The organism is Actinospineispora eucalypti, from assembly GCF_039543365.1.
Taxonomy (GTDB): Bacteria; Actinomycetota; Actinomycetes; order Mycobacteriales; family Pseudonocardiaceae; genus Pseudonocardia; species Pseudonocardia eucalypti.
On sequence record NZ_BAABJP010000008.1, the window covers coordinates 221,353 to 450,056 of the forward strand.

At 68.6% G+C, this 228,704-nt stretch carries 220 protein-coding genes, 1 tRNA gene and 4 pseudogenes (2 of these 225 only partly in view); 103 read left to right on the top strand and 122 right to left on the bottom strand.

The window, feature by feature from the left end; all coding sequences use genetic code 11:
• The 10 genes from ABEB12_RS12000 to ABEB12_RS12045 form a co-directional block, all read right to left on the bottom strand.
• Positions 1-782, bottom strand: the 5' portion of a protein-coding gene (locus tag ABEB12_RS12000; protein ID WP_185061761.1) for a nitrilase-related carbon-nitrogen hydrolase. It extends 196 nt beyond the left edge of the window; 782 of the gene's 978 nt are visible here — the first part of the coding sequence; its start codon is at positions 780-782; the stop codon falls past the left edge of the window.
• Between the two features lie 51 nt (positions 783-833).
• Positions 834-1,781: an AraC-like ligand-binding domain-containing protein gene (locus ABEB12_RS12005; RefSeq protein ID WP_185061760.1), complete on the bottom strand. Its 948-nt coding sequence runs from the start codon at positions 1,779-1,781 to the stop codon at positions 834-836.
• Positions 1,782-1,801: 20 nt separating this feature from the next.
• Positions 1,802-2,269, bottom strand: a complete 468-nt coding sequence (locus tag ABEB12_RS12010; protein WP_185061759.1) for a MerR family transcriptional regulator — start codon at positions 2,267-2,269, stop codon at positions 1,802-1,804.
• A gap of 10 nt (positions 2,270-2,279) precedes the next feature.
• Complete coding sequence (locus tag ABEB12_RS12015) at positions 2,280-3,143, bottom strand: SDR family NAD(P)-dependent oxidoreductase (RefSeq protein WP_185061758.1); 864 nt, start codon at positions 3,141-3,143, stop codon at positions 2,280-2,282.
• Between the two features lie 429 nt (positions 3,144-3,572).
• Positions 3,573-4,304, bottom strand: a complete 732-nt coding sequence (locus tag ABEB12_RS12020) for a GntR family transcriptional regulator (protein WP_185061757.1) — start codon at positions 4,302-4,304, stop codon at positions 3,573-3,575.
• Positions 4,301-5,464, bottom strand: coding sequence for an acyl-CoA dehydrogenase family protein (locus ABEB12_RS12025; protein WP_185061756.1), 1,164 nt, complete (start codon positions 5,462-5,464; stop codon positions 4,301-4,303). The genes ABEB12_RS12020 and ABEB12_RS12025 overlap by 4 nt, the downstream gene beginning before the upstream one ends.
• Positions 5,458-6,663, bottom strand: coding sequence for a CoA transferase (locus ABEB12_RS12030; protein WP_221498155.1), 1,206 nt, complete (start codon positions 6,661-6,663; stop codon positions 5,458-5,460). The genes ABEB12_RS12025 and ABEB12_RS12030 overlap by 7 nt, the downstream gene beginning before the upstream one ends.
• Before the next feature lie 5 nt (positions 6,664-6,668).
• Positions 6,669-7,475: an enoyl-CoA hydratase-related protein gene (locus ABEB12_RS12035; RefSeq protein WP_185061754.1), complete on the bottom strand. Its 807-nt coding sequence runs from the start codon at positions 7,473-7,475 to the stop codon at positions 6,669-6,671.
• Positions 7,476-7,985: 510 nt separating this feature from the next.
• Positions 7,986-8,519 (bottom strand): hypothetical protein, encoded by a 534-nt coding sequence (locus ABEB12_RS12040; protein WP_221498154.1) that lies wholly within the window; start codon positions 8,517-8,519, stop codon positions 7,986-7,988.
• A 39-nt stretch (positions 8,520-8,558) separates the two neighbouring features.
• Positions 8,559-9,365 (bottom strand): MerR family transcriptional regulator, encoded by an 807-nt coding sequence (locus tag ABEB12_RS12045; protein ID WP_185061753.1) that lies wholly within the window; start codon positions 9,363-9,365, stop codon positions 8,559-8,561.
• A gap of 112 nt (positions 9,366-9,477) precedes the next feature.
• On the opposite strand from ABEB12_RS12045, the gene ABEB12_RS12050 reads away from it, so the two are divergent.
• Positions 9,478-9,822 (top strand): VOC family protein, encoded by a 345-nt coding sequence (locus ABEB12_RS12050; protein WP_185061752.1) that lies wholly within the window; start codon positions 9,478-9,480, stop codon positions 9,820-9,822.
• On the opposite strand, the gene ABEB12_RS12055 is transcribed toward ABEB12_RS12050, so the two are convergent.
• Positions 9,819-10,649, bottom strand: coding sequence for an MmyB family transcriptional regulator (locus ABEB12_RS12055; protein WP_185061751.1), 831 nt, complete (start codon positions 10,647-10,649; stop codon positions 9,819-9,821). The two genes, ABEB12_RS12050 and ABEB12_RS12055, sit on opposite strands and share 4 nt — an antisense overlap.
• A gap of 135 nt (positions 10,650-10,784) precedes the next feature.
• On the opposite strand from ABEB12_RS12055, the gene ABEB12_RS12060 reads away from it, so the two are divergent.
• From ABEB12_RS12060 to mreB, 8 genes are all read left to right on the top strand, one after another.
• Positions 10,785-11,516, top strand: coding sequence for an SDR family NAD(P)-dependent oxidoreductase (locus ABEB12_RS12060; RefSeq protein WP_185061750.1), 732 nt, complete (start codon positions 10,785-10,787; stop codon positions 11,514-11,516).
• 12 nt (positions 11,517-11,528) lie between these two features.
• The gene (locus ABEB12_RS12065) at positions 11,529-12,287 is read left to right on the top strand and encodes a glucose 1-dehydrogenase (RefSeq protein WP_185061749.1); all 759 of its coding nucleotides are present in this window, start codon (positions 11,529-11,531) and stop codon (positions 12,285-12,287) included.
• Positions 12,288-12,335: 48 nt separating this feature from the next.
• On the top strand, positions 12,336-12,716 hold the full coding sequence (locus ABEB12_RS12070) for a hypothetical protein (protein ID WP_185061748.1): 381 nt from the start codon (positions 12,336-12,338) through the stop codon (positions 12,714-12,716).
• Between the two features lie 49 nt (positions 12,717-12,765).
• The gene (locus tag ABEB12_RS12075) at positions 12,766-13,698 is read left to right on the top strand and encodes an erythromycin esterase family protein (protein ID WP_185061747.1); all 933 of its coding nucleotides are present in this window, start codon (positions 12,766-12,768) and stop codon (positions 13,696-13,698) included.
• A 5-nt stretch (positions 13,699-13,703) separates the two neighbouring features.
• Entirely contained in the window at positions 13,704-13,853 is a 150-nt protein-coding gene (locus ABEB12_RS12080; protein ID WP_185061746.1) for a hypothetical protein, read from the top strand.
• Positions 13,854-14,029: 176 nt separating this feature from the next.
• Complete coding sequence (locus ABEB12_RS12085) at positions 14,030-14,629, top strand: hypothetical protein (protein WP_185061745.1); 600 nt, start codon at positions 14,030-14,032, stop codon at positions 14,627-14,629.
• Positions 14,630-14,648: 19 nt separating this feature from the next.
• A complete protein-coding gene (locus ABEB12_RS12090; RefSeq protein WP_185061744.1) occupies positions 14,649-17,531 on the top strand; it encodes an FtsW/RodA/SpoVE family cell cycle protein in 2,883 nt (960 codons plus the stop codon).
• Positions 17,532-17,535: 4 nt separating this feature from the next.
• Positions 17,536-18,528 carry a rod shape-determining protein MreB gene (gene mreB, locus ABEB12_RS12095; protein WP_185061743.1) on the top strand — a complete coding sequence of 331 codons (993 nt, stop codon included), beginning with the start codon at positions 17,536-17,538 and terminating at the stop codon, positions 18,526-18,528.
• Here the strand turns inward: mreB and thpR are convergent.
• The 4 genes from thpR to ABEB12_RS12115 all read right to left on the bottom strand — a co-directional run bounded on the left by thpR (position 18,513) and on the right by ABEB12_RS12115 (position 21,447).
• Positions 18,513-19,088, bottom strand: coding sequence for an RNA 2',3'-cyclic phosphodiesterase (gene thpR, locus ABEB12_RS12100; RefSeq protein ID WP_185061742.1), 576 nt, complete (start codon positions 19,086-19,088; stop codon positions 18,513-18,515). The genes mreB and thpR overlap by 16 nt on opposite strands.
• 28 nt (positions 19,089-19,116) lie before the next feature.
• Complete coding sequence (locus tag ABEB12_RS12105; RefSeq protein WP_185063001.1) at positions 19,117-19,977, bottom strand: polysaccharide lyase; 861 nt, start codon at positions 19,975-19,977, stop codon at positions 19,117-19,119.
• A 99-nt stretch (positions 19,978-20,076) separates the two neighbouring features.
• The gene (locus tag ABEB12_RS12110) at positions 20,077-20,352 is read right to left on the bottom strand and encodes a hypothetical protein (protein WP_185061741.1); all 276 of its coding nucleotides are present in this window, start codon (positions 20,350-20,352) and stop codon (positions 20,077-20,079) included.
• A gap of 354 nt (positions 20,353-20,706) precedes the next feature.
• Complete coding sequence (locus ABEB12_RS12115) at positions 20,707-21,447, bottom strand: TetR family transcriptional regulator (protein WP_185061740.1); 741 nt, start codon at positions 21,445-21,447, stop codon at positions 20,707-20,709.
• 136 nt (positions 21,448-21,583) lie between these two features.
• Between ABEB12_RS12115 and ABEB12_RS12120 the strand changes: the two genes are divergently transcribed.
• Together ABEB12_RS12120 and ABEB12_RS12125 are read left to right on the top strand one after the other, a co-directional pair.
• Entirely contained in the window at positions 21,584-22,126 is a 543-nt protein-coding gene (locus tag ABEB12_RS12120) for an OmpA family protein (protein ID WP_185061739.1), read from the top strand.
• 39 nt (positions 22,127-22,165) lie between these two features.
• Positions 22,166-23,329 carry a polysaccharide pyruvyl transferase family protein gene (locus ABEB12_RS12125; protein ID WP_185061738.1) on the top strand — a complete coding sequence of 388 codons (1,164 nt, stop codon included), beginning with the start codon at positions 22,166-22,168 and terminating at the stop codon, positions 23,327-23,329.
• Here ABEB12_RS12125 and hutI read toward each other — a convergent pair.
• The 11 genes from hutI to ABEB12_RS12180 all read right to left on the bottom strand — a co-directional run bounded on the left by hutI (position 23,309) and on the right by ABEB12_RS12180 (position 37,227).
• On the bottom strand, positions 23,309-24,484 hold the full coding sequence (hutI, locus tag ABEB12_RS12130) for an imidazolonepropionase (RefSeq protein ID WP_185061737.1): 1,176 nt from the start codon (positions 24,482-24,484) through the stop codon (positions 23,309-23,311). The two genes, ABEB12_RS12125 and hutI, sit on opposite strands and share 21 nt — an antisense overlap.
• Complete coding sequence (locus tag ABEB12_RS12135) at positions 24,481-25,833, bottom strand: formimidoylglutamate deiminase (protein WP_185061736.1); 1,353 nt, start codon at positions 25,831-25,833, stop codon at positions 24,481-24,483. Before ABEB12_RS12135 ends, hutI begins: the two co-directional genes overlap by 4 nt.
• Positions 25,830-27,032: an allantoate amidohydrolase gene (locus ABEB12_RS12140; RefSeq protein WP_221498152.1), complete on the bottom strand. Its 1,203-nt coding sequence runs from the start codon at positions 27,030-27,032 to the stop codon at positions 25,830-25,832. The genes ABEB12_RS12135 and ABEB12_RS12140 overlap by 4 nt, the downstream gene beginning before the upstream one ends.
• Positions 27,029-28,462 carry a purine-cytosine permease family protein gene (locus ABEB12_RS12145; RefSeq protein WP_185061735.1) on the bottom strand — a complete coding sequence of 478 codons (1,434 nt, stop codon included), beginning with the start codon at positions 28,460-28,462 and terminating at the stop codon, positions 27,029-27,031. Before ABEB12_RS12145 ends, ABEB12_RS12140 begins: the two co-directional genes overlap by 4 nt.
• On the bottom strand, positions 28,459-30,114 hold the full coding sequence (locus tag ABEB12_RS12150) for a urocanate hydratase (RefSeq protein ID WP_185061734.1): 1,656 nt from the start codon (positions 30,112-30,114) through the stop codon (positions 28,459-28,461). Before ABEB12_RS12150 ends, ABEB12_RS12145 begins: the two co-directional genes overlap by 4 nt.
• 202 nt (positions 30,115-30,316) lie before the next feature.
• A complete protein-coding gene (locus ABEB12_RS12155; RefSeq protein WP_185061733.1) occupies positions 30,317-31,096 on the bottom strand; it encodes an IclR family transcriptional regulator domain-containing protein in 780 nt (259 codons plus the stop codon).
• Between the two features lie 110 nt (positions 31,097-31,206).
• A complete protein-coding gene (gene hutH, locus ABEB12_RS12160; RefSeq protein WP_185061732.1) occupies positions 31,207-32,736 on the bottom strand; it encodes a histidine ammonia-lyase in 1,530 nt (509 codons plus the stop codon).
• Between the two features lie 90 nt (positions 32,737-32,826).
• Positions 32,827-33,984, bottom strand: coding sequence for an FAD-dependent oxidoreductase (locus ABEB12_RS12165; protein ID WP_185061731.1), 1,158 nt, complete (start codon positions 33,982-33,984; stop codon positions 32,827-32,829).
• Positions 33,981-34,826, bottom strand: a complete 846-nt coding sequence (locus ABEB12_RS12170) for a fumarylacetoacetate hydrolase family protein (protein ID WP_185061730.1) — start codon at positions 34,824-34,826, stop codon at positions 33,981-33,983. Before ABEB12_RS12170 ends, ABEB12_RS12165 begins: the two co-directional genes overlap by 4 nt.
• Positions 34,823-35,947: a cupin domain-containing protein gene (locus tag ABEB12_RS12175; protein ID WP_185061729.1), complete on the bottom strand. Its 1,125-nt coding sequence runs from the start codon at positions 35,945-35,947 to the stop codon at positions 34,823-34,825. Before ABEB12_RS12175 ends, ABEB12_RS12170 begins: the two co-directional genes overlap by 4 nt.
• Positions 35,944-37,227, bottom strand: a complete 1,284-nt coding sequence (locus ABEB12_RS12180; RefSeq protein WP_185061728.1) for an MFS transporter — start codon at positions 37,225-37,227, stop codon at positions 35,944-35,946. Before ABEB12_RS12180 ends, ABEB12_RS12175 begins: the two co-directional genes overlap by 4 nt.
• Positions 37,228-37,275: 48 nt before the next feature.
• On the opposite strand from ABEB12_RS12180, the gene ABEB12_RS12185 reads away from it, so the two are divergent.
• Positions 37,276-38,013, top strand: a complete 738-nt coding sequence (locus ABEB12_RS12185; protein WP_185061727.1) for an IclR family transcriptional regulator domain-containing protein — start codon at positions 37,276-37,278, stop codon at positions 38,011-38,013.
• Here the strand turns inward: ABEB12_RS12185 and ABEB12_RS12190 are convergent.
• On the bottom strand, positions 37,968-39,134 hold the full coding sequence (locus ABEB12_RS12190) for an MFS transporter (RefSeq protein WP_185061726.1): 1,167 nt from the start codon (positions 39,132-39,134) through the stop codon (positions 37,968-37,970). The two genes, ABEB12_RS12185 and ABEB12_RS12190, sit on opposite strands and share 46 nt — an antisense overlap.
• A 106-nt stretch (positions 39,135-39,240) precedes the next feature.
• Between ABEB12_RS12190 and ABEB12_RS12195 the strand changes: the two genes are divergently transcribed.
• Entirely contained in the window at positions 39,241-40,116 is an 876-nt protein-coding gene (locus ABEB12_RS12195; protein ID WP_185061725.1) for a LysR substrate-binding domain-containing protein, read from the top strand.
• On the opposite strand, the gene ABEB12_RS12200 is transcribed toward ABEB12_RS12195, so the two are convergent.
• From ABEB12_RS12200 to ABEB12_RS12210, 3 genes and pseudogenes are all read right to left on the bottom strand, one after another.
• Entirely contained in the window at positions 40,100-40,453 is a 354-nt protein-coding gene (locus ABEB12_RS12200; RefSeq protein WP_185061724.1) for a VOC family protein, read from the bottom strand. The two genes, ABEB12_RS12195 and ABEB12_RS12200, sit on opposite strands and share 17 nt — an antisense overlap.
• A gap of 57 nt (positions 40,454-40,510) precedes the next feature.
• Positions 40,511-41,113 (bottom strand): amidohydrolase family protein, encoded by a 603-nt coding sequence (locus tag ABEB12_RS12205; RefSeq protein WP_345702762.1) that lies wholly within the window; start codon positions 41,111-41,113, stop codon positions 40,511-40,513.
• A gap of 59 nt (positions 41,114-41,172) precedes the next feature.
• Positions 41,173-42,057, bottom strand: a pseudogene (locus ABEB12_RS12210) (amidohydrolase family protein); the annotation flags it as partial.
• Between the two features lie 30 nt (positions 42,058-42,087).
• Between ABEB12_RS12210 and ABEB12_RS12215 the strand changes: the two are divergent.
• The 3 genes from ABEB12_RS12215 to ABEB12_RS12225 all read left to right on the top strand — a co-directional run bounded on the left by ABEB12_RS12215 (position 42,088) and on the right by ABEB12_RS12225 (position 45,505).
• Positions 42,088-43,455: an aldehyde dehydrogenase family protein gene (locus ABEB12_RS12215; protein WP_185061723.1), complete on the top strand. Its 1,368-nt coding sequence runs from the start codon at positions 42,088-42,090 to the stop codon at positions 43,453-43,455.
• A 9-nt stretch (positions 43,456-43,464) separates the two neighbouring features.
• A complete protein-coding gene (locus tag ABEB12_RS12220; protein ID WP_185061722.1) occupies positions 43,465-43,974 on the top strand; it encodes a mycothiol transferase in 510 nt (169 codons plus the stop codon).
• A gap of 67 nt (positions 43,975-44,041) precedes the next feature.
• Positions 44,042-45,505 (top strand): amidase, encoded by a 1,464-nt coding sequence (locus ABEB12_RS12225; RefSeq protein WP_185061721.1) that lies wholly within the window; start codon positions 44,042-44,044, stop codon positions 45,503-45,505.
• A gap of 177 nt (positions 45,506-45,682) precedes the next feature.
• On the opposite strand, the gene ABEB12_RS12230 is transcribed toward ABEB12_RS12225, so the two are convergent.
• The 5 genes from ABEB12_RS12230 to ABEB12_RS12250 all read right to left on the bottom strand — a co-directional run bounded on the left by ABEB12_RS12230 (position 45,683) and on the right by ABEB12_RS12250 (position 50,812).
• The gene (locus tag ABEB12_RS12230; protein ID WP_185061720.1) at positions 45,683-46,969 is read right to left on the bottom strand and encodes a helix-turn-helix domain-containing protein; all 1,287 of its coding nucleotides are present in this window, start codon (positions 46,967-46,969) and stop codon (positions 45,683-45,685) included.
• A 71-nt stretch (positions 46,970-47,040) separates the two neighbouring features.
• Positions 47,041-47,889 (bottom strand): ABC transporter permease, encoded by an 849-nt coding sequence (locus tag ABEB12_RS12235; protein ID WP_185061719.1) that lies wholly within the window; start codon positions 47,887-47,889, stop codon positions 47,041-47,043.
• A gap of 18 nt (positions 47,890-47,907) precedes the next feature.
• Positions 47,908-48,777, bottom strand: coding sequence for an MlaE family ABC transporter permease (locus ABEB12_RS12240; RefSeq protein ID WP_345702763.1), 870 nt, complete (start codon positions 48,775-48,777; stop codon positions 47,908-47,910).
• Between the two features lie 175 nt (positions 48,778-48,952).
• Positions 48,953-49,213, bottom strand: a complete 261-nt coding sequence (locus ABEB12_RS12245; RefSeq protein WP_185061718.1) for a hypothetical protein — start codon at positions 49,211-49,213, stop codon at positions 48,953-48,955.
• Positions 49,214-49,453: 240 nt separating this feature from the next.
• The gene (locus ABEB12_RS12250) at positions 49,454-50,812 is read right to left on the bottom strand and encodes an amino acid permease (protein ID WP_185062998.1); all 1,359 of its coding nucleotides are present in this window, start codon (positions 50,810-50,812) and stop codon (positions 49,454-49,456) included.
• A 234-nt stretch (positions 50,813-51,046) separates the two neighbouring features.
• Between ABEB12_RS12250 and ABEB12_RS12255 the strand changes: the two genes are divergently transcribed.
• The 3 genes from ABEB12_RS12255 (at position 51,047) to ABEB12_RS12265 (ending at position 54,469) form a co-directional block, all read left to right on the top strand.
• Positions 51,047-51,955, top strand: a complete 909-nt coding sequence (locus ABEB12_RS12255; protein ID WP_185061717.1) for a LysR substrate-binding domain-containing protein — start codon at positions 51,047-51,049, stop codon at positions 51,953-51,955.
• A gap of 91 nt (positions 51,956-52,046) precedes the next feature.
• Entirely contained in the window at positions 52,047-53,387 is a 1,341-nt protein-coding gene (locus ABEB12_RS12260) for a cytochrome P450 (RefSeq protein ID WP_185061716.1), read from the top strand.
• Positions 53,381-54,469 (top strand): terpene synthase family protein, encoded by a 1,089-nt coding sequence (locus ABEB12_RS12265; protein ID WP_185061715.1) that lies wholly within the window; start codon positions 53,381-53,383, stop codon positions 54,467-54,469. Before ABEB12_RS12260 ends, ABEB12_RS12265 begins: the two co-directional genes overlap by 7 nt.
• 9 nt (positions 54,470-54,478) lie before the next feature.
• Here ABEB12_RS12265 and ABEB12_RS12270 read toward each other — a convergent pair whose 3' ends face one another.
• The 3 genes from ABEB12_RS12270 to ABEB12_RS12280 all read right to left on the bottom strand — a co-directional run bounded on the left by ABEB12_RS12270 (position 54,479) and on the right by ABEB12_RS12280 (position 56,583).
• Positions 54,479-54,868 carry an RNA polymerase sigma factor gene (locus ABEB12_RS12270; RefSeq protein WP_185061714.1) on the bottom strand — a complete coding sequence of 130 codons (390 nt, stop codon included), beginning with the start codon at positions 54,866-54,868 and terminating at the stop codon, positions 54,479-54,481.
• Positions 54,869-55,082: 214 nt separating this feature from the next.
• Positions 55,083-55,460: a PH domain-containing protein gene (locus ABEB12_RS12275; protein ID WP_185061713.1), complete on the bottom strand. Its 378-nt coding sequence runs from the start codon at positions 55,458-55,460 to the stop codon at positions 55,083-55,085.
• A 70-nt stretch (positions 55,461-55,530) separates the two neighbouring features.
• Positions 55,531-56,583, bottom strand: coding sequence for an isopenicillin N synthase family oxygenase (locus tag ABEB12_RS12280; RefSeq protein ID WP_185061712.1), 1,053 nt, complete (start codon positions 56,581-56,583; stop codon positions 55,531-55,533).
• Between the two features lie 35 nt (positions 56,584-56,618).
• On the opposite strand from ABEB12_RS12280, the gene ABEB12_RS12285 reads away from it, so the two are divergent.
• A complete protein-coding gene (locus ABEB12_RS12285) occupies positions 56,619-57,617 on the top strand; it encodes a GTP-binding protein (protein ID WP_185061711.1) in 999 nt (332 codons plus the stop codon).
• Positions 57,618-57,626: 9 nt separating this feature from the next.
• Positions 57,627-58,268: a LysE family translocator gene (locus tag ABEB12_RS12290; protein ID WP_345702764.1), complete on the top strand. Its 642-nt coding sequence runs from the start codon at positions 57,627-57,629 to the stop codon at positions 58,266-58,268.
• Here ABEB12_RS12290 and ABEB12_RS12295 read toward each other — a convergent pair.
• A complete protein-coding gene (locus ABEB12_RS12295; protein WP_185061710.1) occupies positions 58,265-58,804 on the bottom strand; it encodes a DUF1697 domain-containing protein in 540 nt (179 codons plus the stop codon). The genes ABEB12_RS12290 and ABEB12_RS12295 overlap by 4 nt on opposite strands.
• A 56-nt stretch (positions 58,805-58,860) precedes the next feature.
• On the opposite strand from ABEB12_RS12295, the gene ABEB12_RS12300 reads away from it, so the two are divergent.
• Complete coding sequence (locus tag ABEB12_RS12300; protein WP_185061709.1) at positions 58,861-60,681, top strand: HNH endonuclease signature motif containing protein; 1,821 nt, start codon at positions 58,861-58,863, stop codon at positions 60,679-60,681.
• 404 nt (positions 60,682-61,085) lie between these two features.
• Here the strand turns inward: ABEB12_RS12300 and ABEB12_RS12305 are convergent, their stop codons facing one another.
• The 10 genes from ABEB12_RS12305 to ABEB12_RS12350 all read right to left on the bottom strand — a co-directional run bounded on the left by ABEB12_RS12305 (position 61,086) and on the right by ABEB12_RS12350 (position 72,412).
• Positions 61,086-62,417, bottom strand: coding sequence for an MFS transporter (locus ABEB12_RS12305; RefSeq protein ID WP_185061708.1), 1,332 nt, complete (start codon positions 62,415-62,417; stop codon positions 61,086-61,088).
• Positions 62,410-62,982, bottom strand: a complete 573-nt coding sequence (locus ABEB12_RS12310) for a TetR/AcrR family transcriptional regulator (protein WP_185061707.1) — start codon at positions 62,980-62,982, stop codon at positions 62,410-62,412. Before ABEB12_RS12310 ends, ABEB12_RS12305 begins: the two co-directional genes overlap by 8 nt.
• A gap of 24 nt (positions 62,983-63,006) precedes the next feature.
• The gene (locus ABEB12_RS12315) at positions 63,007-63,747 is read right to left on the bottom strand and encodes an amidohydrolase family protein (protein WP_185061706.1); all 741 of its coding nucleotides are present in this window, start codon (positions 63,745-63,747) and stop codon (positions 63,007-63,009) included.
• Positions 63,747-64,508, bottom strand: a complete 762-nt coding sequence (locus ABEB12_RS12320; RefSeq protein WP_185061705.1) for an amidohydrolase family protein — start codon at positions 64,506-64,508, stop codon at positions 63,747-63,749. Before ABEB12_RS12320 ends, ABEB12_RS12315 begins: the two co-directional genes overlap by 1 nt.
• A complete protein-coding gene (locus tag ABEB12_RS12325) occupies positions 64,505-65,617 on the bottom strand; it encodes a glycoside hydrolase family 88 protein (protein WP_185061704.1) in 1,113 nt (370 codons plus the stop codon). Before ABEB12_RS12325 ends, ABEB12_RS12320 begins: the two co-directional genes overlap by 4 nt.
• Positions 65,607-68,378, bottom strand: coding sequence for a hypothetical protein (locus tag ABEB12_RS12330; protein ID WP_185061703.1), 2,772 nt, complete (start codon positions 68,376-68,378; stop codon positions 65,607-65,609). The genes ABEB12_RS12325 and ABEB12_RS12330 overlap by 11 nt, the downstream gene beginning before the upstream one ends.
• Positions 68,379-68,388: 10 nt before the next feature.
• Positions 68,389-69,237, bottom strand: a complete 849-nt coding sequence (locus ABEB12_RS12335) for a carbohydrate ABC transporter permease (RefSeq protein ID WP_345702765.1) — start codon at positions 69,235-69,237, stop codon at positions 68,389-68,391.
• Complete coding sequence (locus ABEB12_RS12340) at positions 69,234-70,100, bottom strand: ABC transporter permease subunit (RefSeq protein ID WP_221498150.1); 867 nt, start codon at positions 70,098-70,100, stop codon at positions 69,234-69,236. Before ABEB12_RS12340 ends, ABEB12_RS12335 begins: the two co-directional genes overlap by 4 nt.
• Positions 70,097-71,395 carry an extracellular solute-binding protein gene (locus ABEB12_RS12345; RefSeq protein ID WP_185061702.1) on the bottom strand — a complete coding sequence of 433 codons (1,299 nt, stop codon included), beginning with the start codon at positions 71,393-71,395 and terminating at the stop codon, positions 70,097-70,099. The genes ABEB12_RS12340 and ABEB12_RS12345 overlap by 4 nt, the downstream gene beginning before the upstream one ends.
• Before the next feature lie 120 nt (positions 71,396-71,515).
• Positions 71,516-72,412 (bottom strand): LysR family transcriptional regulator, encoded by an 897-nt coding sequence (locus tag ABEB12_RS12350; RefSeq protein ID WP_185061701.1) that lies wholly within the window; start codon positions 72,410-72,412, stop codon positions 71,516-71,518.
• 74 nt (positions 72,413-72,486) lie between these two features.
• On the opposite strand from ABEB12_RS12350, the gene ABEB12_RS12355 reads away from it, so the two are divergent.
• Positions 72,487-73,452, top strand: coding sequence for an MBL fold metallo-hydrolase (locus tag ABEB12_RS12355; protein ID WP_185061700.1), 966 nt, complete (start codon positions 72,487-72,489; stop codon positions 73,450-73,452).
• Positions 73,453-73,457: 5 nt separating this feature from the next.
• On the opposite strand, the gene ABEB12_RS12360 is transcribed toward ABEB12_RS12355, so the two are convergent.
• Positions 73,458-74,297, bottom strand: coding sequence for an MmyB family transcriptional regulator (locus ABEB12_RS12360; RefSeq protein WP_185061699.1), 840 nt, complete (start codon positions 74,295-74,297; stop codon positions 73,458-73,460).
• 103 nt (positions 74,298-74,400) lie between these two features.
• Between ABEB12_RS12360 and ABEB12_RS12365 the strand changes: the two genes are divergently transcribed.
• The 7 genes from ABEB12_RS12365 to ABEB12_RS12395 all read left to right on the top strand — a co-directional run bounded on the left by ABEB12_RS12365 (position 74,401) and on the right by ABEB12_RS12395 (position 80,408).
• Complete coding sequence (locus ABEB12_RS12365; RefSeq protein WP_185061698.1) at positions 74,401-75,345, top strand: SDR family oxidoreductase; 945 nt, start codon at positions 74,401-74,403, stop codon at positions 75,343-75,345.
• Between the two features lie 136 nt (positions 75,346-75,481).
• The gene (locus ABEB12_RS12370) at positions 75,482-76,366 is read left to right on the top strand and encodes an aminoglycoside phosphotransferase family protein (RefSeq protein WP_185061697.1); all 885 of its coding nucleotides are present in this window, start codon (positions 75,482-75,484) and stop codon (positions 76,364-76,366) included.
• On the top strand, positions 76,363-77,313 hold the full coding sequence (gene pip / locus ABEB12_RS12375; protein ID WP_185061696.1) for a prolyl aminopeptidase: 951 nt from the start codon (positions 76,363-76,365) through the stop codon (positions 77,311-77,313). Before ABEB12_RS12370 ends, pip begins: the two co-directional genes overlap by 4 nt.
• The gene (locus ABEB12_RS12380; RefSeq protein ID WP_185061695.1) at positions 77,310-78,131 is read left to right on the top strand and encodes a DUF2804 family protein; all 822 of its coding nucleotides are present in this window, start codon (positions 77,310-77,312) and stop codon (positions 78,129-78,131) included. The genes pip and ABEB12_RS12380 overlap by 4 nt, the downstream gene beginning before the upstream one ends.
• 79 nt (positions 78,132-78,210) lie before the next feature.
• Positions 78,211-78,465 carry a hypothetical protein gene (locus ABEB12_RS12385; protein ID WP_221498149.1) on the top strand — a complete coding sequence of 85 codons (255 nt, stop codon included), beginning with the start codon at positions 78,211-78,213 and terminating at the stop codon, positions 78,463-78,465.
• Positions 78,466-78,531: 66 nt separating this feature from the next.
• Positions 78,532-79,542, top strand: coding sequence for a beta-ketoacyl-ACP synthase 3 (locus ABEB12_RS12390; protein ID WP_185061693.1), 1,011 nt, complete (start codon positions 78,532-78,534; stop codon positions 79,540-79,542).
• A 68-nt stretch (positions 79,543-79,610) separates the two neighbouring features.
• Positions 79,611-80,408, top strand: a complete 798-nt coding sequence (locus ABEB12_RS12395; RefSeq protein ID WP_185061692.1) for a DUF427 domain-containing protein — start codon at positions 79,611-79,613, stop codon at positions 80,406-80,408.
• 9 nt (positions 80,409-80,417) lie between these two features.
• On the opposite strand, the gene pheT is transcribed toward ABEB12_RS12395, so the two are convergent.
• From pheT to infC, 6 genes are all read right to left on the bottom strand, one after another.
• Entirely contained in the window at positions 80,418-82,895 is a 2,478-nt protein-coding gene (gene pheT, locus ABEB12_RS12400; RefSeq protein WP_185061691.1) for a phenylalanine--tRNA ligase subunit beta, read from the bottom strand.
• A 41-nt stretch (positions 82,896-82,936) separates the two neighbouring features.
• Positions 82,937-84,031, bottom strand: coding sequence for a phenylalanine--tRNA ligase subunit alpha (gene pheS, locus ABEB12_RS12405; protein ID WP_185061690.1), 1,095 nt, complete (start codon positions 84,029-84,031; stop codon positions 82,937-82,939).
• Positions 84,032-84,084: 53 nt separating this feature from the next.
• A complete protein-coding gene (locus ABEB12_RS12410) occupies positions 84,085-84,930 on the bottom strand; it encodes a TrmH family RNA methyltransferase (RefSeq protein WP_185061689.1) in 846 nt (281 codons plus the stop codon).
• A gap of 46 nt (positions 84,931-84,976) precedes the next feature.
• On the bottom strand, positions 84,977-85,363 hold the full coding sequence (rplT, locus tag ABEB12_RS12415; RefSeq protein WP_185061688.1) for a 50S ribosomal protein L20: 387 nt from the start codon (positions 85,361-85,363) through the stop codon (positions 84,977-84,979).
• 70 nt (positions 85,364-85,433) lie between these two features.
• Entirely contained in the window at positions 85,434-85,628 is a 195-nt protein-coding gene (rpmI, locus tag ABEB12_RS12420) for a 50S ribosomal protein L35 (RefSeq protein ID WP_185061687.1), read from the bottom strand.
• Between the two features lie 71 nt (positions 85,629-85,699).
• On the bottom strand, positions 85,700-86,254 hold the full coding sequence (gene infC / locus ABEB12_RS12425) for a translation initiation factor IF-3 (RefSeq protein WP_345702781.1): 555 nt from the start codon (positions 86,252-86,254) through the stop codon (positions 85,700-85,702).
• A gap of 391 nt (positions 86,255-86,645) precedes the next feature.
• Between infC and ABEB12_RS12430 the strand changes: the two genes are divergently transcribed.
• Genes ABEB12_RS12430 through ABEB12_RS12440 form a run of 3 tightly spaced genes read left to right on the top strand, consistent with a single transcriptional unit; the run spans position 86,646 to position 88,797 of the window.
• Entirely contained in the window at positions 86,646-87,242 is a 597-nt protein-coding gene (locus ABEB12_RS12430) for a TetR family transcriptional regulator C-terminal domain-containing protein (protein WP_185061686.1), read from the top strand.
• Between the two features lie 11 nt (positions 87,243-87,253).
• On the top strand, positions 87,254-87,976 hold the full coding sequence (locus ABEB12_RS12435; RefSeq protein ID WP_185061685.1) for a mycothiol-dependent nitroreductase Rv2466c family protein: 723 nt from the start codon (positions 87,254-87,256) through the stop codon (positions 87,974-87,976).
• The gene (locus ABEB12_RS12440; protein WP_185061684.1) at positions 87,973-88,797 is read left to right on the top strand and encodes a maleylpyruvate isomerase family mycothiol-dependent enzyme; all 825 of its coding nucleotides are present in this window, start codon (positions 87,973-87,975) and stop codon (positions 88,795-88,797) included. Before ABEB12_RS12435 ends, ABEB12_RS12440 begins: the two co-directional genes overlap by 4 nt.
• 16 nt (positions 88,798-88,813) lie before the next feature.
• Here ABEB12_RS12440 and uvrA read toward each other — a convergent pair whose 3' ends face one another.
• The gene (gene uvrA, locus ABEB12_RS12445) at positions 88,814-91,717 is read right to left on the bottom strand and encodes an excinuclease ABC subunit UvrA (RefSeq protein WP_185061683.1); all 2,904 of its coding nucleotides are present in this window, start codon (positions 91,715-91,717) and stop codon (positions 88,814-88,816) included.
• A 653-nt stretch (positions 91,718-92,370) separates the two neighbouring features.
• Between uvrA and ABEB12_RS12450 the strand changes: the two genes are divergently transcribed.
• Both ABEB12_RS12450 and ABEB12_RS12455 read left to right on the top strand, forming a co-directional pair.
• Positions 92,371-93,078 (top strand): GntR family transcriptional regulator, encoded by a 708-nt coding sequence (locus ABEB12_RS12450; protein ID WP_345702766.1) that lies wholly within the window; start codon positions 92,371-92,373, stop codon positions 93,076-93,078.
• A 138-nt stretch (positions 93,079-93,216) separates the two neighbouring features.
• Entirely contained in the window at positions 93,217-93,420 is a 204-nt protein-coding gene (locus ABEB12_RS12455; RefSeq protein WP_185061681.1) for a hypothetical protein, read from the top strand.
• A 78-nt stretch (positions 93,421-93,498) separates the two neighbouring features.
• Here ABEB12_RS12455 and ABEB12_RS12460 read toward each other — a convergent pair whose 3' ends face one another.
• From ABEB12_RS12460 to ABEB12_RS12485, 6 genes and pseudogenes are all read right to left on the bottom strand, one after another.
• Positions 93,499-94,623, bottom strand: coding sequence for a calcium:cation antiporter (locus ABEB12_RS12460; RefSeq protein ID WP_185061680.1), 1,125 nt, complete (start codon positions 94,621-94,623; stop codon positions 93,499-93,501).
• 26 nt (positions 94,624-94,649) lie between these two features.
• Positions 94,650-95,126, bottom strand: coding sequence for a hypothetical protein (locus tag ABEB12_RS12465; protein WP_345702782.1), 477 nt, complete (start codon positions 95,124-95,126; stop codon positions 94,650-94,652).
• Positions 95,127-95,217: 91 nt separating this feature from the next.
• Positions 95,218-96,726, bottom strand: a complete 1,509-nt coding sequence (locus ABEB12_RS12470; protein WP_185061679.1) for an Nramp family divalent metal transporter — start codon at positions 96,724-96,726, stop codon at positions 95,218-95,220.
• 74 nt (positions 96,727-96,800) lie between these two features.
• A complete protein-coding gene (locus ABEB12_RS12475) occupies positions 96,801-98,933 on the bottom strand; it encodes an acetate--CoA ligase family protein (protein WP_185061678.1) in 2,133 nt (710 codons plus the stop codon).
• A 3-nt stretch (positions 98,934-98,936) separates the two neighbouring features.
• Positions 98,937-100,163 (bottom strand): formyl-CoA transferase, encoded by a 1,227-nt coding sequence (gene frc / locus ABEB12_RS12480; RefSeq protein ID WP_185061677.1) that lies wholly within the window; start codon positions 100,161-100,163, stop codon positions 98,937-98,939.
• 13 nt (positions 100,164-100,176) lie between these two features.
• Positions 100,177-101,879 (bottom strand): annotated as a pseudogene (locus ABEB12_RS12485) (thiamine pyrophosphate-binding protein).
• Between the two features lie 186 nt (positions 101,880-102,065).
• On the opposite strand from ABEB12_RS12485, the gene ABEB12_RS12490 reads away from it, so the two are divergent.
• Positions 102,066-103,040, top strand: coding sequence for a 2-dehydropantoate 2-reductase (locus ABEB12_RS12490; RefSeq protein ID WP_185061676.1), 975 nt, complete (start codon positions 102,066-102,068; stop codon positions 103,038-103,040).
• A 110-nt stretch (positions 103,041-103,150) separates the two neighbouring features.
• The gene (locus ABEB12_RS12495) at positions 103,151-104,512 is read left to right on the top strand and encodes an MFS transporter (RefSeq protein ID WP_185061675.1); all 1,362 of its coding nucleotides are present in this window, start codon (positions 103,151-103,153) and stop codon (positions 104,510-104,512) included.
• Between the two features lie 9 nt (positions 104,513-104,521).
• Here the strand turns inward: ABEB12_RS12495 and ABEB12_RS12500 are convergent, their stop codons facing one another.
• Positions 104,522-105,226: an FCD domain-containing protein gene (locus ABEB12_RS12500; protein WP_185061674.1), complete on the bottom strand. Its 705-nt coding sequence runs from the start codon at positions 105,224-105,226 to the stop codon at positions 104,522-104,524.
• A 192-nt stretch (positions 105,227-105,418) separates the two neighbouring features.
• Here ABEB12_RS12500 and ABEB12_RS12505 point away from each other — a divergent pair, with 192 nt between their 5' ends.
• From ABEB12_RS12505 to ABEB12_RS12515, 3 genes are read left to right on the top strand one after another with little or no spacing between them, the layout of a single operon-like run.
• Entirely contained in the window at positions 105,419-107,356 is a 1,938-nt protein-coding gene (locus ABEB12_RS12505; RefSeq protein ID WP_185061673.1) for a molybdopterin-dependent oxidoreductase, read from the top strand.
• A 9-nt stretch (positions 107,357-107,365) separates the two neighbouring features.
• Complete coding sequence (locus ABEB12_RS12510; RefSeq protein WP_185061672.1) at positions 107,366-109,210, top strand: NAD(P)H-dependent oxidoreductase subunit E; 1,845 nt, start codon at positions 107,366-107,368, stop codon at positions 109,208-109,210.
• Positions 109,207-110,142 carry a 2Fe-2S iron-sulfur cluster-binding protein gene (locus tag ABEB12_RS12515; RefSeq protein WP_185061671.1) on the top strand — a complete coding sequence of 312 codons (936 nt, stop codon included), beginning with the start codon at positions 109,207-109,209 and terminating at the stop codon, positions 110,140-110,142. Before ABEB12_RS12510 ends, ABEB12_RS12515 begins: the two co-directional genes overlap by 4 nt.
• A gap of 330 nt (positions 110,143-110,472) precedes the next feature.
• Here ABEB12_RS12515 and ABEB12_RS12520 read toward each other — a convergent pair whose 3' ends face one another.
• Positions 110,473-110,949 (bottom strand): SRPBCC family protein, encoded by a 477-nt coding sequence (locus ABEB12_RS12520; RefSeq protein WP_345702767.1) that lies wholly within the window; start codon positions 110,947-110,949, stop codon positions 110,473-110,475.
• Positions 110,950-110,952: 3 nt separating this feature from the next.
• Here ABEB12_RS12520 and ABEB12_RS12525 point away from each other — a divergent pair, with 3 nt between their 5' ends.
• From ABEB12_RS12525 to rnhA, 4 genes are read left to right on the top strand one after another with little or no spacing between them, the layout of a single operon-like run.
• Entirely contained in the window at positions 110,953-111,606 is a 654-nt protein-coding gene (locus tag ABEB12_RS12525; protein WP_185061670.1) for a TetR family transcriptional regulator, read from the top strand.
• Complete coding sequence (locus tag ABEB12_RS12530; protein WP_185061669.1) at positions 111,578-111,964, top strand: hypothetical protein; 387 nt, start codon at positions 111,578-111,580, stop codon at positions 111,962-111,964. The genes ABEB12_RS12525 and ABEB12_RS12530 overlap by 29 nt, the downstream gene beginning before the upstream one ends.
• 32 nt (positions 111,965-111,996) lie before the next feature.
• The gene (locus ABEB12_RS12535) at positions 111,997-112,671 is read left to right on the top strand and encodes an MBL fold metallo-hydrolase (protein WP_185061668.1); all 675 of its coding nucleotides are present in this window, start codon (positions 111,997-111,999) and stop codon (positions 112,669-112,671) included.
• The gene (gene rnhA / locus ABEB12_RS12540) at positions 112,668-113,132 is read left to right on the top strand and encodes a ribonuclease HI (protein ID WP_425572240.1); all 465 of its coding nucleotides are present in this window, start codon (positions 112,668-112,670) and stop codon (positions 113,130-113,132) included. The genes ABEB12_RS12535 and rnhA overlap by 4 nt, the downstream gene beginning before the upstream one ends.
• Here rnhA and ABEB12_RS12545 read toward each other — a convergent pair.
• The 3 genes from ABEB12_RS12545 to ABEB12_RS12555 are packed head-to-tail and all read right to left on the bottom strand — an operon-like array spanning position 113,129 to position 114,344.
• Complete coding sequence (locus tag ABEB12_RS12545) at positions 113,129-113,371, bottom strand: zinc-ribbon domain-containing protein (RefSeq protein ID WP_185061667.1); 243 nt, start codon at positions 113,369-113,371, stop codon at positions 113,129-113,131. The two genes, rnhA and ABEB12_RS12545, sit on opposite strands and share 4 nt — an antisense overlap.
• Positions 113,372-113,410: 39 nt before the next feature.
• Positions 113,411-113,569, bottom strand: coding sequence for a hypothetical protein (locus ABEB12_RS12550; RefSeq protein ID WP_345702768.1), 159 nt, complete (start codon positions 113,567-113,569; stop codon positions 113,411-113,413).
• A 25-nt stretch (positions 113,570-113,594) separates the two neighbouring features.
• The gene (locus ABEB12_RS12555) at positions 113,595-114,344 is read right to left on the bottom strand and encodes an aldolase/citrate lyase family protein (RefSeq protein ID WP_185061666.1); all 750 of its coding nucleotides are present in this window, start codon (positions 114,342-114,344) and stop codon (positions 113,595-113,597) included.
• Between the two features lie 500 nt (positions 114,345-114,844).
• On the opposite strand from ABEB12_RS12555, the gene ABEB12_RS12560 reads away from it, so the two are divergent.
• Both ABEB12_RS12560 and ABEB12_RS12565 read left to right on the top strand, forming a co-directional pair.
• Positions 114,845-115,459 carry a TetR family transcriptional regulator gene (locus tag ABEB12_RS12560; RefSeq protein ID WP_185061665.1) on the top strand — a complete coding sequence of 205 codons (615 nt, stop codon included), beginning with the start codon at positions 114,845-114,847 and terminating at the stop codon, positions 115,457-115,459.
• An 8-nt stretch (positions 115,460-115,467) separates the two neighbouring features.
• Entirely contained in the window at positions 115,468-115,965 is a 498-nt protein-coding gene (locus ABEB12_RS12565) for a YfcE family phosphodiesterase (RefSeq protein WP_185062989.1), read from the top strand.
• A gap of 5 nt (positions 115,966-115,970) precedes the next feature.
• Here ABEB12_RS12565 and ABEB12_RS12570 read toward each other — a convergent pair whose 3' ends face one another.
• Both ABEB12_RS12570 and ABEB12_RS12575 read right to left on the bottom strand, forming a co-directional pair.
• A complete protein-coding gene (locus ABEB12_RS12570; RefSeq protein ID WP_345702769.1) occupies positions 115,971-117,431 on the bottom strand; it encodes an MFS transporter in 1,461 nt (486 codons plus the stop codon).
• Positions 117,400-118,497: a TerC/Alx family metal homeostasis membrane protein gene (locus ABEB12_RS12575; RefSeq protein ID WP_185061664.1), complete on the bottom strand. Its 1,098-nt coding sequence runs from the start codon at positions 118,495-118,497 to the stop codon at positions 117,400-117,402. Before ABEB12_RS12575 ends, ABEB12_RS12570 begins: the two co-directional genes overlap by 32 nt.
• Positions 118,498-118,757: 260 nt before the next feature.
• Here ABEB12_RS12575 and ABEB12_RS12580 point away from each other — a divergent pair, with 260 nt between their 5' ends.
• The 5 genes from ABEB12_RS12580 to ABEB12_RS12600 are packed head-to-tail and all read left to right on the top strand — an operon-like array spanning position 118,758 to position 124,672.
• Positions 118,758-119,045 carry an antibiotic biosynthesis monooxygenase gene (locus ABEB12_RS12580; RefSeq protein WP_185061663.1) on the top strand — a complete coding sequence of 96 codons (288 nt, stop codon included), beginning with the start codon at positions 118,758-118,760 and terminating at the stop codon, positions 119,043-119,045.
• 4 nt (positions 119,046-119,049) lie between these two features.
• Positions 119,050-120,012, top strand: coding sequence for a pyridoxal-phosphate dependent enzyme (locus ABEB12_RS12585; RefSeq protein ID WP_185061662.1), 963 nt, complete (start codon positions 119,050-119,052; stop codon positions 120,010-120,012).
• Positions 120,013-120,064: 52 nt separating this feature from the next.
• Positions 120,065-122,950 (top strand): alpha/beta fold hydrolase, encoded by a 2,886-nt coding sequence (locus tag ABEB12_RS12590; RefSeq protein WP_185061661.1) that lies wholly within the window; start codon positions 120,065-120,067, stop codon positions 122,948-122,950.
• Entirely contained in the window at positions 122,947-123,801 is an 855-nt protein-coding gene (locus ABEB12_RS12595) for an ABC transporter permease (RefSeq protein ID WP_185061660.1), read from the top strand. Before ABEB12_RS12590 ends, ABEB12_RS12595 begins: the two co-directional genes overlap by 4 nt.
• Positions 123,802-123,805: 4 nt before the next feature.
• Positions 123,806-124,672, top strand: a complete 867-nt coding sequence (locus ABEB12_RS12600; RefSeq protein ID WP_345702770.1) for a class I SAM-dependent methyltransferase — start codon at positions 123,806-123,808, stop codon at positions 124,670-124,672.
• Positions 124,673-124,918: 246 nt separating this feature from the next.
• Here ABEB12_RS12600 and ABEB12_RS12605 read toward each other — a convergent pair whose 3' ends face one another.
• The 7 genes from ABEB12_RS12605 to ABEB12_RS12635 all read right to left on the bottom strand — a co-directional run bounded on the left by ABEB12_RS12605 (position 124,919) and on the right by ABEB12_RS12635 (position 131,568).
• Positions 124,919-126,016, bottom strand: a complete 1,098-nt coding sequence (locus ABEB12_RS12605) for an acetoin dehydrogenase dihydrolipoyllysine-residue acetyltransferase subunit (RefSeq protein ID WP_185061659.1) — start codon at positions 126,014-126,016, stop codon at positions 124,919-124,921.
• A complete protein-coding gene (locus ABEB12_RS12610; RefSeq protein WP_185061658.1) occupies positions 126,009-127,019 on the bottom strand; it encodes a pyruvate dehydrogenase complex E1 component subunit beta in 1,011 nt (336 codons plus the stop codon). Before ABEB12_RS12610 ends, ABEB12_RS12605 begins: the two co-directional genes overlap by 8 nt.
• A 20-nt stretch (positions 127,020-127,039) precedes the next feature.
• Positions 127,040-128,035: a thiamine pyrophosphate-dependent enzyme gene (locus tag ABEB12_RS12615; RefSeq protein ID WP_185061657.1), complete on the bottom strand. Its 996-nt coding sequence runs from the start codon at positions 128,033-128,035 to the stop codon at positions 127,040-127,042.
• Positions 128,036-128,058: 23 nt separating this feature from the next.
• Positions 128,059-128,832 carry an acetoin reductase gene (locus ABEB12_RS12620; RefSeq protein ID WP_185061656.1) on the bottom strand — a complete coding sequence of 258 codons (774 nt, stop codon included), beginning with the start codon at positions 128,830-128,832 and terminating at the stop codon, positions 128,059-128,061.
• The gene (locus tag ABEB12_RS12625; RefSeq protein WP_185061655.1) at positions 128,829-129,899 is read right to left on the bottom strand and encodes an alcohol dehydrogenase catalytic domain-containing protein; all 1,071 of its coding nucleotides are present in this window, start codon (positions 129,897-129,899) and stop codon (positions 128,829-128,831) included. The genes ABEB12_RS12620 and ABEB12_RS12625 overlap by 4 nt, the downstream gene beginning before the upstream one ends.
• Complete coding sequence (locus ABEB12_RS12630) at positions 129,896-131,005, bottom strand: NAD(+)/NADH kinase (RefSeq protein WP_345702771.1); 1,110 nt, start codon at positions 131,003-131,005, stop codon at positions 129,896-129,898. The genes ABEB12_RS12625 and ABEB12_RS12630 overlap by 4 nt, the downstream gene beginning before the upstream one ends.
• Before the next feature lie 179 nt (positions 131,006-131,184).
• Complete coding sequence (locus ABEB12_RS12635; protein WP_185061654.1) at positions 131,185-131,568, bottom strand: TIGR03618 family F420-dependent PPOX class oxidoreductase; 384 nt, start codon at positions 131,566-131,568, stop codon at positions 131,185-131,187.
• A gap of 91 nt (positions 131,569-131,659) precedes the next feature.
• On the opposite strand from ABEB12_RS12635, the gene ABEB12_RS12640 reads away from it, so the two are divergent.
• Positions 131,660-132,112 carry a winged helix-turn-helix transcriptional regulator gene (locus tag ABEB12_RS12640; protein ID WP_185061653.1) on the top strand — a complete coding sequence of 151 codons (453 nt, stop codon included), beginning with the start codon at positions 131,660-131,662 and terminating at the stop codon, positions 132,110-132,112.
• A 9-nt stretch (positions 132,113-132,121) separates the two neighbouring features.
• Here ABEB12_RS12640 and ABEB12_RS12645 read toward each other — a convergent pair whose 3' ends face one another.
• A complete protein-coding gene (locus ABEB12_RS12645) occupies positions 132,122-133,375 on the bottom strand; it encodes a GAF domain-containing protein (protein ID WP_185061652.1) in 1,254 nt (417 codons plus the stop codon).
• A gap of 103 nt (positions 133,376-133,478) precedes the next feature.
• Complete coding sequence (locus ABEB12_RS12650; RefSeq protein ID WP_185061651.1) at positions 133,479-134,399, bottom strand: EamA family transporter; 921 nt, start codon at positions 134,397-134,399, stop codon at positions 133,479-133,481.
• 71 nt (positions 134,400-134,470) lie between these two features.
• On the opposite strand from ABEB12_RS12650, the gene ABEB12_RS12655 reads away from it, so the two are divergent.
• From ABEB12_RS12655 to mug, 3 genes are read left to right on the top strand one after another with little or no spacing between them, the layout of a single operon-like run.
• The gene (locus ABEB12_RS12655) at positions 134,471-135,379 is read left to right on the top strand and encodes a LysR substrate-binding domain-containing protein (RefSeq protein ID WP_185061650.1); all 909 of its coding nucleotides are present in this window, start codon (positions 134,471-134,473) and stop codon (positions 135,377-135,379) included.
• 34 nt (positions 135,380-135,413) lie between these two features.
• Positions 135,414-135,824 carry a hypothetical protein gene (locus tag ABEB12_RS12660; protein WP_185061649.1) on the top strand — a complete coding sequence of 137 codons (411 nt, stop codon included), beginning with the start codon at positions 135,414-135,416 and terminating at the stop codon, positions 135,822-135,824.
• Positions 135,825-135,877: 53 nt separating this feature from the next.
• Entirely contained in the window at positions 135,878-136,390 is a 513-nt protein-coding gene (gene mug / locus ABEB12_RS12665; protein WP_221498259.1) for a G/U mismatch-specific DNA glycosylase, read from the top strand.
• Here the strand turns inward: mug and ABEB12_RS12670 are convergent.
• Both ABEB12_RS12670 and uvrB read right to left on the bottom strand, forming a co-directional pair.
• Complete coding sequence (locus tag ABEB12_RS12670) at positions 136,387-137,610, bottom strand: glycosyltransferase 87 family protein (RefSeq protein ID WP_185061648.1); 1,224 nt, start codon at positions 137,608-137,610, stop codon at positions 136,387-136,389. The two genes, mug and ABEB12_RS12670, sit on opposite strands and share 4 nt — an antisense overlap.
• Before the next feature lie 82 nt (positions 137,611-137,692).
• Complete coding sequence (gene uvrB, locus ABEB12_RS12675; RefSeq protein ID WP_185061647.1) at positions 137,693-139,846, bottom strand: excinuclease ABC subunit UvrB; 2,154 nt, start codon at positions 139,844-139,846, stop codon at positions 137,693-137,695.
• A gap of 41 nt (positions 139,847-139,887) precedes the next feature.
• Here uvrB and ABEB12_RS12680 point away from each other — a divergent pair, with 41 nt between their 5' ends.
• Positions 139,888-140,409 (top strand): DUF402 domain-containing protein, encoded by a 522-nt coding sequence (locus tag ABEB12_RS12680; RefSeq protein WP_185061646.1) that lies wholly within the window; start codon positions 139,888-139,890, stop codon positions 140,407-140,409.
• Positions 140,410-140,412: 3 nt separating this feature from the next.
• Here the strand turns inward: ABEB12_RS12680 and ABEB12_RS12685 are convergent, their stop codons facing one another.
• The 4 genes from ABEB12_RS12685 to rpsA form a co-directional block, all read right to left on the bottom strand.
• The gene (locus ABEB12_RS12685) at positions 140,413-141,945 is read right to left on the bottom strand and encodes a hypothetical protein (protein WP_185061645.1); all 1,533 of its coding nucleotides are present in this window, start codon (positions 141,943-141,945) and stop codon (positions 140,413-140,415) included.
• Entirely contained in the window at positions 141,942-142,547 is a 606-nt protein-coding gene (locus tag ABEB12_RS12690; protein ID WP_185061644.1) for a sigma factor, read from the bottom strand. The genes ABEB12_RS12685 and ABEB12_RS12690 overlap by 4 nt, the downstream gene beginning before the upstream one ends.
• Positions 142,548-142,661: 114 nt before the next feature.
• On the bottom strand, positions 142,662-143,876 hold the full coding sequence (gene coaE / locus ABEB12_RS12695) for a dephospho-CoA kinase (RefSeq protein WP_185061643.1): 1,215 nt from the start codon (positions 143,874-143,876) through the stop codon (positions 142,662-142,664).
• Positions 143,877-143,976: 100 nt separating this feature from the next.
• On the bottom strand, positions 143,977-145,455 hold the full coding sequence (gene rpsA / locus ABEB12_RS12700; protein WP_185061642.1) for a 30S ribosomal protein S1: 1,479 nt from the start codon (positions 145,453-145,455) through the stop codon (positions 143,977-143,979).
• Between the two features lie 177 nt (positions 145,456-145,632).
• Between rpsA and ABEB12_RS12705 the strand changes: the two genes are divergently transcribed.
• Positions 145,633-146,478 (top strand): class I SAM-dependent methyltransferase, encoded by an 846-nt coding sequence (locus ABEB12_RS12705; protein ID WP_185061641.1) that lies wholly within the window; start codon positions 145,633-145,635, stop codon positions 146,476-146,478.
• On the opposite strand, the gene ABEB12_RS12710 is transcribed toward ABEB12_RS12705, so the two are convergent.
• The 5 genes from ABEB12_RS12710 to ABEB12_RS12730 form a co-directional block, all read right to left on the bottom strand.
• A complete protein-coding gene (locus ABEB12_RS12710; RefSeq protein ID WP_185061640.1) occupies positions 146,441-146,860 on the bottom strand; it encodes a VOC family protein in 420 nt (139 codons plus the stop codon). The two genes, ABEB12_RS12705 and ABEB12_RS12710, sit on opposite strands and share 38 nt — an antisense overlap.
• Positions 146,861-146,870: 10 nt before the next feature.
• On the bottom strand, positions 146,871-147,251 hold the full coding sequence (locus tag ABEB12_RS12715; RefSeq protein WP_185062985.1) for a helix-turn-helix domain-containing protein: 381 nt from the start codon (positions 147,249-147,251) through the stop codon (positions 146,871-146,873).
• Between the two features lie 129 nt (positions 147,252-147,380).
• The gene (locus ABEB12_RS12720; RefSeq protein ID WP_185061639.1) at positions 147,381-147,641 is read right to left on the bottom strand and encodes a hypothetical protein; all 261 of its coding nucleotides are present in this window, start codon (positions 147,639-147,641) and stop codon (positions 147,381-147,383) included.
• Positions 147,642-147,668: 27 nt separating this feature from the next.
• Complete coding sequence (gene polA / locus ABEB12_RS12725; protein WP_345702784.1) at positions 147,669-150,341, bottom strand: DNA polymerase I; 2,673 nt, start codon at positions 150,339-150,341, stop codon at positions 147,669-147,671.
• 129 nt (positions 150,342-150,470) lie between these two features.
• Positions 150,471-150,842, bottom strand: a complete 372-nt coding sequence (locus tag ABEB12_RS12730; protein WP_185061637.1) for a hypothetical protein — start codon at positions 150,840-150,842, stop codon at positions 150,471-150,473.
• An 83-nt stretch (positions 150,843-150,925) separates the two neighbouring features.
• Here ABEB12_RS12730 and yczR point away from each other — a divergent pair, with 83 nt between their 5' ends.
• Genes yczR through ABEB12_RS12765 form a run of 7 tightly spaced genes read left to right on the top strand, consistent with a single transcriptional unit; the run spans position 150,926 to position 156,916 of the window.
• Positions 150,926-152,404, top strand: coding sequence for a MocR-like transcription factor YczR (gene yczR / locus ABEB12_RS12735; RefSeq protein WP_185061636.1), 1,479 nt, complete (start codon positions 150,926-150,928; stop codon positions 152,402-152,404).
• Between the two features lie 47 nt (positions 152,405-152,451).
• Positions 152,452-152,895, top strand: coding sequence for a hotdog fold thioesterase (locus ABEB12_RS12740; RefSeq protein ID WP_185061635.1), 444 nt, complete (start codon positions 152,452-152,454; stop codon positions 152,893-152,895).
• Positions 152,896-152,954: 59 nt separating this feature from the next.
• Positions 152,955-154,088, top strand: a complete 1,134-nt coding sequence (locus ABEB12_RS12745) for a histidine kinase (protein WP_221498144.1) — start codon at positions 152,955-152,957, stop codon at positions 154,086-154,088.
• Positions 154,085-154,747, top strand: coding sequence for a response regulator (locus ABEB12_RS12750; protein ID WP_185061634.1), 663 nt, complete (start codon positions 154,085-154,087; stop codon positions 154,745-154,747). Before ABEB12_RS12745 ends, ABEB12_RS12750 begins: the two co-directional genes overlap by 4 nt.
• Before the next feature lies 1 nt (position 154,748).
• A complete protein-coding gene (locus ABEB12_RS12755) occupies positions 154,749-155,264 on the top strand; it encodes a hypothetical protein (protein WP_185061633.1) in 516 nt (171 codons plus the stop codon).
• A 41-nt stretch (positions 155,265-155,305) separates the two neighbouring features.
• Positions 155,306-155,941: a TetR family transcriptional regulator gene (locus tag ABEB12_RS12760; RefSeq protein ID WP_185061632.1), complete on the top strand. Its 636-nt coding sequence runs from the start codon at positions 155,306-155,308 to the stop codon at positions 155,939-155,941.
• A gap of 42 nt (positions 155,942-155,983) precedes the next feature.
• Complete coding sequence (locus ABEB12_RS12765; RefSeq protein ID WP_185061631.1) at positions 155,984-156,916, top strand: nitrilase-related carbon-nitrogen hydrolase; 933 nt, start codon at positions 155,984-155,986, stop codon at positions 156,914-156,916.
• Between the two features lie 405 nt (positions 156,917-157,321).
• Here ABEB12_RS12765 and ABEB12_RS12770 read toward each other — a convergent pair whose 3' ends face one another.
• A complete protein-coding gene (locus tag ABEB12_RS12770; protein WP_185061630.1) occupies positions 157,322-158,092 on the bottom strand; it encodes a TetR/AcrR family transcriptional regulator C-terminal domain-containing protein in 771 nt (256 codons plus the stop codon).
• 71 nt (positions 158,093-158,163) lie between these two features.
• Between ABEB12_RS12770 and ABEB12_RS12775 the strand changes: the two genes are divergently transcribed.
• On the top strand, positions 158,164-158,550 hold the full coding sequence (locus ABEB12_RS12775) for a VOC family protein (protein WP_185061629.1): 387 nt from the start codon (positions 158,164-158,166) through the stop codon (positions 158,548-158,550).
• On the opposite strand, the gene ABEB12_RS12780 is transcribed toward ABEB12_RS12775, so the two are convergent.
• The 6 genes from ABEB12_RS12780 to ABEB12_RS12805 form a co-directional block, all read right to left on the bottom strand.
• The gene (locus ABEB12_RS12780; protein ID WP_185061628.1) at positions 158,540-159,283 is read right to left on the bottom strand and encodes an ATP-binding cassette domain-containing protein; all 744 of its coding nucleotides are present in this window, start codon (positions 159,281-159,283) and stop codon (positions 158,540-158,542) included. The genes ABEB12_RS12775 and ABEB12_RS12780 overlap by 11 nt on opposite strands.
• Positions 159,273-160,085, bottom strand: coding sequence for an ATP-binding cassette domain-containing protein (locus ABEB12_RS12785; protein ID WP_185062983.1), 813 nt, complete (start codon positions 160,083-160,085; stop codon positions 159,273-159,275). Before ABEB12_RS12785 ends, ABEB12_RS12780 begins: the two co-directional genes overlap by 11 nt.
• An 8-nt stretch (positions 160,086-160,093) precedes the next feature.
• Positions 160,094-161,221: an ABC transporter permease subunit gene (locus ABEB12_RS12790; RefSeq protein ID WP_185061627.1), complete on the bottom strand. Its 1,128-nt coding sequence runs from the start codon at positions 161,219-161,221 to the stop codon at positions 160,094-160,096.
• Positions 161,218-162,180: an ABC transporter permease subunit gene (locus ABEB12_RS12795; protein ID WP_185061626.1), complete on the bottom strand. Its 963-nt coding sequence runs from the start codon at positions 162,178-162,180 to the stop codon at positions 161,218-161,220. The genes ABEB12_RS12790 and ABEB12_RS12795 overlap by 4 nt, the downstream gene beginning before the upstream one ends.
• Positions 162,181-162,274: 94 nt before the next feature.
• Positions 162,275-163,450 (bottom strand): ABC transporter substrate-binding protein, encoded by a 1,176-nt coding sequence (locus tag ABEB12_RS12800; protein ID WP_185061625.1) that lies wholly within the window; start codon positions 163,448-163,450, stop codon positions 162,275-162,277.
• A 241-nt stretch (positions 163,451-163,691) separates the two neighbouring features.
• Complete coding sequence (locus ABEB12_RS12805; RefSeq protein WP_185061624.1) at positions 163,692-164,321, bottom strand: response regulator; 630 nt, start codon at positions 164,319-164,321, stop codon at positions 163,692-163,694.
• A 108-nt stretch (positions 164,322-164,429) separates the two neighbouring features.
• Here ABEB12_RS12805 and ABEB12_RS12810 point away from each other — a divergent pair.
• Together ABEB12_RS12810 and ABEB12_RS12815 are read left to right on the top strand one after the other, a co-directional pair.
• Positions 164,430-164,506 (top strand) — tRNA-Leu (locus tag ABEB12_RS12810).
• A gap of 82 nt (positions 164,507-164,588) precedes the next feature.
• Positions 164,589-165,854 carry a tyrosine-type recombinase/integrase gene (locus ABEB12_RS12815; protein ID WP_185061623.1) on the top strand — a complete coding sequence of 422 codons (1,266 nt, stop codon included), beginning with the start codon at positions 164,589-164,591 and terminating at the stop codon, positions 165,852-165,854.
• A gap of 596 nt (positions 165,855-166,450) precedes the next feature.
• Here the strand turns inward: ABEB12_RS12815 and ABEB12_RS12820 are convergent.
• A pseudogene (locus ABEB12_RS12820) lies at positions 166,451-166,693 on the bottom strand (transposase); the annotation flags it as partial.
• Positions 166,694-167,057: 364 nt separating this feature from the next.
• Between ABEB12_RS12820 and ABEB12_RS12825 the strand changes: the two are divergent.
• The gene (locus tag ABEB12_RS12825) at positions 167,058-167,444 is read left to right on the top strand and encodes a helix-turn-helix domain-containing protein (RefSeq protein ID WP_345702772.1); all 387 of its coding nucleotides are present in this window, start codon (positions 167,058-167,060) and stop codon (positions 167,442-167,444) included.
• Between the two features lie 676 nt (positions 167,445-168,120).
• On the opposite strand, the gene ABEB12_RS12830 is transcribed toward ABEB12_RS12825, so the two are convergent.
• On the bottom strand, positions 168,121-169,752 hold the full coding sequence (locus ABEB12_RS12830) for an SIR2 family protein (RefSeq protein WP_185061621.1): 1,632 nt from the start codon (positions 169,750-169,752) through the stop codon (positions 168,121-168,123).
• Positions 169,753-170,158: 406 nt separating this feature from the next.
• On the opposite strand from ABEB12_RS12830, the gene ABEB12_RS12835 reads away from it, so the two are divergent.
• A complete protein-coding gene (locus tag ABEB12_RS12835; protein WP_185061620.1) occupies positions 170,159-171,013 on the top strand; it encodes a hypothetical protein in 855 nt (284 codons plus the stop codon).
• A complete protein-coding gene (locus ABEB12_RS12840) occupies positions 171,006-171,764 on the top strand; it encodes a hypothetical protein (protein WP_185061619.1) in 759 nt (252 codons plus the stop codon). The genes ABEB12_RS12835 and ABEB12_RS12840 overlap by 8 nt, the downstream gene beginning before the upstream one ends.
• 13 nt (positions 171,765-171,777) lie before the next feature.
• Here the strand turns inward: ABEB12_RS12840 and ABEB12_RS12845 are convergent, their stop codons facing one another.
• A complete protein-coding gene (locus ABEB12_RS12845; protein ID WP_185061618.1) occupies positions 171,778-172,308 on the bottom strand; it encodes a DUF6879 family protein in 531 nt (176 codons plus the stop codon).
• Between the two features lie 174 nt (positions 172,309-172,482).
• Here ABEB12_RS12845 and ABEB12_RS12850 point away from each other — a divergent pair, with 174 nt between their 5' ends.
• Positions 172,483-173,298: an alpha/beta fold hydrolase gene (locus ABEB12_RS12850; protein ID WP_185061617.1), complete on the top strand. Its 816-nt coding sequence runs from the start codon at positions 172,483-172,485 to the stop codon at positions 173,296-173,298.
• On the opposite strand, the gene ABEB12_RS12855 is transcribed toward ABEB12_RS12850, so the two are convergent.
• Positions 173,292-174,482, bottom strand: coding sequence for a helix-turn-helix domain-containing protein (locus ABEB12_RS12855; protein WP_185061616.1), 1,191 nt, complete (start codon positions 174,480-174,482; stop codon positions 173,292-173,294). The two genes, ABEB12_RS12850 and ABEB12_RS12855, sit on opposite strands and share 7 nt — an antisense overlap.
• A gap of 486 nt (positions 174,483-174,968) precedes the next feature.
• On the opposite strand from ABEB12_RS12855, the gene ABEB12_RS12860 reads away from it, so the two are divergent.
• The 8 genes from ABEB12_RS12860 (at position 174,969) to ABEB12_RS42100 (ending at position 181,216) form a co-directional block, all read left to right on the top strand.
• On the top strand, positions 174,969-175,265 hold the full coding sequence (locus ABEB12_RS12860) for a hypothetical protein (protein WP_185061615.1): 297 nt from the start codon (positions 174,969-174,971) through the stop codon (positions 175,263-175,265).
• A 220-nt stretch (positions 175,266-175,485) separates the two neighbouring features.
• Positions 175,486-176,019: a hypothetical protein gene (locus tag ABEB12_RS12865; protein WP_185061614.1), complete on the top strand. Its 534-nt coding sequence runs from the start codon at positions 175,486-175,488 to the stop codon at positions 176,017-176,019.
• A gap of 207 nt (positions 176,020-176,226) precedes the next feature.
• Entirely contained in the window at positions 176,227-176,865 is a 639-nt protein-coding gene (locus ABEB12_RS12870; protein WP_185061613.1) for a hypothetical protein, read from the top strand.
• Between the two features lie 228 nt (positions 176,866-177,093).
• Positions 177,094-177,441: a hypothetical protein gene (locus ABEB12_RS12875; RefSeq protein WP_185061612.1), complete on the top strand. Its 348-nt coding sequence runs from the start codon at positions 177,094-177,096 to the stop codon at positions 177,439-177,441.
• 981 nt (positions 177,442-178,422) lie between these two features.
• On the top strand, positions 178,423-179,013 hold the full coding sequence (locus tag ABEB12_RS12880) for a hypothetical protein (protein WP_185061611.1): 591 nt from the start codon (positions 178,423-178,425) through the stop codon (positions 179,011-179,013).
• A gap of 511 nt (positions 179,014-179,524) precedes the next feature.
• Positions 179,525-179,785 carry a hypothetical protein gene (locus ABEB12_RS12885; protein WP_185061610.1) on the top strand — a complete coding sequence of 87 codons (261 nt, stop codon included), beginning with the start codon at positions 179,525-179,527 and terminating at the stop codon, positions 179,783-179,785.
• Between the two features lie 7 nt (positions 179,786-179,792).
• Positions 179,793-180,392 (top strand): recombinase family protein, encoded by a 600-nt coding sequence (locus tag ABEB12_RS12890; RefSeq protein WP_185061609.1) that lies wholly within the window; start codon positions 179,793-179,795, stop codon positions 180,390-180,392.
• Between the two features lie 614 nt (positions 180,393-181,006).
• On the top strand, positions 181,007-181,216 hold the full coding sequence (locus ABEB12_RS42100; protein WP_425572241.1) for an FDXHR family putative zinc-binding protein: 210 nt from the start codon (positions 181,007-181,009) through the stop codon (positions 181,214-181,216).
• Positions 181,217-181,274: 58 nt separating this feature from the next.
• Here ABEB12_RS42100 and ABEB12_RS12895 read toward each other — a convergent pair whose 3' ends face one another.
• The 4 genes from ABEB12_RS12895 to ABEB12_RS12910 form a co-directional block, all read right to left on the bottom strand.
• A complete protein-coding gene (locus ABEB12_RS12895) occupies positions 181,275-181,631 on the bottom strand; it encodes a hypothetical protein (protein WP_221498143.1) in 357 nt (118 codons plus the stop codon).
• A gap of 771 nt (positions 181,632-182,402) precedes the next feature.
• The gene (locus ABEB12_RS12900; RefSeq protein WP_185061608.1) at positions 182,403-182,849 is read right to left on the bottom strand and encodes a hypothetical protein; all 447 of its coding nucleotides are present in this window, start codon (positions 182,847-182,849) and stop codon (positions 182,403-182,405) included.
• A gap of 100 nt (positions 182,850-182,949) precedes the next feature.
• Positions 182,950-183,405, bottom strand: coding sequence for a hypothetical protein (locus ABEB12_RS12905; protein WP_185061607.1), 456 nt, complete (start codon positions 183,403-183,405; stop codon positions 182,950-182,952).
• A gap of 240 nt (positions 183,406-183,645) precedes the next feature.
• On the bottom strand, positions 183,646-184,497 hold the full coding sequence (locus ABEB12_RS12910; protein ID WP_185061606.1) for a tyrosine-type recombinase/integrase: 852 nt from the start codon (positions 184,495-184,497) through the stop codon (positions 183,646-183,648).
• 322 nt (positions 184,498-184,819) lie between these two features.
• Here ABEB12_RS12910 and ABEB12_RS12915 point away from each other — a divergent pair, with 322 nt between their 5' ends.
• The 3 genes from ABEB12_RS12915 to ABEB12_RS12925 all read left to right on the top strand — a co-directional run bounded on the left by ABEB12_RS12915 (position 184,820) and on the right by ABEB12_RS12925 (position 186,752).
• Entirely contained in the window at positions 184,820-185,131 is a 312-nt protein-coding gene (locus ABEB12_RS12915) for a type II toxin-antitoxin system RelB/DinJ family antitoxin (protein ID WP_185061605.1), read from the top strand.
• The gene (locus ABEB12_RS12920; RefSeq protein ID WP_185061604.1) at positions 185,103-185,396 is read left to right on the top strand and encodes a type II toxin-antitoxin system mRNA interferase toxin, RelE/StbE family; all 294 of its coding nucleotides are present in this window, start codon (positions 185,103-185,105) and stop codon (positions 185,394-185,396) included. Before ABEB12_RS12915 ends, ABEB12_RS12920 begins: the two co-directional genes overlap by 29 nt.
• 1,005 nt (positions 185,397-186,401) lie before the next feature.
• Complete coding sequence (locus tag ABEB12_RS12925) at positions 186,402-186,752, top strand: hypothetical protein (RefSeq protein WP_185061603.1); 351 nt, start codon at positions 186,402-186,404, stop codon at positions 186,750-186,752.
• A 49-nt stretch (positions 186,753-186,801) separates the two neighbouring features.
• Here ABEB12_RS12925 and ABEB12_RS12930 read toward each other — a convergent pair whose 3' ends face one another.
• Together ABEB12_RS12930 and ABEB12_RS12935 are read right to left on the bottom strand one after the other, a co-directional pair.
• On the bottom strand, positions 186,802-187,335 hold the full coding sequence (locus tag ABEB12_RS12930) for a hypothetical protein (RefSeq protein ID WP_185061602.1): 534 nt from the start codon (positions 187,333-187,335) through the stop codon (positions 186,802-186,804).
• Positions 187,336-187,803: 468 nt separating this feature from the next.
• A complete protein-coding gene (locus ABEB12_RS12935) occupies positions 187,804-188,220 on the bottom strand; it encodes a hypothetical protein (RefSeq protein WP_185061601.1) in 417 nt (138 codons plus the stop codon).
• A 333-nt stretch (positions 188,221-188,553) separates the two neighbouring features.
• On the opposite strand from ABEB12_RS12935, the gene ABEB12_RS12940 reads away from it, so the two are divergent.
• Entirely contained in the window at positions 188,554-189,384 is an 831-nt protein-coding gene (locus ABEB12_RS12940) for an alpha/beta fold hydrolase (RefSeq protein ID WP_185061600.1), read from the top strand.
• Positions 189,385-189,400: 16 nt separating this feature from the next.
• On the opposite strand, the gene ABEB12_RS12945 is transcribed toward ABEB12_RS12940, so the two are convergent.
• The 3 genes from ABEB12_RS12945 to ABEB12_RS12955 all read right to left on the bottom strand — a co-directional run bounded on the left by ABEB12_RS12945 (position 189,401) and on the right by ABEB12_RS12955 (position 192,398).
• Positions 189,401-190,237, bottom strand: coding sequence for a hypothetical protein (locus ABEB12_RS12945; RefSeq protein ID WP_185061599.1), 837 nt, complete (start codon positions 190,235-190,237; stop codon positions 189,401-189,403).
• A gap of 304 nt (positions 190,238-190,541) precedes the next feature.
• A complete protein-coding gene (locus ABEB12_RS12950) occupies positions 190,542-191,168 on the bottom strand; it encodes a hypothetical protein (protein ID WP_185061598.1) in 627 nt (208 codons plus the stop codon).
• Between the two features lie 507 nt (positions 191,169-191,675).
• Positions 191,676-192,398 carry a hypothetical protein gene (locus ABEB12_RS12955; protein ID WP_185061597.1) on the bottom strand — a complete coding sequence of 241 codons (723 nt, stop codon included), beginning with the start codon at positions 192,396-192,398 and terminating at the stop codon, positions 191,676-191,678.
• Positions 192,399-192,975: 577 nt separating this feature from the next.
• Between ABEB12_RS12955 and ABEB12_RS12960 the strand changes: the two genes are divergently transcribed.
• The 3 genes from ABEB12_RS12960 to ABEB12_RS12970 all read left to right on the top strand — a co-directional run bounded on the left by ABEB12_RS12960 (position 192,976) and on the right by ABEB12_RS12970 (position 197,121).
• Positions 192,976-193,710, top strand: coding sequence for a hypothetical protein (locus tag ABEB12_RS12960; RefSeq protein ID WP_185061596.1), 735 nt, complete (start codon positions 192,976-192,978; stop codon positions 193,708-193,710).
• 628 nt (positions 193,711-194,338) lie between these two features.
• Positions 194,339-194,785, top strand: a complete 447-nt coding sequence (locus ABEB12_RS12965; protein WP_185061595.1) for a hypothetical protein — start codon at positions 194,339-194,341, stop codon at positions 194,783-194,785.
• Positions 194,786-195,279: 494 nt separating this feature from the next.
• Positions 195,280-197,121, top strand: a complete 1,842-nt coding sequence (locus ABEB12_RS12970) for a lipase/acyltransferase domain-containing protein (RefSeq protein WP_185061594.1) — start codon at positions 195,280-195,282, stop codon at positions 197,119-197,121.
• 14 nt (positions 197,122-197,135) lie between these two features.
• On the opposite strand, the gene ABEB12_RS12975 is transcribed toward ABEB12_RS12970, so the two are convergent.
• The 3 genes from ABEB12_RS12975 to ABEB12_RS12985 all read right to left on the bottom strand — a co-directional run bounded on the left by ABEB12_RS12975 (position 197,136) and on the right by ABEB12_RS12985 (position 199,562).
• Positions 197,136-197,954, bottom strand: a complete 819-nt coding sequence (locus ABEB12_RS12975; protein ID WP_185061593.1) for a hypothetical protein — start codon at positions 197,952-197,954, stop codon at positions 197,136-197,138.
• A gap of 212 nt (positions 197,955-198,166) precedes the next feature.
• Positions 198,167-198,628, bottom strand: a complete 462-nt coding sequence (locus ABEB12_RS12980; protein WP_185061592.1) for a hypothetical protein — start codon at positions 198,626-198,628, stop codon at positions 198,167-198,169.
• A gap of 7 nt (positions 198,629-198,635) precedes the next feature.
• A complete protein-coding gene (locus tag ABEB12_RS12985) occupies positions 198,636-199,562 on the bottom strand; it encodes an ArdC-like ssDNA-binding domain-containing protein (RefSeq protein ID WP_345702785.1) in 927 nt (308 codons plus the stop codon).
• Between the two features lie 467 nt (positions 199,563-200,029).
• Here ABEB12_RS12985 and ABEB12_RS12990 point away from each other — a divergent pair, with 467 nt between their 5' ends.
• Together ABEB12_RS12990 and ABEB12_RS12995 are read left to right on the top strand one after the other, a co-directional pair.
• Positions 200,030-200,770 (top strand): hypothetical protein, encoded by a 741-nt coding sequence (locus ABEB12_RS12990; RefSeq protein WP_185061590.1) that lies wholly within the window; start codon positions 200,030-200,032, stop codon positions 200,768-200,770.
• A gap of 77 nt (positions 200,771-200,847) precedes the next feature.
• Positions 200,848-201,222, top strand: coding sequence for a hypothetical protein (locus ABEB12_RS12995; RefSeq protein WP_185061589.1), 375 nt, complete (start codon positions 200,848-200,850; stop codon positions 201,220-201,222).
• Positions 201,223-201,247: 25 nt separating this feature from the next.
• On the opposite strand, the gene ABEB12_RS13000 is transcribed toward ABEB12_RS12995, so the two are convergent.
• The 3 genes from ABEB12_RS13000 to ABEB12_RS13010 form a co-directional block, all read right to left on the bottom strand.
• A complete protein-coding gene (locus ABEB12_RS13000) occupies positions 201,248-202,708 on the bottom strand; it encodes a type IV secretion system DNA-binding domain-containing protein (RefSeq protein ID WP_185061588.1) in 1,461 nt (486 codons plus the stop codon).
• Entirely contained in the window at positions 202,705-203,622 is a 918-nt protein-coding gene (locus ABEB12_RS13005; RefSeq protein ID WP_185061587.1) for a replication-relaxation family protein, read from the bottom strand. The genes ABEB12_RS13000 and ABEB12_RS13005 overlap by 4 nt, the downstream gene beginning before the upstream one ends.
• Before the next feature lie 70 nt (positions 203,623-203,692).
• Positions 203,693-206,119, bottom strand: coding sequence for a helicase HerA domain-containing protein (locus ABEB12_RS13010; protein WP_185061586.1), 2,427 nt, complete (start codon positions 206,117-206,119; stop codon positions 203,693-203,695).
• Positions 206,120-206,298: 179 nt separating this feature from the next.
• Here ABEB12_RS13010 and ABEB12_RS13015 point away from each other — a divergent pair, with 179 nt between their 5' ends.
• The gene (locus ABEB12_RS13015) at positions 206,299-207,147 is read left to right on the top strand and encodes a hypothetical protein (protein WP_185061585.1); all 849 of its coding nucleotides are present in this window, start codon (positions 206,299-206,301) and stop codon (positions 207,145-207,147) included.
• Between the two features lie 375 nt (positions 207,148-207,522).
• Here the strand turns inward: ABEB12_RS13015 and ABEB12_RS13020 are convergent, their stop codons facing one another.
• A complete protein-coding gene (locus tag ABEB12_RS13020) occupies positions 207,523-207,747 on the bottom strand; it encodes a hypothetical protein (protein ID WP_185061584.1) in 225 nt (74 codons plus the stop codon).
• A 1,216-nt stretch (positions 207,748-208,963) separates the two neighbouring features.
• Here ABEB12_RS13020 and ABEB12_RS13025 point away from each other — a divergent pair.
• The gene (locus ABEB12_RS13025) at positions 208,964-209,776 is read left to right on the top strand and encodes an AAA family ATPase (protein WP_185061583.1); all 813 of its coding nucleotides are present in this window, start codon (positions 208,964-208,966) and stop codon (positions 209,774-209,776) included.
• A gap of 647 nt (positions 209,777-210,423) precedes the next feature.
• Positions 210,424-211,260 carry a hypothetical protein gene (locus ABEB12_RS13030; protein WP_185061582.1) on the top strand — a complete coding sequence of 279 codons (837 nt, stop codon included), beginning with the start codon at positions 210,424-210,426 and terminating at the stop codon, positions 211,258-211,260.
• Positions 211,261-212,555: 1,295 nt separating this feature from the next.
• Here the strand turns inward: ABEB12_RS13030 and ABEB12_RS13035 are convergent.
• The gene (locus ABEB12_RS13035) at positions 212,556-212,969 is read right to left on the bottom strand and encodes a hypothetical protein (RefSeq protein ID WP_185061581.1); all 414 of its coding nucleotides are present in this window, start codon (positions 212,967-212,969) and stop codon (positions 212,556-212,558) included.
• A 130-nt stretch (positions 212,970-213,099) separates the two neighbouring features.
• On the opposite strand from ABEB12_RS13035, the gene ABEB12_RS13040 reads away from it, so the two are divergent.
• From ABEB12_RS13040 to ABEB12_RS13065, 6 genes are all read left to right on the top strand, one after another.
• Positions 213,100-214,329, top strand: coding sequence for a helix-turn-helix domain-containing protein (locus ABEB12_RS13040; RefSeq protein WP_185061580.1), 1,230 nt, complete (start codon positions 213,100-213,102; stop codon positions 214,327-214,329).
• A gap of 62 nt (positions 214,330-214,391) precedes the next feature.
• Entirely contained in the window at positions 214,392-214,622 is a 231-nt protein-coding gene (locus ABEB12_RS13045) for a hypothetical protein (RefSeq protein WP_185061579.1), read from the top strand.
• Positions 214,623-214,937: 315 nt separating this feature from the next.
• Positions 214,938-215,297, top strand: a complete 360-nt coding sequence (gene tgmA / locus ABEB12_RS13050) for a putative ATP-grasp-modified RiPP (RefSeq protein ID WP_185061578.1) — start codon at positions 214,938-214,940, stop codon at positions 215,295-215,297.
• Positions 215,294-216,241 carry an MvdC/MvdD family ATP grasp protein gene (locus ABEB12_RS13055; RefSeq protein ID WP_185061577.1) on the top strand — a complete coding sequence of 316 codons (948 nt, stop codon included), beginning with the start codon at positions 215,294-215,296 and terminating at the stop codon, positions 216,239-216,241. The genes tgmA and ABEB12_RS13055 overlap by 4 nt, the downstream gene beginning before the upstream one ends.
• Positions 216,238-217,350, top strand: coding sequence for a methyltransferase domain-containing protein (locus ABEB12_RS13060; RefSeq protein WP_185061576.1), 1,113 nt, complete (start codon positions 216,238-216,240; stop codon positions 217,348-217,350). Before ABEB12_RS13055 ends, ABEB12_RS13060 begins: the two co-directional genes overlap by 4 nt.
• Entirely contained in the window at positions 217,350-217,622 is a 273-nt protein-coding gene (locus ABEB12_RS13065) for a hypothetical protein (RefSeq protein WP_185061575.1), read from the top strand. The genes ABEB12_RS13060 and ABEB12_RS13065 overlap by 1 nt, the downstream gene beginning before the upstream one ends.
• Before the next feature lie 293 nt (positions 217,623-217,915).
• On the opposite strand, the gene ABEB12_RS13070 is transcribed toward ABEB12_RS13065, so the two are convergent.
• Positions 217,916-219,937: a UvrD-helicase domain-containing protein gene (locus ABEB12_RS13070; protein ID WP_185061574.1), complete on the bottom strand. Its 2,022-nt coding sequence runs from the start codon at positions 219,935-219,937 to the stop codon at positions 217,916-217,918.
• 638 nt (positions 219,938-220,575) lie between these two features.
• On the opposite strand from ABEB12_RS13070, the gene ABEB12_RS13075 reads away from it, so the two are divergent.
• Both ABEB12_RS13075 and ABEB12_RS13080 read left to right on the top strand, forming a co-directional pair.
• Positions 220,576-221,709: a hypothetical protein gene (locus ABEB12_RS13075; protein WP_185061573.1), complete on the top strand. Its 1,134-nt coding sequence runs from the start codon at positions 220,576-220,578 to the stop codon at positions 221,707-221,709.
• Between the two features lie 134 nt (positions 221,710-221,843).
• A complete protein-coding gene (locus tag ABEB12_RS13080) occupies positions 221,844-223,961 on the top strand; it encodes an SNF2-related protein (RefSeq protein WP_185061572.1) in 2,118 nt (705 codons plus the stop codon).
• Between the two features lie 511 nt (positions 223,962-224,472).
• Here ABEB12_RS13080 and ABEB12_RS13085 read toward each other — a convergent pair.
• Complete coding sequence (locus ABEB12_RS13085; protein ID WP_185061571.1) at positions 224,473-225,192, bottom strand: DUF2637 domain-containing protein; 720 nt, start codon at positions 225,190-225,192, stop codon at positions 224,473-224,475.
• Between the two features lie 262 nt (positions 225,193-225,454).
• Positions 225,455-225,985, bottom strand: coding sequence for a winged helix-turn-helix transcriptional regulator (locus ABEB12_RS13090; protein WP_185061570.1), 531 nt, complete (start codon positions 225,983-225,985; stop codon positions 225,455-225,457).
• A gap of 134 nt (positions 225,986-226,119) precedes the next feature.
• Here ABEB12_RS13090 and ABEB12_RS13095 point away from each other — a divergent pair, with 134 nt between their 5' ends.
• The 4 genes and pseudogenes from ABEB12_RS13095 to ABEB12_RS13110 all read left to right on the top strand — a co-directional run bounded on the left by ABEB12_RS13095 (position 226,120) and on the right by ABEB12_RS13110 (position 228,635).
• Positions 226,120-227,043, top strand: a complete 924-nt coding sequence (locus ABEB12_RS13095; RefSeq protein ID WP_221498142.1) for an alpha/beta hydrolase fold domain-containing protein — start codon at positions 226,120-226,122, stop codon at positions 227,041-227,043.
• A 135-nt stretch (positions 227,044-227,178) separates the two neighbouring features.
• Positions 227,179-228,108: a TIGR03564 family F420-dependent LLM class oxidoreductase gene (locus tag ABEB12_RS13100; protein WP_185061569.1), complete on the top strand. Its 930-nt coding sequence runs from the start codon at positions 227,179-227,181 to the stop codon at positions 228,106-228,108.
• Positions 228,109-228,163: 55 nt separating this feature from the next.
• Positions 228,164-228,403, top strand: a pseudogene (locus ABEB12_RS13105) (nitroreductase/quinone reductase family protein); the annotation flags it as partial.
• Positions 228,404-228,452: 49 nt separating this feature from the next.
• A complete protein-coding gene (locus ABEB12_RS13110) occupies positions 228,453-228,635 on the top strand; it encodes a DUF4236 domain-containing protein (RefSeq protein ID WP_185061568.1) in 183 nt (60 codons plus the stop codon).
• Here ABEB12_RS13110 and ABEB12_RS13115 read toward each other — a convergent pair.
• Positions 228,620-228,704, bottom strand: partial view of a hypothetical protein gene (locus tag ABEB12_RS13115; RefSeq protein ID WP_185061567.1) — the 3' portion only. 350 nt of this gene lie beyond the right edge of the window; 85 of the gene's 435 nt are visible here — the last part of the coding sequence; the start codon falls outside the window, past its right edge — the gene reads right to left on this strand; the stop codon is at positions 228,620-228,622. The two genes, ABEB12_RS13110 and ABEB12_RS13115, sit on opposite strands and share 16 nt — an antisense overlap.

Consider the following 228,704-nt stretch of genomic DNA (forward strand, 5'->3'; position numbering starts at 1 on the left):
CCGAGCGGGGTGCCCTCCGGCCCGAAGATGCGCGCGAATCCCCCGCCCTGGGCCAGGAGCTGCCGCTTCGCCTCGGTGTCGCAGAACAGCTCCTGCCCGGCCGGTCCGACCGTCGCGCAGGACGCCACCACGAAGCACTGCCCCTCCACCGCGTACACCAGGCTCGCGGCGGTGTTGACCTCCGGTCCCAGTGCCCTGGCCCCGCCCCGGTAGAGGGAGAAGCTCGGCCACGCGGCCGCGTGGATCTGCTCGCCGAAGCTGAACAGCGCGTACTTGACCAGTGGCTGGAGGTGCTCCCAGCAGTTCAGCCCACCCACCCGGCCGAGCTCCGTCTCGAACACCCGCAGGTCGCTGCCGTCGCCCTCGCCGAACACCGACCGCTCGACGTGCGTCGGCTTCAGCTTGCGGCGCACTCCCAGCACCTCGCCGGTGTCGGAGAGGAAGGCCTGCGCCATGTACAGGCTGCCGCCGGCCCGTTCGGAGAAGCCGAGCACCACGTGCACGCCGTGCTCGGCGGCCGAGGCGGCGATCCGGCGCAGCTCGGCGCCGTCCCTGGTCATCGAGTTCTCCGCGTACCCGGGCACGAACCGCATGCCGGCCGCCGGCGCGTCCAGCCAGATCCACCACGGGTAGCCGGGCAGGAAGGTCTCGGGGAACACCACCAGCCGGGCGCCCCGCGCGGCGGCCTGCCCGATCAGCTCGATCACCTGACGCACGCCGGCGTCCAGGTCCAGCCACTTCGGCTCGGCCTGCACCGCCGCCACCCGCACCACCTTCGCCATGCGGAGATTCTGGGGCCGTCCCGGGCCGGGGACTGACGTTTCGCGCCAGGGCTACTGACGGTTCGTGCCTCGGTACGCCCCCGGCGTCGTGCCGGTGACCGCGCGGAAGGCCCGGTGCAGCTGCGCCTCACCGCCGAACCCGGACTCGTGGGCGACCGTCGACAGCAGCCGCCCGGGGTGGGCGCGCAGCAGTTCCTTGGCCCGGCGCACGCGGTGCCGCCGGACCAGCTCGGTGAACCCCTCGCCGCCCTCGGCCAGCACCCGGAACAGCGTGCGGCGGGAGATCCCGCAGGCGGTGGCCACCCGGTTCACGTCCAGGTCCGCCTCCCGCGCGTGCGCGGCGACGAACCGGTGGACGCGTTCCCTCAGGTGGGCCGAGCCGGCGGCGGCCGACCAGCTGCCCGAGCCCTCGGCCAGCCGCAGCGCGCCGTCCACCAGCCCGACCGCGTGCGGCACCAGCACGGCGGCCGCCGCCGGGTGAGTCCGCCGCAACCGGTGCAGGCCGAGCAGGAAGTCGGCCACCACCCCGCCCGGACCGTGGGGGGCCAGGCCGACCGCCGTCGCCCCGCCCAGCACGCCCACCGGCAGCATCGCCCTCGGCACCTGCACGATGAGCTGGCGGAACGGCGCGTCGAACTCCAGCGTGTAGGGCACGGTGCTGTCGTAGAAGGTCATCGTGCCCACCGACTGGCGGGCCAGCCGCCCGGCCTGCCGCACCGACCCGGTGCCGGCCAGCTGGATGCTGACCAGCACCACCTCCTCGCGGCTGGCCGCGATCAGCCGGCGGGTCCGGTCCACCCGCTGCCCCCGCGAGCTGACCACGGAGAAGCACAGGTCGTCCAGCGAGTCGTGCTCGATGCTGCCGGCGAACCGGCGGGTGTCCAGCGCCCGGGCCTCCAGCTGCACGAACTCCGCGCAGATCAGGTCGCTCCAGTAGCCGAACGCATCCTCGGGCGGTACCCCGTCCGTGGTCATGACGGTCGTCGGCTCGAGCGCCATGACCGGCAGCATAGGCCGGTTCAGTCGCCGGCGCGGCCGCCGTAGGTGGCGATCTTGTACTCGGTGGCGGCCAGGGAGAGGGTCAGCTCCTTGATCTGGCGGCGGATGGTGTCGCGGTGTTCCAGCAGCATGTCCAGCCGCTCGGGCACCGTCGCCTCGCCGTCGTCCACCAGCGCGATGTAGTGCTGCAGGTCGCGCATCGCCATCCCGGACAGCCGCATCCGGGTCAGGAAGACCAGCCGGCGCACGGTCTCCGGCCGGTAGAGCCGGTGACCGCTGCTGTCCCGGTCGACCTCGACCAGGCCGACCCGCTCGTAGTAGCGCAGAGTGTGCGGCGAGATGTCCAGCAGGTCGGCCACCTCGGCGATGTTCATCGGGCCGGTGTCGTCGCCGGTGTCCACCAGCCGGTGGATCACCTCGACCGACATCGGCCCGTCGACCTCGCCCAGTGCCGCGAGCGCCTTGGCCATCAGGTCTTCGGTAGCCACGGAACCCAGCCTAGACGGGCCGGACCGAGGCGGGGACCCCGGCGAAGTCCGTTCCGCGCGCGGCTTCCTCCCACTGGTCCAGTTCCTCGAGGCCGCGGCGGTAGGCGTTCCCGATCCGCTGGACCGCCTCGGCGCCCAGTGGCAGCCGCAGCGGCACCCGCTCGGCGTGGGCCAGCGACACGATCAGCTCGGCCGCCTTCACCGGGTCGCCCTCCTGGATGCCGTCGGCGCCGGCCAGGTCGGCCCGGACCGCCGCCAGGATGTCGGCGTAGTCGGACCGCGAGGCCGCGAACCGGAGCGTCCCGGGCGCGTTGAACGAGGTCCGGAACCGGCTGGGTTCCACGATCATCACCCGCACCCCGAACGGCGCCACCTCCCCGGCCAGCGCCTCCGACCACCCCTCCAGGGCGAACTTGCCGGCCGAGTAGGTTCCCACGCCGGGGAAGGACAGCCGCCCGCCCTGGCTGCTCATCTGCACGATGGTGCCGGCGCGCTGCGCGCGCATGACCGGCAGCGCGGCCCGGACCAGCGCCGCCGGCCCGAACAGGTGCAGGTCCATGGACTCGCGCAGGTCGGCCTCGCTGACCTCCTCGGCCGCCCCGATGTAGCCCCGGCCGGCGTTGTTGACCAGTACGTCGACCCGGCCGAACCGGTCGACCGAGGCGCGGACCAGCTCTTGCGCCCGCGCGGTGTCCGCCGCGTCGAACTCGACGGCCGCGAACCGCTCCGGGTGCGCGCCGGCCAGGTCGGCCACCGACTCCGGGTTGCGGACGGCCGCCACCACGTTGTCGCCGCCGGCCAGGGCGAATTCGGCGATGGCCCGGCCGAAGCCGCGGGAAGCGCCGGTGATGATCCAGGTGAGAGAAGTTGTCATGGCCGCAACGCTAGAAATTTGAGCGCGCTCAAACGCAAGCCCGACCGCGAAGAAAAAGGGGCCGGGTGGGTGCCGATCTAAGGATCGGCTTGGACGGCGCGGGACGTTCCGCGCCCTGGTTACGGACCGTGGTCGGCTGATGGCGGCCCGACCGGCCCGCTTTCGTCGAGCACTCGTTCAGGAGCCAAGCCGGCCATCACGGTCCGTAACAGAAGTGCCCGCCCGCGCCCGAACCAAACGCAACCGGCCGCACCCGAGCCACGGGAGGCTACCCAGCCGCGCCGTCCAAGCTGATTTCAAACCGTCGCGCACCCACCTGAAGATCCACATCAACCTCAGCGCCCTTTCCGGCTTCTTGGAGGGCCGTGAGGTTGATGTCGACCAAGCAAGGGGAGTTGGTTAAGCCGCGTGTGGAGGCGTCTCTTTGCGTCAGCGCGGGGTGCGGGAGCCCTCGTAGGCGCCGGTCAGCCACATCTCGTGCAGGCGTCGCAGGTGGTGTTCCATCTCGGCCACCGCCTGGTCCGCGTCCCGCCGGCGCAGGTGGCCGAGCAGCCGGGCTCGGGAGCGCAGGGTGACGTCGTCGGTGGCCGGCCCGGCCGCGATCCCGATCTCCCGCACCACCTCGGTGAGCGACCTCATCAGGATGGACAGGATGGGGTTGCCGGTGGCCTGGGCGAGCAGGTTGTGGAACTCGATGTGTACCACCGCCTTGCGCTCCCAGTCGCCCTGGGCGGAGAGCTTGCCGGCCTGCTCGACGTTGTCGTGCAGCGCCTGGAGGTGCTCCTCGGTCATCCGCTCGCAGGCCACCCGGACGATCATCGACTCCACCCACAGCCGCGCCTCGGTGAGGTCGGACAGGGAGATCGCGGTGAGCTGGATCGCGTCGGACAGCCCGTTGGCCAGCACCCCGGGGTCGGGTTTGGCGATGAACGCGCCGCCGGTGGCACCCTTGCGCAGCGTGATCAGGCCGGAGATCTCCAGCATGCGCAGCGCCTCGCGCACCGTGTTCCGGCTGACCTGGAACTGCTCGGACAGCGCCCGCTCGGACGGCAACCGGTCGCCGGGGCGCAGCTCGCCGCTGCGCAGCATCGCCCGGATCTGGCCGATGATCACGTCGAAGGCGCGCTGCGACCGCACCGGTTCGAACACCGGGTCGGTCATGCCGGTCTCTCCTTCACGAAGTCGCGCAGCTCGTGGCGCGCGATGATGTTCTTCTGGATCTCGTTGGTGCCCTCGTAGATGGTCAGGATGCGCGCATCCCTGGCATAGCGTTCCACCGGGTGGTCACGCATGTACCCGTGACCGCCGAGCATCTGCAGCGCATCGTAGGTGACCTGCTGGGCCACGTCGGTGGCGAACAGCTTGGCCATCGAGGACAGCCGGGTGAGTTCCCGGTGGTCCGCCCCTCCGGCGTGCTCGAGCGCGCACCGGTAGACCAGGCTGCGGGCCGCCTCGATGCGGGTGGCGGCCCGCGCGATCATCCACTGGATGCCCTGGTAGTCGGTGACCAGGTGGCCACCGGTGCGCCGGCCGGCGCCGTAGCGGACGGCGTAGTCCAGCGCGCACTGGGCGCCGCCGACGGCCAGCGCGGCCACCGTGGGGCGGTTGAGGTGCAGGCCGCGCAGCGCGGCGCTGAAACCCCGGCCCTCGTCGCCCACCCGCATGTGGTCGGGCACCCGCAGCCCGTCGAGGAAGATCTCGTTGTTGGGCACCCCGCGCTGGCCCATCTTGTCGTTCTCCCGGGCCACCACCCACCCCGGCTGGTCGGTGTCGGCCAGGAAGGCGGTGACCCCGGCGGCCCTCGGCCGGTCGTTGGTGCGGGCGAACACCAGCGCGTACCGGGCCACCCGGCCCCAGGTGATGAACTGCTTCGACCCGTTGATCACCCAGTCGGAGCCGTCCCGGACCGCCCGGGTGGTGAGCAGCGCCGGATCGGACCCGACGTCGCTCTCGGTGAGCGCGATGCAGGTCAGCGTGCGGCCCTCGGCCAACTCGGGCAGGACCTGCCGTTTCAGCTCCTCGCCGGCGCTGTCCAGCAGGCCCTGCACCACGATCCCGGTCTGCCCGGCCAGCTGGGCCAGCGCCATCGACCCGGCCCGGGCGACCTCCTCGCGGGCGATGCAGGTGGCGATCAGGTCGGCACCCGGGCCGCCGTACTCCTCGGGCACCGCCAGCTGCAGCAGCCCCATGTCGCCGAACACCTCGACCAGGTGCTCCGGGAACCGGTCGGTGCGGTCCAGCTCGTCGGCGATCGGCGCGACCCGTTCCGCGGCCATCCGGCGGACCGAGTCGCGGAAGTCCTCGTGTTCGGCGCTCAGCATGCGTCGCTCCTGTTCCGGTGTCCGAAGGCGCCGGCCGCGTGCCACCGGCGCACCCGGTCCGGCGAGGCGTCGAGCAGTTCGGTGAGCACGTCCGGGCCGTGCTCCCCCAGGCCGGGCACCCAGTCCGAGCCCGCCACGGGTGCGGCGGAGAGCCGGAACGGCGGGTTGGGCATGAGGAACGGCCCGGCCCCGTCCCGGGCGGTGGCCAGCGCCTCCCGGTGGGCCAGCTGCGGGTCGGCCAGCACTTCCGGCACCTCGCGGTACCGGGCGCAGGCCACGCCGGCGGCCAGCAGCGTGCGTTCACAGTCGGCCGCGGTGCGCGCCGAGGTCCAGGCCTCCACCAGCGACATCAGCTCGTCCCAGTGGTGTTCGCGCTCGGCCGGCGTGGTGAACCGGGGGTCGTCGCCCCACTCCGGGTGGCCGAGCGCCTCCACCAGCCGCTGGTAGTTGCGCTGGTTGACCGGGGCGGCCATGACGAAGCCGTCGGTGGTGCGCAGCGGCCGGTACAGCGGCCGGCGCCGCCGGCCGGGGAACTGGGCGTGCTGCACCTCGAACACCTGCAGCGCGAGCATGGTCTCCAGCAGCGACAGGTCGATCGCCTGGCCCCGGCCGGTGCGGTGCCGGTGCAGCAACGCCGCCTGGATCGCGCCGAAGGCGTACACCGCGCCGAACACGTCGGCGATGAACAGCCCGGTGGCGGCCGGCCGGTCCGCGCCGTCCTGATAACCGAGGTGGGTCAGGTCGAACCCGCTGTCGGCGTGGATGGCCGGCGCGTAGGCCGGCCGCTGCGCGGACGGGCCGGTCTGCCCGTAGCCGGATATCGCGCAGTAGACCAGGCCGGCGTTGGCCTCGGACAGCGCCGGGTAGTCCAGCCCGAGCCGGCGCATCACCCCGGGGCGGAAGTTCTCCACCACCACGTCGGCCAGCCCGGCGAGGCGCACCGCGAGGTCCCGGCCCACCGGGTTCTTCAGGTCCAGCACGATCGACCGCTTACCCCGGTTGAGCTGGCCGAAGTACGTGCTGTGCGGGCCGTTCGGACCCTCCCGCAGGGGCGGCCGCACCCGCAGGTGGTCGCCGTCCGGGGACTCGACCTTGATGACCTCCGCGCCCAGGTCGGCCAGCAGCCGGGTGCACATCGGCCCGGCCATCGTCGTGGTGAAGTCCAGCACCCGGACGCCGTCCAGGACCCCGCTCGCCACCCCCATCACCGGCCGGTGAACTCGGGGCGCCGCTTCTCCAGGAACGCGGTGACCGCCTCCCGGTGGTCAGCGGTGTGGAAGGTCGCCATCTCCAGCGCCATCGAGGTGTCGAAGACCAGGTTGACCTGCTGCTTCAGCCACTTGTTCACCGACAGCTTGGTCCACCGGATCGCCCAGGTGGGGCCGTCCGCCAGCTCGCGGGCGATCCGGGTGGCGGTGGGCACCACCTCGTCGGGCTCGACGACGTGGTTGACCAGGCCCAGCCGCTCGGCCTGCTCGCCGGTCAGCAGGGTGCCGAGCATCAGCATCTCCTTGGCCCGCGCCGGGCCGACCAGCAGCGGCCACAGCGCGGCGCCGCCGTCCCCGGCGACCAGGCCCACCTTGACGTGGGTGTCGGCGATCTTCGCGGCGCTCGACATGACCGTGATGTCGGTGCACAGCGCGATCGTGGCGCCGAGGCCCACGGCATGCCCGTTGAGCGCGCAGACCACGGGTTTGTCCAGGTCCAGCAGGTTGTAGATGATCCTTCTGGCGCCGCCCGGCTCGAACGGCTGCCCATCCGGGGCCACGTCCCCGCCGGGCCGCTCCAGCATCCCCCGGACGTTGCCGCCGACGCTGAACACGTCGCCGGCGCCGGTCAGCAGGACGGCGAAGACCTCCGGGTCCTCGGCCAGGTCCACCCACACCCGGGCCAGCTCCACGTGCATCGCGTGGTCGATCGCGTTCCGCTGGTCCGGCCGGTTCAGCACCACGGTGGCGAGCCGGTCGCTGACCCGCACCGACAACCTCGAGTACGCCGAGTAGTCAACCATCGAACACTCCTCATCGAGTATCAATGGTTCAACCATAGAAACGAATCCACCGATCCGCGAGGACCATGACAGATACGCATAACGTAATTGCCGAACACTTGCCATCCGCATAGCCGACCCGACCCCCGTCGGCGACCAGTGCAACGTCAACTCATCGTGAGAGACCCTTTACTGATGAGCTGCGTCTCTCAGGGTGAGCTCGGCGCAGGCGCCGGCAAGGCGCCGAGGCTCAGCAACCGCCCCCGATCGGGCCGGAGGTGTGGTGGAAGGCCGTAAAGAGCGGCTTGGACCGCGCGGCTGGGTGGTCTTCCGCAGCTGGTTACGGACCGTGGTTGATTTGGGGCGGTAGGCGCGGCCCGTCTCCACCGAACGCTGGCGCAGCCCGGTCTTCCCCATGATCGAACCGGACTGGGCGCGCACTCGGCGAGCAACGGTGGCAAGGACTAGTTCAAGGCCAAGCGGGCCATCACGGTGCGTAGCGAACGCACGCGGCGCCACCGGCCAGCCTCATCAGACCCGCTTGGCCCGCATCAGCACCTCGTGGGTCCAAGCCGGTTCCTCCTCGGTGGAGCGGTCGCTGGTCCAGGTGAAGGCGTCGGGGGTGATGTCGCGGAACCGCCAGCGCCAGGTGGGCTCGATCCCCTCGTCGCTGATGAGTTCGATCCCCCCGTCCACCGGCCGACCGATGAACCGGCGCACCCGGTTGTTCGGCGGGTCGATCCAGGTGGACCGCCACGCGCCCAGGTCGGGGTCGTAGAAGCGGATGGTCGTGCCGTGGAAGCCCGGGGCCTTGCCCTCGCCGGGCTGGCCGCGGCCGGGGACGATCCACACGTCCTGCACCGCGCGGCCACCGAGCACCCAGCCGAACCGCAGCTCCCCGTACATCACGGAGAGTTGCGATCCGTCCGGTGCGTAGCGCACGCATTCCAGCTCCCACGAGCCGACGAACTGGCCGAACAGGGCGAGCTCGCCGGCCAGCTCCGGGTCCGGCCCTTCGTTGTGCAGGGCTCGCGGCAACGCGTTGTCGTCAAAGATGGCATCCATGCCGGCGAGCTTCGGGCCTCCCGTACGGTGAGGGTCCAGTCAGCTCGTGCGGAACACCGGCCAACACACCTCCGTGCGGTGCAGCCGCTCGTCGGCGGTGTCGGCCGTGGTGACCAGGTAGTGCTCCCGGATCGGGCCGTCCACGCCGAAGGCCCGCTCGGCGACGAAGGTGCCCAGCGCGCCGTAGGTCCGGTCGACCTGGGCCGACGGCCCCCGGTGCACGCTCACCGCCAGCTCCACGGCCGGCAGCTCGATCTCCTCGACCCGCCCGGTCGCCCGCACCGGGCCGGTGACCGGCACGAACGCGGTCATGCCGCCCGCGTCGGCGTGGAAGAAGTCGCTGAAGTACAGCGCCCCGTCCGGGCCCGCCCGGTGCGCGTGTACCGCGGCCGCGACCTCCCCCAGGGCGTCGGAGAGCCACTGCTCGGAGTCGTCCATCCGTACCCGGCCGGTGATGGCCAGCGCGCGCACCGCCGGGGTCGACCGGTACTCGACCTCGAGGGCCGGCGAGGGCTGCTCCAGCAGCACCCGCAGCGAGGTGACCGTGCTGTTGAGCTGCTCCAGGCGCCGCTCCATGCCTCGCAGGTGCTCGACGATCACCGCGTTCCGGCTGTCCAGGTCCGGGGCGCCCAGCACGGTGCGGACCGCGTCCAGCGGCATGTCCAAGTCGCGCAGCCGGCGGATCACCTGCGCGGTCGTCACCTGGGCCGGCCGGTAGAGCCGGTAACCGCTGGCCGGGTCGATCTCGGCCGGTTCGAGCAGGCCGATCTCGTGGTAGTGCCGGAGCGCCTTCACGCTGAGGTAGGTCATGCGGGAGAAGTCGCCGATGGTCAGCAGCACGTCCATGACGGGGATTCTGCGCCCTCCCCCTGGGGGAGTCTCAACGAGTTGACCCTCCGGTAGGGGCAGGGTCGAGCGTGGCGCCCGGAGGGGTTTTCCACGACCGAAGGAGTCAACGATGAGCGTCGAACTGTCCGCGATCACGGTGGACTGCGCGAACGCCGCCAAGCTGGCCGGGTTCTGGGCCGGCGTGCTCGGCCGGGGCGTCGACGACGGGGCCAGCGAGGAGTTCGCCTCGATCGGGGCCGACGGCGGCCCGGGCTGGGCGTTCACCCGGGTCCCCGAGCCGAAGGGGCCGAAGAACCGGGTGCACGCCGACTTCGCCGTTGCCGACCTGTCGGCCGAGGTGGAACGGGTGGTGGGGCTGGGTGCGGAGGTGCTGGCGGAGCGGGAGGAGGACGGCGCCCGCTGGACCACGCTGGCCGATCCCGAGGGCAACGAGTTCTGCCTGGTGGCCGCCTAGGACTCGAGGTCGGCGGTGGCGGCGAGGCTGCCGAGCAGGCGGACGGCCTGCGCGCTCGGGGATTCCGGCTCCGTGTGGTAGACGATCAGCTGCTGGCCCGGGGCGGACCGGACGTCGAACGCCTGCATGTGCAGGGTCAGCTCGCCGACCTGGTGGTGAACGAAGGTCTTGGTCTCGGCGTTCTTCCCCCGGGCGTCGTTGCGTGCCCAGATCCGGCGGAACTCGGGGCTGTGCTCCTCCAGCTCCAGCAGGATCTGGGCGACGCGCGGGTCGGCCAGGCGTTGGGCGGTGAGCAGGCGGAAACCCGCGACCGTGTTCACCGCCGCCGACTGCCAGTCGCGGTAGAAGCGGTGGGCAGCCGGGTCGAGGAAGACGTTGAGCAGCAGGTTGTCCGAGTGGCTGAACTCCTCGAACAGCGCCCGGCCGATGCGGTTGCGGGCCAGCACGTCGTAGGTGCCGCCGAGCACCAAGGCCGGTTGTTCGGGCCACGACTCGAGCAGGCGTAGCAGCTCGGGCGCGACCGCCTCCGGCGCCGGGATCGGCCGGGGGCGCGGCCCGAGCCCGGCCAGGCGGAACAAGTGCGCCCGGGCGTCCTCGTCCAGGCGCAGGGTCGAGCTGAGCGCCTCCAGCACCTGCACCGAGGGGCTCCGCTCCCGGCCCTGCTCCAGCCGCACGTAGTAGTCCACGCTCATCCCGGCGAGCAGCGCGACCTCCTCGCGCCGCAGACCGCTCACCCGGCGGTGGCTGACCGCCGGCAGGCCGACGTCCTCCGGGCCGACCCGGGACCGCCGGGCCCGCAGGAACTCTCCGAGTGCACTGGGCGCCACCCGCACAACTCTAGGCGCCGCCCCCCGGCCCAGGGTGGGTGCGGAACTCCCAGGAAGACCGCGTCCTGCCAGATCCCCGGCCGGCCCAGCACGGTGGTGGTGAACCCGAGAGAACCACTCAGGAGGGAACACCACATGCCCGACCAGGGGAAGATCGTCCTGGTTACCGGCGCGAGCAGCGGCATCGGCGAGGCCGTGGCCGCCCGGCTGGCCGCCGAAGGCCACCACGTGCTGGCCGGTGCGCGCCGCACCGACCGCCTCGACCGGCTCGCCGAGAAGGCACGCGGCGAGCCGGGCTCCATCGAGGCCGCCCGTCTCGACGTCACCGAGCGCGCCGGCTTCGAGGCCTTCGTCGCCCGCGCGCTGGACCGGCACGGCCGCATCGACGTACTGGTCAACAACGCCGGCGTGATGCCGCTGTCCCGGCTGGACGCCCTGCTGGTCGACCAGTGGGACCGGATGATCGACGTGAACGTCCGCGGCCTGCTGTACGGCATCGCCGCCGCCCTGCCGGTGTTCGTCCGGCAGGGGTGGGGGCACTTCGTCACCACGGCCAGCATCGGCGCCCACCAGGTCTCGCCCACCGCGGCGGTCTACTGCGGCACCAAGTACGCCGCCTGGGCGATCACCGAGGGCCTGCGCCAGGAGTCACCGCCGTCGGTCCGGGTCACCACCGTCTCCCCCGGCGTGGTGACCTCCGAGCTGGCCGCCACCATCACCGACCCGGGCGCGGCCGAGGCCATGCGCACCTACCGCGCCAACGCCATCGAACCGGATGCGGTCGCCCGCGCGGTCGCCTTCGCCCTCGCCCAACCCCCGGACGTCGACGTCAACGAGATCGTCGTCCGCCCCACCCGACAGCGCTGAAAGAGAGTTCACATGTCCACCCCCGCAAGCTGGGACCTCACCGGCCGGGTCGCCGTCGTCACCGGCGCCGCCCGCGGCATCGGGCACGCCACCGCGACGCTGCTGCGCGAACGCGGCGCCCGGCTGGTCGTCACCGACCGCTCCGACGCGGTCGAGAAGCTGGCCGCCGCCGACCCGGAGAGCGTGGCCGCCCTGGTCGGCGACGTCGCCGACGAGGAGCACGCCCGGGCCACCGCGCGGCTGGCGGTCGACCGGTTCGGCCGGCTCGACATCCTGGTCAACAACGCCGGCCGGACCCTGAACCGGACGGTCACTGAGACCAGCGCCGACGACTTCGACGCCATCCTGGCCACCAACGCGCGCGGCAACTTCCTGCAGGCCCGCGAGGCGTTCCGGGTCATGGAGGCCGCCGGTCGCGGAGCGATCATCTCGGTCGCGTCGATCTCGTCGGTGGTGGCCATCCCGACCCAGACCGCCTATGCCGCGTCCAAGGGCGCCATCGCCCAGATCACCCGGGTACTCGCCGTCGAGGGCGGCCCGAAGGGCATCCGGTCCAACGCCGTGCTGCCCGGGGTGATCGACACCGACATCATGGAGGGCGTCGTGGAGAACGGCCGCGAGATGCTCGCGTCCTACGGCGAGGCCCACCCGATCCGACGGATCGGCCGGCCGGAGGAGGTCGCCGAGGCGATCGCGTTCCTCGCCTCCGACGCCGCCGCGTTCATCACCGGGGCGCTGCTGCCGGTCGACGGCGGCTGGACCGCCCAATGACCCGCCGGGTAATTGCCAGCCACCCCCGACACGGGCGAGGCTGCCCCGATGAGTGATCGACAGAAGCCCGACGCGCTGGTCGCGTTGGCGGCCGGGCGGATCCTGCTCGGCGTGTGCGCGCTGGCCGCGCCGGGGCCGTTGGTGCGAGGATTCGGCCTGAGCAGCAGCCCGACGGTTGCCTACCTGACCCGGATCTACGGCGCGCGGGCTCTCGCGCTCGGCGTCGGCTACCTGGGTGAACCGGCGGAGGGCCGGCGGCGCTGGCACCGGATCGGGCTGGCCGTGGACACCTCGGACACCCTCACCGCGCTGGGTCACCTGGTTCGCCGGGACGCACCGCTGCGCGCCGTCGTCGCGCTCGGCGCGCTCACCGGCGGCTACGCCGCGGTCGGCGCCTTCCGCCTGCTCCGGGAGCGCGGCGAGGGCTAACTGGGCCTATCGTGTGGATCTTCCCTCCCGGCGTGGCCAGACTGGGCCGGTGAACGGCGTCTACCGGTTGACCTCGCTGGACCTCGACGGCCCCGACCACGAGCTGGATCCGCTCGGCGAGCTGGTCGGCGATGCCGAGCTGGTCGGGCTGGGTGAGTCGGTGCACACGTCCGGCGGCTTCTACCGGGCCAAACACCGGGTGTTCGCCTACCTGGTCCGCCGGCACGGGTTCCGCGCGCTGGCCATCGAGTCGAGCTGGCAGGACGCGGAACGGATCGGCCGGTACCTGGCCACCGGGGAGGGCGACCCGGCCGAGGTGACGGCACGCGGCCTCTACCCGGTGTGGGCGTGCGCCGAGATGGTCGGCCAGGTGCGCTGGATGCGGCGGTGGAACGTCGAGCACCCGGACGACCCGCTCAGCCTCTTCGGCTTCGACGTGCAGCAACCCGAGGAGGACCGGGATGCGCTGGTCGGCCGGGCCACGGAGCCGCCCGGTGTTCAGGCCCGGGAGGACGGGATGGCCGAGGCCCTGCGGGTGCTGAGAGAACACCGGGCCGGCGGGCGGAGGACGGTGGTCTGGGCCCACAACGGTCATCTCGCCCACGCCACCCACCGCGCCGGGTTGCGGGGCTACTGGATGGGCGCGGTCCGGGGGATGGGCACGCTGCTGCGCGAGGAACTGGGCGACCGCTACCGGGCGGTCGCCCTGACCGGCTCGCACGTCGCCACCCGCTGGCCCGGCAAGGACGTGGAGCCGAACGACGGGCGGGACACCCGTTCCCGCTCGTTCGACGCTCGCCTGCGCCGTTTCGGCAGCCCCTACGTGATCGTCGACCCGGCGGCCGCCGAGCCGGCGCGCGGGCTCTTCGGCCGGCCGCGCAAGGAGTGGTTCGGCCGGCCGGACCAGGTGCGCATCGCGGTGCGCGAGCAGTTCGCCGCCGTGCTCTACCTCGCCGAGTCGCCCGCCATGACACCACTCTGATCGGAGTGCGCTGGCCCTCGGCGCGCTGGAGGACGGCTCCCCGGCGGTTCGGCGAGCCGCGCGCCAAGCTGCCGGGCATCAGCCCCAAGGCGCTCACCCAGGCCCCGCGGCGCTGGGTGGAGGCCAACGTGGACCGCATCCCGGCGCTTTCCTGACTCGACACGCCGGGAAAGGCGTTTCGGCCGCTGGTCGGCCGGGTAGACCGTCAGCTCGCGGACGCGGTCGCATTCGGATCGTTGCCGTGCCGAAGCCCACTTCGTCATCCGGCGGTGGTGTGCTTGGCACGGGGGTCTGGGCGGCCCTCCGCACGTCGGGGGACGGAGAAGTCGGGGTGAGTCGGCCGAGGGTTCGACGCGCGCATCCGCGCGCCGGCACGATGCTGCCCGCCGTCGACCTGCGCCTCGGGTCCCGCCGGACCCCCCTGGGCTGGCTGCTCGGGCCGTTGCTGCTGGTCGTGGTGCTGATCGCCGAGCTGACCCTGTTGCGGGAACGGATCGGCCGGGACGTGGACCTGCTCCAGCAGGCGGCCCGCCCGGCGCCGGTCAGTGATCCGTCCGGCGGCGTGCCGGCGCCACCCGTGCCGGTGCTCGCGCCGCCCGCCACGGCGGCGATCGCCGACGTGGACCTGCGCGCCATGGGCCGGTGCGAGCCGGGCGCGCCCTGCCAGGTGCGGGTGCTGATCCGGCCGGCGGTGGCCGCGCCGATGGAGGTGCGCTGGACCTTCCGCGTGCTGGACCGGTGCACCGGGGCCGGCTGGGACTCCCCCGGAGGGTCGGCCAGGGTCACGGCGGGCGGCACCGGCGTGGCCGCGGTCAGCACCGTGGTGCTGCCGTCGGCCAAGGCACTTGCGGTAGTTGCCCTGGCCGGTGAGCCGGGCACCCCGGTCGCGGCCAGCGCGCCACTGCGCGTACCGAACCCCGGAACCTGCTAGGCGCCGAGGAGACACGGTCATGGGCTATCCGGTCGGAAAACGCGTTCCGGCTGGTTTGCCCCGAGAGCACCTGCGCGGCGGTGCCTTCGACCTGGTCGCGGTGGCCTCGGCGGTGGTGCTGGTCGGCCTGGGCGTCGCCAACCTCTACGCGGTGAGTGGCTTCGGCCTCGCGGCGCGCCAGGCCGTGGTTGCGCTGCTCGGGCTTGCGCTGCTCGGCTGGCTGTGGCGGTTCCGGGTCCGGCTGCTGGCCGCGCTGGGTTGGGCCTGCTACGCGGTGGCGATCTTCTTCCTGCTCGCGGTGCTGGTGGTGGGCAGCAGCGCGAAGGGCGCGACCCGGTGGATCGACCTCGGGGCGGTGTCCTTCCAGCCCTCCGAGCTGGTCAAGCTGGGCATGCTGCTGGTGGTCGCGTCCGCGTTGGGCTCGGCCGAGCCGTCCTGGCGGCGGTTCGCGCTGGCCGTGCCGCTGGCGTTGGCCCCGATCGCGCTGACCGTGGTGCAGCCGGACCTGAGCACGGCGGCCCTGCTCACCGCGCTGGCCGTGGTGATGCTGGTGCTCGGCCGGGTGCCGGGGCGGTTCCTGCTGTCCCTGGTCGGCGCGGGCGTGGTGGCCGCGCCGCTCGCGGTCGGCCTGCTGCGGCCGTACCAGCTGGAGCGGCTGGGCAGCTTCCTGGCCGGTTCGCACACCGACCCGGCCGGCGCCGGGTGGGCGGTGCAGCAGGCCCGCATCGCGCTCGGTTCGGCCGGGCTGCTCGGTCCCGGCCAGCCGCTCACCCACGTGCTGTCCCAGTACCTGCCCGAACGGGACACCGACCTCGCCGTGGCCAGCGTGGTGGAGCAGTTCGGGGTGGGGGCCGGCGCGGCGGTGGTGCTCGCCGCGCTGGTTCTGGTGTGGCGGCTGGCGCTGGCCACCCGGGCGACCCGGAACGCCCACGGCGCGCTGCTCGCCGGTGGACTGGCCGCGCTGATCGGGGTGGAGACGACGGTTTCGTTGGGCGGCAACCTGGGCCTGCTGCCGCTGGCCGGTGTGCCGTTCCCGCTGCTCAGCTACGGCGGTTCGGCGCTGCTCGTGCACCTCGCCGCGCTCGGTGTGGTGCTGGGGGTGCGCCGCGACGGGGTGCGCCGGCCGCTCTGGGCGGTGGGCAGCCGGCGCGCCCGGCGCCCCCGGATGGTGCGCGCGGTGGCCCTGGCCATCACGGTGCTGCTGCTCTCGTTCGGCCACTACGGCTGGCGGGTGCGGGCCACCGAGGGGCCGGAGCTGGCCGCCGCCGGGCAGCGGCAGATGACCCGTTGCTTCCCCATTCCGGCGCCCCGGGGGGCGATCACCGACCGGCACGGCGCGCCGCTCGCGGTGAGCGCCACCGACGGCATGCTGCGGGTGTTCGCGGTGCCCGCTCTGGTCCGCGAACAGCCGGGCGGTCCCGAGCGGCTGGCCGAGCTGACCGGACAGCCCGTGGACACGGTGCGCTCCGCGCTCTGGTCGGCGCCGCCGACCACCCTCGCCGTGCCGGTGGCCGACGTGCCGGCCGGTGCCGGGCCCGCGCTGGCCCGCACCGGGGTGATCCTGGTCGACCGGGCCCGCCGGGACTACCCCACCGGCATCCTGCTCGGCCCGGTGCTGGGCTACACCGGCCTGGCCACGCCCACCGAGATGCGCCGCTGGCCGGACCTGCCGCTGGGCCAGACGGTGGGGCGGGCCGGCCTGGAGCAGCAGTACGACGCGGTGCTGCGGGGTATCGACGGCGAGCAGTGCGTGTACGTGGACCCGCACGGCGTCCCGGTGGCCATGGGCTCGCACACCGAGCCGGTGGCCGGCGCCAACCTGCGGCTCGCGCTGGACCTCGGCCTGCAGCGGGTGCTGCACGACCGCCTGGTCGCCGCCATGCGCAGCCAGCCGGGCCGGATCGGCGCCGGGGTGGCGATGGACCCGCGCAACGGCCAGGTGCTGGCGCTGGCCAGCGTGCCCGGCTACGACAACCACATCTACGGCCCGCCGCTGGACGCGGGCGCGGTGCGGGCGGTGGCCGGCCAGCCGGGCAGCCCGATGCGCCAGCACGCGGCGCAGACCCCGGTGCCGCCCGGTTCCACCTTCAAGCTGGTCATCGCGGCCGCCAACCAGCTGTACCCGGTCTACCCGGCGGACCGGGTGATCCCCACCGGCGCCAGCTTCACCCTGGGCGGGCACACCTTCAACAACTGGAAGGGCATGGGCCCGATGGACCTGCGCCAGTCCCTGGCCTGGTCCAACGACGTGTACTTCTACAAGCTCGCGGTGGGCCTCGGGCCGGACAAGATGATCTCCACCGCGGACGCGCTCGGGGTCGGCCGGCCCACCGGGATCGACCTGCCCCACGAGTCACCCGGGTACCTGGGCACGCCGGCCTCGGTGCGGGCGAAGGGCGGTACCTGGTACGGGGGCTCGACGGTGATCCTGGGCATCGGCCAGGGCTACCTGACCACCACCCCGCTGCAGAACGCCCGGTGGACCGCCGCCGTGGCCACCGGGCAGCTGGTCACTCCCCGGCTGGGCCTGGCCACCGGCACCGACGAGTCGAACTACCTGCCACTGCCCGCGCCGCCGCCGACGGCGCTGCCGTTCGCCCACCTGCTCGGCCCGGTGCGCGACGGCATGCGCGCCGCGGTCACCGGCGGCACCGCCGGCCGGTTGGCCACCCTGCCGGCCCCGGTCGGCGCCAAGACCGGCACCGCGCAGGACGGCGCGCTGCCGGACCACCTCTACGACAACTGGATCTCCGTCGCCGCACCGCACGACGCGCCGAGCATCGTGCTGACCGCGATGGTGCAGGGCACCGGGACCGGCGAGAACAGTGCCACCGCCGTGGCCCGCGAGGCGCTCGACCACTACCTGGCACACCAGCGGGCAGAACCGTCCGGAAGGAGATAACGCAATGGAGTTCGGTATCGACCTGGGCACCGCGAACACCGTGGTGTGCGACGTCGAGCAGGGCATCCTGCTGCAGGAGCCCTCGGTCATGCTGATCCGGCCGGGGGCCGGGCGGCGGACCGAGGTGGTGGCCCTGGGCCGGGAGGCCTGCGAGCTGCTCGGCCGCACGCCGACCACGGTGAGCGTGATCCGGCCGGTGCACGACGGGGTGATCACCGACCTGGAGACCACGCGAACCTACCTGCGCATCCTGCTGCACCGGCTGGTCCCGCGCCGGTGGCAGCGCACCCGGGTGCGCGCGGTGCTCGGCTGCCCGGTGGGCATCACCGCGCTGGAACGGCGGGCGCTGTTGGAGGCGGCCGACGAGGCCGGCATCACCAAGGCCACCGCGCTGGACGAGCCGATCGCCGGCGCCATCGGCTGCGGCATCGACCCGCTGGAGCGCCGGGCCCACCTGGTGGTGGACGTCGGCGGCGGCACCGCCGAGGTGACCGCGTTCTGTTTCGGCGGCATCCTGGCCCACCGCTCCTGCCGGGTGGCCGGCGACGAGATGACCCTCGCCGTGGCCCACCACCTGCGAGAACACCACCAGATGCTGGTCGGCGAGCTGACCGCCGAGCAGGTCAAGATCGAGGCCGGGCTCGCGGACGAACCGGCGCTGGCCGTGCAGGGCCGGGACGCGGCGTCCGGCCGGCCGAGGGTGGCGAGCATCTCGCTGACCGAGGTGAACGAGGTGGTGCAGCCGGTCACCGACGCGATCATCCAGACCCTGTCGGCCTGCCTGGACGAGCTGCCTCCGCAGTCGGTCGGCGACGTGCTCGCCGAGGGCATCATGCTGTTCGGCGGGGGCGCGCTGGTGCGCGGGTTCGCCGGCTCCCTGGAGCGGGCGTTCGGTTTCCCGGTGAAGCTCAGCGACCGGCCGCTGACCTGTGTCGCCGAGGGGGCCGCCGCCAGCCTGCACGTCCCGGCGCTGCTCTCCGCCTACGGTCGCACCTGAGCGCCTCGACCGCCGAGCGGCCAGCTTCCGACGGTGTCGTAGTCCGAGCTCCGGCCGGGCCCCGCGCCCAGCCGGCTGCGCACCAGGAGCAGCTCCTCGGCGGTCCACGGCGAGCTGGTGAAGCCGTCCAGGGCGGCCGCGAGGGGCCGCAGGTCGGTCCCGCCGGCCGACCTGGCCAACGTCAGGTGCGGCCGGTAGGGCCGGGCGTCCGGTTTCAGCAGGCCGGCCCGGCGGGCCGCCGCCCGGACCGAGGCGGCCATCCGGCGCAGGTCCGGGATGTCCCCGTGCAGGCCCGCCCAGAGCACGCGGTGGCCGAACCGGCCGGCGCCGGCCACGGACAACGCCGGCGGCGCCGCGCGGGAGGCCACGCGGGCCAGACGGGTGGTGGGGTCGGCGCGCGCCGCGTCGTCGACCTCACCGAGAAAGGCGAGCGTCAGGTGCCACTGGTCCGGGCGCGCCCAGCGCACCGGGCCGGAGGTCGACTCGGCCAGCGGCCGGATGGCCGCGCGCAGCTGCTCGACCACCTCGGCCGGAGGGTTGAGGGCGACGAACAACCGCATCCCGGCATCATCCACGCAACATGCGCGCTCAGCGCAGCGAAGGATCCCCCGGGCCGAGGGTGAAACCGGCGAAGTCGGCGTACTGGTCGTCCGGGCTGGCCCAGGACTTGTCGCCGCCGCCGAAGAAGGTGGAGAAGAACAGCCCGTCGACATGGACGTCGGGCCGGTTGCGGAAGTTCAGCGTGGACGTGCTGAACACGCGCCGCCCGTCCACCCAGATGGTGAGCGTGCCGTTGGACCGCCCCGGGGTGTTGAGCACCACGCGCTGGGTGATCCGCTGCCAGCGTCCCGGGGCGAACCGCCAGGTCGCATGGCCCAGCGGGTCGCCGTAGCCGGACTTACCCGGCAGGTAGGCATTGACCTCACCGGCGCCGCCCTCGCGCCACATGAACCGGGTGGAGAAGCCGTCCGAGCGGTGCTGGCCGCCGCTGCCGGCGGAGCCGCCGTACAGCCCGGGCAGCTTGCCGCCCTTGACGAAGCGGAAACCCGGCTCGAACCGGATCAGGTAGGAGAGGCTCATCGTGTCGGCCGGGCTGCCCAACGGCAGGTAGACCTGCATGCCGCCGGGTTTCGCGCCCGAGCGGGCGGCTTCCGGGGACGCCGATCCCTCCGGGTAGGCCACCCGCAACGCCATTGCGCCGGGGGCCGAGGCGTCGGGCATCAGCCGGGCGTGCTCCAGGCCGAAGGAGCCCTGTTCGCGCCAGCGCAGGCCGTTGCCGAAGAAGCCGACCAGCCCGCCGGGATCCAGGGCCGCCGGGGCGTTCGCCGCCGGCCCGGTGCCGGGTAAGGCGGTGGGCGCGCCCGGTTCGGACGCGTCGGCCATGCCGGCCGGGGCGAGCCCGAGCAGCACGATCAGCCCGGCCAGCGCCGGGCGGGACAGGCCGAGCATCACCACTGTCGTTCCTCAGCTTCCCGGGCTCTATCGTGGAGGTGCAGGCCCCCGGTGCCTTCGGGGGCCTGCACCTACCTCGTTGGGTTAGGAGTTCCTCTAGTCGACGCCGTCGCCGCCCTCGCCGCCGCCACCGCCGACCGCGTTGCACTGGGCGTTCCCGCCGCCCTGGCCGATCACCCCGAGGGCCACGCCGATCGGAAGCACACAGTTGGCGTTGGCGTCGCCGCCGCCACCACCGTTGCCGCCGTCGTTGTCGTGGTAACCGTGGTGGCCGCCGGCCAGCGCGGTGCCGCTGAACAACGCCGCCATCCCGACCGCCAGGGCGCCCGTGATGAACGCGACGGCCGCCCGCTTGCCGAACCTGTGCACCATTCTTTTGCCTCCCTGGATAATGACCGCGACGCGTTTCGCCTCGGCCACTAATTTTCTTAGTCTCGGGACGATCACCATGTCCATACCGAATCCGTGGAAGGCGATAACAAAACCCCGTCGGGGTGAATCACTTTCGGGTGATCTGTCGACCAGGCGAGCTATTTGAGCCTATTTCACTACACACAGTAGTTGACATAGCCCGATCGTGGGCGCCCGAGGTCGCTCGTCACTACTACCCGTAGCATCTCTCTCCGTGGCCACCTAGGATGGCCACAAATTTGCAATAAGGGCACTAAATCTTACAAATGTGACCGCCCGCGACCTTTTCGAAACGGTCACGGATTTCCTGAAACATTAGTTTGGAGATTGACCCGGCGATTCGCCGGACTGATAGCTTCGCGCGTCGTCCGCGATCGCCTCCGGCGAGGCCAGCGGTTGGTCCGCGGAAAGCCTGATGCCGCGTTCGCGCAGCGTGTCGTCCAGTAGCAGCCAGATCCAGCGGGAGAGGCTCTCCGCCAGCTCCTCCTGGCGCACGCCGGCCGGCTGCTCCAACCAGCGGGTGGTGGCCGTCTCGACCAGGCCGACGATGCCGTAGGCGAGCGGCTCCGCCACCCCGCTCTCCACCCCGAAAGCGGTCAGGTAGGCCCCGAACAGCTGGGTCAGGTGGCCGCCAATGGTGTCCTTGATGTCCCGGATGGCGTCCCCTCCGGTGGCGGTCAGGGAGTGCCGACTCAGGTACAGATAGAGTTCGCGATGCTCGGTCAGCCAGCGCAGGTGGGTCTGCACGCCGGTGCCGATCACCTCGGATGGCGAGCCGTCCGGGTTCCACACCGGGGCCAGCTCCAGGGTGATCATCTCGGCGGCCCGCCACGCGATGGCGCGCTGCAGGTCGGTGGCCCCCGCGAAGTGCTTGTAGAGGCGCGTCCGCGCCACTCCAGCCTGCTCGGCGATCTGCTCGGTGGAGGTGTCCGCGCCATGCCGGGCGATGGCGATCAGCGCCGCATCGACGAACTCCGCGCGCCGGCGCTGGTGCTGTCCGGCCCACCTGGTCGACCGACCGTCCGACCGCCGGGATTCCTCCCTGCGTTCGTTCACTCCTTGAGGCTACCTCCGCTCGTAATAACGGGTACATCCTGTACCTTCAAGAACCCTTAAGGCAGTGCATTGAAGCGCTGGAATCGCGATTCGAAACTGTTCGGGTTGTCACGACCTCGTTGAAGGAGCGGACGCCGTGGCGGTACACACGAAGCGATACTCGACACGATCCATGCTGGTAGCGGCGCTGGCGGTGGCCGCGCTGGGGACCGGTTGCTCATCGGCGCAGGACGCCGCGCAGAGCGCCGGCAACCAGGCCAAGGACGCCGCGCAGAACGCGGCCGGCCAGGCTCAGCAGGGCGCGCAGAACGCCGCCGACCAGGCCAAGGACGCGGCCGGCCAGGCAGCGGGCGGGGTGGCGCAGCAGATCCAGGGGATCGTCCAGACCAACCCGGTCACCTTCACCACGCAGAGCGCCGAACTGTCCGAGCAGAACACCCAGACCCTGCAGCGGGTCGCCGCCGTGCTGAAGGCCAGCGGCGCCACGGTCACCGTGGACACGCACGCCGGATACCCCGAGGCGGACCGCTCTCAGCAGCTTTCCCAGCAGCGGGCGGACAATGTCGCCAAGGCGCTGACCGCGGCGGGCGTGGACGCGTCGAAGATCAAGACGAACCCGACGGGCAACACCACCGCCCAGGGTGACGAGGCGTTGAAGGTGCAGCTCAGCTCACCGTGACCGGACGGCCGCGCCTCGCCGGAACGGATGGGAGAGTTGATGGCGGGGCGCGGCTGCTTCTACCTGGTCAGCGCCGCCGGGTACCCCAACTACGGCGACGAGCTGGTCACCGCCGCCTGGCTGCACTTCCTGGCCAAGGTGGCGCCGGACGCCGACGTCTGGCTGGACTGCCAGGACCCGGGCACCGCCCAGCTGCTGCTGGGCCGCACCCACCCCCGGTTGCGCGTGGTGGACACCCTGTGGCGGCTGTGCCGGCGGGCCGGTTCCGAGGAGCCGTGGGAGGTGGCCGCCTGGGTGCGGCGCGCGGTCGGTGACCCGGGCCTCGCGCCCCGCTGGGCGGCCGGCATCGAGCTGCTCGGGCACGCCGACGTCGTTCACGTGCTCGGCGGCGGGTATCTGGCCGGCCTGTGGCCGGCGCACCTCGGCCTGCTGGCCGGCGCCGCCGAGGCGGTGGGCCGGTCCGGCGGGCGGGCGGTCATGACCGGCCAGGGGCTCCATCCGGCGGCGCCGGGTGCCGCTCCGCTGCTGCGGGCGCTGGCCGACCGGTTCGACCTGGTTGACCTGCGGGACGAGCCGTCCGCGCGGCTGGTCCGCGAGCCGGAGCAGGCGGCCGCGCACACCTCCGCCGATGACTCCTTCCTCATCCTGCGCGACGGGGTGGAGGCCCTGGTGGACCGCTCCCACCAACCGCCGGAGTTCATGCTGTGCCTGCAGCCGGACGCCGGCCAGATCAGCAAGCCCGCACTGGCCGGGCGGGTGCTCGCCATGCTCCGTGCCTGGCGGGCCCGGCCGGACCAGGTCGGGGTGGTGGAGGGCATCCCGGGCGCCGACCGGGAGGTGTACGCGCTGCTGGAGCACGAGCTCCCGGGCGCGCGGTTCTACCCGTTCGCGCACACCTGGCAACACGGCCTGCCGCTCGGCGGGCACCAGAAGTGGATCTCCACGCGGTTCCACCTCCACCTGCTCGCGGCCGCCGCCGGGGCGGCCGGCGTCGCGGTGAGCGTGCACGACGAGTACTACTCGGTGAAGCACCGCTCGCTGATCGAGGCCGGCTCGGGCTGGACGATCAGCGATGACGCCGACCGCACTCCCCCGATGCCCGAGCCGTCCCTGGCCGGCTTCGGTCCGGAGACGCTCCGCCGGCTGGCCGAGCGCAAGACCGCCATCGCGCGGCGGATCTACCTACCGGGACCCACCGGGTAGATCCAGGGCGGACGTCAGCGGCACCCCCGGGCGGTAGGCCAGGTAGCGGTGCGACGGCGCGTCCAGCACGGCCAGGTCGGCCCGGGCGCCCACGCCCAGGTGGCCGACGTCGGTCCGGCGCAGCGCGGCGGCCGCGCCGGAAGTGGCCGCCCAGACCGCCTCGGCCGGGGTCATGCCCATCTCCCGCACGGCCAGCGCCAGGCAGAACGGCATGGACGAGGTGAAACAGGAGCCGGGGTTGCAGTCGGTGGCCAGCGCCACGGTCGCTCCGGCGTCCAGCAGCCGGCGGGCGTCCGGGTAGGGCTGCCGGGTGGCGAACTCGACGCCCGGGAGCAGGGTGGCCACGGTGTCCCCCTCGGCCAGCGCCGCCACGTCCGGCCCGTCCAGGAAGGTGCAGTGATCCACACTGGCCGCTCCCAGCTCGACGGCCAACCGGACCCCGGGACCCTCGGCCAGCTGGTTGCCGTGTACCCGCAGGCCCAGGCCGGCTGCCTGGCCCGCCACCAGGATGGCCCGGCTGGCGTCCGCGTCGAAGGCGTGCGGCGAGGCCGGTTCGCAGAACACGTCGACCCAGCGGGCGTGCGGCGCGCACGCGGTCAGCATCGGCCCGGTGACCAGCGCGAGGTACTCGTCGACCCGGCCGGCGTACTCGGGCGGCAGCACGTGCCCGCCGAGGAAGGTGGTCTCCTCGGTCACCTCCCTGGCCAGCCGCAACGCACGGGCCTCGTCGGCGACGGTCAGCCCGTAGCCGCTCTTCACCTCCACCGTGGTGGTGCCCTGCGCGCGCATCTCGCCGACCAGCGCGTGCAGCCGGGCGCGCAGCGTCTCGTCGTCCGCGTCCCGAGTGGCCCGAACCGTGGCCGCGATGCCGCCGCCGTCGTATCGTTCACCGGCCATCCGCGCGGCGAACTCGGCCGAGCGCTCACCGCCGAAGACCAGGTGGGTGTGGCTGTCCACGAACCCCGGCAGCACGGCCCGGCCGCCCAGGTCGCGGCGAGTGTCGGCGGCCGGGGCCCGCTTCGCCGGCCCGAGCCAGGCGATCCGGCCGTCGTCCACCACCAGCGCGGCGTCGGTGAGCAGGCCCAGCGGTGTCCCGTCGCCGGCCTCCGGGTCATTGCTGACCAGCTCGGCGATACCGGTGACCAGCGTGCTCATTGCCCCTCCCAGAGCGGTTGGATGGCCTGGGCGAGCAGGGACCCCACGTCGCCGAGCCGGTGCCGGCCCTCGTTGACGACGGTGCGGCCGTCGACCACCACCGTGTGCACGTCGGCCGCGCCGGCGGCCAGCACCACCTGCCCCGGTGCGGCCCCGGCGGTGCGCGGGCTGTCCAGGCGTACCGCGACCAGGTCGGCCCGCCGGCCAGGGGTGATCCGGCCGGCGTCCGGCCACCCCAGGCCGGCCTGGCCGGCCTGGGTGAGCGCGTGCACCAGCTCGGCCGGGGTGAAGTGCCCGCGCCGCCCGGAGGCCAGCCGCTGGTAGTGCTCCACCAGGCGAACCTCGGCCAGCGGATCGACCGCCGCGTGCTGGTCGCTGCCCACCGCCAGCGGGCACCCGGCGTCCCGCAACGCGGTGAACGGGCCGATGCCGTCGGCCAGGTCCGCCTCGGTGCTCGGGCAGGCGCACACCGACGTGCGGCTGTCCCCCAGCAGCCGGATGTCGGTGTCGGTGAGGTGGGTGGCGTGCACGGCGGTGGTCGCCGGGCCCAGCGCACCGCGCTCGGCGAGCAGTTGTGTCGGGGTGCGGCCGTAGTGTGCCCGGCATGCCTCGTTCTCCGCCGGTTGCTCGGAAAGGTGCAGGTGTAGCGGCCCGTCATGGGCCGCCTCGAGCAGCGTAGGGAGTTGCTCGGCGGGCACCGCCCGCACCGAGTGCACCGCCGCACCGATCCGCACCCCGTTACCGCCGTCCCCGCAGAGGGCGTCCCCGCGGAGGGCGTCGACGCGGGCCGCCCAGGCTTCGGCGTCGCCGTCGCTGAACCGGGTCTGTACCTCGTCCAGCGGGGTGTGCCCGCTCGCGTCCAGCCCGCCGGCGGTGTAGCAGGTGTCCAGCAGGGTCAGCCGCACGCCGGCGTCCTCGGCGGCGGCGATCAGCGCCCGGCCCATCTCGTTGGGGTCCCGGTACCGGCCGCCGCCGGGCGGATGGTGCAGGTAGTGGAACTCGCCGACGCTGGTCACCCCGGCCAGCGCCATCTCGGCGTACACCGCGCGCGCCAGGCCCAGGTAGGTGTCCGGGTCCAGGCGGGCGGCCACCGCGTACATCCGCCGCCGCCAGGTCCAGAAGGTGCCGCCGCCGTCGTGCACCCGGCCGCGCAGCGCCCGGTGGAACGCGTGGCTGTGGGCGTTGGCGAAGCCGGGCAGCACCAGCCCGGCCAGCCGGTGGTCGCCGGCTTCGGCGGTCACACCCGCCGACACGTCGGTGATCCGGCCGGCTTCGGTGGTCACCCGCACCGAAGCGACGGGAGCGCCGGCCAGCCAGGCGTACTCGCACCAGAAGGCGGTGGGGCTCATCCGAGCTCCCGCAGCACGCGGGCCAGCGCGTGCACGCCCCGGTGGCAGTCGTCCGGTTCGGCGTGCTCCCGGGGGGAGTGGGAGACGCCGGTCGGGTTGCGCACGAACAGCATGGCGCTGGGGATGCCGGCGGCGGCCAGGATGCCCGCGTCGTGGCCGGCGCCGGTGGGCAGCACCGGGGCCGGGGTGCCGTCGGGATCGGCGAGCAGCGTGGCCAGCCGGTCACGCAGGTTCGGGTCGAAGTCGGTGGTCGGCGTCCACGACTCCTCCACCGGGTCCACCCCGGCGGCCGCGGCCACGTCGGCCACCACGGCGCGCACGTCCTCGGCCACCGGGCCGCGGGCGTCCAGCCACGCGGTCACCGCCGAAGGGATGGCGTTCACCCCGTTCGGGCGCACCGAGAGCTTGCCCACGGTGGCCAGTGCCCGGTGCCGTTCCGCCGAGGTGCGCGCGGTGCGGATGGCGTCGGCCAGCGCGAGCATCGGGTCCGCCCGGTCCGCGAGCCGGGTGGTGCCGGCGTGGTCGGCCCGGCCGGCCAGGTCCAGCCGCCACCGCCCGTGCGGCCAGATCGCGCTGGCCACACCGACCGCCGCGCCCGTGCCGTCCCGGGCGTCCACCAGGCCCTTGCCCTGTTCGACGTGCAGCTCGACGAACCGGCCGACCCGGCGCAGCGCCTCGGCGTCGGGACCCAGTGCCGACGGGGCCCGGCCGGCCGCCGCCAGGGCGTCCGCCATGGTCGTCCCGTCGCTGTCCCGCAGCGCCCTGGCCCGGTCGGCGTCCAGCCCACCGGTGAGGATGCGGCTGCCGGCGCAGGCCACCCCGAACCGGGCGCCCTCCTCGTCGGCGAACACCGCGATCGCCACCGGCCGGCGCGGCGACCAGCCTTCCGCGCGCAGCCGGTCCAGCGCGGCGAGCGCGGAGACCACGCCCAGCGGCCCGTCGAACGCGCCGCCGTCGGGAACCGAGTCCAGGTGGCTGCCCAACACCAGCCCGGGGCCGTCCGCGTCGGGGTCGCCCAGCCAGGCCCACAGGTTGCCGGCCCGGTCCTCGGTCAACGAGAGCCCGCGCCCGCCCGCCTCGCCGGTGAACCACTCGCGCAGCGCCGCGTCCTCCCGGGTCCAGGCGAAACGCCGGTAGCCGCCGGTGTCCCGGTCCCGGCCGAGCGGCGCCAGCTCGGCCCACATGCGGTCGAAGCTCATCGGGTGGTAGCCGCTTCGGTCACCGTGCCCGGCGGGTAGATCATCTCCGCCGGCGGCCGGGCGGTGCGCCGGGCCCACGGGTAGTACACGGCCGCCGTCACCGCCAGCCCGACCAGCCAGGAGATGTCGGCGCCGCCGAGTGCCTCGGCCAGCGGGCCGGTGTACATCGCCTGGGCCAGGAACGGCACCTGCACGCCGATGCCGACCAGGTAGGACACCAGGGCGACCGGGTTCCACCGCCCGTAGCGGCCGTCCGGGTCGTACACCGCCGGCACGTCCACCCGCTCCCGGGAGACCAGGTAGTAGTCCACCAGGTTCACCGCGCTCCACGGGGTGAACACGGTCAGCAGCACCAGGATGAAGTCCCGGAAGTTGGTCAGGAAGTCGCGCGAGGCCAGCACCGCGATCAGCACGGAGATCAGCAGGAACCCGCAGACGAACAGCACCCGGCCGAGCCGGGACACCCGGGCCGCCCCGGTGAAGGCGCTGATCGTGGTGAGCAGGCACATGAACCCGCCGTAGGCGTTCAGCGTGTTCACCGTGAGCTTGCCGACCACGATCACCAGGTAGATGGCCACCGCCACCGCGCCGACCCCGGCGAGCTGGCCCAGGAACCCGACCTGCGCGTCCAGGAAGCGGACCCCCGGCCCGGCCGGGATGGCCGCGAGCAGCGCGCCGAAGGTCATCGACCACTGGGAGCCGATCACCGTGCCCCACAGCGTGGCGTGGAAGGTGGCCCGCTCCGGGGTGTCCCGGGGCAGGTAGCGGGAGTAGTCGGCCACGTAGGGCCCGAAGGTGAGCTGCCAGCCGGCGCCGAGCGAGATGGCCAGCAGGAAGGTCACCGCGTCGAACGGTTTCACCCCGATCAGCGCGCCCACGTCGTACTGGGTGAACAGCCGCACCGCCAGGTAGCCGAAGCCGAGAATGCCGACCACCGTGGCCACCCGGCCGAGCAGGTGGATGTAGCGGTAGCCCAGGGTGGCCACCACCGCGGTGAGGGCTCCGAACACCACGATCCCCGCGGTCCGGGGGACCCCGAGCACCTCGCCCACCGCCTGGCCGGCCAGCACCGCACCGGTCGAGGCGAAGCCCAGGTACAGCAGCACCACCAGGACCAGCGGCAACGCGGCACCGTACACGCCGAACTGGGCCCGGCTGGAGATCATCTGCGGCAGGCCAAGGCGGGGTCCCTGCGCGGAGTGCAGGGCCATCACCACGCCGCCGGCCAGGTTACCGATCAGCAACCCGATGATCGCCCAGAGCGCATCGGCGCCGAACACCACCGCGAGCGCGCCGTCCACGATCGCGGTGATCTGCATGTTGGCCCCGAACCACAGGGTGAACTGGCTGGACGCCCGGCCGTGCCGCTCGGCGTCCGGAATGACGTCGATGGACCGCCGCTCGACCCCGGCCTGACTCGTCACGGTCATACCTCCCGCATCGGAACGGCCACCCCGCGCTCCTCGGCCGCCCGCTCGGCCTCGGGATAGCCGGCGTCCACGTGCCGCAGCACGCCCATCGCCGGGTCGTTGCGCAGCACGGCGGCCAGCTTGGCGGCGGCCATCTCGGTGCCGTCCGCGACGGTGACCTGGCCGGCGTGGATGCTGCGCCCGATGCCGACCCCGCCGCCGTGGTGTAGCGACACCCAGGTGGCCCCGCTAGCGGTGTTGACCAGCGCGTTCAGTATCGGCCAGTCGGCGATCGCGTCGGAGCCGTCGGCCATCGACTCGGTCTCCCGGTAGGGCGAGGCCACCGACCCGGCGTCCAGGTGGTCGCGCCCGATCACGATCGGTGCGCTGATCTCCCCGGACGCCACCATCTCGTTGAACCGCAGCCCGGCCACGTCCCGCTCGCCGTAGCCCAGCCAGCAGATGCGCGCCGGCAGTCCCTGGAAGGCCACCCGCTCGGCGGCGGCCGGGATCCAGCGTTGCACGGACTCGTTGTCCGGGAACAGCTCCAGCACGGCCCGGTCGGTGGCCGCGATGTCCGCCGGCTCGCCGGAGAGCGCCGCCCAGCGGAACGGGCCCTTGCCCTCGCAGAACAGCGGCCGGATGTACGCCGGCACGAACCCGGGGAACGCGAAGGCCCGGTCGAAGCCGCCCATCCGGGCCTCGTCGCGGATCGAGTTGCCGTAGTCGAACACCTCGGCGCCGCCGTCCTGGAACCCGACCATCGCCTCCACGTGCCGGGCCATCGACTCCCTCGCCCGGTCGGTGAACTCCTCCGGTTTACGCTCCGCGTAATCGTCCCAGTCGTCCGGGTCGACGTCCTCCGGCAGGTAGCTGAGCGGGTCGTGGGCGCTGGTCTGGTCGGTGACGATGTCGATCTCCACCCCCCGCCGCAGTAGCTCCGGGAACACCCGGGCCGCGTTGCCGACCACGCCGACGGAAAGCGCCCGCCGGTCCCGCTTGGCGGCCAGGCTGCGGGCCACCGCGTCGTCCAGGTCGTCGGCCAGCTCGTCCAGGTAGCGGTGGTCCACCCGGCGGCGCAGCCGGGCCGCGACCGCGTCCACGATCAGGCAGACCCCGCCGTTCAGCGTGACCGCCAGCGGCTGCGCGCCGCCCATGCCGCCGCACCCGGCGGTCAGCGTGAGCGTGCCGGCCAGCGTGCCGCCGAACCGCTTGGCGGCCACGGCGGCGAACGTCTCGTAGGTGCCCTGCAGGATGCCCTGGGTGCCGATGTAGATCCACGAGCCGGCGGTCATCTGGCCGTACATGGTCAGCCCGAGCCGCTCCAGCCGGCGGAACTCCGTCCAGTTCGCCCAGTCCGGCACCAGGTGCGAGTTGGCGATCAGCACCCGGGGCGCCCACTCGTGGGTGCGCAGCACACCGACCGGCTTGCCCGACTGCACCAGCATCGTCTCGTCCTCGCGCAGCTCGGTGAGCGTGCGCACCATCGCGTCGAAGCTGGCCCAGTCCCGGGCGGCGCGCGCGGTGCCGCCGTAGACCACCAGGTCGTCGGGGCGCTCCGCGACCTCCGGGTCCAGGTTGTTCTGCAGCATCCGCAGCGGAGCCTCGGTCTGCCAGCTCCGCGCGGCCAGCGCGGAACCCCGCCGCGCGCGCACCCGTCGTGGTTCGGTCATGCCCTGCATCACACCCCGCTCGGCGGCCCGTAACCAGCGCTCCAACCAGCGGAAGTGTCTGAGATCCCAGACACTTCGCCACGACCCGACTCGCGTTCCGCTATCCGGTACCCAGATCCTCGACTCGCCGTACCCAGATTCCCGACTCGCCGTGCCCAAATTCCCGACTCGCCGTACCCAGATTCCCGACTCGCGGAGGGTGTCAGGTTGGGGGGTGGCCGCGGAGGCGGGCGGTGAGGGCGGCGGCGGCCTGGGTGATTGGGGCGGCCAGGTCGGGCCACGTGTCGCCCGGGTGCTGTTCGCGGCGGAAGGTGACGCTGATCGAGGCCACCGGGCGGCCGCCGTGGTCGAACGCGGCGGCCGCCAGGGAGGCGAACCCGGGCAGCACGTACTCGTCCTCCACCGACCACCCCCGACGGCGGTCCTCGGACAGCTCGCGGCGCAGCGCGGCCAGCGTGCGCGGGCCCCGGCCGGTGCGGTCGACGAACGCGTCGGGCGCCGGGAACAGCGCGCGGACCTGCGCCTTCGGCAGGTAGGCCAGGATCGCGCGGCCGGAGGCGGTGAGTGCCCCGGGCAGCCGCACGCCGACGTCGGTGATCAGCGCGACCTGGTTTCCCGGCTGCTCCTTGACCAGGTACATGATGTCCGCGCCGTGCAGGACGCCCAGGTGGGCGGCCTCGCCGACCGCGTCCACCACCCGCCGCAACAGTGGCCGGGCCAGCCGCTCGAGCGGCCGGTGGCGCAGGTACGCGGTGCCGATCTCGAAGGCCCCGACGTCCAGCGCCCACCGGCGCTCCTCGGCGAGATGGGTGACGAAACCCTGCTCGGCCATCGCGGCCAGCAGTTGGTACGTGCTCGACCGGGGGAGGTTCAGCTCGCGGGCGATCACCGCCGCCGGCACCGGCCCGGGCTGCGCCGCCAGGACGCGCAGCGCGGCCAGCGCCCGGGCCGCCGCGGGAACCCGGTCGCCGGGCCGGGTCACCGCCGTCCGCCCGTCCGGCCGCGCCGCACCCGTCCGTCCGTCCGCACCGCACCCGACCGTCCGGCCGACCGCGCCGCACCCGGAACTCGCTCCCCCGGCCGCATCGCCGGCTACCCGAGCCCGGCGGGCAGCAGCGACCCGTCCCTGATCAGCCCGACCACCGCCTCGATTTCCGGCGCGAGGTACCGGTCGGGGCCGGGCCCGGCGACCCCGGCCGCCCGCACCGCGTCGCGCACCGACCCGGTGGCCGGTGCGGCGGCCAGCGGGGCGCGCAGGTCCAGTGCCCGAGCCGCGGTCAGCACCTCGACGGCGAGCACCCGGGTCAGCCCGTCCAGCGCCCGCCGCAGCTTCCGTGCCGCATGCCAGCCCATGGACACATGATCCTCCTGCATGGCCGAGGACGGGATGCAGTCCACGCTGGCCGGCACGGCCAGCCGTTTCAGCTCACTGACCACGCCGGCCGCCGTGTACTGGGCGATCATCTGCCCGGAGTCCACCCCGGGGTCGTCGGCCAGGAACGGGGGCAGGCCGTGGTTGCGCGCCGGGTCGCAGAGCCGGTCCAGCCGCCGCTCGCTGATGCCGGCCACGTCGGCCACCGCGATGGCCAGGAAGTCCAGCACGTAGCCGACCGGCGCGCCGTGGAAGTTGCCGTTGGAGACCACCCGGCCGTCCGGGGTGACCACCGGGTTGTCGATCGCGCTGGCCAGCTCCCGCGCGGCCACCGCCTTCGCGTGCGCCACGGTGTCCCGCGCCGCGCCGTGCACCTGCGGCGAGCAGCGCAGCGAGTACGCGTCCTGAACGCGGGTGCACCGGTTCGGTTCGCGGTGGCTGGCCATCACCCCGCTGTCCGCGAGCAGCAGCCGCAGGTTGGCCGCCGAGGCGGCCTGGCCGGGGTGGGGGCGCAGCGCCTGCAGGTCCTCGGCGAACACCGCGTCGGTGCCCAGCAGCGCCTCCACGCTCATCGCGGCGGCCACGTCGGCCGTGCGCAGCAACCGGTCCAGGTCGGCGAGCGCGAGCACCAGCATGCCGAGCATGCCGTCCGTGCCGTTGATCAGCGCCAGGCCTTCCTTCTCGGCCAGCTCCAGCGGCGCGATGCCGTGCGCCGGCAGCGCCTCGGCGGCCGGGCGCAGCCGTCCCTCCCGGTCCCGTACCTCGCCCTCCCCGGTAACCACGAGCGCGACGTGCGCCAACGGGGCCAGGTCTCCCGAGCAGCCCAGCGAGCCGTACTCGTGGACCACCGGCGTCAGGCCGGCGTCCAGGAGCGCGGCATACGCGGCTGCCGTGGCCGGCCGCACCCCGGTCCGCCCGGTGGCCATGGTGGACAGCCGGAGCAGCATCATCGCCCGTACGACCTCGGTCTCCACCTCGGCACCGGAACCCGCCGCGTGGGACCGGATCAGGCTGCGCTGCAGCGCGGCCCGCTTCTCCCGGGGGATGTGCTTGGTGGCCAGCGCGCCGAACCCGGTGGAGATGCCGTAGTGCGCCCGGGGGTCGCTGGCCAGGTCCTCGATCACCTTCCGGCTGGCCGCGATCGCGCGCAGCGCGTCATCGGACAGCCCGACGCCCACACCATGGCGGGCGACGGCGACCAACTGGTCGGGAGTGATCGGATCTGGCTCGACAAGCACGCGAACGGTCATCCCGCCATCGCACAGGACCCGAAGCACCGCGGTCAAAGCCCATCCGCTCCCGTCGCGAGGATCGGCGGGCGGGGGGCGGGCATCGGGGGGTCAGGCGCCGTAGAGCCAGTCGACGTGGCGGTAGTCGGCGGGGTCGCGGTCGGTGAGCAGCGCGTTTCGGACGGAGCGGAACAGGCCGTCGCAGTGCCACAGCTCGCCCCAGGCCCGAGCCTTGCGCTGCACCTCGGCGGTGCGCCCGGTGCGCAGCTCGGCGTATTCGCGCAGGGTGGCGTCCCAGTCGCCGGCGTGTTTCACCGCCTGGGTGGCCAGGCAGTCGGCGTCCTCGATGGCCTGGCAGGCGCCCTGCGCCAGATACTGCAGCATGGGATGGGCAGCGTCCCCGGTGAGGGCCAGCCGCCGGTCCACCCAGGTGTCGATGGGCTCGCGGTCGTACATCCGCCACCAGCGGTCCCGCCACAGGTTGCCCAGCGCGTCGCGGACCGGCCGGCAGGTGTGTGAGAACGCGGCGTCCAGCTCGTCCGGCGTGCCCCACTCGGCCTCGCCGGCCAGCGCCTTGGGCGAGCGGAACACCGCCACCTGGTTGAGCATCTCGCCCCCGCGCAGCGCGTACTGCACCAGGTGACAGCCCGGGCCGACGTAGACCACCATCGCGGCCAGGTCCAGTTGGCTGGTGTCCACCTGTTCGATCGGCAGCGCCCCCCGGTAGGCCACGTAGGCCGAGCTGACCGGCTCGTCCGGGCTGAGCAGGCCGCGCAGCCGGGAGCCCAGTCCGTCGGCGGCGAGCACCAGCCGGCCGGTGTCGCTGCGCCCCTCGCCGACCGCCGTCGCACTGCCGCCGTCCCGCTTCACGTCGGTCACGAGCGCGTCGGTGACCAGCTCGACACCGGCCTCCCGGCAGGCCTCCAGCAGGATGGAGTGCAGGTCGGAGCGGTGCAGCACCACGTACGGGGCGCCGTACCGGCGCTCGGCGTCGGTCATGTCCAGGTGGGTCAAGGTGCTGCCGTCCACGGCGTCGCGCAGCACCAGCCGGCGGGGCAGCACGCCGCGGGCCATCACCTCGTCCAACAGCCCCCAGGAGCGCAGCACCCGGGTGGCGTTCGGCGCCATCTGCAGCCCCGCGCCCACTTCCCCGAACCGCGGTTGCTGCTCGAGGACCCGCACGGTGTGGCCGGCGCGGCGCAGGGCGAGCGCGCTGCTCAGCCCGCCGATGCCGCCGCCGACCACCACCGCGTCGATCATGTCGGTCATGCCGGCACTCGCGCCGCCGCCCGGGCGGTGTTGGTCAGCCGGCCCAGCCCGTCGATCTCGGTGACCAGCACCGACCCGTCGGCCAGGTAGCGCGGTGGCTTGCGGGCGTGCCCGACGCCCCCCGGGGTGCCGGTGGCGATCACGTCGCCGGGGTTGAGCGTGACGATCCGGCTGATGTAGCCGACCAGCTCCACCGGGTCGAACACCAGGTCGTCGGTGTTGGCCGACTGGACGGTCTCGCCGTCCACCTCGCAGCGCAGTGCCAGCGACGGGCGGGGGCCGCCGGGCAGCTCGTCCGGGGTCACCAGTGCCGGGCCGAACGGGCTGGTCGCCTCGAAGGTCTTGCCTTGCAGCCACTGCAGGGTGCGGTACTGCCAGTCCCGCATGGTGACGTCGTTGAGCACGGCGAACCCGGCGATGGCGGCCGCCGCCCCGGCCTCGTCGACCCGCCGCGCCGGGGCGCCGATGACCACGGCCAGCTCAGCCTCCCAGTCCACCGCCGACGACTCGGCCGGCAGCTCGATCGGGTCGTTCGGGCCGACCAGCGCCTCGGCGAACTTGCCGAACAGCGTGGGGTGTTCGGGCAGCTCGCGGCCCATCTCCAGGATGTGCGTACGGTAGTTCAGCCCGACGCAGAAGATCTTCCCCGGGCGGGGAACCAGTGGGGCGAGGTCTTGCTGGTCGAACGTGTGCCGGGTCCCGGAAGCGGCCGCCGCGCGCTCCCGCCAGCGCGGGTCGGAGAGCAGCGCGCCGACGTCCGGCGCGTCGATCTCCACCGCCTGCTCGCCGTCCAGGCGTGCCGCGCGGGTGCCGCTCGGGGTGCGGACCGTGGTCAGCCTCATTCGGGGTTTCCTTCCGTTTCGACCCACACCCGGTGGGCGTGCAGGGATTCGAAGATGGGGGTGTCGCTGAACCGGAACAGATCCATGCCGGCGTCGGACGCGACCACGGTGAGCGTCGCCCAGGACGGCACCGCGACCAGGTCTCCCCTGGTCACCGCCCATTCCCTCTCGCCGACGCGCACCATGCCGGCGCCGTCGAAGACCTGCCACACCGCCGAGCCGACCTCGCGGCGGGCGGCGGTCCGGGTGGCCGGGCGCAGCCGGTGCATCTCGGCGCGGATGGTCGGCATGACGTCGCCGCCGGTGGTCGGGTTGCTGAACCGGACGGCGGCGTGTCCGGGCTCCACCACGCCGGCGTGACCCTCGTCGGCCAGCTCCAGCTGCTCGCGCAGCGCGGCGTCGGTGTGCTCCCACCGGTAGGCGGCGATCGGCGAGCTGGGCCGGGGGTCGGCCTGGGACACCGGGCGAAGCCCGGGGTGCGCCCACAGGCGCTCCGCGCGGGACCGGGCGGGGGTGCTCCGGTCGGCCACCCGGTCCGGGCCCATCTCGAAGAACGCCGAGCCGGTGTAGTGCACGAACGGGATGTCCAGCCCGTCCAGCCAGGCCATCGGCCGGTCGCTCTGGTTGTGGTGACCGTGGAAGTGCCAGCCGGGGGTGAGCAGGAAGTCGCCCCGCCGCATGGCCACCGGGTCCCCGTTGACCTCGGTCCACACCCCTTCCCCCTCCACCACGAACCGGAACGCGTGCTGGGTGTGCCGGTGCACCGGCGCGTCCTCGCGCGGGTTGAGGTACTGGATGGCCGCCCACAGGGTCGGCGTGGCGTACGGCGCGCCGCCGAGCCCCGGGTTGGCCAGCGCGATCGCCCGCCGCTCGCCGCCCCGGCCGACCGGGACCAGCTCGGCCGAGCGTTCGGCCAGCCCCAGCAGGTTGGCCCACCGCCACACGTGTGACGCCGCGGCCGGGCGCGGGCTGCTCGGCATCAGGTCACCGATCTCGGTCCACAGCGGAACCAGCAGCTCCCGCTCGAATCCCCGGTACAGCTCCTCCAGTTGGGGCGACGGCGTCGGCTGGCCCGGCGCGTCGACGGCCTTGAGGGTGACCGGGGACAGGGTGGAGGTCATGGCGTGGCGACTCCTTCCGATCGGACGCCCGGCGAAGCGGCTGCCACCCCGCGCGGGGCGAACAGCAGGACGGCCCCGGCGAGCGCGGCGGCAGCGGCGAAGGCGAGAAAGTTGGCGTTGACCCCGAGACCCGCGGCCAGCAGGAGGCCGCCGACCTGCGGCGCGGCCACCGCGCCGATCCGGCCGATGCCGAGCGCGGTGCCCAGGGCGCCGCCGCGCAGCGCGGCCGGGTAATAGGTGGCCACGGCGGCGATGATCAGGCACTGGGTGCCGTGCGTGCCCACCCCGGCGAGCAGCAGCGCGAGGTACGAGATCGCGGTACCCGGCCCGGTGATCAGCACCAGCAGGCCGGCGGCCGCGGCCAGGCAGGCCACCGCCGCGGTGGGCACCGGCCCGAAGCGCACCCCGCCCCAGGCGCTGAGCAGCGAGCCCACCACCGCGCCCAGGTTCAGCGCGAGCAGGAAGGCCAGTGCCGGCCCCAGGTCGAACCCGGCGGTGCGCATCAACTGGGGCAGCCAGGTGCCGAGGCCGTACCAGGCGAACAGGGTGGCCAGCGTGGCCAGCGCGAACAGCACCGTCGGCCGCAGCAACGGCGGCCGGAACAGCGCGGAGGGGTGCGCCGACGGCGTCGGGCCGTCCGCCGGGACGACGCCGAACCGGGCCTCGATCCGCGCCGCCCGTTCCACCTGCCCCCGGGTGCGCAACCAGGCCGGCGACTCGGGCAGCCAGCGCAGGCACACCGGCACTACCAGCACGATGGCCAGCAGCGCCACCCAGAACATCGGCCGCCAGCCGTGCCCGGGCAGCACCGCGATGCCGATCAGCGAGGCCGCCGAGCCGCCGATGGGCACGCCGGACATCATCAGCGTGGCCACCACGGACCGGTGCCGGGGCGCCACGAACTCGGCGCCGAGCGCGTTGGCCGAGGGCACCAGCCCGCCCAGGCCGATACCGGCGAGCAGGCGGAACGCGCCGAACGCGGCCGGTCCCTCCGCCACCGCGCACAGCGCCGTGAACAGGGAGAACCACACGGTGCAGGCCAGGATGGTGGCGCGCCGGCCCAGCCGGTCGCAAAGGAAGCCGGCGAGCAGCGCGCCGATCAGCATGCCCAGGAAGGCCAGGCTGCCCAGCAGTCCGGCGCTGGCCGGGTTCAGCCCCCAGCCGGGCTCGTGCAGCAGCGCCGGGACGACGGTGCCGTAGACGATCAGGTCGTAGCCGTCGAAGACCACGAGCACCCAGCACAGCACCGTGACGGTGATGCCGGCACGGTTTCCGCTCATGTTCGGGACGCTACTTCTGTTCTGTCAGCAGAACGCTAGAATTCTGCCATGAAGAACAAGCCGGCCTACGGCATCGAGTCCGTGGACCACGCGCTGCACCTGGCCACGCTGCTGCGGCAGGAGGGGCCGATGCGGGTGACCGATGCCGCCGCCCGGCTCGGGGTGGCCCGCTCGACCGCGCACCGCCTGCTCGCCATGCTGGTCTACCGGGACTTCGCGGAGCAGGACGCGCAGCGGCGCTACGTGGCCGGCCCGGTGCTGCGTGACCCCGCGGCCCCTCAGCCGGTGGCCGACCTGCGCCGGGCCGCGCTGCCGCACCTGCGGGCGCTGGTGGACCGGACCGGGGAAACCGTGAACCTGATGGTGGTCCTCGGAATCCACGCCCGGTTCGCCGCCACCGTGGAGTGCTCCCGCGTGCTGCGGGTGGGTGACCGGGAGGGCCGGGTGCTGCCGGCGCACCTGGCCTCCGGCGGCCTGGCCGTGCTGGCCACGCTGCCGGACGAGGAGGTCACCGCGCGCTACGCCGTGCCGGACTCACCACTGCCCGACGTCACCGGCCTGCTCCGCGAGCTGCGCCGGGTGCGCCGGCAGGGCTTCGCAGTGAACGACCAGCGCACCGAGGCCGGCGTGACCGCCGTGGGCCGGCTGCTGCGCACCCCGCCCGGAGCCACGCCGGCCGCCATCACGTTGGCCATGCCGACCGTCCGGTACCGGCGGGCGGAGCTGGACGGGTGGGTCCGTCAGCTCGGCGCGGCGGCCACCGCGATCGAGGCCGACCTCGCCTGAACCACCCGTTCGACCAGCCAGACCCCGGCCGCCACCAGGCCGGCGACCGCACCGAGCACGCAGACCGCCGTCCACCCGGCGAGCACGTACGCGGCCACGCCCAGCGCGCTGCCGGCGGTGCCGCCGAGGAAGTACCCGGTCATGTACGCGGTGGTGATCCGGGCGCGCGCGTCCGGGCGCAGCTCGTAGATGACGCACTGGTTGGTGATCTGCAAGCCCTGCACGCCGAGGTCGAGCAGCAGCACGCCGACGGCCAGGGCGAGCACCGAATGCCCGCCGAGCAGCAGCGCCCCGAAGCTGATCGTCACCGCCGCCACGAAGCCCAGCGTGGCCCACCGCGCGTGGCCCCGGTCGGCCAGCGAGCCGGCGAACCGCGCGGCCACCGCACCGGCCGCGCCGAGCAGCGCGAACAGCCCGATCTGGGTCTCGCTCCAGTGGTACGGCGGGCGGGCCAGCAGGAACCCGGCGGTGGACCAGAACACGCTGAACGCGGCGAACGCGCAGGCGCCGTAGACCATCCGGTAACGCAGCACCCGTTCGTCGCGCACCAGCCGGAGCACCGAGCCGAGCAGTGCCGGGTAGCTCATCCGGGCCGTCGGCGCCGCCGACGGCAGCTCCAGCCACAGCAGGACGGCCACGGCGAGGGTCACGATCGCGGCGATGCCGAACACCCAGCGCCAGCCGACCAGGCCGGCGAGCACGCCGGACACCGTTCGGGACAGCAGAATTCCCAGCAGCAGGCCGCTCATCACCGTGCCCACCACCCGGCCCCGGCGCTCCTCGCCGGCCAGCTGCGCGGCGAACGGCACGATCACCTGCACCGCCACCGAGGTCAGGCCGACCAGCACGGCCACCGAGGCGATCACCGCCAGCGTGGGGGCCAGCGCCATCACGGCCAGTCCGCCCGAGCAGCCGACCAGCAGCGTGACCAGCAGCCAGCGGCGTTCCACCAGGTCACCCAGGGGGACCAGGGTGGCCAGGCCGACCGCGTAACCCAGCTGGAGCAACGTGACCAGTACCCCGACCCGCCCCGCGTCCGCGTGGAACTCCCTGGCCAGGGTGTCAACCAGCGGCTGGATGTAGTACAGGTTGGCCACCACCGCCCCGGTGGCGAAAGACATGGTGGCAACTACACGGCGGGAAGCGGGCACAACTTCCAGGATGAGGCGCAACCCATTCTTCTGTCCAAGACATGGTTTCGTTAGCACTCATCGTTACGGTAGATAAATGGAGTTCCGGCAGATCGAGCACTTCGTCGCGGTGGTCGAACACGGCGGGTTCAGCCCGGCCGCCCGCTCGGTGCGGATCGTGCAGTCCGCGCTGAGCACGTCGGTGCGCAACCTGGAGCGGGAGCTGGGCGCGGCGCTGTTCGAACGGACCACCCGCCGGGTCGCGCTGACCGAGGCCGGCCGCGCCTTCCTGCCGGCCGCCCGGCGGGTGCTGGCCGAGGCGGTCACCGGCGTGGACGCGGTCCGCGCGGTGGCCGGGCTGAGCCGGGGCCGGGTGGCCATCGGCGCCATCCAGTGGCTGGGCCCCGTGGACCTGCCGGCCGAGCTGGCGGCGTTCCACCGGACCTATCCGGAGATCCAGATCAGCGTGCTCAACGCGCCGGTCACCGAGCTGATCGAGCGGCTGCGCGGCGGGGATCTGGACCTGGCCTACCTGGCCGAGGACGGGCCGGTGCCGGACGACCTGGCCAGCCAGGTGGTGTACCGGGAGAAGCTCATGCTGATCATGCCCGAGGGACACCGGCTGGCCGGACGGGACCGGGTGAGCTGGCTGGAGCTGGCCGACGAGCCGTTCGTGGAGTTCTCCGAGGGCTCGGCGGTCACCGGGCTGCTGCGCCGGGTGTCCGCCGAACTGGGCCTGCGCCGGCGCATCGTCGGCCAGGTCACCCAGCTGGGCCTGCAGCTCGGCCTGGTGAGCAGCGGCATCGGGGTGGCGATCGTGCAGGGCACCCTGGCCACCACCACCCCGGGCCTCGCGGTGGCCGAGCTGACCGAACCGGCGTCGGAGTGGCAGGTGTCGCTGGTCAGCCGCGCCCCCCGACCGACCAACCCGGCGGCGGTGGCGCTGCGCGAGCACCTCAGCCGGCGTGCATGACCACGTTCACCACGTACCCGTTCGGCTCCCGCACGAAGAACCGCCGCACCCCCCACGGCTCGGTGGTCAGCGGGTGCACGATCGGGTGGCCGAGCGCGAGCGCCCGCTCGTGGACCGCCTCGACGTCCGGCACGCCGACCGAGATCACCGAGTCTTCCGGGGCGGACGCGTCCCTGGTCACCAGGCTCAGCTGGGCGGCCGGGTTGCCCGGCGCCCGGAAGGTGGCGATCCAGCCCAGGTCCATGTCCTTCCGCAGGCCCAGCACGTCCTGGTAGAAGGCGTGGCCGAGGCCGGGCTCGGCCACCTTCAGGTTGGGCACGATGCGCTGAATGGTCATGCGGGCGAGCCTAGGCAGGCCGCCCCGCGCCGTCTTGGACAAAGGGGAACGGCTGGTTCACCGCCCCGAGCGCACCGGCCGGCCCGGCCGGGCGTCCGGCAGCAACCCGCCGTCGCGGACCACGAACTCGCCACCCACCAGCACGTGCCGGATGCCGGCCGACGGGGCGAGCGCGGCGTAGGTGGCCCGGTCGCTGATCGTCTCCGGGTCGAAGAGCACCAGGTCGGCGTCCGCGCCGACCCGCACCCGGCCCTTCCCGGCCATCGCCGGCACCGAGTCGGCGAGGATCTGGGCCGGCAGCAGCGAACAGCGCCGCACCGCCTCGGCCAGGGACAGCGCCCCGGACTCCCGGACCAGCCAGCGGAACGTCCGCGCGTAGCTGCCCGCGCCGCGCGGGTGGGTCCGGTACCCGGGCGGCACCGGCCAGCCGTCCTCGGCCACGTCGCCACCCGGCCTGACCAGCGGCATCGCGTCGGTGGCGATGGCGGTGTCGGGCAGCAGCAGCGAACGCCGCAGCAGCGCCCGGTCGTCCTCGTCGTCCTCGTCGAAGAAGCTGACGAACACCAGGCCGCCGGGGTCGGTGGCCCGCAGTTCGCGCAGCCGCTCGGCGTCGGCGATCCGCTCGCCGGTGGCCAGGTAGGTGAGCGAGCTGGGCCGCATGCCCTGCCTCTCCAGCGCCTCCGGGGCCAGGAACGGGCGCCGACCACGGTGGAACCCGAGCCGTAGGGGTAGGCCTCCGTGGTCACCCGCAGCCCGTAGCCGCGGGCTCGCTGGATGGCGTCGGCGATGCCGTCGATGGACCGGTTGGACGTGCTGTTCAGGTGGCAGAGGTGCATGTGGGCGCCGGTGCCGGCGGCCGCCGAGATGACCTCCAGTGCGGCCTCCAGCGCGCCGCGCGGCTCCTGCCGGGACTGGAACCGGGCGTGGGTGAAGGTCGGCACGCCGAGCCGCTCGGCCAGGCCGGCCAGCCGCAGGTACTCCACCCGCTCGCTGTCCGGGGCATAGCCGAGCAGCACCCCGATGCCGACCGCGCCCTCCCCCACCGCCTCCTCCAGCAGCCCCAGGATGCGGTCCACCTCGCCGGCGGTCGCCGGGGCCCGCCAGCGCGGGCCGTCCTGGTGGGCGGCGAACGTCGCCAGGCCGCCACGCCCGCTGCCCGCCGCGTGCACCCCGTCCAGCACCTGCATGCGGGCGCCGGCCCAGGACGCGGAGAAGCCGTAGTTCACCGGTCGCCCCTCGGCCTCGGCGTCCGCGTAGCTGGCCGCCACCGGCAGCGCCCCGGCCTCCAACTCCAATGAGGTGGTCACCCCGTCCAGCGCCTGGAGCTGCAGGCCGGTGATGCTCTGCGCGTGGCTGTGCAGGTCGATGAACCCGGGCGCGAGCACCAGCCCGGTGGCATCCACGATCCGCGCGCCCGGCGGCGCCTGCTCGCCCACCGCCGCAATCCGCCCGCCGGCGACGCCGACCGCGCGCACCGCGTCCAGCCCGGACTCCGGGTCCACCACCCGCGCACCGGTGAACACCAGCTCGCATTCCACATCCGCGGTAGTCACCCTGATCGGCTTACCCGAGCCGGCCACCGAGCACAATCCGCCGGCCCGCATACCTCGGGGCGGGCCGGGTAGTCGGGGCGGATGGCCATCGCAAGCATCAACCCGGCGACCGGGCAGACCGTGGCGGAGTTCGACGAGCTCCCCGACGAAGAGCTGGACCGCAAACTGACCCTGGCGGCGGAGGCGTTCAAGACCTACCGGCGTACCACGTTCGCCGACCGGGCGGCGCTGCTGCGCGCCACCGCCCGGCTGCTCACCGCAGACACTGACCGGCTGGCCGGGCTGGCCACGCTGGAGATGGGCAAGACGCTCGACTCGGCGGTGGCCGAGGTCGGCAAGTGTGCCAAGGCCTGCGAGTGGTACGCCGAGCACGGCGAGGCCATCCTCGCCGACCGGCCACGCGAGGTGTCCGGAGCCACGGTGTACACCCGCTATGAGCCACTGGGGCCGGTGCTGGCCGTCATGCCGTGGAACTTCCCCTACTGGCAGGTCTTCCGGTTCCTCTGCCCGGCGCTGATGGCGGGCAATGTCGGGCTGCTCAAGCACGCCTCCAACGTGCCGCAGGTCGCGCTGGCCATCGCGGAGGTGACCCACGCCGCCGGATTCCCACCCGGGGTGTTCCAGACCCTCCTGGTCGGCTCCGGCCGGGTCAACTCGATCATCGACGACGAGCGCGTGCGGGCGGTCACGCTTACCGGCAGCGAGCCCGCCGGCCGCCAGGTCGGAGCCCGCGCCGGTCAGAATGTGAAGCCCAGCGTGCTCGAGCTCGGCGGCAGCGACCCGTTCATCGTGATGCCCTCGGCCGACCTGGATGCGGCCGTGACGGCGGCCGTCGGTTCCCGGATGCTGAACAACGCGCAGTCATGCATCAACGCCAAGCGGTTCATCGTGCACGAGGCGGTGGCCGACGAGTTCACCCGCCGGATGGTGGAGCGCCTGGAGAGCATGCGCGTCGGGGACCCGACCGCATCGGACACCGACCTCGGTCCGCTCGCCACCTCGGCCGGGCTGCGCGAACTGGACGAACAGGTGCGGGAGACGGTGGCCGCCGGCGCCCGGGTGGTCACCGGCGGGAAGCCGCTCGACGGCCTGGGCAACTTCTATCCGCCGACCGTGCTCACCGACATCCCCGACGGCTCCCGCGCGCACCGCGAGGAGCTGTTCGGCCCGGTCGCACTGATCTGGCGCGCGCGGGACGCCGACGAGGCGATCCGGATCGCCAACGACTCGCCGTTCGGCCTCGGCGGCAGCGCCTGGACCCGGGACGTGACAGAGCGGGACCGCTTCGTCACGGAGATCGACACCGGCATGATCTACATCAACCGCTTCACCGAGTCCACCCCGGAAGTACCGTTCGGCGGGGTGAAGAACTCCGGCTACGGCCGCGAGCTCGCCGAGTTCGGGCCGCGCTCGTTCACCAACGCCAAAACTGTCTGGGTGGAGGCATAACCTACCGGCATGATCAGCAAAGACGTGCTCGCGGACGGCTTCGGCCGCATCCAGGAGGAAGTGCACAACGCCGTGACCGGCCTGGGCGCCGACCAGCTGGCTCGCCGCATCGACGAAAACGCCAACTCGATCGCCTGGCTGGTCTGGCACCTGACCCGGGTGCAGGACGACCACGTCGCCGAGGTCGCCGGCCGCCAACAGGTGTGGCTGGCCGACGGCTGGCGGGACCGCTTCGCGCTGGACCTGCCGGCCCGGGCCACCGGCTACGGCCACACCCCGGCCGACGTCGCCCGGGTGCGGGTGGATGCGCCGGAGCTGCTCACCGGCTACTACGACGCCACCCACGCGGTGACCCTGAGCTACCTGGACACGCTGCGCGACCAGGACCTGGACCGCGTGGTCGACGAGCAGTGGGATCCCCCGGTGACCCTGGGCGTCCGGCTGGTCAGCGTGCTCTCCGACGACCTGCAACACGCCGGCCAGGCGGCGCTCCTTCGCGGGCTGTTCGCCGGCCGATAAACGTGGCGCGTCGTGCCCCGGCGACGCGCTAGGTTCGTGAGCGGGCAACGGAGACGATGGAGGCGGCGTGGCGGACGAGGGGTACGCATACCGGAGCGCGGCGGAGCAGGCGGCCGCGCTGGCGGCGGGCGAGGTCTCGGCGGTGGAGCTCGCCGAGGAGGCGATCGCCCGGATCGAACGGCTGGACCCGGAGATCAACGCCGTCTGTGTACCGGACTTCGACCGGGCGCTGGAGGCCGCCCGCGCGGCCGACGCGGCGAGGGCCGGCGGTGACCAGCGGCCCCTGCTCGGGGTGCCGATGACCGTCAAGGAGTCCTACGACGTCGCCGGGCTCCCCACGACCTGGGGCTTCTCCGACTTCAAGGACCACGTGCCGGACGCCGATGCGGTGGCGGTGGCGCGGGTGAAGGCCGCCGGAGCCGTGGTGCTGGGCAAGACCAACGTGCCGGTCGGCCTCGGCGACCTGCAGAGCTACAACGACCTCTACGGCACCACCCGCAACCCGTGGGACCCGGAGCGGATCCCGGGCGGGTCCTCCGGCGGCTCGGCCGCCGCCCTCGCCGCCGGCTACGGGGCGCTGTCCATCGGCTCGGACATCGGCGGGTCGCTGCGCAACCCGGCGCACTTCTGCGGGATCTACGCGCACAAACCGACCATCGGCCTGGTGCCGGCCCGAGGGCACTCCGCGCCCGCCGCCCCGGTGGTGCCGGCCGAGTCCGACCTCGCCGTGGTCGGCCCGATGGCCCGGACCGCGGCGGACCTGACCTCGCTGCTGGACGTGATGGCCGAGCCGGACGAGCTGACCACCGGGATCGCCTACCGCCTGGCGCTCCCGGCCGCCCGGCACGACCGCCTGGCCGACTACCGGGTGCTGGTGGCGGACACCGAGGGACTGATCCCCACCTCGAACGCGGTCCGCACCGCCATCGACGAGTTCGCCGCCAACCTGGCCTCCTCGGGAGCGAAGGTGTTCCGGGACAGCCCGCTGCTGCCCGACCTGGTCACCGCCGGGCGGGTCTACTCGCGCCTGTTGATGTCGACCCTGGGCGCCTTCTTCCCGCTGGAGATCTACCAGGCGGCCCGCGCCGCAGCCGAGCAGCTGCCGGCCGACGACCGCAGTGGCGCCGCCGAGCGGGCCAGGGGCATCGGCCTCAGCCACCGCGACTGGATGGCGGCCGACATCGAGCGGAACGTACTGCGCGAGCGCTGGCGCGCGCTGTTCGGTGAGATCGACATCGTGCTCTGCCCGGTGACGCCCACCGCGGCCTTCCCGCACGACCACAGCGACCTGGCCACCCGCCAGATCGACATCGACGGCACCGGCCACGTCTACTTCGACCAGGTCTCCCTGGCCGGCGTGGCCACGCTGCCCGGCCTGCCGGCCACCGCGTTGCCCGTCGGCCGCTCGCCGGAGGGGCTGCCGATCGGGGTCCAGGCGATCGGCCCGAGGTACGAGGACCGCACCACGCTGCGCTTCGCCGAGCTGGCCGAGCGCGAGTTCGGCGGCTTCACCCGCCCACCTCTCGACTGAGGCGTGCCCCAGTGCGGCGGCCGGGCCGAACGACTCATCCCCCGCCGGACCCCAGGATCACGGTCGTTGCCGTTCTTCCCCCGAACGCCCGGCCGCCGACCAGCCCGCGCAACTGCGAGGGGAGTGTAGAGGGTACACAGCGTACCCTGTAAACGCCAGGCGGGGAGTTTCGCGTGCTCAGCGGACCTCGGGGAAGAGGCGTAGCGCGTGCAACGCGGCACTGAGCTCCACCGCCTCGGCGGGGTTCTCGGCCGAGCGCCCGGTGCTCTCGGCGATGCGCCGCAGGCGGTGCCGGACGGTGTTGGGGTGGCAGTAGAGCCGCTCGGCGGTGGCCTTGGTGTTGCCGCCGGTGACCAGCCAGGTCTCCACCGTGTCCAGCAGTACGTCCTGTTCCTCCCGGGGCAGCCGCAACAGCCCGCCGAGCACGCCGCGGGCCATCTGCACGGCCGCCTCCGGCGCCGCCACCACCAGGGTGGCCAGCGGGGTGGCGGCGAACCGCTGCACCCGGGGCTGCCCGGTCTCCGCCGGGGCGGTCACGCTGTTCAGCGCGATCTTGGCCAGGTAGTGCGCCCGGGGGGTGTCCGCCAGGTCGGTGTAGGCGGGGCTGACCCCGATGCGCGCCGAGGTGCCGAGCCCCATGAGCACCCCGACCACCACGTCCAGCTCCCCGCCGTCGTTGCCGGGGGCGCCCAGGGTGCCGGGGGGCACGGCGGGCGCGTCCGGCCCGGGCGAGGGCAACGAGAGCACGCCGACCTGCATGTTCGGCAGCAGCCGCCAGACGGACTCGATGCCCTCCTCGCGCAGCCGGGTGGCCACCCCGGGCAGCGCCTCGATGCCCACCTCGCCGGCCTCGCCCGCGACCACGGCGAACAGGCCGTCCCGGGGCAGGCCCAGCTTGGCGGCTATCTCCCACACCGTATCGGGGCCGAGGCCCTGGATCAGCGCCTCCACCAGCGCGGCCCGCCGGCGCTCGCGCAGCTCGGCGAACTCGGAGAGCGCGTCGCGGTAGGCCTCGGTGGCGGCGGCGGAGAACTCGTCGGCCACCCACCAGAGCAGGGTGGCCGTGCGTACCAGGTCCCGCTCGTTCCACCGGCCCTCGCGGATGACCTCCTCGGCGGCCGACTCCCAGAACTCGACGAAGCCGATCCGATAGCTGCGCAACATCTCGCCCATCGGGACGCCCTGGCGGGCGCGGGTGCGCCCGGTGGCGATCGCCGCGGTCAGGTCCGTCGGGCCGCTCGAGGAGACCGAGGCGAACAGGCACTCCACGTTCCGCCGAACCGAATCCTCGAGCGAGCCGGCCTCCACCGTGCGCAGGTCACGGTAGATCGGCATGGCTTTCTCGATCCGCTCCACAATGGCCGCCGAGATCGCCGGCAACCGCGCGCGCAGCGCCGGGATCACCGCGTTCAGGGCCCGGGTCGGTTCGGGACTTTGCAACTCGTTCACCACGCCGTCGCTCATGAATGATGGAAACCGTCAGCATGACAGTCCCGCCGGCCGCGGTGGTCGCGACCGGCGGGACTGTAAGGCGATCAGTTGGCGATCGGCGCGTTCGGCGAGAGTCCCCAGAACAGCTGGGTACCGAGCACACCCACAATGTGGATCAAGACCATGTTCAGCATCATGGACTTGGCGGTATTACGTCCCACACCGACCGAACCACCACGCGCGGTGAAGCCGTAGTAGCAGCCCACGAAGGTGATGACCGTCCCCATAGTCATGATCTTTATCAACGAGTACAGGAAGTCGGCCGGGTTCTGGTACAGCCAGAAGATGTACAGGTAACCACCCGGGGAAACCCCGCCGAGGTTGACCACGGTGATGATGTACTCGGTGACGTACATGACGCCCAGGCCGACGGTGTAGAGGAACGGCATGGCGATCCACACCGCCAGGACCCGCGTACCGACCAGGTAGCTGCGGGACTTGACCCCCATGACTTCCATGGCGTCGATCTCGTCGGCGATCCGCATCGAGCCCAGCTCGGCCACCAGGCCACAACCGACCTTCGCGGCGAAGATGTAGCCCCACATGTAGGGCGCCATCTCCCGGATCGCGCACCAGGCGTTGAACACACCGGAGTAGATCGGGGCGCCGATCTGCTTGAGGGTGTAGGCGGCTTCGAGCCCACACTCGGTGCCCATCACGCCCTGCATCACCCAGATGATCAGGCCGCTGGACAGGATCAGGATCCCGGCCTGGTGCAGCACCTCGCTGCTGTACTTGCGTACGTCGGGGAACGAGCGGATCACGCTGCCGGAGAACCGGGCGATCTCCCCGACCGAGGCCAGCACGCTCTTGAGGCCGTTCTCCTTCGGCAGCTTGTTCCCGGAGATCGAACCGGGAGCGCCGCCGGGCTGCTCGGTTTCAGTCACAGTCATTTCGGCTCCTCCTCCCGGTTACCGGTAGACCTGCATGTCGGGGTTCAGCCCCAACATCAACGTGGTGAACGCGAAGTTGAACATCCAGATCCCGGCGAAGGCGATCACCACCGCCTGGTTCACCGCCCGGCCCACGCCGATCGGGCCGCCCTCGGCCCGGTAGCCCTTGTAGCAGCACACGATGCCGATGATCAGACCGAACAGGGAGGTTTTGACCACGCTGCACCACATGTCGGTGGTGGTCGCGTTGTTCCAGAAGTTGGCGAAGTAGGCGCTGGGGTTGGCGTTGAGCTCCCAGGCGGCGATCAGGCCGCCGAACACGCCGAAGCACAGCGCGACCACGTCCATCAGCCCGGTCATGATGGTCAGGGCGATGACGCGGGGCAGGATGATGGTGCGGACCGGGTCGACGCCGAGGACCTCCATGGCGTCGAACTCCTCGCGGATACGCCGGGCACCGAGGTCGGCGGTGATGGCGGTGCCCATCACACCGGCGACCACCATGGCGTTGATCCACGGGGCGAACTCACGCACGCTGGCCATCAGGAAGAACGAGCCCAGCCGTTCCGGAATGCCGAACAGCAGGAAGATGTTGCCGCCCTGCAACCCGGGTGCACCCATGCCGAACGCGGTACAGGACACGATCATCGGCAGCCAGCAGAGCTTGAGCGTCTCGAACATCTGCTCACGCACATCGCCCCAGTACCCGACCGGTTTGGTGATGGCGCTCTTCGCGACCTCAAGGAAGAGGTCGAACATCTCGCCGGCCTGCTGCAACGGGCGCGCGGCCAGGCCGGGCGCTTTGCGCAGCCCACTGCCGAACTTCGGCAGTAGAGCCGCCCTCGTCCTCCCCGGCCCGCGGGGAGCGCTGGTTCGCATTGCGCTCATGGACGGTCTCCAGTTCATCGATGGCCACCCCGCGCCAACGCGGGGTTAGGGGAAGGTTAGGCGCGGGTAAGCGCTACCAACCCGCTGCTCCCCTGTTCGGACGCATCGGATGGTGCCGCGACACAACGTGGCGCCCGCCCCGTTGTGTCGCGGCACTCACCGCATGGCGTGGCGGCTACTCGGTGCCTTCCCAGGGCTGGGTGCGCCGGGGCCCGCGCGGACGCCAGATGGTGTCCGGCAGCTCCTCCTCGACCACCCTCGGCTCGTTGCGCAGCACCCACACGAAGGGGTCGCCACTGAGGCGCGTCTCCGCGTCCCCGTGGGACAGCAGCACCTCGCCGCCGCGCGACCGGACCTGGATCACCACCCGGCCGGCCTGCCCTTCTCCGGCAAGCAGCCGGTCACCCAACCTGACCTTGGACGCGCGTACCCGCACCCTCGCCACCAACGGAACCGAACCTCATCCACATCACGAAGCCGCCCCGCGCGGGGCCGTCAGCCAACCGTACTGAACAGATCGTCCAGGCTGGTGCTCGAGCGTTCGCAACCGGGGTGCACGCAAGCCGCGAAACAACGAGGAGGGAGCCACCGGCGGTCATCCGATGGCTCCCTCCCCTGGCAAGCCGGAGGACAGGGAGTATGTCCCTCCGGCGGCTGGCGCCGAGCTAGCGCTGGCTCACCGACCGGTCGTCGGAGGCCCCCCCACCGCCACCTCCGACGACCGCTTGCGCACCGCGTACCAACCGATGGCCAGCGCCGCGGCGACCAGCGGAATCGAGTAGAACGCCACCTTGCCGGCGATGTCGTGGGAGAAGCCCAGCAGAACCACCACGAGCAGCAGGAACGCCAGCGTGAGGTAGTTGCTCCAGGGCGCCCACGGCATCCGGAACTTCGGCGCCTCCAGCTCACCTCGCGCCACCTTCCGGCGCATCGCAATGTGCGCCACCAGGAACGACGACCAGGTGATTATCGTGCCGAGCCCCGCGACGGCGATTGCGATGTCGAACGCCTTGGACGGCACGAGGTAGTTCAGGATCACGCCGAACACGTAGATGATCGCGGTGAGCGCGATCCCGCCGGCGGGTACGCCCCGGCTGCTCACCTTGGCGGTGAACGCCGGCGCCTGCCGGTCGGCGGCCATGCTACGCAGGATGCGCCCGGTCGAGTAGAGCCCGGAGTTGACCGAGGAGAACGCCGCCGTGATCACCACCAGGTTCATGATGTCGCCCGCTGCCGGCACCCCGAGCTGCGAGAACACCAACACGAACGGCGACTCGGTGGGTCCGTACGCGGTCCACGGGAGGATCATCACCAGCAGCAGCACCGAACCGCAGTAGAACAGTGCGATTCGCCAGGCGACCGAGTTGACCGCCTTGGGAATGATCCGCTTGGGGTCCTTGGCCTCGCCGGCCGCGATGCCCACCATCTCCACGCCGTTGTAGGCGAAGATGACCGCCTGCAGGCTCAGCAGAGCGATGCCGAAGCCCAGGGGGAAGAAGTCCGACCAGACGCCGCCACCGGTGAACAGGTTCTGCGGGCCGGCGAAGCCGTTGCCGATCTCCGCGTGGCTCACCACCAGCCAGGTGCCCACCACCAGGAATGTGGTAATTGCTAGAACCTTAATAATCGCAAACCAGAACTCGAGCTCGCCGAAAAGCTTCACCGAAATCATGTTGACCGCGCACACAATAGCCAGCGCAACCAATGCGCTGACCCACTGTGGCATGTCGGGCAGCCATTTATGGATGTAGATTCCGATAGCGGTGAGCTCGGCCACCCCGGTGAATGCCCAGTTCACCCAGAAGGTCCAGCCGGCGACGAACCCCGCCCACGGGCCGATGAACTCCTTGGAGTACGTGACGAAGCTACCTGAACTGGGACGATGCACCACCAGCTCACCCAGTGCCCGCATGACGAAAAACGCCGCCAGGCCGCATGTCAGGTAGGCCAGGATCAGTGCTGGACCAATTTCCTTGAGTCGGCCGCCGGCGCCGAGAAAAAGCCCGACACCGATCGCGCCGCCAATCGCAATCATCTGGACCTGGCGGTTACCCAGGTCTTTATGATAACCCTCGTCCGAGCTAGTCAGGTCCGCAGCGGACCCTTCGGACCTCAGTGTGCCCACGGAGACCCCCTCCTTGGTCTGGGCGTCATCGCCCACTCGCAAAAGTCGTGACCGCAATCACCTAGCAGCATTCAACCTTGCATCCATTTGGTAAAGTGAAAGCTTTCGAACGTTAAGATTCACTAGAGCCGAAAGATCGGTGCCATGCTGGACCTTCACCGCCTGCGCCTGCTCCGGGAGCTCAAGCACCGGGGAACCCTGACCGCGGTGGCCGCCGCGCTGTCCTACAGTCCGTCCACCATCTCCCAGCAGCTGTCCCAGCTGGAGCGCGAGGTCGGCGTGCCGCTGCTGCAGCCGGACGGCCGGCGGGTCCGGCTGACCCCTCAGGCGGAGATCCTGGTCGGCCACACCGAGGCCATCCTGCACCAGCTGGAGGCGGCCGAGTCGGATATCGCCCGGTCGCTGACCACGCTGACCGGCACGGTCCGGGTCGCCGCATTCCAGACCGCGACCCTGGCACTGGTGCCGGGGATGCTGACCTTCCTGCGGGACGGACACCCGGAGCTGCGGGTGGAGCTGCTCCAGCTCGACTCGGAGACCGCGCTGCGCGCACTGCTCAACCACGACTTCGACCTGGTGATCGGCGAGGAGTACCCGGGCCAGTCCGTGTCCCGCCCCGGCGAGCTGGAGCGCCGCGAGCTGCGCACCGACCGGATGCGCCTGGCTCCCCCGGTCGGGGACTCGCGGAGCCCCACCGTGCTGAGCCAGCTCGCCGACCATCCCTGGGTGATGGAGCCCGCCGGGTACGCGTCCCGCAGCTGGTCGGTCGAGCTGTGCCGACTGGCCGGCTTCGAGCCGGACATCCGCTACGAGACCAGCGACATCCTGGTCCACCTGCGCCTGGTGGAGCTCGGCCACGCCGCGGCCGTGCTGCCGGACCTCATCTGGTTCGACCGGTTGCCGACCGTCCCGCTCCACGACATCCCGCTCGGCGCGCCCACCCGGCGGGTGTTCACCGCCACCCGGCACGGCAACAGCCAACACCCGGCCATCACTGCCTGCCGGGACGCCCTGGAGCGGGCGGCGCAGAGCATCACCCCACGCCTTTCCTGACGAATAAATAATACTCAATTATATAGCAGCGATGCCACCTATCGTGTTACGTCACTTCGCGGGGCGGCCGGCGGAATGTAATCTTCGTTAAGTGAGCGTTGGGGTGCCCACCGCACCGTACAGGCTTCCGCTGGTAGGACACGTGCCGGCGCTGTTCCACGCGCCGATGCAGACATTGGGCAAAGCGCGAGAATGCGGCGACATCGTGCGCCTTCATCTCGGCTCCGAAAGGATCTATCTACTCAATTCGCCGGAGTTCATCCGCCGGGTACAGGTCACCGAGGCGGACAGTTTCGACCGGGGCCGGATCTTCGAGAAGGCCCGGATGTTCGTCGGGCAGGGCCTGGTCACCACCGACGGCGCCTTCCATCTGCGCCAGCGGCGGATCATGCAGCCACTGTTCCACCGCGACCGGGTGATCCGGCACGTCGACGTGATGCGGGAGCGGACCGCGCGCATGGTCGCCACCTGGCGGCCCGGCCAGCGCCTGTCGCTGGACCACGCGGCCACCGATCTGGCGCTGGCCATCCTCACCGACTCGATCTTCCGGTCGGACATCGGCCCGGCGACCATGCGGGGAGTTCGGGACTCCCTGCCCACGGTCAACGGCGGCGTGCTGACCCGGGCACTCCTGCCGGACTGGTGGCAGCGCGTGCCCACCCCGGGGAACCTCCGGTTCGCCCGGGCCCGGGTGCGGCTGCGCGCCGCGGTGGACGCCGGCATCGAGGCGCGCAAGGCCAGCGGCGCCCGGCCGGACGACCTGTTGTCCGCCCTGCTGGACGCCCGCCATCCGGACAGCGGCGAACCGATGAGCGACCAGCAGCTCCGCGACGAGGTCATCACCATCCTCATGGCCGGCACCGAGACCACCGCGAACACGCTGAACTGGCTGTTCTACGAGTTGGGCCGGGACGCCGGGATCGAGCGGCGGCTGCACGCCGAGCTTGACTCGGCGCTCGGCGGGCGCCCGGTCACCGCCGACGACCTGGCCCGGCTGCCCTACCTGGAGCGGGTGATCGACGAGACCACCCGGCTCTACTCGCCGGTGTGGTTCCTGATGCGCCGGCTGACCGCGCCGGTCGACTTCGGCGGGGTACGGCTGCCGGTCGGTGCGCAGGTGGTGTACAGCTCCACCGCGCTGCACCGGGACCCGGGCATCTTCCCCGACCCGATGCGGTTCGACCCGGACCGGTGGGACCCGGAGCGCTCCGGCCGGACGCCCCGCGCGGCGTTCATCCCGTTCGCCGCCGGGCGCCACCGCTGCCTGGGCGAGAGCTTCGCCAAGGCCGAGATGGCAGTGGTGGTGGCGACCATCGCCGCCGAATGGCGCCTGTGCCACGGCCGCCGGCGGCTGCGTGAGCGCGCCCTGGGCACGCTGCGGCCCAGCACCCTGCACTTCACCGCCCGGCCCCGGACGCGCCCAATATGCTGAGTCCACCGGTCGCCATCCGGCACTTCTGTCCCGTCGAACCCGCGATCCATCCCGATATGGACCTGCTGGAGCGGCGCGCGATCGCCTGGCTGGGGCGGTTCGACCTGGCCGAGGGGCCGGTGTCCAAGGCCCGGCTGATCGGCACCAACAGCGCCGAGTTCTACGCCCGGATCGCGCCGAGGGCCCCGGTCGAGCGCATCCAACCCGCCGTGCACTGGTGCTACTGGGGGTTCGGCTACGACGACGCCCGCTCCGAGTCGCGCGGGACCAGCACCGCGCGGTCGGTGAGGCGCGGCGCCGAGGTCCTCCGGGTCGTCGAGTCCCCGCCGCCGCACCCCGGCCTCACCGATCCGTACCTGCTCGCGCTGGCCGACATCCGCGCCGGGTTCGGCCGGTTCGCCACCGACACCCAGCTGCGCCGGTGGACGAACGCGCACCGGGGCTGGCTGGCCGGCGTGGCCTGGGAGGCCAGCAACGACGAGCGCGGGGTGCTGCCCACCCTGGCCGAATACCTGGCGATGCGGCTGGGCTCGTGCGGCGGCGAGCCGACCACCGCGATGATCGAGATGGCCAACGGGGCCGAGGTGCCGGCCCGCGAGATGGACGCGCCGCTGGTGGTCGCGCTGACCGAGTCCGCGCGCCTGGTGGCCGCGCTGGACAATGACCTGGTCTCGTTCGCCAAGGAGGTCCGCCCCGACCGGCCGGGGCAGGTCCTGATGAACGTCATCGAGCGGCAGGACCGGTGCACACCCGAGCAGGCCTGGACCCGGGCCGCCGGGATCCGGGACCGGGTGATGGTGCTGTTCCTGCGCCTGGGCGACCGGCTGCCGGCGACCGCCAGCCTGGAGCTGCGGGAGTACGTGCGCTGCCTGGCCCACACCATCCGGGGCAACCTGGAATGGAGCCTGCGGGTGCCGAGGTACCAGAGCGCCGACCAGACCCGGCCGGCCTCGAACGACGCGGCTTCAAATGACGCAGCTTCAAATGGCGCGGCCGCGCCGGAGTGGACCGAGCGGCCCGGCGACCCGGACCCCTCCCCCTTGCCGGTGCCCCGGGTGGCCTGGTGGTGGGACCTGCTCTGAACCTGTCGGTCAGGAGGGTGCGCGGCCCAGCCAGCCGTACGCGGTCTGCCGGGAGATCCCGAGCGCGCGGGACATCGACTGCACCTCGAGGCCCTCGTCCCGGCCGATGGTCAGCAGCTCACGCTGGCGGGCCCGCAGCTCCTCGATCCGCGCCGCCACGTCCCGCATCTCGGCGAGCAACCGGTCCGCCTCCGCGCTCGCCCCGGCTCGGGAGTGGCCCACCCCCGGCCGGGGGAACTCCCGCACCGCGCCGGCGTCCCACCGCCGGCGGTTCCGGTCGTCGAAACCGGGCAGCGGCTCGGGCGCCAGGCCCCGGGAAACGTAGCCCAGCCAGGTCGGCGTCTTGATCCCCCAGGCCCGCGCGCACTCCGCACTGGTCCACGTCTCCTCGGCGGCCATCCGACTAGCATCTCCCGGCGGCCCCCGGATGGCGAGCCCGGCGCGCCGAGCGCGCCGCCGAGCGCGTGCCCAATTAGGCGCGCGCGGGGAGACGTCAGCGCGGAGCGCGCCGCCGAGCGCGTGCCCAATTAGGCGCGCGCGGGGAGACGTCAGCGCGGAGCGCGCCGCCGAGCGCGTGCCCAGTTAGGCACGCGCGGGAGACGCCAGTGCGGAGCTACCGGGCGACGTAGGCGGCGAGCGCGGCCTGCACCTCGTACACGTCCACGCCCTTGCCGAACTTGAACGACAGCGGCGCGGGCCGGCCGGAGACCCACACGGTCAGCTCGGCATCCAGGTCGAAGGTGCCGGCCGTCTCCACGCTGAAGCTGGTGATCGCGCGGTAGGGCACCGACTGGTACTCCACCTTCTTGCCGGTCATGCCCTGCTTGTTGACGAAGATCAACCGCCCGTTGGTGAACAGGATGACGTCCCGGATCAGCCGGTAGGCGGCCTGTATCTGCTCGCCCTGGCCGAGCAGCCGTCCGTACTCGCGGGTCGCGGCGCCCGGATCGACCCGGGAGGCGTTCCCCATGACCCCATCTAGAAGACCCACTGCAATCCTTCCCTACGGTGTGCCGACAGGGTCTCCCGAGGTTGCCGCGGCGGGCCAGGATATTTCGGGGTTATCCGGGTGTCCCGCCACGCAGCCGGGCGACCTCCCGCTCGGCGCCCTCGGTGAGTGCGCCACCCCGCGAGCCGGCCAGCTTGGCCCGCACGTGCTCTCCCACGGTCACCGGCTCGTACCGCGCCGGACGGTCCGGACCCACACAGGTGGGCAGCGGGGAGATCACCGCGTCCACGTTGCCGTCGTGGAAGAAGGCGGCCGACCGCCGCCGGACCAGCTGTCCGTCCAGCCTCGGCGGCACCACCCGGTGCATGGTGGAGATCCACAGGTCGTTGGTCCACCGGGCGAGGCCGTCGCCCAGGTTCACCAGCAGCGCGCCCGGGGCCGGGGTCACCGGGTGCCATCCGCCGTCGCCGCCCAGGATCTGCAGGCCGGGCACCGGGTCCGCCCAGAGCACGGTGACGATCCCGTAGTCGGTGTGCGCGCCCATGCCCAGCTGCTCGGGTTCCAGCCGGGTGCCGGCGGGCGGCGGCCGGTAGTTGATGGTGCGCAGCACGTCCACCGAGTGGTCGGTGACCGGGGTGAAGTAGTCCTCGCCGAGGCCCAGGGCGCGGCCGAAGATCCTGGTCATGGTCCGGGCCACCCCGCCCGCCTCGGCGAACCAGTCGGTCACCGCGTCCCGGTAGCCACGCAGCTGTGGCCACACGTTGTCCGGGTAGTCCGCCGGCGGCAGGTCCAGCCCGGGGAAGTCGCGGGCCTGCGCGCCCACGTTGAACGCCTCGAACAGGTCCGCCGCGCTGACCAGGCCGAGGCTGTTCGCCAGCGCCTCCGACCGGGGCGGGGTGTAGCCGCGGTTCACCCCCGGCGGGCAGCGGTAACCGGCCTTGAATCCGGTGTCCTGGCCGAAGAAGTCGTCCATCGCGGCGACGAACGCGTCGATGGTGCGGTCCGCAATGCCGTGCCCGACGACCTGCATGAAGCCGACGGTGCGTGCCGCGCCGTCCACGGCGGCCGCCACCGCGTCCCGTTCAACCTCGCCGCCGCTCCGGAACGGGCCGATGTCGATCACCGGTACGGAAAGCACGCCGCCGGTGGTCTGCGCTACCGCCATGTGAGCACCCCCGCCGGCGATGATAAGCATGCCTGGTGCGAGCGCGACAGATTCCGGTCCTGGTGATCGCCGGTTTCCTCGGGGCGGGCAAGACCACGCTCCTCAACCACCTGCTGGCCAGCAGCCTGGACACCCGGATCGGGGTGATCGTCAACGACTTCGGCAGCGTCGGGATCGACGCGATGCTGGTCGGCGGCCAGGCCGCCGGGATGGTCCCGCTGACCAACGGCTGCCTGTGCTGCATGGTCGGTGAGGAGGGCGTGGCCCCGCTGCTGGCCCAGCTGGCGGCGCCGGAGGCCGGCCTGGACGTGATCGTCATCGAGGCCAGTGGTATCGCCGAGCCGGGTGAGCTGGTGCAGCTGGTGCTGACGTCCGGAAACCCGAACACCCGGTTCGGCGGACTGGTCGAGGTGGTCGACGCGGTGGAGTTCGAGCGCACCCGGGCCCGGCACGGCCAGCTGGACCGGCACGTCGGGCTGGCCGACCTGGTGGTGCTCAACAAGGCCGACCGGGCCGGCGCCGACGGCCTGGCCTCGGTGCGCGACCGTTGCCGCTCGCTGAACCCGAGGGCACCGCTGGTGCCGGCCACCCACGGCGCGGTCGACCCGGCGCTGCTGTTCGACATCGGCGAGGTGGCCGGCCGGCAGCTGCTGCTCGGGCAGGCCCCGCACGACCACGCCGGCCACCTGCACGCGGCGTACGAAGGGCTCTCCTTCGCCAGCGACCGGCCAATCGACCCTCGCCGGCTGATGGCCTTCCTGGACGAACGCCCGGAAGGCATGTACCGCGTCAAGGGCTTCGTCAACTTCGGTGTGGCGGGGCACCGCGAGCGCTTCCAGGTGCACGCGGTCGGCCGCTACCTGCGGTTCGACCGGGGGCCGTGGCCGCGCGGGGCGGCGCGGCGGACCACGCTGGACCTGATCGGCTCCGGGGTGGCCCTCGACCCGGTTCGGGCCGCCCTGCGCGAATGCGAACGGACCTCACCGGCCGAGCCCGACGACATGCTCGCCGTGTTCCGGTACACCTTCAACTAGGAGGTTGCGATGATCTTCGATTTGCCGGTCGACCAGCAGCTGTTCGCGGTCTTCGTGGTGACGTCGCTGATCGCCATGCTCGCCCCGGGGCCGGACATGCTGTTCGTGCTGGGCTGCGGCGCGCGGGGCGGCCCACGCGCCGGCCTGCTGGCAACGGCCGGCGTGGCCACCAGCGAGGCCGTACATATCACGCTGGCCGCCGCCGGCCTGGCCGCGCTGTTCGAGGCGGCGCCGACCGTGTTCACCGTCGTCCGGGTGGTCGGCGGTGCGTACCTGATCTACCTGGGCATTCGAATGATCAGGGACCGGGGCAGCGCGCTGGACGACGCGCCCGGGGCCGGGGTCGCCTCCGGCCGGCGGGCCTACCTGCAGGGCGCGCTGACCAATCTGATCAACCCGAAAATGGTCACCTTCACGCTGGCGTTCCTGCCCCAGTTCGTGAACCCCGCGCTGGGTCACGTGTGGGCGCAGTTCGCCGTGCTCGGGGTGGTGTTCATCGCGCTGGAGTTCCTGGTGGACGGCACGGTGGGGGTGCTGGCCGGGCGGATCGGCGGCTGGCTGCGCCGGAGGCGGGCGGCCCGCCGAAACCTGGACGTCGCGTCCGGCACCCTGTTCGTCGGCCTGGGCATCCGCCTCGCGGTGGAACGCTAGCTGGTCAGTAGCGCGTGCAGCTTGTGCACGGTGTTCCAGTTGCGGCCGGTCACCACGATCTTGAACCGCTTTTCCACAAAGGTGCTGACGTCCGGCGCCTTGAGGATGCCGTCCGGGCATGACTGGTAGATCACGCCGTCGCCGAGCCTGACGGCCGCCGGGTCCAACGCGGTCGGGTCGTGCACGGCGAGCAGATCCGGGTCCAGCGTCTCGGAGAGGAACAGGGTGAGCATGCGCGAACCGTTGGTCTCGGCGGTGACCAGCGGGTTGCCCGCGATCACGGCGGCCAGCTCCGGTCCGGTGCGCAGCAGGCTGGCCACCCGGGTCCCGTAGCGCCCGGCGAGCGCCTCCTCGATGTCCTCGAGCAGGCCGGCCCGGTCGCTACTCGGGCTGTCGAACACGGCGTTGCCGCTGTTCAGCAGCGTCCGCACATCGGTGTGGCCGAGCCCGGCCAGCAGCTCCCGCAGCTCCGCCATGGCGATCTTCTTCTTGCCGCCGACGTTGACACCCTTCAGCAGCAACGCATACCGCGTCACCAGCTCAGCCTACGGTCCGCCGAAAAGTGTCGGTGGTCGAACATATAATCGAACACATGAGCGACGGGCTTGGTGAGCGGCTGGCGGGGATGCCCGTCGGTCCGGAGCTGGCCGCCGTGTTGGCGTCGGTGGATGTGACGGCGGTGCCGAACGGTTCGGTCATCGATGTGTTGCAGGCCTCCGCCCGGCAGCGCGCGCATACCGACGGGGTATATCTGCGGGCGGTCGCCTCGACCCTGGAACGCGACCCGTCCGCCGGGCCGGATTCGGTGGCCCGGTTGGCCGAGCCGGATCGCTTCGCGCCAGACGAGGTTCGGGCCGCGCTGGTGATGACGCGGCGGCAGGGGTGGAGTGAGTCCGAGTTCGCCTACCTCCTGTGTCGAGGCTTGCCCTCCGTGCACGCGGAGATGCTGGCCGGGCGGATCGACCGGGACCGGGCGTGGGTGTTCGTCCACCACCTGGCCGGCCTACCGGCCGGGTTGATCGCCAAGGTGCTGAACGCGGTATTGGCGGCGGCGCCAGGGTTGACCACCGGCCAGCTACGCGCCCGGATCTTGAAACTGATCCTCACCGCGGATCCGGATCGTGCCGAGGATGTTTATCAGCGGGCGTTGGGTGAGCGGGCGGTGGTGGGCTACCTGAACCCGGACGGCACCGCGGTGATCAGCGCGTCGGGTCTACCCCCGGACGAGGCCGCCGCCGCGACCGAACGCATCGCCGCGCTGGCCCGAGCGGCGAAACGCGCCGGACACCCCGGCCGGATCGATCAGCTGCGCGCGGACATCTACCTGCGTTTGTTGGACGGCCGCTTCCACCACCTGACCCACACAGAGATGATCACCGCTCTGCTCGCCGAGGCCACCCAGACCCAAACCCCACCGGCCAAACCCCCAACCACCGAAGCGACGCCGGTGCGAGCCACACCCCTAAAAGCCACGACGGACAAACCAGTAACGGCCGAACACCCGGCGGGCACCGAACCGGACAGCGCCGAACCGGACAGCGCCGTGCCAGAAAGCGCCGAACCAGAAAGCGCCGAGCCGGACGGGGACCGTTTGGATCGTGCCGAGCCGGACTGGACGGCACCAGATGACGCCCCGCTGGCCGGGGATGGCCCGCGCGACGACCAGCCGGCTTCCGTGTCTCGAAAGACGGCCGGCGAACGCGAACCCCTCGGACGGGTGGCCGGGATCGAGGTCCGCGCCCGGCTCGACAGCCTCGCCGGGGTCAACCAGCTCCCCGGCGAACTACCCGGCTGGGGGCCAATTCTCGCCGACACCGCGCGACGGGCGGTGGCCCGCCAACACCACGGCCAGTGGCGGTGGGCGGTCACCGACCACGAGGGCTACCTACTCGCCGAAGGCCTCACCCGCCGAAGACCCACCACCGGCCCACCCGGACACCACGCCGACGGCGGAATCGTCGAACTGGCCATCCCGGCCACCGTCCTGGCCCGACTGGCCGAAGACCCACCACCCGCCTGGGCCGGGGTGATCGGCGACATCGCCACCCAATACCAACACGCCCGCACCACGCCCGACACGGACCTCGACGGCCAGGCGGGACGGCGGTTTCCTGGGAATGGGTTGCGCCGATACGTGCAGATCCGCGACCGCACCTGCACCGCGCCCGGCTGCCGGCGCCCCGCCACCCAGTCCGAGCAGGACCACACCCACGACCATCAACACGGCGGCCTCACCACTCACACCAACCTGGGACCAGGCTGCAAACACGACCATCGGCTCAAACACGAAGGAGACTGGATCGTCACCCAACCTCAGCCCGGGAGGTTCATCTGGACCAGCCCGCTCGGCCGGGCCTATCACACCCGAGGAGAACGCATCACCGACCCACAGGAGGATCCGCCGCCCTTCTGAACCTGCCGGTACACCCACGACGTCGCAAGGCGTTGATCACTTAGATTCCTGCGGGTGCGGACGGCCCGCTCGGGCGCGGGGCGCGGGTGGCGTCTGCGTGGTCTTCACGGCCTGCGGTGCCGGTTTCGCCACCCGGGCCGCGGGTGCCAGCCGCCCAACAACGACCAGCCTCGACAATTGAGGCCTGGCGATCGGGCTGGCCGCTGGGCGCCGGGCACCGGAGCATTCGTCGCCGCTCTGGTGGTACTCGGCTGGGGCACTCGGTGGCTGGGGCGCTGCTGTTGACTTCCGTCCGCTGGGCGACTCGCCGGTTCCTGGCCGGACCCAGCGGCCGCGCGGTAACCACCGTGGCCACCTGCGGCTACCTGGGTCACCTCACGGGATCGGGCATGGTGCTGGTCGGTTCAGCCGGTCGGGAGTCGTGACCGGGTGGACAGCGCGGCGATGCTGGCGGCCACCAGCACCAGTGCGCCGCAGGCGCCGAACAGCATCGGCAAGCCGGCGGGCAGCAGGGCACCGGCGAGCGCGAAGGACAGCGGGTCGAGGGCCACCGCCGCCAACGCGACCAGGCTCATCACGCGGCCGGAGAGACACACCGGGACCAGCTCCTGCAGCCAGGCCACCAGCACCACCCCCAGGTAGGCGGCGCCGACACCGATCACCGCGCACACCGCGATGGCCCAGGCCAGATTGGGCGCCATACCCAGCCCGGCCAGCCCGATCCCGATGGTGGCCGTGCCGCCGGCACACACCGCGCCCCGGTGTTTCGGCGGCCGCGCGCCGGCCGCGAGCAGGCCGACCGCCGACCCGATGCCGAACCCGGTGAACACCAGGCCGAGCATCGCCGCGCCGCCCAGCCGTTGCTCGGCCAGCACCGCGCCGCCAACCATGATCGGCCCGACCACGGCGACGTTGAGCACCGCGATCACCAGCAGCATCCCCCGCACCACCGGCTCGCCGAGCGCGTAGCGGACGCCCTCCACCAACCCGGCCAACCCGGCCGGCCGTGCCGTATCGCGGTGTGTGGACGACTCGTCCGGCGGGGCGGTCGACGAGCGAGCGCGGGTCGACAACCCGACCCGCCGGCCGAACCGGCGGGCGAAGGCGACCAGCGCGATCGTGGCCAGGAGGTAAAGGCAGACCACCGCGCTGAGCGCGCCTCCCAGCCCGGCCACCGCGACCAGCCCGGCGGCCAACGCGGGCCCGAACAGGTCACCGGCCGACTCGGCGCCCTGCACCAGCGCGTTCGCCCTGGTAAGCCCGGCGGGTGGGACCACCCGAGGGAGCAGCGTGAGCGAGGCCGGGTAGTAGAACGCGTCCAGCACCCCGAGCAACCCGGCCAGCGCGGCGATCAGCACCAGGGACGGCCGGCCGAACAACACCAGCGCGGCCAGCGCGCCGAGCGTGGCCGTGCGCAGCGCGGTGCTCACCACCACCAACCGCACCGGCGGCACCCGGTCGGCGAGCAGCCCGCCCAGCGGGAGCAGCACCGCGCGGGGCACCGCTGCCACGGCCAGCACCAGGCCCAGGGTGGTGCCCGCGCCGGCTACATCCAGCACGAGCAGGGTCAGGCAGACCAGGAACAGCTGCTCGGACACCGAGGCCAGCGCCTCGCCCAGCCACAGCCGGCGGAACAACGGGTCGGCCAGCGGGCGGGTGCCGGTCAGGCCCGCGCCAGCGTCTCCCGGGCGCGCCGAACTGGGCGCACGCTCGGCAGCGCGCTCCGCGCTAGCCATCCCGGGCCCCGGCCCCGTCGAGCAGGGTGGTCAGCACCATGCCGGGGGCGGCGACCGGCGCGAGGCGCCCCAGCGAAACCTGCTCCCAGGCGCTGTAGACCAGGGAGTTCAGCGCGGCGACCACCCAGTCCGCCGGCAGGTCGGCGCGCAGCACCCCGGCGGAGACCGCCCGGCCGACCAGCTCCCGCACCGGTGCGTCCAGCACGTCCAGCCGCGCCATCAGGCCGGCCTCGGCGTCCAGTGAGCGCTCGCGGAACAGGAACTCCATGCGCGCGCCGAGCGGGAGCAGCGCGGTGACCAGCCGGCCCAGCACGGACGGGAACTCGTGGCCGGGTGCGTCCAGGCCGACCTCCCGGTAGGTGCGCTCCAGCTGGTCGAGTGCGTCCTCGGCCAGCGCGAGCAGCAGGGCGTGCCGGGTCGGGTAGAGCTTGTGCAGCGTGGTGCGGCCGATGCCGGCGGCGCGCGCCACATCGGCCAGGGACGCGCCGGGGTCGGCCACCAGCACCTCGGTCGCGGTCTGCAGCAGCGACGGGCGGGACGGTACCGTTCGGTGGCGAACATCCATGTTCATAACTGTACTTGGATGTGTCTAGTCGAATAACGAACGGGCCGTCCCGGCCCGCAGCATCGCGCGGTCCTCCTCCGGCAGGGCGGCCTCGGAGACCCGCAGCAGCTCGTAGTCCCGGTCGAAGTGCGGGCTGCCGCCGGCATAGAGGAACCGGTGCGCCCCGTACTCCCGGGCCACCGACTCGATGAAGTCCTGCCGGTACACCCCGGTGGTGGTGAGCAGCAGGTTCTCGCACCGGCGCAGCGCCAGCCGGGCGTCGGTCTGCCCGAGCCCGCTGATGTTGAACTGGCCGCCGTTGGTCAGCACGAAGCGGAGCCCCGGATACCGGCCGGCCACGTCGGCCACCTGCAGCGGCTCGGACACCCACGGGTACCCGGCCGCGACCACCACCGGCCGGCCGAACTCCGCACACACCCGGAGCACCGGCTCCACCCGGGGATCGTTGATCTGGAAGACCTCCTCCCAGGGGTGCAGGAACAGCCCGCGCAGGCCCAGCGAGCCGAAACAGCGCCGCAGCTCGGCGGCGGCGTCCGGGCGGTTCGGGTCGACCCTGGCCAGCCCGCGCAGCACCGCCAGGTGTTCCCCGGCCAGCGCGGCCACCGCGTCGTTGCCCGCCTCCAGCCGGTACTCCGGCGGCCGGGCGCACACGACCACCGTGGTGGAGATGCCGGCCCGGGCCGCGCCCGCGAGGACATCCTCCGGGCGCTGCGTCACACCGAACAGGTTGGGCCCGACGAAGGCGAGCGCGTCGACGGTGTCCATCAGGCGTCCACCCCGGCCAGCAGCCGCCGCATGTTGTCGCCGAGCACGGCCCGTTGCGCCGAGTCGTCCAGGCCGGCCGCCAGCACCTTGCGGACCTCCAGGCGCGGCGGGCAGCCGGGACCGTCGCTGCCGTAGATCACCCGCTCCGCGCCGACCCGGCGGACCGCCTCGGCGATCGCCGCCGGGTAGGGCATCGCGGAGGTCTCCAGCACGATGTTGGGCAGCCGCTGCGCCACCTCGATCGCCTCCCGGACGTGGAAGAACCCGCCCATGTGGCCGAGGATGATCGTCGCTTCGGGCACCCGCCGGGCCGCCTCGGCGATGGCCAGCGGCGTGGTCATCGGCTCGTCCCCGCAGTGGAACAGCACCGGCGCGTTCCTCGCCGCGGCCAGCTCGAGCACCCGCACGGTGGCGTCGCTGGCCGGATGGTCCAGCGTGCCGACCGGGTGCAGCTTGACCCCCTTGACGCCCAGCGAGCCGATGGCCCGGTCGATGATCCCCGGCATGTCCTCGGTGTACCAGGGATGCACCCGGACGAACCCGATGAGCCGGTCCGGGTAGTGCGCCACCACGCCGGCCAGGTAGTCCAGTGCGCCCGGGTTGAACCCGGGATACTCGGTATAGGTCATTACGACCGCCTGCCGCACCCCGGCCTCGTCGAGCAGGGCGATCAGCTTGTCCGGCGGGTCGATCCAGCCCAGCGCCGGCACCTCGTCCACGTGCGTGTGCCCGTCCAGGATGTCGGCCACCGGCGCGCTCACGGGTGCTCCCCTCGGTCGGCCGCCCGCAGCGCGGCGGCGATGGCGTGCAGCGCCAGTCCCTGGCCCCACAGCTGCGGGCGGTCGTCGCGGATCACCGAGTACCCGAAGGGCACCAGCTGCAACACCGTGCCCGCGCTGGTCCGGGCGAGCGTCCCGTCCGGCTCGACGTAGGCCAGCGCGCCGCGCACCGCCAGCCAGCCGGCCTCCGCCACCCCGACCGGAAGGCTGGGTAGCACCGCACCGGCGCGCAGCATGGCCGCGCCGATCCCGGCGGCCGCCGAGGTCTCCACCAGGCCCGCGACCTCGGGATGGTCGTCAACCAGGACGCTCCACACGCCATGCCCGGGCTGCCGCCGGGCCAGCGCGATGAGCTGGGCGGCCAGGTTCCGCCGCACCCGGTCGACCTCGGCGTCCAGCCCCTCGGCCAACTCGGCGGCCGGCCCGGCGACCAGCTCGAGGAACTCCACCGCGGCCAGCGCGGCCCACGCGTTCGCCCGCCCCCAGTAGCACCGGATCACCTCGCCGCGGTGTGAGCCGTGCGCGTACAGGCCAGTGACCGGATCGCGCAGTACGTCGGCGTGCCGCAGCAGCTGCTCGGCGAATGCGCGCAGCGGCTCCGGATCGCCCAGCGCCACCGCGGCCCGGCCGAGGAACACCCCGGCCATGAACACGGTGTCCGCCCACACCCCGCCCGGCCAGTGCTCCAGTGCGCCGGCGCGGTCCCGGGTCACCGCGCCGGGCCGGTCCAACCAGGTCACCAGCGTCTTCAGCACCCGTTGTGCCTCGGCCGACTGGACCGGCACCATGGCCAGCGCGGTACCCGGCGCCAGGTGGTTGACGTGGTCGACCCGGATCCCCCGCGCCACCTGGCCCGCCAGCCACTGCAGCACCGGGGGTGGGAACCGCTCCCCGCGCGCCTCGGCCAGCCGGACCAGGCCGAGCAGGCACACTCCTTCGCCCCAGAACCAGTCCGGCAGGCCCATCCCCCAGGTGCCGGCCGTGACCCGGTCGCCCAGCGCGAGCAGCGCGTCCCTGGTCAGCCCGTCGGCCGGCAGGGGCGCGCGCGGCGGTGCGGCGAGCCGCGCGTTGGTCAGGTCCTCACCCGCCATCGGACGCCCCCGACGTCGGTTCCAGGCGCCGGCCCGCGACCAGGTCCAGCACCAGCCGGTGTCCGCCCCAGCTCGCCTCCAGGCGCTCCGCGCCGCCCGGCAGGCGCACGGCCGGGTTGTCCAGGTGCGGTGGGTGCTCCGGCCGGCCGTCCTCGTCCAGCCCGTCCGGCACGCCGTCCACCAGGAACGGACCCGTCCAGGACAGCTCCAGCCGCCGTCCGTCCGGCACGTCCAAGACCACTTCCTCCTCGGTGAACCCGGGGGCAACCAGCGAGCCGACGAACGAGGCGAACCCGCCGTGCACCGCCCGCCGGCCGACCAGCACCGCGTAGCAGCGGCCGCCTCCCGCCGCCAGCCAGGCCTGGCCAGCCTCCTCCCCCGCCCGCACCGGGGTGAAGCCGCCCCGGGCGGCGACCGCGACGTACCCGTCGGCCACGCGGCCGGCCAGCCATGGCCCGGCCCGAGCGGTCTCGTCCATCAGCGGTGCGGGGAACCACAGCCGGCTGGTGCCCGAACCGTAGACCACCAGCAACGCGTCGCGGTGCTGGTGCACCCTGGGCAGCACCCGTTGCCCGGCCCAGGCGTTCGGCCGGGCGGACGGGCTGGTGGTGTCGGCGGCCGGCTGGCCGGCGAACACCTGCACCTCCGGGCCGAGGGTGGCACCCCAGACGTGCTCCTGCAGCCCGGGCAGCCCGGCCCTGTAGTCCTGCACGCTGGACAACATGGCATCCGGCGTGCGCCATATTCGCAGGTCGGATCCGTACGGCCGGTCCAGCAGGTCATGCTTCGGCCGATACGACCCCCGGTACACCTGCCGCCCTTCCCAGGCGGCAGGCAGCTCGGTGGCCACCGCGCGAACCACCGGCGGCAGCCGGTAGCGGCGGGCCAGCGCGAGCGCGGTCGCCGGCAGCACCGCCGCGTTGAGCGACCCGGTGCCCCAGAGCAGCCACATGATCGGTGCGGTCTCCTCGAACCGGGAGGAGCGCAGGGTGGGCACGTAAGACCGGCCGTGCGCGGCGCCGTGCACCCCGCGCCACCCGTTGGCGGCCAGCGTGAGCAGCAACTTGTCCAGCAGAGCCTCGGCCAGCTCCCGCACCGGGGCATCGGCGGCCAGCTCGACCAGCGACACCAGGGCCAGCGAGTCGATCGCCAGATAGGCGTTCGAGTCGAACTCGCTGAACCCGCCGGCCAGCTTGCGCCGCATCCACTCGACCGCGAGCTCGCGGCCGTGCTCGGCGTGCCGGGCTCCGGTCCAGCCGCTGTTCGGGAACACCTCGTCCGGGTACGCCTCGCCGGCCAGCAGCTCGGCGGTGTGCCAGACCAGTTGGTGGTTCTCGGTGAAATAGCACATGGCGTCCAGGCCGGGCTGGTCGATCCAGTACTTGAAGCCGCGCAGGGCCGCGCCCACCCGCTCCCGGGCGCCGGCCGGCCACCGGTCCGCCGGAACACGGTGCAGCAGGTGCAGCAGCCCGACCGCCTCGAAGTCCGCGCAGTCCGCCCTGGTGGTGACCATGCCCAGCGCGGGGTCCAGGTCGTCGCCGGCCAGGCCGGGTTCGTCCAGCGCGTGCCGGGCCAGCGCCCTGGCCACGCCGGGCTGCCCGGTCGCCACGTGCCGCAGCAGTTCGGCCCGCCACACCGCCGGATCCGCGCCGACCGGTTCGGCCCGCCGGTGCGCGGGCAACGCGGCTACCCGCAGCGTGCGCCGCACCGGGCAGCGGGGGTCGTCCAGGCGCACGGTCAGCTCGGTCTCGCCCGTGGTCAGCATGGACGCGCTCGGCCCGGCGGCGGGATCGGCCGGACCGGCCGGCGGCTCCGCGGTGGGATCCACCCGGCCGGACGACAGTTCCGCCGTGGGATCCGCGGGCTCGGACGGCGGCTCGGCCGGGGGGAGCTCCGACCCGGTCAGCTCGGCCAGCGGGAGCTCCGCGGTCCCGTCCACCAGCCGCACCCGCTTCGGCGGGCCGTCCGGCGCCGCCACGCACAGCGCCGCGCCGACCGGACCGGTCAGCCGCACGATGCCGTCCGGCAGCGCCCACGAACGCACCCCGACCCGGTCGAGCACCCGCTCGGCCAGCGCCGAGGCGTACTCGTCGGCCCCGGGCGAGGGCAGCACCACACGCACCGGCGGACCGTCCGCCACCCGTACCGAGGCCACGTGCCGGCACTCCCGGAAGGCCACCTGCCAGGTGCTCAGCACCAGCCGGGTCGCGCCGGAGCGCGGCGATACCGAGACCGCGTGCCGCACCGGTTGCATGTAGGAGACGTCGTCGTGCACCGCGACCAGCTCGTCCCCCAGCCACAGGGCGAACGGCCCGGTGGAGGCCACCTCGAGGGTGCGCGGCTCGGACTGGTCCACCTCGAGCAGACAGGCCGCCACCGCGTGCCGGTACTCCGGGGTATGGCAGAACCGGCTCCAGTCCACCAGGCCGTCCCGGCCGGTGCGCACCCGCCGCCACCGGCCGGCGTCCTCCCGGTGCTTGCCCGGCGCCACCCAGGTGAAGGCGCCGCCCTCCACCACCTCGGGCAGGCGTTGGTCCAGGACCAGCGGGCGCTGGGCGTGCAGCGCGCGTTTCACCGGAGCCACGTCCGGGCCGTTGGTGAGCATCCAGCGGCCGTGCTCACCCCACGGCGAGCCGGCCGCCTCCAGCACGCCGGCCAGGTCGTCGCACGGCGCGGACCAGGCCGGACCCACCAACCAGTCCCGTAGGTAGCCGCCGCCGTCCAGGGCGTGCACCGTCCGGCCGGTGGGCCCGAACGCCATCCGTGTCCTCCTATCTCAGGCCGGTCCGCGCGATGCCGGCGATGATCTGTCGTTGCAGCACCAGGAAGATCAGCAGCACCGGCACGATAGACAACACCGACATAGCCAGCACCAGGTGGAACGGCACCACCAACTGCCCGGAGAACCGGGCCAGCGCCACCGGCAGGGTGTACGTGGAGTCGTCCTGGGCGACGATCAGCGGCCAGAGGAAGTCGTTCCAGCGCCAGATCACCGAGAAGATGGCCAGCACCGCCAGCGCCGGACGGCACAACGGCAGCACGATCCGCCAGAACACGCGGAACTCCCCCGCGCCGTCGATCCGCGCCGCCTCGATCAGGTCGTCCGGCAGCCCCAGCATGTACTGGCGCAGCAGGAACACCCCGGTCGGCGTGGCCGCCGCCGGAATGATCATGCCCCACAGGGAGTTCACCAGACCCAGCGAGGACACCACCTGGAACACCGGCAGGAAGATCACCTGCAGCGGGATCATGATGGTCGCCAGGCTGACCAGGAACAGGGTGTCCCGGCCCCGGAAGTTGTACTTGGCCAGCGCGAACGCGGCCATCGAGTTCACCGTCAGCGTGAGCACCGTCGCCGCGACGGTGACGATCGCGCTGTTCAGGAAGTAGTGGCCGAACTCGAAGGAGGTGAGCGCCTCGGTGTAGTTGTCCAGGCTCGGGTCGCGGGGCAACGGGCTCGGCGGCCGCTGGGCCAGCTCCGTCGGCGACTTGAGCGAGGACAGGGCCGCCCACACGATGGGCGCCAGCACCACCAGCGCGCCGGCCAGCAGCACGGTGGTGCGCAGCACGTCGCCGGTGCCCGGGGCTCGGCGGCCACCGACCGAGGTCCAGCCCTTCACATGACCTCCCGGCGGCGTCCGAGCAGGTAGTTGGCCAGAGTCACGCCGAGCACGGTCACGAACAGCACCACCCCGGCCGCACTGGCCAGCCCGTAGCGGATCGGGGACTGGAACGAGGAGTCGTAGATGTACTGCACGATCAACGTGGTGGCGCCCAACGGCCCTCCGCCGGTGAGCGTGTAGATGTAGTCGAACGCCTGGAACCCGTGGATGGTGGCCAGCACCACGACCACCAGGGTGGTCGGCCGCAGCAGCGGCAGGGTGATGGACCGGACCTGCTGCCAGCCACTGGCGCCGTCGATCCGGGCGGCCTCGTACAGGCCGGCGTCGATGCCTTGAAGCCCGGCCAGCTGGATCAATGCGTAAAAGCCCAGCTGCGCCCACAGGCCGACGCCGATGATCACCACCATGGCCAGCCGGCCGTCCAACAACCAGCCCGGCCGACCCAGCCCCAACTCGGAGAGCACGGCGTTGACCAGGCCGTTCTGCCGCTCCAGGGCCAGCGACCAGATCAGCCCGGCGACCACCGGGGAGACCACGAACGGCACGAAGTACGCCGCGCGGAACGCCCCGGCCGCCCGCCGCTGCGCGTGCAGCAGCAGGGCCAGCGCGGTGGACGCCACGGTGGTCAGCAACACCAGGCTCACCACGAACACCGCGGTCTGCCCGGCCACCCGCCAGAACTCCGCCGATTCGGCCAGCTCCGCGTAGTTGCCCGCGCCGACCGGGCGGAAGGTGCGGCCGTTCGAGCTGTCGTAGCGGCTGATGTTGAACCCGTTGATCGCCGGCCAGATGGTGAACAGCGCGAAGAGCACCATGTTGGGCAGCACGAACAGGTACGGCGCGATCCGGTGCCGGTTCACGAGCCCACCTTGGCGAGCAGCTCGGCCACCCCGGCCTGGACGTTCCGCACCGCGTCCGGCACGTCCTGGCCGCCCACCAGCAGCCGGCCGAACTCCCGCACCAGCAGCTTCGCCGACACGTCGAACACCGGGCTGCCGTTGGCCAGATAGGTGTCCCGTGGCGTTCGGTTGACCTCGGCCAGGAAGACCGCCATGTCCGCCTCCCGCGCCGGGTAGCGGATGCCGGCGGCCAGCAGGTCCTTCCGGGTGGGCAGCCAGAACGCCTGCTCGTCCAGGGCGCGCTGGGCCTCGGCGCTGTTCATCCAGTCGGCGAAGTAGGCGCCGAGCGCCGGGTTCGGCGCGCCGGAGAAGACGATCAGATACTTCCCGCCGGGGAACCCGCCGCAACGCTCCGCGCACGCGTTCGGCGCCGCCGCCCAGTTGAACTTCGCGGTCTTCGCCAGCTGGCCGACCTGCCAGTTCCCGGACAGGTACACCGGCACCCGCTGGGCCAGAAACAGCTCGTTCGCCCCCTTGTACCGGCTGCCCGACTCCAGCCAGAAGTCGCTCAGCAGGCCGCCCGACCGGGCCAGCCGGTTCAGCATGTCCAGCGCCCGGCCGGCCTTCTCCGGGTCCATCCCGGACCGTCCGTCGGGGCCCATCATGGTGGTCCCGTAGGCGCTCAGCACGCTGGAGAGCCGGTGGCCGGACTTGTCGATGGCGATCGCCGACTCCATCCGGTTGGCCCGCTGCACCTTCGTCGCGGCGGCAACCAGCTCGTCCCAGGTCCACGGCTTGTCCACCGGCGGGACCGGCACGCCGGCGCGGGCGAAGGCGTCCACGTTCACCAGCGGGCCGTTCATGGACAGGTCGCTGGGCACCGCCGGCATACGCCCGTCGGCGGTCTGCGAGGCCAGCGCCGTGCCCTCCACGAACCGGTCCGGGTAGTGCGCGCCGAAGTAGCCCTTGAGGTCGACCAGCGCATCCGCGTAGGGCCGCCAGTTGTTCACCCGGGCAACCCCGGGCGGCTGGCCGCTGTTGATCCGCCCCTGCAGGGTCTGCTCGAGATCGCCGAACGGCACGATCTGCAGGTTCACCCGCGCGCCGGTCTCCCGTTCGAACCGCGCCAGCTGGGCTCGCGTCGCGGCCTCGTCGGGCCCGTCGGTGAAGTACACATAGTCCAGCGACTGGCCGCGGAAGCTGGCCGGATCGATCGGCCCCGGCGGCACCGGCGGCTGCTCCAGCGGGCCGGGCGCGCAGGCGGTGAGCACGAGCAGGCAAGCGGCGGCCAGCCACGCCCGTCGATGCGCCCGCACACGGTTGATCCTGACAGCGATCTCCCGCTGGGGAAAGCGTTTCTCGCGCTGCCGGTTCCGAAGGTCGCCTGGACGGCCGCGGCGGGCCGGTCCGCCGGTCCGCGCAACCGAGCCCAAGTGTCAGGACACCGAGAGCACCTCGGCGGCGACGCGGAGGAACCCGGCCACCCTCGGGTCCGGATCGTCACGCCGGCTGACCAGCGCGGACTCCAGGGGCGGCAGGTCGGTGAGCGGGCGGTATGTGATCTCCGGCTGGCCGAAGAAGTCGTCGAACGACGGCACCGTCGGGTGGACGACCTTCCCCCGGGCGACCAGCGAGGCGACCTCGTACGGCTTCACCGGGCTGTTGGGGATCCGTTGAAGCGGCCGCCCGCCGGCGGTGGCGGCCGGCACGAACGCCCGCATGATGCTGCGCGGCACGCCGAAGCACTCGGTGACCCGGTAGTCCGCCACGTCCTCCAGGGTGACCGAGGCCCGCGCGGCCAGCGGATGGGTCCGGGCCACCGCGAGCACCCGGGGCTCGCGGGTCAGCACCGGGCCGACGGCCAGGTCGGCGGCGACCAGCGGCAGCCGGATGGCCAGCAGCCGGACCTCCCCCCGGCGCAGTGCGTCCAGCGGATCGGTGCCGTGGCTGATCTCGCTGACCTGCACCTCGCAGTCCGGGTGCGCCGCCTCGAACCGGGCGATGATCGCGTTCAGGTGCGGGCCGGCCGAGCACGGCTCGAAGGTGCCCAGGCGCAGCGTGCCGCCGGTGTCGGGGCTCGCCTGCAGCGCCTCGGCCAGCTGTCGGTACGCCCCGCCGACCCGCTCGCGAAACCGCTCGCCGAGCGGGGTGAGCGAGACCCGGCGGCTGGTCCGGTGCAGCAGCTGGCCGCCCACCTTGCCCTCCAGCTGGCGCAGGCTCTGGCTCACCCGCGACTGGGTGAGGCCCAACTTCTCGGCGGCGCGCCCGAAGTGCAGCTCCTCGGCCAGGGCGAGGAACACCCGGATCTCGCGCAACTCCACCGACTCCCACATCGATGAGCGATGCTACTCGCTGGGATCACCGATCGACCGTTGATCAGACCCGACCCGTCCGCGAGGCTGGCGCAATGCTGCCCCGGTCCCTGTTCGGCCTGCTCGCCGCCGCCCTGCTGTGCTCGGCCTGCTCCGGCACCGCCACCACCGCCGCCCCGCCCACGCCCGAGGAGCCGGTCGGACGGTTCGCCTCGCCCAACCCGGGCTCGGTCAACACCTACTGGCTGCGCGTGCCCCAGGGCCTGCTGGTGTTCGACACCGGGCGGAACGTGGCCGGCGGTCACCAGGCGGCGGCGGAGATCAAGCGCACCGGCCGCCCGGTGGTGGCCATCCTGCTCACCCACCCGCACCCGGACCACGTCGGCGGGGCGGGCGCACTGCGCGAGGAGTTCCCGAACGTGCCGATCTACGCCTCCGAGGCCACCGCCGCCTGGATGCGCGCGGACCCGCTGGGCTTCTACCCGCTGGCCAAACAGGCCGACCCGGACTTCCCGGCCCAGCTCACCCACCCGGACCGCACGTTCGCGGCCGGACAGCCGCTGGACCTGGGTGGCGTACGTCTGGAGACCGCCCAGTTCGACCCGGGCGAGTCGGAGACCGCGACCGCGTACTACGAGCCGGCCAGCCGCGCGCTGTTCGCCGGCGACCTCGTCGGGGACCGGGTCACGCCCGCGCTGCTGGAGGGTCACACCTGCGGCTGGCTGACCAACCTGGACCGGCTGGCCCAGCGCTTCCCGGACGCCGACACCGGCTACCCCGGGCACGGCGCGCCCGGCAGGGCGGCGGCGCAGATCACCGCACAGCGCGCCTACCTGCGCGACTTCCGGGCCCTGGTTCGCCCGGCGACGGCACCCACCTCGCCGGCCGGCGCCCGGCTGGACCCGGCCGAGCAGCGCGACATCCTGGCCGAGCTGGAGCGCCGCTACCCGGGCTACCCGAGGGTGGCCTCGTTGCCCAACCTGCAGGAGCTGAACGTGGCCTCGGTCGCGCGCGAGCTGTCCGCCGAGAACCCGGACAACTCACCCCCGGCCTGCCGCTGAGCCGTTCAGCGCAGCGCCTGCGCTCCGATGACGGACAGCAGTTGCAGCTTCTCGTAGCTCGCACTGCCGGGAACGGCGGTGTAGACGATCAGGAGATGCGACTGGTTCGGATCGAGCAGCGTCTGGCAGGTCAGCTCCAACGCCCCGACCTCCGGGTGGACGAAGTTTTTCACGTCGTTGGGCCGGATGCCGACCTCGTGGTCGTTCCACACCCGACGGAACTCCTCGCTCTGGGCCAGCAGCAGCTCGGCGTAGTGGGCCGCGCGGGAACCGGGACCCCGCAGGGTGGCCACCCCGCGCAGGCCCGAGGCGAACATCCGGGTGAGGAACGGGTGGTCTTCGGGGGCGTAGAGCTGACGCGTGGCGGGGTCGGTGAACCATCGGTAGCCGATGCTGCGGGCCGGGCCGCTGTAGGCGGTCAGGTCGCCGGTGAGCGCCACGCCGAGCGGGGTCTGCCGCAGGGTCTCGCCGAGCTCGGTGACGATCTCAGCGGGAGTGTCGTGCAGGCGGTCGAGGATGCGCAGCAGGCCGGGGCTGATGTGCTCGCTGTCCGCGCCCCGCCGGGGCGGGGCCTGCCCGGCCAGCAGGAACAGGTGATCCCGCTCATCCAGGGAGAGGTGGAGTCCCTGCGCGATCGAGGCGATCATCTGCTCGGACGGCTGGGGGCCGCGCTCCCGCTCCAGCCGCGCGTAGTAGTCGGTCGACATGTGGCACAGCGCGGCCACCTCCTCCCGCCGCAGCCCGCTGGTCCGGCGGCGGCGCCCGCGCGGGAGGCCGACGTCCTCGGGTTGCAGCGACTCCCGGCGGCGCCGGAGGAACTCCGCCAGTCCGGTCCGATCGATCACCGTGCGCGCCTCCTTCGACGCTCTTTTCTACCGCGCGCGCATCCCCACAGCCACGGATCGAGCGGTCCTGGATAACGGCCGCGTCCTCCACGACGGTGGGCCCATGGCACGCAAACCCCTCGACATCGCCGTCCCCGACCTGTCCGGCCGGCGCGCCGTCGTCACCGGAGCGAGCGACGGCATCGGGCTCGGCCTCGCCACCAGGCTGGCCGCCGCCGGGGCCGAAGTGCTCCTGCCCGTTCGCAACCCGGGCAAGGGCGCGGCCGCGCTCACCGCGATCCGCCGGGCGGCCCCGCACGCGGACGTGTCGCTCCGCGAGCTCGACCTGTCCTCGCTCGCCTCCCTCGCCGCCCTCGGCAAGACCCTGCGCGGGGAAGGCCGGCCGATCCACATCCTGGTCAACAACGCCGGCGTCATGACCCCGCCCGACCGGCAGACCACCGCCGATGGGTTCGAGCTCCAGTTCGGCACCAACCACCTCGGCCATTTCGCCCTGGTGGCCCACCTGCTGCCGCTGCTGCGCACCGGCAACGCCCGGGTGACGTCACAGGTCAGCGTGGCGGCGAACCAGGGCGCCATCAACTGGGAGGACCTGAACTGGGAACGCGCCTACAACGGGATGAAGGCCTACCGCCAGTCGAAGATCGCGTTCGGGCTGTTCGGCCTCGAACTCGACCGGCGCAGCCGCGCCCAGGGTTGGGGGATCACCAGCAACCTCGCCCACCCCGGGGTCGTTCCGACGAACCTGCTCGCCGCCCGACCCGAGGTCGGACGCGACCGGGACACGATGGCCGTGCGCATGATCCGGGCACTGTCCGCCCGCGGCATCTTGTTCGGGACGGTCCACACCGCGCAACTGCCGGCGCTCTACGCCGCCACCTCCCCCGACGCCGAACGTGGCGGGTTCTACGGGCCGCGCGGACCCGGGCACCTGGGCGGCCCGCCCGGCCGGCAGAAGCTTTACTCACCCCTTCGCGGCACCGAGCAGGCCCAGCGCATCTGGCGGGTCTCCGAACAGCTCACGAAGGTTCCCTTCCCCGACAGCTGAGTCAGGACCGGCTCGCCTGGGCGAGCAGGCGCAACGCGTGCGCGGACGGCGAGCCGGCCGGCCCAGCGCGTTCCGCGCTCGGTAATGCGGTTGCACCGCTCGGGCATGCTGAACGCATGTGCAAGCCGAGGGTGCCGTGACCGCTGTTCCCTTCCCCATCCCCCGAAACCTGCGCGAGTCCATCGAGGAGGACGAAGACCCGGAACGTGAGGAGTGGCTGCGCCGGCTGCCCGGCACGATCGCCGAGCTGACCGAACGCTGGGAACTGCGGCTGGACCCTCCGTTCGAACCCGGCGGCACGATCTCCTGGGTGGCCCCGGCGAGCGACCGTGACGGCGAGGCCCGGGTGCTCAAGGTCAGCTGGGCCGGCCCCGAAACCCTGCACGAAGCCGAAGGCCTGCGTGAGTGGGACGGCGACGGCACCGCCCTGCTGTACCGGGCGGAGCGGTTCGACCACACCAGCGCGATGCTGCTGGAGCACTGCCGGCCGGGCACCCCGCTGGCCCGGCTGCGCGCCGAGCCGGAGCGCGACGAGATCGTCGCCGGACTGCTGCGCAACCTCTGGCGGCATCCGGCGGACGGTCACCCGTTCCGTCCGCTGCACGTGATGTGCGACCAGTGGGCCGACGAGTTCGAGGAGGACTACGAACCCGGCGACCTGGATCCCGGCCTGGCCCGGGCCGGGACCGCGCTGTTCCGCGAGCTGCCCCGTTCCGCACCGGCCTCCGTGCTGCTGTGCACCGACCTGCACGCGGAGAACATCCTGGCCGGCGACCGGCGGCCGTGGCTGGTCATCGACCCCAAGCCGTACCTGGGCGACCCGCACTACGACCCGCTGCAGCACATGCTCAACTGCCCGGGCCGGCTGATCGCCGACCCGATCGGGTTCACCGACCGGATGGCCGGCCTGCTGGACCTGGACCGCGAGCGCCTGCGCGCCTGGTTGTTCGCCCGCTGCGTGCAGGAGGGCATCTGGCGGCCCGAGCTGGGCGTGGTCGCCGCCCGGATCGCGCCGGCATGAGCCGAGAGCCCTATCCACCCGTCGAGCCGTACCGGCACGGCCTGCTCGACGTCGGCGACGGCCAGCGGATCTACTGGGAGTGCTCGGGCAACCCCGACGGCAAACCCGCCGTGGTGCTGCACGGCGGACCCGGAGGCGGCAGCCGCCCCGGGCACCGGCAGTGGTTCGACCCCGAGCGGTACCGGATCGTGCTGCTGGACCAGCGCGGCTGCGGGCGCAGCACCCCGTCGGCCGCGACGGGAGACCTGAGCGCCAACACCACCGCGCACCTGGTCGCCGACCTGGAGCGGCTGCGCGAGCACCTGGGCATCAACCGCTGGCTGGTCTGCGGCGGCTCCTGGGGCAGCACGCTCGGCCTGGCCTACGCGCAGGCCCACCCGGCGCGGGTGTCGGAGCTGGTGCTGCTCAGCTTGGTGGGCAGCACTCGGCGGGAGATCGAGTGGATCACCCGGGAGATGGGCCGGGTGTTCCCCGCCGAATGGGCGCGGTTCCGGGACGGGGTACCCGAGGCGGAGCGGGAGGGCAACCTTTCCGACGCCTACCGCCGGCTGCTCGCCGATCCCGACCCGGCCGTGCGCGAACGCGCCGCGCGGGACTGGTGCGCCTGGGAGGACACCCACGTGGCCACCTACCCGGACCACCGGCCGTACCCGATGTTCCAGGACCCGGCGTTCCGCATGGTGTTCGCCAGGTTGGTCACGCACTACTGGGCGCACGGGGCCTGGTTGGCGGAAGATGCGCTGGTGCGGAACGCCGATCGCCTGGCCAGGACCCCCGGCGTGCTCATCCACGGCCGGCTGGACATCAGCAGCCCGGCCGAGTTCGCCTGGCGGCTGTCCCGGGCCTGGCCGGACGCGGAACTGGTGCTGGTCGGTGACGGCCACAGCGGACCCGGCCTGCTCGCCCCGCTGCTGGAGGCCACCGACCGGTTCGCCGGTCGGCGATGACCCGCGGCCGACCGGTCCCGCCCGACCCGATGCCGCTGTGGCGGGACGGGCGGCCGCGCAAGCTCTGGCGGTACGTCGGGGTGTACGGCCCGGAACTGTCCCTGTGCCTCGGCTCGGTGCGGGTCGGTCCGGCCGTCCAGTCGTTCTGGGCGGTGTGGGACCGCCGGCGCGACCTGCTCACCGAACGCACCGTGCTCGGCCGGGGCGGCGTCGGCCTGGGCACCCCCGGCCAGCCGGCGGACGAGCTGCGGGTGCGCGCCCACAACCTGCGCCTCGACCTGCGGGTGCGCGAGGACGAGCGGCCGGTCACGCTGGTCTCCCCGCACGGCCGCTCATACATCTGGACCCGCAAGGCCCCGGCGCTGGTCACCGGCACGGTGGCGCTGGACGGCCGGGAGCTCGCGGTCCGGGCGCGCGGGCTGGTCGACGACTCGGCCGGCTACCACGCCAGGGACACCGAGTGGCGATGGTGCGCCGGGGTCGGCCTGTCCACCGACGGGCAGCCGGTCACCTGGAACCTGGTCGCCGGCGTGCACGACGTGGAACCGCTCACCGAGCGCACGGTGTGGACCTCGGGGATGCCGCATTCGGTGCCGCCGGTGCGGTTCTCCACCCGGCTGGACCAGGTCATCAGCCCGGACGGCGGAGATCTCCGGTTCGTCGCGGAAGCGGTTCGCCGACGCGACGAACGGGTACTCGGTGGTCTGGTGCGCAGCGAGTACGTGCAGCCGTTCGGCGTATTCACCGGCCGGCTGCCCGGCGGGTTGGAGCTCGCCGAGGGGTTCGGTGTGATGGAGTGGCATCTCGCCCGGTGGTAGCTCGTTGGGCTGAACGCGGGGTGAAGGCGGAGGGGCGGGCAAGGTGCCGTACGACGTGGTTAGTGTTTACACCTTGACGATGGGCGATGAGCGCGGTCCGGCGACCGTCAGCGTGCACACCAGCGCGGACGCCGCCTGGCAGGCGCTGGACCGCGAGGTGCGCAGCCGGTGCGGGATGCGCCCGCGCCCCCGCCGCGTGGTGGACCCGGATGCCGCCACCCGCCTGGCCGACGCCTGGCGCTGGGGCAACCCGGAAGACCGGTTCTGGCAGATCTGCCCGCACCAGCTGTCGCTGATCGTGCCGGCGAACGCCCGCCCGTTGATGGCGCAGTAAACCTGCACGGGAAGTTACCAGGCAGTAAACTACTGGCGAGTACAGGCCGAAGAAGGCAGGTCCGCCATGGTCGAACCGATCGGTGTGCTGGGAACCGGCAGCTACCTGCCCACCCGGGTGGTGGAGAACGCCGAGGTCGCCGTCCCGGCCGGCGTCGACGCGGAGTGGATCGAGCGCAAGACCGGCATCCGGTCGCGCCGCCGGGCCGCGCCGGAGCAGGCCACGTCCGACCTGGCCGCCCGGGCCGCCGACGCCGCGCTGGAGGCCGCCGGAATCGAAGCCGCCGACCTGAGCTACCTGGTGGTCGCCACGTCCACCCCGGACCAGCCGCAACCGGCAACCGGTTGCCTCGTGCAGCACCTGATCGGGGCCCGGAACGCGGCCGCGTTCGACCTGAACGCGGTGTGCAGCGGCTTCCTGTTCGGGCTGGCCACCGCCGGGCGGCTGCTCGGCGGCGACGGCGGAGGCTACGGGCTGGTGGTCGGGGCGGACATCTACAGCCGCATCCTGGACCCCACCGACCGGCGCACCGCCGTCCTGTTCGGCGACGGAGCCGGCGCGGTGGTGCTGGGTCCGGTGCCCGCCGGACACGGCATGCTGGCGGTGCGAATGCGTTCCGACGGCGGCTCCCGGGGACTGATCGAGGTGCCCGGTGGGGGCAGCCGGATGCCGCCGTCGCCGGCCATGCTGGACGCCGGCGCGCAGTACTTCCGGATGATCGGCCGGGAGGTGAAGGACTACGTCTCCACGCACGTGCCGCCGCTGTTGCGCGAGGTCATGGGGGCCAGCGAACTGGCCGCCGAGGAGGTTGACCACTTCGTGCCGCACCAGGCCAACGGCCTGATGCTGGCCGACCTCGCCGGCCGGGCCGGGCTGTCCGAGGCGATCCGGACGAGCGTCTGGGACTACGGCAACACCGGCGCCGCATCGGTGCCGATCACCCTGGACGACACGGTCCGGGGCGCCGGGGTCGCCCCCGGCGAGACCGTGCTGCTGGCCGCGTTCGGCGGCGGAATGTCGATGGCGGCGGCGATGCTGCGCTGGTCCGCCTCGGCCAGGGCGCGAAGGGCGGCCTGAGCCGGGAACAACCGGGCGCGCCGGGTGGTCATAACCCGAGAGGCTTAGACGCGACTGGGAGGACCGGTATGACGCTCACCCACCGGCCGGGACCACTGGCCGGCACCGAGGACCAGCTCACCAACTACCGGATCGACGGCCCGAAGCACCGCCTGCTGATGCACCCGTTCCCGCGCCGGGTGCGCGCCGAGTTCGCCGGGGAGACCGTGCTGGACACCCGGGACGGGGTGCTCCTGCACGAGACCGGCCTGCTGCCGCAGCTCTACGTACCCGAGGCGGACCTGCGAACCGACCTGCTCAAGGCCACCGACCACCACACGCACTGCCCGTTCAAGGGGGACGCCTCGTACCGGTCCATCGTGGTCGGCGACCGGGTGGCGGAGAACGCGGTCTGGCACTACCCGGAGCCGATCGGGTCGGCCTCCTGGCTGGCCGGGTACGCGGCGCTCTACTGGTCGCGGGTGGACCGCTGGCTGGACGAGGACGACGAGGCCGTCGGGCACCTGACCGACCCGTTCCACCGGGTGGACATCCGGGCCACCAGCCAGCCCGTGCGTGTGCTCGCCGGCGACCAGCTGCTAGCCGAATCCACCCGCGCCCTGCTGCTCTCCGAGACCGGGCTGCCCAACCGGTACTACCTGCCGGTGGCGGACATCCGAGGCGACCTGCTGACCGCCACCGACACGCGCACGGTTTGCCCCTACAAGGGCTGGGCCAGCTACTGGACACCCACCGTGGCCGGCGAGAAGCTGACCGACGCGGTATGGGGCTACGAACACCCCTTGCCCGAAGCAGCCCGCCTGGCCGGCCACCGCAGCTTCCTCCACGACGGAATCACCGTCGAGGTCGACGGCAAACCGGTCTGACTCAGGACACTAGGCCCGGACGGTGGCCCCGCATCGCTCGGCGGCGACCGCTACGGCGGCGTCGCGGGCGGCGGTGGCCTCCTCGCGGGTGAGGGTGCGGTCCGGCGCGCGCATCCGCATGGTGAAGGCCAGCGAACGCTTGCCCTCGCCCACCTGGTCGCCGGTGTACACGTCGAACAGGCGCAGGTGCTCGAGCAGCTCGCCGGCCCCCTCGCGCAGCGCCTCGGCCACCTTGGCCGAGGGCTGCGCGGCGTCCACGACCAGCGCCACGTCCAGCAGCACCGGAGGGAAGGGCGAGACGCTCGGCGCCGGGCGCGGCTCGGTCAGCGGCAGGGCGTCCAGCGCCAGCTCCATGGCGCAGGTGCGGGCGGGCAGGCCCAGCGCCTCGGTGACCTTCGGGTGCAGCTCGCCGGCGTAGCCGACCGGCCACTCGTTCACCCGCAGCGCGGCGCACCGGCCGGGGTGCCAGGGAGCCAGCTCGGCGGCGGCCACGGTCAGCTCGACGCCCGCCGCCTCGGCCACCAGCCGGGCGGCCTCCACCGCGTCCGCCCAGGTGGCCGGGCGCCCCGGCCCCCACCAGCCGGGCCGCTCGCGCATCCCGGTGAGCGCCACGGCGACGTGCAGCGGCTGCGCCGGCAGGGCGGCCAGCAGGCCGCGGATCTGCTCGTCGGTGGGCCGGGTGTGCACCGGCACCGACGGCACCGGCTTCGGCTCGGCCTGCGGCAGCACCACCTGGCCGATGTGGAACAGCGCGGTGTCGGTGAGGCCCCGGGACACGTTGCGGGTCAGCGCCTCGAGCAACCCGGGCAGCAGCGTGGTGGCCAGCTCGCCGCGCTCCGCGTCCAGCGGGTTGAGCAGCCGCAGCGTGCGCCGGCGGGCGTCGTCCTCCGCACAGCCGAACGCGTCGAACACCGCGCCGGAGAGGAACGGGAACGGAATCACCTCGACGTACCCGGCCTCGGCCAGCGTGCGGGACACATTGCGCCGCCGCCGCTGGGCCAGGGTCAGCCCGCGCCCGGGCGGGGCCAGCGGCAGGACCGAGGGGATCTGCTCCAGGCCCTCCAGTCGCAGCACCTCCTCGACCAGGTCGGCCGGCGCCAGCAGGTCGGGCCGCCAGCTCGGCGGCGTGGCCACGATCTCGGCGTTTCCGGCGGAGGACCGCAGCTCGACCGCGCAGCCGATCTGACCCAGCCGCCGTGCCGTCACGCCGCGCTCGTAGCGCACGCCGGCAACCTGGTCCGGCAGCTCCAGCGGCATCACCACCGGCGCCGGCGCGGGCGCCTGGCCGGCGTCGGTCCGGCCGGCCGAGATCGCGCCGCCGCCGTAGCGCACCAGCAGGCTGGCCGCCCGCTCGGCGGCCACCGGGGGCAGCTCCGGGTCGACCGCCCGCTCGAACCGCCGGGACGCCTCGCTGGGCAGCTTGTGCCGGCGTGCCCCCCGGGCGATCACGGCGGGCTCGAAGTTGGCCGCCTCCAGCAGCACGTCGTCGGTGTTGTCGGAGATCTCCGTGCTGGCCCCGCCCATCACCCCGGCCAGGCCGATCGGGCCACTGCCGTCGGTGATCAGCAGGTCGTCCGGGTCCAGCTCCCGGGCGGCGTCGTCCAGCGTGGTGAGCTTCTCCCCCGACGCCTTGGCCCGGCGCACGACGATGTCGTCGGTGAGGGTCGCCGTGTCGTAGGCGTGCAACGGCTGGCCCAGCTCCATCATCACGTAGTTGGTCACGTCCACGGCCAGCGAGATCGGCCGCACCCCGGCGGCGAGCAGCCGGCGGCGCATCCACCACGGGCTGGGCGCCTTCGGGTTCACCCCGGTGACCCGCCGGGCCACGAACCGGCGGCAGCCGGCCGGGTCGTCCAGCCGCACCGGCCAGGCCTCGCCCTCGGCCTCCGGCACCTCGATCCGCGCCGGGTCCCGGAAGTGCGTGTCCAGCGAGCAGGCCAGCTCGCGGGCCAGGCCCCGCACCGAGAAGCAGTAGCCCCGGTCCGGGGTGATGTTCAGCTCGATGATCGGGTCGTCCAGGCCCAGCGCCTCGCGCGCGTCCTGGCCCGGCTCCCCGGTCTCCGGCGGCAGCACCAGGATCCCGGTGTGGTCGCTGCCCAGCTCCAGCTCCTTGAGCGAGCAGATCATGCCGTCCGAAACGTGGCCGTAGGTCTTGCGGGCGGTGATGGCGAAGTCGCCGGGCAGCACGGTGCCGGGCAGCGCGACGACCACCAGGTCGCCCTCGGCGAAGTTGGTGGCGCCGCAGATGATGCCCCTGGGCGCGATCTCGCCCACCTCGACCTGGCAGTACCGAATCGGCTTCTTCAGGTCCGGCAGCTCCTCGAACGACAGCACCCGGCCCAGCCGCAGCGGCCCGCTCACCACCGGCGGATGGTGGATCTCCTCAACCTCCAGGCCCACCCGGACGAACGCCTCACCGATCTGCTCGGCCGTGATGCCGCTCGGCAGCTCGACCTGGTCGGCCAGCCATGAGACCGAAACCCGCACGTCAACGCTCCTTGCCAGTGCCCCGAACCGGGGAGTAAGTGTCAGCCGCCGATGCCGAACGCGGCGCTGAACCGCACGTCGCCCTCGATCATGTCCCGCATGTCCGGCAGGCCGTTGCGGAACTGCAGCGTGCGCTCCAGCCCCATGCCGAAGGCGAAGCCGCTGTGGCGCTCGGGGTCCACGCCGCAGGCGCGCAGCACGTTCGGGTTAACCATGCCGCAGCCACCCCACTCCACCCAGCCGGCGCCGCCCTTCTTCTCCGGGAACCACACGTCGACCTCGGCCGACGGCTCGGTGAACGGGAAGTACGACGGGCGCAGCCGGGTCTTGGACTCCCGGCCGAACATCGCCCGGGCGAACGCGTCCAGCGTGCCCTTGAGGTGGGCCATGGTGATGCCCTCGTCCACCGCGAGGCCCTCCACCTGGTGGAACACCGGGGTGTGCGTGGCGTCCAGTTCGTCGGTGCGGAAGGTGCGCCCCGGGCACACCACGTAGACCGGCAGCGGGCGCTCCAGCAGCGCGCGGACCTGCACCGGCGAGGTGTGGGTCCGCAGCACCAGGTCCGAGTCGCCCTCGGTGTCCGGCTTGCCGTTCCGCCCGGACGCGATGTAGAAGGTGTCCTGCATCGCCCGCGCCGGGTGGTCCTTGCCGAAGTTCAGCGCGTCGAAGTTGAACCAGCCGGTCTCCACCTCGGGACCTTCGGCCAGCTCCCAGCCCATGCCGACGAACACGTCGGCGATCCGCTCGGAGAGCTGGGTGATCGGGTGCCGGGCGCCCCGGCCGATCCGGTCCCAGGGCAGCGTGACGTCGACCCGCTCCTCGGCCAGCACCCGGGCGTCCCGCTCGGTGACCAGCTCGGCGCGCCGGGCGTCGAAGGCCTCCTGCACCGCGACGCGCGCCTCGTTCACCCGCTTGCCGGCGTCGGCCTTGGCCTGCGGCGGCAGCGCGCCGATCTCCCGGCGCGCCGACAGCACGGGCGAACGGTCGCCGAGGTGCGCCGACTTCACCGCCGCCAGCGCGCCCAGATCCGCGGCCTCGGCGAACGCCTTCTTGGCGCGGTCCACGGCGGCGGCGAGCGCCTCGGGTTGCAGGGCGGCGACCTCTTTAGGGTCGTAGTTGTCGTTCACACCGGACATGTCGGAACGAGCCGCGCTCTCTTTGCTGGTGGGGGTTTCGGGTGGATCGGGAATCACGTGGCAGAAATCCTAGCCGGCCGCCGTGCCCTGGCCGTCGCATATACGCACACCGCGGCCGCCGTGGCCAGGTTCAGGCTCTCCGCCCGGCCGTAGATCGGCACCCGCACGCGCGCGTCCGCCTGAGCGACGACATCGGCGGGCAGCCCGTGCGCCTCACTGCCGAACAGCCATGCGCACGGCCCGCGAAGGAGATCCTCGGTGGCCGGGTCGTGCAGATCGTGCTCCCCGGCCGCCGTGGCCGCGAGCAGGCGCAACCCCGCGCGCCGGCAGCCGGCCAGCACCGCCGCCACGTCCCGGTCCCGGGCGATCGGCAGGTGGAACAGGCTGCCCACCGAGCCGCGCACGCACTTGCCGTTGTGCGGGTCCACGCCGTCGCCTGCCAGCAGCACCGCGTCCGCCCCGGCCGCGTCGGAGACCCTGATCACCGTGCCCAGGTTGCCCGGCTCGGACGCATCGACCGGCACGACCACCAGCTCCGGGTGCCCGGCCAGCGCCTCGTCCAGCGGCCGGTCCACCAGCGCGCACACCGCGATCAGCCCCTGCGGGGTGACCGTCTCGGAGAGTGCCTCGGCGGCGCGGTCGGTGACCTCGGACACCGCGATCCCGGCCCGGTGCGCATCCGCGAGCAGGCCCTGGTTCCGGTCGGCGGCGCCCCGGGTGACGAACAGCTCGAACACTCGGGCACCGGGCCGGCCGTCGGCGGAGGGAGCGGCCAGCGCCGCCCCTACCGCCTGCGCACCCTCGGCGAGGAAGCGACCGGCGCGCTCCCGGCCGGCTCGGCGCAACAGCTTGCGGGCGGCCGCCACCCGTGGCGTGCGTTCGGTGCATACCTCCGGCATGGCCGGCCGCGTCCGCTCCGCTATCCGATTCGCTCCGGTCGGCCGGTCAGGCCGCGGAGTCGTCCTTGTCCTTGCTCGCCGGCACGTTGGCCTTGGCCACCTCGACCAGCGCGGCGAAGGCGGCCGGGTCGTTGACCGCGAGCTCGGCCAGGATCTTGCGGTCAACCTCCACCTCGGCCAGGCGCAGGCCCTGGATGAAGCGGTTGTAGGTGATGCCGTTCGCGCGGGCGGCGGCGTTGATCCGGGTAATCCACAGCTGGCGGAAGTCCCCCTTGCGCGCGCGCCGGTCACGGTAGGCGTAGTTCAGCGAGTGGAGCACCTGCTCCTTGGCCTTGCGGTACAGCCGGGAACGCTGGCCGCGGTACCCGCTGGCCAGTTCGAGCGTCGCCCGCCGCTTCTTCTGGGCGTTGACCGCCCGCTTCACGCGTGCCACTGGTTCATCCTCATTCGGTCATCTGGGCGGGCTGGCCGCCGGGTCGGGGTTGGGTTACCTCGGCTCGGATTCAGCCGCCGAGCAGCTTGCGGACCCGCTTGGCGTCAGCGGGCGCGACCTCGGTGGTGCCGGAAAGCCGGCGGGTCTGCACGCTGGACTTGCGCTCGAGCAGGTGCCGCAGGCCGGCCTTCTGCCGCCGCAGCTTGCCGCTGCCGGTGACCTTGACCCGCTTCGAAATCCCGCTGTGCGTCTTGTTCTTGGGCATGACGAATTCCTCGCTGTTCTACTTCGGTGACGCTGGGCGCGCCGGGCTTGCGCCGGCGCCGATCGGGGCGGCTAGGAGTCGCTGGTCGCCGCGGCGGGCTTTACTGGCTTCGCCTTGTTCTTGTGCGGCGCGATCACCATCGTCATGTTCCGGCCGTCCTGCTTCGGAGCGGCCTCGACCACGCCGAGATCGCTGATGTCCTCCGCCAGTCGCTGCAACAGCCGGAAGCCCAGCTCCGGGCGGGACTGCTCCCGGCCGCGGAACATGATCGTCACCTTGACCTTGTTCCCATGCTCGAGGAAGCGCCGCACGTGGCCCTTCTTGGTCTCGTAGTCATGGGTGTCGATCTTCGGGCGGAGCTTCTGCTCCTTGATCACGGTCAGCTGCTGGTTGCGACGCGACTCGCGGGCCTTCTGCGCGCTCTCGTACTTGAACTTGCCGTAGTCCATGAGCTTGCAGACCGGCGGACGCGCCTGGGCGGCGACCTCGACCAGGTCGAGGTCGGCCTCCCGCGCAAGGCGGAGGGCGTCTTCAATGCGCACGATGCCGACCTGCTCACCGTTCGGCCCGACTAAACGTACCTCGGGCACCCGGATGCGGTCGTTGATGCGCGTTTCTGTGCTGATGGGTTCTCCTCTTGTGGATCGGGTTCCTCGCGGGGCACTCGCCGACGAGCACCAGCCACGATCACGCTGGGCAACGTCGCCGAACGCCCCTGGATTCCCGATCCACGACAAAGGCCCCGCCGCCACCCGGATATCGTGGCGTCGAGGCCCGCATCGACCGGCCGGCGAACGCCCAGATATCGGACGTTCGCACCACCACCGCCGTCACCGACGGTAGGACCGGACCCAGAAATCTCAGCGATACTGGGTGGGAGCGGGGCTCCTCTTGCCGCCCGCCACGCAAGCGCGACGAACTGGTCGTGCGGCCATCATAGCAGTGCCGGTCCACACAACCGCACCGCGCCACGCCCACCCTTGACCGACCGGTCAACTAGTCGATAGCGTGCCGGGCATGCCCCGACCCGTGGACACCCGCGAGCGCATCGTGCGCAGCGCGGCGCGGCTGTTCCTCGCGCGCAGCTACGCCGGCGTCGGGGTGGCCGACCTGTGTGAGGCGGCCGACGTGCGCCGGGGCAGCTTCTACCACTACTTCCCGTCCAAGGTGGAGCTGGCCAAGGCGGTCGTGGACCTGCACGCCGGCGAGTTCCACCGGCGGATGGCCGAGGCCCAGCGGGACCCCGGGGCCGACCGGCTGCGCGCCGCCGCCGACGCCGTGTTCACCATCCAGTCGGCGTTCGAGGGCAAGTTCGGCCGGATCGTCGGCTGCCCGTTCGGCAACCTGGCGGCCGAGCTGGCCACCACCGACGACGAGGTGCGCGCGCATGTGGCCGACGCCCTCGCCGGCTGGGAGGCCCGGCTGGCCCAGATCTGCCGGGAGGTGGCGGCCGACGGCGCGCTGCGCCCCGGCCTGGACCCCGACCGGGTGGCGCGCGCACTGCTCGCCCAGATCCAGGGCCTGATCCTGCTGGCCAAGGTGCGCGGGGACAGCGCCCGGAGCATCCGGGACGACCTCGGCACCGTGATCGACAGCTTCCTGATCACCCGGTAAAGGAGCCGTGGATGACCGATCCGACCGTTGTCGACTTCCATTTCGACCCGATGTGTCCGTTCGCGTACCACACCTCGCGGTGGCTGCGTGAGGTCCGCGAGCGGGTGGACCTCACCGTGCGCTGGCGGTTCTTCAGCCTGGAGGAGGTGAACCGCGCCGAGGGCAAGAAGCACCCCTGGGAGCGGCCCTGGTCCTACGGCTGGTCGCTGATGCGCATCGGCGTGCTGCTGCGCCGCCGGGACATGGCGTTGCTGGACGCCTGGTACCGGCTCACCGGCTCCACCCTGCACGAGCGGGGCGGCAAGCCACACGACCCGGAGGTGGCGCGCCGGCTGCTCACCGAGATCGGCGTCGAGCCCTCCCTGCTGGACGAGGCGCTGGCCGACCCGTCCACGCACGACGAGATCCGCGCCGAGCACGCCAAGGTGGTCGGGCGCGGCGGCTTCGGCGTGCCCACGCTGTTCGTGAGCGCACCGGGGCTACCCGCCGACCAGTGCCTGTTCGGCCCGGTGCTGGTGGACCCGCCGACCGGGGCGGCCGCCGAGCGGCTGTGGCGGACCGTCCTCGGAATGCTGGAGTTCCCGCACGTCTACGAACTCCAGCGGCCCAAGTCACCGGCCGACGAGGCGGTGATCGCCGATCGCCTGCGGCCCTACCTGAGCGGCCGGGACTGGGTCAGCATCAACCGGGGCGAGCTCGTCGAGTTCCCCACCGTCGAGGAGGCAAGGGCATGACCGCACCGGCGATCGACCGGCGGACCGTGGTCGACAACCTCGGCGAGGAGTGGGCCTCACTGGCCGCGCTGTTGGGTGAGTTGGCCGACGCGGACTGGCGAGCGCCGAGCGTCCTGCCCGGCTGGTCGGTGCAGGACGTGGTGGCTCACATGATCGGCACCGAGTCGTGGCTGGACGGCCAGACGCCGCCCGAGCCGGCCGAGGACCCGATGGGCCTGCCGCACGTGCGCAACCAGATCGCCGCGATGAACGAGCGCTGGGTGCTCTCCATCCGCCCGGAGGAACCGGGCCGGGTGCTGGACCGGTTCGTCGGCATCACCGACCACCGGCTCGGCGTGCTGCGCGGGATGTCCGACGAGGACTTCTTCCGCACGGCCTGGACACCGGCCGGGGAGGACACCTACGCCCGGTTCATGCGCATCCGGCTGTTCGACTGCTGGCTGCACGAACAGGACATCCGGGCCACCCTGGACCGGCCGGGGCACGACGGCGGGCCGTGCGCGGAGATGGCGCTGGACGAGGTGGCCGGCGCGGTCGGTTTCCTGATCGGCAAACGGGCCGGCGCACCGGACGGCAGCGCGGTCACCCTGCGGCTGACCGGCCCGGTGCACCGGGACTTCCACGTCGAGGTGGACGGCCGGGCCAAGGCGGTCGATCAGCTGTCCCGGCCGGCCACCGCGACGGTGGCCATGACGTCCAACCTGTTTACCAGGCTCACCGGTGGCCGGGTGGACCCGGCGGAGCACCTCTCCGAGGTGCAACTGTCCGGCGACACCGATCTGGGCCGGCGCATCGCGCTGAACCTGTCCTTCACCATCTGACCGGGCTACGCCTTGATCAGCCCACCGTGGCCTTGCGGCCGCGCTTCGGCGCGGCCGCGGTCGCGGGGGTGACCAGCCGGGCCAGGAACTCGCCGGTGTAGCTGGCCGGGTGGGCGGCGACCTGCTCGGGCGTGCCCTCCACCACCACCGTGCCACCGCCGGAGCCACCCTCCGGCCCCATGTCGATGATCCAGTCCGCCGTCTTGATCACGTCCAGGTTGTGCTCGATGACCACGACGGTGTTGCCCTTCTCCACCAGGCCGTTGATCACCGCGAGCAGCTTGCGGATGTCCTCGAAGTGCAGGCCGGTGGTCGGCTCGTCCAGGATGTAGACGGTCCGGCCGTTGGAGCGCTTCTGCAGCTCGCTGGCCAGCTTCACCCGCTGCGCCTCCCCGCCGGAGAGGGTCGGCGCGGGCTGGCCGAGCCGCACGTAGCCCAGCCCCACCTCGTTCAGGGTCCGCAGGTAGCGGGCGATCGAGTTGATCGGCGCGAAGAACTCGGCCGCCTCCTCGATCGGCATGTCCAGCACGTCGGAGACCGTCTTGCCCTTGTAGTGCACCTCCAGGGTCTCCCGGTTGTACCGGGCGCCCTTGCACACCTCGCACGGCACGTACACGTCCGGGAGGAAGTTCATCTCGATCTTGATCGTGCCGTCCCCGGAGCACGCCTCGCAGCGGCCGCCCTTCACGTTGAAGGAGAACCGTCCCTGCTGGTAGCCCCGCACCTTGGCCTCGGTGGTGGCCGCGAACAGCTTGCGCACGTGGTCCCACACCCCGGTGTAGGTGGCCGGGTTGGACCGGGGCGTGCGGCCGATCGGCGACTGGTCGACCTGGACCAGCTTGTCCAGCCCGTCCAGCCCGGTGATCCGGGTGTGCCGCCCGGGCACCTGCCGCGCGCCGTTCAGCTTGTTGGCCAGGACGGTGGCCAGGATGTCGTTGACCAGCGTGGACTTGCCGGACCCGGAAACCCCGGTGACCGCGACCAGGCAGCCGAGCGGGATCTCCACGTCGATGCCGCGCAGATTGTGCTCCCGGGCACCCACGATGGTGAGCTTCCGCTTCGGGTCCCGGGGCCGGCGCTTGGCCGGCGTGGCGATCTCCCGCCGGCCGGAGAGGTAGGCGCCGGTGAGCGAGGTGTCGTGCGCCTCCAGCTCGGCCACCGGGCCGCTGTGCACGATGTGCCCGCCGTGCTCACCCGCGCCGGGGCCGATGTCCACCGACCAATCCGCCGCCCGGATGGTGTCCTCGTCGTGCTCGACCACGATCAGCGTGTTGCCCAGCTTCTTCAGCCTGGTCAGCGTCTCGATCAGCCGCCGGTTGTCCCGCTGGTGCAAGCCGATGGACGGCTCGTCCAGCACGTACAGCACACCGACCAGTCCGGACCCGATCTGGGTGGCCAGCCGGATACGCTGCGCCTCGCCGCCGGACAGGGTGCCGGCCGCCCGGTCCAGGGACAGGTAGTCCAGGCCCACGTCCAGCAGGAAGCCCAGCCGCGCCTGTACCTCCTTGAGCACCCGCCCGGCGATCATCGCCTGCCGGGAGTCGAGCACCATGCCGCTGAGGAACCGGGCGCAGTCGGCCACCGACATCGAGCAGACCTCGGCGATCGACCGGTCGCCCTGCTCCTGGTGGCGCAGCGTGACCGCGAGCACCTCGGGCCGCAGCCTTGCCCCCTTGCACGCCGGGCAGGGCACCTCCCGCATGTAGCCCTCGTAGCGCTCGCGCATGGCGTCCGACTCGGTCTGCTCCATGCGGCGTTCGAGGAACGACACCACGCCCTCGAACGCGGCGTAGTAGGAGCGCTCGCGGCCGTACCGGTTCAGGTAGCGGACGTGCACCTGGTCCTCGGTGCCGTGCAGCACCGCCTTCTGCGCCTTGGCCGGCAGCTTCCGCCACGGGGTGTCCATGCGGAACCCGATCGACTCGGCCAGCGCCTTGAGCAGCCGGCCGAAGTACTCCGCCGAGTGGCCCCCGGCCCACGGCGCGATCGCGCCGTCCTCCAGGCTCAGCTCGTCGTCCGGCACCACCAGCTCGGGGTCGACCTCCTTCTTCACTCCCAGCCCGGAGCAGGCCTGGCAGGCGCCGTACGGCGAGTTGAAGGAGAAGGTGCGGGGCTCGAGGTCGTCGATGGCCACCGGGTGCCCGTTCGGGCAGGCCATCCGCTCGGAGAACCGCCGCTCCCGGCCGGGGTCGCCCTCGTCGAGGTCCACGAAGTCCAGCACCACCAGGCCGTCGGCCAGGCGCAGCGCGGTCTCCACCGAGTCGGTGAGCCGCTGCTTGGCGCTGTCCTTCACGGACAGCCGGTCGACCACCACGGAGATGTCGTGCTTCTCCTGCTTCTTCAGCTTCGGCGGGTCGGACAGCTGGTGAACGGCCCCGTCCACCAGCACCCGGGCGTAGCCCTGGGCCTGCAGCTGGGAGAACAGGTCCACGAACTCGCCCTTGCGGGTGCGCACCACCGGGGCCAGCACCTGGAACCGGCTGCCCTCGGCCATGGCCAGCACCTGGTCCACGATCTGCTGCGGCGTCTGCCGCTCGATCACGTGCCCGCAGGTGGGGCAGTGCGGCACGCCGGCGCGGGCGTAGAGCAGCCGCAGGTAGTCGTAGACCTCGGTGATCGTGCCGACCGTGGAGCGCGGGTTGCGGTTGGTCGACTTCTGGTCGATGGACACCGCCGGGGAAAGGCCCTCGATGAAGTCCACGTCGGGCTTGTCCATCTGGCCGAGGAACTGCCGCGCGTAGGCGGAGAGCGACTCCACGTAGCGCCGCTGGCCCTCCGCGAAAATCGTGTCGAAGGCCAGGCTGGACTTGCCGGATCCGGACAGCCCGGTGAACACGATCAGGCTGTCCCTGGGCAGGTCCAGGTCGACGCCGCGCAGATTGTGCTCGCGCGCGCCACGAACGATGAGTCGGTCGGCCACAGAAGCCCCTTCCGAACGACCGAGGGGTACCAAATCCATGCTACGAGTCACCCCCGACAGAAACGCGAGCCGGCCCCGTCCATCCCCGCCCGCAGTGCCGAGATATGGCCCGCCTGCTGTCCGCTAGTTTCATGGTCATCAGGACCTCAGGGCCGTCTGGCCGGCCCCAAAAGCGACCACCATGCCCTGATGATCATGACGCGACCGCCGGCGCCACACCATCCGTCACAGCGGTTGCGCGACTGTCACACCATGGGGATTCGATCTTGCGGTTACCCCCAACACGTACCGGTCGTGAAACGGAGGCGACAGCCCCGCCACGGATGGCGATCAACCTGGAACGAGAGCCGCTAACGTCGGCCGGGCCAGCTCGAAGGGCCGGGGCCCGCCGCACCAGCCTCATTCGTCCCGTCTCAGACCACTCAGCTCAGCCGTCCAAGCCGTCTTTGGAACCCAGGAGCCGCGGGACGGCAGGTTCCCGTCTCAGACGAGAGCCCAGACGCAACGTCACCGGAAGAGTGGTGGGGCGCACACAGAGGGTGAGGGGACTCACCAGGCGATCGGCGGTCAACCCTGAGAGCAGACTGTATGCTGTAACCAGTCGACCAAAACCAGATCGGCTGCACTACGAACCACTGGAGTGTGAGATGGCGATGACCGGGGCAGCCGCGCCGGCCCGCTCGCGAATTGCCCGGCCCGTACCGCTGCGCGAGAGCGTGCAGGCCGCGATCCTGGAGATGATTGTCAGCCGCGAGCTGCGTCCGGGACAACACCTGGTGGAGAACGAGCTCGCCAGCCTGCTCGGGGTATCCCGGCAGCCGGTGCGCGAGGCACTGCAGGCGCTGAAGAACGACGGCTGGGTGGAGCTGCGGCCGGGCCACGGCGCCTTCGTGCACGCCCCCACGGCGGAAGAGGCCGACCAGCTGCTCTCCGTGCGGCGGCTGCTCGAGGCCGAGTCCGCCGCCAACGCCGCCCGCAACGCCGACAGGGCCGGGGTGGCCCGGTTGCGGGACATCTACCAGCGCGGCGTCGAGGCGCTGGCCCGCGACGACGTGGAAGCGGTCATCGGGTGCAACGCCGAGTTGCACGCGGAGATCGCCCGGTTGTCCGGCAACAAGGTGTTGGTGGAGCTGGCCTCCACGGTGGCGCAGCGGGTGCGCTGGCTGCACACGCCGGTGGCACGCAGCCGGGGCAACCAGTCCTGGGCCGAGCACGAGGCGCTGATCGACGCGATCGCCGCCGGCGACGCCGAGCGGGCGGGAAAGCTCATGGCCGAGCACACCGAGCACACCCGGATCAGCTACCTGGCCGAGGACGCGGCGTCGGACGAGGTCGACGAACCCCAGCGGGTCATCGGCTGACCGTCCGGCCGGCACCCGGCCACCACAGGTAACACGCTCAAAACGTCGCGCGGAACACACCGCGCGAACGGTCGATCCCGGATGCCCAGCTCCGGGTCGGATGTTGAAACAAGTACGAGTATCGGAGGTTTATCAGTCATGTCCAAGATCAAGTCCGTGTTGTCCGCCATCCAGCGCGTCCCGGGCGGCGCCTCGGCCGACGGTGGCGTCATCGGGGTCGGCCTGACCGCCGCCCTGCGGGCCCAGCGCGCTCGCGGTGCCGAGCCGATGGAGCAGAGCGACCAGGCCCGCCCGGCGCAGGTGAGCGACGCCGGCGACGGCCGTCACGCCCCGGTGCACTGAGCCGGCATGCGCGTCAACGCCGACGCACAAGCGTGACCGGCGGGCCCGAAAACCCGCCGGTCACCAGGTAACACCGCACTACATGACGGCATAGAACACCGCGACAATGGCCGCGTAGGCGGCCAGCATCCCGGCCCCCTGCCAGCGCGCGGTACGGCCGCGCAGCAGGAACAGGGCCGGTACCGCGACCGCGATGGCCAGGCCCAGGTACTCCACGCCGCTGAAGAACAGCGGCATGGGACTGATCACCAGGGAAAGCAGGATCACCGCGGGGATCACCCCCAGCGCGACCTGCGCGGAGGACTGCAGGGCGATCTCCGAGGCCAGTCTCACCCCGCCGCGAGCGGCGATCACCACCGCTCCGCCGTGTTCGGCCGCGTTGCCGGCGATGGCCACGATCACCGCCGAGCAGAACAGCTCGGACAGGCCGGAAGCCCGGGTGAACGCCTCGATGGAGCCGACCAGCACCTCCGAAACGGCCACCGTGGCCAGCGTGGCCAGGCCGAGGGCCAGGAGCGCGCGCCTCAACGACCAGTCGGCCTCCCCCGACGACCCGCTCGCCCGCTGTTCGCGGGCCTCCTTGACCACCGACCACGCGGTCAGCACCAGGTAGATGGCCAACAACACCGCGGCCACCCCGATGCCGATCGCGGTCAGCCGCTCGTGCGCGGCCGGCCCGCCGACCAGCTCGGGCAGCGCGAACAGCAGCCCGGCCAGCGCCACCATGCCGAGCGCCGCGTAGGCACTGCGCCGCGCTATCCGGCCCTTGCCGCCGACCACCAGGGAGAACCCGAGCACCAGCAGCAGGTTGCTGATCACGCTGCCGGACAGCGAACCCCGGACCACCTCGAACAGCCCGTTCTCCACCGCGAACAACGCGATGATCATCTCGGGGGCGTTGCCGAAGCTCGCGTTGAGCAGCCCGGCAATGGCCGGCCCGGTGTACTCCCCGACCTGCTCGGTCGCCTCACCGATGAGCCAGGCCAGCGGGACCAGCGCGGCCACCGAGAGCAGGAACACCGGGACGTCGTCCATGCCGGCCACGGCGGCGAGCACCGCGACGGGCACCAGCGCCAGCGAGGCCCACAACAAGCGTCGGAGGGTGAGCTTCGACCAGCCGAGGTAGGCCAGCCAACGCAACCGGCGGGCGACGCCCTGGGGCGCCTGGGCGGCGGCGATCGCCGCGCCGGGTGCGTCGGTCACCTTCTCAACCGCAAGATCTTTCTCGCTCATCCTGCCCTTTCTCGGCCGGCCCGCCGCCTGGCCCTGCGCTGCTCGCGCTGGCGGTACACCACCTCAGCGTGCGCCAGGTACGCACCGAGTATTCGTTCGGCCGTCGGGTTGTGCTCGCGGATCCGGACCAGCCAGCGTGGCGCGAGCCGCTCGTGCAACCAGATGAACCCGACGGCGTAGCCCATGCTCACTATTCCCTGATAGGCAAGGAATCCCAACACGTCGGGCGGCGGGGTGACCGGCCCGCCGAGCAGCACCGGGGTGAACGTGGCGTGCAGGAACCGGGCCAGCGGGAACGCCAGCAGCCACAGCAGCGCGGCCGGCGCGAACACCCCCGGCCGGGCCCAGCCGTGGGCCAGCAGGGCGCCGTACGCCGCCCCGCCGGCCGCCAGGAGCAGTCCCAGCACCAGCGCCCCGGTCGCCGCCCAGCCGGCGGGCTGGCCAATCAGGGCGGCCAGCCCGCCGACTACCATCCCGGCCACCAATCCCGTGGCTATGCCGGGTACACCCACTTCGAGGGTGTGGCGGATCGTGGATTGCCGAGACATCTGCGCGGTAGCCATCTCAGTCCAGCACCACGCCGAACCTGATCAAGCTGTAGAACAGCATGCCCAGGTAGAACACCGCGCCGAAGCCGATGACCAGGTTGGTCCACAGCTTGGGCCGGATCGGCTTGGGCAGCATCCGGTTGTTCACCAGCAGCAGCACCACGCAGTACGAACCCATGGCGAACGTGGACAGGAAGGCCAGCACGTCCAGGATCGCGGCGGGTCCGTCGGCCGGGCCGAACAGCAGGATGCAGATCCCGAAAATGATCACTGCCCAGAGGAAGAACGCGTACAGGTGGGACAGCCGGAACCGCTTCGCGCCGGGCACGAAGTTGTAGGTCATGTCCGCCTGGCCCCGGGAGAACGAGTCGAACAGGCCCAGCGTGGCGTTCAGGCCGATCAGCGCGATGAACCCGAGGAACACACCGCCCAGGGCCGGGATGCCGACCGAGGAGAAGGACTGGGACATCGCCTGCAGCGCGACCTCCCGCTCGCCGTCCCGCAGCAGGTTCACCAGGTCCGGGTTCTGCCGGGCGGCGGACTGCGCGAGCACGGTGAACGAGATGGTGACCAGCATGGTCACGCCCCAGAACAGCAGCAGCGCGTCGAAGGTGACCCAGCGCCGCCAGCCCTTCCACTTGGCCATCTCGTTCGGGTCGTCGGTGTCGAACATGAACCCGCGGGCCGGGATGGCCTCCTGCTCGCCGGCGTGCGCCAGGCCGCGGATCTTCGGGATGTGCGCGCCCATGCCGGCACCGCTCTCCCGCAGGTGCAGCGTGTACCACATCTGCTGCATGCCGGACGGCCCGGCGAACGCGATCGAACCGACGATGACCGGGAACCACGCCGGCGAGAACGCCTCGGCCGGGAAGTACCCGAAGGCGAACATGCCACCCAGCGTGGAGGTCAGGTCACCCCAGGTGCCCACCAGTGAGGCGATCACCGCGGTGCCCACCACGAGGCACCCGATCAGGATGGAGAGCAGCCCCTCCAGGAAGTTGTAGATCACCTTGGCCAGGCTGAACACCACCCCGACCAGTATCAGCCCGGTTATCGCGGTCACCGTCCAGGGGATGCCGGTGACCTGCTCGAACGCGGACGCCCCGGCGGAAAGGTGGCCGGGCCAGATGTAGACCAACAGCGCCGTGACGAAGAAGAACCACATCAACGGCTTGAACACCCGGGCCGCACCGGTGAAGATGCTCTCCCCGGTGGCCATGGCGTACCGGGCCATCTCCAGCATGACCACGGCCTGCAGGGTCACACCGATCAGGAACAGCCACCGGATCTCCGGGCCGAACAGCAGCACCAGCCGGGGCCACATGTAGGACTCGCCCATACCCACACCCAGCGCGACCAGGAAGACGGTCGGGCCGATGAGGTGAACGGACGGCGGTGCGTCGGGCAACTTGCGGATGGGCATCGGGTCCAGCCCACCGGCGTGCCAGAAACGTTCCTCCTTGGGTTCCACCGTGCCGGTGGCGGTGTCGGGTAGGTCCGGGTTGGGGTTCTTGGACGTGGTCACGGCAACTCCCTTGTAGGCCGCTCAGTCGGGTGACGTCCGGGTTGGGGGTGGGCGGGCGGTTCAGATGGGCAGCCTCAGAGCAGGCCCGCCGCGCGCGCCCACCGGTACTTCGCGCCCAGCACGGCCACCGGCTTCTCGGTGGTGTACGGGTAGGCGACGACTCCGTTGTCGTAGAGGTACTCGCTGGCCTGTTCGACCTCGGTGTCCCCGGCCAGGGAGGCCACCACCGGCTTGTCGATGCCGGCCGCCCTCGCCTCGCCGACCACCTTGGCGACCAGCTCGGCGAAGACCATGGGCGGAGTGACGATGGTGTGCCAGTAGCCCAGGATCAACGCGTGGATTCTCGGGTCCTCCAGGCCCAGCTTGATCGTCGCCTCGTAGGTGCTGGGCGGCTCGCCACCGGTGATGTCGATGGGGTTGCCGGCCGCGCCGAACGGCGGGATGAATGCCTTGAACGCCTTGTCCAGGTCCGGCGGGATGTCCATCAGGGACAGCCCGTTGGCATCGCAGGCGTCGGACAGCAGCACCCCCGAGCCGCCGGCGCCGGTGATGATCACGACGTTCTCGCCCTTGGGGGTCGGCAGCACCGGCAGCCCCCGGGCGAACTCCAGCATGTCGTTCAGGCTGTAGGCGCGGACCACGCCGGCCTGCCGGAGGATGTCGTCGTAGACCTTGTCGTCACCGGCCAGTGCGCCGGTGTGTGAGTTCGCCGCCCGGGCCCCCAGCGCGGTACGGCCGGCCTTGAGCACCACCACCGGCTTGCGCTTGGTGGTCTGCCGGGCCGCCTCGACGAACGCCCTCCCGTCCTTCAGGTCCTCCAGGTGCATGGCGATGCACTTGGTGTTCGGGTCCTCGGCGAAGAAGGTGAGGAGATCGTCCTCGTCGATGTCCGCCTTGTTGCCCAGCCCGACGATCGCGGAGACGCCGGTCCGGGTAGTGCGGGAGAAGCCCAGGATGGCCATCCCGATGCCGCCGCTCTGCGAGGTAAGTGCCACGCCGCCCCGCACGTCGTAGGGCGTGCAGAACGTCGCGCAGAGGTTCTCCGGCGTGTAGTAGTAGCCGTAGATGTTCGGCCCGAGCAGCCGCACGCCGGCCTCCCGGGCGGTGGCGACCAGCTCCTCCTGCAGCTCGTGGTTCCCGGTCTCGGCGAACCCGGAGGGAATGAGCACCGCCGCCGGGATGCCCTTCTCCCCCACCTCCCGGACCGCGCCGACCACGAACTTGGCCGGGATGGCGAAAACCGCGACATCCACCTCGCCGGGAATGTCGGCCACCCTGGCGTAGGCCTTGCGGCCGAGCACCTCGTCCGACTTGGGGTTGATCGGGTAGATCTCCCCCGCGTAGCCCCCGTTGATGAGGTTCTTCATCACCGAGTTGCCGATCTTGCCGGCCTCGTTGGACGCGCCGATCACCGCCACCGCGCGCGGGTGCATCAGCCGGGTCATCACCTCGAGCATCTGCTCGTGGGTGTAGCGGGGCCGCTCGGGCTGGGGCTCGGTCTCCACCAGGATCCGCACGTCGGCCGCCACCGCCCCCTTCGCGTCGGCGAAGACGGGGTTCAGATCCAGCTCCCGGATCTCCGGGAAGTCGGTGACCAGGTCGGACAGCCGGACGATCACGTCGGCCAGCTTGTCCTCGTCCACCGCCTCGCCGCCCCGGACGCCCCGGAGCAGCTCGGCCGCCGCGATGCCGTCCAGCATCGACCGGGCCTCGCCGGCGTCCACCGGGGCCAGCCGGAAGGTGACGTCCTTCAGCACCTCGACCAGCACGCCGCCGAGCCCGAACACCACCACCTTCCCGAAGCTCTGGTCGGTGGTCGCGCCGATGATCACTTCCTGGCCGCCGGACAGCATCTGCTGCACCTGCACGCCGTGCACGCTGGCGTCGGACTTGTACGCCTGGGCGTTGGCCAGGATCTTCTCGTACCCGTCCCGCACCGCGTCGGCGCCGTGCACCCCGACCAGCACGCCGCCGGCCTCGGTCTTGTGCAGGATGTCCGGCGACACGATCTTCATCGCCACCGGGCCGCCGCCCAGGTCCTCGGCCAGCTTCACCGCCTCGTCGGCGGTGGTTGCCAACCCCTCGCCCGGGGTCGGGATGCCGTAGGCCTCACAGACCAGCCGGCCCTCCGGGGCGGTCAGCGCCTCCCGGCCCACCGCCTTGGCCTTGTCCAGTACCTCACGTACCGCCTGCTTGTCGTAAACCACTGTTCAGATCACCCCGTCTTGGCGCAGACCGGCGTACTCGTCGGCGCTCAGGCCCAACTCGCTCTGGAAGATCTCCTGGTTGTGCTGGCCGAGCAGCGGTGAGGTCTCCACCTTCACCGGCGAGTCGGACAGCTTGATCGGGCAGCCCACGGTCTGGAACGGACCGCGCTCCGGGTGGTCCACCGTGACCACCATGTTGTTCTCCACCAGCGAGGCGTCCTCGATGATCTCCTTGGTGGACAGGATCGGGCCGCACGGGATGTTGTGGGCGTTGAGCTGGGCCAACACCTCCCACTTGTCGTGGTTGATGGACCACTCCTCGATCAGCTGGAACATCTTGTCCAGCTTGTTCAGCCGGGCCTCAGGGGTTGACCACTCCGGGTCGTCGGCCAGCTCGGGCCGGCCGATCAGCTCGCTCATCGGCCGCCAGCCGGGGGGCTGGATGATCACGTAGATGTAGTCGTTCGGCCCGCCGGGGCTGCACCGCACCGCCCAGCCCGGCTGCCCGCCGCCGGACGCGTTGCCCGAGCGCGGCACCTCGTCGCCGAACTCCTCGTTCGGGTACTCGTTCAGCGCGCCGTGCGCCAGCCGCTGCTGGTCGCGCAGCTTCACCCGGCACAGGTTCAGCACCGCGTGCTGCATGGCCACGGTGACCCGCTGGCCCCGGCCGGTGCTGTTGCGCTGCACCAACGCGGCCAGGATGCCGGCCACGGTGTGGATGCCGGTGCCCGAGTCACCGATCTGCGCGCCGGTGGCCAGCGGCGGGCCGTCCTCGAAGCCGGTGGTGGACATCGAGCCGCCCATCGCCTGGGCGACCACCTCGTAGGCCTTGTAGTGGGTGTACGGGCCGTCGCCGAAGCCCTTGATCGACGCGTAGACCAGCTTCGGGTTGATCTCCTGGAGCTTGTCCCAGGTGAAGCCCATCCGGTCCACCGCGCCCGGGCCGAAGTTCTCCACCATCACGTCGGAGCTCTTGACCAGCTCGGTGAACAGCTCCTTGCCGCGCTCGCTCTTCATGTTCAGCGTGATGCTGCGCTTGTTGCAGTTCAGCATCGTGAAGTAGAGGCTGTCCACGTCCGGGAGGTCACGCAGCTGCTTGCGGGTGATATCGCCGGTCGGCGCCTCGAGTTTCACCACGTCGGCGCCGAGCCAGGCCAGGATCTGGGTACACGACGGTCCGGACTGGACATGGGTCATGTCCAGAACGCGGATCCCTTCCAATGCACTCATCGGTTCAGGCCCCTTACTTGTACATCGTCTGGTTCATGGTTCCGGGCGCGTACACGTCCGGGTCCACCCAGACGTTGATCAAGGAGGGCTTGCCGGACTCGCGGGCACGCCGCAGGGCCGGCGCGATGTCCGCCGGGTCGCGGACCTCTTCGCCGTAGCCGCCGAGCATCTTGGCGAACTCGGAGTAGCGGATGTCCCCGAGCGTGTTGCCGACCCGGCCCCGGGCGTCGCCGTACTTCTGGATCTGGCCGTAGCGGATCTGGTTCATCGAGGAGTTGTTGCCCACGATGCCCACGAACGGCAGGTCGAACCGGACCATCGTCTCGAAGTCCCAGCCGGTGAGGCTGAACGCGCCGTCACCGAACAGGCAGACGATCTCCTTGTCCGGCCGGGCGTGCTTGGCCGCCATGGCGAACGGGACGCCGACGCCGAGGGTGCCCAGCGGGCCGGGGTCCATCCAGTGGCCGGGCGAGCGGGGCTGCACCACCTGGCCGGAGAAGGTGACGATGTCGCCGCCGTCGCCGATGTAGATGGAGTCCTCGGTGAGGAACTCGTTGATCTCGTGCACCAGCCGGTACGGGTCGATCGGCGAGGCGTCCGAGTGCTGACGGGCCAGCCGTTCCGGTAGGCGGCGTCCTCCACCGCGCGCAGCTCGGCGATCCACTCCTTGCGGTCCTTCGCGGTGGCGGCGGCGGCCACGGCGGAGAGCACCGAGCCCGGGTCGCCCACGATGCCGAGGTCGATGTCCCGGTTCTTGCCGACGGTGCGGAAGTCCAGGTCGATCTGCACCACCTTGGCGGTCGGCGAGAGGCGCCGCCCGTAGCCCATCCGGAAGTCGAACGGCGTGCCCACGATGATGATCAGGTCGGCTTCGGCGAAGGCGTGCCGGCGGGCCAGCTGGAAATGCAGCGCGTCGCCCGGGGGCAGGGTGCCCCGGCCGGCGCCGTTCATGAACGCGGGAACTCGCAGCTCACGGACGAACCGCACCGCCTCCTCGGTGGACCGGCAGGTCCACACCTGGCTGCCCAGGAGGACGCATGGCTTCCGCGCTCCGTCCAGCAGCTCGGCCAGCCGCTGCACGTCGGCCGGGTCACCCAGCGAGCGCCGCGACGCCCGGTACTGGCCGGCGCCGGGGATGCGGGCCTGCTCCAGCGGGATCTTCGCGTCCAGGATGTCCCGGGGGATCTCCAGGAAGGACGGGCCGGGGGCGCCGTGGAAGCACTCCCGGAAGGCCATCGACACCATGTCCGCCACGCGCGCGGTGTGCGGCACGTTGGCGGAGAACTTGGTGATCGGCGCCATCATGTCCACGTGCGGCAGGTCCTGTAGTGACCCCATCTTGTGCTGGCTCAGCGCGCCCTGGCCGCCGATCAGCAGCATCGGGCTCTCCGCCCGCAGCGCGTTGGCCACGCCGGTGACCGCGTCACTCGTGCCGGGGCCGGCGGTGACCACCGCGCAGCCCGGCGTGCCGGTGATCCGGGCGTAGCCGTCGGCGGCGTGCGCGGCCACCTGCTCGTGCCGCACGTCGATCACCGAGATGCCCTCGTCGACACATCCGTCGTAGATGTCGATGATGTGTCCGCCGCACAGGGTGAAGATCGTGTCTACCCCCTCGGCCTTGAGCGCCTTGGCAACCAGATGCCCACCCGAGATCTGTTCGGGCTCCCCCACCGCCTTGGCGGTTTGGGGAGAGCTCCCGGGAAGCGTTTGCGTCATCCGATCGTCATCTCCTTGTCCAGCAACGGAGTTGTCCTGGCCGCTCAGGGCCATTCACATACTGCATACCGTATGTGGGATTTCGTACTCCTGCTGACTGGAGATGTCCAGACCTAGCGCAAAACTAGTGTCAGGTTTCTACATACTGCATACTAAAGACCGAACTCGACGACCTGGGAGGTCCTCGTGAAGGTTGCTGTGCTTGGAGCCGGTGCAATCGGCGCCTACGTCGGCGCGAGCCTCTGCCGGGCTGGCGCGGAGGTACACCTGATCGCGCGCGGCCCGCAGCTCGCCGCGCTGCGGGAGAACGGGGTGCGCGTGCTCAGTCCCCGGGGCGACTTCCACACCCACCCCAACGCCACCGACGACCCCGCCCAGGTCGGCCCGGTGGACCACGTCTTCCTCGGCATCAAGGCCACCGGCTACGCCCACGCGGGCGACCTCGTCCGGCCCCTGCTGCACGAGGACACGACCCTCATCGCCGCGCAGAACGGCATCCCGTGGTGGTACTTCCACGGCCTGAAGGGGCCGTACGAGGGCCGGCGGATCGAGAGTGTCGACCCCGGCGGCGCGGTGACCAGGGCACTCCCCCTGGAGCGCGCGGTGGGCTGCGTGGTCTACGCCGCCACCGAGATCGAGTCCCCCGGGGTGGTCCGCCACCTGGAGGGCACCCGGTTCTCCATCGGCGAGCCGGACGGCAGCATCTCCACCCGGTGTACGGAGTTCGCCGACGCGATGGTGGCCGGCGGGCTGAAGTGCCCGGTCGAGCCGGACCTGCGCGCGGACATCTGGATCAAGCTGATGGGCAACGCCTCGTTCAACCCGCTGTCCGTGCTGGCCCGGGCCAGCCTGGCGGCGATGTGCCGGCACCCCGGCACCCGGTCGGTGGTCACCGCGATGATGGAGGAGACGCTCGAGGTGGCCGCGAGGCTCGGCTGCCACCCGGAGATCTCCATCGAGCGCCGACTGGCCGGCGCGGAGCGCACCGGCGAGCACAAGACCTCCACCCTGCAGGACCTGGAGCGCGGCCGCCCCATGGAACTGGATGTCCTGCTGGCCGCCGTGGTCGAACTGGCCGACCTGACCGGCGCCGAAGTCCCCACCCTCCGCGTGGTCGCCGCCATCACCGACCTCCTCAACCAACAGGTCCAACCCACCTGAGCGCACCAAAGATGATGCGCCGAGCGAGGGTGTGTATACAGTATGGATTGGTCTTGTGTTGCGGGTCACTGTGCGGCAGACTACTTCATACAGTATGGAAGGAGCCCGTCATGGACGAGCGTGAGCATGACGGCGGCCGCGAGGTCCGCGACTGCTACGGACGGCTCTACTACACCCGCGACAACCCCGAGGACCGGTCCGGCCGGGACGCCTCGGTGTGGTTGGCCTGGCCGCCGATGGCCGCGGTCGGTGTGCTCCAGTACGGCTTCGGGGTGGCCGCGCCGGCCCTGATGGCGCGCAACGGCTGGTCGCTGAGCACCGTGTTCTGGCTGCTCGCCGGCTGGATCGTGTGCCAGGCCGGCGTGGGTTTCCCCGTCGCCTACCTGCGCGAGCGGAACTGGATCGGGCTGCGGGCGGTGATGCTCACCGGCGCCGCCCTGAGCACCGTGGGCGTGCTCGCCCTTGCCTACGGCCCGGGGCTGCTGGGCGCGCTGGTCGGTTACTCGGTACTCGGCGGCACCGGCGCCGGCCTGGTCTACGCCGCCTGCACGTCCACCGTGGCGAAGTGGCACCCGGACCGGTCCGGCAGCCAGGTCAGCCTGGTCACCGGGGCCTTCGCCTACGGCACGGTGCCGTTCGCCATCGCCGGCGTCGTGCGGCTGGACGGGATCAACCTGCCCCGCGCGCTGACCGCCACGGCGATCCTGGTCGGGCTGATCGTGGCCGGGTTCGGGCTGTTCTTCCGTGACCCGCCGCGGCGCTGGTGGCCCGCGCACATCGACCCCCGGCAGTGGGCGCTCAAGCACGCACCCGGCCGCCGGATGAACCCGCCGGCCATCCGGGAGTACTCCACCCCGGGCGCGGTGCACACCGGCACGCTGCCGGTGATGCACCTGATCCTGTTCACCGCCGGCGCGGTCTCCCTGTTCAACGCCGCCTTCCTGGTGGTGTTCGCGCTGGACACCGGCACACCGCTGGGCCTGGTCGCGCTGGCCGCCGCACTGCTGGTCGGCATCAACGGCGCCAGCCGGGCCACGGCGATGCGGGTGTCCGACCGGCTGGGCCGGCGCCGCACACTGCGCCTGGTGCTGCTGGTCCAGACGGCCGCGCAGCTGCTGCTCGCGCTGGCCGCCGGTACCGGGTCGGCCGCGCTGCTGGTGGTGGCGGCCGCGCTGGCCGGGCTGGGCGGCGGCGCGTTCTACCCGCTGTTCGCCAGCCTGGTCCGGGACTACTTCGGCGAGCGGCGCGCGCTGGAGGTGCACGCCGTGGTGTACAGCGCCAAGGCGCTCGGCGGGCTGGTCGGCGTCGGCCTGGCCGCCGTGGCGGTCACCGCGTGGGGCTTCCCGGTGGTGTTCCTGGCGGCGGCCGGGGTGGTGCTGGTCTCCGCGGTGGCCACCTCGGCACTGCAGCGGCCGGGGCTGCCCAACACGTTGCCCGGCATGGGGTCGGCGCAGGCCCGGCCGGCCGGCTGACGCGTGGGTTCAGGAAACGCCATGGCTGTCGTCGGCGGCGGGCTCGGTCCCGTCGCCGTCGGCCTGGGCGAGGTAGCTGCGCCGGGTGTTGGTGGTGTGCGTGCGCATCACGTCGACGGCCCGGTCCGGGTCGCCGGCGGCGATCGCGTCCACCAGCGCGGCGTGCTCCTCCCAGGACTGGTCGCCCCGGGTGCGCGCCACCGGGTTGTAGTACCAGCGCACCCGGCGGTCCACCTGGCCGGCCAGCTCGACGAGCACCTCGTTCCCCGCCGCCCTGGACACCGCCGCGTGGAACTCCGCGTTCACCGAGACCAGCTCGGCCAGTTCCTGCCGGCGCAGCGCGGCCACGCCCCGCTCACACAGCGCGCGCAGCTCGGCCACGTCAGACTCGGTGGCGTGCAACGCGGCCAACCGGGCGCTCTCGGTCTCCAACAGCTCGCGAACGGCGAGCAGCTGGTCGGCCTCCTCGGCCGTCGGCTGGTGCACGAACGCCCCGTGCGCGGGGCGCAGGTCGATCCAGCCGTCGTTCTTCAACCACTGCAGCGCTTCCCGCACGGGCTGGCGGGAAACGCCCAGCATCAGCGCCAGGTCGTTCTCCACCAGGTGCTGGCCGGGGCGCAGCTGGCGACTGATGATCATTTCCAGGATCGCCTCGTACACGCTCTGCCGCAGCGGAACCGGGCGCGCGATCTGTCGGGATCTCTCGGAGGGCATTTCAGCAGGCGGCAATATGGCACTCGCTCGACTCGGCCGCCCCGTGGGGAACGGCGATCACCGGTTTGCGGGCTACAGCATACGATGTGCCGCCGAGTCGCCGGACGAGTCGTAGACTTTCGGTGACTCCGAGGACGGCAGTGACTTCGAAGACATGGTCGACTTCCGAGTCTGAGGGACGGAGAAGCAACGATGCGCAAACCCCGCCACGTACGACTGACCGAGCCGCTGGTCCGCGAGAACGGCGTGCTCAGGCCCGCCACCTGGGACGAAGCCCTGGACCGGGCGGCCGCCGGATTCACCGCCGCGCGGGCGCACGGACCCAGCGCGTTCGGCATGTTCAGCTGCTCGAAGGCCACCAACGAGATGAACTACACGGCGCAGAAGTTCGCCCGTGTGGTGATGGGCAGCAACAACGTCGACTCCTGCAACCGCACTTGACACGCGCCTAGCGTCGTCGGTCTGACGACAGTGTTCGGTGCCGGTGGCGGCACCTCCTCCTACGAAGAGGCCGAGCGCGCGGACCTCATCGTGCTGTGGGGTTCCAACGCGCGCGAGACCCACCCGATCTTCTTCCACCACGCGCTGCAGGGCCTGCGCAATGGCGCCCGGATGTACAACGTCGACCCCCGGCGGACCAGCACCGCCCAGTGGGCGGACGGCTGGCTGGGCCTGGACGTGGGCACCGACATCGCCCTGGCCAACGCTATCGGCCGCGAGATCATCGCCTCCGACCTGCACAACCGGGCGTTCATCGAGCGGGCCACCACCGGCTTCGAGGACTACCGGCGCAGCGTGGAGCCGTACACCCTGGAACGCGGCGAGGAGCTGACCAAGGTGCCCGCCGCACTGATCAAGGAACTGGCGCACGCCTACGCCCGCGCGGACCGGGCGCAGCTGTGCTGGACGCTGGGCATCACCGAGCACCACAACGCGGCCGACTACGTGTTCGCGCTGATCAACCTGGCCCTGCTCACCGGGCACGTGGGCCGCTACGGCTCCGGGTTGTGCCCGCTGCGCGGGCAGAACAACGTCCAGGGCGGCGGCGACATGGGCGCCATCCCGGCCAAGCTGCCCGGCGGCTACGACCTCGGCGACGACGAGGCCCGCGCCCGCTACGAGCGAGCTTGGGGCGCGAGCATCCTGGCGAAGCCCGGTTGGCACCTGTCGCAGATGTTCGAGGCGATGGAGAGCAAGGAACTGCGCGCGCTCTACTGCATCGGCGAGAACCCGGCCGAGTCGGAGGCCAACGCCGTTCACGCCCGGCACCTGCTGGAGGGCCTGGACCACCTGGTGGTGCAGGACATCTTCCGCACGGCAACCGCCGAGATGGCCGACGTGGTGCTGCCGGCCGCCGCCGACTGGTGCGAGTACACCGGCACGGTGACCAACAGCGAGCGCCGGGTGCAGCTGGTCCGCAAGGCCATCGAGCCCCCGGGGTTGGCGAAGCCCGACACGCACATCATCTGCGGCATCGCGGAGAAGATGGGCTACCCCTGGGGCGAGCCCAGCGCCGAGCAGGTGTGGGACGAGCTGCGTTCGGTGTCGCTGAACTGGCACCACGGGATGAGCTACGCCCGACTGGCCGAGCTGGGTGGGCTGCAATGGCCGTGCCCGGAGGAGGACCACCCGGGCACCCCGCTGATGCACGCCCGGCTGTGGGCGGACGACCCGGCGGACCGGGGCACCCCGGCACCGTTCACCCCGGTGGAGCACGTGCCGCCGCTGGACGAGCTGTCCGAGGAGTTCCCGATCCGGCTGACCACGGTGCGCAACCTGGACAACTACAACTCCGGGGTGCAGACCGGCGGTTACACCTCTCCCCTGCGCCGGCGGGAGGCGCTGCGCATCGACGCCTCCGACGCGGCCGAGCTCGGCATCGAGGAGGGCGAGCGGGTGCGGTTGGTGTCCCGGCGGGGCGCGGTGACAGCGCCGGTGAGCTTCGACCCGGCGCTGCGGCCCGGGCTGGCGTCCATCACCCCGCACTTCACCGAGCAGGTGGACACCAACGCGATCACCAACGACGCCTGGGACCCCAAGTCCGGTACCTCGGAGTTCAAGGCAACCGCGATCCGCATCGAGAAGCTGCCCCAGACGGCGCAACCGGCGCTGCCCGCGGCGGGCGGCTGAGGAGGAGCGTTGGATCTTCGGCTCACCCAGGCACGCGCCAGCGCGGCCGAGCGGGACGCGGTGGACCGGCTGCTCGGCCCGTCCGAGAACGGCGCCGTCGCCGAGCACTTCACCGACGCCGGGCACGCCGCGCGCGGCCGCCGGCACCTGCTGCTGCCCGCCCTGCACGCGGTGCAGGAGGAAATCGGCTGGATCAGCCCCGGCGCGCTGAACTACGTGTCGCTGCGGCTGTCCGTGCCGCCGGCCGACGCGTACGGCGTGGCCACCTTCTACGCCATGTTCAGCACCGAACCGAGGGCGCCCCGGGTGGTGCACGTGTGCGACGACATCGCGTGCGGCGCCAACGGCGGCGAGCACCTCGCCGCCGCGCTGACCGCCGAGCTGGGCGCCGAGGGGCACGGCGAGGAGGTGTGCTGGGTGCGCAGCCCCTGCCTGGGCCTGTGCGAGCGGGCGCCGGCGGTGCTGCTCCAGCGCACGGCCGAGCCGGACTACTCGCTGGCGCCCGCATCGGTGGAGGCCACCCTGGCGGCGGCGTCCGGCGGCGGACCCGGCGCCTCGGGGGCGGACGGGGCGTTCTCCGACACCTCGGTGAGCGTGCCGCAGACCCCGGGCGGCAACGCCGACCTGCGCCTGCTGCGCCGGGTCGGCCTGGTCGACCCGACCAGCCTGGACGACTACCGGGCGCACGGCGGGTACCGCGCGCTGCGCCGGGCGGTGAACGTCGGCCCGTCCCGGGTGATCAAGGAGATGTCCGACTCGGCGCTGACCGGCCGGGGCGGGGCGGCCTTCCCCACCGGGGTCAAGTGGGACGGCGTGGCCCGGGCGCCGGAGCGCCCGCACTACCTGGTGTGCAACGCGGACGAGTCCGAGCCCGGTACCTTCAAGGACCGGGTGCTGCTGGAGAGCGACCCGTTCGGCCTGGTCGAGGCGATGACCATCGCCGGCTACGCCGCCGGCTGCGAGCGCGGCTACCTCTACATCCGGGGCGAGTACCCACTGGCCACCCGCCGGCTGGCCAACGCCATCGAGCAGGCCCGCCGGCGCGGCTACCTCGGCCCGGACGTGATGGGCGAGGGCTTCGCGTTCGACATCGAGCTGCGCCGGGGCGCCGGGGCGTACATCTGCGGCGAGGAGACCGCGCTGCTCAACTCCCTGGAGGGCTACCGGGGCGAGCCGCGCAACAAACCGCCCTTCCCCTCGGTGAGCGGCCTCTTCGGCAAGCCCACGGTGATCAACAACGTGGAGACGCTTTACAACGCCCTGCAGATCATGGAGGGCGGTGGCCCGGCGTTCGCCTCGATCGGCGGCGGCCGGTCCACCGGGCCGAAGCTGTTCTGCCTCTCCGGCGCGGTGGCCCGCCCCGGGGTGTACGAGGTGCCGTTCGGCACCACGCTGCGCGAGGTGCTGGAGCTGGCCGGCGGCCTCGTCGGCGAGACGCGGGCGATCCTGCTCGGCGGGGCGGCCGGCGGCTTCGTGCTGCCCGACCAGCTGGACGTGCCGCTGACTCTGGAGGGCACCAGGGAGATCGGCGCCACCCTCGGCTCCGGGGTGATCTTCGCGCTGGACACCTCGGCCGACATGCCGGACATCCTGCGCCGGATCGCGGCGTTCTTCCGCGACGAGTCCTGCGGCCAGTGCGTGCCCTGCCGGGTGGGCACCGTCCGCCAGGAGGAGGCGCTGGCCCGGCTGGCCCGCGGCACCGAGATCGGGTCCCGCGAGCAGGAGCTGGCCCTGCTGGACGACCTGGCCCGGGTGATGCGCGACGCGTCGATCTGCGGCCTGGGCCAGACCGCGCCGGCCGCGATCCAGTCGGCGATATCCCTGGACCTGCTGAACCGGAGGTCGAACCGATGACGGTGATGCTCGGCGAGATCCGCCGCCTGGTGACGGTGACCCTCGACGGCGTCGAGGTGCGGGTGCCGGAGGGCGCCACGATCCTGGACGCGTTGCGCGCGCACGGGGTGGACACCCCGACTCTGTGCTGGGCGCCCAACCTCACCCCGATCAACGCCTGCCGGGTGTGCATGGTCGACGTGGAGGGTTCCCGGGTGCTGGTGCCGTCCTGCGCCCGGGCGGTGGAGGACGGCATGGTGGTGCGCACCGACTCGGAGAAGGTGCAGCACAGCCGCCGCATGGTGCTGGAGCTGCTGGCCAGCTCGGCCGACATGTCGCAGACCGACCCCGACGTGCAGCGCTGGATGACCAAGTACGGGGTCGACGCGGGTCGCTACGGCCCGCCCGCGCCGCCGGCGGCCGACGGCGAACGGGATCGCCGGCACCCAGGTCACCACCAGGAGCCGGACGGCTCGACGGCGGCCAACGTGGCCCAGCCGGTGAAGGTGGACAACGACCTTTACGTTCGCGACTACGGCCGTTGCATCATGTGTTACAAGTGCGTCAAGGCCTGCGGCACCGACGCGCAGTTCACCTTCGCCATCTCGGCCGCCGGCCGCGGCTTCGACACCCGGATCGCCACCGAGTACAACACCGAGCTGCCCGACTCGGCCTGCGTGTACTGCGGCAACTGTGTCGGTGTGTGCCCGACGGGAGCGCTGAAGTCGGTCTCCGAGCACGAGCTGCGCGAGTCCGGCGAGTGGGACGAGGAGAACGAGACCGTCACCACCACGATCTGCTCCTTCTGCGGCGTCGGCTGCAACCTGGAGCTGCACGTGCAGCACAACAAGATCGTGAACGTGACCTCGCCGAGCGACCACAGCGTCACCCACGGACACCTGTGCATCAAGGGCCGGTTCGGCTTCCAACACGTCCAGAACCTGCCGGATTAGGGCGGTGCCGGTTTTCGAACGGCTTGGACGGCGCGGCTTGGGGAGTCTGCCGCGGCTTTTGGTCCGGCCCGTTGCGTTTGGCCTCGCGCCTGTTCACAGGGCGTGACCAGGCGTGGGCTATAGGTTGATCGCCGTCTCTGGCGGTTGAGCGTCGATTTTCGCGGCTAAACCGCCACGGTCGACGATCACGCCCCCGGCGCGACGAACGGAAGCCGGGTTGGGGCCGTCCAGCCATTACGGCGTGTAGCCGAACGCAACGGGCCGGGCCGAAGCGGCGGAAGACCACTCAGCCGCGGCCGTCCAAGCCGTCTTAAATCCGCCCCGAACGAGTCAGCCGCCCTCCAGGTGGCGCTTGGCCAGGGCGATCTCCTCCCGCACCTCCCCCGGCAGCCGGCGGCGCAGCAACGGCTCCAGCAGCCACCGGGTAGCCGGGTGAAAGCTGAAGTTCAGCGTGCGGGTCACCCGGGTCCCTTCCGGTACCTCGACACACTCGAAACTGGCATTGAACTTGGCGAACGCGTGCTGCATGCGGTTGCGCGGCGGCGGGGACAGGGTGATGTCGATCCGTGACCACGGGGTCAGCCGCACCTGCTGCACCACCTTCGGCTGCGGCACCCCGGCGACCTTCGGCCGGCACTCGAACTCCAGCAAGTCGCCCTCCCGCTCGGCCCAACTGACCGGCTGGATCTTGCGGTCGATCTCCGCGTACCGCTCGATGTCCATGACGAACTCGAGAAGCTCCCGGGGAGTGCACCTGATCGTTTCGACTACCTGCACGGTGACCATGGTGAGAGAGTAGTCTCTCACTTCATGGCTCCGCTACCAGAATCGTCACCACCGGTGCCGCCGCGCGAGCGGTTCGTCCGGGAGGCCGCCCGGCTGTTCGCCGAGCGCGGCTACGCCGCCACCTCGGTCGGCGACATCCAGCAGGCCTGCGGGCTGACCCGGGGATCCGGCGCGCTGTACAAGCACTTCTCCTCCAAGCGCGCCCTGCTCGGCGAGGTCGTCGGCATGCACATCGGGACCATGCGCGCCGGCGAGGCGGCCGAACAGCTGCCGGACGACCTGGCCGACGCCCTGCGCCTGGTCGTCCAGCTCGTCTGGGGCGGCATGCGCCGGGACCACCAGGTGCTGCGGGTGATGCTGCGCGACCTGGACGAACACCCGGACCTGCTGGCCGAGGTGTGGGAAGAGGTGCGGCGCAGTGTCTACGACGAGTTCACCCGCTGGCTGGACCACCGCACCGACATCCGGGTGACCGACCCGGCCGCCACCTCGGCGGTACTGCTCGCCGCGCTGACCTATTACCCGATCTTGGATACCCTCATCGGCCACACCCCGGGTGACATCGAGGCGGACCGGTTCGCCGAGGCCTGGGTGGCGCAGGCGCTCGCCGTGCTCCGCGGCGCGGGCCCGGCACCGGACGGGAGGGACAGTGCGGGAACTCATCAGCACCGAGATTGACCGGCAGCACCAACTGCTGGCCCGTTGGCTGGGCAGCGAGGCACCCCCCGAGGTGATGGACGAGCTGCGCGCGGCGCACACCGACGACTTCACCATGGTCACCACCGACGGACAGCCGCTGGACAACACCGGGCTGTTCGAGGCGCTCGCCGGCGCCCGCAACGCCCGCCCCGGGCTGCGCATCCTGACCAGCCAGGTGGAGCTCGTGGCCGAACTGGGTGAAGGACTGCTCGCGCGGTTCCTCGAGACGCACGTGGACCACGGCCACACCTCCTCCCGGCGGGTCACCGTGCTGTTCCGCATCGAACCGGGCGGACCACGCTGGCGCTACCTGCACGAGACCGCGATCCCCGGCTGAAACCGAGCGGGACCCGGACTAGGCTGATCCGCGTGGACGTGCTGGACGATTACACCGGTCACACCGACCCCGGCGGTGCCGCCATCCGCCGCACCCTGGACGGCCTGACCATCACCAAGGTCTCCGTCGGCGAGTACGACAACAACGCCTACCTACTGGTCTGCCAGGCCACCGGGGAAGCGCTGCTGATCGACGCGGCCGCCGAGCCGGACCGGCTGATGGACATGGTCGGCCACGGCGCAAGCCGCCCCGAGCTGCGCACCATCGTCACCACCCACCGGCACCCCGACCACTGGCAGGCGCTCGGGGCGGTGGTCGGCATGTGCGAACCGCGCACCATCGCACACCCGCTGGACGCCCCGGAGCTGCCGGTGCCGACCACCACGACGGTGGAGCACGGCGACACGGTCCGGGTGGGCCAGGTGGAGCTCGAGGTGATCCACCTGCGGGGGCACACCCCCGGCTCGGTCGCGCTGCTCTACCGGGGTTCCGACCGGCCGCACCTGTTCACCGGGGACTCCCTGTTCCCGGGCGGGGTCGGCCGCACCTGGGCGCCGGAGGACTTCGACTCGTTGATCGACGACGTGTCACAACGGATCTTCGACCCGCTGCCCGACGACACCTGGTTCTACCCCGGCCACGGCGACGACTCCACCCTCGGGGAGCAGCGCCCGTCGCTGCCCGAGTGGCGTGAGCGCCGCTGGTGAACGACGCGGGCGGGGGGATCGTGGAGATCTTCACCGACGGCGCGTGCAGTGGTAACCCCGGCGTGGGCGGTTGGGGCGCGGTGCTGCGCTACGGCCGGCACGAGAAGGAGCTGTACGGCGGCGAGTCCACCACGACCACCAACAACCGCATGGAGCTGACCGCGCCGATCCGGGCGCTGGAGAGCCTCAGCCGGCCGTGCACGGTGCACATCTTCACCGACAGCACCTACGTGCGGAACGGCGTCATCTCCTGGCTGCCCCGGTGGAAGAACAACGGCTGGCTCACCCGGGACAAGCAGCCGGTGAAAAACGCCGACCTCTGGCAGCGGCTGGACGCGGCCGCCGGCGCACACCAGGTGGAGTGGCACTGGGTCAAGGGCCACGCCGGCCACCCGGAGAACGAGCGCGCCGACCGGCTGGCGGTGCGCGGGGTCCAGGAGGCCCGCGAGCAACGGGCCTAGCGGACGCTCGCCCCCCGCAGCTCCAGCGCCCGCTGCTTGCTCACCCCCGAGACCAGCCCGCAGTACGTGCACTGCACCTGGTAGCGGGAGCTGACCACGAACAGCGGGATGAAGAACAGCGTGAACTTGCTGTACGCCCGGCGCAGCGGGTGGGCGCTGGTGGTCCCGCAGTTCGGGCAGCCGAGGCTGAGCATGGCCAGCTGCTCGAGGTAGCGCTTGACGCCAAAGATGACCAGCATGACTCCAAGGTAGCGGCGGCGGAGCGGTCTCCGTCGGGATCAGTGCAGTCTGATGTGCCTGGCGCTGGTCCAGACCCGGCGCAGCCCGTAGCCGACCTCCTCCGGGTCACACACCAGGCTGCCGGGCAGCCGGCGGTGCAGCTCGCACGCGGTCTGGGTCTTGCCCCCGCCGAACGGTCCGTTGATCCACATCAGCACGGCCCGACGGTACGCCGCAGCCGGTTCAGCGCGAGGTGGTCCCCCGAGCCTGGGCAATCGTGTTCCGGCCGGCCACGCGGAGCAGGTCGTGGTCGGCCGCCACGGTGACCAGGTCGACGCCCCGGGCGGCGTAGCCGCCGTTCGCGTGCAGGCCGGCGATCACCCCGGCCGACCGGCAGGCCGACACCACCTGGTCGATCCCCCGTTCCACCTCGGCGGCGAACGGCGGCGGTCCCGGCGGTAAGCCCAGGGCCAGACCCAGGTCGGCGGGGCCGACGAAGACCCCGTCCACGCCCGGCGTCGCGGCGATCTCCGCCGCGTTGGCCAGCCCGGTGGCGGTCTCCACCATCACCAGGCAGGCCACCTCGCGGTTCAGCTCGGCCGGGGTGGCGCCCAGCGCCGCCATCCCCCGGTTCCGGGCGAAGCTGCGGCCGCCCTCCGGCGGGTAGCGGGTGGCGAACGCCGCCCGCGCGGCCTGCTCGGCGGTCTCCACCATGGGCACGATCAGCACTTCGGCCCCAGCGTCCAGCGCGTGCCCGATGGCGTAGTAGTCGTTGCCGGGCACCCGCACGGCCGGGGTCACCTCGGTGCGCGCGGTCACCCTCAGCAGCGGCTCGAGGTCCGCGACGCCGAACTGCCCGTGCTGGCAGTCGAACGCGACGAAGTCGTACCCGCACTCCACGAGCACCTCGACGGCGGCGGTGGACGGAATCGTGCTCCACACGCCGAACACGGTGCGCTCACGCCACTTCCGGCGCAGCTTGTTACCGGTCATCGCACCCTCCCCGGACAGTCCAGAATCGAGCGTAGGCGATATTCCACAGCCCCGCCGGGGCAGGAGAAACCGCCGACCACAAGCAATTTCAGGCCACCGGCGACCGGCGGAATTCCGTCGGAGAATTACCCGACCCCCTCGCGGTCAGGACAATTGGTCACCATCGCGTTTCCGGCGAGGTGACGCCGAATACTGCCCGGTCCGGCCAGGGAAATCCCCGAAAGAATACCCACCGGAGGCACAAAAGAAATAACCGGATAATGCGCACCTATCGGTGCTCGGTTTATCGACAAGCGGTCGACGGGCGTTGGCTCCGTCTGGGCCACCGCGGTACTGTCCACTCGTCGCGCGATTCGACCGGTGAACCGGCGTCTACAGCGTAGACCTTCCGACCTTCGAGCCATCGCTTATACGTTGTACACATGGGGACCGCAGTGCTGGATCTACGCCGTACACCTGACCCGCTCCCGACGGCCGCACCGGTTCGCTGAGCCCGGCCGGTGGCCTACAGCACCGCCGCGCGGATCGCGGACGAAGCAAGGGCGCTGCTCCTCGCCGAGGGGCTGGAAGCGGTCAGCATGCGCCGGGTGGCCAGCGCCGCCGGCATCACCGCGATGGCCATCTACCGGCACTACCCGAGCCGCGAGGCGCTGCTCGGCGCGGTGGCCGACCAGGCCCGCGCCGAGATCACCGAACGGTGGCGGCACCGGCCTCGCCAGGCCACGCCCCGGGCCGAGCTGCGCTCCACGCTCAACGCGGTGCTCGACCTCGCCCTGGGGCAGCCCGCCCTGTACTCGCTGCTCACCACCGACTCCCCCAGTGACTCCGCCGACCTGAACTGGGACCCGAGGGCCGGCAAGTCACCGGTGCTGGACGCGGTCGCGGCGGCCATCGACGAGGGGATGGACGACGGCGACTTCCCACCGGACGACGTGTGGCAGGTGGCGGTCACCATCGTGGGCATGCTGCACGGGCTGATCAGCCTGCACCACGCCGGACAGCTCGGGCTGTCCGACCCGGAGTTCCGGGTTCTCTGCGGCACCTCGATGACCCGGCTGCTGGACGGCGTCGCGCCCCAACCCGCGGCCGAGCCGGTGGAACCGGTGGCACCGTGACCGGCGAGATCCGGCTACTGCTCATGTCGGACACGCACGTCCCGGCCCGGGGCCGGCGGGTACCCGAGGCGCTCTGGCGGGCGGTGGACGAGGCCGACGTCGTGGTGCACGCCGGTGACTGGGTGGGCGTGGAGCTGCTGGACGAGCTGGCCGCCCGCGCCCGCCGGCTGGTCGGCGTCTACGGCAACAACGACGGCCCCGCCCTGCGCGCCCGGCTGCCCGAGGTGGCCCGGGAGACCCTGGCCGGGGTGCGGCTGGCCGTGGTGCACGAGACCGGCGCGGCGGCTGGCCGGGAGCGGCGCTGCGCGGCCCGCTACCCGGACACCGACGTGCTGGTGTTCGGCCACAGCCACATCCCGTGGGACAGCGTGGCCCCGGGCGGACCGCGGCTGTTGAACCCCGGCTCCCCCACCGACCGCCGGCGCCAGCCCACGCACACCTGGATGACCGCCCGGATCGCCGGCGCTTCCCTCGAGGACGTCCGGCTGCATCATCTGGAGAGCTAGCTAAGCTAACGCTCCCGCCGCAGCTCCAGGACGGCCATCACCAACGCGACCAGCACGAACGCCGTCGCACACAACAGCGCGCACAGGATCGCCAGGCCCGGCCGGTTGCCGTAGAGGTCCAGCGCCACGTAGTAGACCGCGGCGAGCAGCGCGGTGCCGATCGCCGAGCCCACCCGCTGGCTGGTCTGCAGCGCCCCACCGGCCGCGCCGGCCATCCGCACCGGCACCTGGGACAGGGTCAGCGTGATGTTCGGCGAGATGACCAGGCCGCAGCCGATGCCGGCCAGGGCGAGCGGGGCGGCCGCCCACAGCGCCGCCGCCGGCCCGGTCTGGACGGCCAGCGCCACTGCCGCCCCGAGCAGGCCGACCACCATCGCCACCAGGCCGTGCACGGTCAGCCGCCGGCCCATCCGGGCCAGCAAGCGGCCGCTCACCATGGCGGACAGCGCCGATCCGACGGCGAACGTGGTCACCGCGAGGCCGGAGTGCAGAGGTGTGTAGCTCAGCCCGTCCTGGAAGAAGAACGCCAGCACCAGCCAGATTCCGCTGAAGCCGATGAAGAACGCCAGCCCGAGCACGGCTCCGAAGGTGTACCCGGGGGTATCGGTGAACAGGCGCGGTTCCAGCATCGGGGGGTCGACGCCCCGCCGGGACAGCCGCAGCTCCCAGCGCGCGAAGCCGAGCAGCAGAGCCGCGGCCACCGGCAACAGCCACCACCACCGGTCGAACCGGTCGTGCTCGAGCAACGGGAACATCAGCGCGAGCACTCCCGCGCCCAGCAACGTCCCGCCGAACAGGTCCATCCGCCGCCACATCGGCGTCGGGTCCCGCACCACGTCGGCCGGCCGGCCCGGCAGCAGCCGGGGCGCCAGGGCCAGGGTGAGCAGGCCGATCGGGACGTTCACCAGGAAGATCCACCGCCAACCGGTGGACTCGTCGAAGGCGGCCAGGATGAGGCCGCCGATGACCGGGCCTATGGCCGTCGAGACCCCCAGCACCGCGCCGAACAGGCCGAACGCCCGCCCCCGCTCGGCCCCCCGGAACAGGTCCTGGATCAGCCCGGAGTTCTGCGGCCCCAGCATGCCCGAAGTGAACCCCTGGGCCAGCCGCGCGGCGACCAGGGTGGCCAGGTTGGGCGCCGCCCCGCAGAGCGCACTGGTCAGCACGAACCCGGCCAGCGAGACGCAGAACATGCGCCGCCGCCCCCAGGCGTCACCGGCCCGGCCGGCCGGCACCAGGGACAGCCCGAAGGTGAGCGCATAGCCGGAGGCCACCCACTGCGCCTCGGCCGGGGTGGCCCCCAGGGTGGTTCCGATGGACGGCAGGGCGACCGCGACGATGGTGATGTCCAGCAGGCCCATGAACCCGGCGGCCAGGCTTACCCCGAGCGCCCGCCAACGACGTGGGTCCGGCTGGTAGTCCTCCGCCGGCGGGTCAGGGGTTGTCGGTCGCGGGGCGGCGGTCACTCCAGGAGTGTGCGCCCTGGCCGGTCTCGTGCGGCTGCGGACCCCTGACCGCGGCCGGCTCGGCGTCGGTCACCTGCGCGGCGGCCGCCGCGTCCCTTTTGGCCACCGAGCGCGACTTGATCAGGCTGGCCACGGTGGTGATGGCCAGCACGCCGACGATGACGCTCAGCGAGAGCGCGATGCCCACCGTGGGCACCGGCACCGGGTCGCCACCGTTCAGGAACGGCAGGTCGTTCTCGTGCAGCGCCTCGAGGATCAGCTTGACGCCGATGAAGGCGAGGATCACCGCGAGCCCGTAGGACAGGTACACCAGCCGGGAGAGCAGGCCGCCGAGCAGGAAGTACAGCTGCCGCAGCCCCATCAGCGCGAACGCGTTGGCGGTGAAGACCAGGTAGGGCTCCTTGGTGAGGCCGAAAATGGCCGGGATGGAGTCCAGCGCGAACAGCAGGTCGGTGGTGCCGATCGCCGCCATGACCACCAGCATCGGGGTCACCCAGCGCTTGCCGTCGATCTTCACCGTGGTGTGGTGGCCGTGGTACTCCTTGGTCACCGGGAGCACCCGCCGCATCAGCCGCAAACCGGCGTTCTCGTGGTACTCCTTCTCCTCCTGGCCGTGCTCACGCAGCAGCTTGTACGCCGTGACCAGCAGCACCAGCGCGAACAGGTAGAACACCCAGCTGAACCTGGCGATGGCGGCCGCGCCCACCGCGATGAAGATGCCCCGCATGATCAGCGCGATCACGATGCCGACAAGAAGCACCCGGTGTTGGTGCTCGGCCGGCACCTTGAACGCGGCCATGATGATGACGAATATGAACAGGTTGTCGATCGACAACGAGTACTCGGTGAGGTAGCCGGCGAAGAACTCACCGGCGGATACGCCGCCGTAGAACGCCCAGATGCCGAGCCCGAAAACCACGGCAAGGGACAGGTAGAAAATCACCCAGCGGGTCGCTTCGCCCATGGTGACCGCGTGTGGTTTGTGGTCGACCACGAAAAGATCTACGAGGATCACGGCACAAAGTGCCACAATGGTGACGAGCCACAGCCATACTGGAACGTTCACGTCATCGCGCCTTCCGCAGGAGAGCATCGGTCATCGACCGAGGTCTCTCCCGCCGACCTGACCGGCCGACCGATGGCACCGGGCCGAACTGCGCCGTGTTGACGATGCCACCGCGTGAGGGATACTCCCCTTGGCTATGGCATACAGTCTGCTCTACCTGAGAACGATTAACCAGACCGGGGTACCCCAGATCACCCGGAGACAACCATCACGTCACGTTCGTCACACCGGTCGTTGCGGTGGCCGGCATGATGTGCCGCATGGTTCTGGAGATCGCTGAGTTCAGCGTAACGCCGGGTGACGAGGAGGCCTTCGCGGCCGCGTACCGGGAGGCGAAGCCGCTGGTGGCCGCCACCGAGGGGTTCCGCTCGGCGCGGATGACCCGGGGAATCGAGTCGCCGTCGTCGTTCGTGCTGCTCATCGAGTGGGACACCTTGGAGGCGCACACCAAGGGCTTCCGCGAGTCCGACCGGTTCACCCGTTGGCGGGAGCTGATCGGGCCGTACTTCGCCGCCGATCCCCGGGTGCAGCACACCGAGGAGATCTAACCCGGTGCCGGGGACCCGCCTCGACCTCTCTCGGATCGAGGCCGCTCGCCGGGTGATCGACCCGATCTTTCTGGACAGCCCGCTGTACCGCTGCGAGGCCCTGGAGCCCGACCTCGGGTGCGCGGTGAGCATCAAGCTGGAAACGGCGAACCCGGTCCGCAGCTTCAAGGCCCGAGGCACCGAACTGGTCGCCAGCCTGCTCGCCGACAATGGCGCGGGGGCCGTGGTGTGCGCCAGCGCGGGCAACCTCGGCCAGGCCCTCGCCTGGTCCGGTCGCGGCCGGGGACTCGATGTCACCGTCGTGGCCGCCCGCTCGGCTCCGGCCGCCAAGCTCGACCGCATCCGCGCGCTGGACGCCCGGTTGGAGCTGGTGGACGGCGACATCGAGACGGCTCGGGAGCGGGCGGCGGCGATCGCCCGCCGGCGGGGCATCCGGCTGGTGGAGGACAGCCTGGACATCGAGACCTGCGAGGGCGCGGCCACCATCGGCCTGGAGCTGACCGAGGCCGCGCCCTCGTTCGACGCCGTCCTGATCGCCCTCGGCGGCGGGGCAATGGCCACCGGTGTGGGTCACGCGGTGAAGACCCGGGCGCCCGGGGTCGAGGTGATCTGCGTCCAGCCGCTGGGGGCGCCGGCGATGGCGCGCTCCTGGCACGAACGGCGCGTCGTCACCACCGACTCGATCGACACCATCGCCGACGGCGTCGCGGGCCGGCATCCCATCCCGGCGGTCCTGGACGACCTCCTTCTGGTCGCGGACGATGCGATCCTGGTCCGGGAGGCCTCGATCATCGCCGGCATGCGGCTGCTGCTCGAACACGCCGGTCTGGTCGTCGAGCCGTCGGCCGCGCTCGGCATCGCGGCGATCCTGGAGAATCGTGACCGCTTCGCCGGCCGGCACGTGGTGACCATCGTGTGCGGCAGCAACGTCGATGTGGACGCCTATCACCGCTGGGTCGCTCGGTAGGTCCGGGGAAATTCATCAGCCTGCCCTCAGGTAGCTCACATACCTTCGAGATGTGCGCCGCTTTCTACTCGCCACGCTGCTCGTGCTCCTGCTGCTCGCGGTGGGGGCCGGCACCCTGGTGGTGACCTCCCGGGGTGGCCCGGAGGACGTCCCCACCGAGCAGTTCCGGCTGAACGTGCCCGGCGGCCCCGGCCAACCCGGCGAGGTCTCGCTCGACGCCACCCTCTACCGGCCGGACCGCACGCCCGCGCCGGCCATCCTGATCGCGCACGGCTTCGGGGGCAGCAAGGCCTCGGTGGACGCCGACGCCCGCGAGCTGGCCGACCGGGGTTTCGTGGTGCTCGCCTGGTCCGCCCGGGGGTTCGGCACCAGCACCGGGCAGATCGCGCTGGACTCCCCCGACCACGAGGTGGCCGACGCGTCGCGCCTGATCGACTACCTGGCCACCCGGCCGGAGGTGCGGCTGGACGGCCCGGGCGACCCCCGGGTCGGGGTCACCGGGGGCTCGTACGGCGGCGCGCTGTCGCTGCTGCTGGCCGGCTACGACCATCGGGTGGACGCGATCGCGCCCCTGATCACCTGGAACGACCTGTCCCAGGCGCTGTTCCCGAACGCCCGCGTGGCACCCGGTCCGCGGCCGGCGGTGACCCCGGCGGCCACCGCGTTCGGTGACGACGGCGTGTTCAAGCGGACCTGGGCCGGCGTGTTCTTCTCCTTCGGCATGGCCACCGGGCGCGGCCCGACCGGCATCGCACCGGAAGCGTCGTCCGGCGCCAGCCGCGCCGCCGGGGCCGGCCGGGAGGACGACGACGCCGCCGACGCGGAGCAGCGGGATGCCCTGCTGGCCTCCGACCCGAGCCGGCGGGACCCGGCGGCTCCACCGGCCACCCTGTGCGGCCGGTTCATCCCGGCGGTGTGCGCGGCATACACCGAGGCGGCCAGCACCGGGCGGGTCAGCCCGGCCACGGCGGAGCTGCTGCGCCGGTCCTCCCCGGTCAGCGTGACGGACCGGATCAAGGCTCCCACCCTGCTGGTACAGGGCGAGACGGACACCTTGTTCGGCCTGGACCAGGCGGACGCCACAGCCCGGCAGATCGCCTCGGCCGGCGGGAAGGTCGAGGTCATCTGGTATGCCGGCGGCCACGACGGCGGCGCACCGGGACCGGTGGTGCGCGAGCGGGTCGGCGAGTGGTTCGACCACTACCTGCGGGACCAGCCGCCCGGCGAGCCCGCCGGGCTGTCCTACGCGGTACAGGGCGGGGTGCGCACGGAGAGCCGAAACACCCCGACCGTCCGGACGGTCACCTCGGACGCCTATCCAGGTCTCGACGGGGCGCCACCGGTGACCCGCACGGAGCTGGCGCTGCGCGGCGACCCGGTGGTGGTCCTCAACCCGGCCGGGGCCAACCCGGCCGCGATCACCACCGTGCCCGGCGTGGGCGGTGCCCTCGGCTCGCTGTCCGGCCGGTTGGCCGCGCTCACCGCCGAGCTGCCCGGCCAGTCCGCCGGCTTCACCACCGACCCGTTGCCGCGCCAGTTCCTGCTCGCCGGGTCGCCCCAGGTCCGGATCAGCGTGGCGCGGGTGCCCGGCCAGCCGACCGCCGACGAGGCGGTGCTGTACGGCAAGGTGTCCGAGATCGCCCCGGACGGCCGGCGCACCCTGCTCGGCGGCGCGGTGGCGCCGATGCGCATCCCGATGCCGGCGGACGGTTCGCCGGCCGAGGCCCTGGTGACCCTGCCGGCCGTGGTCGCGCCCGTCGAGGCCGGCAACCGGCTGGTGGTGTCGATCAGCACCACGGACCAGTCCTACGGCGGGCCGACCCAGCCGGCGGCGTGGCGGATCGGCATCGCCGGCGGCTCGGTAGGGGTGCCTAGCGTGCCCGGCCGGAACGTCACCGCCAACACCGTGCCGACCGGCCCCGCCGTGGGCATCGGGCTGATCGCGGCCGCCGCGCTGGCCGCCTGGGTGGTGGCCAGGGTGCGCACACGGCGCCGGCGCGCGGCCGAGGCCAGCGAGCTCACCGGAACCGAGCCGCCGCTGGTGATCGACGGGCTGCGCAAGTCGTACCCGGGCGGCGTGGTCGCGGTGAACGGGGTGTCCTTCGAGGTCCGCCCCAACCAGGTGCTCGGGCTGCTCGGCCCGAACGGGGCGGGCAAGACCACCGTGCTGCGGATGCTGATGGGGCTGATCACGCCGACCGCCGGGTCGATCCGGGTGTTCGGGCACCCGGTGGCGCCGGGAGCGCCGGTGCTGTCCCGGATCGGGTCGTTCGTCGAGGGGCCCGGGTTCCTGCCGCACCTGTCGGGCGCGGACAACCTGCGGCTGTACTGGGCGGCGACCGGCCGGCCGGAGGCCGACTCGCACCTGGAGGAGGCGCTGGAGATCGCCGGGCTGGGCAACGCGCTGGCCCGCCAGGTGCGCACCTACAGCCAGGGCATGCGGCAGCGGCTGGCCATCGCCCAGGCGATGCTCGGGCTGCCCGACCTGCTGGTGCTCGACGAGCCGACCAACGGGCTGGACCCGCCCCAGATCCACGCCATGCGCGAGGTGCTGCGCGGCTACGCCCGCGACGGCCGGACCGTGCTGGTGTCCAGCCACCTGCTCGCCGAGGTGGAGCAGACGTGTGACCACGTGGTGGTGATGCACCGGGGCACCGTGGTCGCGGACGGCTCGGTGGCCGACATCATCGCCGGCGGCGGGCAGGCCAGCTTCCGGGTGGACGACCCGGAGCGGGCGGCCGAGGTGCTGCGCGGCGCGGCCGGGGTCAGCGCGGTCGAGGTGGAGCGGGACAGCGTGCACGCCGACCTGAACGGCCTGGCGCGCGCCGACGCCATCGGGCGCCTGGTGGCCGCCGGCGTGGCCGTGGAGGCGGCCGGCCCGAGGCGCCGCCTCGAGGACGCCTTCCTGCAACTCGTCGGAGAGGACACCACGCCGTGAGCGCTTTGACGACCGACCGGGCGCTCGGCTACGCGCCCGAGCACACGCTGCGGCTGCGGGTGGAGCTGGTGCGCCAGCTCAAGCGCCGGCGCACTCAGGTGGCGCTGCTGCTCACCGCGCTGCTGCCGGTGATCCTGTGGGCCGCGTTCGGGCTGGCCACCCGGGGCTCCACCACCGGCGCGGTGACCCTGGTGGACCTGGCGCAGACCAGTGCGCCCAACTTCACCGTGTTCGCGCTGTTCGCCTCGGCGAGTTTCCTGCTGGTGGTCGTGGTGGCGCTGTTCTTCGGCGACACCATCGCCAGCGAGGCCTCCTGGTCCAGCCTGCGCTACCTGCTGGCCGTGCCGGTCCCCCGGGCCCGGCTGCTGCGGCAGAAGGCGATCGTGGCCGGGCTGTTGTCGCTGGTGGCGCTGGTGGTGCTGCCGGTGGTCTCGCTGATCGTCGGGTCGCTGGCCTACGGGTCCGGCGACCTGGTCAGCCCGAACGGCGAGTCGCTGGAGTTCTGGCCGGCGGCGGCCCGGCTGCTGCTGGCCGCCGGGTACCTGGCGATACACCTGTTCTGGGTGGCCGGGCTGGCGCTGCTGCTCTCCGTGGCCACCGACGCGCCGCTGGGCGCGGTGGGCGGAGCGGTGATGGTGTCCATCATCTCGCAGATCCTGAACACCATCACCGCGCTGGAGGACCTGCGCGACTACCTGCCCACCCACTACGGCAACGCCTGGGCCGACCTGCTCGCCGACCAGGTGGACTGGTCGGACATGACCCGGGGCGCGTTCTCCTCGGTGCTCTACGGCACCGCGTTCTGCGCCTTGGCGGTATGGCGTTTCCGCACCAAAGACGTCACTTCGTAAGCAGGTGGCCGGCGAGGAGGAATGCGTGGAAAGCGCGCCGAGCAGGACGGCGATGTTTGCGGCTGTGTCGCGTGGGTTGTTTCGCCTGGAGACGGCGTCGCCGTGGGTACTGGACGATGTGCTGGCCCTGGTGCTTGTCGGCCCGGTATGGCAGCAGCTGCGAGACCGGTTCGATCCGCTGTTCCCCGGCCCGGTCCGTCGCGAGTCCCGCGCGGCTGTCTGCACCCGCGGCCGGTACGCCGAGGACCGGCTGGCTGCTGGTGCCTTCACGCAGTACGTGATTCTTGGGGCGGGGCTTGACTCGTTCGCGTGGCGGCGGCCGGATCTGCTCGGCTCGCTGACGGTGTTCGAGGTTGATCACCCTGCCTCGCAGGCCTGGAAGCTCGAGCGGGTCAGGGAGCTCGGCCTGCCGCTCAGCGACTCGCAGGTATTCGTGCCGGTTGATTTTGAGGCCGAACCGGCTCAGGATGCTCTGGGCCTGGCCGGGTTCGACTGGGCACAGCCGGCGATGTTCTGCTGGACGGGCGTGGCCCCCTATCTGACGGCACAGGCGATCGAGTCGACGTTGCGCACGATCGCGACGGCTGCTCCCGGGTCTGAGGTGGTGTTCTCCTACCGGGCCGAGAACTGTGCGCTCGACGACGTGGGGACGGAATTCGCCCGGATCTACACGCCGATCGCGGCTTCGGTCGGCGAGCCTCTGCAGCCTGGCTGGCCGGTATCCGAGATCGAGAGGCTGATCAGCCGGTGCGGGCTAAAGGTCGTGGACCACCCCGCACATGCAGACCTCCAGCAGCGGTACTTTGCCGGCCGTACCGATGGCCTGCGGCCCTATACCTTCGAGACCCTGGTGGCCGCGCGGGTCACCTGAGCGAGCAGGGTGACGGCAGAGTCGTTAGGTGATGCCGAGCGTGGTCAGTGGGCGGATGGCGTCGCGGGCGTGGTGGCGTAGCGCGGCGGCGATGTTGGTGAGCTTCCCCCACCACGGTCTCTCTCCGGTAGGACCGCTGAAGCGATTGCCGGAAGCGGCACAGGTAACGGCGTTTTAATGCCGCTTCCGGCAATCGTGTTTCATACGCCGAGACAGAGAGGCTGGGAACCAGCTCCGGAGCGGCATTCACCTGCCATACAGGTCAGCAAGCACGTCGTTGGCCGCCTCCATGTGCAGCATGTGCCCGGCCTCCACCCGCGTTACGTCCACCCCGGTGGGCACGGAAAGGATCTGATCCGCGCCGCCCCAGATCACGGTCACCGGCACGTTCACCCCGGCCAGCAGCGCTGGCGTGTCGATGGCCTGCTTGTCGCCGTCGAGCAGGGTGGCGAGCAGCGCCTGCAACGCGGTGGACACCCCGTCCAGGCGCTTGTACTTGAGCAGGTCGTCCACCAGCTGACGGGTGACCAGAGCCGGGTCCGCGAACAGCCGGCCGAGCAGCGGTTTCAGCTCCCGCCGGGAGGCCGCGCCCGCGAACCCACGCAGGTACTCCGCGTCCGGCCGGGAGCCCTGGGCGCCGTACCCGGCCGGCGCGAGCAGGGTCAGCCCGCTCACCCGGTCCGGCGCCCGGGCCGCCACCGCCGCGACCACCGCGCCGCCCAGCGAGTGCCCGACCAGGTGGGCGCGCTCGGCGCCGATCACGTCCAGGAAGCCCAGCACGGTGCCGGCCAGCGTGTCCAGGGAGCCGTCCCCGACGTCCTTCTCCGAGGCGCCGTGGCCGGGCAGGTCCAGCGCGTGCACGGTGTGCGTCTCGGACAGCGGCTGCTGCACGAACAGCCAGGAGTTCTTGTCCCCGCCGAACCCGTGCACCAGCACCACCGGCTCGCCCGGCGCGTCTCCCATGGTCACGTAGGAGATCGACCGGCCATCCACCTCGGCGGTGCTGGGCAGGATCTCCTCCTCGCCGCCCAGCTCACCGGACTCCAGCTGCGCCCTGGCCTCGGCCACCACCGCGTCCACATCGCTGTCCGGCACCTCGGCCGGGGCGAGCACGGCCAGCGTGGCCCCCACCGGCAGTTCCACCCCGGGTTCGGCGACGATCCGGCGCAGCAGCCCCGGCTGTGGCGACTCCAGCGTGCCGGCGATCTTCTCCGTCTCGATGTCGGCCAGGTCGTCGCCCTTGTCCAGGGTGTCCCCCTCGGCGACGAACCACTCGATCACCTTGCCCGTCTTCATGGACAGCCCCCACTTGGGCATGGTGATCCGTTGGATCTCCTCACTCATACTCGACCACCGTCTTGACCGCGTTCACGATCTTCTGCGCGTCCGGGATGTACAGGTCCTCCAGCGAGTCGGCGAACGGCACCGGGGTGTGCGGCGCGGTCACCATCTGGATCGGCGCCCGCAGCGAGCCGAACGCCTCCTGGGCCACGATTCCGGAGATGTCGCTGGCCAGGCTGCACCTGGGGGTGGCCTCGTCGACCACCACCAGCCGGCCGGTGGCCTCCACGCTCTCCAGGATGGTGTCGGTGTCCAGCGGGCTGGTGGTGCGTGGGTCGATCACCTCGGCCTGCACGCCGTCCTCGGCCAGTGCCGCCGCGGCGTCCATCGCGGTGTGCACCAGCTTGCCCACCGCCACGATGGTCACGTCGCCGCCCTCGCGCACCACGTTGGCCTCGCCGAACGGGATCGCGTAGCTCTCCTCCGGCACGTCCCCGGTCAGGTCGTAGAGCATCTTGTGCTCGCAGAACATCACCGGGTCGTCGTCCCGGATGGCCTGGATGAGCAGGCCCTTCGCGTCGTACGGGGTGGACGGGGCGGCCACCTTCAACCCGGGGATGTGGGTGAAGACCGGCAGCAGCGACTGGGAGTGCTGCGCCGCCGCGCGCAGGCCGGCGCCCCACATCGTGCGGATCACCACCGGGGTCACCGCCTTGCCGCCGAACATGTACCGGAACTTGGCCGCCTGGTTGAAGATCTGGTCGAAGCAGACGCCCATGAAGTCGATGAACATCAGCTCGGCGACCGGGCGCAGGCCGCCGGTGGCCGCGCCGATCGCGGCGCCGATGAACGCCGACTCGGAGATCGGGGTGTCCATCACCCGCCCCGGGTACTTGCCGTAAAGCCCCTTGGTGACGCCGAGTACGCCGCCCCAGGCGTCGATGTCGCCCGGCGCGCCGGTACCGCCCACGTTGTCCTCGCCGAACACCACCACCCGCTGGTCGCGGGCCATCTCCTGGTCCAGCGCCTCGTTGATCGCCTCGCGGTAGCTGATCGTGCGTGCCATGATCTGATCTCCCCTCGGGCTCAGTACGAGACGTAGACGTCGGTGAGCAGCTCGGTGCCCTCGGGCTTGGGTGCGGCCTTGGCCTCGGCCACCGAGCGGTCGATGAGCGCGGCGACCTCGGTGTCCACCCCGTCCAGCTGCTCGGCCGACAGCTGCCCGCTGCCGGTGACCTTGGCGCGGAACCGCTTCAGACAGTCCAGGTTCTCCCGGGCGTTCGCCACCTCGTCACCCCGGTAGAGCTGCTGGTCGCCCTCGAAATGGCCGAAGTAGCGGGTGAACTTGACCTCGATCAGGGTCGGCCCGCCGCCCTCCCGGGCGCGCGCGATCGCCTCGCCGGCCGCCTCGTGCACGGCGAAGAAGTCGAACCCGTCCACGATCACCCCGGGCATGCCGAACGCGGCCGCCCGGTCCGCGATGTCGTCGGTGGCCACCGACCAGGTGGACGAGGTGGCCTCGGCGTAGCCGTTGTTCTCCGCGACGAAGATGGCCGGCAGGTTCCACACGGTGGCCAGGTTCAGCGACTCCAGCGTGGTGCCCTGGTTGGAGGCGCCGTCGCCGAAGAAGGCCACCGCCACCCCGCCGGTGCCCAGCTGCTTGGAGGCCAGCGCACGGCCACAGATCAGCGGCGGGCCACCGCCCACGATCCCGTTCGCGCCGAGCATCCCCTTGGAGAGGTCGGCGATGTGCATCGAGCCGCCCTTGCCCCGGCAGGACCCGGTGGCCCGGCCATAGATCTCCGCCATCATCGGCACCGGGTCCACGCCCTTGGCGATGCAGTGCCCGTGGCCCCGGTGGGTGGACGCGATCGCGTCGCGGTCGTCCAGGTGCATGCACACGCCGGTGGCGGATGCCTCCTCGCCGGCGTAGAGGTGCACGAACCCGGGGATGTCCCCGCCGGCGAACTCCTCGTGCACGCGTTCCTCGAAGTCGCGGATGGTGCGCATCATCCGGTAGGCGTCGAGCAGCTGCTCGGGCCCCAGCTCGTGGGTGCCGGTGGAGGCCATGGTCGCTGTCATGTGCGTTCCTTCCTCGTGGGCTTTCAGGCCATGACCACGCCGCCGTCGATCATGATCGACTGGCCGGTCATGTAGTCGGAGTCCTCACTTGCCAGGTAGGAGACGAAGTTGGCCACGTCCTCCGGGGTCTGCACCCGGCCGAGCGGGATGCCCTGGGAGTAGCGGGCCAGCGCCTCCCCCTTGCCGGTGCCCAGGTAGCCGCCCAGCTGCTCGTCGATCAGGTCCCACATGTCGGTGCCCACGATTCCCGGGCAGTACGCGTTGACCGTGATCCCGTGCTCGGCCAGCTCCTTCGCCGCCGCCTGGGTCAAGGCCCGCACGCCGAACTTGGTGGCCGAGTAGTGCCCCAGAAAGGCGTATCCGGAGTGGCCGGCGATGGACGCGGCACTGATGATCTTCCCGCCGCCGCCCTGCGCGATGAACCGCTCGGCGGCCGCCTGCATGCAGTAGACCACCCCGTACACGTTCACCTTGAAGATTCGTTCCAGGTCCTCCGGGGTCACCTCGAGCAAGGTCTTGACCTGGGCGATCCCCGCGTTCGCCACCATCACGTCCAGCGCCCCGAACCGGTCGGCGGTCTTCGCCACCAGGTCGAAGACGGCCGCCCGGTCGGTCACGTCCCCCGGCAGGGCCACGGCCCACCCACCGGCCGACTCGATCTCCTCGGCGACGGCGGAGGCGGTGCCGGGGTCCAGGTCGTTCACCGCGACGGCCAGCCCGTCGGTGGCCAGCCGCAGCGCGATGGCCCGCCCGATCCCCCGGCCGGCCCCGGTCACCAGCGCCACCCGCGCGCTCACGCCAGGCCTCCCGGCGAGACCAGGATCTTCACGTGTTCGTCCTTGTTCTCGATCAGCTGCCGGAACCCGCCCTCGACCAGCTCGTCCAGCCCGATCCGCGCGGTGATGAACTGGCCGGCCTCGACCGTCCCGTCGGCGAGCAGCGCAATGGTCGCCGGGTGGTCGCCGCAGTAGGCCAGCGAGCCGATCACCGACACCTCGGCGGCCACCAGCGCGTTCATCTGCACCGTGGCCGGGTGCCCCCAGATCGCCACGTTCACCACCTGCCCGCCGGGGCGCACCGAGCCCACCGCGCTGGCCAGCACCGCGTCGATGCCCGCGCACTCGAAGGCCACGTCCGCCCCGGCACCCTCGGTCAGCGCGCGGACCTCGGCCGGCACGTCCACCTCGGTCGGGTCCAGCACCACGTCCGCGCCCGCCGCCGGCGCCTTCGCCTTCCGCGCGGCGGCCGGTTCCACCGAAATGACCTGGCCGGCCCCCTGGGCCTTCAGCGAGGCGATGGTGACCAGGCCGATCGGGCCGGCCCCGAACACCACGGCGGTCCCGTCCTTGGGCAGCGCGGACAGCCGCACCGCGTGGTAACCCACCGCCAACGGCTCCACCAGCGCGCCGACGTCGGTGCCCAGCTCACCCAGCGGGTGCACCCACCGCTGGTCCACCACGCAGCGCTCGGAGAAGCCGGCGCCGGGCGACCCGGACAGCCCGACGAAGCCGAAATTGCGGCAGATGTTGTACCGGCCGGCGGCGCAGGCCGCGCAGCTGCCGCACACCAGGTACGGCTCCACCGCCACCTTGTCGCCCACCCGAAGCCCGGTCACCCCATCGCCGAGCTCGGCCACGGTGCCCGCGAACTCGTGCCCCATGGGCACCGGCAGCGTCGCCCCGGAGATCGGGTGCGGGCTGCCCGGGGGCGGAATGAACAGCGGCCCCTCCAGGAACTCGTGCAGGTCGCTGCCGCAGATCCCGCACCAGTCCACGGCTATCTTCACCTGGCCCGGACCGGCCTCCGGCTCGGGTATCTCATCGATCCGGATGTCACCCCGGCCGTGATATCGCGCCGCCTTCATCTGACCTCCTGGTAGTGCGCCCCGGTCGTCAGCAGTCCGCGCGCGGCCGCCTCGGCCAGCGCCGCGCGCACGTTCAGCACCGTCGGTCCGTCGCCGGCCAGGCTCACGGTCACCGGCGTCGCCGGGCCGAACTCCAGCTCCCGCTCGCCGTCCACGGCCACGGTTCCCCTGGTCACCTCGCTGGACACCACTTGTCCTTCACGCAGGGCGCCGAACTCCCGCACCCCGACCGAGGCGAGTACCCCGGGGGCGATGGGCGCCAGCACCCGCCGCGTCCCCGGGCCGCCGTCCCCGAGCCGGACCAGCACGCCGCCCGGCTCGCTCCGGCCGACCGGCGACAGCAGCCCGGCGATGCTGGAAAGGCCGATGGCGTGCGGCTCGGCGAACGCGCAGTACAGCTCGCGCAGCGTGCCGACCTCCCACAGCGCCCTCGCCCCGACGTGCGACACCGTGCTCACGCACACGTCCACCAGCGCGGTCTCGTATGCGTCACCGCAGCGCACCCGCAACGCCTTGGCCCGGTAGGTGACCGCCTCGCCAGCCAAGCGGCCGGTAGCCAGCAGCCCGGCGGCGGTGCCGGCCACGGTGGCTTCCCACATCTCCGGGAACGCGTTGTTGGTCCCGGTGGAAAGGGGCAACAGGGGCAGGTCCGGGCACTCCGGCGCGGCCGCGCGCACCGTGCCGTCCCCACCCAGCAGCACCAGCACCGCGACGCCGCGGGCCCGCATCGCCCGGGCCAGCGCCCGGGTGTCGTCGGCGTTGCCGCGCGGGTCGTCCAGCTCGCGGAACTCCAGCTCCGGCCAGCGCCCGTCCCGGGGGCCTCGCTTACCGGCCGCGCGCAGCACCCCGGCCGCGACGCCCATCGCGTCGGTGGACAGGTACACCCGCTCCACCCCGACCGCCCCGGCGGCCGAGATCAGCCGCAGCACCATGTTGGTCTTCTCCGCGTTGGGGAAGACCGAGGCCCGCGCCACCAGGCGCCGGATGTCCCGCCCGGACATCGGGTTGGCGATGATGCCCAGCGCGGACCCGGGCACCACCGGCAGCTCGGCCGACACCGCCGACTGGACCGCCGCGCCGTTCCGGTCGCCGTCGTCCGCGCCCACCAGCCAGCCTCCTCGCCGTCGTGTGTCCTACCTCACCGTGCCAAGCGGAGGAAGGCAACGGTTGCACGGCGGTTGCAGCGCCGAGTTGCCTCTCCTGGCCATAGCGTTCCGCTGAACGCGGTGCCCACCGCCTGGAGCCGAGCCCGACGCGACCGAATCGCCGGACGACCGGCCAGCGGTCAGCCGACGCCGACCGTCTGCCGGTCCGGTTCGATGATCCCGACAACACGCTCCTGGTCTCGCGGGTACGGCTGACCGATGTACTTGGTGGAGACCTCATCAATGATCGCCCAGGCCGCATCGCCCTCGAGCCACTCGATCACGCGGCCGCGCACGACCACCGGTTCGAAGGGGTTGTCCGGCGTCGTCATGGACAGCGCCACCCGGGGGTCGCGGCGGAGGTTGCGGGCCTTGCGTGAGTGCGGACCGGTGAGGAAGACGACGTGATCGCCGTGGGTGGCGACCCAGAGCGGCACGGTGTGGGGCGAACCGTCCGGCAGAACGGTCGCCAGGTGGGCCAGCGAGGTGCTGTCTACGGCGCGGCGTACGTCGGGGTTGAGCATCGGGACCATTCCCTCCAGAGTTCCTTCAAGAGACTCCAAAACCATAGCGCATAGAGTTTCTTAAAGGAACCCCAACCGCTAGACTCGCATCATGCAGCGCACGGACTTCAGCGAGATGGCCTGCTCGATCGCGCGCACTCTCGATGTGATCGGCGAGCCGTGGTCGCCCCTGATCCTGCGGGATATCTGGGTCGGCATCTCCCGGTTCGAGCAGATCCAGGCCGACCTCGGCATCTCGCGCAAGGTCCTGACGGAGCGGCTGAGCCATCTCGTCGACCGGGGCATCATCGACCGCCGCCCCTACGACCGGCGTCCTCGGTACGAGTACGTGCTGACCGACCGGGGAACCGAGCTGGTCGACCTGCTGATGGTGATGGTCCGCTGGGGCGACAAATGGCTCGCCGGCGAGGCCGGTCCGCCGGTCCTCTACCGGCACCGCTCCTGCGGTGAGGTCAACCGCGTGGACCTGCGATGCGCACAGTGCGGCGAGCCGATGCACGCCGGCGACGTCGACCTGATTCCGGGACCGGGCGCCGCGACCTGAGGCGCCGGTTCAACGGAAGAGCGCGCGCACCCCGGGCGCGGTGGACCGTGCCAACAGCGGACACTCGGCGAGGTCGGGAAGCTGCACGTCGACCCCCGGGGCGATCCGGTACGGCCGGGCCAGCAGCAGCCCGCCCAGGCTGCGGCGCAGCCGGGAAAGCTCGGCGCGCACGGTGACCAGGTGCTGTGCGTCGCCGTAGAGCGCGTGGCTGAGCTCGGTGCCGGTCATGCCCGCGTTGCCGGCCCTGGCCAGCAGCAACAGCAGCTCGGCGTGCCGGGTCGACAGCGGGTGCAACCAGACGCTGGTGCCCTCGACGACCGCGCGGGGCGGCCGGTGGTCCAGTTCCAGGCGCAGTCGCAGGCGCGCCCCGGTGGCCGGCTGCGGCGCTCGCAGCAGCCAACCCCCGGGCACCGGCTCCGGGTGACACAGACCCAGCCGGGGTACCGCGAGCGGCTCGCCCTGGCGCGGCGCCGGAACCCGGTCCAGGGTGGGCATGCCGGCGGCGGCGGCCACCCAGCCGTGGTCGTCCACCACCAGCCCGGGACCCCTGATCCCGGCCAGCAGCGGAGCGCCCACCGCGCGCAGCGCGTCCAGCCGGCCCTCGTGCTGCCGCCAGAGGCTGGACTCGGCCAGCTTGACCGCCGTACACACCAGGGCGACCGTCGTCGGGTGCACGGTGTGCGCCGGCCCGGACACGTCGACCACGCCGAGCAGCTCGCCGGTGCGCGGGTCGTGCACCGGGCAGGCCGTACAGGTCCAGGCGTGCTGGCGGCGGACGAAGTGCTCGGCGGAGAAGATCTGCACCGGCGCCGCCTCGACCAGCGCCGTACCGATGGCGTTCGTGCCGACCACGCCCTCGGACCAGTCCACACCCTCCACGAACCCCAGGTGGTCGGCGTGGTGCCGGATCTTCGGCGGACCCTCCCGCCACAGCAGCACGCCCTGCGCGTCGGTGATCACCATGACGTGCCTGGCGTCCTCGGCCACCGAGGTCAGGCTGGCGCGCAGCTCGGGCAGCACCCGGGCCAGCGGCGATCTCAGCCGGCGCCGCTCGACCTCCTCCGCCGCAACCGGGCCCGGCGGGTCCCCCAGGTCGGGGCTGACGCCCTGGCCGCGCACCCGGGTCCAGGAGCGGGCCACCAGCTCTCTCGGCCGGGCCGGCGGCCGGTCACCGGCCAACAGGGCGTCGTGCACCCGGGCCAGCAACCGGGCGTGCCGGCCGAGGTCCACTCCGGGACGGACCGCGCAGACGCCATCGTCCACCGAACTACCTCCGAGAGCGGCGGACCGACGATTCCGCCGCCCGGGCCAGACTAACCCGGAACGCGCTGGCTGAGCACGCGCCCAGTTCGGCGCGTGCGGGCCGCTAGGGGGCGCGGGTGGCCGGCGCCATGGGGGGCGCGGGCTCGGTCGGCGCCACCGCTGGCACCCTCGGCGTGCCGTAGAGCACCCCGGCCACGATGACCACCCCGGCCAGCAGTTCCACCCAGCTCGGCCGCTCACCGAGCACCACCATCGCCAGGGCGATCCCGACCACCGGGATCAGCATGCAGTACGGGGCCACGATGCCGGCCGGGTAGCGGGCCAACAGGATCGTCCAGATTCCCTGGCCGACCACCGTGGCGAAAACGACCACGTAGCCGAGCGCGGCCAGGGCGGCCCAGCCGGACGGGGTGAACGCGGTGTCCAACGCGGTGACGACGGCCGCCTTTCCCTCCACGAACCAGGACAGCGCGAACAGCGGCACCGGTGGTACGACCGACATCCAGAGCATGAACCGCATCGGGTCCTCCGGCGCCGCCTTCCGGCTGCACAGGTTGCCGAACGCCCAGCTCAGCGCCGCGAGCAGGCCGAGGGCCAGCGGCAGCATGGGCGCCACGGCGGACCGGGCGGCGGCGATGGCCACCAGCCCGCCCACGGCCAGCGCCACCCCGGTGGACTGCCGCCAGGTCAGCCGTTCGCGGAGCAGCACCGCCCCGAGCAGCACGGTGAACGGCGCGGATGCCTGCAGCACCAGCGACGCCAGACCGGTTGGCAGCCCGTTGGCCATGCCGAGGAAGAGGAACGCGAACTGCGCCGTACCCACCCCGAGCCCGTAGCCGAACAGCCACCACCGGTTCCCCTTGGGCGGCCGGACGAACAACACGGTGGGCACCGCGAGCACCAGCCACCGCAGGCAGGCCAGCAGCAGCGGTGGGAAGTGCTCGAGTCCGACGTGTATGGCGAGGAAGTTGCCACCCCAGAAGATCACGACGACGAGAGCGAGCAACTTGTCGCGTACCGTCACGCCTCCACGGTTGACGACCGCAACAAAGAAGACAATCAATAAGAGTTTGCAAGTACGTTTAGATTTGCTTCATGGACGTTCGCCGGCTGCGGATCCTGCGTGAGCTGGCCGACCGCGGCTCGGTGTCCGCCGTCGCGGCCGCGCTGGCCTTCACCCCCTCGGCGATCTCCCAGCAGCTGCGCACCCTGCAGGAGGAGGTCGGGGTCACGCTGCTCGAGCCGGCCGGCCGGGGCGTCCGGCTCACCGACGCGGGCCGTGCGCTGGCCCGGCACGCCGACGCGGTCCTCGCCGCGCTGGCCGAGGCGGATGCGGCGGTGGAGGAGTTCCGATCCCAGCCGCGGGGCCTGGTCCGGATGGCGATGTTCAGCTCGGCCGCCCGGCTGCTGCTCACCGGGCTGCTCCGGCGCATCTCGGCGCTGTCCCAGGTGGAGCTCCGGTTCAGCGACGTGGACATGACCCCGTCCGACGTGCCCTCGCTCACCGCCGACTTCGACCTGGTGGTGGCCCACCGCGACGAGCACGCGGCCCCGTTCCCCTCGGACCGCTGGGAGGTGGTGCACCTGCTGCGCGAACCCCTGGACGTGGTTCTGCCGCCCAGGCACCCGTTGGCCCGCCGGCGGCGGCTGCGGGCCGGCGACCTGGTGAACGAGTCCTGGATCAGTGTCCAGGAGGGCTTCCCGGTGGACGACGTGCTGCGCTCCATCGCGCTGCGCACCGGCACCCGGCCCCGGGTGGTGCAGCGGATCAACGACCTCGCGGTCACCGAGCAGGTGGTGGCGGCCGGCCTGGGGGTCGCGCTGCTGCCCCGCTACTCCACCGACCACCGGGGCGGGCGCCGGCTGGTCTGCCGCGAGCTGACCGGGGTGCGGGCCGCCCGGCACGTGGAGGCGGTCGCCCGGCGGGACGCGTTCGCCCGGCCGGCGGTGCGCGCCGTGATCGATGCGCTGCGCGCGGAGGTGGACGAGATCCGGCGCCGGTAAGCCGGTCGCGCGGCACCCCGGCTAAGGTGCCGGCATGACCAGCGGCGACGGCACGGCCGACGAACCGGTGCTGTCCCGGCTCGCCCGCGACCCGCACCCCACGGTGCACCGCGCGGCGCTCGCCGCGCAGCATCCGCGCTGGGGTCTGGCCACCATGTCGTTGCTCGTCCTGGGCCTGGTCGCGGCATTCGCCAGCTTCGCCCCGCTGGCCGGAGCGGTGGTGCGCCGGTGCGCCTCGCCCGGCGCGCCGCTGTGCACGCCGTCCGCGCAGGCGGTGATCCCGGCGATGCCGGTCGCCGCGCTGATCCTGGGCCTGGCGGTGGCCCTGCTCGCCGGCCGCTGGCTGGCCCGCCACAACGGCACTCCGGAGTGGGCCGCGCTGGCGGGGTGGGCGCTGTTCCTGGCCGGCGCCGGTGCGGCGCTCGTCCTCGGGCTCGCGCCCTGACGGCTTCACGCAGCGACCCGGCGGCTACCGGCTTCCCCGCCGAACTCCAACCGCTGCCCGATGTGCTGCCCGGGCCGGGCGACCCACCCCTGCGGGTGCTGTTCTGCGGCATCAACCCCGGCCTGGTCTCGGCGGCCACCGGCCATCACTTCGCCCGCCCGGGCAACCGGTTCTGGCCGGCGCTGCACGGTGGCGGGTTCACCCCACACCAGCTGCGACCGGACCAGCAGGGCGAACTCCGGGCGCTGGGCATCGGCCTGACCAACCTGGCGCCGCGCCCCACTGCCCGGGCCGACCAACTCGACACGGACGAGCTCCGCGCCGGAGGTGAGCGGCTGCGGGAGCTGTGCTCGCGACTGCGCCCGCGCTGGCTGGCGGTCGTCGGCATCACCGCCTATCGCACCGCGTTCGCCGAGCCCCGCGCCGCGATCGGCGAGCAGGCCCGCGAAATCGGCGAGACCCGGATCTGGGCGCTGCCCAACCCCAGCGGCCTCAACGCCCACTGGCCGCTGCCCGCCCTGGCCGACGAGTTCGCCCGGCTGCGCGCGGCGGTCGAAGCGAGTTAGTCGACCGCCGGCCGTTTGCGCCAGGTTATCCCGAGCAGCACGAAAACCACCACGGTGACCAGCACGTAGCTGGCCCCGACCACCTGCTGCACGGTCGACCAGGTCACCTCGACACCCGCGACCCCGCCGTGCGGCAGGAACTGGTGCGGCGCCACGACGAAGATCACCGTGAGCACGCCGGTGACCGCCGCCCACTGCCGGGAGCCGGCGCGCCACGCGGAGACTCCCGCGATCAGGATCGCCGGCGCCACCCACACCCAGTGGTGCGACCAGGAGGTCGGCGAGGCGAGCAGCGCCACGCCGGCCAGGGCCACCAGGGCCAGCGGCCGGGGGGCCTTGCGCAGCACGGGCAGCGCCAGCAGCAGCACCGCCGCCGAGAGCACCAGCCAGACGACCTTCAGCTCCAGCCCGGCCACGCCGGCCCGGGCGAGCACCGCCTGGAAGGTCTGGTTGGTGAAGAACGGGGAGCCGCTCACCCCGCTCACCGCGGACATGCCGCCGCCCCAGTAGCGCAGCGAGGACGCCGGCGCGACCAGCGCGCCGATGCCGGTGGCCACCGCCGCCGCGACCACCGTGGTGGCCCCCGCGCGGTAGTCCTTGCGCAGCAGGAAGAACAGCACGAACGCGGCCGGGGTCAGCTTGATCGCGGCGGCCAGCCCGATCAGCATCCCGCGCGGCCAGCGGGTTCGCGCGGCCAGGCAGTCCACCGCGACCATGGCCATCAGGATCAGGTTGACCTGGCCGAAGCGGAACGTCTCCAGCACCGGTTCGAAGACCAGGCTGGCCGGCAGCAGCGCCGAGGTGGCGGCCAGCGCGCCGGCGGACCCGCCGGTCGGCCACAGCCGGCGCAGCACCACGTAGAGCGTGACCGCCAGGGAGGCCAGCGAGACGATGAACAGGCTGACCCAGGCGGTGGTCCACCCGACCACCGTGAGCGGCACCATGAGCAGCGCGGCGAACGGCGGGTAGATGAACGGCAGCACATTGCCGACGCTGGTCTGGGGCAGCGCGCCGTACAGGTCGCCGCCGGACAACCAGGCCCGCACGCCCAGCCGGTACACCTCGAGGTCCAGGAAGTAGCCGTGCAGGTGGACGAGCAGCGCCACCACCGCCACCGCGAGCACCGGCAGCGAGACCCGGTAGATCAGGGCCGGCCGCTCGCGCAGGCGCGCACCGAGTTCACCGAGCCGACCGCGTGTCGCCTGTAGTTCCGCAGTCACAACCCGGTTCCCCACTCCCCACCGAACAGCCAAATCAGGCACAACCGTATCGTCGCCGCCGATGACGCCCCGAGGGGGCGCCTCACTTGATGCCGGCCGCGTCCATCCCCCGCATCTCCTTCTTCAGCTCGCCGATCTCGTCGCGCAACCGGGCGGCCAGCTCGAACTGCAGGTCACGGGCGGCCGCAAGCATCTGCTCGGACAGCTGCTGGATGAGGTCGGCCAGCTCCGCGCGCGGCATGTTCCTGGTGTCCCGACCGGCCACGATGCCCGAGCTGGCGCTCGCCCGGCCCGGCTCGCCGGCGGCCCGCTTGCCGCGCGACTGGTTGCGGCCCGAACCGCCCACCTGCACCTCTTCGGACTCCCGGTACACCTGGTCCAGGATGTCCGCGATCTTCTTCCGCAGCGGCTGCGGGTCGAGGCCGTTGGCCTCGTTGTAGGCGACCTGCTTGGCCCGCCGCCGGTCGGTCTCGTCGATGGCGTACCGCATCGAGTCGGTCACCGAGTCGGCGTACATGTGCACCTCGCCGGACACGTTCCGGGCCGCCCGGCCGATGGTCTGGATCAGCGAGGTGCCGGAGCGCAGGAAGCCCTCCTTGTCCGCGTCCAGGATGGCCACCAAGGACACCTCGGGCAGGTCCAGGCCCTCACGCAGCAGGTTGATGCCGACCAGCACGTCGTAGTCGCCCTGCCGCAACTGGCGCAGCAGCTCCACCCGGCGCAGCGTGTCCACCTCGGAGTGCAGGTAGCGCACCCGGATGCCCAGCTCCAGCAGGTAGTCGGTGAGGTCCTCGGCCATCTTCTTGGTGAGCGTGGTGACCAGCACCCGCTCGTCCTTCTCGGCCCGGTCCCGGATCTCGTGCACCAGGTCGTCGATCTGCCCCTTGGTCGGCTTGACCACCACCTTCGGGTCGACCAGGCCGGTCGGCCGGATCACCTGCTCGACGAACTCGCCGCCGGTGCGCTGCATCTCGTACGGCCCCGGGGTCGCCGAGAGGTAGACCACCTGGCCGATCCGGTCGGCGAACTCCTCCCAGGTCAACGGCCGGTTGTCACACGCCGAGGGCAGCCGGAAGCCGTACTCCACCAGGTTCCGCTTGCGGGACATGTCGCCCTCGTACATGCCGCCGATCTGCGGCACGGTCTGGTGCGACTCGTCGATGACCAGCAGGAAGTCCTCCGGGAAGTAGTCGATCAGGGTGGAGGGCGCCGACCCCGGGCCCCGGCCGTCGATGTGCCGCGAGTAGTTCTCGATGCCCGAGCAGAACCCGACCTGGCGCATCATCTCCACGTCGTACTGGGTGCGCATGCGCAGCCGCTGCGCCTCCAGCAGCTTGCCCTGGCCCTCCAGCTCGGCCAGGCGCTGCTCCAGCTCGGTCTCGATGTCCCGGATGGCCCGTTCCATCCGCTCCGGCCCGGCCACGTAGTGGGTGGCCGGGAAGATCCGCACGGCGTCCACCTGCTTGAGCACGTCCCCGGTGAGCGGGTGCAGGTAGTAGAGCGCCTCGATCTCGTCCCCGAAGAACTCGATCCGGATGGCCAGCTCCTCGTACGCCGGGATGATCTCCACGGTGTCCCCGCGCACCCGGAAGGTGCCGCGGTTGAAGGCCATGTCGTTGCGCGTGTACTGGATGTCCACCAGCGCGCGCAGCAGCAGGTCCCGGTCGACCTCGGTGTTCAGGTCCAGCTTCACCGAACGGTCCAGGTACGACTCCGGGGTGCCCAGGCCGTAGATGCAGGACACCGAGGCGACCACCACCACGTCCCGGCGGGTGAGCAGGTTCATCGTCGCGGAGTGCCGCAGCCGCTCCACGTCGTCGTTGACCGACGAGTCCTTCTCGATGTAGGTGTCGGTCTGCGCGATGTACGCCTCGGGTTGGTAGTAGTCGTAGTACGAGACGAAGTACTCGACCGCGTTGTTCGGCAGCATCTCGCGCAGCTCGTTGGCCAGCTGCGCGGCCAGGGTCTTGTTCGGCGCCATCACCAGGGTGGGCCGTTGCAGCCGCTCGATCAGCCAGGCGGTGGTCGCGGACTTGCCGGTACCGGTCGCGCCGAGCAGCACCACGTCCTGCTCGTCGGCGCGGATGCGCCGTTCCAGCTCGTCGATGGCGGCCGGCTGGTCGCCGGCCGGACGGTACTCGCTGACCACCTTGAACCGGCCCTCGTCCCGGGGCACCTGGGCCAGGGTGCGGTCGTCCGAAACGGCGATGTCTGGGTGTTCGGTCGCGAATGCCACGTTATCGAGGGTAAGCCTTCGGTCTGACAAGATTTCCGGCGATGGCACACGTGCACCCGCCCAAGGTCGAGACCTTCGACGTGCCGGCCCGGACCAACACCGACCCCAAGGGGTTCGTCCGGCCGGTCGACGAGTACCGCACCGAGCAGTTCGGCCTCTACCTGCGCCGGCCGATGCAGGACCACCCGAGGGTGGCCTGGATCGAGTCCTGGCTGCTGCCGGCGCTCGGGCTGCGGGTCACCGACTGGGGCTGGCGACCGGGCCACGAACGCGACCAGGACTTCTACCTGGACATCGTGGACGTGGACCGCGACGGCGACGTGTGGCGCACCGTCGACCTCTATCTCGACCTGGTCACCCGCGCCGGCCGGGACACCCAGGTGCTGGACCTGGACGAGTACGTGCTCGCGGTAGCCGACGGCCTGATCGACTCGGCCACCGCCGAGCGCGCCCTGGCCGTCAGCTACCGCGCGCTGGCCGGGCTGGCGGACCACCAGCACGACCTGAATGCCTGGCTTTCCAGTGTGGGCGTGGCGCTCACCTGGTACAACCGAACCCGCTGAGGGTCAGCTGTCGCCGCCGCCCCCACCCCTCGGGTACTCGCGGGGCTCGGTGTTGCCACCGCCACCGCCGCCACGGTTGCCGGCGCCGCCCGACTCGCTGTTGCCACTGCCGCCCCGCGAGCCGCCGCCGCTGTTGCCGTTCTCACCGCCGCCGCTGGTGCCGCGGCTGTGCTCGCCGCCACCACCGCCACCGCGCCCGGCGTTCGACTCGCCGCGGGGCGAGCCGTCCCCGCCGCCGCGCTCCCGGGTGGGCTGCTCCTGCTTGGGCTCCGGCTTGGGCGTGTAGGCCGGCCGCTCACGGGTCTGCTCGTGGGTGGTCGGCCGGACCACCGGCTCACGGGTCGGCTCCGTGGTCCTCGGCCGGGGGGCCGGAGTGGCGGTCGGCTTGGGCTGGGTGAACTCCGGCTTCGGCTCCGTGACCTCCGGCTTGGGCTGCAGGACCTGCGGCTTCGGCTGGGTGACCTCCGACTTGGGCTCGGTCACCTCCGGCTTGGGCTCGGTGGTCTTCGGCTCCGTGGTCTTCGGCTCGGTGGTCTTCGGCTCCGTCGTCACGTCGGGCCGGGGGAACTCCACCGGCGGCCGTGCGGCCGGGATGGTCGGCCGGGTGTTCGGCTGCTCCGGGATCGTCACCTCGGGCGTGGTCGGCTTCGGCTCCGCGCTGGACGTGGGCAGCTCGGCGGTCGGCTCCTCGGCCGGCTTCCTCGGGTCGGACGGCTTGACCGGGAAACCCGGCCCCGACCAGTCACCCGGCCTGGGCGCCTCGGTCCACGGGCGACCCGGGTCGTGGCCCTTCGACGGTTCGGTCGTCGGCTCCTCGATCGGCCGGGGCAGCGGGAAGGGGCGCTCCGGCCAGGGCACGTGGGTCGTCGGCGGACGCGGGTGGTCCGTCGGCGGACGCGGGTGGTGGGTCGGCGGCCACCACGGGCCGTCGTCGTCACCGTTGTGATCACCATCGTGATCGTTGGGGTCACCGTCGTGGTCGCCGTTGTGATCACCATCGTGATCACCGTTGTGGTCCCCGTCGTGATCGTTGTGATCGCCGTCGTGGTCGTTCCAGTCACCATCGTGGTCGTTGTGGTCACCGTCGTTGTCGTCGTCCCAGTCGGGCACGTCGACCGGGTCCGAGTCGCCCGCCTTGGAACCGGGGCCGAGCACGGTGACGCCGTTCGGCAGGACGCGCGAACCCTGGGGCGCGGTGGCCCCCGGGCGCAGCGTCACCAGCTGCTCGCCCGGCTTGAGCACCTCGGCCACGGCCGGTACCGGCCCGGACGCGGCGTCCGGCACCGGGCTCGCGGCGGGCGAGAGCGCCACCGGCGCGGGCAGCGGCGCCGCGCCGGAAACCACCGACTGGGCAACCACGGTGACCGCGCCCAGCGCGCCGACGGTCAGCACGGCGGCGGTCGCGGCGGTCGTGGTGCGGTTCATCGCGTCCGCCCGCCGGATGACCGCGTCAACCGGGGGCAGGGCGACAGATTGGGTCAGATCCTCATCGAGGCGCCGGAGTGCGGCGGCTCCGAGGTCGACGTTGTCGGTCACAGGTCCTCCCAGTTCGCGGTGGGTGGCACGGTCGGCGGGCGCAACGCCATCAGGTCGTTCAGCTCCCGTCGCGCGAAGGCGAGTCGCGCCTCCGCCACCCCGATGTCCAGTCCTTCAAGCTCGGCGATCTCGATCAGCGGCGCGTGCGCGATGTCGGCAAGCACCAACACCCGGCGCCGGTACGGCGGAATTTCCGCCAGAGCCTCGAGCACCGCCCGGTGCTGGGGGTCGTCGGTCGGGGCCTCGGCCGCACCCTTGGACTTCTCCAGCCCGAACTTGGCCAGCACCCGGCGCCACTTGCTGTTGCTGCCGCGCACCGCCATGTGCCGGATCCAGCCCGCCGGGTCGGGCAGCTCGCGGATCTCCGACCACCGCTGCCACGCCCGCGCGTAGGCTTCCTGCACCAGATCCTGCGCCTGGGTCGCGTTGAGCGTGATCAGGCACAGCTGGGCCACCAGCCGCGGGTAGTTCGCCTCGAAGTGCGCGCCGAACTCGGCACGCGGGCTCGACGGCTCCATGACCGTCGTCGCGCCCGGATCCCCGAGCACCGTGGTCGCTGCCACGTCACCGGGTGGCGGCTGGTAGTACATTGGCCGCTCCACGTCATCCCCTTCGCATGCGTACTAGTAGGCAGGCGCCACCGGACGCCCGCCCTCGCGCCCAGTGTGTCGAACGGCGGATCCCCTTCGTTACACCTTCGGGGAATTCACTCTGCGTCATTCGGAGTGCGGCCCGTCCAGACGGGGCCGCCAGCCGGTTGAGCGCGCCCAGGCCTCCGCCAAAGGCTCCGTCCTGTCGAACCACGGCTCTTTGGCCTGCGCATATGCCGAGGTGTCCCGATCCGTGGCGTGGGCCGCCGCGAGGGCGCGCTTGGCGGCGAGATACTCGTCACGCGCGCTCGCGTCCGCGCACAGCCAGTCCCGGAACATCAGGGCATACCGCCAGCCGGGTGAATCAACGACACGGACGTGCAGATTGGCCGCCCGCCCGGGGTCGGCGTTGATATACAGCCGCTTCCGCCAGGCCTCCGGGTCCGGCACGGATGCCTTCGGGGTGTCCCGGGTGATCGATGGCCAATGCACGAACCCGGCCCCGCGCAACGCGCCGACCAGCTCATCGGCCCGGTCCAGCGAGTCGACGCCCAGCTGGATGTCCAGCACGTCCTTCGCCGGAAGCCCGGGCACCGAGGTGGACCCGATGTGGTCCAGGGTGCGCACCGCATCCCCGCAGGCGAACCGGATCCGGGCGGCCAGGCGCGCGTACTCGCTGGACCATTCGGGGTTGGGCTCCGCCAAACGGGGCGGGCCGTACCCGGACCGGCGGTCGTTGCGCAGGTTCGACTCGAACGGAACCAGGCGGTCCCGCCACAACTTGTCCAGCTCGGCGTGCATCACCGACGGCTCGCCGGAGTTGTCCAGCCACACGTCGGCGACCGCCCGGCGGGCGGCCTCGTCGGCCTGCGCGGCGATCCGGGCCCGCGCGTCCTCGGCCGTCATGCCCCGACCGACCAGCCGGCGCACCCGTTCGTCCACCGCCGCGTCCACCACGAGGACCAGGTGGAACGCGGCCGCCATGCCCCCTTCCACCAACAGCGGGATGTCCTGGAGCACGATGCCGTCGGCCGGGGCCGCCGCGAGCATCTCCTCGGTCCGGTGACGGACCAGCGGGTGCACGATCGCGTTCAACCGCGTCCGGGCATCCTCGTCGGTGAAGACCACGGCGGCCAGCGCGGGACGGTCCAGGGCGCCGTCCGGGTCCAGGACCTCGGCGCCGAACTCGGCGGCCACCTGGGCCAGGCCGGGGCTGCCGGGCGCGACCACCTCGCGGGCGATCACGTCGGCGTCGATCAGGTAGGCACCGAGGCCGACCAGGCGCCGGGCCACCGTGGACTTGCCCGCGCCGATACCCCCGGTGAGCCCCAACCGCAGCATGCCGGCGACGCTACCGTGATCGAAAGCGACGAGCCGGGCGCCCCATCCGATCGGGGTGCCCGGCTCGTCGCCGTAGCTGGTTGGTGCCTACCGGTTCAGCTCAGGCGCCGCCGGACAGCTTCTCCCGCAGCGCGGCGAGCTGCTCGTCGCTGGCCAGGGTGCCACCGTCGCTGCTCGAGCTGTCCGAGGAGTAGTTGGACGCGCTGCTGACGCCGCCGCCCTCGCTCTCCTCGGTCGCGGCCTTGGCCTCGGCCTCGGCGGCCTTCTTGAGCTGCGTGATGTGCTGCTCGTAGCGGACGTGCGCCTCGGCGTACTGGCGCTCCCACTCCTCGCGCTGCTTCTCGAAGCCCTCTTGCCAGTCCTGGGTCTCCGGGTCGAAGCCCTCGGGGTAGATGTAGTTGCCCTCGTTGTCGTACTCGGCGGCCATGCCGTAGCGCGTCGGGTCGAACTCCGTCTCCGGGGTCATACCCTCGTTGGCCTGCTTGAGGGACAGCGAGATGCGCCGGCGGTCCAGGTCGATGTCGATGACCTTGACCATGCAGTCGTCGCCGACCTGCACGACCTGCTCCGGGATCTCCACGTGGCGCTCGGCCAGCTCGGAGATGTGCACCAGGCCCTCGATGCCCTCCTCGACGCGGACGAACGCGCCGAACGGCACCAGCTTGGTGACCTTGCCCGGCACGATCTGGCCGATGGCGTGGGTGCGGGCGTACAGCCGCCACGGGTCTTCCTGGGTGGCCTTCAGCGACAGCGAGACGCGCTCACGGTCCAGGTCCACGTCGAGCACCTCGACGGTGACCTCCTGGCCGACCTCCACGACCTCGCTGGGGTGATCGATGTGCTTCCAGGACAGCTCGGAGACGTGCACGAGGCCGTCCACGCCGCCGAGGTCGACGAACGCACCGAAGTTGACCACCGAGGACACCACGCCCTTGCGGACCTGGCCCTTGGTGAGCTGGTTGAGGAACTCGCTGCGCACCTCGGACTGGGTCTGCTCCAGCCAGGCGCGGCGGGACAGGACCACGTTGTTGCGGTTCTTGTCCAGCTCGATGATCTTGGCCTCGATCTTGCGGCCGACGTACGGCTGCAGGTCGCGCACGCGGCGCATCTCGACCAGCGAGGCCGGCAGGAAGCCACGGAGCCCGATGTCCAGGATCAGACCGCCCTTGACCACCTCGATGACGGTGCCCTCGACCGGCTCGTCCGCCTCCTTGAGCGCCTCGATCGTGCCCCAGGCGCGCTCGTACTGAGCGCGCTTCTTGGACAGGATCAGCCGGCCTTCCTTGTCCTCCTTCTGCAGGACAAGCGCCTCGACGAACTCCCCGACCTTGACGACCTCGGCCGGATCGACGTCGTGCTTGATGGACAGCTCGCGGGAGGGGATGACTCCTTCGGTCTTGTACCCGATATCGAGAAGAACCTCGTCCCGGTCGACCTTGACGATGGTGCCTTCAACGATGTCCCCATCATTGAAGTACTTGATCGTCTGGTCGATGGCGGCGAGGAAATCCTCCTCCGTCCCGATGTCGTTGACGGCGACCTGCGGAGTGGTCGGGACGGTGGTGGTGTCGGTGGACATGCGGTGGGTAGCTCCGGTATGGATAGATGTGGCGTGGACGGGCGGTTTGAGCCGCACGGATGGACGTGTAAGGGGATGCGTATACCCTTGCACCTTCATGCTACGCGTCACCCGATCGGGCGGGCAACGCCGCCCCCGTGCTGAACCGCCCCCAATTCCCCCCGCCAAGATGCGTGGGTGAACGTGACGGATCACCCGCTGGGTGAGACCAGGGTGGCCCGGCGGAGCGTCTCCTCGACCGAGTCGGCCCGCGCGAACCGCCGCTGGTGGGACGCGGACGCGGTGGACTACCAGGCCGAGCACGGCGAGTTCCTGGGCGACGCGGACTTCGTCTGGTGCCCCGAACGGCTGCGCGAGGCGGACGCCCGGCTCCTCGGCGAACCCGCCTCGTTGGTCGGCGCGCAGGTCCTTGAGCTGGGCTGCGGCGCCGCCTCGTGCGCCCGCTGGCTGGTCGGGCAGGGTGCCGCCGCGGTGGGCATGGACCTGTCCTCGGGCATGCTTCGCCAGGCGGCACTGGCCGCCCAACGGACCGGGGTGGCCGTGCCGCTGGTGCAGGCCGACGCGGAGCGGCTGCCGTTCGCCGACGGGGTCTTCGACATCGTGTGCTCGGCCTTCGGGGCGGTGCCCTTCGTGGCCGACCCGGGACGGGTGATGCGGGAGGTGGCCCGGGTGCTCCGACCGGGGGGCCGCTGGATATTTGCGGTAAACCACCCGATCAGGTGGATCTTCCCGGACGATCCCGGTCCGGCCGGCCTCACCGTCACCCAGTCCTACTTCGACCGCTCGCCCTATCTGGAGGTGGACGGCTCCGGTGCGCCCGCGTACGTGGAGCACCACCGCACCCTGGGTGACCGGGTCCGGGACATCGTGGCCGCCGGCCTCGAACTGGTCGACCTGGTCGAACCGGAGTGGCCCGCCGACCTGGACGACACCTGGGGACAGTGGTCGCCGCTGCGCGGCGACCTCTTCCCCGGCACCGCGATCTTCAGCTGCCGGAAACCGGCGCCCGCTTGCTCAGGCTGAACCAGTTCCCGGAGTCGTCGCGCAGCAGCGCCTCCGTGCCGTAGAACCGCTCGGTCGGCGCCTGCAGGAACTCCACGCCGCGCGCGGACAGCTCCTCGTAGGACTTCTGGCAGTCGTCGGTGGCCAGCACCCCGGGGCCGATGGCCCCCTTGGCCACCAACGCCCGGAGCTGGTCGGCGGTCTCCGCGTCGTGCCCCATCCGGCAGTCGGCGAGCACAACCTCCAGGTCGGGCTGGTTCGGCGGGCTGACCGTGAGCCACTGGATACCGTCGCCCATGTCGTGGTCGCCGATCAGGGTGAAGCCCGGCTTCTCGGTGTAGAAGGCCTTGGCCGAGTCCTGGTCGAGCACGTAGATGCACATATGCGAGAACGCGTTAATCATGGTGCGCAGGCTATTGAGCCGGATGATCGCCGCGCTTCTCCGCGATTGCTGTCCTGGTCCAGGCCATCACGAAGCAGCCGGGCACCGGCAGCGGCGCGCGCTCGGTCCAGTTGCGCCGCCGGTACTCCGAAGGCGGCAGGCCGACCAGCTCGCGGAACCGGCTGCTGAACGAACCCAGGCTGCTGAACCCGACCAGCATGCACACCTCGGTGACCGTGATGTCCGCCGAACGCAGCAGGTCCTTGGCCCGTTCGACCCGCCGGCGGGTGAGGTACGCGCGTGGGGTCTCGCCGTAGGTCGCGCGGAACGCCCGGGCGAAGTGGTACCGGGAGAACCCGGCCTCGGCGGCCAGCGCGTCCAGGTCCAGGGGCTCGGCGTAGCACCGGTCCATCAGGTCGCGGGCCCGCCGCAGCCGCACCACCACCGGCACGGCCGGCACCACCGGCACGGCCGGGGCGCGCCGGGTCGGGGCCGCGAGGTCGGTCACCGGGCAGCTCCTCCGCTGGGACGAACCGGGACTCTACCCGGTCCGGCGCGACGGCCGGGCCATGTCCTGCACGGCACCGCCACCGTCGCCGGTCTGGCGGCCACCGCGCTGCTCGCCGGCGGCGCGCCCCGGGTCGAACCGACCAGCGCGGGAAATCCGCGGGTCGACCTGATCCAGCGCTACTACCAGGCCTACGCCGGCGGTGACCCGAACGCGCTCCGGCCGTTCTTCGCCGACCAGCACACCGCCGACGCGTTCTTCTGGCGGCGCTTCCGGCTGGCCGCGCTGCCCCACCGGCTCGCCCCGGGCTGACCCGTCGCGTCAGTGCGCGGCGTCGTCCCAGCTGCGCCCGAAACCGACGGAGACCTCGAGCGGCACGGACAGCTCGTGCGCCGCGCCCATCTGGTCGCACACCAGCTCACGGACCGCGTCCCGCTCCCCCTCGGCCACCTCGAGCACCAGCTCGTCGTGCACCTGCAGCAGCATCCGGGAGCGCAGGCCGGCCTCGGCCAGCGCTCCGTGCACCCGCAGCATCGCCACCTTGATGATGTCCGCCGCGCTGCCCTGGATGGGGGCGTTCAGCGCCATCCGCTCGGCCATCTCCCGGCGCTGCCGGTTGTCGCTGGTCAGGTCGGGCAGGTAGCGGCGCCGGCCGAGCATGGTCTCGGTGTAGCCGTCCTTGCGCGCCTGGTCCACCACGCTGCGCAGGTAGTCCCGCACGCCGCCGAAGGTCTCGAAGTAGCCGTCCATCAGGCCGCGCGCCTCCTCGGTGGAGATGCGCAGCTGGCCGGAGAGCCCGAACGCGGACAGCCCGTAGGCCAGCCCGTAGTTCATCGCCTTGATCTTCGCCCGCTGCTCGACGCTCACCTCGGCGGCGTTCACCCCGAACACCTTGGCGGCGGTCTCCGCGTGGAAGTCGTGGTGCGAGCGGAACGCCTCGACCAGGGCCTCGTCCTTGGACAGGTGCGCCATGATGCGCATCTCGATCTGGCTGTAGTCGGCGGTCAGCAGCTCGGCGTAGCCGCCCCCGACCACGAAGGTCTCCCGGATGCGCCGGCCGGCGGCGGTCCGGATCGGCACGTTCTGCAGGTTCGGCTCGGTGGACGACAGCCGCCCGGTGGCGGCGATGGTCTGGCTGTAGGTGGTGTGGATGCGGCCGTCGTCGTCGATCGACTTGAGCAGGCCGTCCACGGTGACCTTGAGCCGGGTGGCGTCGCGGTGCAGGAGCAGGTGGGAGAGGAACGGGTGCTGGGTCTGCTCGAACAGGCTCTGCAGCGCATCGGCGTCGGTGGTGTAGCCGGTCTTGGTGCGCTTGGTCTTCGGCATGCCCAGCTCGTCGAACAGCACCACCTGCAACTGTTTCGGCGAGCCCAGGTTGATCTCCTTGCCGATCTGCGAGTACGCGTCCTGGGCGGCCTGCTTGACCTGCGCGGCGAAGTCCGCCTCGAGCGCGGCGAGCAGGTCCCCGTCCACCGCGATGCCGGCCCGCTCCAGGTCGGCCAGCACGCCGAGCAGCGGCAGCTCCAGCTCCTGGAGCAGCTTGGCCCCGCCCAGCTTGCCCAGCTCCAGGTCCAGCGCGTCGGCCAGCTCGCCGACCGCGTGGGCGCGCAGGATCTCCGCCTGGGCCCGCTGCTGGTCGGCCTCCTCCACGCCGCCGAGCAGGGACAGCTGGCCGTCCTCCGGATCGCCCTCGGCGCGCAGCTCGCGGCGGAGGTAACGCAGCGCCAGGTCGGCCAGGTCGAAGCTGCGCTGGCCGGGCCGGACCAGGTAGGCGGCCAACGCGGTGTCGCTGGTCAGGCCGGCCACCGTCCAGCCGCGCAGGCGCAGCGCGTGCAGCGCGCCCTTCACGTCGTGCGCCGCCTTCGGCCTGGTCGGGTCGGCCAGCCACTCGCCGAGCGCGGCCTCGTCCTCCGGGGTGAGCGCGGTGACGTCCACGTAGCCGCCGTGGCCGTCCGCGCCGGCCAGCGCGATGCCGTCCACGTCCCGGCCCAGCCAGCTGCCCACGTTGCCGTGGAAGGCCAGCCCCACCCGGCGGCCGTCGGCGGCGTGCTCGGCCAGCCAGTCCCCCAGCTCACCGGGCGCGAGCGGGCCACCCTGGACCTCGAAACCCGACTCCGCCTCCGGCTCCGCGCTGGCCAGCGTGGCGAACAGCCGCTCGCGCAGCACCCGGAACTCCAGCTCGTCGAACAGCCGGTGCACCGCGTCACGGTCCCAGGCCCGCACCGCGAGGTCGTCCGGCGCCAGCTCCAGCGGCACCTCCCGGACCAGCTCGGTGAGCTGCCGGTTGAGGGTGACGTTGGCCAGGTTCGCCCGCAGCGCGTCGCCGGCCTTGCCCTTGACCTCGTCCACCCGGTCGGTCAGCTCCGCCAGCGAGCCGAACTCCCTGATCCACTTGGCGGCGGTCTTCTCCCCCACGCCCGGGATGGACGGCAGGTTGTCGCTGGGGTCGCCGCGCAGGGCGGCGAAGTCGGGGTACTGCGCGGGCGACAGCCCGTAGCGGGTGTTCACCTCGGCCGGGTCCACCCGGGCCAGGTCGGACACCCCGCGCTTCGGGTAGAGCACCGTCACCGCGTCCCCGACCAGCTGGAACGCATCCCGGTCTCCGGTGCAGATCTCCACCCGGTAGCCCGCGTCCACCGCCTGCGTGGTGAGCGTGGCGATGATGTCGTCGGCCTCGTAGCCCTCCACCGCCATTGACGGCACGGCCAGCGCGTTCAGCACCTCGCGGATCAGCTCCACCTGGCCCCGGAAGTCGTCCGGGGTGCTGGTCCGGTTGGCTTTGTACTCGGCGAACGCCTCGGACCGGAAGGTCCGCCGGGACACGTCGAACGCCACCGCCAGGTGCGTCGGTTGCTCGTCCCGCAACAGGTTGATCAGCATCGAGGTGAAGCCGTACACCGCGTTGGTGGTCTGCCCCGTCTGGGTGCGGAAGTTCTCCGCCGGCAGGGCGTAGAACGCCCGGTAGGCGAGCGAATGCCCGTCGAGCAGGAGCAGACGGCGTTCGGCTTGGCCCTGGTCAGTACTGGTCGGAGTGCCGGCGTCGGTGGCAGAGGTGGCGGTGGTGGCGGTCACCTCGGCAAGTCTAGGGCCGCCCCCTGACAGCTTTCCCCCGGCTATTCCCGGCTAGTGGTTGGCCGGGTCGCCGGAGCGGTCGGCGGGTGGCGTCGGGGGCGGCATCAACCGGCCGGCCAGCCGGTACTCCCCGCGCACCACGCGCCAGTGCAGCTCGTCCCAGTCCGGCGGCAGGTCGTCACCGCGCCACGGCTGGTGGACCCGCCAGCACTCACCCCAGGCCCGCTCCTGGCGGTCCCAGGCCCCGGCCAGCCAGCTCCAGCAGCGGGCCAGCCGCTCCCGGACGCCCCGCCCCGGCCGGGGAAGAACCTCGCGCGCCGGGCGGTTGTACCAGTCACGGCCGTCCCGGGAGTCCACCCCGAACAGTGGTCCCCAGGCGGCGAGCAGCACCGCCAGTGCCACCATGATCAAAAGTCCAGTCATGGCCATCGCCTCCCTGTGGCTCTATTATCGGGGTAATTGGATTGGGACAACAGAGCCAATCCCGGCGAAGTGGACTGGGCCAAATGAACGGTGACCGGCACGTGACCGGCCGCACGCTGGCCAAGCACCTGGGCCAGTGGCGCACCGAGGGCAACGGCGCGGTCAGTCCCGCCGCCTATGCCGAGCTGGCCGAGCGGATCAAGCTGCTGGTGCTGGACGGGCGGCTCCCGGTGCGCACCCGGCTGCCCGCCGAGCGCGAGCTGGCCACCGCGCTGACGATCAGCCGCACCACCGTGGCGGCCGGCTACGACCTGCTGCGCGAGGCCGGCTTCCTGCACAGCAAGCGCGGCTCGGGCAGCTGGACCACGCTGCCCGAGACTCCCGGTGTCCAGCACCTCTCACCGTTCGCCCCGGCCGGCGACAGCACCGCGCTGGACCTGGCCTACGCGGCCACCGCCGCCCCCACGGCTCCCTTCGCCGCCGCCCTCAACTGGGCCACCGAGCGGGTGACCCACCACGCCACGGGCAGCGGTTACCAGCTGTTCGGGCTGCGCTCGCTGCGCGCGGCGGTGGCCGCCCGGTACACCGCACGCGGCCTGCCGACCACGCCGGACGAGGTGCTGATCACCTCGGGCGCGCAGCACGCCAACGCGCTGGTGTTCGCCACCCTGGTCTCCCCGGGCGACCGGGTGCTGGTGGAGCACCCCACCTACCCGAACGCCCTGGACGCCATCGCCCGCGAGCACGCCCGAGCGGTTCCGGTCGGTTTCACCGGCACGGACTGGGACATCGACACCATCGCCGCGGCGGTACGGGACGCCTGCCCCCGGCTGATGTACCTGATCCCGGACTTCCAGAACCCCACCGGCCTCTGCATGAGCGCCGAGCAGCGCGCCGAGCTGGTCGAGCTGGGCCGGCGCACCCGCACCCCCCTGCTGGTCGACGAGTCGGTGGCCGAGCTCCCGCTGGACGGGGAGCAGCTCGCGCCGCTGGCCTCCCACCTGCCGGAACACAGCTCCTCACCGATCATCACCGTGGGCTCGGCCAGCAAGACGTTCTGGGGCGGCCTGCGCATCGGCTGGGTGCGGGCGCGCCGGCCCATGATCGACCGGATCGCCCGGTCCCGGGCCTCGGTGGACATCGCCAGCTCGGTGCTGGACCAGCTGATCACCCAGCACCTGCTGGACGCGATCGACACCGTGCTGGCCGACCGCCTGCCCCGGCTGCGCTCCGCCCGGGACCACCTGCGCGGGCTGGTCACCCGGCACTTCCCCGGCTGGACGGCCTCCGCGCCCACCGGCGGGCTCTCCCTGTGGGTGGACCTGGACGCCCCGGTGTCCAGCGCACTGGTCTCCAGCGCCAGCCGGCACGGCGTGCTGCTCGCCGCCGGCCCCCGGTTCGGCCTGGACGGCGCCTTCGAGCGGTTCCTTCGGCTGCCGTACACGCTGCCCGAACCGTGCCTCGACGAGGCCATGGAGCGGCTCACCGCCGCCTGGCTGGCGCTCTCCTCCGACCCGGCACCGACCGGCGGCTGGCCCAGCCGGACCGCCGAGGTGGCCTGAGCGACAGCGTGCGGACACGGCCGGTAACCGCCGCATAAGCTGCCTGGATGTCGATCCAGTCGCAGAACCCGCCGCTATCGGCGATCTCGTTCCCCGATGAGCAGCTGCCCGAGCGGATGGGTATCCAGATCACGGAGATCGGCAAGGACCGGGTGGTCGGCACCATGCCGGTGGCCGGCAACCGGCAGCCGTTCGGGCTGCTGCACGGCGGCGCCAGCGGGGTGCTGGTGGAGACGCTGGCCTCGGTCGCGGCGGCCCAGCACACGCTGCCCGAGCGCTTCCCGGTCGGCCTCGAGCTGGCCTGCACCCACCACGGCAGCGCGACCGAGGGCCTGGTCACCGGGGTGGCCACGCCCCTGCACGTGGGACGCAGCACGTCCACCTTCGAGGTGGTCCTCACCGACGGGCGCGGCAAGCGGATCTGCACCGGCCGGTTGACCTGCATGCACCTGGACAACCGGCCCGGCCCCCGCGTACGCCCGGAGGCGTAGCCGGGCAGTCGACCGTCGGCCGACGCCGGAGGCGCGCCCGAGTCGCTACCGTTTGTCCGGTGAACCGGGTCGCGCTGGACGCCAGGCTGCTGCTGCCGGCGCTGGCCGCCGGGTTCATCCAGGTCATGGGCAGCTTCGGCGCGGCCGGCCGGCAGCCGGACGCGCGGCCCCTGGACGCGCTCGCGGTGGTCCTGCTGCTGCTCGGGCCGGCCGCCTTGCCGGCCCGGCGCCGGTACCCCGTCGGCACGCTGGTCGCCACGGTCGCCGTGCTGCTCGGCTACCTGGCGCTGGGCTACCCGTACGGCCCGGTGGTGCTGTCCGTGGTGGTAGCGCTGGTGAACGCCGTGGTGCACCGGCGGCGGCGGGCGGCGTGGCTGGTCACCGTGCCCACCTACCTCGCCATGGTCGTCCTGTTCTGGTTGCGCGAGGGGCGGCTCGAGCCCCTGGCCGTTTCCGGGCTGGCGGCCTGGCTGCTGGTGCTGCTCACCCTGGGCGAGCTTTTGCGCGGCCGCCGCGAGCGGCTGGCCCGGGAGCGGCTGGCCCGGGCCGAGGAGGCGCGCGCCCGGGCGACCGAGGAACGGCTGCGCATCGCCCGGGACCTGCACGACGTGCTGGCCCACCACGTCTCGCTGATCAACGTGCAGGCCGGCACCGCGCTGCACCTGCTGGACGAGCAACCCGGCCTGGCCCGGGAGGCGCTCACCGCGATCAAGGCGTCCAGCAAGGAGGTGCTGGTGGAGCTGCGCGGCATGCTCGGCGTGCTGCGCCGGGTGGACGAGGAGCTGCCCCTCGCCCCGACCGCCGGCCTGGCCGGCCTGGACGCGCTGGCCCAGCGGATGCGCGGCACCGGCCTGCCGGTCACCGTGCGCACCGAGGGCGCCGCGCGCCCCCTGCCCACCGCGCTGGACACCGCGGCGTTCCGGATCGCCCAGGAGGCGCTGACCAACGTGCACCGGCACGCCGGCGCCGACTCCGCATCGGTGCTGCTGGACTATTCGGGGCCGGACCTGGTCCTGCAGGTGGACGACGACGGCCGGGGCGCCAGGGGCGAGCCCCCGGCGGGCAACGGCATCCCCGGCATGCGGGAGCGGGCGGCCGCGTTCGGCGGGCGGCTGGACGCCGGCCCGCGCCCCGGCGGCGGATTCCGGGTGCGGGCCCGGCTGCCGATACCCGGTGAAGGGGAATCCAGTTGATCAAAGTGGTGCTGGCCGACGACCAGGCGCTGGTGCGCGCCGGGTTCCGCGCGCTGCTGGACGCGCAGCCGGACATCGGGGTGGTCGGCGAGGCCGGTGACGGGGCCGAGGCGGTCCGGGTGGTCGCCGAGACCGCGCCGGACGTGGTGCTGATGGACATCCGGATGCCCGGCACGGACGGCCTGGCCGCCACCCGCCGGATCGTCGCCGACCCGGCCTCGGCCGGCGTGCGGGTGCTCATCCTGACCACCTTCGACGACGACGAGTACGTGTTCGAGGCGATCCGCACCGGGGCCAGCGGGTTCCTGGTGAAGGACACCGAGCCGGTGGAGCTGCTGCGCGCGGTGCGGGTGGTGGCCGAGGGCGAGGCGCTGCTCTCCCCCGGCGTCACCCGGCGGCTGATCGGGGAGTTCGCCCGCCGGGCCCGGCCCGCCCGGTCGGTGCGCGAGCTGGACGCGCTGACCACCCGGGAGAAGGAGATCGTCGCGCTGGTCGCGGAGGGGCTGTCCAACGACGAGATCGCCGAGCGCCTGGTGGTCAGCCCGGCCACGGCCAAGACCCACGTCAGCCGGGCCATGATCAAGCTGGCGGCGCGGGACCGGGCGCAGCTGGTGGTGCTGGCCTACGAGACCGGGCTGGTCCGCCCCGGCTGGGCCTGAGATGCGTCGCCTCGGCCCGGCGCTGGTGCTGGTGGTCGCGCTCGCCGGGTGCGCGCCCGCTCCCCCGGCCCTGTACCAGCTGCCACCCCGTCCGGTGCGGGCCGGCGAGACACCGCTATCGCATCCGCCGGTGGTCAACGGCGACACCGAGTTCACCGTGCTCGGGCTCAGCTCGCTGGACTCCATCCTGGGCAGCCACGCGGAGTGGCGGCCCAAGCAGGGCCGGCTGGTCCGGGTGCGGCTGGTGGTGGCGAACCTGGGCCGTTCCGGTTCGGTGTTCGACACCAAGGCCCAACGGCTGGTCACCGCCGACGGCGCGGTGCTGGCCCCGGACCCGGAGGCGATGCTGATCAAGCGCCAGCCGGGCGAGTTCGAGCTGGGTGCCTCGGTGCGCCTGGAGTTCGACCTGTACTTCGACGTGCCCGCGCGGATTCGCCCGGCCGCGCTGCGGGTGACCGGAGGGGCCACCCTGTTCCAGGCGCCGGACGCTCCGGGCACCGACATCCCGCTGCCCTGAGCCCCCCGAGCCGGCCGCGGCCGCGGCTAGGCTCTTCCGTCATGGCGGTGAGCTCAGACCGGAAGCGGGTGGACCGACGCACCGCGCGGACCACGGCGGCGATCCTGGACGCCGCCGAGAAGCTGTTCAACGACAGCAGCTTCCACGCGGTCAGCATGGACGCAATCGCCGCCGAGGCCGACACCGCGGTCGGCTCGATCTACCACCACTTCGGCAACAAGGAAGCCCTCTACCTGGCGCTGGTGGAGCGGGCGCTGGAGGTCAACGAGGCCTACATGGCGCGCGCCCACGCGCCCGGCCGCACGCCGGTGCAGGAGCTGTACGCGGCCAGCGACGCCTACTGCCGGTTCCACCTGGAGAACCCGGGCTACTTCCGGATGATCGCGCTGCGCATGCTGGACGTGCCGCCGGGCGACCTGGCCAGCGCGGCCGAGCAACGCATCGCGGACAAGGTGGAGGCACTGGTCGGCAACATCGCGGACGCGCTGCGCCGGGCCGCCGAGGATGGGCAGATCGAGTGCACCGACCCGCACCGAACTTCGGTGTTCCTCTGGGGCGCCTGGAACGGCGTGCTGGCACTGCGGATGCGCCCGGACCGGCTGGCACTGGACGAGCAGGAGCTGGCCGAGGTGATCGCGATCGGCCGGGACATCGTGCTGCGAGGACTGGCTCGATAGAGTTCTTGTAGTAGCGTTCAGTTTTGCAGTACCGTTCAATCCATGGTTCGGGTAGCAGCGGTGCAGCTCGAAGCGGTGCTCGCCGACGTGGACGCCAACCTGGCGGCCTGCGCGCGGCTGGGCACGCGGGCGGGCGAGGCCGGCGCGGAGGTCATTGCCCTCCCGGAGTTCTTCACCACGGGCATCGGGTTCACCGAGCGCCTGGCCCACGCGGCACTGCCGCCGGACGGCCCGGCGACCGAGCTGCTGACCGGGCTGGCCGCCCGGTTCGGCGCACTGGTCGGCGGGTCCTTCCTGTGCCGGGACGCGGACGGCGAGGTGCGCAACGCGTACCTGCTGGCCGGTCCGGACGGAGTGGTCGGCCGGCACGACAAGGACCTGCCGACCATGTGGGAGAACGCCTACTACGTGGGCGGCAACGACCCCGGGGTGCTCGACACCGGCGAGCTGACCGTCGGCGCCGCCATGTGCTGGGAGCTGATGCGCACTCGGACGGTGCACCGGCTGGCCGGCCGGGTGGACCTGGTGCTCGCCGGTTCCGGCTGGTGGTCGGTGCCGCACTGGGCGCCGCGCGCGCTGTTCGGGCCGCTGGAGCGGGACAACACGGCAACCGCGAGGCAGGCCGCCGCCAGCTTCTCCCGCTACGTCGGCGCGCCCACCGTGCACGCCTCGCACGCCGGCCGGCTCGAGTGCGCAATGCCCTGCCTGCCACTGAGCTACCGGGGGCGCTTCGAGGGCGCGACGGTGATCACCGACGCGGATGGCCGGGTGCTGGCCGAACGCCCCACCCGCGACGGCGAGGGCGTGGTGGTCGCCGAGGTCATCCCCGGCCGGCGGACCCCGGTCGCCGATCCCCCGCGCGGCTTCTGGCTGCACCGCCGGGGCGCGCTGCCCACCGCCTGCTGGCACTACCAGCGCTGGCACGGCGAACGGTGGTACCGCCGGCACCGCGCCGGGGAGCTGGTGTCCCGATGAGCGCACTGGTAAGGGTCGGCCTGGTCGAGTTGGCCCTCGGCGCGGTGCTCGGCTGGGCGGTGCTGGTGTCGGTGGCCCAACCGGCCACGCTGGGCCGGCTGGGCGTGGCCAGCCCGAGGCGAGTCCTCCAGGCGCACCTGGACTTCATCATCATGGGCCTGATCCTGGTCGCGGTCGGCCTGGCCGCGCCGGGTATCCCCGGCTGGCTCGCCGTGACCCTGGCCGTCGGAACCTGGGTGAACCCCGGCGCTCTTCCTGCCCCTGGCCTTCCACGAAAAATCAGCCGGCACAGCGGTGTTCAAGCTGATCAGCGGCCTATCCTTCGTCGCCGTCTCCGGCGGGCTGGTCGCGGTGGCCGTCCTGGCCTGACCCATCCGTCGGATGATCGCCGGCCGTGGCGGTCGGTCAACCCGGCGCCGGGTCGGGCTCGATCAGCGCGGCAAACCCGTCGAGCACCCGGGCCAGGCCGAACTCGTAGGCGTGCGCCGGGTCGTAGGCCGCGCCGTGCGCGGCGCCGGCGGCCGAACCGACCCTGGTGGCCAACGGGTAACGCGCCGGGTCGAGCAACTCGCCGAGCAGCGGGCCGACCTTCGCCCACCACCGATCGTCGTCGCCGGCGCCGTCCGGCCGCTCCGCCCGCACCTGGGCGGCCGTCCGCGCCCAGCCCTGCACGAAGCCGAGCAGGTGGGTGAGCGCGGCGTCGATCGTCACGTCGTCCAGGCCGAGGCCGTCCAGCGCGGCCAGCTCATGCTCGTACTTGGCCATCTGCCCCGGCCCCAGCGGCGGCCGGGTGGTCGAGATCCACGCGGCCCACGGGTGCGCGGCGAACAGGCGCCGGTTCTCCCCCGCGACCGCCCGCAGCCGCTGCCGCCACGGCTGGCCGGTGCTGTCCGTGCGGGTCATGCGCAGGTAGGCGGCGTCCAGCATGAGGTCGAGCAGCTCGGCCTTGCCGGGCAGGTAGGTGTAGAGCGTCATCGGGGCGACACCGAGCGCGGTGGCCACCCGGCGCATGGTCACCGCGTCCAGGCCCTCCGAGTTGGCCAGTTCGGTCGCCGCCGCCACCACCGCCTCCAGGTCCAGTCCCGGCCGGGGGCCGCGCCGGGACGGCTCGGGCAGCCGCCACAGCAGCTCCAGGGTGCGCACCGGATCACCGGCTCCACTGCGTTCGGCAGGCACGGTAACGAATCCTCCCGGCAAACGCTGTACACTGTACAACGTACGGAGTTTACTCGACGCCAGGAGGCTACATGAAGGTCACCGCACCACCGGCGGTTTCGCTCAACGTGTCCGACCCGGCCGCTTCCAGTCGCTTCCTGGTGGAGCATTTCGGCTTCACCGAGGAGATGGCCGCCGAAGGGTTTCACTCCCTCACCCGCGAGGACATCGGCATGCACGTGGTCTTCCTGGCCACCGGGTTGCCCACGCTCCCCGAGGACCAGCGGGACATCCACGCCACCGGCCTGATCCTGGCGTTCACCGTGGACGACCTGGAGGGCGAACTGGCCCGCCTGCAGGCCGAGGGCGTCCAGATCACCATGCCGCTGACCGAGGAGGAGTGGGGCGAGCGGGCCTTCCAGACCCGCGACCCCAACGGCGTGATCGTGCAGCTGCTCGACTGGAAAGTCAGCTCGTAGTCGGCCGGGTGTCCTGCGCGCGGGTGTCCAGGTCGCCGCCGAGGTAGGCGGCCTGGACATCCGGGTCGGTGAGCAGCTGGTCGGCCGGTGCGGCCTTGACCACCCGGCCGGTTTCCAGGACGTAGGCGCGGTCGGCCAGGCGCAGCGCCTGGGTGGCGTTCTGCTCCACCAGCAGCACGGTGGTGCCCCGGGTGTTGATCTCCGCGATGATGTCGAAGATCTGGTTGACCAGGATCGGCGCCAGGCCCATGGACGGCTCGTCGAGCAGCAGCACCTTCGGCTGTCCCATCAGCGCCCGCCCGATGGCCAGCATCTGCTGCTCGCCCCCGGACATGGTGCCGCCGGCCTGGGTCTTGCGCTCGGCCAACCGGGGGAACAGCTCGTAGACCTCGGCGAGGATCTTTTCCGAGCCCCGCTTGCGGGCGTAGCTGCCCATCAGCAGGTTCTCCTGCACCGTCATGCCGGGGAAGATGCCCCGGCCCTCCGGCGCCTGCCCGATCCCGGCGACCACCCGCAGGTGCCCGGGCATCCGGCTGATGTCGCGGCCGTCGAACACGATCCGCCCGCCGGACAACGGCCGCAGCCCAGAGATGGTCTTCAGGGTGGTGGTCTTGCCGGCGCCGTTGGCGCCGATCAGCGCCACGATCTCGCCCGTGTCGACCTGCAGGCTGACCCCGCGCAGCGCGGCGATCTTGCCGTAGTGCACCTGGATTTCGGATACCTCAAGAAGCATCGGTCGGAGCCCCCAGGTACGCCTCGATCACCTTCGCGTTCGCCCGGACCTCACGCGGCAGCCCTTCGGCGATCTTCTGGCCGAAGTCCAGCACCGCGATGTGGTCACTGATGTCCATCACCAGGCCGACGTCGTGCTCGATCAGCAACACGGTCCGCCCGGACTCCCGGATCCGCCGGATCAGTCCCTGCAACGACTTCTTCTCCGCCGGGTTCATGCCGGCCGCCGGCTCGTCCAGCAGCAACAACCGGGGTTCGGTGGCCAGCGCGCGGGCGATCTCCAGCCGGCGCTGGTCGCCGTAGGACAGGTTCTTCGCCGCATCCTCCGCCCGCGCCGACATGCCCACGAACTCCAGCAGCTCGGCCGCCTTCTCCCGGCCCTGGCGTTCCTCCTTGCGGTGCCAGGGCAGGCCAAGCGCCGCGCCGACCGCCCCGGTCCGGTGGTGCGCGTCCGCCCCAACCATGACGTTCTCCAGCGCCGTCATGTTGTGGAACAGCCGGATGTTCTGGAAGGTCCGGGCGATCCCGGACTTGGCGATGCGGAACCGCTTCATCCCGTCGATCCGCCGCCCGTCGAACCGCACCGCGCCCTCGGTCGGCCGGCACACCCCGGTGACCACGTTGAACACCGTGGTCTTCCCGGCCCCGTTCGGGCCGATCAGGGCGACGATCTCCCCCTCCTCCACGGTGAAGCTGACCCCGCGCAGCGCGGTGACCCCGCCGAAGCGCATGGTCACGTTGTCCAGCTCCAGGGTCGGCTGCTCGTCCGTCGTACCGGGTTCCGCGCGCCGCGTCTCGATCATCTCGTCGGTCACCTCCCCACCTCCGAAGACGACCCAGATCCACCGGCCGCGACCGGCCCGGCCACCTCGGCGCCCAGGGCCGAACCACCCGGATCTGCCATCTCCGCCTTACGCCGCCGCGACGGCAGCAGCCCCTCCGGCCGCAGCGCCATCATCAGCACCAGCGCCCCACCGAAGATCAGGATCCGGTACTCGGCGAACCCTCGGAACCGCTCCGGCAACCAGGCAATGAGGAACGCCCCCAGGATCACCCCGGGCAGGTTGCCCGAACCGCCCAGCAGCACCGCCGCCAGGATCGTCGCCGACAGGATGAACGGGAAGTTGGTCGGCGCGATGAAGATGACCTTGCCGGCCCACATCACCCCGGCCAGCCCGCCGATCAACGCCCCGATGGCGAACGCCAGCAGCTTGAACCGGAACGTGGGCACGCCCATCAGCTCGGCCGCGTCCTCATCCTCCCGGATCGCCGTCCACGCCCGCCCCACCCGGCTGCGTTCCAGTCGTACCGAGAAGATGATCACCAGCACGATCGCCGCCAGCACCAGGTAGTAGTACGGCAGCGGGTCCAGCAGGAACTCGGTGCCGAACATCGCCGGCGGGTGCGGGATCGGGGTCAGACCCCGGGCGCCGCCGATCTCCTCGGTGTTCACCGCGGTGATCCGCACGATCTCCCCGAAGCCCAGCGTCACGATCGCCAGATAGTCACCGCGCAACCGCAGCGTCGGGGCACCCAGGATCACCCCGGACACCGACGCCAGGACCATGCCCAGCACCACCGTCGGCCAGAACGACCAGCCGTGCTTCACCCCCAGGTAGGCCAGCGTGTACGCGCCGATCGCGAAGAACGCCACGTACCCCAGGTCGAGCAGGCCCGCGTGACCGACCACGATGTTGAGCCCCATGGCCAGCAGGATGAACGTGCTGATCGGGTGGAACAGCAGGGTCGGCCAGTCCGAGTGCGGCGACATGATCGCGCCGATGAACGGGCTGGGCGCGATGATCGCCACACCCAGGGCCAGCGCATAACCGATCCAGCGCTGCCACGGCGGCGCGCCGGCCCACCAGTCACGGACCGCGTCGAAGTATCCGCCGGCGATCGAGCCGAGGCGGCTGAGCGGGTTCCCAGTGGCGTTCATGCGCGCGCCTGCTGCAGCGACTCGCCCAGGATGCCGGTTGGCCGGAACAACAACACAACTACCAGGATCACGAAAGCGATGACGTCCTTCCACTGGGTGCCGAAGAAAATCGCCCCCCAGTTCTCCACCAGGCCCAGCGCGATGCCGCCGACCAGCGCCCCTCGGATGTTGCCGATGCCGCCGAGCACCGCGGCGGTGAACGCCTTGATGCCCAGCACGAACCCGATGTTGTAGCGGATGTTCTCGAACTCCATGGCGTACAGCACCCCGGCCACGCCGGCCATCGCGCCGCCGAGCAGGAAGGTCAGCCGCACGATGGTGTTGATGTTGACACCCATCAGCACGGCCGCCTCAGGATCCTGCGCGGTCGCCCGGATGCCCCGGCCGATCCGGGTACGCGCGACCAGCTGGTCCAGCGCGACCATCATCACCACCGCCGCGACGATGATCACGAGATGGTCGGTCTTCACCTCGGCGCCGAACACGGTGAACACCGTGTTCCGGTCCACCAGCCGGGGCACCGCCGCATCGATCCGCCCCTGCCGCTCGAACACCTCGGGTATGACCACCAGGGCGAACAGCTCCTGCAGGAACAGCGAAGCGCCGATCGCCGAGATCAGCGCCGCCAGCCGCGGCGCGTTGCGCTTGCGCAACGGCCGGTAGGCGACGAACTCCAACGCCACCGCCGCGCCGCCCGAAGCGGCCATCGCCACCACGAACAGCAACACCATCATGCCCAACAGGGCCAACCCGGTGAGCGGCCCCGGCAGACTGACCAGGCTCAACACGAACAACGCCGCGAACGAGCCGATCATGAATATCTCGGAGTGCGCGAAATTGATCAGCCGCAGCACGCCGTACACCATCGTGTAGCCCAGCGCCACCAGCGCATAGATCGAGCCCACGACCAGGCCGCCGACCGTGCTCGGCCCGAACTGCAGAACAAAGTCGTTGAACAATGCCCCGTTGCCCCCTCAATAGCACCGGACACAACCACAATCGCGCCGGACGCCAGCCGCATTACCAGCCGCCGCCCGGCGCGACCGGGGTCGTTCAGCCGATCTTCGCCTGCTTGGCATTGCCCAGCGGCTCAATCTTTCCGTTCTTCACCTGGTAGACGAAGATGTCGGTGGTCGCCACGTTGCCGTTCGGCGCGAACTTGATCTGCTTCCCGGTCCCGGCGAAGTCCACCGTGGACAGGAAGGTGTTGATCGCCTCCGGCGTGGTGTGGCCAGCCTGCACGGCCTTGATGAACGCCGTCGCGGCATCGTAGGCCTCGGTCGAGTACACGGCGGGCTCCGCGTTGTACTTCGCCTTGTAGGCGTCGTAGAACTTCTTCGCCGCACCGGTGGAGTCGGCCGCCGGGATGGCGCACGGGCAGCCGATGACCGCGCCTTCGGCGGCCTGGTTGCCCGCACCCCGGATCAGCCCGGCGTCCAGGCCACCGTCACCGGTGGCGAAGGTGGCGGTGATCCCCGCGTCCCGGATCTGCTTGAGCAGCCGGCCACCCTGCGCGTAGTAACCCCCGAAGAAGATCACCTGCGGGTTGCTGGCCTTGATCTTGGCCACCGAGGAGGAGAAGTCCGAGGCGCTCTGCGCGAACTGGTCCTTGTCCACGGTGACGCCCTTACCGGACAGCTGCTTGGCGACCGCTCCGCCCAGCCCGGTGCTGTACTCCGAGTCATCGTTGATCACGAACGCCTTCTGCGGGCTCTTTGCCGCGATCAGGAAGTCCGCGATGCCCGGGCCCTGCAGGTCGTCCGCCGCGAGCGTGCGGTGGAAGTACTTGAGGCCCATGTTGGCCAGACCCGGGTTGGTCGCCGAAGCGGAGATCATCGGGATCTTGGCCTGGTCGAAGAACGGGTTGGCGGCCTTGGACTCACCGGAGAACCCGGGGCCGATCAGGCCGACGATCTTGTCCTGCTGGGCCGCCTTGGGCGCCAACCCCTGCGCCTGCTCGGGCGTGCCCTGGCTGTCGTAGTCGACCAGCTCGATCTTCTTGGGTGGGTTGGTGGCGTTGAACTCGTCGAACGCCAGCTGTGCCGCCTTGTGCGGAGGATCCATCAGGCCGGCGTTCTCTCCGGTGAGATCGCCGAGGAAGCCGATCTTCACCGTGTCGGAGGACGCCTCCGCGCCCCCGCCGCCTGTTCCCCCTCCGCCGCATGCCGACAGCACCAACGCACCGGCGAGCGCACCCGCCAGCGCGATGACCGTCCGCTTCCGACTCATCCTGAACCTCCTGTGACTGCGCGAGCCGAGTCCAGCAACGGGCCCCCGAGCACCGTGCAATAGCACTCACCCATTCGTGAGCGTGTGGGGAACCTATTGGACTCACGCGTTCCGCGTCATCACATACGTGACGCTCTTTACCAGAACGCAACGCGCGCACCGCCGTGTATCACGGCGTGCAAGCACGCTATTACAATCCGGCTCGCGGCGGAAGGGTCCAGGTCAGCCGGTCAAGATTCGATCAAGATGGCTGGTCGAGGCCGTTGATGACCGCTTCCGCGACCGCCCGCATGGTGCTCCGGCGGTCCATCGCGGTGCGCTGGATCCAGCGGAACGCCTCGGGCTCGGTCATCGCGTTGTTGGTCATCAGCAGACCCTTGGCCCGATCGACCACCTTGCGGGTCTCCAACCGCTCGGTGAGCGTGGCGACCTCGCCCTCCAGCGCCTGCATCTCGGCGAACCGGCTGACCGACAGCTCGATGGCCGGCACCAGCTCGTGCCGGGCGAACGGCTTCACCAGGTAGGCCATCGCACCCGCGTCGCGCGCCTGCTCGATCAGCTCGCGCTGGCTGAACGCGGTCAGCATGACCACTGGAGCGATGCGCTCCTCGACAATGGTCGCGGCCGCCGAGATGCCGTCCACCTTCGGCATCTTGATGTCCAGGATGGCCAAACTGGGGCGCAGCTCGCGGGCCAGCTGGACGGCGGACTCGCCGTCGGTCGCCTCGGCGACGACCTCGTACCCCTCCTCGCGCAGCATTTCGGCCAGGTCGAGGCGGATCAGCGCCTCATCCTCGGCGATGAGCACGCGGTGCGCGACCGGCGGCGCACTGTCGGCCTGGGGTTGCCGGGTCTCGGCAGCCTTAGTCACGAGGTTCTCACTCTCCTGTAGCGGGTCGGGCCCTAGCGACCAAGGCTACCGGGATAGGGTGTTCACATGATGTGATCCTGGCCGTCGTTAACGACAGCGTCACACCTCGCCCCCGTAGCCCAATCGGCAGAGGCAGCGGACTCAAAATCCGTCCAGTGTCCGTTCGAGTCGGACCGGGGGCACCAGCATCTACCAGGCAAAACAACCGAATCAAGATCGAGCTAAACGATCTCTGTCCATCCACCTGTCCACCCGTACAGTGGGGGAATGGCCAGAGTCGATAGTGCGCGCCGTCGTAAAGGCGCGATTCGCCAGCGCGGGGAGTCGCTGCAAGTTCGGTACTTCGCCGGCTACGACCCGGTGACGAGCAAGAAGATTTACCTCACCGCCACCATCCCCGGCACTGACCAGAAGGCCTGGGACAAGGCAGACGACAAGATCGCGGAGTTCCGTACCCAGGTCACCAAGCAGCAGGCGACCGAATCCTCAGTCCCGCTCAGCCGCGCACTCGATGAGTGGCTGCGCACCAGCGAGATCGAGGACAGCACCCGCAAGACGTACGAGGGCTACATCACCCGGACGATCAAGCCGGCACTCGGCATGGTGGCGGTGAAGAAGCTGGACGCGCGGGCGCTCGAAAGCCTGTACACCGAGCTGCGGCGCTGTCGCGTGCGTTGCGACGGGAAGCCGTTCATCGAGAAGCACAGCACTGACGCTGACCATGATTGCGTCAAGGCCAAGTGCCAGCCACACGTCTGCAAGCCGATGGCCAGCTCGACAGTCCGGCAAATGCACTCGATCATCAGCGGCACGATGGCTGCAGCCCAGCGCTGGGGATGGGTGCAGAGCAATCCAGCGACGATCGCCAAGCGCCCCCGGCAAAAGCCACCGGATCCAGATCCACCCTCCTCAGCTGAGGCCGTTGTGCTCGTCACTGAAGCGTTCCGCATGGATCCGGACTGGGGCACTCTCGTCTGGCTGGTCATGACCACGGGCATCCGGCGCGGCGAGCTCTGTGGACTTCGCTTCTCCCGGCTTGACCTGGACGGGGAGGTAATTGATCTACGTCGCAACTGGGTTGGCGGCAAGGAGAAAGACACCAAGACCCACCAATCCCGCCGGATCGCCCTGGACGGCGAGACCGTGGCGCTGCTGCGCAAGCACCGCAAGCGCGTTGCCAAGCGCGTGCGCTCGCTCGGCCAGACGTTCGACGACAACCGCTTCGTCTTCAGCGGGACCCGGACGCTCGATCACCTCCAGCCGTACTCGCCCAACGCGGTGACACAGCGGTATAAGGACATGGCAACCCGCCTCAAGATCGACACCCACCTGCACGCACTGCGGCACTACTCGGCAACCGAGCTTCTGACCTCGGGCGTCGATCTCCGGACGGTCTCTGGTCGGCTTGGCCACGGTGGCGGCGGCACTACGACCCTCCGGGTCTATGCGGCCTGGGTGCCTGCCTCCGACCGCAAGGCTGCCGAGGTGCTCGCTTCGCGCATGCCCAAGCTGCCGAAAGCATCCCGGAAGTAACTGCACCGAAGCAGGTTGGTCATCACAGCCCGATTCCATGCTCCCTCGTAACCCGTTTGCCTTGCGAGGGAGAACGCACCATGGCACGGTCCGACCGGAAGCGTCGCAAGAGCGGGGACCTCGTCCTGCGGGTTCCGTCTGCAGTACCTGAGCTCACGCCGGAAGCCTCTCGAGCGCTCCTTGCGCTCTTGCTCGAGATCTCGAAGGAGCAACGGCGGAACAAGCCTCCTGAGAAGGCGTAATCACCCGTCAAGCGCAAGCACGGCGGCGGCACAGTCGGGGTGATAGGCGTCGATACTCTCGTCCGCACAGCCAAGCTGCCGAAGGCCTCACGCAAGTAACTGCGCTGAAGCAGGTTGGTCATCCCGGTCAACTTCCATACGCCCTTGGAGCCACGCACGTGGTTCACGAAGGAGCGTCTAATGGCAAAGCCAAAGCGCAGTCGTCGGGGGAACGAGCTCATCGTTCGCGTACCGTCCGAGCCGTTCCCGCTCACACCAGAAGTCTGCCGCCAACTCCTTGCGATCATCAATGAGCTCTACGAGGAGCAGCAACGTACGAAGCCGTCCGAGGCCGAGTAGCTACGTCTCCGCGCACAGCATGCTCTGGACAATGGCGAGGGAGCCGCGATCACGCCAGCGTGCCCAGTGCCAGTACACGGTGGGCCAGGGCGGGAACGAGTCCGGCAACAACCGCCACGAGCAGCCGGTCCGCTCCACGTACAAGATCGCGTTGAGAATCTCCCGGCGCGCGTGCTTCTCCCGCCGGCCACCCGTCGATGGCGCCGGTAAGACTGATTCGATCAAGGTCCACTGCGCGTCGCTCAGATCAGTCGGATAGTGCGCATGAGCCTTCCTGCTGCGGACGCATCGAGCTTTCTTGCGCGTCGCCGTCTGTACAGGAGCACCGCCAGGGCAGTCATCCACGACGATGACATTAGTCGCGTGGCGCAGGCCCCATGTACCCACACCCTGAGCACTCGTCCGAATGGTAATGCGAAATCGCTCAGATCGAAATGCGGCACGCCTCAAAGCCGGCGCGGGGCAGAGGAATGGTCGACTCACTGCGTGAGCCTTGCATTTCTGACGCCCTGAGCTTGACATGGCCATCCCTCCCGATCAAGGGCACCTCGTGATCTTTTGGCCCTTCGGGACGCTGACGCTCCAAAACATCACCAGGAACCACCCTTGACCGCGAGCCTCTATGACCATGCGCGGCGCACAGCGCGGTGACGGGGACAGCACCCGCCACCCGCCAACCGGGCGTCAGGAACATAAGGGAGCATGCGTCATGGGATGTCAGTGCTGCGGCAATTCAAGCGACAAGCCCGCCAACGCCAAGACGTTCTACACCGTGGCCGAGACTGCGAGGCTGCTCCGGGTCGATCCCGCGACGATTTATCGCGCGATTCGTGAGGATGTCTTTCCGTCTATCCGCGTGCGTTCCCGCTACATCGTGCCAGCAGTGGCGATTGAGGAGATGGCCGCCCAGGCTGCTGAAACTGGTTGCTGCGTGGATGTCGCAGCGATCGCTGCCGAACGGCGGCTCGCTCGGGACGTTGCGAGAATTTTCAACAAGGACGACTCATAATTGCGGGCGCTGCCTGGGCTGTTTGCCGAGGTGCACCATCACGCATGCGGCGACCTCAGTTGGAGAGTGCCCGGGTAATGCCGCCTCGCATGGCCGCATCTTTGAGACCGGTGACCCCACGCTGCTCGTGTGACGCATTCTCTATGTGCGCACACCCGTGGCATCGGCGCGACCTTCGATAATTCATCAACTGTTAACCTCATCGATCCTTTTACGTAGTCAACGTTACTGCCAATTCTCGATCAACATAACGAATCCATTGCAAGCGACAGGCGGCCACTATCGCGCCGTCCGCGACGTATCCTAGAACCGGAATTCAATTCAACGTTGACACCCATCCGAGCAACGTGTACAATGTCGACGGCCCATAAGTGATGTGGGTCACAGAAAAATGAAACGACCAGAACGCGAACCATCGGAATCCCGCAAGACACCTGACAACCAGGGGGGTGGCGAGTCGATGACTCCAGGTGATGTCTTCAGAAGGTCTCTTGCCGCAAGCGAAGCGTCCGGCGCTAAACTCCACCCTACCCGCGATGTTGCGCCGAACTCTTGGAAAACACCTGCCTCTGAAAGAACCATCTTAAAGCTCACAGGTCCGTATTCAACTCCCCTGCCCGAAGCAGCGGGAAAAGAAGAAGTACCACGCAAGTAAGGCAGATCTGCGGAGCTTTCGCTATTTGCCGAGTGATGCGTACGAATTATACAGCCCAACTATCACTTTCCTGGCTGCTTCTCTCACTGAGCCTGTAAGAATAGCAAAGTCTGCGGCACACATAGTCGAGAGCGCTGATGGCTGATACGCCTTTGCAACGTTAATATCCGTTGCATGGGCATTCTCGATAATCTCCCTAGCCACTACTCGATAATTTGACACCAGAGTTGCGGCGCCGATGCAAACAGGATAACTCGTCGCATTTGCATCGAAGTCAATCTCCGCCATGTGGATCGGCACGGACTGCAGTGTGCCCCACATTTGCGTCTTCTTTCCACGTTCCGCACCGTCTATGAGTCGCGCGTTGCCGAAATATACAGCCTCCGCCGCCGCAATAGGCGAATTAGGTGCAATAGGAACGCTATGTTGAAGAGTTACAGATGATCGATGAATGTACGCTGACGTGCCGGCAAGCGAGATTTGGAAGGAGCCGGGACTTCGTGGGTCACTCCCCAAATCGCGAACCCACAGATACAAAGCAAACTCTTCTTCGTCGAGATGCGCTTTTGTCATCCCCATTTGCGAGTACTCCAAGCGACAATTCGCCCTGAGGTCGTTGATGAGGGCCATCGGACCTCCAACCATTGCCTCCGCGAGTGCCTCGCTGACTTCGCGTCCTTTATCTCCACCCGCAGGGACGTTTCCGTTGGTCATACCCAATGCTAGGTGAACCTTTTCGAGAATCCGCCAGAACCGACGGCCGTATCGCAGATCACTCGTATCTTTCGAGTACTGCGTAGTCGGATCAGCTGCTATCGAGAGTTCCTCGATGCACTGCGCCACCTGCCCGAATGATTTAAGAATAACAGTTTGCACGCCAAAATGCCTATACCGTGAATCTGCTTGCGCGCTACAATAGGCAAGCGCCAGTGCGCCTCGCCGTGCTCTACTGAGGTCAGGTTCCGGTGCATCGGGAACCATCAGCGTGAAGGCCTTTCCTGTCCTTACCGCGTGAAGGGGGCCCGAAAGGTTTGGATCTGTGAGGCTCATGCCGACAAACAGCACTACACTCTCACGGAGCGCTTTTTGTATCTCGAGACGAACGGCGGCGCCATGCTCCAGATACTGGGACTCGCCCAGAACGATCGGCCCAATGGCGGGTTCGCCTCCAGGCGGGACGTACCCATGCAGGTGCAATACCTCAATCTTTTGCATTGGGTCGGTGCCCCACCACTTCCTCGCTTGCTTCAATCCTCGAGCCTCAACCACCACCTCTGGCATTCGTTTCTCTAGCGCATCTTCTAATTTGTTGTCATAGTTCGTCGTCATGATGCGTACTCGGCTCTGAACAACCTGGACAAAACTTGCAAGCGAGTCAGCGAGGACTCCCGGAGCAAGATTCGCCTCCTGTCCGGCATACAATCCATCGCGAACAAAGCTATCCCACGCCAGGTTGCGATCCTTCCTGAGTGCAAAGATATAGTCTGCTTTGCGAGGAGGGTCGATTCGGTCAATCACTACCATTTCCTGCATGTCTTTATCGTCTAGGACCCTAACTAGCCGCTGCAGCAGTTCCTCCCAGCTCGGCAATCCAGAGTCTTTGCTCACGCCTGCGCCGCAGATGATTGTGATCTTCTGGTCCGGAGTGGACACGGCCTCTACAAGATCTCGCAATGATGGTTGCCGCGTTAGCGAGAGCGCAGGGTGGTCAAGCGATTCGATAGTGCGTACCGGCTCTTTAACAGGCATTGCGAATCTCTTTCGCGGCACTAGCAAACTTTGCTATCGTCAACCTGCTGGTGCGAGCGAGAGTCGTCCCCTCCGCCGCAATAATCAAGAGGCGTCACACTTCGACGCCGCATCGTTACAGCATGTGCGCTAAAACGATACTGATTTTCTTCATGCCCGCCTGCGAAAGATTTTTCGCAGGCGTTAAATATCCAGAGGCCTGTCGAGCCGAGCACGGCAGAAGGCGTCTATTGAACCCGATAGAAACCAGCGTTAGGCTGATCACTCCTAGCGACACCAGATACCAGCCTACGCCTGCATTCCAGCTGCAGTGACTAGCAACTCGGGATCTCCTGTGCACCTAAATCGAACCCTCCGCCACATCAAGGCAGACTTCCTTCACCTTCGCAACATCGAGGCCTACGCCGCCGCCGCAGTCGCCGCAGTGCTTGCGCCGCTGGCAATCATTGGCGATCTTGTTCCTGTTAACGTCCAGTGGGCCGCGCTCCTGGCTGGTGTCGCTGTGATCGTCTATCGTTCAGCGGTCCCACTAGGTTCACCGTCCCAGTTTGATGAGCTCGCAGGTGACCGCGACAGCTTCCACGGCTTGCCCCTGAGAGAGCGATGGCACAACGCCCGCGAGGTCTGGATCTTCGCACCGTCTGCAGTCAATCTGCTCAATAGCCAGCACTGCGACATCCTTAGGCGCGAGGTACTGAGCCACGCGGACTCCGTTGTCCGGGTCATCGTGCTCGACCCGACAAACCCAGCAGCGATCGAGCTCGCGGCGCACCAGCTGGATGACTCGCTTGACTATCCGATGCAGGAGTTCGCCGAGAGCCTACGTACGTCCGTCCGGCAACTCGGCCTCATGAGCAAATGGCAGGTGGCCGGTAGCTTCGAGTACGGCTTCATCGACTACAACCCTGGCTTCAGTCTCGTGGTGACCGATGCAAGCCGACGGAGCGCATCGCTGGTCGTCGAGTTCCACGCGTTCCATAACGAGACAACCCACTCACGAATGCACCTGGAGTTAACGCCCAACACAAGCGAGCGTTGGTTTCCGTACTGGGTCAGCCAGTTCGACCACATTTGGGAGCGTGCGCGTAAACCAGAGACCGCAGATTCCCCCTTTGCAGAGGGTATGAGAGACCAATCAAGCGACTCAACCACAGGTGGTGACTGATGTGCCAAGACCAGGCGTACTCAACACTATCAAGAGGCTAGCGATGCGACCTCATTCGCTGGACGACGCAGGTGTGCGAAATCTGCTTGCGCGGCAAATCGTCAGATTCAGTTTCCTGGGCATCCTTGTAGCGTCCGTTGTCGCACTCTTTGTAGCAAAAGACAAAGAGGAAGTTGCGCGTCTTATCCTCGCTTCGCTCGTACCCCTCTTTGGCACCTGGGTTGGGACCGTGCTGGCGTTCTACTACGCGAAGGATAGTTTGCAGACCGCAACAGATAGCACGATACGACTCGTGGGTAAGTCTGACCCTTTGAGCCCAACCAGTACCGTGATGATACCCCGGAGCGATATTGAGGGAAAAAAGCTGGCGGCTGGAGATGATCCCAACACGCTCCACCTCACCGATATCCGGTCTGATATGGAAGCTGCGAGACGCCAGCGATGGCCGATATTCAACGCTGATGATGAAGTTACCTATGTCGTGCACAAATCAACGCTTGATGCATACTTTGCCGCGCACCCCTCAGAATCGGCCCCACCTACCGTCGCGAGCCTGTTGGCCATGCCGAGTCTGGCATCGTTGATTTCAGCGATCGGCTTCGTGAAGCCGACAGATACGGTCAGTCTCGCGCGCACAGTAATGCGCTCAGTTCCCTACTGTAACGATGTCTTCATTACTGCCTCAGGCGAGAAGAACGGCCCTGTGCTCGGCTGGTTAACGAACACCATGCTTGCGAACATCGCATCGTAATGCGGAGTCAGCCTCACAATGACGCACGGTTCTGCACATACTCATGGTGCGGGATCGCTAGATCCCAGACTCGATCGCGCACGTTGCGGCAGCGCCTGATGATCGTTGGGTCGGTGGTTGCGGCACCCCCGGCGAACTGGCCGCTCGGCTCAAATACGGTGAACACCACCAGCGCGTCATCCAAGAGCCAGTAGTCATCTGCTGTGAGTTCGTCTGGCCTGATGCAGTGTCGTGGGAGCCAGCGGATCTCCTCCCCCGCCGCGATGTTGTGCGGCGCGACCGTTAGACCCCAACGGGTGTAGTCGCCGTGCGGCACCGTGACGACCCGGGCTCGCCTGATCTGCTTTCCACTGCCCGTCGTCTCCCGGATGAGTTGCAACCACGGCTGATGCCAGGCGAAGTCGTCGGGATCGCCGTTCAGGAACAGCTGGAACGGACCGGCCTCGTCCGGCGTGTGATAGCTGTCCTGCACTTCGAGGTGGAAAGCGTCGGCTGCGAAGTTGTGAAAGAGCTCGTCGAACGCCCGGCCCTGGAGTAGTTCCATCTCGTCCAACCTTCCTTGCCTTGGTGCGCCCTTCGCATTCGTTCGTCTCGTGCCTGCGGCGTTCGTCGTTCCCCTCAGTTTGTCCACATGGCGGGATCATGTGTGGCAACAGGCCTCCGTATTGAGATCGACTGACACCATGGGGACAACGCCAACCTGAAGGAGACTCACCTGATGTCCGAGCGGCACCTGACCGTCCGCACCCGTGATGGGCTCAAGCTCGCCGGCACGCTCCTAACTCCGGATGCTGCCGCAGAGCGGGCGGTTATCCTCGTCCACGGCGGCGGTGTGACCCGGGAAGAGGGCGGCTTCTTCGCTCGGCTTGCTCTCGGGTTGCAGGCCGCTGGTGTTGCCTCCTTGCGCTTTGACCTTCGTGGCCATGGAGAGAGTCCAGGACGGCAGGAAGACCTCACGCTTGCCGGCATCCTGTCGGACATCACCGCAGCCCTCGGGGTCATCCAGGCCGAGACGAACGTCCCCAAGGTCTCGCTCCTTGGCGCAAGCTTCAGCGGCGGCATCTGTGGCTTCTACGCCGCAGAGCATCCGGGGACGCTCGCAAGCCTTGTGCTCATCAATCCATTGCTCAACTACAAGAAGCGCTTTATCGATGACAAGCCGTACTGGCATAACGAAGTAATCGATGAGGAGGCAGGGGAGAAACTTGCCGCCAATGGGTTCATCCCGCACTCACCAACATTCAAGCTTGGACGGCCGCTGCTGAACGAGGTATTCTTTCTGCGACCTGATCGAGCGCTCCCCCAGATCGTCACGCCCACCCTCCTAATCCATGGCAGCCGGGACACCTTCATCTCGATCGAGTCGTCGCGAGCGGCGAGTACCCAGTTCGGTGGCGAAACCAAGCTGATCGAGATAGACGGAGCACAGCACGGAATCGCAGTCCATGACGACCCGACGTACGCTGACCCGCAGACGCAGAAATGGCAGGCATTCGCCATTGAGTCGATTGCCGGTTGGGTGACAAGTCACTGACTGCCCAGCGCGCCAGCGAGTTCCCGCACTGCCGGGCGGTGACGCCATGGCGCCAGCAGACCACACACTCGGACCAGTTCTTGTGTGGTGCGTCTGGAACTCGTCTCGCGCGCCACTTTCAGCGCTGTTGTCGCCGTATTGGTCGCGTCATCAGGTGCACCGGCAAGTGCCAAGGCACCGGCCTGCAACGAGAGAAAATAGCCACGATCGCGGTACGAGAAGGGCTGCTTGTCGAGGCACGACGCATAGACTTCGACAGCACGGGTCGGCTGCCCGCCTTCGCAGTAGCAGATAGCACTCTGCATTGTCAGGAGCTCGAGCGTGTAGTGGCTACCAAGCTTCTCGGGATGGCGCTGGGTCGAGTCCGCACTTGCCAGCAGTTCATGTGCCTCGTCGAGCTTGCGCTCAACGCTGCCGTGCGTCTCGCCGGTCATCGCCAGACCTCGGGCCTCTTGCTGCGATGCTTCGGCTGCGACCAGCGGCGGTAGTGTCCACGGCCCATGTTGCGCAGCTTGGGCCAGCGTCAGCATGCGTAGTGCGTCCCGGTCATCCCAGGCCGATTGACTCTTTTTCAGCAGGATGTATCCCTGCATTGCCCAATCGCCAGCTTCGAGCGCCCATTCAGCTGCGCGGTCTCGCCAGTACAGTGCAAGGTCTGGCCGGTAGGCATCTCGGTAGAGCCAGCCTGCAAACTCGGCGCCACGGGCACCAACTCGTAGGAGCTCTCGACGGACTGCCGGCTTAACCTCGCGTGCGTGCTGTTCGACCACGCTGACGACTCCAAGAACTGCCGGCAATGTTGAAGTCGGTCCTTTGGCGCCATCAGCCGTCATGTGCGCTTCGAGTTGCCGATGGAAGGAGTCAACAACAGAGCTGTCCAGGTACCGCCGAGCATCGTCCAGGGCAAGCCGGAAGTGATCCCGTTCCACCGGGATTGCCTCGTCATCGGAAATCTCAACCAACGGCCGGCTCGGTACATCAGTCGCAAGAAGGGACGACAATTCGTTTCGATTGATGCCAAGCAAACGGGCAAGCTTCGGCCTGAGCCACACTGACGGCTCGGTCGCGCCGCCCTCCCACCGGCCAACGGTGGAGCGATCAATACCGAGTCGGTACGCGAGCTCCTCTTGCGTGAGCCCTGCGTTTCGCCGCGCACGGCTGAGTCGCACCCGCTTCTGGGGCATGAAGCCTCTCTACCTCACCTGGAGAAACCGCCGAGAAGACAAAGTGTAGCGAACGAGCGTGATCGACTCCGCAGAAAGCGCAGGTCAGACGCGGTAGAACCTTCATCTGCGCTGGTAGCAGCCCTGGATGCCGCATTGCTGCATCATCCGTGCCGCGTCCGTGCGCTGGGGCATGACCTGATTGCCGGCTTGACTCTCTCTCATGGCCCCAGTCCTCGTCGCGAGCAACGAATCGCCGCACGTCGCCGGCGCTGTAGAGCTGTGGGGTAGGTCAGTGACCTTTCCCACCGCCGCAGACCTGCTGGTGACGGCGGCGTTGCTTGCGACCGAGGTAGTCGTCATCGAGCGCGAACATCTTGACCACGGCGGGATGTGCTCCCGCTGTGCCCAAACGTTTCCCTGCGGGCGCATACGTTTCGCCACAGCTGCACGAGTCTCGCTCGGTTGGCCGTGTGCCTCGCAGTCGACAACTGCGGTGGTGAACCCGTGACCAGGCCGGAACGAGTCGTCTATGCGGTGCATGCTGTGCGCCCCCAGGAGATCTCAGCGATCACGCTGATCAGTTTCAACCTGAAGAAGGCCGAGGAGTACGCCGCCACCCTGAGTACCGATCCCGGCGTGTTGGCAGGGGCGGTTACGCGGCTCGTTGTGGATGCCCTAGGACACAGGACAGCCGTTGCTCTCTACGTCGCCGGCGTCCGCCAAGAAGTGCCCTGGATTTCTAACGATCGGCGAATCGCAGCAAACGGACATGGCCAAGCGTCGAAGTACTCACCGCACTAACGAGTAGCTACGGCGCTTCGTACGACGCCCTGCTCAGAATCGATGGCCGTCAGGATTGTCGTGGTCTTGGGAGATGACTCATAAGCACGTCGACCACAAGCTCAACGGCCTCGCGCTGCGCGCCCTTCTCTCTCCGATCTATCCGGTGCAATTTCTACGCCGGGAAGGCGTGCTTCCGCCGGTTGACATTCAGTAGCATTTTCGTTTATAAAAGCATTCTATGGCCGAAAGGGGTCCCCAAAACTTACCAGGCGAACCGCTGTACAGAACACCATTATTACCAGAACTTGCAGACTTCTTGCGTGGGCAGGATGTTGCCTGCCTCATGCAAGCGACGGATCAGGGAACCGCGTTCGTCGTCAAACTGCCCACGCCAGAAATCAATAACCTTCGCGGCCGGGTACCGATCCACTTCCACCACGAGCTTTACAGCCATCCAGCTGCACCGGTAATCAGAACAGTCCTCACCGTTTACGACCAACCTCAGCAGCCCCTCGCGCTTGAAACATTCACGAACATCGAACAACCGGACCAACGTGCCGACCTCGCACGATTAACAACGCAAGATGAGCTACACATGCTGTTCTACGATGACCAGCTCACACACCGACTCACCAAGGCAGTACCTTTTCGCAACGATGGGCAAATCGAGGAAATGCTGCACACCGCCGATGCTCTCCTGGCGGCAATTCCACCTCAGCAGTTCAGTTTCGAGCGAGCGAGACGTGCGGTAATACAGCAAACAGGCTGGTAGGTCCAACTTCCCTCACACCATAAAGTGACAATAAAACGGTTGTCGAAACTTGACAACAACACAGCAATTGTTTACTATTAATTGCTCCGCTTTATGGCAAGTAGTCACGAAATATCACACGCTACGTATCTCCTCGCGCAACGAGTCGACCTCGGTGTCGAAGAACCGCTGGATGCATTCCTAGGACCAGAGCCTTCGCTGGACAAATTGACCGAAGCCGCAGTCGCGCTCGGACAGCCACAGATCATGCTCCCGCTGCTTGACGCTCTTATCTACGACCCCACCGGTACAGAGCTTGAGCGAACACCCGCGCGCATGATCGTCAACCACGATGAGGACGGCAACCGGGTCGAGAGCCTGCACGCGGTACCCCTCGCTCAGGGCGACGGCTGGAGTGCACGGTTGCACGTCTGGTCTGCTGGGCAGAGCCAGCTGACCGAGGACACCCACAACCACACAGCCGACTTCGGGTCGGCAGTACTCACCGGTGCCTTCAGAGACACGCTGTACTCCCCCGCCGCTCACGGAGAGGGCGAGAAGCGCTACGAGTACCTCAACGATGGCCAGCGGACGGGACCGGTGCGTGAGGTGGTGCTTATGAAGGGGCCAAGCCGCATCATTCCCGCCGGCGAGGCACACACCATGGATCACCGTGTCGTGCACAGCGCCAACGTCCGACCAGACGGGCCAGGTGGTATCTCAGCAACAGTTGTCGTGCGCCGGCCGCGCAAACAGTTCGGCAACGCCTACACGGTCGGCGAACGTACTGGTTCCCCGCCGTGGGTTGAGCCAGTCGACGGAGTGGCCGCGTTAAAGAAGGTTCGCACGGCACTCGAGAATAGTTGAAAAGGTCATAGCGCAGGGCACTTCAGCCGCCAGTTAGAGCCACCCAGAGCACCACGATGATGCCAATGAATACAAGGATCCAAGCCAATGCGTTCATGGGAGTCTCCTCAAACACCAAAGGGCTTTAGGTGAGGGGTCGACCAAAGTACATGATCTTGCCGGCCAATATCTGTGCTATACTATTTTCGAAATTGCATGAAAGTTCTAAAATTGTCCATTTGGTTATGCGTGTTCTTGTTCATCGCAGCTGCTGCAGTTGTTGAGTTGTATTTTGATCCAGCTAACACTACGTTGCCTTGGCATGACCCACACGCGGTGTATCGCATCGAAAAGGATGGCGACTCAAACTACCTCCTTGCCTATACCGCCCATTGGCTGGGGATGGAGAGGGCAGGCACCCTGCTCATCGGTCAGAGCACCGTCGAACTTGCCCCGTACGTCGGCAAGCCAATAAGATTCCAGGGATCAGTCAACTATAACGCGACGCAGCAGTGCATCAGGAATCGTTGCCACAAACTTTTTGGACCATCAGAAAAAGGCGCTGCCATTAACATCGAACGCGTTAGTGCACCCTAGGGCTACGCATATGGCTTCGGTGGAATGTAGTCAACGCAGACTGAGTCCCATTCAAGGCGATAATCTGTAGGAGGCCAGCCATCGACCAGATATTTCTGCACGCCACCTTCGTTTTTCCACTGGTCAGCCCCGCCAGGTCCAACAACATGTGCACCTTTGTTCCTTGTCATCTCTGTTGGCCAACCAACAACTGCATGTCCTGGAACTTTGTCTTGTGCAGGGGCTTCCGCACCCTGTTCCATCGTGTAGCCGATATATGTTGGAGCTTCGCTATTATGACCGCAGTGACCACTCGGGTCTGCATTTGCGTATGGGCCTGGTGCCACTAAGAGCATCAAGGCCGTTGTGACGACCACTCCGAGTGAGTTGAGAGTCATCGTTGCACTCCTTTTGAGCCACTCAGGCTCTTGGCCAGAACAAGCCGCGCCGCAGCGGCAGGCTCCCACACCACAAACCTCACTGGCAGCAGTCGTTACCAACTCTTCACTGCAAGCACCTCCACCTGGCTTGTCGGCCTTCGTGGATTCCGCCACCCCGACTAAGGGACTCGACCATTAAGGGCATCGACGACAGCATCGGGAACCGGGTCGGAAGCCGTCCGGTAGGAGAGAACGCAGCCGACCCACCGCGCGGCCGCTGCATCTCCCCCACCCGGGGAGTGGAGCATTGGTGACCTCGATTGATCTTGTTAGGAAGGATCACGTGTTGGGGTTCTCGATGGGGTCTACCGCAGGCGCGCACTCATGCGAGCTATCTGGCTGAAGAAGCGCTCCTCGGGGGATACCAACACACCAGAGAAACTCGTTGATCTTGTTAGAAGCGATCTGAGGGCTTCTAACGCTCTGACCAGGAGAAATACGTGATACCGGACATAGCGTGGTTTATCGGAACTATCTCCAGACACCGCCGGGCACGATTCTGACGTGCTGGTAGTATCTCATCAAATCACCCAGAAGTCACCGTCCCATGAAGCGAGGCAGCATGTCGACCTTTGAGGAGATCGAGAGCTGGTTCCTCGACGAAGTGGACAGCCTGCGCTCACAGGCCCAACTTGTGTACGAAGAGCAAGTTCTACCTCACCATGGGGACGAGAAACTTCACGGCTTCCGACACGCTCTTTACGGCTTCATGATGAACACGATGGGTTTGCTAGATAGGTTGTCATGCTATGACGCCGGCCATCAGAACACTCAAACTGCCCGCATGCGGGATACTCTCACTACCTGGTTCGGAGTAGAAGCAGATCCTGCAAAAATGTTGATTAAGATGTGGCGTCACACGCTGATGCACACCGGAACGCCGATCCGCATGCACAGTGCTAACAAAGACATGGCCTACAGCTGGCTCATTCACTGGACCGAAAAAGAACTTCCCCGCGAACAGCATATGAAGTTTCATTACGGCCAGCTTCAAAATAGAGTGACGGTTCTAAACACTGCCCTGCTACTACTAATCGACGATCTAAAGGCGGCAGTCGAGAAGCTTTTCGAAGCTGCGCGAAATGACAGTGCCAAGAAGGCAGTTATCGAACAGATCCACGCAGACATCGAGGATGTTCGGTTTAGCTTGTAAGGTCTAGTTCCCTAAAACGACGGTTTTTGTAACTCATGATTCATTGTAGCCGATCACAATATCCTCAGACGGCGAGGGGGATTTGTTTAATTGGTTCGCGTTTTCGCTAGTCCATAGAGTTGCAGCGCCTCGAGAACATCAGGCGGGATGGCGTCGACTGGTATGTTGTCTCGGCCAAATTTCTTATATATTGCGTCGAGCCAATCAACAGCTTCCTGTATACTCATCTTTGGCAACTGTGGTTCAGTGGATTTGCTTTTCATGTGCCTTGATTTTACGACATCTCTTCGCCGCGTTGTGTAAGAAGTTTTGTCTCGAAGACTGTTGTGTCACAAACGTCCGTTTCTAGGACTCTCCTATCACCCTGTCGAAAGTGAACCCCGCAAATAGGCCGGAGCGTCCCTCAAGTCGTCTCAAAATCAACGTCCTTGTATTTGCCAAATTCCGCGAGTTTTGGGATGTTGCTGATTGCATTTATTTTCGGAATAGCATATAACTAACAACGCAGACTATGTTTACCGAAGAACAGATAGCACAGTTGAGGGAGCTCCTGAAGGCCGAAGTCGGGCCAATTCACGAACGCCTCGACGCACAGCGGGATCAGATAGACGAGGTTCGCAGTGAGCTGTCTTCACGAATTTCTGGTCTTGAACACAGCGTCAAAGATCTCGCAGAGATACTCGGTGACCCAGTCTTCACCAAACTGGATAACCACGAAGCTCGTCTCGAAGCACTTGAGACAGAGCTACTGCACAAGCCTTCAAAACACTAACCGAACTATGCTGATTGGCTACGCCCGAGTTTCAACACACGACCAAACGCTTGACCTCCAGCAAGACGACCTCACCAAGGCCGGATGCGAGCGCATCTTCACCGACACCGCATCGGGCAGCACGACCGAACGTCCAGGTCTCACCCAAGCACTCTCCTTCGCCCGTCCTGGAGACACAGTGGTCGTCTGGCGACTGGACCGGTTAGGCAGCCTCCGGCACCTCATCGACACGCTCAACGGGCTCTCAGAGCGTGGTGTCGAGTTCCGCAGCCTCAGGGAGCACCTGGGCACCGCCACCAGCGGCGGCAAGCTTGTCTTCCACCTCATGGGAGCACTAGCCGAGTTCGAGCGAGGCGAAGACCAGAAGTACGTCCACCACGCCAGGCATGTCATCGACCAAGCCTCGGCCGATGACACCGTGAGCGGAGATGAAAGGTCAGGTGCGACTGTTGAACGTGCACAGACGGTCGCGGCGCAAGCTGCTACGACCCGTTGGCTCCTCAGCGCCGGTGCTCGCCAAGGACAGGAGGTCCTTCTGCTGTTACGTAACTACCTAGACTGGATGCGCATCACCGTCATCCCCCAGGCCGAGCAACTTACAACCTAGACAGACGGTCACGAGTTGTGCGTCAGTGCTCTGCCTTGCCCTCGGCCACGTCCGTCACCATGAACGCCCATCCCCCTCCCTCAGCGCCGCCATCATCTCGAGGAAGGCCGAGGCGCTCCGGCGAACCTCCTGGATCGCGACGACGTCGAAGCGACGAACGATCTCCGCAATGCAGCGCACATTGCTGTGATCTCGGAACGGGCTGTCCCCCCACTCTCGATCGCCACTTCGGATTGACCCGATCGAAGGCCCGCACGTTCCACGCCGGCGAGCTCGTCAATGACGTCCTGCGGCGGGTTTCCGACGGGTTCAGGCATCTGGCGCCTCCCTTAGCGACACGTGAGGGCTCTTGGCTATCGGAGTGACCCGCGCCGCTGTTACCACGAGCCACAGCAGCCGATCAGAGCCTCAAATGTCCCTTCGTTTGCGCCAAGCCAACATCCGATCACTCCAGAAGCGTCAGTTGATCTTGCTAGAGTCGATCTGGGAGCCCTTGAACCTTTGACCAGCAGGAATAGCGGCATCTCGACGTACCGACAATCACTGATGAGCCGCCGATGGACAGCCGCTGAAGCCGTCAGGCAGCGTCGGCCTGGTGCCGTACGCTCCCGCGCGTGGCCGGCTACCAGCACCTGCTAGCGATCCGGTGCGGCGGGTGCTCAGCTACGTGGGCCGGCGAGAGTCGAGCCCACTGCGCCAGATGTCACCGAACCTGGGACAACGTGGATCTGTTCGACACCCACCTGGAGGAGGACCGGTGTCTCCACCCACGCACGCTCGGCCTCGTGGAGACCAAGAACCACATTTGGTACTCAACTGAGTAAGAATCTCCGACATGGTTGGCGTTACCGTCACAGTGCTTGGCGACAGACCCTTTATCGGTCAAAGTTTCACTAATACTCTAAAAAGATTATCGGAAAGTGGAAGCAACTCGATGGACTGGCCCTCATAACGAACCTGCTCGTAGTCTTCTGCGCGGAAGACACCGTGCGGGACATCCTGACTGTCACCGAGCCACATGCGGGCACGGTAGTCAACCATCAGTCCGTCCCGGAGTCTGATCCAGTAGTGGACCACCTCTACGCTAGAAGGCTCGTAAATGATCCTTCCGAAGTACGGGTCATGCGGAATACCATGCTGCAACAGAATTGTCGAAAAGATGCGCGTCATGCCGTCGCACTCGAGGTCACAGGAATCGTAACTACCTAGTAGCGCTTCTATTCGTTCGGCTGTATTCACATCTTGCGAGTATACGCCATTGTCCTCTTGGGGTGAACCCCTCAAAAGTCCTGACTTGCATCACTGGGAAAGTCCCCAAAGCCACCGTTTAATGGACGGTTGATTCAGACCATTTTTGGTATAATTTCCATACAATGCTTCGAGCTCGTGGTGAAACCAAAGCAGTAATTGTGCAGTATCTCAGCAAGAATCCGCTTGCGAGATTTGCCGATGTCGCAACGGCGGTGAACGTGGGTTACTACACCGTACAGCAGCACATCGAAGACCTACGGCGTGCAGGTAGGATCGCCAACAGAGGCTCGAGAAGAAAAGCGCATTGGGAGATACTGCCAGCGGATGACATTGAAAAGGTCCTAAAGCCCATTCGCTAATCAACGTCCTTATAGCGCCAGAATCAGCGAGTTATAGGACTCCCGCAACGTCATCTTGGTACTTTTGTAAGATTTCGAGGCTAGCGAAACGCCGTAAATTAAATATTGTGCGACGTGATCAACCCGTTGATAACTATGCTATACTGACAATGCTTATGACATTTGCAGAAATAGACGACATGTGTCACGAACTGAACGCCTGGATATGGCGCCTGTTCGATGAACAAACAGAGGCTTACCTGTGGAGTTTGCGGCAAGGCACTTCCGACATCTCGAGGTCGTTCGATACACGAGGGTAGGGTACACGCGCAAGTAGCGTCGTAAACCGGACCTTCTCCGACATGCCCCTCACCTCTTGTCATTTCTGTAGGCCTAGACAAAGTGAGGACGTCACAGATCATCACGTGAACTGGGACCACTTTCGCTTACACGCGGCAATCCAGAGCCCAATCCAGCCTACGCCCAGGACGAGCGCCTGTAAGTCTTCCAAGCCCGGCCCTCTAAGCGAGCCGAACGCATTGCCTCCAACAAAGTTTCCTCTGACGGCATCCGCCACCAGGAGCATAATCAAGAGCAACGCAGCAAATCTCTTCCACCGCCAAATGCCTACAAGGCAGATGGCTTCGAGAATCAAGATAGCAAAATACCAGCGAAGCTCAACTCTGCCGCTAAGAACTAGTCCCCAAGCCAAGAAAATGACGACACCCATCTGCAATAATACGAGAAAAGTCAACAGGCTTCCACGGGTCGGATACCGGTGAATGCAAATCCAGAACACCACCGCTAACGCGATACCGACGAATAGGACGGTGTCCAGGATATGAGATAACCACAGCACGATCGGCAAGAGAAGCCACAGAAAGCGCCGAGTACGTATCATACACTTTTACTATGCGGCAAAATGGACATTTCTGTCAATACGAATCGAAAACATTTTAAAGCTCGGCTCAACCGCCATGACCATGCGATGACTCCCACGCTTGAAATGCTGCCTGCGCGGCGGATTCGAGACACCCCAACGCTTTACCTGGTTTACCCGCCGCTACCGCCTCAGCGGCGTGCTGTGCACACTCCACGACATCGTCGACCCCTACGCCGATCAGGGATAGGTCGGTTGCCGCCTCCCTGCAACCCGGGTCGAAATCAAGCTGACCCTCAACGCATGCATTGAGCCAGGCAAAGAATTGAGCAATTACGTTGGGATCATCTGGCGGTGTCCATGTATTCGGCCATGTTTGTTCCGGGGAATCAACGATCACCGCCGCAGGAATCACGCTCGCCATTTCTGCTGGCCTCGACACGTACACCCCCGACGATGTCGTAGAGACGATGATGGCCATTGCCACAACTGCACTGTTCAAAACCGTTCTGATATTGCGCCAGCACGTCAACGCCTTACCCATGACATACTCCATTGCAGTTGATCGAGCTCAGTTGTCGATCACTTAATCGCGCCTTGTGGAGGAAGCTCTTACCGGAGATCATTCAAGCTGGCGAACCGAACTGGTGAACGGGTGAAGTAGACACCTTTCGTGGAATGCCGTCCAGAGTAGAACGGCCCAGCGAGAGCACTTGACACAAAACTGTGACTCCCGAGGAAGCCCGGACTGCGGTGAGCTGCCAGCTCACCTACACCGCGCGACCTACATCCCCTTACTCGCCAACCGCGAATACAGCTCGCGCGCTTCCTCTCGCGATCCCTGCGCCAGTCCGATCCGATCAAATACCGCGTCCAAATCGTCACCCCGTCGATACGCCCGGACGACATGGGTGTGTCGCAAGGTCTTGGGCGTCAGGTCCCTCTGAATGCCGCTACGCTCCTTGAGCTGCGTGAACAACAGCCGGCCGAAGCGGTCGGTGAACGGAAACAGCACATCCGTGACCGTGTACTGCTCCAAGTACGCCTCGCAGACACCCACAAACCGTGCAGGCAGCGTGACCTTGCGGTCCTTCCTCGTCGCCTTGCCAACGTGCCTGATCCAGAGCTCCGGGTTGTAGGGGTCCGACGTATCCACGTCCGCTCTGGTCAGCCTGTACAGCTCGCTGCTCTTCATCCCGGTCTCGATGAACAGCAGCACTAGGAGGTAGGTCCGTGGATCGCCGCTGGCCACCTGGTAGAGCTGCTCGACCTGGCTGTCATACAGGTAGCCCGGTAGCGGGGACTGAACGCGGCCGTTCATCAACGACGCGCTGGGGTCCTTCTGGATGGCTCCCGTGCTGCGGAGCCACCCGAAGTAGTTGATGACCGCGCTGAGCTTGCGCGTCATCGTCTTCTCCCCCACCGGCCTGCTTCGACCTGCCACGAGTCGTGCCCGCCAGTCCTGCAAGTCCCCGAGGGTGATGTCCTCCAGCTCCCGGCCTCGGAGGAACAGCGCCAGATCCTGGACATCGCCGGCGTACGTCTTCACGGTCTTGGGGGCGTAACTGCTGCCCAAGTGCACCAGATAGGCCGACAGCGTGGTCAGGATGGTGCTCTCCCCTGTCGGCTTCACCACCGGCCGAACTTGCTGGAGAACTACCCGCTTCAACCCACCAACACGAAACAGTGGTAATTGTTCTCTAAGCATATATTATAGTATGAGTATATTCCCAATACTTCCGAGAATCAAGGATTTCTCCCCCATCGTCCCGGACACCTTTTTCTTATGCGCGTGGACGGCAGAGGAGAACCTTGTGATTCTCGGAAGTAGGAAGACTTAGCCTCGATGCCCCAAATGGCCGGTTTTGTGAAACGTCGAAATACACGCCCGCAAAGGGCCGCATTCTTCGCCGATCCGACGTTGACATTAGGCGGTCAATTGTTTATAGTGCGAGTATATGGCAGCAACAACACTTCACATTAAAACTGATACAGCAGTTCGCGACAAGGCTACGAAGGTGGCCGAGTCGTTTGGCATTTCACTCAGCACACTTGTTAACCGAGTGCTTGATCAGGTTGGCCGCACTAAGAAAATCGACTCGGACCTCCTTGACGAGATACCAAGCAAGTGGATGATCGAGCAGATGCGAAAAGCTGATGAGGACATCAAAGCAGGCCGAGTGATTCGGTTCAAATCGCCGACTGCTGCTATCAAGTACTTTCGTGAGCTAGCTGACGCCGATGAAACTACTAACCGATCCCATCATTGAAACTACTCCTAATTTCCGTACCCAACTCAAGGCCTCGCCACGGGCAGTGCGGTTTGCCTTTGCCGATGCAATCCAAGTCTTTGTTACCGATCCACACCATGAGTCACTACATAACCATTCGCTCAGAGATCGCTACGCCGGTTTTCGCAGCATCAACGTGACATCCGACTGGCGTGCCGTCTATCGCATCGTCACCACAGGCAGCGAGCAAGTCGTCACCTTCCATTTTTTAGGCACGCATGATCAGCTCTACGGTAAACCATGAATATCTCAATCTTAATCAGCAAGGTCACCTGGTTGTCCGAGGCACCGACCTTTGCATTGCCGTCGTACTTCGTTGGCTTGGCAAGGGCACGTCTCTCACACAGATCGTGGCCGCGCACGGAGGGAAACTCACTGTCGAGAAACTACAGAATGCGATTAACGAGGCGGCCGAACTTGTCGATCCCCAACATGCAAGCGATATGACTGCCGCGAAACCGGAGAGTGAGAAGGCGACATGACCCACGTCCGGGAGCAGCCTCTCGCGGTCAAGTTTCTCATCGAGGTCTGGACGCAAGAGCAAAGCGAACCGTTGTACTCCTACGAGGCAGAGCTTTCGTTCCCTCGGTCCAAGGTTCTGCGCGAATCAGCCGAGCGCATGGGTGCCCCTCTCGAGACTGCCGCTTACATCATCTTTCAGTCGCAGGTTCAACAAGAACTCCGCACGCACTGGCCAGGATGCACGATCAAGGTTCGCCCAGCGTCGCCTCTATCATTTACCACCGGATGACTTACGCATCGCCTGCTTAACAGCCGCAACTATCTCGTCCCTCGCAACGACCTTAACGGAAACACCCCGCCTACGCGCCTTCTTCTGCAGTTCAGATAGTGTCGTGTGTGGCGGATGAACATCATAGATTTGAAGAAGACGTATTAGTTGCGCAGCACTTGCAAACTCGATATCTGCCGGCACATCCTTGAGTATCTCAGAGTCGGGAATATTACCAAAACAAACGTTGCATATCACGGGCACGTCATCAGGGGTCCCATCAGATGTGAAGACTGGCCTTTGACACTCGACGCACAACGCCCTCTTGCCTGCTCCCGTGATGTCCTCTCGACTTCCAACAACTCGATCAACAGTATCCCACTGACGCGACTTATGATTTGCTACCTTCATTGACTTCATTTATAGCATGAATTTCGCAATTTGTCTCCCTTGGTAAACCGCCAAGCATTCAAGGGAAACCGCCTTTCTGCTGCATCCGACCACCGAGGGACAGCCTTCGTGATCAAGCTGCCGGGCCACGAGCTCTTCAGCCACCCAGCCGCACCGGTCATCCGGACGGTGCTGACCCTCTACGACCAACCAGGCAGGCCTCTTGCCCTGGAGACCTTTATCAACGCTGAACAGGCAGGCCAGCGCGCAGACTTTGCCCAGTTAGGTGCGCAGCAGGAACTGCCCATGCTGTTCTACGACGAGCAGCTCACCCACCGATTGACCAAGATGGCGCCGAACCAGCCTGACGGCCAGGTCGCAGACATCCTCCGGCAGGCCGATGCCCTCCTGACTGCGATCCCACCCGAGCAGTTCAGCTTCGAGCGGGCGAAACTGGCTGTCGTGCGCGTGACCGGCTAGCGCTCGGGATTCGAGGCGCGAGCGAGCGCGCAAGCCACCAGCCGAACCGCTACGTCAGCCTGTTCCAACCCGCCTGTTTCGTCCAGAGCTCACCCTCCGCAATCAACAGGCTCTTGGTCGCCTCTTTCCCATACTGCAGCGCGAGCGCCTCGAAGCAGAAGCACCGCTCGGGTGAACTATATTCAACAACGCAGAGCCAAATGCCGATAATCCGAATCCCCTGCGCCACGGCCACAAATTTGGCATCGCCAGGCAGCGGCAGATTAGTGGCCAGTTCCCGCACAAAGGCACTTTCCGCTTTATGGCCGATCACGAGTCTCAGCATCTTGGTGATGGCTGTTGCACCTAACTCATGATATTTAGCCTTGCCGGCAAGCACGATCTTTGCCATCTCGTTCAGCCAGCGGCAGCGCCCTCGCCGCCACTTTCGCTTGAGCCGGTTCCAGGTTTCTTTGGTCACATGGTCCGCGACTCGCTCGGCCGTAGCTTCAACAGCGCCATCTTTGAAGACATCAGCACAAAAATCCGCAGCTGCTTTTACTTTGGCCTCGTCGAGGAGCTTCTGCCGGAGCTTCTCAGGCATTGACGGCCGGGGCGGTGGCGAGGAGCGGTGGCGCTGCGCTGGAACTCCGGACCAGTTCGAGGTTTGCGCTCGCGTCCGGCTCCCTCGCCGGCCAGTGCCTCGGCGCTCGTGTGCCCGGACCCACGTACCATCTCGTCGGTAATAGCCTCTGACGTGAATCACCAGCGGTCCTCAGCTGCGCTTCGCATCCATAAATTGCAGCAAGACACAACTAGGTAGTGGACACGCGTTGCACAACTTCGCTCGCTCGGCTCAGCGTGACAAGCTCTGCGGAGTAATTACAACGCACCGCGTAACGTGCCTGCGCAATCGCGATCAAGCGATTGGAGCAATAAGTATGCTATTTTGCAGGCTATCTGGGATTGCCGGGCGTCTTCGTACCAACCTACGCCAAGGAGGAGATCTGTCAGCAGCGCTGTAAGCCATCGGGGAAGAGATTTCCGGGGCAGCCACCTGAACTCGACGGGGCTAAGCCGGCAAGCCCGTTGACCACACCTCCCGCCGCCTGCCCTTCGCCCGCCTCGCCCAGCGCACGATCACCCGGGCTGGCTCCCCAAAGCCGTATGTGATGAGATAGGGCTCCTGCTGGCCAGCCGCAAACACGGCGAATGCCGTCTCGCCGGCGGTTGGACCGCCCCGCGTGACCTCGACCTCGACACTGTATGCCGCAGCCGTCCCCGTCTGCTCGAGGATGTAGCGGCTCTTGCCAGCGCGCCGAAGCGACCAGCCGACCGTGCCCTTCGGACGCCGGTGGCCGAGGACTCCGAACACCACCGTGGTGACGAGCGCCAGGCCACCGATGATTGCGCTTGCGACCGCTGCCCCGCTGGACGGTTCGAGTGCCAGCGCGGAGCCCGACGGCGCAGCGAGAAGAGATTCGACCAACACCCCGAAAATAACCTCTCTACTTGAGCCGGCCACGAGGACCTGACTAGCAGCTGTATGGTTATCCCAGGGGCGGGGTAAGCGGACGCTACCGCACCGGACGACCAGCGGCAATACCGTTGGAGTCACAGAGCGAATGGCCGCTCGCAAGTAGCTGTGAAGAAGTCACTTACGCCACATCTATAGTTGAGCGTTTAACGAGCTCGTATCGATCAGATGATGCGAGTACATTGCCGCGCGCGACGGGCAGCGGTGGCCTGGCGCTGGGTGTGTGCGGAGGGCTGGGGCGTGGTCGAGTCCAACTACTGCCGGCGGGGTACGGGGACGCCCTTGGTGCTGCTGCATAACCTCGGGCAACGGTGGCAAGTCTGGCGGCCAGTCATTGACCAACTTGCCGAGCGCTACGACGTCATCGCGGTGGATCTGCCACGGTTGGGTCGTGCCCCTATCCCCCAAACGACCACCGAGGACGGTATCCGCGCCTTCGGCGTCCGATCGCTCAAGCGGATCTTCGACCACCTCGAGGTCAGCCGGCCACACGTCGCAGGCTGCGGACTCGGTGGGATGCTCGCCATCGCCGCCACCACCACGGGGATCGTGTCCTCCGCGACCGCCCTGGCACCGACCGGGTTCTGGACGCCCAGACAGCGCTGGTGGGTGATCACACACCTGCGGCTCTTTCGGATCGCGGCCCGAGTTTCCTTGGCTACCGACCCGCCGCTGGCCGAGCTCTCCCTGATGCGGAACCTGCTCATCTCCCGGCTCTGCGAACACCCGAGACGCATGGAACCCACCGAGGCGCTCGCCAACCTCACCGCCATGCGCGACGCGTCGGCGTTCGACGAAGCCATGGCCAGTGCCCGCCAGTTCCAATGGAGGAGCGACCCCAAGCCACTCGTTCCCCTCACCGTGGCGTGGGGAGAGCGGGACAAGCTGATGGCTCCCAGCCAAATGATCAACGCCGAGCACCGACTGCAAGGCGCGGAGTTCGTCCGACTACCCGGCTGCGGGCACGTGGCAATGAACGACGACCCCGGCATGGTCGCCAGGGTCATCGTCCGCACGTGTGCACGAGCCGAACGCGGCCACTCGTGGGGCTCCACCGAGGTAATGCAGACCTACACGCGCATCACGGAAGGGTATGGGCGCCAGTGGCGCGGCTAGCTGGGGGGTGCTGGCCTCATCTCGGTCCGAATTGCTCCCGCCAGCGTTCCACGTCGTACGGCGAGAAGGCAGCCAGGTTAACCTGCCCATCCTCACCAATATAGTTTGACTCCGCAATGCCGAACCACTGCATAATTCCGCCGAGTACAAGCGAGCCGAGCCGCATTCGTTCATCAATAGTAGCCATTTCAGACAGCTCCACGACGGTCTGAAAATGTGGGGAATCAGACACAGCTCGCGTATCCTGCAATCTTGAGCGACCACTCCACTCGGTATCGACAATCTGCAGAGATCTCGCTAATGGCGCGCCTGGTGTCGATTTATACGTAATGCCTGCGTGGATAGTTGCACTCCCCCATCCCCCGGATTGATGGGAACACCAATTCAGCCCCATGGCGAGGGCGCACATCGTGCCGTCCGTGAAGAAGAACTCGTTGAGCTCGCCATCTTTGGAGTGTCTCAGTTCTGCGGCCACAAACGCATCGCCAGACGTGTACAGCTCACAATGCGTATGGCGTGGGTCATCTGGGTCCTCCCCGGCTGCGTACGGGCGTTCGATAAAGATGACACGGCTGGGACCAGGGATAGCCCTGCTATACTCTCCGACAAACGAATCACTCGTTATCGATCGGAGAGCGTTTCGCAAACGCCACTCGTCCGCTTCAGTGACGAACTGCCGGTTAATCCGTTGCTCAACCGGATAATCGACAGTGACCGTAACGTACGTCCAGGCAAATTCGGACCGCTCAAGCGCGTTGCAACCTTCCTCGACAACGCGCCTCTCCCGTGCTCTGCGAACCTCAGACGCTTGAAAGCGGTCCCGGTAGAGGTCAGCAATCTCATACTCGCGCATCCACTGACAGTCCGCACCCCGACGAATTGGATACCGGTAAAGTGGTCGTTCACCACGTTCACCTGCAATTGCGTGTGGCCGATTTTGACTCGGTGGCACGGTTAAGAGCAGATAGTATCCGCCCTGCTCCGCTTCGATAGACGTAAATGAGCACAAGATCGGCGGTGCCGCGTAATTCGCGAGCGCGGTCCGCAGTCGCTGCTCTTCCGCCGCTGCAGTAGGCTCCTGGATCGGCGTTAACTTCGAAGCACGCTCCCGCCAGTACGATCCGCCGGCACATCCATGGGCGATGCGCCGCCGCCAATCAGCGTTGTACAACGTCCTTCTTCTTGCGTCGACTCCTCAGTCCTGCGGAACTCCGCTGCCGAGAAGTGGGCTGCGTCTCAGAAGCCTGACCCCGCCATTTCTGCACAGTCTCGCGCAGTGCGTCAGCCAACGCACCACTCCATTTGATCACTGCCAGCACTGCAGCACTGAGCCCGGCGGCAATTGCGGCTATTACCGGCGAGGCCTCCTTCCACCACTTATTGAGCGCTTGGCCCCAGGTCGCTTGTACATGCACCTTGGTTACAAAACTCGTGACGCGGAACGGATGCTCGCGCTGCAAGAGCTCAGCACCGGCTCGTGGCTCTGAGATCTTCAGCGCTGGTTGGAGCTCGAGGCGCAGCTCGTGCTCACTCGGCTGGAGCGCTTTAACAGACCACGACCAGTTGAGCACACCCGTGGGCGTGAACTGCCGCACGATCCACGAGCGGTCCTCCACGTCGACACCATCGCCCACCGGCACCAGCCGCGCGCTCAGCACACACTGCACAGCGACCGGCGCGGCCTGCGCGTTCACTCCGGGCAGCACGAGCTCTGGTGCCTCCGGTGTACTGCGGATATCCACTGCTGCGACGTAGGTGCCGGACTGGTTGACGCTGAGGGTCATGTCGCGTGGATAATCAGCCTGTCCGAGCTGCCATTGCTCAACTCCCTGATCGCACGCCTGCACAAAGGAGCTGAGCCGCGTATCAATTGCCGCTGGTGGCAGTGGTACGACATGGGGTCGCACCGGAGGCAAGCCAGCGACCGTTGCACCTGGGGCTTCTCCTCGATCAAATGCTGGTGGCTGCGCATCACCTGTCGAGCCAGCATCACCCGTCCTGGTATCCGTCGACCTTGTGGGCACATCGGTCGGCGAGCCATGCACGACCGGGGTGCTATCGCTTTGCGCACCGCTAAAGAGGAAAGCACCCAATCCCATCGAGAGCGCCGCCACCAACAACCCGATTGCGGTAGCTATCACAGAAGCGGTGTGTGGTCGCTGTGCGCCCCGTTCACCGCAATCGCCTCGATGTGCGCTGTCATTCATGAGGATTCGTTTCAGCAAGTGACTATAGAGGTAATCGTCGCCCAGCCACCCAAGCCATGCCGATCCTGGGTAGCACCGAAAAAGCTAATCCGCGACCTGCCCGTTCGTCGAGACGTCGATTAGCTCTTTCTGCGCGGGCTCGTCCGGTGCCACTGCGAACCGCTCGGCAGGAATGTCGCGGCGCTTGCCAACGATCCGGTAGCTAAACTGACTCTTGGCCGACGCATTCTTGGAGCGCACCTCAAATGACGTGCCGGTTCTCGCGGCCACATAGAGCGCATTATTGTCGTCATACTCGGTGAGAAACACGTGGTATGTCTCATCTGCGAGGACTGAGCTAAAGTCGCTATCAAGCTCGACCGTTGCGTACCCGTTTTCCAGTGCACCGACCCCAAAGTCCTCAAACCAGCTCTCCGGGCTTTCGACTGCATACAGCAGCCGCAGCGACCCATCACGGACACGAACGGCTGCAGATTTTGCGCCCGTGACGGTAAGGGCACCGTTCACCTGCAAACTACCGTTGACCTGGACACGGCCATCGAAGTTGCCAGCAAACCCCCGTCGAGCAATGGCCCAAATACCAAAGGCATTGGTTCCATTATTCGCCACTGCGATGACGCCGTTGCCATTGGGCGCCGAAGATGTCGCTCGAACGCCCGCACCGTTCTCACCCAACCCCGCGCCACAACTGCCCCGAACACCATCTTCAGTTCCGGACGCATCAGCACCCGTCTTGATATTTGCGCCGTGTGTTTGAAAACCGATAGCTGTCGGGCCGAGTGCCGTGAATTGCGTATCTGAACTCATTATTGCCCCTCAATCTCGTAAGCCTCTCGGCCACAGATTGGCCGAGTGCGTGGAACGGTGAGCCCTTCCAGCCCGAACCTCATGAGGCATGACGCCTCGATCCATAAACGCGGTCAAACAAGCCGGCAGCCAGGGTCCGAAGCTGCGCACGTACCGAGGGGTCCCCACCGGGATACGGACAGTGGCACAGCATCCGCCCCAGCGTCACCAGTCGTTACCAACTCTTCACAGAAAACACGTTTCGAGGCCGTTTTGCGGGTTTGTCTATACGCTGTTTGCCGTAGGAGATTCGTCCATACATCGCAGATAGCGCCGTTGACAGCGTGTCCAGAGATGTAAATAGGTGTCCTCTATGTGGCCGCGCCAACGTACCGCCAAATGATTCCTAAACTAGGCCATTCGGGTGGTGTCGCGGTACAGCTGCCGTCTCCTGGTAACAACTGCGCGTGATGTGACGACGATCGCACCGCCAGTGAGCATCCGACCGGACGCTCACTATGATCAATCCCCTGGGGAAGCAATGGCCGCTCGGTCGTCGTCTAGCTCGGCAAAAGGTTGGCTCGCCGGCATCGTCCTATTGTTCGTCGTCGTCGGCTCGTGCAACGCCGGTAGCGACGATGCGTCATCTGCAGCACCCGCCCGGACGCCAACCACGACGAGCGCCGCGCCGGTGGCTCCGGCAAATCCCTGTCCGTACACCAGCAGTGCCCAACCAGCCGCCTACGACGGGATGCGCGGGTGCTACGCCGGCGGCGAGCTGGTCACGATCTCGCGCATCCACGACGCGGCAACCTACGTACTCAGCGACGGCCGGACGATCAGGCTGGCTGGCGTCCTCGCCCAGGGAATCACAACGTGCGCAGGCAAGCAGGCGCTGCAGCTGGTCAACGGCATAGTCGCTGTTGGCCAGCAAGTGAATCTCGTCCGGGATCCGGGCGCTGGCACCGATCCATTCGGCAGTCAGTGGGCATATCTGCAGGCCGGCTACGCACAGGACGTGGGTTCCACGCTTGCGACCGCCGGCTACGCCGACCTCTACGCCGAAAGCGGAGCCAACGCGAGCTACCTGCAAGCAATCGCGCCAGCCATCCGTATGGCACAACAGCTGCATACGGGCCAGTTCGGCCCGCCCTGTGGCCCAGCCCTCGAGCGACCCCAACCGCTCGTCACAAACGACAGCAACCGCACCTATCTGCGGAACCAGGACAACGAGCCTGATCCGCCCAAGCGGCGCACGGGCAGAAGCGGGCATCCGTGCCTTCCCGGTGAACGTGACGGTGATGGCGACGGCTACTGCAAGGAGGGTCGGTGAGCACCGCAATGCCGGATGGGACCCGTCTGGCTGTTGTTACAGCTGCGCATCAGCTGCGCCCATTAGGCCGTTCGGCCCTAGACCGCTGCGTGTGACGGGTGTCTACTTCCGCGCGCTCCAGAGAGGAGGGCGACAGATGAGACGCCTCCGATGAAGCTGTGGTTCGCCGCTACCACTAGGAGATGCGCAACGGCCGGAAGAACGAGCTCGCCGAGGAGCTGTTCATTGCCGATCACCTCCTGCATGACCCACACGTGCAGGCTGGCCCGGGACCAGCAGGCATCGCCGAGGCAGTCCGGACCCACCAGGAATCACTCGCTGGCTACTGGGAGATTGAAAGACATCTTCTCCCACGCAGATTAGATCGTTGCGCGCTGGACAGGCACTGGAACGCACGTTGCGGAAATCAACAGTATCCCGCCGACTAGCAAGGATCTGCGAGTAGACGGGATCACTATTCACGTTTGCAAGACCGCAAGATCGCTAAACGTGGGGGGTCTGGAATACCCTTGGGCTTCCGCAGCAGCTCGGTGCGACTCCAAGTTGGCATCGCCAACACTATTACCCCGGGAGCAAGGCATGCGTTTTTGACATGCAATAACGAAATAGGTTATCGTTAAGTATCGCTATGAAGATACTCTATTTTCTCTATGGCAAGTTGCTTACGGTACTCGCACTCGCTTCATTGCCACTGCTGGCAATCAGCCTTCTCTCTCCAATCGAGGATATCAATGTCTTCGGCATGTATTACTATCTCGCCTGGCTCTGGTTCTTGTGCTTTCTCTCCATAGGGTATCTTTCCGTAGGTACGTATCGGCTATCGCTACTCGGAAAGCGGAACCGGCACGGGCAGCACGCCAACTACCCCTTGCTTCGTCATGGCACCTTTGGTCTGGTCACTTCTCTCGGCGCGTTATACCTCCTGGCTCTCTTGGTTCCCGCAACGGCCCTAGCCCCTGACGGCACGCCGTGGTGGCAACTACCGACATGGGTCTTAGTCACCTACATCACGACACCACCTTCCTGGCTTCCATGGGGACCATTCCTCATCCTCGTGTCCCGACTGATCATCTGAGTCTCTCGCAAGGAGTTGCCCATGAAACAGCGGGCCAATCTCTCCACTTTCGTACTTCTCCTTGTCTACATCGCTCCCCTACTCGCTGGCTGTGGTTCCGCTCCATTCGCGAATACCCCGCCTGCTGCACCAGACCTCCGCTCGCTCGTGACAAACCTCACCTCTGCCGATCCAGCCGTCCAGGAAACGGCGCTGCCACCTGGCCTGCGGGTCATGTCTCGCCGACCTCCCGGGCTCTTGCCTACCGGTTCGACACTCGTGATGGCCCCCGAGACATGGGAGATTGCCAGCCTCGACCAGGCCGGCCGGCCGCACCTTGCGACCATCCACGCCACACTCACCCGGCCAGGCGAGCCCGCCGAAGCATTGAGCTTGCATCTGATTCACCTTGATGATCAGTGGCTCCTCTATGAGACAAGCCCGTCATGACCTCGACGGTCAGGCGAGCGTGGCTGATAGGGATCGCACTCCCGCTTGTCTTCGCAATACTCCTGGTGACTGAGCCCGCTCATGCATACGCAACGGCGGCTGCCGCCAATTGCTCATGTCCGAAGGTGGTCGATGCTCAGGGAAACCCACTCAAGGTGCCACCAGGCAAACAGCCCGTCCTCCTGGTCCACGGCTGGGGTCTACCAGGTATCGCATGGCCTTTCGGCAATCCTAGTCAGTGGAACGGCAATAACGGACTTGCCGATCAGCTCGACAACAAGAAGAATGACTATGTTGTTGGGAGGCTGGACTACAGCGACATCCACGAAAAATGGGTGACAGACGGCGGCTCGGATAGCAAATCCATCGCCCAACGAGTTGCCGCAGCTATTAAGTGTCTAGCCAAGAACACAGGGAAGAAAGTGATCACCGTCGGCCACTCAATGGGCGGACTCGCGATTCAAGGTTCATTGGACATCGATCCGGCAGTCGCACAAAATATCGCCGGCATCATTTCGGCCGGTACCCCCTGGCAGGGCGTGCCACGCGACAGGATAAACCTGATTATTAACGCCGCTAGGCTGTCTGCGACGGGTCTAGATGTGCCTCTTGACTTTCGAGTCCAATTTTACCTCAACACGATTGCCGCCAGTAGCGGGCTTCAAGCTATGGAGGCAGGTAAAGAAGGCAAGCTCTCGGGTAACTTTAGCAACCTTCCAAAAATCCCTCCAGATATCGACCTACTTCCAGTCGGAGGAACGCTCACGGCGCCGTCGAAGTCCGATGATGTCAACAAGCAGACGCTGCCACTGACCGACATTGCCGCCGGCCAACAGGTCAACCTTGTCGGCACAACTGTAAATCTGTTTGGCCAAATACGATCAGCCCTTGTTCCCAAGGATCAGAAAGCGAGCGAGGCCGCAGACCCCTTCGTTGGAATAAATTCTGCAACGAAACCAGAGGCTGGCGGTCATGTACTCACACCCATTGCGCTTGACTGCAAAACTGGACCATTCTGGTGTCGCTTTGGCGCCCGCCCGTTTCTCGGAAGCTTTCATTCTGATATCCCAACAGACCCAGCCTTTGCCGAGCGAGTCATGCCGACAATCGAACAGTGGAAACAGAAGAACACCCATGCCTCAACTGACAAGCTAGCCAACGACCCAGACGCCCTCGGCAATTGTGAACCAACACCTACGCCTGCCCCAACCCCGCCTCCGCCGCAACAGCTCATCGTTGATCCACCTACGCAGCGCTATACTCCGCACTGCGACGATAACGAGTATCTCGACCACGGTGATTGCAAGCTCAGGCCGGTTGAGTGTCGCCACAACCAGATCCCGGACGGTCATGGCGGCTGCAAGGACAAACCTTGTCGGGACGGCCAGGTACGTCACGGTGACGGTGATTGCTACGACCAACCGCCCGCCGGCGGCCCAAGTTGCCGACCTGGGATCATGGTGTCGCAGGGCGAGTGTGGGCCTGGGTACAACAACGGTAATCCGAACCGCCAAGACCCTTGCCCCAACGGGATGGTTCGCGTCAGTCCGGCAACTTCTTCAAGCAGTGGTTGTGTCGTTCCTGGCGGCGGTCAGCAGCACACGCAATGTCCTCCCGGCCAGCACCACAACAACAAGGGTGTGTGCGAATCCGACCAGCTGAACCAGAGCGGACCCTGTCCGGACGGCAAGCACCGAGACAAGGAAGGGATCTGCCGGTCCGCCAGCCAACCAACGACGAAGACCACCCCGCCAAACTCGCAGACGAGCAAGAGTGCTCCGACGAGTACGCGGCGCGGCGGCCACCAGGCCGGCGGTGGTACTCCGTCCACGACGAAGAAGCCCGACACTGTGTGCAAGCCGGGCTACGAGATGTCCGGCGGGAAGTGCCAGAAGGTCGAGAAGTAGCCAACGAACCCGCGTTATGGTTCGTCCTCGATGTCTTCGCTGTGCTGTGCAGTGAGATCGTCTGCCCAGGCTTCGTACTCCTCGTTAGATAGATCTGGGTACGCGATCGCCACCAGCTCGGGTGAGGGCGCCCGTAGTGGCGATCGCCGCAAGGGTTCGGAGAAGCAGATCAGATCGTCGAGGAACCGCGTGGCTTGCCATGCGAGCTCTTCATCGTCGCACCAAACGCCCATCTCAAGGTGAGACTTCGCCTGCTCAGTCCAGTTCGCGCTCCCCCACCACACCGACTGCGGCCGGAAGAAGCGCATCGGCTCTGCTCCGGGTCCTTCCTCGGTGATCTGCCCGAGGACCAAGAGCTTTGCGTGCAGGAGCGGCTTGCGCTCCTGGCTCCCTGACCAGCCCACCATCCGCACCGGGCCGACTCGGTAGTCGGGCGGCAGATCGTAAGGTGTGAGCCAGTCCTTATCTTCGTCCTCCATTGCGGGAATGCGATTCCGCATCCCTGCAAGCACATTGGGAAAGGCGTTCCTCGCATTTGCCAGTGGTTCAGCCAAGTGTCGACAACTCTTATCAATCACGATGCAGCAGGCCGAGAGCGCCGCTAGGCTGCGCGCGATCTCAACGTGCGTTAACCAGGGGACACAACCGATCGCTGCAGGTTTTCCCGTGAATGTCCTGCGCACTGTTGCGGCGTGCGTATCGAGCAGTTCGGCAATACCGTGCACGACATCACTGCCGAACCAGATCCGCCATTGCCCTGCTGGTCCCCATGAGCGTGGCTGCGCTCGCCACATTGCGAAAGCATCATAATCATCAAACGACTGAGGCGGCACACTTTAACCCTACGCGGCAGCACGCGAAGAGGAAACGAGCAATCGTCATGATCTCTACTGGCCAAAAGCGGTGACGACGGCCTGCCGTCGCTCCCCCGCCGAGCGCAGTCTCGGCTTCTCCGCAACTTACAGAGTTGATCTTGCTGGCACTTTCCGGACATCACGAACACCCGGCCTCTGCGTGAGACCGGGTGTCGTCCTCATGCTCTCCGCTACTCCTCATGCTCATTCAGCATGCGCGCTAGCCGTCGCCAAGCACGGGTGATGGTGTGCCATGCCAACTGGTCGCAGACCTCCCAAGCGAGCGGACCAACCTCGATTCGCACATGCGCCGGGTGTTCGTGGCCAGACCTGGCAGGCACGCCAACGATCGTGCAGACCGGGTGTCCCGCGAGTCGAACGATCGTGCCAACCAGGGCCACGCGGACCGGTACGTGCAGCTTCCCGACGGCCGCCCGGGGCGGCACAGCCGCGCACACAACCGGCTTTGCCATGTGCCAGGTGTCCGCCACTCGTTCCGCAACGAACGGGCTGCGTACATAGACCAACAGTTCACCCATGCGCATCCCGGCTTCCTGGTCCGTGGTGCCGATATGCCGCACGCTGACTTCTACCGGAATCGATCCGGCGACGCGCACCGCAGTGGCGGTAATCGTGCTGGTGTGCCGGCTCATCAAGCACTCACCCCAACGGCACAGCTGCCGCCATACTTTCGGCGTTGTACCGCTCGAGGTCAGCCAAGATCGCCGTTGCGGCCTTGTGCACCGTCTCGGCAGCTGTCCGCAAGAGCTCCGGGTCACCGTTGCTCCAACCGGCCACGTACCCGGCGGCTGATTCTTCAAGGTCCAACCCGCACGCCGTCGCGATCACGTAGGCGATGCCGTCTGCCTCGGTCTCTCGTTGCGCACGAGCAATCTCCCGATGCTCATGATCCGCGCGGATGTGCCCGAGCTCGTGGGCAAGGACGCGTACGGCTTCCGCTTCGTCGACGTCGGGCCGAACGGACACCACACGGTCCGCGCAATTCGTCCAGCCATGCGCGCCGTTTCGTGCCGGGTTTCGCTCCAGCCGGTAGCCCGCAGCTTCGACCAGGTGGACAAGCCCGTCCCACAGACCAGCCGGGCCAGCACCACGCAAGATCATCTCGGTTGGTGCGGTCGGGAGTGCCTCCCCATCGGTCTGGCTGATGTCCCATACGTTCTCCGTGCGGAAGCCACAGACCACCATGAGCGGGCGGCCGTCGTCGCCGTAGGCAGGCTGGCCCTTGCCCACCCGTGCCGCTGCTTCCTCATCAGTCAATCGGCGGCGCACCGGCGCCAGAACCTTGAGCGCTCGTTCCCCTCGGCGAACCTGCCGCTGCATGCTCTGCCACGTCCGGTACCCGGCAACCTGGGACAACGCCATGCCTCGCTCTTCAGCCTGCAGCCAGAGCAACAGGACGTTGTTCACGCTGTAGCGGTGGAACTTGGCCGCAGTCCGCAACATCGCGGCCCATGCCGTACTGCTGGTCAACGCCAGGACTGCTGTCGTGAGCTGGCTGGTCAGCGCCTCCACTTTCGCGACACGCTCCTCAGGCGTGCTCGTCGGCCGCTTTCCCCGGTGCTGCATGCCGCTCACGATCCGGCTCCTACCGAGCGGCCCTCGTCCTCCCACTCGTCCAGCAGCTCAGGCGTGACGCATTGGCCATCCGTCGTGTGCCCAAGACAGCCATCGCAACAACCCTCGTGCTCGAGATAACCGCAGGTCTGGCACTGCATCGCTTTGCCTCCTTGACGCCCTGGTCATGCAGGCGGCGGGTCCTGCCCGCCACCGCAATGCGGCGCCAGGCACGGCCGGAGAGGCTCGCGGTCAAGGGATTAGGCGAAAAGATCTTGGGCAAGCGCAGCGGTCCGAAGGATGACCAAGATGTTTTCGACCCCTTGATCGTGAGACCGGCCGTGCCAAGCTCAGGGCGTCAAGAAAGGCAGCCTCCGTGAAGCGGAGACGTACAAATCCTGCCCAAACGCCGGCATTGAGACGCTCTGCCAGGGAGTACCGTTACGAAGACACACGCTTCTCTCTCCAGGAGCTCACTAATGGATCTCGAAGCGCTGTTCGCAACTCCAGTCGGCACTCGCCTGCTCCGGTTAAGGAGGGGTGAGACCGCTACGCAACCGCCGACCGAGCTCATCCTGTGGAAGCCGGGTCTCGATCCAAAAGCCCTCTTTCGAGCGTCCCACTTTCAGTGCACTACCCGAATGTTACGTCGAGTTGCAATTATCGTAGCAATCATTCCCATAATCTCCCTGATCGTTGCTCTCTACTTCTCATCGCGAGCTGACTACTTCACAGGTGGCATCTTCTTCATTCTTACATTGTTCTCATTCGTTGCCTTCTTATGGTTTGCGTCCCACATCCAAGATCGAGAAACTGCCGACAAGGAAGATTGCGACAACTGGTTGCCGAGCGTTCGCAACAAGCACTACTACAGTTCGAGAGATCGCAACGAGCAGGTGCGGCCACTCATCGAGGCGCTGCGCAAAATCCAGAAGAGCAGCGCACAGGGGCCTGGAGTGATCAGCGCAGACATGCTTTCAAGCCTGCACGAGCAAGTCTGGGTGCTCGTTACGTCGGGGTGTACGACAACCGCTGACGTGGCAATGCTCAGCTCAGTTGTAGCCGAAGTCGAGGACAAGCAGCGTGAGGACACACTACGACAACTCGATGAGGTGCGTCGTCGCGGTGAAGATGCTCGAGAAATGTTGCGTTACCAGGGCGAAGCGCTCATTGAACAAGTGCGCGCCTTTGATGAGTTCATGAGGAATCGCGACAGGTAATTGCGTCCTGAGTAGACGGCCACACGTCCAGTTGATCTTGACAGGTCTAAGCAAGATCACTTATGCTTGTGTCGTATATGGAAAATGCGGAAACACCGCGCGATGACCGTTCGCTTGATGAACGCCTCGAGGCACTGAAACAACAATCCCGACCTGACCGCAAGACGAAAGTAGTTCGCCGACGTGCGTCAGTGGCACAGCATGAACCAACACGTCTGGCAGGAGCATTTGACCAACGGGCGCAGGACGCAACGGATGCAGCCGCTGCCACACTGCGCAGTGCGCAAACGCGGATATCTCGGCGCAATGAGGAAGCTGGAGCCACTCATCGGGACGCGAAACGCGCTCTCGAGAAACAAAGCACGGCTGCTGCCGACGAAAACGAGCCAGCAGCTATGGTTGCACGACGCCGTCTCGACCAGATCCGCGCCGAACTCAAGCGTCAGAAGTAGCGGGGGGTCGGCAGGCGTCGCGCCGTTACCGCCGAAAGATTGTCTTCCCGAGACGGCGAGGCCGCCTTCCGATCGTCGCTGCAGGTCCCGCTGACTCGCCCGCCTGGGCCAGCACTTCGCGATCCTCAATGGGCCCAAAGTACTTCGTGAGGTATACCTGCCTGACCGCCTCGAGCCGCTCGCGTGGCACAACCACCTTCGGTACGGACGGCGTGAGGATGTTGTGCACTGAGTCGTCCGGCAGCCGGACGAACGTCTCCCCCACTCGGAGCCGCTGGATCGCCTGGACATGACGCTCCCACTGCTCTGGTAGGGACAGGTAACTCGGGTGGGTCCGTTCCTCGGCCTGGTCGTCCGTCACCACATGCTTGACCTCCATCGGGTTCACCGCTCCGATGAGCCGGGCCGAGTACTCCGCATCCATCCGGCCGGTCTTCAGGATCATCTCGATCCCCACGTTCTGCAAAGCGCCCTTGAGGCGGTCGCTTGCTTGCGACCAGTTCTGGTGCGCCATGACCGAGAACAGTCCGTACTTTCGAGTCTCCGACAACATGCGCGTCAGCGACGTCTCGGACTGGGCCATGAACTGGCTGAACTCATCGATCAGCAAGTGATGCACGCGCCGCTTCGCGTCCTCGTCGTCAGCGCGGGAAAGCGCGGCGTTCTCCATCCCCACGGTCAGAAGGCAGCCGAACAGCCGCTTGGTGTCTTCGGGCAGCGGCCGGGCGAGCGAAATGATCATTGATCGACCGGAGTCGATGATCTCCCGAAATGAGAGCCGATTCGTCCTGTGGCCGAGGCTGTAGCGGAGCACCGGCGAGAGGGTCAGGAGGTCCGCCCGGCTCAGCGTCGACTCCTTGCGGGTTGCCTCCTCCCTTCCCCACTGCTCCATCCGCCCTCGGAAGAACCGCACGACCTGCGGATCACTGCCCTGCCGCAGCGCCCGGTCTCGAAAGGGCTTGTCCGTCAGGAGATCAGCAAGCCGCGTGAGCGGCAGGTCTGCCTGCCGGAGGGCCACCACAGAGTGCTTCAGGATGTTCTCGAAGGTCGGGGCACCAGTTGCCAGCTCGGGCCAGGCGCGACGAGCCGCCTCCATGACGAGCTCAGCCATCTCGTGGTCGCCGTACGGCTGATCCAGGAAGTTGAACGGCAGGTACCGCTTTCGCCTGGCCGCCGTGGGGATGTCCAGATAGATGATCCGGTCGTACGCGCTGGGGTCGTCGTAGACACCGCGTGCGACCAGGTGCTTGAGGATCAGCTTTGAGAGATCACCATGCGGGTCGATGAGCGTGACCGGCATGCCGGCGGCGAAGAACTTCAGGAAGAGGTTCGCGAGGAAGTTGGACTTGCCGGAGCCGGTCTTGCCAAGCACGTGCATGTGCACCTGTGCCTGCTCCGGCGTGATGGTGAGCTCTTTCCGGCCGAGGAACCAGAAGCGACGGGTACTCCCGAGCGTGATAGATGGTTTTCGGCCGAAGAGCCTCATGTCCGGAGCGGGACCACCCCGCCTTCTGCTGGTGCATCGAGCAAACTAATCACCGTCTCACTGGCCGGTGTCCGCCAGTGAGTCTGAAAGAAGAATTCCACGGGGCGGACGGTCGTCGGCTGTACTGCGGTGAACAGGAAGATCTCGGCGATGCTGTGTCCTCGGTCGGTGAGCTCCGAGAGGGTCCAGGCCGCAAGCTCGTCGCGCCGGCGTACGTCGGGGCAGACGACGGCGATCGTCAGGTTGTCCGTCTCAAACGCCTGCTGATACGGCCCAATAGCCCACTCGGCGAGCGCCGCGACCTTCTCCCGCCACGCCCGCTGGCCCTCAGTCCCTCGATCCAGCTCGACTGAAATCGTGATGCCAGGACCACCGTTCACGGCAAGCTCGAACCAGCCGTCCGGGATCACCGCACGCGTCCTGGTTCTCTCCAGCGGCTGTTTGGGGCTGGCTGGCACTTCCACGTGAACCGGGCGGTGTTTGAGCTGCCGCTCGGAGAGCATCCTGCGGCATTCAACCTGATAGTCCCGGGTGAGGCATGTTGCGCTGAGCAGGACATCGATCGCGTCCAGCGTGTGCTGCATATACGGGCTGTTCTTCGTTGCGCGCCGCACCTCGTTGGGTCGGAATCGCCTCTCGACCTCGTAGCCGAGACCATGGACATAGGAGCGCCCCTTGGCATCCAACGTGTAGACGAGAGGTGCCTGTCCCCGCCGCACCGGCAGTGCATCGAGCGCGAGCACGTAACCGGCGTCAGCGAGATCCTTGAGGCGTCGTTGTGCCTCACGGTTGCGGTCGCGGGAAGAAGGGTAGAACAACCGGCTCGTTTGAGCGGCAGTGAGGAAGAAGAACCGGGCAAGAGCGATCAGGATCGGCTCATCCGCAGCACCGATTTTGAAGGGCAGCTGAGTCATAGTCAGGGTTTACCAGGGGATGTTATTTAGAGCCATTCAGATTAGCAAATATTTCAAAAGAAGTAAACCCTCACCTTCGCGGACGCCGCGTTATCGGTGGTCCCGCAGGTTCTGACGGATTGCGACGTGCATCTATCTCTCGTTGCACGTCCGACCAGGCTCGTGCGTATTGCTGCAACGACCGGGATGTGACCTCAGTCAGCCTGTGCGCTCCAATTGATTCCGCAGGCTTCCGAGCTGTCACCCGATACTCATGCGGGTTACCGTTTTGATCCAGCAGTTTGCAGTACGCGACATACTTCGGCAATGACGATAGCTCGGTCGCTATCTCTGCGGCCCGGTCCGCGTGAGTCTGGTCGAGCTCCTCAATCTCGTCGTACACGGATGGCTCGGAAATATGTATCTGCTGATATTCACGCTCGCGTCCCTGGACAAAATGTATCGCAGGCCGAGTCGTTCGTTCAGTATCCCGAACCGCCTTGTGACCACGCAGCACCTTTTCGGTCCAGACTCTCTCGTGCTTTCGACGAAACTCGTCTGCTTCCTGTCGCTTCTCGTCAAGGAGCGCGCTTGCCCTATCGCGAAGACGCGCGATCTCAAACGTCTTGAGGATCAGCCAGCCGATACCTTCCTTGAAATCGGTCACAGCCCAATGGCTCCCCGGCCACCGTGGATATGTACCATCACGTTCAGTGCCCTGCGCTGGTGGTTTCGGCCCGTTCCGCTCCACGTCATCCGTCGAGAGCGGGGTGGCTCGCATAAAAAAGTTCTTCTCCTCGTATACAGTCCGCAACATCGTACACAATTCATCTGCTATCCCCTCAAGCCACTCTCTGTCTCCTTTTCCCTGAGCGAACCTCTTCGCATGCTCTTTCAGGCCGACTACTAACCACGCATGATCTGCCGCGTCAGCAGGAAGGCGGTAGACCTCGTATACATGTTTCTCTGCTTCTTTCCATCCACGATGCCAAGACTTCGGCAACTTAGCAAGAGTCCGTAACCCGCCGACGGTTACCGTTTCCCCGCTTCGCACTCGCGCAACCATGTGCTCGGCGAAGTAATCTCTTCGAGGGTTGAAAAGCATATGATCAGTACGGCCTATTGCCCACTGCTTATTGCCGCCGATGTAGCCACGCCAATCACCGAGCATGCTAGATATGTACTTCGTTGCGTCGCCGGAGCGCGCCAGCATATGGTCTCCACAGCCGCATGGACAGGATGTCTCGGAAGCACACTCCCGCCTCATCTCTACACCAGTCCGGAAGAGCTCGAGACGGCGACGAGCAACTGCGAGCATGGCTTCAATCGCTTCGGTCAATTTCGTCAATGTGCGGTACTGGGTCTCGTGGTCTGCGCTCTCCCACTCGGTATGGGTGACGTTTTCATACTCAGGCACGGTACGCAGCTTCACGACCCGCTTCGTCCGCTTCGGTGTTGTATCCAGATGTAACGACATTCTCGGTGCATCTTCACCGTCGAGCTGAAACATGATCAGTGAGGCAGCGCTTGCCGGCCTTCCGCCCACTCGCTCGAGGTTCTGGTGAGCGACCGTCATCCCGATCTCGTATTTACCGAATTCCTCAAGCATCCGGTCTGTGGTCCTCGTAGCGAACCGACCGTATTCATCAAGGTAGACGTGCACACGTGGCCGGGCGCTCGTACTTCGTCCAGCACGCCTTGCCACCGCGTTGCCGAGATTCGCGAGAAAGGCCATGCCAAGGAAGTCCGCTGTGTCCCGATCCAGCACATCACCGGAGAGTCGGAAAATTAAGCACTGGCCTCTATCCAGAGCACCATCAAATGGAACAGTCGTCTTCTGCTGCGCCACCATATACCGGATGGCATCACTGCCCAGGAACCTATTGACCTTATTCAACACTGGCCACCTGACCTCCCGGCGCTCCCGAGGAGGTAATCCCTGATACTCCTCCCAGAAGCTCAGGACAGTGCTGTTTGTCACTGTGTGCAGCGAGCGCTGGAGGAAGTGTCGGTCGGTAAACAGGAGCGGCACCTCGTTGAGTGTGTGCCCGTTAGCGATTACGACGTAGGCCGAGTTGCGCAGACCCTCGTCGATCACCGGGTAGAAGTTGCGCTCATCCAGGAAGAGCTTTTTGAACACCTCAATCACGTTGCCAACGACACGGTCGACATTCAGGCTGTCGTCATGCGGGCTCTCATACAGGTTGAGGCCGAAAGACGTACCCATACCGAGCTCAACCACCGTGATGCGCTCAAGCGCCTCCGGTGGAGCGACTTCAACGATCCGAGTCGCAAGATCACCATGTGGGTCCAACACGATGGTCCCGGTGCCTGCGATCAGATCGTCCCTGATCAGATGCTCAAGCACGGTCGTCTTGCCGAAACGAGTCTTGCCGATCAACGCCACGTGCGCGGTTCTGTGCTCTGCTCCGAGGTAGACCGGGCTGCCCTCTCCCGTATGACCAAGGAGGCAACCATCAGGACCCTCAGTGCCGACCAGAGTCTGGTACGCCTTCACCGAAGCACCTCCAGGTGTTCTGTGTCGCGCCTGCGTAGGTTAGCGGCTCTCGTCGGTTTTGGGGATAGGTCGTTTCTAGACGAAGGTGCGCATGACGCTGAGGCAGTCGTCATCCCGATCTACGGTGCGCGGTAAGTCGATATCGTGTTTACGGATAATAAAACTATCTTCGGCAACGATTGCTCCGATCGATTGCGATAATCACGACCATTCTTGACAACCTTTCGCAATCGTTTCATAATCTGACGTGCTTTATGACCGAGCGATATTCGTTGTTCCCCGATTTCGATAGAAAATCACTCACCGAAGCACTCGGCGGCGAGCTCCGTCCAGTCCACGATGTCGCGCATGGCGACGGTGAAGCAGTCGGCGTCGCCGGCAAGGCCGAACTGGAGATCTATCCTCGTGCCGGCGTCGCCCGGGTCACCACCGAACACGCTCGCGTAGAGGTCTTCCGAGTTCCGGGCATGACAACCGATGACGAAGCCGGCCGGGTGCACTTCCAACGTGGCGAGGAAGACGACCGCGTCCGGCTCCTTGTCCGATCCGACGGCAACGTGTCGTTCTACCCCGTCCTACGCGCCACAGAAACGCGCACAGCGGCCGAAACACCGCGCGATGCACCGGTAAGTCATCAGACGCCAGAGACGGCGTCTCAGAGCGTCACAGAACCAACGGACACGGCAGCTCCCCCGGCTCAGGAGTCAGAGGAACACGTCATTGTTACCCTCACTGGCCGGCTCGGTCGCGATCCCTGGTTCAACCGGGATGGTGATGAGCTCCGAGCTGGCTTCCCGCTCGCGGTGAACCATGCGGATGCGACCACATGGCACAACGTCGTTGCCCACGGTGAGGCCGCCGAAGAGGTCGATGCCGGACGCAATGCCGGCTACATCCGCAAGGGCCGAGAGGTCGATGTAGCTGGCCGGCACTCCGAACCAACCGGCAAGGGAAAGCCGCCGTTCGTCGCAACGGCCGTGACTCGGCCGGCGCGACGGCGTCAGTCTTCTCCTGGTCGAACCGACTGACAGCCGGAGGGCGAGCGGAGCGAGCCCGGCCTTCCTTGCCTAAGGAGAATTGCGGGCTTGCGGTTCCCCCAAATTCGCATTGGGGGGAGCGACAAGGCCTCAATCAGCGGCTCAACGTAGCCCGCACTTCTTAAGGATCGACTCAAAACGCCAGTCGCAAAGATACATACACATCATATCCATTGCGCCACGCTCCTCAGGACTTGCGGCGTCGTAATACGCTAACAAATCCTCGGACGCGTTTTCGTCATCGGAGCTCATCTCCGCGAATATTGTGGGGACGATATCTTCCATACTGCCCACCTCCCTTCTCGAGGTTGAATCCTCGCTGCTTCCTCCCAATTCGCAGGAGAGGAAGCCGTGAGCGCTCAACGCTCATCTGCCAAGAAGCTGGTCAAGGATGAGAGCTCCCCACCCTTTCGGCGGTTTGAGACTCACCCGCTGGCTTTTCGCCAGCTTGTCGTCAGCCGGCTTGATGTAGTCGCTCATGTGGTAGTCACGCTCGACCCCGAGCTCCAGCGCCGCCATCATCCGGTCGGACGCTTCGGTCTGATCCTTGCCAGGTACTTCGTAGATCCGAAGGATCTTGAACTTAGGCATAACGGTCACCTCCCTTCTGCTGCTCTTGCAACAGCCTCTTCCCGCCGCCGGCCACGCTCGTGTCAAGGCCGAGCCGCAGCGAGTCACCGCAGTGATGCAGCCTTGAGACGCGCCTGGCGGGTGGCACAATTAGGAGGCTAGAGAGCAGCCCAGGTGCTAACACTCCCGCTGGATCGCCGCGAAGCGGTGCTGGCGCGCAGCGCTCTCATAGTTGGCCGCAGGCCAACCACTGCGTCTGTAGGACGCTCTTGTCGTGCCGGAAGGAAGGTGCAGGAAGGAATGCCGGCGCGACTCCCGTGTGCGGAGCACACCCTCCCCTTGTGGGCGAGTGGCCTTTTCTCTGCCTCGCTCCCCTGATCAACCCAGGTACCCGTTCACGTAAGTTACCCACACAGATCACCACGGGACCAACAGCGGTAGTGCGAGGCAGAGAAAAGGACAGGAGGTCGGCGTCAAGCTGCAAGCAGCTAGGGAACAACGAGACCGGTGACGCCGACCTCCTGTCCGCAGGACGCTCGCCCACTCTTTGGCCTGGCCACAGGCCCCGTTCCTTCCTGCTACTGATCCACCGAAGGTGCTCCGTGACCCGCCCGCAGGTGCGGCTCTTGCGTACCGCCGCTCGTACCGCGCTGGAACGGTACGACTGGCGCGACCTCGAACGTGAGCAACAGAGCTGTTCGATCAGTTCTGGTACTCAAGCGCGGCGAGTCCTCCCTCCCCCCAAACCCCCTACCCCTCTCTAACCGAAAGAGTTCGACCTATTTATACGGCATTCGCTTTTTCTCCCCGTTGACGAGCAACGAAAAAAATAAAGAGTTGACATGCTTGTTTAGACGGGATCAGTTTCTCATGCTCTCCAGGTAGTGAGCCTAGTAGCCTTATAGTCAACCGCGATGCGCTCCGACTAAGCAATACGCTCTACCGTCGGTGCAAATAGATCAAAACATATAGCAATATGACCTGCCTAGTCCCGTACACTCCGGACCGTCCGTACATCTAGTACGAGGCGTCCTCCCCGGGTTAAACGTACGTCCCGTATGGGACGTCCTACCCATCCTCCCCGGGCTTCTCGTACCGCCCGTACTATCCGTACATCCCGTACGGGGCGTACGGGTATAGGCAACATTGGCGCATGTCTTAATTAGTACTTGACAGATAATCCATAACGTGTCATTCTAGTTGAACGGTTATCCAATCTTTGATAACTGCAATCGTCATGAATATCCCGGAGTACTTCAATCTCAATGAACAACCATTCAGGCTCGGACCCGATCCGCGATACTTATTCTACTCAGGGCAAGTAAAAGAGGCGATCGCCAAGTGTGAGTATATGGCCCTTAATCGTGTCGGCCCGATCTATATGTACGGGCCAATCGGCTCTGGAAAGACCTCGATCCTTCGTCGCCTTACCGAACGTCTTGGTGATGACAAACGCTACAACGTCGCCTACGTGATCGCCGCCAATGTTCGCAGGCCGAATACATTCCTCAAAGTTATCATGCAAGCGTTCGAACTCCAAACGGCGCGCTCTTATGACGCAAACCTCCATCTATTTGAGACATTCCTCGCCGAACAGTTCCGAAACGACACAACTCCTGTGCTTCTTCTGGATGAAGCGCAGAATGCTAATCGCGATGCACTCAAGCTCATCCACTACCTACTCAACTTTGAAACAGCCACGACCAAACTCCTCCAGATAGTACTAGCGGGCCAGGAGGAACTCGCGGGAAAGATACTGCGCTATCGCGAACTCGCTTCACGAATGTTTCCAATTGCGATTAACGCTATGTCCAGTGATGATCTCGAGGAGATGCTGCGGTTCCGCTGGCTGGTGGCGGGAGGCAAACAACTGCCTTTTGAAGAAGGGGATACAGCCTATCAAACTCTCTTTGCTTACTCCAAAGGGCTCCCGCGAGATGCAATCAAAGTATGCGACGAGGTTCTCAGAGAGCTTATGGCAACAGGCAGGAAGCGGGCGACAGCGAAAGATGTTGAGACAATAGCGATCCAACTGAATCTCAAACTCTAACTATGCCGGGACGATACGACCTACTACTGCAAAAAGACCAGCCGAAAGGCGATCCGTTACCGAAGGAAACTCCGAAGCCTTCGACTAACGAAGTTCAGAAACCCGCGCCGGCACTAATGTCCGAGATGACGACGGTGCCTGCCGCTTCCTCCGCACCACCCGTACGGCCCGTACTACCCGTACCCCCCGTACGGGGTCAGACAAAGCGAATTATGCGTCCTCGCCATCCGTTCGATATCTATCAAGATCAGTATGAGTCACTACGAGATCTATCGCTTCAGGAACGCATGGAAGGCGGGCAGGGGAGCATGTCAGCGATGGTTCGCGATGCCCTCGATAGCTATATTGGAAAGCATCGAAAGAAATAGGTATGAGGAGTCCAAGACGGTCAGCGTCATCGGCTTCTCAGGGAGGAACGCTCCTTAAAATGTTACGCTTTGTGAGTGCGAACTAGTCTCATTCAGTGATCCTCGGCCGAAGCCATCCGCCGCGCTGGCGGTTCAAGCACGCTTCTTACGCGCTCATTGAAGTGTGTGTTGTCGGGGGAGGACATTGTGCATACCAAGGCTTGCGCAGATGCAACAGGCCATATCTGCCGGTGCACCGGTTGTGGAGGATCTGAGCACGGCTGGGTGGGCGGTCTCTGGTTGGCCGCACCGAGCCGCACAAACGAGCGCGAGGCACGTGAAAGAGAGGCAGATGACCGATGGCGGGCGTCCTTTGACCCCTATACTAAAAAGTCCAACCGATTCAATCGGGAAGCAGCCGCAGACTCTGCGAAACTTGGCGTTATTCGCTGGCTAGCCCACAACTGGGCCGCCTGCGCTCAACGGCTTCGTGGTACCGAACCAGCGACATCGATCCCCAACGAAAAAGGCTCCTTACCAACCGGCGGCGAGGAACCTGAAAGTGAGCTGCAGCAGCTTGCCCACCTCGATGTCGCTGACGACGCAGTGGTTAAGGCGATCGACAAGCTCGGCAGTGCCATAGCCAAGCCCACCAGCAAAGTCATTGATGACTACCTCGAGGAAAGCGCTAAGCCACTTGTCCGTCGTGACTTAACAAAGCACTTCTGGTGCGATCTCTTCGCGACCCTTGCTCAGGCTCTGGAACTCTTCGAGAAGGCACTCGATAAGATACCGAATTGGGTTACCGACGCTATTCTACATTCTGAGCATCAGAAGAAGCGAAAGCTTGTCACTCGGCCGCTGGTCAAGCTTGCCGTAAAAAAGGCGTGGAGCGTCGTGGAGCAGATGATTGATCACTCGTTCAATCACAAGAAGGTCCTCTTCGCGCTCCGCGTTCTCGGTGTCCTTTGCTGCCCGGCACCTGAGAAGCACCGTGCCGTAGTCAAATATTGCGTCGTTCCACTCGGCAACAAGATCCTCGAAAAGGAGATCAAGGAACGCCTCAGAGCCGTGCTTCCAGAAGATCTAATCCAGGGCCTTGACGTTGAGAGTGAGCCAGAGTCAACTGAGGCATAATGGCCGACGCTTTATGCGTTGCCTTGGCTACAGGAGCTGCCGATTTCGCTGAGCGAAGTATAACCCGACATCGCTTCGCAATGCCCATAACCCGCTCCTCCGACCGAGCATGCTCGGCCGATACCACCGTCGCTGTCCGGACAGAATCTCCTGGAGGAATTTCGCCCCATCCATCGTCCGTGTTCGGAAGGCGAGAGGGGAGCCTCGCTCCTGCCTTCGATCGAGGTAGGCGAGTGTGCCAAACGCTTGCAGCTTGGCTCGCTCGGTGAGTTCGCGGTTGTCAGGGTCTTCCCACGGTGCGATCAGCCGTGCCGTCTCGCTGCTGTCGACCACCCGGAACCGAACCGCTGGCAAGCCAAACAGCGCCTTGCGCACCGCGACACTGTCCAGTCCCTCGCGGATGAACCAACAGACCTTCGTGCCCTTGCGTTCGCGAGATGCTGTCCGCTGGCGGAACTGGGTCGGACGCAACTGTACCTCGAGGCAGTAAGAACACTCGTGTACAAACACGTCGGCTCTGGTCGGTGGATGCTCCGGCGTCGTGGTGTACCCGAGGCTCTGCGCGATCCGAGCAAGGTAGAGCTTCAGCCACTCGTGCTGCGGGCTCGGTGGTCCACCGCCCAAGCCGGCAACGTCCCAATGATTGCAGGTTCGGCCGGCGACCTTGAACTTGAAGATGCGCGGGTTGTACCGGTTGTTGCGATTCTCGTAGGAGATCAGCTCAACATCGCACCCGGGCTCAGGGCAGACGAGTGGGGGACGCGGTACGGCACGTACGAGCTCCCAGTCGTCTGGGTCGCCGGCCCACAACGGCGCCGCACGTGGCTGATGCCGCAGCTGTGCATGGCGCTTTCGCGAAGGATGAGCGCACGCATCCATACTGTCTTTATCCCACGCTCCTGGCACCGGGAGGATAGTTCGTTCCTCGATTGCCGCCGCCGGACGTCCACGGGGTCGCCAAATCGCCGTTACGGCACGCTCGGCAGCGCTGACGGGTCGAAATCAGCCGGCGGGTCCAGTTGCCCTCTGAGGGCATCACAGCCCCTTCTAGACCCTTCCCGAGAGTCCACTCGCGATGCCCGGTGACGGCCTCGCTTCCTGGACGGATGCAAGTTCCTTCCAACAGTTACAATCAGTGCGCATCTGCTCACGGAATGTGCACAGGTTGATCGTTTACGCTTCGCTCGGAAGCGCTCAGACCCACGATTTGGCTGTCCTCCAAGCTGTCCGCCAACTGTTGCCAAATCGTGCCTTTTCTGCCTCTCGAGGCAACATGCAGTCACTGTTTGCCCAGGTCAGGGGCGGTTTACCTGCCTCAAGTGCCGACTCAAAATCCGTCCAGTGTCCGTTCGAGTCGGACCGGGGGCACCAGCATCTACACGAAACCCGCTGTTGGCCGTTTGGCCCGGGTCGTCGTCGTGTGGGGACATTATTTTGGTGATCCATTCGGCTGTGTCAGCGATGGCGGGTAGATCGTCGGCGGGCAGCGTAATGGTGATGGCCATGTTGCCGCTGTCGTGTTCGTGGATCGTGAGTTTGATGATCTCGAACAACTGGCGCAGCAGCTCCTCGGGTGCGCGGTACAGGTTGATCGCTAGGTGAGGCAGCGCGTCGAGCAGCGCCGCGTCGTTGGCGGTGGGCCGGTGGGTGGTTCGGTCTGGTCGGTCTTGTCCAGGTCGGCCGAGGTGAATGGCTGCCAGAGCTTGCACAGCCTGAATTGATCATTTGCCGGGGCGCGCATCTAGCTGTGGCGTAGCATTCGCCCTGCAAGCGTCCTCCAGGCTGGCCGGCTGCGGCTCTGGTCGACGGGAGAGCTCGCCGACAGGGTGGTGTCGGACGTTGAACGAGGGTAGCGGCGCGCCCGCGCCGAGGGTGGGGCAGCGCATCAAGGACGCGCGCGAGCGCGCGGGGCTGTCTCGCCCGGTGCTAGCCGGGTTGATCGGCATGTCCGCGGAGTGGCTCAAGCGCGTCGAGAACGGCCGCATCCAGACCCCCCGGCTGGAGATGCTCGCGCAGATCGCCGATGCCCTCGGCATGTCCGATGTGGCCGAGCTGACCGGGAACGGGTTCGCCGTACCGGTGTCGGTGTACGCGGGGCCTCGGCACGCCGCGCTGGGCGCGGTGCAAGCGGCGCTGACCGACTACCGGATCACCCCGGCCGCGAAGCCGCCGAACATCGAGTACCTCGGATTGCAGCTGGCGAACGCGTGGCGGGTCCGCCACTCCAGCTCTGACCATCGCACCCAGCTTGGCGCGCTGCTGCCGTCGCTGATCCGCGATGCCCAGCAGGCCGCCCGCACCACCGAGGGCGAGCAGCGGCGCGATGCCCGCCGGGTCCTGGCCGGCGTGTACGCGCTCACCGACTTCTACGTCGCCTACCAGCCCTCACCCGAGCTGGTCTGGATGGTCGCCGACCGGTCGCTGACCGAGGGGCAGGAAGCGGACGACCCGTACGCCACGGCCGGCGGCGCCTGGGCGATGGTCCAGGCACTGCGAGATTCCGGCCGGTGGGAAGAAGCGATCGCGCTCGCCGACGACGCGGCCGGCCAACTGGCGCCGTACATGGAGAACGCCCCGGACGACTGGCGCGGCATGGTCGGCGCCCTGGAAGCGGAGATCGCCTACGTGTGGGCGCGCCGTGGCCGCCACGGCGAGGCCTGGGCACGCTGGGAACGCGCCGAACAGATCGCCCGCCAGCTCGGCCCGGGCTACCGGCACGTGCAGAGTTCCTTCTCACTGCCGGTGATCAAGGCGCACGCGGTCACGCTCGGCGTCGAGCTACGCCACCCCGGGGAGGCACTGCGCCACGCCGAGGCGTTCGAGCCTGGCGACATTGCCTCGGTGCCCCGGCGGTCCCGGCACCTGATCGAGGTCGCGCGGGCCTACCACGAGCGCGACGAGCGGGTTGCGTCCTGGGCGATGCTGTCCCAGTCGGCGCGCGCCGCGATCGAGACCATCCGCTACAACGGCTACGCCCGAGAGATGCTGGTCGATCTGCGCAGCCGCCCGCCCACAGGCCTAGCCTCGGACGTGACCGCCCTATGCGAACAGGTCGGCATCGCCGCCTAGTCCATTCGGGTGAGGGTATGAATCGTACCCGCCGGTTTGACCTGCGTTAATACGGTCGTTGTGTGCATGGTGGGAACAACGACCGCACCCTGACGATGCCGGATCAGGGCGACCTGGAGCAAGCCAAGAAGATCATCGACACGCACCTGCGTGACCCGTGGGGCAACTGCATGGAATGCAGCGAGCACCCACCAGCACGCTACCCGTGCGACCTGGCCCGGCAGGCCGCAACCACGCTCGGCGCCGCTGTGTGTCCTGCGGAGTCCGACCATGTCGTCCGCGTCGATGCGTGACTCGGCGACGGGTGCGCGGCTTCGTGGACCTGATGTGCACCCATCCGACAGTGCTGGTCACCACCGAGCACACCCACCAGCCCGCCGCCAACGGGACATGCACCGGCTGCCCGGGGCGGCCGTTTCCTTGCGCCCATTGGAAATGCGCCCGCGAGGCCCCGCCAGCGACTCGGCTGGGATAGACCGCCACCCGTCACCGGCGAATCCGCCGAATTCGCCACGAGCAGGCGGACCGAAGGGCGATGCTGACACCGCCGCACCACAAGCACAAATGCCTGATCAACAACCGCACGGAATCGAAGAAAGGAACAGGTCATGCCCCTGCTCACCACCAATCCCACACCCACCGAGTTCGCTCACGGCCCGATCGCTTCGCACTCCGCCCAGTTCGGGCTCGCTCGGCCCACGGACATCCAGGCCGGCAACGCTGCGCCGTCCCCGGTTGGCGTGCGGCCGTGGAACCTGCGCGGCGCGCAGCCCTTGGGCCGCGCCGCCGGCGTGACCTCGTGGCGCTACGACCATGACCGACAGATCGCGGTCACGCCGGAAGGGTTTCCGGTGACCGCGGACGGCGAGGCATCGGCGGATTCGGTGTCCACGCTGGACGGCGACGAAGGGCCGAGCGAGGACTGGAAGTACGACTTCCACCCCGACTCCCCCAGCAGCCCAGTGTGAGCGTGCTGATCCTCGCCCGAGATTTTGATCCAAGCGTCGATCAGATGATCCCGATGTTGACCCGGCGCGACGCGACCGTGCACCGGGTCAACACCGGCTGGTTCCCCGCCCAGATGCAGGTGAGCACTGAGCTGCGTGGCCGTTGGCAGGGCCAGCTGTCGACCCCGCGCGGCGCGATCGACCTCGACGAAGTTTCCTCGGTCTGGTACCGCTCACCGGAGGCGTACCGAATGCCGCCGGAAATGTCGCCGGTCGAGGCCGAACACGCTCGAGTCGAGGCGAAATACGGACTCGGGGGCGTGCTGGCCTCCCTGCCGGTGCTGTGGTGCAACCACCCCAACCGCGTGGCGGACGCGGCGTACAAGCCGGTCCAGCTGGTCCGTGCGGCCATGGCGGGGCTCGCCGTGCCGGACACGCTGATCACGAATGAGCCGGACGCGGCGCGGAAGTTCGGCTCGGAGGGGCCGACGGTGACCAAGCTCGTCGGTGGGATGGCCATCGAGGAGGACGGCACTAGAAAGAACGTCTACACCCGCCTGCTGGCCGAAGCCGACTTCGCCGACCTGGCCGGCATCGAACACACAACGCACCTGTTCCAGCGCTGGGTACCCAAGGCACAGGAGTGCCGGGTCATCGTGATCGGCCGACACGTCACCGCCGCCGCGATCACCGCCGGCAGCAAACGGGCTTATGTCGACTACCGCACCGACTACGACAGCCTGTCCTACGAGCTGGTCGAACCACCCGGCGCGGTCGCCGCCGGGATCCGAGCGCTCTTGAAGGGCTTCGACCTGGTCTATGGAGCACTCGACTTCGTGATCACTCCCGAGGGCGAGTGGGTGTTCTTGGAAATCAACCCGGCCGGCCAGTACGGATACATTGAGCAGAACACCGGTGCGCCGCTAACCGAACAACTGGCCAACCTTCTCGCGGGGGCTGCATGACCACCACGGAAAGCACCTGGCAGCCCTACGCCGCCCGGCTGGCCGAGCAACTGGTCGAAGCCGGCGACATCCACGATCCGGTCTGGGCCAAGGCGGTCGCGGAAACCCCACGCCACCTGCTGGTGCCGGTCAGCTACCGCCAGCGGCCCGACGGCTCGTGGGAGCAACTCGACGACGACTTCGACCTCGCCTACTCGCCTACGACCTTGGTCACGGCGTTGGAGGACGGCGTGGCCATCTCATCCAGCACTAAACCGGACCTGATGGCGCGCATGCTGGAAACCCTCGACGTCCGCGACGGCCACCGGGTGCTGGAAATCGGCACCGGCACCGGCTACAACGCGGCCCTGCTGGCCCACCGGCTCGGCGACGACCGGGTGTACTCCGTGGACGTCGACCCCGGCCTGGTCGAACCGGCACGCGAGCGCCTGGCCAGTTTCGGCATCCACCCACATCTCGCCACCCGCGACGGCGCCACCGGGTGGGCCGAGTTCGCCCCATTCGACCGGATCATCGCTACGTGCTCAGTGCAGCGGATTCCATGGTCCTGGGCCGAGCAGCTCACCACTGATGGCCTGCTACTCGCTGACCTCAAGCTCGGCCCGGGTGCCGGGAACCTGGCAATGTTGCACCGGTCCGACGATCGGCTCGAAGGCCGGTTCACCGGCCGCTGGGCGGCCTTCATGGACCTACGCCAGCCCGAGCACGCGGAAACCCCCACACCGTGCCAACCCCAAGCGTCGCTCGTTCGTCGGCGCATGACCAGCGCGCCGGCACAGCCGTGGAATACGCACCGTGAAGTGTGGATGCTCGCCAGCCTCGCCCTGCCGGCGAACCTGACCCGTGGCTTCCGACTCAACGCCACTACCCGGGCACCAGAAGCGTCGATGCTGTCCGCGCCGGACGGCTCCTGGTGTGAGGTGGACCTGTCGACCGCCCAAGTTCGGGAAGGTGGCCCAACACGGCTGTGGGAGCAGGTTGAAGAGGCTCACACCCGGTGGCTACAGATGGGCGAGCCACGCTGGGAGCGATTCGGACTCACAGTCACCCCCGATCAACACCGGCTCTGGGTTGACTCGCCTGCGCAGGAAGTGACGGAGCTGAACTGATGGCCACCATCGATCACCGCTCCCAATGCGGCGAATGCCAAGCTCAACTGGTCCACCTCGTCGGCGATCCATCGGTGCCCTACGAAGACATCGAGCCGCTGGAAGGCGGGCCTCCAACCCTGGTCGAACACACCGAGGAACGCTGCCAATTCCACCAGTTCCTCACTCCGGACCCGAGAAACCACGTGCTCCCAGGTAATGCCGCATGGCTCACTAAACGAGCGACGGACCAACCGCGCAAGCTCCGGTTTAGGCGTTGGGTCCGGGAATGAAGCAACGGCGCGCCCTCCACTGACACCAACGACTCACGCACAGCAGCGAGGAGGCGCGGATCTTCCTGGGTACCCGACCCACTGGAATTAGGTACCGGGCTCCAGTGCGGAACGAACTCGCTGGCGCTGGTGGCCGCCATCCAGGACGCCAAGCGGTTGCGCGCACGGTATCGACTCGACGCCAAACAGGATCGGACGCCCGCCACGCTCGCCGTTTTCCGACCCAACCAGGTTCCACAACTCGGCCGTGGCCTTGGTGAACGTTCCACGTGAGCCAAGATGACTCATGTTTTTCACTCAGTGGTGCCGGTCCAGAGTCGATCTCGTGCTCGGGTTCTCCCAACGAACTCCTGACGGGCTCGTCTTGCTTCACGCTCGACTCGGTCTGGATGGTTCCCGCGATTGGTTGACCTAGCGAACGTGGGAAGGTAGACGGCAGCAAAATCGAGACCCTTGGAACGGTGCACAGTTCCAACCTTAACCCTATGATCGGGTTCGCCGTCCCAAATGCTGAGATCAATGACATCGATGTCGTATCCAGCGAGATAGTCACGCAGGTACGCCGCATCTATCTTGCTATGCACTAAGACAGCCATCTCTCCATACTTCACTCCAAACCGATGATGATCACGTTTAATCGCCGCCACCAGAAGAAACGAAAGATCCGATTTGCTCTGTCCGTAAGCCCGCGCTATAGGCGGACCCTCGCGTACGACTTTGACATCACGAACGCCCCGTTCACTAATAGGGTCAAGATCAAAGAACTCGTGGTTACTGACGACTTGATGCGCGGCGTCGATAATCTGACGGGTGTTCCGGTAGTTAACTTTCAACACCGTCGCGCGACCCAGAACGGATATTCCAGCTTCCGCCAGAGTGAATCCCCCCGTATAGAGGGCTTGTTGGCCATCGCCGACAAGGAAGAGACCATCAGCTTGCGGCGCCGCAAGCAGCCCACAGAGTTTCAAGCCCAGCATAGATAGATCTTGGACCTCATCCACCAGGACCGCAGACCAGCCCGGCTCCGGCGGCGCCTGCTCAACCAGATCAACCGCAGCGGACAGCAAGTCGTTGTAGTCGTGCGTACCTCGCCGTTCTAATTGCTCGTTATATGCGATCAGCAGATCCCAGACGTGACGTTTGTGCTCACCGGTAAGCGGGATGGATCGACCACGCCGTTCGAGACGTTCATACTCGACAAGTCGTCGCAGTCCACGGCCCTTGATGACATTGTTGATCTCTTCCTGCCAGTACTGCGGATTGGCGCATATGGCCTTGAGTGGGCCACGCGCGCCGACTCTATTCCAAGCTTGTCCGAACGCTGCCTCGATCTTTCGCCCGTTGGTGGCCTTCGACTGATTCGCATCCGCAAGCAACTGACGGGCCAGCTCATGTATGCCCAGAAAGTCCACCCTATCCACCGTCTGTGGGGACAGCCGCCGATATACAGGTTCAAGTTGGTGGGTCATCGTACGGACAAAACTGGTGATCAGAACGCGACCGGGGCGGGTGGCCGCAAGCCATGCGGCCCGGTGCAACATGACCACTGTCTTGCCAGTTCCCGCCGGCCCACGCACTCGAGCGGGACCGTTGAAGCTACGCCGGACGAGACGATTCTGCGCGGGATGCAGGAACCCCATCCACTCCACCAACGGCTCGGACGCGGCCCGTTCGATCTGCGCATTAAGTTCAGCCAAATCGAACAGCCCACCATCCGCGGGTGGAGGCGGCGCTTCCGCCGGTGGCGCGGGTTCGGACTGTATCGGCACCGCAAGGACTCCCGAACGCGGCGCCGGGATCAGGCCGGCCGCAGAGCTGGGCGGCAACTGCTCGATCATTCGCCCACTGACCAACTCCACCTGCTCGGACGAAAGAACGTGGGGACGACGTGAAATGAGCGCACAAAGCTGACGAGGCACACAAAGGCACACTCGCCCAATTCGAGGTTCGAGCTCACTGGCGTGGGCATGACTGGTGAACACCAACACCGGCATCACGTGAATCGGGGACAACCCGGCAACGACACCATGCTCACTACTCGTAACGTCCTCAAGGACGTCCTCAATGGCTGCGACCAGCCTGAGCAGGTCTTCCACCGTCTCCTGCCGGTCATCATCACCGCACCACAACCGGCCGTTCCGCACCGCGATGCTGCCTGACCAGTGCTTGGTGTCCACCACCGCGACGCCGCTCGGCCCTATCACGAGGTGGTCCACGTTACCTCGGCTGGAGCCTGGCCATTGTCGAGCGTGCAGGATCCGCCAGCCACGATATGCCAGCGGTTCCAGCTCGGCGGCCGTGATCGGCTCCGACAATGCCGCAGCCCCGAAGCCCCTCTCTAACTCGTACTCACGCCGTAGCGCGGCGGACAGATCAAGCCTGCGCGCCGCAGCCCGTCGCACCTCCCGCCGAGCCGATGCTCCCGGACCCTGATCAGCGTCTGCACGATCGTCATCACCCACCCGAACGTCTCCGTTCCCCCAGGCCAAGGACGCCATAGAGACGTTAGCCGTACTGCTGCAAGTCTTGGGGCGGAACGAGAAAACCTGTGCGGCGTCGATCAGCCTGCCTGGCTCAACACTCGGACTGGGTAGAGGTCACCGAAGCGGCGTATCTGCGAGGAGTCACGCTCACGCGGACAGGCTTCTGATCAGGCCAACTGGTGAGCCAGGCCGGTGCCGGTAACCACGACGCATATATCTACAGAAAGGCGCAGGCAGACGCCCGATTGGTCCCTGGCCCCGACTCGCCATCGCCTGAGCCGGGGTCGCACTCCTTCGTCTCAGTCTGACGGCCCCGGCTCAGGTTCGAAGTTCTACCAACAATGTTGTAGTTACAGTTCTGTATTTCACCGGATACTCGTGCGACGCTGTGTACGTAGCCCGAATGGAGCATGATCTTTTGCGTCAACCGGTGTAGATTATTCTGCTGGCGTTGTTTTAGGGAGGGGGCATTGCAGCCTAACGACGTTCTGCTGCTGACTCTCTCTATTCTTATTTGGCTCACCCTCCTCTGGGTCATCCAGAGCCCCGCTGCAATGATGCTCGCGTTCGTGACGGTAATCGCCGGGGCGTTGTGGCTACGCATTCAACTGCTTCCCTCCGGGGAAGGTATTCGTACTCTTCTGTGGGGCTCGTCAGCAATTACATCACTTGCACGGATAGCAACAACGAGGAGCCAACGCGAGAAGAATATAGCGGGCATCGCCTTATTAACCAGCCTCTCGCTACTCGCCTTCATCAAGGCCGAAGCCGCGCTCGGAGGTCTCCTCAGCTTCTTCCTGGGTATCGGAACCTCCCTCCTACTTGCAGCGGCCTCGCGTCCGCTGCAACGATGGTTGTGGCGCACTGGGAAGCGTTGGCGAGCTCACCTGAACTGGGTATTGCTTACGCGCGCCTACCGTCGCCTGGAGGCTCAGTCAGAAGAAACCCGTGAAGCGTTGGCCAAAGAAATCGTGGCATCGCTGGAAGCCAGCCGCACGAAGTGCATGACGCTTGCGGCACTCGCACACGAGCACGCACGGTCCTGGCGGGAACTGTGGGTCATAACTGCGCTCTTGGCGGAGTCCGGCGAGGTTCGACTCACGGGCAAAAATATCTCATCAAAGAATACGGTCGCGCTACTGAACCTGGACGAAGCCGGACGAAAGGAAGCGCGACCTCCTACTACCGCAGAGGTGGATACCAGTGGTATCCACCTGCCGTCCATAACAATAATTGGCGATTTCATCTTCAGCAATGGAGGCGACGTAATGGCAGGCGATAAGTATCATGTATCGGGCGCGAATGTCACTGGGGCCTTCGGTCGCAACAAAGTGCGAGATATCTCCTCCACCACCTCTGGTGGGCAGGCTCAGACGATCACGCGAAATGAGATTGTTACTGAGGCTCGAAAGGTGGCAGCATCGCTAGACACGGATCGGGCAGCTGAATTGCGCGAGGTAGCAGATGCAGTCGAGGAGGCAAAGCATACTAGTGACCTACGCAGCGCCGTCCAACGGATAATTGGGATTGCGTCAATGGCTGGTGAGCACGGCTCGCACCTGTTTGAGCTAGCGAAACAGTTCCTCGAAGGGATCAGCTCGTAGGGGCATCTGTGCCAAGCGGTAACCGTAGCGATAGCTCAGCAAAACGGGACCTCTCTCGTGCCGCACTTCGTACTGCAGCGCGTCACCTCTCTAGCCAATTTGGCCCGCTCTATGACCGACGTAATCAAACGAAGATGGCTGCGCTCCAATCGCTGCACAGAGCGACGCGCGAGAAACGAATCGCCTCAATCAACGCGCGCCTTCAAGGCATGACGCTTGAAAAATTGGCTGCCGGCCAGAACATCCGGCAAGCCGGCCTGACCAACTTGCGACGACACGGCGTGCGAACGGCACATGATGTACTTGGCTGCACCCCCGAGGACTTGACGGCCGCACCAGGCATCGGCTCCGATGGAGCCACGAAGCTTCTGGAACGCGCGCGAACCTTAAGCGCTCCGCGCCACGAAGATCTCATGCTTAGTAAGCCGTTTGATCTATGGAGTGGCGCTGAATACGCGGTTGCTCGCGCGGTGCGGTTTTGGAATGAGTTGGTGAAGCTCTTGGACAGTAACGCCTCCAAATCACTTGAGCGACTTGCGGGAGGCTCACGCCGCATAGTCCATGATACGGCCTGGCATCGATGGTTGTTCACAGGCGGTCATCGACGCGCGCAGTTACGCGAATTACTTTACGCTTTAGAACCTGAAGCTTCGACGTTCCGGTCAAGCGGCGAGTTCAGCTCGTTTAGCGGCAAACTGCAAGATCTTGCGCACCTTGAACACCACCAAGGAGTCACTGTCGATCGGACGTATTGGTCGCGCAATTCGATTGACCTCCTAAGTTCGCTCGAGCAGTTTTACGTTCAAGGCGACAATTCAGAAGTTCGCGACGTGGTCTCTCGGCGCGCACTCGACGTTGATGATGATCTCGTCGCGCAGATGGCGGACTTGAGGTTGAATACGACTTTGTTGGCGCGCCGACTTCGCCCTTACCAGGAAGAAGGCACGCGTTTCTGTATCTGCGTGGGCAGTGGACTTCTTGGCGATGACATGGGGTTAGGGAAGACCACCCAAGCACTTGCCGCGATCGCTCATATCTCGGCCAACGACGCAAACAACCGCCATGTGGTTGTGTGTCCTGCGTCGCTCCTTCTGGGGTGGCAAGACGAGGCTGCGGCCGCATGTCCTAGCATCGGATTTTGGCTGTTCCGAGGGCAAACAGAACGAACGCGCAACTTAGACGCTTGGCGGCACTCAGGCGGAATTCTCTGTGCCTCATACGATCTCGCCCACGAATTGCTTGAACGACTGCGGGAATCAGAGATCGTCGTCACCTGCTTGATCGCTGACGAAGCGCACTATGTGAAAGAACCAAAGACAAGGCGGTCACGAGCGGTCGCTGGTCTGTGCGAGTTGGCTGAGCGAGTCATCTTAATGACTGGGACACCATTGGTAAATAGGGCAACAGACATGATCAATCTGCTTCGGATTGTTGATCCACGTCTGGCGTATAGACTTGAAGAGCGATTTGATCCCGCGGACGACATCTTCCATGATGCAGACGAATTTCGAGGCGCTGTGTCCCGGCGATACCTGCGGAGAGCGCAAAACGACGTGCTCCAGGAGCTACCCCCGCTGACCTTGGTGGACGTACCAATCGACCTGAATTCGGACGAGATTGATAGGTATAAGGCTGCCGTCGCAAGTGGCCACATGACACACATGCGTATTGCCGCTTCATCGTCAGGCTCCAAAATGGCAGCATTGCGCGATATCGCCGACGAGGCAAGGAATGCTGATCGCAAGATGGTTGTGTTTAGTGAATACGTACATGTTTTGAACGCGGCAGCTGCCTCGATCGGGTCAGAATCATACGTGATACACGGAACCGTATCAGACAAAGAAAAGGCTCAACGGGAAGAGGACTTTAAGAAACAATCAGGATTTGCCGCCTTGGTCGGCCAGATCAAAGTGATCGGCGTGGGAAAGAACTACCAACAGGCGTCAGTAGTTGTGCTCATGGAGCCACAGTTCACCCCGGCCGCCGAACACCAGGCAATAGCCCGTGCTCATCGCATGGGCCAGACAGAGAGTGTCGTCTGTCACCGGTTGGTGGCTATGGGCACCGTGGACGAGCGGATTGTGAAGATCGTCGCACTGAAGTCACTGTTAATAAACGAGCTATCACACAAGAGCAATCTAGAAGAGGAGCTTCGCAAATTCGGTGGTAAGGAGGTGAACCAGACTGAGCTTGTGCGCGAAGAACAACGACGACTTGGTGTTACACCCCCACCCCAAAGTCAGTCAGGGTGACCGCTACTCCTCCTCGCTCAGCAATTGTCGTTGGTGCGCTTCAATCCGCGCTAGTCACGGTAGCGAGATTCTCGGACAAGACAAACGACGAGGCACGACCGAATGTTAGCCGCACTAGAAACTCTGGCATGCAGGCGCCCTCGGATATTATATCGACACTCTCTGACTATTGGGAGAAATCATGCGTAACCGCAAAGACGTATTGTTCTGAGGTGCGGCAATTGGCCTGACCGTGTCAGGACAAGGGCCAACGAGACCAAAGTTGACAGTTCCGGGACAGCCCCACAGGGTAGGCGAGACCGGAAACGAGACCGCCGAGACTGGAAACGAGACCGGACGCAGTGCAGCCAGCCTTGAATACGCCATTATCGGACTGAATCAGGTACAGGTACCGGATTCTCCGGGCGCTGGCTTCCGCACGGGCCGGCGTCGTCGTGTCGGTCGAGGCATGGAACGGAAGGTACGGAGCGCGCCTGACACTTCGTGGTGTACCGAGATCAGGTCACCCCACCTATTCCCTGCCATCATGGGTTGCCGTCGCTAGGCGTCCTTCGGACCGCCAGCGGCGAAGGACTCGGCGGCCGTAATTGTTGGTCTGGGCAAGTCGATCGAGTTCGGCGCCGGTCGGCGTGCGGCCCTGCTCGCGTTGAGCCTGGTAGTAGTCCCACATCCGCCGCTCGGCGGTCGTTGCCCCGCGACCGAGACCAGGCGAGACCGCCGCGAGAGGCAGCACTCGCCCGGTCTCGTTTCCAGTCTCGGCGGTGCCGTCTCTTGCCTCGCCCGCCCGTTCGGCCGTCTCGGAAGGGCCAGCGCCGGTCTCAGTGGCCATGGTCTCGGTGCGGTGGCGCTTGAGTGCGCGGTTCAGGAGCTCCACCGCGAGCAACAGTGCCAGCGGCGGACACGCAGCGACCGCGATGGCGAACACGCTCAGCTCGGGGGCCGAGGCGATGTTCGCGCACAACGACAGTGCCACCCCGAACAAGAACGCCAACCACGCCCGCCACTTCCCAGCCCGGCCCGGCTTCCACAATTCGACCGTCGCCGTGGTCAACAGCCCGTCCACGATGAGCGGCCAGATAGCCGCCGTGGTCACGTCCGCGCCGAACCGCAACGCGAACGCCTGACCGTGCCGATAGGACGCATACGCAGCCCCGGCCGCGACGAGCAACGTGCACGCGCACTGCACCCACAACCCACGATCACGGGTTGCCCGACCGGCGTTGGCACTCATCGGCCACCGCCAGCCACCGACCGACGACGCCGCTCGATCGTCAGCGTTGCGGAAACCCGCATTTCAGCGGGTCGGTTGCGTCGTGTGGATGCTGTACGAATCGCCCCGGGGGCACCAAGGCCGCAGGTCAGACCCCTACGGCTTGGCAAGCCCAAGATCACCTGCGTGGAAAACTCGGCATTTACTCGTCGAACACCAACGCATCACCGGCCAGCGTGCCGTGCGTTTGTGCGGTCCGGGGACGCGGTGGGCGCGGCACTCGCTAAGACGTTGCCTGCGAGCGGAGCCGAGCCGCTGACGATCGGTCTTCGGAGGCCAGCGTTCCGTCGCGTAGCCGAGCCCCGGGCCCGGGTTGTAAATCGACTTCGTCAGCTCCGACGATCTCGTGATCGTCTTCGCAGCGCACCGTCAGACCGATCGGAGCGCCACAGCCACGGTGCAGGAGGACTGTGGGTGGACCGAACTCGTCGGCGAGGTTCTCGTCGCCCCATTTGGTCAAGGCGACCAGGATCGGCAGCAGCGAGTTGCCCTTGCCGGTCAGTCGATAGCGATGACGGGTGCGGGCGCCCGGCTCGCGGTAGGGCTCGGTCGTCAGGATGCCCTGGGCGACGAGCATGCGCAGACGCTCTCCCAACAGGTTGCTCGCGCACCCCAACGTCTGCTCGAACTCGCTGAACCGTTCCGCACCGAACCAGATCTCTCTGAGGATCAGGATCGTCCACTTCTCGCCGACAAGCTCGAGAGTTCGTGAAATCGAGCAGCTGGTTGTGTCGTAGTCGAGCCGATCATTCACGTGCATCAGAGTACAACGCGTTCCGCGAATGCTGACTGGACATTTTAATGTCAGCCTGCTAGCGTCCATCACTGCTGGTCAGCCGGGCGCCGCTGGACAGTCCGGACCACTGCCCCCAACGAGGAGGACACGACGTGAGCAGCCCCGAGACCAAGCAGTTCGAGGAGTTCCTCGACGGCGTCACCGGCCGTTTCGCACAGGTCGCCCAGGCCGGGCAGGGCCTGGACATGATGCGCGAGATCGCCGAGGGCCTGCATCGCGCCGGCGCCGAGCCCGAGGGTGTGACCTATGCCGAGGTCGACGTCAACGGCATTCCGGCGCTATGGGCGATCCCGGAGGGCGCCAGCAGCGAGCACGCGATCGTCTGGTTCCACTTCGGCGGCAGCGTCGTCACCTCGATGTACACCGACCGCAAGGCCGCGGGCCACGTCGCGAAGGCCGCGGGGGTTCGGGCGCTGGTCGTCAACTTCCGGCTCGCTCCGGAGAACAAGCACCCCGCACAGATCAACGATGCGGTCACCGCCTTCGAATGGCTGCTCGCCCAGGGCTACGCGCCCGAGAAGATCGGCAGCGTCGGCCACTCGATCGGCGGGAACCTCGCCATCAACCTGCCGCTGACCCTGCGCGACAAGGGCCGCCCGCTCCCGGGCGCGGTCGTGTCGATCTCCCCGTGGATCGACCAGACGATGAGCCACCCTGACTACGCCGACAAGGGTGGCGTCACCGACCACATCCTGAACCCGGGCATCGCCGAGTTCTTCCGCGAGTCCTGGATCGGGGGGACCGGGGTCTCTCCCTCCGACCCGCAGATCAACCTGATGCGAGCCGACCTCACCGGTCTGCCGCCCACCAGCCTGCACTGGGGTACCCACGAGGTCCTCAACGGCGAGTGCATCTGGTTCGCCGGGCGGCTGGACAAGGAGGGCATCGAATTCCAGTCTTGCCCGCTCGAGGGTGCTCAGCACTCGTTCGTCATCGCCGCGGGCAAGGTTCCCGAAGTGGATGCCGAAATCCAGATCATGGGGCGCTGGCTGCACGACAAGCTCGGAGTGAAATAGCCCTTTTCGCGAGCCGGTCTACTCCAGGCCGCACCCGCCGACGACGGCCGATTCCTCACCGGCACGACCCTCACAGGCTGCGCTGTCTGAAGTTCTCGAACGCGCGCATTAGCCTCACGTCCAGGAAGGAAAGCCATGCGGATCTCCCTCAACATCGGCGGCGACGTTCTTTCGGCGCCGGTCCCGCCGCGGAAGGTGGCGGCGCAGGCGAAGGCCGCCGAGGACGCGGGTTTCGCCACGGCCTGGGCCACCCACTTCATGCACGGCACCGACTCGATCCCGACCATCACCGCGGCGGGCCTGGCGACCTCGCGCATCGAGCTGGGCATCGGGGTCGTGCCGACCTATCCGCGACACCCGTACACGTTGGCCCATGAGGCGGCGACCGTGCAGTCGTTGGTCGGTGGTCGGCTCACGTTGGGGGTGGGCGTCTCGCACAAGCCGGTCGCGGCCATGCTCGGGTTGGATTACGTCAGCCCGGCCGAGCACATGCGCGAATACCTCGAGGTCCTCGGCGCCCTGCTCACCAAGGGCGAGGTCAGCCACTCCGGCCGCTTCTTCCGGATCGAAGCCGGCTTCAACATCCCCGAGACCTCGCCGGTCTCCGTCGTGGTCGGCGCCCTCGGCCCGAAGATGGTGCGCGCCGCGGGCGAACTGTCCGACGGCGCGGTCACCTGGCTGGCGGGTCCGCGCGGGTTGAGCGAGCACATCGTGCCGGGACTGACCAAGGCCGCCTCCGACGCCGGGCGCCCGGCGCCGAGGGTGATCGTGGGTCTGCCGGTTGCCGTAGCCGATCCGGATGCGGCCCGGTCGACCGTCACCGACACCTTCGCCCTGTACGGCAGCCTGGACAACTACCGACAGCAGTTCGAACGCGACGGAGTCGACTCGGTCGCGGACCTCGCGGTCATCGGGAACGAGGAAACCGTCCAGCGACACCTGGTCTCGCTGCGGGACGCCGGCGCGACCGAGCTGTGGGCCGTTCCCTTCCCGGTCGGCAGCAACGCGGCGGCCTCGCTGGCTCGGACGACGTCCTTCCTGGCGAGCCTGGCCCCGGAGATCTAGGCCGCAACATAGTCCGAAGCGTCCATGGTTCTCCCGCCGCGGTCTCGTCGCCTCCAACGGCGGCGCTTCGCGGGCGCCGGGCTGGTACCACAACCTGCTGGCCAACCCCGCCGTCCGGATCCAGGTCGGTGTGAACGACCGGCCGGTGACCGCCCGGGCGGTCCGGCCCGGGGACGCCGACTACGACCGGCTGTGGGACACGGTGAACGCGAAGAACCACAACCGCTACCGCGCCTACCAGAAGGCCACCAGCCGGCCCATCCCCATTGTCGCGCTGAGCCCACAACCAAGTTGATCACCCGCCGCGTGCATTGCGGCGGCGCGATCCGGGTAACCCGAATCGCATGGGACTCAACTATCGCAACCGCATGCGCCTCGGTCCGCTGCCGATCTGGCGGAACGTCTCCCGCTCCGGGCGCGGGAAGACGGTGTCCTGGACGGTCAAGCTGTTCGGTATCAGCTGGAACAGCCGCACCAAGAAGAAGACCGTGGACCTGCCGGGCAACTACTCCTACACCACCGACTGACCCGGCCGCGGGCTCCGCCGGTAGGCCAGCCACTGCGCAACGGCCAGCCCGGTGACGAGCATCGCCTCG

Bases quoted from the DNA above. Each gene is read 5' to 3' on its own strand.
- ABEB12_RS12005 (WP_185061760.1), bottom strand. From the start codon at position 1,781: ATGGCGCTCGAGCCGACGACCGTCATGACCACGGACGGGGTACCGCCC.
- ABEB12_RS12015 (WP_185061758.1), bottom strand. From the start codon at position 3,143: ATGACAACTTCTCTCACCTGGATCATCACCGGCGCTTCCCGCGGCTTC.
- ABEB12_RS12020 (WP_185061757.1), bottom strand. From the start codon at position 4,304: ATGACCGACCCGGTGTTCGAACCGGTGCGGTCGCAGCGCGCCTTCGAC.
- ABEB12_RS12025 (WP_185061756.1), bottom strand. From the start codon at position 5,464: ATGCTGAGCGCCGAACACGAGGACTTCCGCGACTCGGTCCGCCGGATG.
- ABEB12_RS12035 (WP_185061754.1), bottom strand. From the start codon at position 7,475: ATGGTTGACTACTCGGCGTACTCGAGGTTGTCGGTGCGGGTCAGCGAC.
- ABEB12_RS12040 (WP_221498154.1), bottom strand. From the start codon at position 8,519: ATGGATGCCATCTTTGACGACAACGCGTTGCCGCGAGCCCTGCACAAC.
- ABEB12_RS12045 (WP_185061753.1), bottom strand. From the start codon at position 9,365: ATGGACGTGCTGCTGACCATCGGCGACTTCTCCCGCATGACCTACCTC.
- ABEB12_RS12050 (WP_185061752.1), top strand. From the start codon at position 9,478: ATGAGCGTCGAACTGTCCGCGATCACGGTGGACTGCGCGAACGCCGCC.
- ABEB12_RS12060 (WP_185061750.1), top strand. From the start codon at position 10,785: ATGCCCGACCAGGGGAAGATCGTCCTGGTTACCGGCGCGAGCAGCGGC.
- ABEB12_RS12065 (WP_185061749.1), top strand. From the start codon at position 11,529: ATGTCCACCCCCGCAAGCTGGGACCTCACCGGCCGGGTCGCCGTCGTC.
- ABEB12_RS12070 (WP_185061748.1), top strand. From the start codon at position 12,336: ATGAGTGATCGACAGAAGCCCGACGCGCTGGTCGCGTTGGCGGCCGGG.
- ABEB12_RS12090 (WP_185061744.1), top strand. From the start codon at position 14,649: ATGGGCTATCCGGTCGGAAAACGCGTTCCGGCTGGTTTGCCCCGAGAG.
- mreB (WP_185061743.1), top strand. From the start codon at position 17,536: ATGGAGTTCGGTATCGACCTGGGCACCGCGAACACCGTGGTGTGCGAC.
- thpR (WP_185061742.1), bottom strand. From the start codon at position 19,088: ATGCGGTTGTTCGTCGCCCTCAACCCTCCGGCCGAGGTGGTCGAGCAG.
- ABEB12_RS12105 (WP_185063001.1), bottom strand. From the start codon at position 19,977: ATGCTCGGCCTGTCCCGCCCGGCGCTGGCCGGGCTGATCGTGCTGCTC.
- ABEB12_RS12110 (WP_185061741.1), bottom strand. From the start codon at position 20,352: ATGGTGCACAGGTTCGGCAAGCGGGCGGCCGTCGCGTTCATCACGGGC.
- ABEB12_RS12125 (WP_185061738.1), top strand. From the start codon at position 22,166: ATGGCGGGGCGCGGCTGCTTCTACCTGGTCAGCGCCGCCGGGTACCCC.
- hutI (WP_185061737.1), bottom strand. From the start codon at position 24,484: ATGAGCACGCTGGTCACCGGTATCGCCGAGCTGGTCAGCAATGACCCG.
- ABEB12_RS12135 (WP_185061736.1), bottom strand. From the start codon at position 25,833: ATGAGCCCCACCGCCTTCTGGTGCGAGTACGCCTGGCTGGCCGGCGCT.
- ABEB12_RS12140 (WP_221498152.1), bottom strand. From the start codon at position 27,032: ATGAGCTTCGACCGCATGTGGGCCGAGCTGGCGCCGCTCGGCCGGGAC.
- ABEB12_RS12145 (WP_185061735.1), bottom strand. From the start codon at position 28,462: ATGACCGTGACGAGTCAGGCCGGGGTCGAGCGGCGGTCCATCGACGTC.
- ABEB12_RS12150 (WP_185061734.1), bottom strand. From the start codon at position 30,114: ATGACCGAACCACGACGGGTGCGCGCGCGGCGGGGTTCCGCGCTGGCC.
- hutH (WP_185061732.1), bottom strand. From the start codon at position 32,736: ATGACCGTTCGCGTGCTTGTCGAGCCAGATCCGATCACTCCCGACCAG.
- ABEB12_RS12165 (WP_185061731.1), bottom strand. From the start codon at position 33,984: ATGACCGACATGATCGACGCGGTGGTGGTCGGCGGCGGCATCGGCGGG.
- ABEB12_RS12170 (WP_185061730.1), bottom strand. From the start codon at position 34,826: ATGAGGCTGACCACGGTCCGCACCCCGAGCGGCACCCGCGCGGCACGC.
- ABEB12_RS12175 (WP_185061729.1), bottom strand. From the start codon at position 35,947: ATGACCTCCACCCTGTCCCCGGTCACCCTCAAGGCCGTCGACGCGCCG.
- ABEB12_RS12180 (WP_185061728.1), bottom strand. From the start codon at position 37,227: ATGAGCGGAAACCGTGCCGGCATCACCGTCACGGTGCTGTGCTGGGTG.
- ABEB12_RS12185 (WP_185061727.1), top strand. From the start codon at position 37,276: ATGAAGAACAAGCCGGCCTACGGCATCGAGTCCGTGGACCACGCGCTG.
- ABEB12_RS12190 (WP_185061726.1), bottom strand. From the start codon at position 39,134: ATGTCTTTCGCCACCGGGGCGGTGGTGGCCAACCTGTACTACATCCAG.
- ABEB12_RS12195 (WP_185061725.1), top strand. From the start codon at position 39,241: ATGGAGTTCCGGCAGATCGAGCACTTCGTCGCGGTGGTCGAACACGGC.
- ABEB12_RS12200 (WP_185061724.1), bottom strand. From the start codon at position 40,453: ATGACCATTCAGCGCATCGTGCCCAACCTGAAGGTGGCCGAGCCCGGC.
- ABEB12_RS12205 (WP_345702762.1), bottom strand. From the start codon at position 41,113: ATGCGGCCCAGCTCGCTCACCTACCTGGCCACCGGCGAGCGGATCGCC.
- ABEB12_RS12215 (WP_185061723.1), top strand. From the start codon at position 42,088: ATGGCCATCGCAAGCATCAACCCGGCGACCGGGCAGACCGTGGCGGAG.
- ABEB12_RS12220 (WP_185061722.1), top strand. From the start codon at position 43,465: ATGATCAGCAAAGACGTGCTCGCGGACGGCTTCGGCCGCATCCAGGAG.
- ABEB12_RS12230 (WP_185061720.1), bottom strand. From the start codon at position 46,969: ATGAGCGACGGCGTGGTGAACGAGTTGCAAAGTCCCGAACCGACCCGG.
- ABEB12_RS12235 (WP_185061719.1), bottom strand. From the start codon at position 47,889: ATGACTGTGACTGAAACCGAGCAGCCCGGCGGCGCTCCCGGTTCGATC.
- ABEB12_RS12240 (WP_345702763.1), bottom strand. From the start codon at position 48,777: ATGAGCGCAATGCGAACCAGCGCTCCCCGCGGGCCGGGGAGGACGAGG.
- ABEB12_RS12250 (WP_185062998.1), bottom strand. From the start codon at position 50,812: ATGATTGCGATTGGCGGCGCGATCGGTGTCGGGCTTTTTCTCGGCGCC.
- ABEB12_RS12255 (WP_185061717.1), top strand. From the start codon at position 51,047: ATGCTGGACCTTCACCGCCTGCGCCTGCTCCGGGAGCTCAAGCACCGG.
- ABEB12_RS12265 (WP_185061715.1), top strand. From the start codon at position 53,381: ATGCTGAGTCCACCGGTCGCCATCCGGCACTTCTGTCCCGTCGAACCC.
- ABEB12_RS12270 (WP_185061714.1), bottom strand. From the start codon at position 54,868: ATGGCCGCCGAGGAGACGTGGACCAGTGCGGAGTGCGCGCGGGCCTGG.
- ABEB12_RS12280 (WP_185061712.1), bottom strand. From the start codon at position 56,583: ATGGCGGTAGCGCAGACCACCGGCGGCGTGCTTTCCGTACCGGTGATC.
- ABEB12_RS12290 (WP_345702764.1), top strand. From the start codon at position 57,627: ATGATCTTCGATTTGCCGGTCGACCAGCAGCTGTTCGCGGTCTTCGTG.
- ABEB12_RS12300 (WP_185061709.1), top strand. From the start codon at position 58,861: ATGAGCGACGGGCTTGGTGAGCGGCTGGCGGGGATGCCCGTCGGTCCG.
- ABEB12_RS12305 (WP_185061708.1), bottom strand. From the start codon at position 62,417: ATGGCTAGCGCGGAGCGCGCTGCCGAGCGTGCGCCCAGTTCGGCGCGC.
- ABEB12_RS12310 (WP_185061707.1), bottom strand. From the start codon at position 62,982: ATGGATGTTCGCCACCGAACGGTACCGTCCCGCCCGTCGCTGCTGCAG.
- ABEB12_RS12315 (WP_185061706.1), bottom strand. From the start codon at position 63,747: ATGGACACCGTCGACGCGCTCGCCTTCGTCGGGCCCAACCTGTTCGGT.
- ABEB12_RS12325 (WP_185061704.1), bottom strand. From the start codon at position 65,617: ATGGCGGGTGAGGACCTGACCAACGCGCGGCTCGCCGCACCGCCGCGC.
- ABEB12_RS12330 (WP_185061703.1), bottom strand. From the start codon at position 68,378: ATGGCGTTCGGGCCCACCGGCCGGACGGTGCACGCCCTGGACGGCGGC.
- ABEB12_RS12350 (WP_185061701.1), bottom strand. From the start codon at position 72,412: ATGTGGGAGTCGGTGGAGTTGCGCGAGATCCGGGTGTTCCTCGCCCTG.
- ABEB12_RS12355 (WP_185061700.1), top strand. From the start codon at position 72,487: ATGCTGCCCCGGTCCCTGTTCGGCCTGCTCGCCGCCGCCCTGCTGTGC.
- ABEB12_RS12365 (WP_185061698.1), top strand. From the start codon at position 74,401: ATGGCACGCAAACCCCTCGACATCGCCGTCCCCGACCTGTCCGGCCGG.
- pip (WP_185061696.1), top strand. From the start codon at position 76,363: ATGAGCCGAGAGCCCTATCCACCCGTCGAGCCGTACCGGCACGGCCTG.
- ABEB12_RS12380 (WP_185061695.1), top strand. From the start codon at position 77,310: ATGACCCGCGGCCGACCGGTCCCGCCCGACCCGATGCCGCTGTGGCGG.
- ABEB12_RS12385 (WP_221498149.1), top strand. From the start codon at position 78,211: ATGGGCGATGAGCGCGGTCCGGCGACCGTCAGCGTGCACACCAGCGCG.
- ABEB12_RS12390 (WP_185061693.1), top strand. From the start codon at position 78,532: ATGGTCGAACCGATCGGTGTGCTGGGAACCGGCAGCTACCTGCCCACC.
- ABEB12_RS12395 (WP_185061692.1), top strand. From the start codon at position 79,611: ATGACGCTCACCCACCGGCCGGGACCACTGGCCGGCACCGAGGACCAG.
- pheS (WP_185061690.1), bottom strand. From the start codon at position 84,031: ATGTCCGGTGTGAACGACAACTACGACCCTAAAGAGGTCGCCGCCCTG.
- ABEB12_RS12410 (WP_185061689.1), bottom strand. From the start codon at position 84,930: ATGCCGGAGGTATGCACCGAACGCACGCCACGGGTGGCGGCCGCCCGC.
- rpmI (WP_185061687.1), bottom strand. From the start codon at position 85,628: ATGCCCAAGAACAAGACGCACAGCGGGATTTCGAAGCGGGTCAAGGTC.
- ABEB12_RS12430 (WP_185061686.1), top strand. From the start codon at position 86,646: ATGCCCCGACCCGTGGACACCCGCGAGCGCATCGTGCGCAGCGCGGCG.
- ABEB12_RS12435 (WP_185061685.1), top strand. From the start codon at position 87,254: ATGACCGATCCGACCGTTGTCGACTTCCATTTCGACCCGATGTGTCCG.
- ABEB12_RS12440 (WP_185061684.1), top strand. From the start codon at position 87,973: ATGACCGCACCGGCGATCGACCGGCGGACCGTGGTCGACAACCTCGGC.
- ABEB12_RS12450 (WP_345702766.1), top strand. From the start codon at position 92,371: ATGACCGGGGCAGCCGCGCCGGCCCGCTCGCGAATTGCCCGGCCCGTA.
- ABEB12_RS12455 (WP_185061681.1), top strand. From the start codon at position 93,217: ATGTCCAAGATCAAGTCCGTGTTGTCCGCCATCCAGCGCGTCCCGGGC.
- ABEB12_RS12465 (WP_345702782.1), bottom strand. From the start codon at position 95,126: ATGGTAGTCGGCGGGCTGGCCGCCCTGATTGGCCAGCCCGCCGGCTGG.
- frc (WP_185061677.1), bottom strand. From the start codon at position 100,163: ATGAGTGCATTGGAAGGGATCCGCGTTCTGGACATGACCCATGTCCAG.
- ABEB12_RS12495 (WP_185061675.1), top strand. From the start codon at position 103,151: ATGGACGAGCGTGAGCATGACGGCGGCCGCGAGGTCCGCGACTGCTAC.
- ABEB12_RS12500 (WP_185061674.1), bottom strand. From the start codon at position 105,226: ATGCCCTCCGAGAGATCCCGACAGATCGCGCGCCCGGTTCCGCTGCGG.
- ABEB12_RS12515 (WP_185061671.1), top strand. From the start codon at position 109,207: ATGACGGTGATGCTCGGCGAGATCCGCCGCCTGGTGACGGTGACCCTC.
- ABEB12_RS12525 (WP_185061670.1), top strand. From the start codon at position 110,953: ATGGCTCCGCTACCAGAATCGTCACCACCGGTGCCGCCGCGCGAGCGG.
- ABEB12_RS12545 (WP_185061667.1), bottom strand. From the start codon at position 113,371: ATGCTGGTCATCTTTGGCGTCAAGCGCTACCTCGAGCAGCTGGCCATG.
- ABEB12_RS12555 (WP_185061666.1), bottom strand. From the start codon at position 114,344: ATGACCGGTAACAAGCTGCGCCGGAAGTGGCGTGAGCGCACCGTGTTC.
- ABEB12_RS12580 (WP_185061663.1), top strand. From the start codon at position 118,758: ATGGTTCTGGAGATCGCTGAGTTCAGCGTAACGCCGGGTGACGAGGAG.
- ABEB12_RS12605 (WP_185061659.1), bottom strand. From the start codon at position 126,016: ATGAGTGAGGAGATCCAACGGATCACCATGCCCAAGTGGGGGCTGTCC.
- ABEB12_RS12610 (WP_185061658.1), bottom strand. From the start codon at position 127,019: ATGGCACGCACGATCAGCTACCGCGAGGCGATCAACGAGGCGCTGGAC.
- ABEB12_RS12615 (WP_185061657.1), bottom strand. From the start codon at position 128,035: ATGACAGCGACCATGGCCTCCACCGGCACCCACGAGCTGGGGCCCGAG.
- ABEB12_RS12625 (WP_185061655.1), bottom strand. From the start codon at position 129,899: ATGAAGGCGGCGCGATATCACGGCCGGGGTGACATCCGGATCGATGAG.
- ABEB12_RS12635 (WP_185061654.1), bottom strand. From the start codon at position 131,568: ATGCTCAACCCCGACGTACGCCGCGCCGTAGACAGCACCTCGCTGGCC.
- ABEB12_RS12640 (WP_185061653.1), top strand. From the start codon at position 131,660: ATGCAGCGCACGGACTTCAGCGAGATGGCCTGCTCGATCGCGCGCACT.
- ABEB12_RS12655 (WP_185061650.1), top strand. From the start codon at position 134,471: ATGGACGTTCGCCGGCTGCGGATCCTGCGTGAGCTGGCCGACCGCGGC.
- ABEB12_RS12660 (WP_185061649.1), top strand. From the start codon at position 135,414: ATGACCAGCGGCGACGGCACGGCCGACGAACCGGTGCTGTCCCGGCTC.
- ABEB12_RS12680 (WP_185061646.1), top strand. From the start codon at position 139,888: ATGGCACACGTGCACCCGCCCAAGGTCGAGACCTTCGACGTGCCGGCC.
- coaE (WP_185061643.1), bottom strand. From the start codon at position 143,876: ATGCTGCGGTTGGGGCTCACCGGGGGTATCGGCGCGGGCAAGTCCACG.
- rpsA (WP_185061642.1), bottom strand. From the start codon at position 145,455: ATGTCCACCGACACCACCACCGTCCCGACCACTCCGCAGGTCGCCGTC.
- ABEB12_RS12710 (WP_185061640.1), bottom strand. From the start codon at position 146,860: ATGATTAACGCGTTCTCGCATATGTGCATCTACGTGCTCGACCAGGAC.
- ABEB12_RS12715 (WP_185062985.1), bottom strand. From the start codon at position 147,251: ATGGACCGGTGCTACGCCGAGCCCCTGGACCTGGACGCGCTGGCCGCC.
- ABEB12_RS12730 (WP_185061637.1), bottom strand. From the start codon at position 150,842: ATGACTGGACTTTTGATCATGGTGGCACTGGCGGTGCTGCTCGCCGCC.
- yczR (WP_185061636.1), top strand. From the start codon at position 150,926: ATGAACGGTGACCGGCACGTGACCGGCCGCACGCTGGCCAAGCACCTG.
- ABEB12_RS12740 (WP_185061635.1), top strand. From the start codon at position 152,452: ATGTCGATCCAGTCGCAGAACCCGCCGCTATCGGCGATCTCGTTCCCC.
- ABEB12_RS12755 (WP_185061633.1), top strand. From the start codon at position 154,749: ATGCGTCGCCTCGGCCCGGCGCTGGTGCTGGTGGTCGCGCTCGCCGGG.
- ABEB12_RS12760 (WP_185061632.1), top strand. From the start codon at position 155,306: ATGGCGGTGAGCTCAGACCGGAAGCGGGTGGACCGACGCACCGCGCGG.
- ABEB12_RS12765 (WP_185061631.1), top strand. From the start codon at position 155,984: ATGGTTCGGGTAGCAGCGGTGCAGCTCGAAGCGGTGCTCGCCGACGTG.
- ABEB12_RS12775 (WP_185061629.1), top strand. From the start codon at position 158,164: ATGAAGGTCACCGCACCACCGGCGGTTTCGCTCAACGTGTCCGACCCG.
- ABEB12_RS12780 (WP_185061628.1), bottom strand. From the start codon at position 159,283: ATGCTTCTTGAGGTATCCGAAATCCAGGTGCACTACGGCAAGATCGCC.
- ABEB12_RS12785 (WP_185062983.1), bottom strand. From the start codon at position 160,085: ATGATCGAGACGCGGCGCGCGGAACCCGGTACGACGGACGAGCAGCCG.
- ABEB12_RS12790 (WP_185061627.1), bottom strand. From the start codon at position 161,221: ATGAACGCCACTGGGAACCCGCTCAGCCGCCTCGGCTCGATCGCCGGC.
- ABEB12_RS12800 (WP_185061625.1), bottom strand. From the start codon at position 163,450: ATGAGTCGGAAGCGGACGGTCATCGCGCTGGCGGGTGCGCTCGCCGGT.
- ABEB12_RS12815 (WP_185061623.1), top strand. From the start codon at position 164,589: ATGGCCAGAGTCGATAGTGCGCGCCGTCGTAAAGGCGCGATTCGCCAG.
- ABEB12_RS12825 (WP_345702772.1), top strand. From the start codon at position 167,058: ATGACCATGCGCGGCGCACAGCGCGGTGACGGGGACAGCACCCGCCAC.
- ABEB12_RS12845 (WP_185061618.1), bottom strand. From the start codon at position 172,308: ATGGAACTACTCCAGGGCCGGGCGTTCGACGAGCTCTTTCACAACTTC.
- ABEB12_RS12850 (WP_185061617.1), top strand. From the start codon at position 172,483: ATGTCCGAGCGGCACCTGACCGTCCGCACCCGTGATGGGCTCAAGCTC.
- ABEB12_RS12855 (WP_185061616.1), bottom strand. From the start codon at position 174,482: ATGCCCCAGAAGCGGGTGCGACTCAGCCGTGCGCGGCGAAACGCAGGG.
- ABEB12_RS12865 (WP_185061614.1), top strand. From the start codon at position 175,486: ATGGCCGAAAGGGGTCCCCAAAACTTACCAGGCGAACCGCTGTACAGA.
- ABEB12_RS12880 (WP_185061611.1), top strand. From the start codon at position 178,423: ATGTCGACCTTTGAGGAGATCGAGAGCTGGTTCCTCGACGAAGTGGAC.
- ABEB12_RS12885 (WP_185061610.1), top strand. From the start codon at position 179,525: ATGTTTACCGAAGAACAGATAGCACAGTTGAGGGAGCTCCTGAAGGCC.
- ABEB12_RS12890 (WP_185061609.1), top strand. From the start codon at position 179,793: ATGCTGATTGGCTACGCCCGAGTTTCAACACACGACCAAACGCTTGAC.
- ABEB12_RS12905 (WP_185061607.1), bottom strand. From the start codon at position 183,405: ATGGGTAAGGCGTTGACGTGCTGGCGCAATATCAGAACGGTTTTGAAC.
- ABEB12_RS12915 (WP_185061605.1), top strand. From the start codon at position 184,820: ATGGCAGCAACAACACTTCACATTAAAACTGATACAGCAGTTCGCGAC.
- ABEB12_RS12920 (WP_185061604.1), top strand. From the start codon at position 185,103: ATGAAACTACTAACCGATCCCATCATTGAAACTACTCCTAATTTCCGT.
- ABEB12_RS12930 (WP_185061602.1), bottom strand. From the start codon at position 187,335: ATGCCTGAGAAGCTCCGGCAGAAGCTCCTCGACGAGGCCAAAGTAAAA.
- ABEB12_RS12945 (WP_185061599.1), bottom strand. From the start codon at position 190,237: ATGCGCGAGTATGAGATTGCTGACCTCTACCGGGACCGCTTTCAAGCG.
- ABEB12_RS12950 (WP_185061598.1), bottom strand. From the start codon at position 191,168: ATGACCCTCAGCGTCAACCAGTCCGGCACCTACGTCGCAGCAGTGGAT.
- ABEB12_RS12955 (WP_185061597.1), bottom strand. From the start codon at position 192,398: ATGAGTTCAGATACGCAATTCACGGCACTCGGCCCGACAGCTATCGGT.
- ABEB12_RS12965 (WP_185061595.1), top strand. From the start codon at position 194,339: ATGAAGATACTCTATTTTCTCTATGGCAAGTTGCTTACGGTACTCGCA.
- ABEB12_RS12980 (WP_185061592.1), bottom strand. From the start codon at position 198,628: ATGAGCCGGCACACCAGCACGATTACCGCCACTGCGGTGCGCGTCGCC.
- ABEB12_RS12985 (WP_345702785.1), bottom strand. From the start codon at position 199,562: ATGCAGCACCGGGGAAAGCGGCCGACGAGCACGCCTGAGGAGCGTGTC.
- ABEB12_RS12990 (WP_185061590.1), top strand. From the start codon at position 200,030: ATGGATCTCGAAGCGCTGTTCGCAACTCCAGTCGGCACTCGCCTGCTC.
- ABEB12_RS12995 (WP_185061589.1), top strand. From the start codon at position 200,848: ATGGAAAATGCGGAAACACCGCGCGATGACCGTTCGCTTGATGAACGC.
- ABEB12_RS13000 (WP_185061588.1), bottom strand. From the start codon at position 202,708: ATGAGGCTCTTCGGCCGAAAACCATCTATCACGCTCGGGAGTACCCGT.
- ABEB12_RS13005 (WP_185061587.1), bottom strand. From the start codon at position 203,622: ATGACTCAGCTGCCCTTCAAAATCGGTGCTGCGGATGAGCCGATCCTG.
- ABEB12_RS13020 (WP_185061584.1), bottom strand. From the start codon at position 207,747: ATGCCTAAGTTCAAGATCCTTCGGATCTACGAAGTACCTGGCAAGGAT.
- ABEB12_RS13025 (WP_185061583.1), top strand. From the start codon at position 208,964: ATGAATATCCCGGAGTACTTCAATCTCAATGAACAACCATTCAGGCTC.
- tgmA (WP_185061578.1), top strand. From the start codon at position 214,938: ATGCCCCTGCTCACCACCAATCCCACACCCACCGAGTTCGCTCACGGC.
- ABEB12_RS13060 (WP_185061576.1), top strand. From the start codon at position 216,238: ATGACCACCACGGAAAGCACCTGGCAGCCCTACGCCGCCCGGCTGGCC.
- ABEB12_RS13065 (WP_185061575.1), top strand. From the start codon at position 217,350: ATGGCCACCATCGATCACCGCTCCCAATGCGGCGAATGCCAAGCTCAA.
- ABEB12_RS13080 (WP_185061572.1), top strand. From the start codon at position 221,844: ATGGCTGCGCTCCAATCGCTGCACAGAGCGACGCGCGAGAAACGAATC.
- ABEB12_RS13085 (WP_185061571.1), bottom strand. From the start codon at position 225,192: ATGAGTGCCAACGCCGGTCGGGCAACCCGTGATCGTGGGTTGTGGGTG.
- ABEB12_RS13100 (WP_185061569.1), top strand. From the start codon at position 227,179: ATGCGGATCTCCCTCAACATCGGCGGCGACGTTCTTTCGGCGCCGGTC.
- ABEB12_RS13110 (WP_185061568.1), top strand. From the start codon at position 228,453: ATGGGACTCAACTATCGCAACCGCATGCGCCTCGGTCCGCTGCCGATC.